Genomic DNA, 230,686 nt, shown 5'->3' on the forward strand with positions numbered 1-230,686 from the left:
GAACTTTGCCGTCGTACCAGTATTGATAAAAAACATAGTCTGGATTATTTGGTACGGAGGATGAAGTATTTCTTCCAACAACAGGCCTCACCACATCATCGCCAAAATCGTTATTCTGATTTCTATCGATTATATAATGCATTCCCAGACTATCTTTCCCTATCACGACATTAATCCCGCAAGCCAGAGGTTCTTTTGCGTAATTCACCGAGTCTTTCAGGTCAATGTCCTCCGTTTCAAGTAGTTTGGCTAGACTTGAGCTCATAGTATCCAATAGATGTGCTGATTGGTAGATTAACTGATTTGGATTTAATTCATAATAATATTCTCGAACATCGTTCCAGTTTTCGGGAATATTTTTAGCGGAGGGATATAATTCTCTTCGTTCACTATCTCGTTTTTCACTGATGCCGAATGAAGTCTTTCCGTGAGGACCATAACCGTCAATTTTTTGTAATTCGATAATAGTCTTCTCTTGAGAAAACAGCAATGTTAAGTTAAAAATGGTATAAATTAAAAGGACTATCTTCTTCATTCTCAAAAGTTCAAGTTGGTGTTAATAGCTTATAACGGTATAATATACAACAATAATAAGAATTATTTCCTTTACTCATTTATTATGAGGCATTTTTGGTTTCAAGCATATTCCTCCGAAATACCTCTCCACATCATAACTGTTTTCCATTCGTCAAAGATATTTGCGCTCCATTTTGGAGTATAGAGGTCATAATGTGCGAACCAAAGCAAGAGATCACGTATAATGACCGGATAGATGACATTTGTATCCAGTACATCCGTAAATCTTACACTATGAATCATAGAGCCCAAGATCTTCGTCAAGATTCATCATATCGATCAAGTGGCTTTTCTGCTCAGCTTTCATCTGCTTTTTGTATTCTACCACATCTTCGAAAACTATTCTGCGGTGCTTTCCTACTTTTGTATATTGAATCTTGCCTTCTTCAAGTAGCTTAACTAAATGAGGGCGGGAACAGCCAAGCATTTCGGCAGCCTTTTGCGTAGTCACCTCCGTAGCGAGCGGCACAATCGAGATCGGCTTTCCCTCGGACATAGCTTTCAGAATACCGCCAAATAGCTTAAGCGCCCGTAAAGGCACCACTATTTTGTCTTTAGTCTCTTCTATTTCAATTTGAGTCTTTTCTGCACTTAGCTGTTCAATAACAGCTGCCAATGAATCGTATGATTGCATTGCAACTTTCTGCTCTGCTTTTGAAGGTTTGTTAATTCTATCTAAGGTTTCCATGTCGATCGTCTTTCTTTTTCATCACAAAAATAAACGAAATATTCGAAATAAACGAAAAAAAATGTTTTATTGATAACATTACTTCAGTAACCTTATCACTCAATAATAGCTCTTATCTCCTCTGCAAAAGCTTTGTCGATATCAAAAATATTGGAATCCTCTTTCCGGCTGTGCTGCAGCTTCTCAATAACATCATCTCCCCTAAGATTTCTCCGCATGTTCCGATCCAGCTCTGGATCAATCTCTATCTTCAGTGCTTCTAGATCGACAGATCGCATCTGCGAAACATGTATATAGACACTTTCATTCAGATGCTTCTTACTAGGGGTATGAGAGCTACAGTTCTCTCTCCCATTCTTCCAACTCTACATGAAAATTCTTCTGAAAATAGGAAAGCTCTTCGATTAGATATTTCTCTACGTGCTGCTGAATTTCATCAAAATTATAGTTATCAAACGCATAAGATTGAACCCAGGTACTCTCAGCATCATCACGTTCGTCAATTGAAAGCATCCTGCTCTCATTTTTGACGAATAGGTCAAATGAATTACCTGAGGTGGACATTGCAAAAAGAAGGTACCGTGCGCGGTAAAATGCTTCCTGACCTTTTCTCGATATGGCATCTACACCGAAGAACGCGAAGGCCGGACATAACAGATAACGTGGTAGCCTCTTTTCAAAAGTTGCTTTAGCTGTATAAGGGATTTTGAGCCGCTGGATCTTACAAACTGCAGTTCGCCCGCATTTGGCTCCCGTCCGAAACTTCTTTTGAACTGCTGCATATACATGGGATATTGCTCTTCGAACACGTCGTCTTTAAGTAAGATCGCAATACCATATCCTAGCCGAATAAGTGCTCGCGCCATGATCGCATAAGGGCCGATATGGAAGCATGCCCATATACGGTGGCCATCCACCTTGGGTAGCTGTTCTTCCAATTGTGGTAGGAAGGTATTGTCGTGTTTGAATGGTTCTTGTCGAAGATAGCGTTGCTGAATGTGTACCAGCCGTAGTATGGATTCGTAGCTGTCTACCAATTTCCAGTGGTACAGCATGGAAGCTAGTTTGACACTCTGGTTCCAAACGATGTGATCATCCTTTCTAATAGGTATTGCCGGTAAAGTATTTGGTGTGCTGTTCATATATAGCTTTAGTTAGTTAAAAGAGTGTCCGGATCACCCTTCGGATAGATTTAGCTCGTTCTAAATGTAGTAAAAATTACATTTGCCCTCGCTGCCGATCAGTAGATCAAGACCTTCTTTTGCATCGAGTATATTCGAAGCAACCTGCGCTACATTTTGGATTTCATGAATAAATTGTTCCATGTTCAATTAATTATTTTGGTTTATAAAAAGCACCTATCGATCCTGGATAGATTGCTGTGTGATCACGTAGCAAATATGTTGCATGTGAATGGAGAATTCCAAAAAAAATGTTGAACAGTAGAAAAACAGCAGTTTCGTCCCCGCGGAAAAAGGCTGAACGGGAGAAAAGTAGCGGTTTGGGCGGAAACGTAAGAATAAAATAACAGGAGAACATAACAAAAACTAAACATAACGATAACGCAGCTTTTTTGCCAAACAGTTCCCTTTGCTATAGTTTTACACAACGACAATTTAACTACAGAATTCTCTGAATAAATAGTAGATACTTTATGTTAGCATATTTGAAACGTAATTTGGGTCTAGCAAGGCTAGCGATATATATAATGACGATCGCTTTACTGTTTTCAACGCCCGTGACCATCGATTTTGTGGTTTTAAAACTTTTAGCTGTTTTGTTACTGCTATTAATTTTTTATTATTTATATAAAAGATTGGGGTTTTACAATGTAAATTATCGAATTCCTGACGTCACCTGCATTTTCTGTTTGGTGAATCAAATTGGTTATATCAGCTGGACGATTATACCGAAAATGCTTTAAGTTTATTAAAGTTATATTGAGAAAACACATACTAAATAGCATCTATTATTTTTTCCTCCATTTGATGATATTTTAATCGCTTGAACATAATAAAGAACAATAGGCCCGCCATAAATGTAAGGCCTATAGAAATCAGGTATAAATGTTCTTCTATAGGGTAAAATATATTGATATCATTGCCTTTTTGAATATAAACGCGCAATACAAAGCCTATTAGATTGCAAGTTGCATGGGAGATAATGCAGACAGAAATATTCTTTGTATTATAGTATAACCAAGACCAAAATAGTGCTAAAATAATAGAAGTGATAATATTAGTGTGGAGAAGACCAAAAAATAAGGCCGAAATAGTAAAAGCCCAAAACGACGGATAATTTTCCTTTAATCCCCTAAAAATAACTCCTCTAAAAAGCAACTCTTCAAATACTGGCGCCACAATTACCATTGTTAGAAAAACATAAAAATCTCCTGGTACCAGAGTCCCAATAAAGCTATTTCGGGCTTCTTCACTCATGATAGAGAATTGACTTAGAAAGGGATTTAGAAAGATAAGCAAGGTTATACATATACTTATCAATACATCTTTTATTTTTACTTTTTTATTTTCTATCGAAACTAAATCTATGATATTTTTCTTTCCTAACCATATTATACTTCCGAGAAGGATAATAGTCGGAAGTCCATATACCAATAGACTATTTAAAGTTTCATTCCGAGACAAACTGACAGCATTTTTACATATCAATTTAAGCAGGAAAAATATGGCCAAGGTGACAAATGCCTGAAAGATATTTTTCCGCAGAACTTCAAGAAATCAAACAACCTGTAATTCGTCGGGCGGATACGAGGCACTGTATCAAGTTGTGCGAAGATATTATGTAGATTTTCGTAAGCAATATTAATACTGCTCGTCTTCTATATGGAAAACAAGCAGTATTAGGTTTTAATGGACAACCAGATTTCTTGTATTTAAGACCCGCCGTAATATCTAAGCCGTCTATATAGAAGACTTAGGATTGTAATATTTCTTTTTCAACCACAAACTTGCTCTTACCAGAAGTATCAATATTGGCACTTCCACAAGTGGGCCGATAACGCCCACAAATGCCTGTGGTGAATGAATACCAAATACAGCAATCGATACGGCTATTGCCAACTCAAAATTATTCCCTGTGGCTGTAAAGGCGATGGATGCGTTTTTGTCATAAGGAACATTCAATGACTTGTTGATAAAAAAACTCACGAAAAACATCAGCACAAAATAAATGATTAACGGTACAGCGATTTTTACCACATCCATTGGCAACTCCAATATCTTATCGCCTTTCAGACTGAACATCAACACGATGGTAAACAATAAAGCATATAAGGTAATCGGCGATATTTTGGATATGAATTTTCTATTGTACCATGCTATACCTTTTGATTTTACAAGCGCATAACGGCTTATAAAACCTGCAAAAAAAGGAATACCCAAATAAATCAATACGCTTTGGGTTACATCTTTCATGGATACGCTTACACTGAAATTGGCTAAGCCTAATTTGTTCGGCAGTACGTTGATGAATAGCCAAACAAAGAAGCTGTACGTCATTATCTGAAAGATACTGTTCAGAGCTACCAATAATGCCGTGTACTCCCTGTTCCCTTTTGCCAAGTCACTCCACACGATGACCATTGCGATACATCTTGCCAAACCAATCAATATAAGCCCCGTCATATAATCCGGCTCGTTCCGTAAGAACAGAACGGCCAAGCCGAACATCAATATTGTACCGATAACCCAATTCAGCAATAAGGATATACCGATTACTTTGGTGTCTTTAAGAGCTCTGGGCAACAATGAATAATCCACCTTAGCCAACGGAGGGTACATCATCAATATAAGCCCTATCGCCAAAGGGATATTGGTCGTGCCTAAGGATAGAGCGTCGGTAAAATTGGAAATGTTCGGAAAGAGATATCCTAAGCCTACACCTGTTGCCATTGCAAGGAATATCCATAAAGTAAGATAACGGTCAAGAAATTTTAGTTTCGGTTGCATCATCTAACTTTTAATCGTTGAAAAAACATAGAACATTTCTGTTGCTATCTGCAAACTCCTTTCGGCGTATACCTGTGCTTGTTCGGGCGTACCGTCCGAAATCTTGGGGTCTTCAAATGTGATAGGTATTCTCTTTTCCGCACCTGCGATGAATGGGCATCCGCCGTCTGCCTGCGAACAGGTCATAACGGCGACAAATGCCAATTCAGGGTTGAAAGGACTATCGTATTTTTTGGAAAAACCAATGATGGGCAACGTATTATCGCTGTATTTAATGGCATATACAGGATTATCGGTTTCTGCAATCTTGGAAACATCAAAACCTTGATCTGTCAATGTTTCCGCTACTTTTGGGAATAGCGCTGTTTCTTCTGTACCGCCCGAATAACAATATACGTTCGGGATATTGAAATACGCACTTGCGACCTGCGCCCATACCTGTGCTAAATGGCTTCTGCGTGAATTATGGGTACAGATAAAATTGATGTTTATGTTCGCTCCGCTATTTTCGTTCTGCTGTACATAATCTATCAGCGGTTGCAGTATGGTTTTGCGTTCCTCGCTTATGGTTCGGACGTCAATAATCCCCCTTATGGTTTCAGCTAAATTCTTATACATTGCGATTGGTCTTTAATGTTTAGCAACATCCCGAATTAGGTGTACAGCACGTGCTGTTCAGTTCCGATAATTTTATTTTTTGTTTCTCCGCAGGAATACCGCAGGCATCACTTGCCAAGCAAGCCGTCTGTTTGTTCCTTAGGATGAAATGCTTGCCGGCAAAATCCAGGTCAAATTTGCCAATCGTTTCACTTTGATATTCCACCTCTATTTCGGCATCTTCAATGCCCAATTTTTCTTCGGACAGCTTGATAATGTTCAATAGCTTGGTCGGCTTTAACCGATGGTTGTAGTCGTTGGCATCCCACAATTGGAAGTTTACCGCTTTTTCTGTACGGACTACACCACCGCAGTCAATAAAATGTTTGGTGATTTGTCCTATTTCCGTGACGTGGAAATGTTCGGGAACAAAAGTTCCGTTCTCTAATTGAAATTCAACATTGTCCAATGTTGGCAGGATTTCTTTGATCGTTGATAGTTTCATAACAATATGATTTGAAATTTTACATTAAACTATATATTGCAATATCACGATGATAAGGGTCAAAAAAATACTATGAACAGCAACTTGCTACTTTTACCTCTTGATTGAAGAACACATTAAATTCCTCTTGAATTTGCTTCCACAGTTTTTCATCAATACAATAGCATACGGATTTGCCCTCGATTGTTCCCTGTATGATACCTATATTCTTTAACTCTTTTAAGTGCTGTGAAATGGTTGCCTGTGCCAAGCCCAATTCATCAACCAAATCATTACAGATACAGGCTTTCTGATTGATGATATATTGGAGAATGGCGACCCGTGCAGGATGTCCTAAAACCTTGAACAAAGAAGCCAATCTGTTCTGTTCGTCCGTGAATATTTCTGATTTTGTCAGTCCCATCGTCCCTAATTTAATATCGCAATATTACGATAATATTTTTGAATATCAAAATGAATTCCATCCTTTACCATTATTCATAATTTATCGGATATTAGCGATTCAAATAGCTTTTCTCCGAGTGTCCTTTCAAGAGCAAAGCTATCCACTACAGGTATCCACAGTTGGCTTATATCGCTCACCATTACTTCGTACTCGCGGTATATCTTTGATCTTTTCGTTGGTCCGCACAATAATCCGCAAAAGAAAAGCTCTTTTATGATTGACGTAGTGGCGTAGACTGCGGCCGCAAATTGCTCTGCTTGAACGAGCTGTTTCGTTTGCGTGATGGCCTCTTTCAGTTGGGAGATACCGAGTTGATGTTTACTAGATGTTTGTATCTTTACCATAGCTTTGGGTTTTAATTGTATGGTGAAGTTAATAATTTAACCCCTTACTTCATAATATCTTATTAAAAAACAGAGCATTACAGAAATCTAACGTATAGCAAACCCCTCACCTAAAATCCCTAGACTTAAACAGTGTTGGCTATGTGTTATAATCTAGATCGTAAATTAAAACAGGCGCTTCCTTTATCAGAAAGCGCCTGTGCTATATATTATTTATGGCTAAAAAACTATTTCAGTTTTTCGACCTGTTCAACGGTGAGTCCCAGTCCTTTAGCTATATCTTCAACCCGAACGCCCATCTTTTTAAAATTTAATGCGGATTCCAGTTTCTCAGCCTCAGCTTTTGCCCGTTCTTCCAAACGTCCTTGTTGTCTCCCCTGTTGCCTTTCCTGTTTTTTTACTATTTCTATAATGCTCATACATTGAGAAAATCTATCTTCTTCTTTTTAGGTCAGAACGGATTTTCTTAACCAAGCCGAGAGAAACCACTGCTAATGATGCAATCTTTGCATCATCGAAGTCGGTCTGTCTAATTAGATTTTCAACAAATTCATAACTTTTTTGCTGTGCACCTTGCTGTCTCTCCTGTTTTTTTACTATCTCTATAACACTCATATCGATTGTACCTCCTGTCAATTGAATGATCTCTTGATCAAATTTACTATTTATTTTCGGATTATTAATATACAAAAAATTTTTGAGAAAAATAAGGAAATTCGTGATGCGATCTTTATCGTAATTATGCCCGATCAATGTTTTCGCCATACTCAGCCTATCATCACCCAATTCCTCGTCTGGCACCTTGCCCTCCAGCAATGCTTTTTGGCATGCTAGGACTATAAAAGCAAAGATATTGTTCATAGCCAACAATTCGTCCTCACTATGATCAAAGATGTGATATGTCCGGTACTGGAAACGGATCGACGTGTCCAATACCTCGAGGCTGTACTCGCAGGGTTTGGGTTGGTTGCGATTACCTGTATAGACGGCAATAGTCGCTACAGATATATCGTATCTGTCCCAAATGCGATAGTTATACTGATAGACGCGTTTTGCAAATTCTGCATCGCGCCCACCCTCGATCTCTGTATTAAGCAGGATATATTTTTCTGTACCGTCTTTTAGAAAGACCTTTGCCAGAAGATCGGCTACTCGTTTACCTTTCTTCCGCTCCCTGTCAGGCACGATCGCAAGCAGCTCTTTGTCCATGAACTGTATGCTTTTGGAAAAGTCAAATATATGGTCGGCGTTAGGATAGAGAAATCTTAGAAAATCAGCAAAATTCTCTTCAAACGCTCCTTTGAGCAATTCCACAGCAAATATGCTACATGTGAACGGAGAATTCCAAAAAAAATGTTGAACAGTAGAAAAACAGCAGTTTCGTCCCCGCGGAAAAAGGCTGAAAGGAAGAAAAGTGGGGGTTTGGGCGGAGGTTTCAAAGTATGAGCAGAACAAATCCACCCTGGGACTTATAGTGCTTCGTTGGCTTGCATCCGTTGTTAGAAAGGCTTTCTTTTTTTCTGTTTTTTCTTTTGGAATGAATTTTAAGAGTTATTCATCTATTTTATTATTTGGTGTAAGCTTATCTTTAGAATCAATACTCTCATAGTACTCTCTCATTGTAGAACTTACAATTATCTCGACAATAAGGTCTATCAAACGATCTTCTTTTTCCTTTTCCAACTTTTCATAAATCTTGTCAATATCTTCAAGATTCTGTTCTGGTGTTTTACCCTTTTTCATAAAATCATTTTTAGACGTTAATTTACAGCAAAACACAGACTTAAAAACGTTGAAAAACAAAACTTAATTGAAATATAACTTTGACAAAATAAACTTTTTATGCCGAACTTATATGAATTAATGTTACATTTACCATAAAAAAACGATTTTGGCAGAAACGTTAGAAAAACATATCAGTCGCTATTTCAAGGAGAGTGAAAGGCTTTCCAAGCAGAAACTTGTGGGATCAATAAAAAAGGATTTTCCATCCTGGTCTGATAACACGATCAATATGTATCTGTCCAAACTAAAAAAAGAGGGAATTATCAATGCCCCTTCCAGAGGGATTTATGAGATGGATAGCAACATCCCTTTTCAACCCAATATTTCAAATAATTTAAAGAGAGTATTTAATAAGGTAAAGCGTGAATTTCCTTATATCAATTTTTGTATTTGGGATACGGTATGGTTGAATGATTTTATGCGTCACCAGCCATTTAAACATTATGTTGTTATAGAAGTAGAAAAAGATGCGTCTGAATCTGTATTTAATTTTCTTACAGAAAGCAATAAAAACGTTTTCTTTAATCCTGATGAGGAAATATTTGACCGTTATATTCATAACCAAGATGAAGTTCTTATTGTGAAGAATATGGTTTCGGAGTCTCCTATAATAGAAAAAGATAAAATTAGTATCCCTGCATTGGAAAAGTTATTGGTGGACATGTTGATTGATACAACACTTTTTTCGGCACAGCAAAATGAAAAGGAATTTATTATGCGGAGTGTAATTCAGAAATACACTTTAAACGAATTAAAGATGCGTAGATATGCCGTCCGAAGAAATAGAGAAGATGAAATTGAAAAACTGATAAATATAAGTTTGGCAAAATAACTTTATTTGTGCCAATAATATAAAATATGATAGATACAAAATCATACACAATTGAATGGATTACCGACTTACGAAATAAGTTGGGAAAGCGCATTGACCCAAAACTGATTGAAAAAGTAATATACGCTTTAACACTTTTGGAGCAATTGCAATTGAATAATCTGAATTTTGTGTTTAAAGGCGGAACGGCTCTACTTTTAGCTACGGAAACACCTAAGCGGTTTTCGATAGATATTGACATCATTACAGAAGAGCCAGAAGATAAAATCAAGGCGATTTTAGAAAAGTTTAGCCAATTGGAAATGTTTATTCGTTGGGAAGATGACAACAACAGAAAACATACTCCTGATGCACCTATCGGACATTTTAAGATATTTTATAAAAGCGTTGTAGATGGTCACGAAGAACCGATATTATTGGATTTGTTATATACACCTAATCCATATCCTGAAACGAAAGAATATCCAATAAATCATAGTTGGTTAGCCACGTCGGGAAAAGATACGATAGTTGTATTACCAACGTTTGAGGCTATTTTGGGAGATAAGCTAACGGCTTTCGCTCCGAAAACTACAGGTATATTATATTCAAAAAATCGTCCTGTCGAAATCATTAAACAGTTGTATGATATTGGTTTTTTGTTTGACCAGATAACTGACCTCAACGTAATAAAAGAAAGTTATTCGAGAGTCGTACAGGAAGAAATCGGCTATCGAAAATTAAATATGGATGCTGACGATGTCCTAAAAGACACTTGGCTGGCTTGTTACACATTGGCAGAAAGGGATACAAAATCTGACGAGTTCAAACACTTGCAATTGGGCATTAAGAATTTCACGAATTTCATTATTGACCGTTTCTCAATCGAAGAAGCCATAACAGCATCAGCTAAAGTTGCGTATCTGACTTCATTGCTGAATAAAGAAAATCAGGGAATTGAACGTTTTAAAAATCCCCTGGAAATCAAAGATTGGTTGATTGAAGATTCAACCTACAATAAATTAAACAAATTAAAAAAGACCAATCCGGAAGCGTTTTTCTATTGGTATAAGGGTATTGGTTTAGTAAAATAAATAGATTTAAGAAATAACATCATTAAAATACAATGAATATTACAACTATAATAAGATCCATAAGAAACATAATGAGAAAGGATGAGGGGGTTGATGGAGACGCTCAACGTATCTCCCAGATGGTATGGATGCTTTTTATGAAGATATTTGCAGATAAAGAAGAAGAATGGAAAGTATCAAGAAAGGAATATAAAAGCCCTATTCCTGAAAAATTAAAATGGCTGACTTACCGCCCCGCGGGGCGGTAAGTCAGCCATTGACACAGTTTGTTTTACACTCCCAAAAAAGTCGATAAAACAACATTAACTTTACCAAAGTAAGGCTTTTGGTAAAGTTAATCGAAAGAGTCCTTTGTTGTTAATCTCTCCAAATCTTCTAAAAAATGTTTCGAGATTTGTTCGGGTTCGGCTCTACGACCGGACTGTCGTCGGAACAGCCTATAGACAAGAATGTTATCGAAAGAGCGACAAATATGTGTGACTTAATATTAAATAACATGGTTATATGATTATTTTAACGTAAAAAATTTAGCAGAAAAATTATCTGCTATTGCCTTCATCTGATCTTGTTGTTGTGCTCCCACAACAGGTACTTCCCAACTGTCGAATGATTGTAGAAGAGTAAGGACATCACTTTTAAGCTCGATTTTAGAAGGGGTTGTTTCTCCAAGATTAATAGGAGATTTAAGGTCAATTTTCACTTTCCGATAATTATCGTTCAGACCGGTTTCAATTTTAACGACCTTAGTTGTACCATCCTCTGCCATACCTTTTAATGAACTGAAGATATAACTCGTGTGCCACATCCATGAAATATTGGTCATACCTGTCATGGCGGAAAGCTCCCCTGCGGTCATACTAAGATTGTCGTTCAGTTCGCTATCCACACCGATGCCAAATTCAATCGCTGTATAGGTATCCAAAGGGAGATTATTTAAATCGATCTGTTCCCGTTTTCTTGCAGGATACGTATAGGCACCGTCTTGAATGGCAATGTCTTTGGTTTCCTCGATCAGGTAGTAAGAATTTGGGATTTCAATCCATTCACCATTCTGCTTTTGCAAGCGGATATTACTTACCCAATATCTGAAACTGTCGAAGGTATATGTTTTACCGTTCACGTCGAAGGGTTTATCAAGTGCAAAGTCCTGGTTGCCCATTACATTGTCAAATTCAACGGAAAGATTTCCGCCCGCTATTTCTACAAGTTCTGTGTCTTTAGAACAAGATGCCATTATCGCCAATAGTGCGATGGATAAAAAACTTTTTTTGATCATTTGTTAATTGTATTTATATAATTTATTTGGATGTACGATATCGGTTTTCTACTTCTTGCCAGTTGATGATTTCCCACCAATTATGGATATAGTCGGCCCGCTTATTCTGATAGTTCAGGTAGTAAGCATGCTCCCAGACATCGAGGGCCAAAATAGGGGTTCCTCTAAATGGAGACACATCCATCAACGGGTTGTCCTGATTGGGTGTTGATCCGATTTTTAACTGATTGCCGTCTTTTACCAGCCATGCCCATCCTGAGCCGAACTGACTCAATGCGGCTTTGTAAAACTCTTCTTTAAACGACTCGAAAGATCCAAAACTGCTGTTGATTGCTTCGGCAAGTTTTCCGGTCGGCAGATTGTTCTGCGACGGTTTACGGAGGATAGACCAAAATAATTCGTGGTTGAATGCGCCTCCCGAATTGTTGCGGAGCTTTGCCGAATATTTTGATATATGCGAAAACAGATCCTTTGCATCGGTAACCGATATATTTTCTTCCAATATCGCTTCATTGGCATTTTTCACATAGGCACCATAGTGACGCTCATAGTGGATCTGCATAGTCAATGCATCAATCACAGGTTCAAGATCATTAAATGAATAGGTAAGCTTTGCGAGCTCGAACTTAAAATTACTGTTTACCGCTGCCCCTACAATATTATCTGCAAATGACCTATTGGCCAGTAATAGACCCGTAGCGAGTGTTAAACTTCCTTTTACAAAGTTTCTTCTATTTGTGGTTTTCATGATAAATAGATTTTTGTTATAAATTCGTTTTTGCGTCTTCCTGTCTTAAGTATTCCAATATGGATTTCGCTTCCTGTTCGTTCAGACCTACACTGACCATCATGCTTTCATACTTGTCTTTTAGGACTAATGCATCCGGATCTTTTTCGAACATTTCTTCGGTATTCAGCATCAGGTTTAAAATCCATTCCGGCGTTCTTTTCTTCGTTATACCTTTTAACGCCGGGCCGAGTTTATCTTCGCCGTATTCGTGGCACATGGTACATCGAACGATAAACAGCTTGTTGCCCTCATCTGCCACAGCTTGGTCAAAAACTGGCTGTGCAAAGGATGTGATAGGCCCGATCCCTTTGTTTCCCTCCTTAAGATAATCATGGATCACCATTTCTTTGGGCTTGTCCTTTGTATTCGACTCTGATTGAGTTTCCGAACTGTTTGTATTCGGATTGTTGTTACAGGCAATAGCCGTAGCGAGAACACCAACGGCTAATAAAACACTTAATCTCTTCATATCTGTTTATTATAGTAGTGAAATCAAAAGGAAAACGATACATGGGTCATAAAACGATTCTCCGCTTTTATACGTCCATCTGCAAGATTTTGGCTGATCGGTGTCTGAAAGTTTCCGCCAATAGATAATCTGCCGACATTGACTTCAACACCTGCAATACCCATCGTGGAGTGTCCACCGGACTGGGCTACATCAAAACGGTTGTAAAGCACGTCTTTGGGTTGCGTTTCATAAAGCACACCCGCATTTGGAGAGATCCTCACCTTGTTCTGAATATTAAACTTATAGTACGCCAAAGCATTGAGGGTAAACTTATTGGCATAACGGTATTCGTGCTTATTTTCGGTATTGATCTTGTATGTCGCATTCACATTGATACCGGCATCCATCAAGCGGATGTCGTAAGCGGCGTTTACCATAAAGTCGACACTCGCTGTGCCCAGCTGAAAATTGTTTGGCGCGCCCATTTCTGCACTGGATTGCTCACTGGTATCATACTGCCCTGTAGGTGTTTTGATCCCGGCGCCAATCCAAAGGGATTGCATCAGGAGTTTGTAAGATGCTGTCGTGCGGGCATCATCCAAAAGTTTGTAATGCCCCATCAAAACAACATCCCCGAGACCGTTCTTCTTGCCGGTTTCCATGTTGCTGTTACCGATAGTACGCTCATTAAAACTATACGGAACGATCGCCATCACGCGCCAGCGTTCCCCAAAGTTCCAAGCCCCCCAAAGTTCCATTGTACGATATGTCTCATTCGTTGAATTAGGCGTACGGATGCCGTTTGAACCCAAGTGGGTCTGCAACCTATTCTGCTGATAACGTAAGCCAATAAAACGCTTATTAAAGTCCGGCAAGATCCCCATATAGTAGCTTCCTACACCGCATCCGCAGACATCACAGGCTGCCGACTTCGGTATATTTGCAAAAAGTGCAACAGCGGACAAAACCAATAGTATAATTTTCTTTTTCATATCTTAATCATTAATTAACGATAAAATCAGAACCAAATGGCTCTGCGAGTAATTTGTTTGACAGAAAGGTCGGGTCTTCCAGTGTTTTTAGGAAAGCCATCAAATCTGCTTTCTCTTCTTGGGTCATGGTGATGCCCAAGCTACTGTCCGCTTGACGGAACAAGGAATCCAATGTCGGTGAATCCACCATATCATGACGGTAATGGTCGAGCATCCTGCTCACAGTCAGATAACGTCCGTCATGTGTATAAGGTGCTGTAAAGGAAAGGTTGCGCAGGGATGGCACCTTGAATTTGTATTCATCATTTACATTTCCGGTCACTATGGCACGTCCTTTATCATCACTACGGTTGGGACGAATTCCGTTGTTGCGATAGCTCAGATCCGTAAAAAGAGGTTCCTTGTGACAGTTTGCACAGTTATTCTTGAAGAACAGGTAACCCCGAGCTTCCGACTCTGTAAATGATGCGCCATCTTCTTTGCGCATCACCTTGTCATATTTGGAATCACTGCTCGTCGCCATAAGCATGAACTGTGATAGTGCTCTAAAAAACAGGACGTCGGTAATTTCCTCTGTTCCAAAAGCTTTCTTGAAGAGAGCGGGATATTCCGGGCGTGCCCTTAATTTAAGCAGGATGTTGGTCACCGTCTCGTCCATCTCCACTTCACTGTGTATCGCATTTGCCGGAGAAAAGTCAAGATCAAATACACCTCCGTCCCAAAAGAATTCACTGTGCCAGGCGAGGTTCATGATCGGCATGGGGTTGCGCGTCCCCAGACGGTCATCGATCCCATGGCTTACGTCATGCCCATGGTGCGTAAATCCTGCGCCCTGTATATGACAGCTCCCGCAGGCAATCGTATTATTTCGGGAAAGCCGTGGTTCATAGAAAAGTTTTTTTCCCAATTCGAAGCCGTCTTTGGTCACTGGATTTCGAGAAAGGTCATAAGCAGGTTTCGGAAAATTGGAAGGTTGTACAAAACCTGCAAATATGTCCTCTTCCTCTATGATATCATTTGCTTTCTTACAGGCCCATATCAGGCCTAGAATTAAAGTAAGTACCCATATCTTCTTCATCTCGTTTTGATATTGTTAGTTAGAGGATAGCTCTGCTTCACTTTTCACATAGTTTTCACTATGGTCGTGTGTAAACAGGGATGCAAAATTCCCGGCAATCTTACCGCTATCTTCTTTGTTGAACATCACATTGGGTTTATTCGCAATGCTCCATTGGTTCGGGCCATTAAATATCTGCATCACATCCACCATCAGATGCACATTGCTTCTTAATCCTTCCCGTACATGAGCCAAATGATCACCGCTTGTCTTCGTAAGGTCGACGCTTATCACCTTAATATTATTCATCGCTTCTGGATCATCAAATGGATATCCAAAACCTCCGATATGATATTTGAACTGTTTGTTCCCCGTCGGATCGCCCTGCTGATCGTCCGACACCACATCACTGTTCCCTTCCAGCTTGAAGAATATATATCCCTGGCTCCATGTCCAGAACATGCCTGCATGTCCTTCTCCGGGATTAAAGGACAGCACCCCCGTTCTGCGTTCCATCGGCATCATGTTTCTTTCCTGATCGACCCCGATCAGGAATTCAACTTTTGTATAGTCTCCTTCGGGAACCTTGACCTTCGTAAAGCGTGTCGATCTATCGGATCCGTCCACTAGAAAATAGCTATCGTCCTGCGGAACGGTGTAGCTACTTCCGTCAGCTTTATATAGCTTGATGTTGCTGATATAGTACATCAGGATACGTATGCTGAACTGTTCGCCCTTTGCGTTTCGGTACAGATAGCTGGGATCGATATAGAACCGGTCTTCTCCGACGATGTGGTCAAATTCAATGGAAAAATCACCCATCTTATTCTCATCGATAATATCTTCGTCCTTTTTACAGGCTGATAGCAGCAGGCAGCACGCTATATAGGCGATCACCATGCTCTTCCAGTCTCGTTTCATCATTTTCTCTCTCATCTCATTTATTTAAAGGGGTCTGAAAACTCCCTGTTGTTTAAAAATTTCTCGTCGGTCAGTGCATGTAGAAATGACTTGATGTCTTTGACCTCTTGGTCTGTCATAGGTATCCCTACCTTGTCATTGTTCTGGTATAATGCAGCATCGGTAACAGGTGTGTCTTTGATGCCGAATCGATAATGATGGAGTACTTCATCTATTGTTTTGAAGCGCCCGTCATGCATATAGGGTGCGCTAACCATTACATTGCGTAGCGTGGGCGTCTTGAAAGCGCCCAAATCCAATGGATTGTAGGTAATACGGTATCTTCCCCAATAAATGCCCTCATGCGATCCATCACCAAAATCATCGTCTATACCGTTATTGTGAAAGCCATTATCTGTAAAAAGTTCCCCTGCATGGCAACTGCTACACTTTTGTCGAACCAGATTTAGTCCACGAAGCTGATTGGCAGATAGCGCATCCGACTGTTCTCCACGCCGATATAGGTCGTATGGGGAGTCAGCCGAGATCAGTATGCGCTGAAATTGCGATAGCGCCATGGCCGTCCGATGCTCGCTTGGCAGCTCTCCAAACGCATTCTGAAATAACTCCACGTAAGTAGCATCCGCACGCAAACGCTCCACCAGCACCGGTAGGTACATGCCCATTTCGTCGGCATGTGTCAGCGGACCAAATGCCTGGGATTCCAGATTGGTCGACCCGCCGTCCCAAAAGAAACCCTGGTCTGTCCATGCGAGATTGATCAATGTGGGCGAGTGTCGCTCCAAAGGCTTACCCGATACACCCGCTGTGGTGAGTGCCACGCCATCAGAAAAACCTTTTCCCTGGTGGTGGCAGCTTGCACATGACACTTGTTTGTTAGCAGACAAAAGAGGGTCGTAGAAAAGTCTTCTGCCCAATTCAACCCCCGCTTTAGTCAGTGGATTGGATGGTAGACCAGTCTTGGGATCAATAGCGGATTCGACCGCTTTGGGGAAGAATGCAGGCTGACGAAAAGCAAAAGGAGTCTCCTCCTCTTCGATCAGGGACGGTTCATAATCCTTAGCGCAGGATAATAGGACGAACAATCCCACCAAAAAGGCGAAGACTCCAATGATATGTTTTTTTCTTACTGTGATATACATTAATTTGCTTCCACGGAAACAGAACTTGCTTCTTTGAATGTCAACGATTTGCTCAAAAACGTATCGCGAAGAGCTATCATCAGGTCTTTTTTGTTTTGACTGATACTGTTATTGACCCACGGTAGATCGGTCGCCGATAGCAACTCTTTTACGTCCACGTTGCAAGTGATTTTTCCAGAGTTTTGGGCATCAATTTTTAGCGGCGCAGTCAGTTCTACGGCTTTTTCGCCACCATCAAACAAAGCATTTGAGCCAGTTTCCCAAGACAGCGCTTTTGAAGTCGGTGTACCACCTGCCCAATGAATAGTTCCAGCGACGGTTAGGAATTTGTAACTGGTGAACCACATCCAACCGTCACTAACTCCCATACCGTTCAACGAACCCAGTTCGCCAGCAGTCAAAGCAATATTGTCATTATATTTTTGATCGACACCGATAGAGAATTTGATAGCCTTATATTCTCCTGAAGGGATATCTTTGATCGTCACTTCCTCACGCTTTGTTGCGGGGTATTTTTCTCCGTTGACCAAATGCTGTACAGCTATTTCATTGGTTTCCTCCACCAAATAATAAGATTCCGGTATCGCATGTTCTTTATTGTCTTTATCGATCAATTTGACATTGCTCACCCAATAACGTAGACGGCTAAATTCGAATTCCATATCATAGGTTCCACTCGAATTAATTAATTGATAGGGATATTTTTTATTTAGTTCAAAATCTGAATCGCCATATTTGGCATCAAATGTCAACGATAAAGATCCTGCTTGGTCTGCGTAGACAATCTTTTCAACTTCTTTAATTTCGGTTTTTTCACAGGATGTGAATACCAGCGCAGCAACGGCTGCAAAAAATAAATTCTGCTTTTTCATTTTTCTTGTTATTGTATATATTGATTTGTTATTTAACTTCTACAGGAAATACCAGTTCCTCCTGTGATACTTTTTCTCCTTTTTTGAACAGATTCACTTTGATTGTCCAAGGGCCTTTCATGGTGAAATTGACTATCCCACTATACCGTCCATTACTTTTGCCTACGGCAGCCTTATTATCAGGTGAACCATGTCCCATATCCGGCATAAAAGGCTCTATTTCTACCGTATAGTTGTCCAGCGGTGGGAAAACCTCATGCTCCATTCTGTGCAGTGTGAAGTCAATGGGCTGACTTCCTGTTTTTACTTCATTGGGTAGCAATAGACTAACGAACACACGGCCATCATCTTTGGTACCAACAGGGATAGTCCTTGCATACTTTGCCTCTGAAACGGGCAGCAGAAAGGATAAACTATCTGTTTTATTGAGGATAGTATTCAATACCCAACCCTTGCCCATATCCTTCATATTGGCCATGATAAAGACTACCTCAGCTTTATAAAGACCATTACCCAGATTAACCAAAGGGTAATATGGTCCTCCGTGCGACATCATACCCATATCCATGACAACATTATAGTCAAGCTGGGCATCAGTAGCAGGGTTCCCGTCTTGATCCGTGACCTGAATGTAGATGGTTTCGTTTTTGCTGGTCAGGCTGTCCTGTACCAGTACACTGATCTTTTTGTCTGTCAGTGTCGTATCTGCTATTTTTGTCAAAGCGGTTATATCAACCAAAGCACCTGCCGTGTCAACAGTGCCTTCTTGCTGTTGGTTATGTGTATTGTTTCCGCACCCGGTCAAACTGTATATCAATGCCATAGCCATTACGCTAAAAAGCATGGATGACTTTCCAAAGTAAAATGGTTTCATTCTCGATTTTATTCAATGCCAAAATCGCTGTATTACCCATCGAGTATAAAGCCTCTTAGGTCAATACAGCACTATTAATTCTTATAGAAAAAATTAGGCGTTGAATCGAGGAGGGCGGAAGTTATTCTTGAAATGTATAAAACTGTAGTAAGCTTTATAATAGGATACGTATTTGTTCACTAACTGGATGGATATGCTTTCGGGCATCACCAGCCATTCCTGCATCACGCAGAGAAAAGTTTCGTGTTTTGCGTTCTGCGGAAGACTTTTATCGGATGATTTCTCTTCCAATGCTTTGAGCTTTTTCATCAGTACGCATTGACCATTGCAATGCATTTCCGGCTTTGCCCTATTTTCACACAATACGTTTGCGATATAGGATCGGTTGCTTTCAAACCACACAAATACCCCCATACTTCCCAAACATTGGTAAGCGAGAGATACAAGTAACAGGAATGAAATTATCCTTTTCAATTTAGTTTATATCTTTAAAATTGTGCTAATAATTTACGGATGTCTTCTATGGCCTTTTTCGATTCATCTTCACGGGTGCCATCGTAAACTCCTCTTACGTGTCCGTTAGTGTCCACCAATGTAAATGCACCGCTATGATCAAAGCCTCCGGGAATGTCGGGGTTTTCCTCCGCATACGAAAAGTAACCCTCTTTTCCTGCAATGTGATAGACAGCCTCCTGTGGGCCATTTAAGAAGTGCCAGTTTGACGGTGCACCAAGTTTAGTGGCGTAATCTTTTAGCACAGCCGGCGTATCGTGTTTCGCATCAATGGTGTGCGATAATATCACTAAACGCTCCTCGTTTTCAAACTCTTTTGCGATGGTCAACATATTTTTAGCAAGTAGCGGACATATAGTCGGACAACGTGTAAAAAAGAAATCTGCCAGGTAGATCTTATCAGCAACATCTTCATTGGAAATCCATACACTGTCCTGATCCACAAAACGGAATTCAGGTATGCTGTGGTAGATCGTGTCATTAACCGTCTTGCCATCTTTCACCATTGAAACGATTTCTTTCTCGCCCATAATAGGAAGATCCTTATCATCGCGTTGTTGACCACAAGAGGCGAGAAATAATATGCCCAATGGCAGGATTTTGAAAATTTGAAAAGACATTGCTCTCTGCTATTTTATTAACTTTGCAAAGTTACCACACTATATGGCTTTCGTGGTTTACATAAGCGTGCTACGTGTTTAGGTTTTCGTGCATATCGGATGTTGTAGGGGAAACTTGAGGTATTCAATCGATATTTAACAGCAATAAAATGTATATTTGGTATTTAAAATAGGATAGTATTTATCTCAATGAAATATGTAAGCTTATTCTTAGTTTTGACTATATGCTCTATGGGCTGTCAACGAAAAAAACTTCCCTATCTCGGCAATCCGGTTACGGAAGGGAGTGAGCTAATTTATCCTAAGATCGATGAATTCAGCATGCTTGATCAGGACAGTATACCCATCTCTGATCAGAGCCTGATTGGTAAGATCCATATTGCTTCATTTATTTTCTTGTCATGTCCAACCATTTGTCCGCAAATGAACGCGCAGATGAAGGAAGTGTACGATGAAACGATGGGAATGGAAGATATTGTTCTCCTTTCTTTCAGTATTGACCCTAAACGCGACACCATTCCGGCATTGAAAGCCTACGCTGACAAGATCGGGGTTAAAAGAGAGAAATGGCATTTTCTATATGGAAGCCCACAAGATGTATTACATCTTGCGGAGAAATCTTATTATGCTATTGCCTATCCGGATAGTACGGCTCCCGGCGGATTTACACACAGCGGTGGATTTCTTTTGGTCGATAAGGATCTACATATCCGGGGTGTATACGACGGAACTTCGCAGGATGAAACAAAGAGATTATTAGCAGATATTGATATTTTACGAAAAGAAAAATAAATTTAATACATTCGCACCATTTTGAAAAGATTCATGTACATATCGTTGCTTGTGGCTGTATTGATACAGTCAACGAGTAGTATGTGGATTTTTGTAGGCTTTCAGCTCAACTGGGACTATATAGAAAGCCAGTTGTGTATCAATAGATTTGATACTATTCCAGTATGTAAAGGGTCGTGTTATTTAGAGGAAAAAATTAAAGAGGACCAGCAGCATAATGATGCACCTGTGAAACTTAAGTTGCTGGAAGTAACAATGATATTAGCATTCTTCACTTTAAACAATACGCAGCCTATTCAAAAGGATATTGGAAACCTATTAACCCAATCGGTTGCTACTGCCCCCTTATCAGATGGCTTTTGCTTTTCTATCTTCAAACCGCCTATTGCCTGATTTAATTGATCTATCGATTATTTAAATTAAGGTAATATTATTATGGTTGTCAAGACAGAAGAAATAAGAGTTTTGACACTGGAAGATTTTGAAAGTCCCGATTTAGGTTTTTTCATCACTTCGCTTCAATCTTATAATCAGCATTACTGTAGTCTTTTCTCGTTGCCAAACCAGAGAAGATTTTACATGATAATCTTTTTAGAAGATCAAGCCGGAAGGTTTGTTGTAGATCAGTCTTCTACACAAATCCATAAAGGAGAAGTATTGAGTGTAAACCCTACCAGTGTCTGTACATTTGAAATAGATAAACAAGCCAAAGGCTGGATGGTGTTGTTTACGGATGCTTTTTTTTCGAAACGATATAACGACAATGTTTTATACGATTTTTCATTTCTAAAAAGCAATAGCGTATGTAAACAGTTGGAGTATACGGAAGATATGCCCCATTGGCGCATGATGATGGATGCAATGTACGATGAATTCAAGCGCTCAGGAGCTGATTCAAGAACGATATTGCGCTCCTACCTGAATATCGTATTGGGTATTATGGAGAGACACAATGGTATAGCTGTTGATGCTCCCTACAATAGAGAGAAAGAGAGTAAAGTACGACTGTTTGAACAATTGTTGGAACAGTACTACAAAAGAGAACGATTCCCTTCATTTTATGCCGAAAAGTTGAACATATCAACGAATTACCTAAACCGTATCTGTAAAGAACGGCGGAGCAGGAGTGTCGGAGAAATAATAAGAGACCGAATACTCATGGAGGCAGAAAGGTTGCTCTATCACACGTTCAAAACGGTATCGGAAATATCATTTGAACTTGGATTCGACAGTTCTTCTTACTTCATTACTTTTTTTAAAAAGAAGCATGGACTTAGCCCAGAAGAGTTTAGAAAGACACAGCGATAAAGGTAATATCTCCATTGAATTAATTTAAGCGGTTCCAGTTAGTTGGGACCGCTTTTTTGTTATATGCGGCAATCCATTTCTCCAAAATGAAAGCAGTTACGAATTGGATTGTCATTTCCTGAGGTATCTCGTAATCCTTTATTCCCTGAGAAGTGAAATGTCGCATACCGCGGATGGACTTGTCGCTGATACACATCACCAGTACCATACTTTGGGGATATTTTAGACAGGTTACCTACGTGAAATATTTTTGTGAAAAATTATACTTCTTTTCGTCGGGCCATACGCTGAGCGATGATGCTGGCGGCAATCAATTGCAAGGCATGATAGAGCATGAGCGGCAACAAGACGATACCGGTGATGGTACTGTGCTGAAAGAGCACTTTTGACATGACGGTGCCGTGTACCAATGACTTTTTTGACCCACAAAATAATACAGTGATACGGTCTTCATCTGAAAAGCCAAAAAAGCGGCTGAGTAGTCCGACACAAAAGAATACGGCGAAAAATAAGGCCATCATCCCTGCAGCTAGTCCGGCAAGTTCAAGAGCAGTAAAACCTTCAAAAAGATTTTCGGAGAATGACTTACAAAACGAGGTGTAAATGATAGTAAGGATGATTGCCTGATCAAAATATTTGAGGTATTTCTTATACTTTTCGGCAATGGCGCCAAACCGGGAGTTAAGACTGATGCCGATGATAACAGGTAACAGGACTTGAAGAACCAATTTTATGACGATATCAGTGACATCAAAAGCCCCCGTTGCAGAAGCGATGAACAGACCAACCCAGAGGGGGGTAACTATTACTCCGATCAAACTGGAAATGCTCGCGTTGAAAATAGCTGCGGGAATATTGCCCTTGGCGATGGAAACCATGACAACGGAGGAGGAAACTGTGGACGGTAAAGCCGCCAGAAAGAATATACCTAACCAAAGCAACTCAAGGTCTGTGCCTGTGAACAAGGGACGAGATGCCAAAACGATGAGTGGAAAAACCAAAAAGGTTGTCAACTGAACAATAATGTGCATTTTCCAGTTGGCAAGCCCGGCTTTTAATTTCTCAACACTCAGTCGCAATCCATAAAAAAGGAAAATAAACGACACGCCTACATTGGCAATCTCCTCCAGCGAAACAGGTTCTTGGACCATGCCAGGCTGTGGCAAAAAATAAGCCAGCAGGATCATGACGCCTATCATTAACAGGAAACCGTCGAAACCTGCTTTATTTAATATTGCTAATAACTTCTTCAATACGCTCTTAATATATTACTCCGTTGTACCAAAATTATTCGTCAATACATGGGAACTAAACCGCGAATTCTTTGCGTATAATTTCTGCTCCCACGCTTAAAGCGCTCAACTTCCCTCTTGCTACGTTTCGGGATAATGGAGCCATACCACAGTTTGTACAAGGATAAAGATTTTCGATATCTACAAACTTAAGCGCTTTACGTAGGGTATCGGCTACTTCTTCGGGTGTTTCGATCGTGTTTGTTGCCACATCAATGGCTCCTACCATTACTTTTTTACACCGAATGAGTTCAATTAAATCAAAAGGTACATTCGAGTTATGGCATTCTAAGGACACGATGTCAATACTCGATTTTTGAATTTGTGGAAAAACTTCTTCGTATTGACGCCACTCTGAACCCAATGTCTTTTTCCAGTCAGTATTAGCTTGTATTCCATAACCGTAGCAAATATGTACCGCAGTTGCACAATGTAAACCTTCAATGGCTCTTTCTAATGCTGCCATCCCCCAGTCGTTCACTTCTTCAAAGAATACATTAAATGCGGGTTCATCAAACTGGATAATATCTACTCCGGCATCCTGCAGTTCCCTTGCTTCTTCATTGAGCGCTTTCGCGAATTCCCATGCCAATTTTTCCCGGCTTTTGTAGTGGGCATCATATAAGGTGTCTACCATGGTCATCGGTCCGGGTAATGCCCATTTTATGGTTTTATCCGTCTGTTTACGTAAAAATTTAGCGTCTTCAACAAAAACTGCTTTTTGACGTGCAACCTCCCCTATAACCATAGGGACACTCGCATCATAACGGTCACGGATTTTTACGGTTTTACGATTTTCAAAATCTACCCCACTTAGATGCTCGACAAAAGTGGTTACGAAATGTTGGCGTGTTTGCTCACCATCGCAAATGATATCTAACCCTGCTAATTGTTGTTCGTGCAAAGCTATACGTAAAGCATCTTGTTTCCCTTCAAGTAACTGATCGCCATCTAATTTCCAGGGTGACCATAGTTTTTCGGGTGGTGCAAGCCAGACAGGTTTGGGCAAACTTCCCACAATTGAGGTGGGCAATAATTTCTTCATATAAAAATAATTTTAACGTGTTATATCCATTAACGAGCGAAATTGGCAGACCATTGTTCCAAGACACTTTTGTAAGGCTTAATGAAATGCTCTTCTGCAAATTTACCCTGTTCAATGGCTAACCGGCTGCGCTCTTGCCGGTCGTATACAATTTTTGTTAAGGAATGGTCTTGATTTTTCAAACTAGGCTTATAGCAAACTCCTGCGACAGAATTGGCATTATAAATTTCAGGCCTGTAAATCTTTTGAAATGTTTCCATAGTACTGATGGTACTGATCAATTCAAGGTTTGTATAATCAGCCAGTAAGTCGCCAAAGAAATAGAATGCCAAAGGTGCAACACTATTAATTGGCATAAAATAACGAACCTGTAAGCCCATTTTTTTGAAGTATTGTTCTGTTAAAGAAGATTCGCTGGGTTGGTATTCAAAACCTAATAACGGGTGATGGTTTCCTGTACGTTGGTATGTTTTATTCTCTGCTACGCTTAAACATATTACAGGTAGTTTGGCAAAGTTCTCCTTATAACTTTCTGAAGCTACAAAATGCTTAAATAGATTACCGTGCAATACACCAAAATTATCGGGAATGCTAAATTTGTCTTTACCCTTATTATGCGCTAAAAGCAATACGCTGAAATCATAATCGCGTACGTACGAAGAAAAGTTGTTCCCTACAATTCCCTCCATGCGTTTTCCTGTTTTATGATCGATAATATGCGTTTTTAAAATCTCGATAGACGGGAATGTTGTACCACTACCATCAATATCTATATCAACAGAAACAATTTCCAATTCAACCGAATAACGATCGCTATTCGGATTATCCCAGTTTGCCAAGCTATTAAACCGATTGTTAATCATATTAATCGTGTTGCGCAAGTTTTCTTGACGACTTGTTCCTCTTGCCAAGTTGGCAAAGTTGGTTGTTGTGCGCGTACTGTCGGACGGTATATAGTCTTCGTTGAAATAAATGCTCTTTAGCGTGAATGCAAAATCGCTCTTCACGATATTCCGGATGTCTTCCATATATTTCTTTTTGTTCTTTCTTGAATTCTCTAATATGATCGATTTCAATCAAATGACCAAAGTCATTTTATCTTACAAATTTCGATATAAAAGACTAAACTATTGTGTTTTATTATCAAATCAGATAATAATTCTATTATTTTATAACAAAAAAGATAAATAATCTTTTTTTCGAGAACCAATAACATGGATAACAGATAATTTCTCTTTGGAAAGAAGAATATGGTTGTTTCCTAGTTGCTTAAATTGTCTGTAAAAAGATAGTAAACACGGCTAAAGAAATAGCCTGATAGTATCTTTACTTCCCTGCTGCGGCTCCAAAAGTATTTTTTACGACAGCCATTACAAAAGTGCTGTGCGTGCTACCTATACTGTTTACAGAACCAAGCTTGTTAAATACAAAATCCTGGTAATGTTTCATGTCGCGCACGGTCACTTTCAAAAGGAAATCATAATCGCCCGATATGTCGACTTGCGTAGCGGTCATATCGGCCATACTGAGACGACTGACGCTTCCATTGGCAAGAAAAGTATTCAAGATACCTGCCGGATAGATGAACACACCGCGGATGTCTGTATTAAATCCGCTCAAAAAAGTTATCACCACGCCCTGTGGAGAGATTTTCCTCACCTCCCGGTTGCCGACATCGGACACGTACAGGTTCCGTGCCGCATCTATCGCCAGTCCCGCCTCATCGCTCAGGCGGAAAGAAGCTACCGTTTCGGTACTGTTCTGCAGTCACGGGGAGCCACTGCCCGTACCGCCCGGTAATGACAGGACGATTTCCGTTTCGGTCACCGAAGTCAGCGGCAGATTCAGTTTTGGACGGTTCGAAAATGCAGTTCGAAATTAATTGATAAAAAACAAGACAGTCGGAATATGCTATATGAGAATTTTTTATTGGAAGCGACCATAATCTATAGGAAATCGACGGAGATCGCATAAAAAACTCGTTCATCTGATTTTAAAATCAGATGAACGAGTTTAAAAAGAATAAGGCGTCTTTTAGAATATTAGTTATACCCTGGATTCTGATATCCTTCCTTACCACTTTCCATGGCGTCTAGTTGCCCCAGCGGAATAGGGCGGAGATAATGAAAAGGCTTAATATCACGTTCAAACGTGATAGGAGTACGGTCTCCGATATTTGGGCCTCCAATCTGATAGGTAGAAGCCAGCTCATTCCATTTTTGCGTCCTTATCAAATCATACCAACGATATCCTTCGCCATAATATTCCCTAGACCGTTCTGCTAAGATATAGTTAATGTCAATTGTCGCTGGAGTGGCTGCAACCATAGCGGCACTATTATCTTGGATTTTCTCTTCGTTGCCGTTGTTGCTCCAACGCCACTTGCCAGCCCTCGCACGGATTACATTAACTAACTCTCTAGCACTATAATTTCCTGATGCACCTTTCACCGCAGCCTCGGCTGCTACAAAATATAGTTCCGAAAATTTAGCGATATTAAATGGCCTCGTGCTCGCCGCATTCGGTTCCCCTAAACCACCATTGCTGTCCGTACGATAGGGACCTAACTTCCAGATACCTGGGTAGACTCGTCTACTAATATTGCTGGGACCGACAACAAAGTCTGATCTGCCCGGTAGCACCCCTGCCCCCATATTACTCTGGTATACATCGTTTTTAAAATCTATCTCCTGACTTGGTTCGTCATCCAAAAACGTAAGAATAGCATCACCAGGATTTACAAGCAAAAAGTTAGCATTGTAAACCGGCCCACTTACATCAGATTTATCCCAATTGCCTCTATACACTGTCGTAAATGTTCCATCATATCGTGAGTCATTCTGTTTATCAGCAAATGTATTTTGAATTACACCTATCGTCGGAGCCATGCGTACCCAAGGTCTCCCTAACGGCTGTGCAGCTTCACGTAGTACCGAATTCATCGGTATCCAGTTGGAATTAGAAGAACTACTTCTTATGTCTGTATAATTCCAAGTCAACATCCAACTTGCAAAGTTTTCGGGTGCCCCACCACCACCATATGTCAAACTGCCTGCGTTGTAAAACTCGCTCGTTTCGGTATGATCTGCGAAGAGTAACAATTCGTTATTGCGGTCGTTGGTAGCGACATGAACATCGTAAAATGTCTCCTGCAAGGCAAATGGCCCCGGCGATTCAATGCCTTCCACAGCGACATTGTAAGCTTGCTGAAAGTACCAATTGGCGTCATGACCATCTGGATCAACCCTTGCAGCTTCGGGATAAGTTGGAATGTCGTTAGGATTTTCTAGCCACCAAGCATAGGTCAGGTAAGCTTTAGCGAGATAAAGTCTAGCCAAAGTCTTTGTAACTCCACCGACTACCCGACCAACTTCAGGCAATTCTTCCACCGCAAGTTTCAAGTCAGGGAATATAGCTCTTGTGTAAACCTCAGGAACAGTATTACGGACAGAAGTTCGAGACGTACTGGTATTAAAGACAAGTTCACCTGATCCAAGATCAAGAGGAACGCCTCCAAATGTCTGCACCAACAAGAAGTAGTCAAAAGCCCTGAAAAAATGTGCTTCTGCGATAATGGCCTCACTGATGCCCTCTACTAAAGGAGCTTTTTCGATAATGCCATTCGCGGTATTGATATTACTAAAGCACACCCCCCATATTGCATCCGCTCGGCTGTTTTCCGAATTCATTTCTGCTCGACCGCTTAGATCCATCACTAAAAAATTTTGATCGGCTTGTTGTCCATAGGTCGCCTCATCGGTCCCCGTTAAGGTTGTATTATAATAATAGGCCTGTCCATAAATCCAACGGAGATGTGCATACTGAGATGTCACTCCGCCCATAATCCCTCGCTCTGATTCAAAAAAATTAGGATCATAAAGACTTCTGGGTTGTTCTTCTAAGATTTTAGTGCAAGAAGTAATAACAGACATTACGGCTAATACGCCTGCACAGAATATTTTATGCTTATTTTTCATCGTCGTAATTTTTAAAATGTAACGTTAATACCCAAAAGATAACTGCGTGTTGCAGGTGTATTCGTACCTATTGTAAGTAAACGGTTCGGGTGTGCAGCCACTGCTGTATTTTCATCTGCGTACGAATTTGTTTCAGGATCCATACCAGTCTCTTTGTTAAATGGAGAGAAAAACACAAACGGATTTTGTACCATTGCATATACCCGGAATTGGCTAATACCAAAACGCTGCGTCCAATCATGCTGTCCTAGATTATAGCCTAATGAAAGTGTTCTAATCTTGAGATAAGACGCATCAAAATAACCTAGAGAGTTTCCATATTTCGGGTTGTCACCACTCATCGCGCCACCTGGTTTCGGATATTTCGCACCGGTATTTTCCGGTGTCCAATAATCAACGTCCACGTTGTTTCTTCGTCCCGAAAGCATATTAAGATACCCTGAAGCAGAGTGTAAGGTACTAATCAATATCCCTCCGTTTTGGAACATCCCTACGACACCTAAATCAATATTTTTATAAGCAACACGAGTATTTAGTCCCCCTTGGAAATTCGTCTGCAAATCTATAATTTGGCGATCATCGGGTCCTATTGCGCGTAATGGGACGCCATTCTCATCATACCCACCATCATACTTCGCTTTAATCATACCTACGTTTCCGCCCGGTTCCAAAATATCTAGATGTTCATCCCCGTCTTGCCACAACCCTTCGTATTGATAATCAAAAATGACGTCGATTGGATGACCTACAAACCACCAATTACCTTCATTCCGCATTTGACCATCTGCCAATTGAACTAACTTATTACGGTTACGATAAATATTTAACCCGGCCTCCCAAGTCCATCCATTCACGTTATCAAGTATCAAACCACTTAGAGAGAACTCAACCCCCTTGTTCTGCGTTCGACCGACATTTGCCGTATAACTCTCTACACCAGAGGAACCCGGCATATTCAGATTTAAAAGCAGATCATGTGTGTATGTCTCATAATATTCTGCGGTCCCTGAAAGGCGGTCATTAAATAAAGAGAAATCTAAACCGAAATTGTAGGTCTTCGAGTATTCCCAACCTAGTTCTGGATTAGGCAGTTGAGAAACAAAGTAACCCACATCATAATGATCGTCGCCAAAATTGTAGGGTCTTGTAGCTAAACGTCCTAAAGTAGCATACGGATTGATTGCCTGATTAGATGTTTGCCCAAAACCTGCACGAAGTTTTAACATATTAACAAAAGAAACATCTTCCATAAAAGATTCTCTTCCTATATTCCAACCAGCCGATATTGCCGGGTATGTATGCCATTTCCGACCTTTAGCTAAGCGTGATGATCCATCTGCACGTACTGTGGCACTGATCATATAACGGTCGTCATAAGAATACATTGCACGTCCCATCCATGAAAGCAGTCCCCACTTTTCATAAACTTGTCCATCCGGATTGACGGTTATCTCACCCAAAGCATGACCCAAATTATAAAATTGAAAAGCATCTGCTGGAATATCCCTTGCTGCCATTTCTGACCTTATGTATTGATTTTCCTCAGCAGAATACAACGCAGTAAGATTCAAATTATGTTTTGAATCAAATGTTTTATCATAAGTTAGGATATTCTCTATAACGTAATGATAAACGTGTGAATTGTTTATAGATCCCGTAGATACTGTACTTGGATTCGCACTATTGATACCAGCACCAGTAAAGGATCCTCCGTTGTTTTGTCTATAATCTAATCCTAAATTGGCACGGTACTTCAAGCCTTCGACGCCCGGAACAGACACTTCGCCAAACATAGAATTGTATGTTGCAAAAGCTCTAGTCTCACTCAGCCAATTATCTTTCAGATCTTCCATAACAGACCTTGTTGAAACCCATGCTTCATCAAGGGGCATCTGTACAGTTCGCTTTAAGCTACCGTCTGCATTATATGGGTTTACGATGGGGGACATGCTCAATATCCCCAGTCCAACATGCTGTCCCGTCGTGCGGTTGTAGTTGCTATTGGTATTGAATCCCAAACGGACATAATCTCCTATACGTTGGTCTACCGAACCACGTAGCGATATACGGTTATACCCTTGTAGCGGTAGCACACCTTGATCTGTATAATATCCCGCTCCGAAGTTGTAGCTTCCGCTTTCTGTTCCTCCAGCCACACCGACATCTTGGCTCACCGTATGGCCTGTTCTATAAAAAAGATCTTGCCAGTCAGTATCCACTTCATCGGATTCGTCGATACCGTTATTCGGGTACATGCCAGACTCCTCCCGCAATGCAACGAACTTGGCGCCGTCCATCATCGGATATTTAGAAAAAAGTGTTTGAAATCCTTGAAAACTATTGTAGGAAACCCTTGCCTTTTGTCCTATAGCACCTGTATTTGATGTAACTAATATTACACCGTTAGCCCCCCTAGAACCGTAAATGGCCGTTGCAGAAGCATCTTTAAGAACATCAATACTTTTAATATCGTTAGGATTTATATCGGTGATGGATCCTGTGAACGGAATCCCATCTAAAACGATCAACGGATCGTTACTGGCCGTCAGCGATCGTGTACCACGGATGCGTATTTGCGTTGCAGCACCCGGACGAGAAGATGACTGCGACATCTGTACACCGGGAAGACGGCCTTGTAAGGCTTGCGTAATATTTGCCGATGGCACCTCGCGCATGTCATCGCCACCGATAGATGATACGGACCCCGTTACCGCCTCTTTGCGTTGTGTACCATAACCCACAACCACCACTTCTTCTAATTTGCCCTCTGCGGCGGTTAAGGACACTTTTAAATTATCAGAGCTACCCACCACTTCCTCTCTCATATTAAATCCAATAAAAGTGAATGCAATTGTTTCACCTGTACCAGCCTCAATAGAGAATTGTCCAGCATCACCCGTTGAAGTGCTTCTGTCTGTCCCTTTTACAATAACCGATACCCCTACCAATGGCTCTCCAACATCTGAACTTACTATTCCTTTAATTGTTCGCTGCTACGCCAAAAGTTCTCCAGTACAGAGGATAAGAAATATTAAAGATAAAAAAACACGAAACAGTCTACCTCTCGCTATCATCAAGATACCAGGCGATAAGAAATCTGGTTTTGTAATCATAATAAATTTAGTTTTTGCTTTTCATTAATTTTTATAACTACAACCGGTTGCATTTTTCGGATAAGACGATCACGCTTACACTAATCTAGGATAAAGACTAGGTTTATAAATCGTACTCCCTCAAATATAATTTATAAAAAATTATATATTACTTGGTTGCTGATACAAGTTTAGCTGTATTTGCAAATGCAACCGTTAACGTACGTAACAAAGTCGTTTCAATATGTTACTAAATAGCCTGGGAGGCTATTTAGTAACATATAATGCGTTTTTTTTGAGTTGAGGACTTGCTGATGTGCCACCTACGTATACATTATATTCACCGCATTTTAGTTTCAACCCATTCAGTTGGTCGTCGTAGAACTCAAACGCATCGGGTCCTATATGCAACGCTATAGTTTCAGTATCCCCTGCTTTTACGAATACGCGCTTAAAAGCGCGAAGAGACTTGAGTGGCGCTGACGGATCATCTTTACGAGAAACATATACCTGGACGACTTCTTCACCATCCAAATCCGAATGATTTGTCAATTGCAAAGACAACTTCAGATCTTCACCTGCTTTAATCGTTTCGGGAATTTCTACTTGACCATATACAAATGTAGAATAACTGATACCGTGTCCGAAGGGATACAAAGGCTCATCCTGCATATAACGATACGTGCGACCTTGCATATCATAATTTTCAAAGCCTTGCCTTCCCGGATCCGAATGCTTCGTTAAAGCATTGTCCAATTGCGCCAACGTCCTGTAAAACGTAACAGGTAACCGTCCAGCTGGATTATAGTCACCAAACAATACATCAGCTACAGCGTGGCCTGCTTGTTCCCCTCCATACCACGCGCACAAGAGGGCATCATAATTTTTCTCATCTTGTTCCAATGCTAACGCACTGCCGGTACACAATACAAACACCACCGGCTTTCCGGTTTCACGTAATGCGGCTAACAAATCCCGTTGAACTTTGGGCAAATCAATCGAAGTCCGGTCTCCACCTCTGAAACCCTCCGCATCCACGTACATCTCCTCCCCCTCTAACTGTGGTGATAGACCGCCTGCGTAGACAATCGCATCGACGCCTTTTAAACGTTCGGTCAAATCCGCAAAGTCTGCTTTCTCCTTTTTGTATACAGATAAACCCATTGTCAAGATGCTGCCTTTTTGCCGATGTTCAAACATAACCGGATAGGATTTACCTTGCTGCACCTTTACCTCGTACTCTGCACCAGCCACCGCAGGTGCTCCTTCCATCTGGCCAATTAGCTTTCCGTCAACGCGCAAGATGTAACCGTCATTTGCATTGGCTTTAAAAACTACTTCTCCGGTATATGGCGCAACGAATACCCCCGAGATACGTGTCGATGTGTTTTCCAAATTTACGTCTTGTGCCAAAGCGGTTCCTCCTCTATTGGAGTACTCAATGCCCAACGTATTAGTGATTGTACGGACTGGCTGACCTTCCAGCGTATTGTTGTTAAAAAATTCAACCTGCAAGCCTTTTTCGCCACCTGCTTTCGTTACAAACGACTCATATAGAGAAGTCCGGACCCACGGATCTACCAAATCACTACCCTTTTCATAAATCAATTCCGCATGCGGAGCCTTTTGCCGTATACCTTCTAGAATCGTAACCGTTTCTGTCGGGCTTCCGTTATAGTTACCCCACAGCATCATACTGTCAGCCGCATTAGCTCCGATAACGGCAATACGTTTGATATTCTTATCCAGCGGAAGTACATTGTTTTCATTTTTTAGCAATGTCATGGATTGACGTGCAACTTCCAAGGCATGTTGCCTGTGTTTTGCAGAAGCGACAATATCGTAGGATAATTTACTCCAAGGTACTAATTCCGTTGGATCGAACATCCCCAATTCAAACCATCCGCGCAATATCCGCCTCAGAGAAACATCAATTTGTGACTCCGTAATTAAGCCGATCTTCACAGATTCCAGCAAATGTTCATAGGATTGCCCGCACTCCAAATCAGTGGATGTCAATACCGCATTAGCGACTGCTGCTGCTGGCGTATCGTGTGATTCATGATGACCTTTTTTATAAAAATCATCTATCGCCCAACAGTCCGAAACGACCATCCCCTCAAATCCCCATTTGTTCCGAAGAATATCCATCATTAGTTTGTCGCTCCCACAACATGGTTTCCCTTCGAAAGCATTGTATGCACACATTACTTCCTGTACATTTCCTTCCTGGACCAAAGCTTTGAAAGCGGGAAGATAGGTTTCCCAGAGGTCGCGATCCGAAACAACTGCGTTATAAGAATGTCTGTTCCATTCCGGACCGCTATGGACGGCATAATGCTTAGCACAGGCATGTGTTTTGAAATACGTATCATCCTCCCCTTGAAGCCCTTTCACGGCAGCAAGGCCCAGAACAGTGGTAAGGTATGGATCTTCTCCATAGGTTTCTTGTCCACGTCCCCAACGAGGGTCACGAAAAATATTGATATTAGGTGTCCAAAAAGACAAACCGTAGTAACGGCCGCGCTCGCCTTGACGCACAGCTTCGTTATATTTTGCTCGAGCTTCATCCGATATAATCTCAAATGTCTTTAAATGACTCTCCTCATCCCAAGTCGCTGCCATACCAATTGCTTGCGGAAACACCGTTGCCTTACCGGAACGCGCCACACCATGTAAAGCTTCGTTCCACCAATCATAGGCAGGTATATCCAAGCGCGGAATTGGCTTTGAACTGTTCATCATTAAACCAACCTTTTCTTCTAATGATAACAAAATGAGTAGGCTATCAATACGCTGGTCGACAGGCAAATCGGGATTTCGAAAAGCATATTCACCATCATATCTCGAATTGTTGGAGCATGCCATCAGTATAGCCGTCAAGCAGGCGAATATTACACAAAGTTTGCTGTCCATATCGTTTACATTTTGTTTTTCGTTGAATTAATTACGCGCTATTGTTATACCTCTGGCGAAATAATTACATTATACGTTTTAACGACCCCATTGTAGTTAAACTCGACGGTTGCCACATCCGACTTAGTAGTCATTTGCTTTATGTTGATTTTAACATCCTTGTTATCCGCCGTAGCAGTTACAACAGGAATATTCGACTCTTTATTTGGAGGCATATATTTCACTTCATAGCGATCATATCCCACGATGCCATTCTCGTTGGTCGATCGAATAGGTGTTTCTGGCAATAAAACTTTGTGACCATCAACGCTAATATCTACTTTTGGAACAATCGGACGCGCAATTTTCTTTTTAGCTGTGCTAAATCCTATCCCTGCTAAATCAAAAAGGTTTTCTGTCTCTGCTCCCTCAGCCACCATAAAAACAGCATGCTTCTCGTTTAAAGCATCTACAAACTTAGAGACATCAATTGCAAATTGTGTTTCCTCCTGTTTCGCATTAGCTGGAATAACAATTTCTCCAATCTTTGTACCTTTCCAAGTCTCATTATCCCATGGCCCGTCTAACCAAACATTTATCTTAAACGCTTTTGCTGACTTTGGCGTCAAAAAAACGTTGAATGCCGTTTTGTTTCCCTTTTTTGTTCCATCAAAGGCTTTGAGGCCTTTTTCACTCTTTTTCAGCCCTCCAAATCCAAAATACTTATAGCCTATTATATGATCATTCTTGACATTGGTGATGGGCATATGGTTATCCCAAATATCCCATGAATCCTGCATCGTACTAACGTCTGATAAATAACAGGCATATCCTGCTGAATAATATCGATAAGGGTCAAGACCGTAAATATGGAAGCCTTCGGATGTTACTTCCGCACCTTTATATTCTCTTCCTTCTGTATCTTTTGCAGACCAAATCTTATCAGACGCATACGGATCATATGCACGAATTCGCACCGTACCACCCTCAGCTACGGGCTTTTCATCCCAGTCAATTGTAATTGCAGCTACTACAGCCTGACGAGCAAAACCAAAATTTCTAGGAGGTCTGTGATAAAATGCGTACCACTGTCCATTAATTTCTTCAATACTTCCGTGCGTATTATGTCCCGTATTGGAAGTTTGAATAGCTGTTCCGTTTTGATTCAGTACGGGACCACGAGAATCAACAAGTACACCGCCACTTTTCCAAGGTCCTAAAGGCGAATCGCCAACGAGATAGCGCAAAGTGGAATTAGAACTTCCAATGCCGTATTCAGGGCCGGAATATCCACTATAAACTGACACATATTTGTTTCCAACTTTACGAATGGAGGAGGCTTCAAAAAAATTAAATGATCCTAAATCTTCGCCTTCTTGTATGTGTGGGTATTTCGTTCCTTCCGGATCACGTAATACACCATATCGGGCGCTAGCCGGAATGAATCTGTCAATAATTTCTGTCCCTGGACGAACAGAATACATCGTATTTTGATCTAACTCTGCTGCTAAAGAATGTTGAAAGCCCCAATAGGCGTAGGCTCTAAATCCAATATCAAAATCTGGATCATTTGGATCAGTAATATAATCTATGTATACTGCAGGATCAAAACCGATTAAACTGCCGGGCAGGGTACGCCTCCCATCTTCCGTCATATTGACTGGGGTAAAAGGGCCATTGGGACGACTACCTTTCGCAACCATCGCCTCTCTATTTGCTCCCCGACTGTGCGGATATAAATAATATTCCTTTGTACCATCTTTTCTTTTTACCTCAACAAGATCTGGCGCATACATGACGTCCCATTGTCCATCAATCTCGTATGTAAAAATTGCCCCCTCATCGCGCCAACTGGAAAGGTCTTCAACCGGCGCTGACCACATTCGGATATCCGGCCCGCAGTAGCTATCCAGCCGGAGATCGTGGGAACCAATAATATATGCACGGTATCTTCCCGGATTATCCGGATCTTCAAACACACGCGGTTCCCCGTCTGGTAAATGCTCCCATAGAGGCAAATAAGGGTTCCCAGGGGCATTATGTACAAAAGGCTTATGGTTTTTACCATTATTTGTGGCAACTTGAGCCGATATGTCCGTCACACTGAAAATGCAGCAGGCCAAACCTACCGCAAAAAAATTTGTCTTAATTTTCTTTAATTTAAAAATATTCATAGAATCTATACATTTATATTTTTTACGGAAGGACATCGCCTACCTTGAAATAATCAAAATCTACATATCCGCCCAAATTTTGGGTAGCATAGTTGAATAGAGCAAAACGATAGCCCATAAAATGATCCAACGTGTACGACATTTTTAAGGTTTTACCTATCGCTTTCCAATTCTTCCCATCCAAACTATAATAGAAATATCCTTCATCTTTTAGATTATGGTAGTCGGTAGCTACCTTTAGATACACCTGACTATCGTTGATCGGGATAAGTTCGTGTTCTTCATAACGTTCGTCATCCTTATCCGCCGCCTGTGCATTACCAACAAAGATGTAATGCTTGCCATCCTTTTTCTTCACACCAACTAGACCATATTTACGTTGTAACAGACCAATTCCAGCAACATCTCCATCCTTCATCTTCGCTATTTCTAAACGAACTTCACCCGTACTTGTTGGTCCGAAGGTTCGTTGCGTGAGCGTGTTCTTGGCTGTAAGAAAACCCTGGGCTAGATGTCCAGTACGTAAGCGAAGATAGCCTTTACGCTCAGTAACAGACCAATGCTGGTGATCGGGATTATGATTCCACTGCCAAGCTAACGGTAAGTCGGCTGCTCCTTTTTCCCGAGAAAAATCATCTGACGAGACAATTGCAGGAACAGTGGGTTGTTTCGCAGGAATATCAAGCGTCATTGGAACGACACCCGCCTCACCAAATACGGGCCAACCGTCCTCCCACTTCATCGGTAAGATATAGGGAATACGGCCAACAGCACCAGAATCGCGGAAGAAATAGCCGAACCATGCTCCATCAGGACTATCCACAAAACCGCCCTGAGCAACGCCTTTATCTTCTAACACTACACGACCTTCATAAGGTCCCATAATCTGATCTGCACGAAACAACAATTGTGTACGCATACCACCTTTAGGCCAAGTTATTAGAAAAAGATAATATTTACCATTTGCCTTAAACATTTGAGCCCCCTCAGCGGGCAATCCTTTTGGCTTTCCTGTAATAGCATCTGCATCTTCAATTATTGTTATTTTTTCACTGCCAACTTCAAAACCTGATAGATCGCTTTTCAACGCCCTGATACCAATGCGTCCACCCGCCGTCACCATGTAAACTTTACCGTCATCATCAAAAAACAAGGAATGATCGTGTACCATAGGCTTAAACCTCTTTACATCCCAGACCGACGAAGAAGGATCTTCCGTTGAATAGATGTAATTTAAACCTGAGCTATTGGAAAAAGTCGAAACATAGTACCTCCCTTGGTGATAACGCAAACTGCTTGCCCAAGAACCACGGCCATACGTATGTTTTCCATTTTTCAATTCAAACTCGTCAATAACACCTAGCGTATCGTAGGCGTAACTCGCCATTTCCCAATCCACCAAATTCTTGGATTTCATGATGGGAAGTCCAGGATTCATGTGCATTGTTGTACTACTCATATAGTATGTATCGCCAACCCGTATTATTGACATATCCGGCACATCAGCCCAGACAACAGGATTGCGCGTTTGCGCAGTAACTAAATCTGACATGCCGTATAGAAAGAAGAGTGTCAGTGCCAGTATATTTTTTAATCTTTTCATTATATGTTATATCTTGCTTTTTTCTTTACCATTCGTCCGTCCGAAACGGACTTGCCAATAATCCTTCTTTATTGATCAGGTTGGCGTCTTCCGGGTTATCGCTCCATGCATAGCGCACCGCCACCGGATTCTTCACATTGGGGCAACTCACGACAACCGTATTACCTTTTATAACTGCGTCCGCCCAAACAAACGTCCGGTCTTCACCGGCTATCGCGAAATGTTTTAACTGGCCACCCCTGCTCTGCAGCCCTCCTGTTAGTTCAGAAAAGTAAATCTCAATTTTGTCATTTTTAATTTTCATTCCTTTGTAAATCGGGCCCGAACTCACCACCTCTTCGCCATATACGACTTTTCGTGCACCAAGAAATAAACGATGTGCCACATCTTTTTTATTCAGCGGATGAATATCGTTCCATTCGCCCACATCGTAGGTCACCGCCAATGCCGTATGTGGTATTTCTTTCGCTACATTCAACTGTGCTCCCCGTATCCTCGCCCAACCACTGTTTAGTGGAGGCTCAGTCGGCTTTGCCAAATAATTTGGCAACTGTACCAACAAGAAAGGCATTTCAGGTGCATCAAACAGAAGTCGCCAATCGTTTATTAGCTCGGTTAGCAATTGTTTGTAATTAGCCGGATCGCCTGCATTTGCTTCGCCCTGATACCAAATTGCACCTCGGACCTTATAATTCTTCAGCGGAAAAATCATTCCGTTGTATAGACTCGAACCCACTGTCTTCATATTCTTAAGCTGTTGTCGATATCTATTCATTTCGTCTAAGTCAACCCCAATCTTATACTGCCAGTCACCTGCTAAATCAATTTCGAAATCATCAAGTTCGATTTTATATTCTTTATCTGGCACAAATCCACCGTTACCCGCATTAGCGGTGAGTTTTATTGTGATATTATTTCTACCCGCCTTCAGTATACCAGCAGGAATCGGATATTTTCGAGGGGGGTACATATAAGCCGTTGTACCGACTAGATGCCCATTAACAAATACGGAATCACTATCTACTAATGTCCCCAAGATAATTTTTGCGTATCGGCCTTGTAAGGAATCAGCCAACTCAAAATCCTTTCGATAAAAGACCGTGCCGCGCATTCGGATTCCATTTTCCTGCCAAAATCCGGGAACTTTTATTGTTTCCCAGCTTTTATCATTCCAATCAAAAGCGTTCCAATCCTTCGTCACATCTGTATTATTAGAATCGTATACTGCTCTCCAAGCGTGCTCATCTATCACCAACTCCGGAAATTGCTTTAAATGCGTCTGGCTTACCCAACTTTCGATCGCAGATCCTCCCAAACTAGCAATTACCATCCCTTGCGGAACATTCGTATGTTCATAGGCTTTTTGTGCATAGAAATAGGCCAATGCTGTCCAGTTCATGATATCAGAGGCAGTTCCAGAATACCATTTTCCTCCAGCAGCAATCTCCTCTTTTTTTTCGACTACACTGTGCTGTGTTGGTACTTTGTAATATCGGATCATGTTGTTGTTTGACACATCGATCTCCGGATATTTTTCCGTTAACCTAGCAATTGGGGTTTCCATGTTGGATTGTCCTGACCCAAGCCACACATCACCAATAAGAATATCACGTATAACAATCTCATTTACCTCCATAATGTAGGGCCCACCTGCCTTTTTTGGAGATATTTCCACCTCCCACTTCCCTTCCTCATCCGGCATCGTATGGTAAAGCTCTCCTAAAAACTTTAAGGTAATAGTTTCACCTTGATCAGCCCAACCCCAAATGGTTATTTCAACATCTCGCTGTAAAACCATTCGATCACCCACTAATGCGGGTAAGCGTATTTTCGCAAAACCGTCACCAATAGCCGAAACGAGGAGTATTAATCCCAGTATAATGCGAAAAAGTTTTCCGTAGGAGCCTTGCGTACTCATTTGATACTATTTTTTATTAACGATGTTGTAAAAGAGAGATGAGGAGATAACTCCCCACCTCTAAAAATAGAAAGGTATGGTAAACTCTTAAATGTAGCGATTAATCAGGTTCTCCAAATATTCCTGCCTGCCACTGATCGCTTTTGGCTCACCGTTTTGCGCGGCAAAATTGCGCAAATCTTCTAAGCGTAATTTTCCGTTTTCAAAGTCGGCACCCGCGCCACTATCAAAGCTGGCGTACCGGTCTGCTCGAAGTTTCGTATACGCTGAGTGCTGCAAAATGTTATCCGCTGTAATTAACGCACGGGCAAAATTGTCCATACCGCCAATATGTGCGTAAAATAAATCTGCGGGATCGGTTGAGTTTCTGCGTATTTTTGCATCGAAATTGACACCTCCGCCTTGGAGCCCGCCGCCTTCAAGAATAATTAACAAAGACTCTGTCAATTCATTTAAATCATTCGGAAATTGGTCTGTATCCCATCCATTTTGGTAATCACCACGATTTGCATCGATAGAACCTAGCAAACCGGCATCTACCGCAACTTGCAATTCATGCTGAAAAGTATGTCCAGCCAGTGTAGCATGGTTTACTTCAATATTCAATTTAAAATCATATAATAGATCATATCGCTGTAAAAAACCGATGACGGTAGCAGAATCGTAATCATACTGGTGCTTGGTAGGTTCACAAGGTTTCGGTTCTATAAAAAAGGTTCCTTTAAATCCGTTATCCCGAGCATAATCCTTCGCCATATGTAGAAAGCGTGCCAAATGTTCCTGTTCGCGTTTCATGTTGGTATTGAGCAGCGACATGTATCCTTCACGTCCTCCCCAGAAAACATAGTTCTCACCATTTAAGGCTATCGTAGCATCAATGGCGGCTTTAACCTGTGCACCACCATGCGCCACCACGTGGAAATCGGGATTGGTTGACGCACCATTCATATAACGCTGATGACTAAACAAATTAGCAGTACCCCATAGAAGTTTAATACCACTTTGTGCTTGCTTTTCTTTTGCGTAAGCAACGATTTCTTCCAAGTGCTTTTCATTCTCTTCCACATTTTTGGTATGATCAACAAGATCGACATCATGAAAGCAATAATACGGCAATTGCATTTTAGTCATGAACTCAAATGCTGCATCCATTTTATCCTTTGCTCGATCCATGATGTTCGATTTCACATCCCATGGGAAGAACAATGTAGGTCCGCCAAACGGATCCGAACCGTTGCCATTAAATGAATGCCAATATGAACAAGCGAACTTAAAATGTTCAGCGATGTTTTTTCCTGCAACAACCCGGTTAGCATCGTACCATCGAAATGCTAACGGATTATCCGACTCTAGTCCTTCATACTTAATTTGACCAATGTTTTTGAAATACTCTTGATTTCCTATTAAAACTTCCATTTTATTCCATCTTATTTGTTAAATTCTATTCTTGTTGCGACTACGAGAACTACCTACCGAATTTCCAACAGTCAAAATACATAATATTGGAGGCTGCCTTCCCTTTAAAAACGAAATAAAGATCATGTACACCCGTAACCTTGTTATCTAGATCAATCTCCACTGCTGACCAACGGTCATCTCCCCCGGTTAGTGGAACTTTTATCGTCCCCAGAAGCTCACCATCGGCCGCACCTGAACGGATTTCCATGGTTACACCACCATTGTGCGTTGTACCTACGCGAGCAAAAAACGAGGATGCGCCATCCGGACCAAAATCGACGTTACGAACGCTGGTAAAAGCACCACTTTTCCTCGCTTTGACAAATACGCCGACTTTATCATTTTCGAATGACTTGACATTTTCTGACCAAGAAATCGTTTCCGCTTGTGTTAACTCAAAAGGATTTATGGAAGCGATTGCTTCCGTAATACCTTTTTCCATTTTCATGGGTGCAATACTACCATCTTCGTTGAAATGCAATTCTTGAACAGCAACAGAACGTGTGAAACCCGTTCCTCCGGGAAGAGCTGCATTGTGGTAGAAGAAATATGTCTTTCCTCTAAAATCAATTACTCCTGGATGATTGGTAAACGCCCCCCCCTCAGCTGGCATTATTATACCGCCATATTTCCATGGGCCTTCTGCTTTTTCACTTGTAGAGTAACCAATGAACTCTGGTAATGCTCCCCCTGGCCAAAATAAGTAATACAGATTATTTCGTTTATACAGCCATGGACCTTCCTCATACTTCGTTGGCCGCTCTGGATTCCCTTCCCTCTTCCCAAAAGATTCCGCTGTCATAGGTACTTCAACAATTTCACCGGAATACGAAATCATGTCTTCATTAAGCGACACATACTTCAGTTTGGGATTTCCCCAATACATATGCGCTTTTCCATCATCATCAATAAATATTGTGGGGTCAATATCGCCCCATTCGCTTTGAACTAATGGTTTACCTAAAGGATCATAGAACGGTCCAAGTGGGCTATCTCCTACGGCCACGCCAATTGCGCCCTTATTATTATAGCGAGAAATAGCAGGAACATACATATAGAACTTCCCGTTTTTCTCCACACACTGGGCAGCCCAAGCATCACCTTTAGCCCATTCAAAATCTCTATATGTCAAAATAACACCGTGATCCGTCCAATTGACCATATCATTAGTTGAATACACCCGCCAGTTATTCATGTTAAACCAGGTTGATTCATCCTCATCGTGCGTCGTGTACACGTAAAGTCTATCGTTATACACCATGGGGGCGGGATCTGCTGTATAGTTTGTCTGTATGATCGGATTTTGAGCAAATACTTGCGTACCCATAATAAACAGCGTGCAGCTCGTTGCATATTTTATAAATGTATTCATATATCAATCAAATATTACATATAACATTATTTTTCGAAACTCCAGAAATCAAAATTGAACAGCTCACGTCCTGCTGTAAGATTTTGACCTTGAAACACAAAATAAACATCGTGCAAGCCCCGAACATTCTCAACGATTTTGCTTTCTATTGTTTTCCAAGAATTCCATCCCCCTGTACGCGGGATATCGATAGATGAAATTTTGAGACCTGCCACACTATCCAAACGTACTTCTAAAACACCACCATCCAAACCCGCTGCTACAGAAGCAGCAAAACCCGTCGGCCCTACTTGGCCGAAGTCTACCGACTGCACTTTTATAAATCCACCCGACCTAATTTTCGACACATAGACGCCTACCTCTGAATCTTCGTCCGTACTACATTTTTCAGACCACGCAATTGTCTCCGCTTCATTCCGTTCATACGGATTAATTGTGCTCAGTGGTTTTACCCCTTTGCTAATCGATATCTTCGGAATCTCGCCATTTTCACCGTATGTAAACTCTTCGACTGCAGATGATCGCCCGTAACTACCACCACCAGGTAGTAAACCTGTGTGATAAAACAGGTATGATTTACCTTTAAAGTCTATTATTCCCCCATGGTTCGTAAAGCTATTGGTCGGCTCATCGGTCATAATTTTAGATTGATAGCGCCATGGACCGGTAGGTGTATCACTGATCGCATAAGATAAACACTCTGTGCCTTGGGTCATTCCTGCGTAAAGGAGATAGTATTTTTTATCTCTTTTATAAATCCATGGACCTTCGACAAACACGTCTTCATACTGCTCGTCTTTTTGCAATACTTCGTGGCTTTTGCCTGGACGACGAAGACCGCCAAATGACTCTACGGTTTGAGGCACTTCAACAATTTCCTCCGAATAGGAGATCATATCCTTGTTCAACTTTACATAGAATAGTTTGGCATTGCCCCAATACAAGTAGGCTTGACCATCATCGTCGACAAACGCTGTAGGATCAATATTCGACCAACTCCCTGTCGTAATAAGTGGTTTGCCAAGCGCATCTTTAAAAGGGCCGGTAGGGCTATCTGCGACGGCTACACCGATCGCCATATTATTATCTATGGTTTGGGCACAGATATACCAGTAGAACTTACCATCGCGTTCCACACATTGCGCTGCCCATGCCCTATCCCTAGCCCAACTAAATGATTCTAGAGATATAGGCGCTCCATGATCTGTCCAATTGACCATATCAGCAGAGGAATACACCCTCCACTTTGTCATATAGTAAAAATCATATCCTGGAATATCATCTCCCGCATACATATATACACGATCATTATACACCATAGGCGCAGGGTCAGGTGTAAAATTTGTCTGCACAATGGGGTTTTGCGCGTGGAGCGCAAAACCAACAAGGGACATGATAAGTGTACCAAATACTTTCATAATTAATTATAAAACTCCCAATGATCTAAGAAAAAAAGATTATCTTTCTGTGCACTACTTTTGAAGCAGAAATAGAGATCATGAATACCTTTTGCTCCTTTCACATCGCATGACATTGTTGCATAGCGATCCATGCCTCCTGTATTGGTAATTTCTACGGTACCTACTAATTGGCCACGAGTGCTGCCAAGGCGAATTTCAATATAGCCTCCTTCAACGATGCTAGCAGCCGAAATAGAAAATTTCTTTGCCCCTTTACCAAAATCAACACCACGTAACAACAGCGACTCGTTATTGTCTATACCATTGAGAACAATTTTGCCATCAGGCATTTTTTCTGTTTTCAACCCATAACCCCAAGCCATGGTTTCAGCTTCCACACGCTGATAAGGATTAAATGATTCGATTTGCTCCAGTACGGTATCTGACCAGTATGGTAGTTCCTGAATGGTCCCGTCCTCATTAAACGTAATTTTAGCAGCAGAGGATGATCTTCGTTCATGATGCTTGAAGGTCTCCATGTGCATGATGTCATAATTTAACCCAAAGGCATATGTACTACCTTTGTAGTCAATGATGCCTGGATGATTTCCTCTGGAACGTTGCGTAGGCTGCATGATATATCCTTTTGTTGTCCAAGGACCTGTCGGACTATCACTCATGGCGTAACCGAGCCCTTCTGGACAGCAAGTAGAAGCGAAAGCGAGATAATAGTGCTCATTTCTTTTATACAACCATGGCCCTTCCTGATAATGCTCCGGCGTTTTCTCTAATTTGACGATATCACCGGAGTATGAAATCATATCCTCATTCAGTTTAACGTAGTACACGTTCGGATTTCCCCAATACATATAGGCTTGACCATCATCATCGATCAACACTGTTGGATCAATGTCTTCCCAATGTTCTTTTTGCCATACAAGTGGCTTATCCAGAGGATCTTTAAACGGACCGTAGGGCGTGTCAGAGACAAGAACTCCTATTCCTTGGCCATGGATCGGGCAATACATGTAGAATTTCCCGTTGCGTTCAACAACTTGTTGTGCCCACGCACCATTATCCCGCGTCACCCAACTAAAACTTTTTAATGACGCCACAGCACCATGGTCTGTCCAATTTACCATATCCGTCGATGAATACAACAACCAATCATACATCTTAAATCCTTGGGCATCATCTTCGTCATGTGTTGTATATAGGAAGACGGTATCATTATGCACCATAGGCGCTGGATCAGCAGTATATTTAGTTTGTATTAGTGGTCTTTGTGCATTAACAGTCGTTGCACCCAGACACAGAAGGCCAGTTATCAGACCAAAATGTTTTGCTTTTATAATCATCATTTTTTTAAAGTATATTCTAGTTTAATTTGAAAAATTTGTACTTTTTTCCTGCCACCGTCTCTATATCGTACTCAAATACTTCTTTCAATTCATTTCCTTTTAAAGAAGCATGTTCGGAAACCAAAACTTTCTGCCCAGGAATTGGATTGAGCAAAGCGTTTTGATTTTCTCCATCTGCTACTGACAACCCTATTCCTTTAAGAGGAACATAAGAGCGTAAGCGTAATTTCCCACCTATTTTTGAGGTGATCTCAACGGTCTGTAGTGTGCCCTGATCCCAAGTCATATTTACTTCAAACCCTCCGCGAGCAACAATTCCAGAAACAAAACCTGTATGCCAAACATCGGGAAGAGCTGGAAGTAGATGCACAGCACCGTCATGGCTTTGCAGAAGCATTTCCGCTACACCGGCCGTGAGTCCAAAGTTACCATCGATCTGAAACGGGGGATGCGCCGTAAACAAATTTGGGTACGTACGTCCATCTTTATTCTGCGCATCAGCAATTGTCAGCATATTATTGATAATCTTGTAAGCATGATTACCATCTAAGAGACGCGCCCACAAGTTTATTTTCCATCCGATGGACCACCCCGTCGCGAGATCTCCCCTGTAGTTTAGGGAATTACGAGCAGCCTCAAACAATTCTGGCGTCGTGTACGGGGATATCTGGTTACCCGGATATAAACCGTACAAATGGGAAACATGTCTATGTTCACTTTTTGGATCGTCAATATCCTCTAACCACTCTTGCAGTTGTGTAAATTTTCCGATCTGCATAGGCGGAATACGTTGAGCAACCGCTTGCAATTTTGCGCTATAAAAATCATCTTCTCCTAATATTTCGTTAGCAAGAGCAGTCCTCATCAACATATCGAAGGCCAATTGATTATCCATCGTCACACCCGCAGAAATAGGTCCATGTTCAGGTGAGATAGAAGGCGACAACACCAGCCACCCTCTATCCTTGTACTGCGGATGTTCAATTAAGGTCGACAGCAAAAAGTCAGCAGCGCCCTTCATAATAGTATATGTTTCTTTCAGAAACTTTTTATCTCCGGTGTAGAGGTAATGCTCCCAAAGATGTTGTGTAAGCCACGTGCCCCCAGTAGGCCACATCCCCGCGGCAGCAAAATCGATCGGACCCGTTACGCGCCAGAGATCCGTGTTGTGATGGGCTACCCAACCATCTGCCCCATAAAGCTTACGTGCTGTTTCTCTACCGCTCTCGGCCAACTCCTTGACCATCTTGAATAATGGTTTATGCGTATCCGACAAGTTCGTCACTTCAGCTGGCCAATAGTTCATTTCTGTATTGATATTGATGGTATATTTGCTATCCCATGCTGGATGGAGCGATCGATTCCAAATGCCCTGGAGATTTGCGGGCTGTCCGTCTGGTTGTGATGAACTGATTAAAAGATATCGACCGAATTGTGCCAATAGCGTTACTAAAGATGGATCTTGCGTTGTTTTAAAGTTTGATATTCTGTCTGTGGTTGTTTGACTACTTGACACTTCATGACTGACCAACCCAAGCTTGAAACGATCAAACTGCTTCTTGTAAAACGCCGTATGTTGCTTTTTAGCCTTGCTATAGGACTTATCTACCGCCGATTGAACCTTCGCAGCAATATGCTCAGCACGCAGATCACCTACCGTTTTATAATCTATAAAATTTGTTCCAATTCCGATATAGACTATGGCGGAAGTTGCGCCGGAAACACGAATAACACGATCATCAATTGCAGTTTTTCCATCCTGCTGCTTGACAGTTGTATGGGTCTGATACACAATCTTCCCTTCAATTCCTTCGTGCGCAGTCCCATAGCCTTCTAAAACTAAGCTGTTACCTCTTTTAAAGACTTGATGTTCTGCTGGGTTTTTGTATGCTACATTGAAATTTAACGCTCCTTTTTTACTGGCTGTAATTTTCATCACAATGACATCATCCGCAAATGAAGAAAATACTTCGCGGGTAAATGTTACGCCATCGACGGTATATCGAGATAAGGCGATAGCTTTTTCGATATCTAATTCTCGGCAATAATCTTCATAACTTTCGTGTCCGTTAAAATCCAACAACACACTACCTGCAGTCTGGAAAGGCATGCCGTGCGTTTTGGTAAAGAAAGTCTCATTCAGCAATTGATCAGCCTCATTTGCTTTTCCTTCGAATACATATCGACGAACTACTGGCAAGGCCTCCATCGCCCTTTCGTTATCATTGCGGTAAGGACCACCTCCATATATTGTTTCTTCATTCAATTGCAACTCTTCCTGCTGTGGTATACCATACACCATCGCTCCTAAACGACCATTTCCGATAGGTAGTGCTTGCTCCCAGACCCCGTCTGTAACAGGCTTATCGTACCATAATTTTAACGGCTTCGAAACCTGTGCATAGGTGGATATGGAAAAACATAAGAGAATTACAATACCAACGCTGTGGAGGAAACTTTTGCCTTTGAATAAATACATATCGCTGTAATTGTGCTAAATATTATTTAAATAAAAGTTGGGAAACCTGGTATAGATCATTTTTCCAAACGTTAAAGTCATGCCCACCTGGTTCGATATAATAGATGTGCGGCACATCATTTTTTTCTAAATACTCGTGCGTTCTTGTTGTAAAATTAATCAATCGATCTTCGTCTCCACACGACAACCATAGCAACTGTAGCTGTTCTCTCGCTTTTTTCGGATCTGGTACAAGTTCCTCAGGTTGCTTTGTATTTGGAGCAGATGAAAACCCACCTACCCAGGAGAAAACATCTAAATTTCCCAAACCAAAATTCAATGCTTGCCCACCACCCATCGATAGACCAAATAAAGCTCGGCTTGTGCGATCCGCATTGACGGCATAATGCTCTTCTACAAAAGGAATAAGATCCCTCAGCAAATCCTGTTCAAAGGTTGCGAACGCAGCAACTTTGTCTTTCTCCATAATATTGCCCGTCGCTCTATCATCTTTCATCGCACGACCATTTGGCAATACAACAATCATGGGTTCTATTTTACCTTGAGCGTACAGATTATCTAAAATAATGTGTGGTACACCATTTTTAAACCACTCCAATTCGTCGCCTCCAATGCCGTGCAATAAGTATAGCACAGGATATCTCTCTGCTGCATCATAACCGGGAGGTGTATAAATCAATGCCTTGCGCTTACTTCCTACGATTTTGGAATCATAAACGACGGTGTCAATCTTCCCCCTGACAACGCCATCCTTCTCTTTGTCGAAACCTATCGGAGCAACGGCTATTTGACCAAAAGCCTCTGTTGATAAAATCCATAGCACCATCAACATCACCGTACCTACAAATTTCATACGCTTTCTATTAATGATTTCACCATGATACGTCTATCCATTACCTTATGCACAGCAATGATAATAGCTTCGGCGTTCAAGCCATATTTTTCCATCAGCTGCTCCGGCTTTCCAGATTCGCCAAAGCTATCATCGACCGCAACATACTCTTGGGGTGTAGGAAGTTCCCTTGCCAACAGCTGAGCCACACTGTCTCCGAGTCCACCTAAGCGATTATGCTCTTCGGCAGTCACAACACATCCCGTTTTGCGAATCGATTTCAATATCGCTTCCTCATCAAGCGGTTTAATCGTATGAATATTAATAATTTCTGCATCAATGCCAAGACGTTCCAATAGCTGTCCAGCTTTTATCGCCTCCCAAACCAGATGTCCTGTCGCGACAATGGTCACATCGGCTCCTTCGTTTAAAATCACCGCCTCACCAATATTAAAACCCTGATCTTCAGGAGTAAACACAGGCACTACCGGTCGCCCGAAACGTAAGTAAACAGGCCCATCATATGCTGCAGCGGCAATCGTAGCCGCCTTCGTCTGATTATAGTCACAAGGATTAATGACTACCATCCCAGGAAGCATTTTCATCAGTCCAATGTCTTCTAAAATCTGGTGAGTTGCGCCGTCTTCTCCTAAAGTCAAACCTGCATGTGATGCCGCTATCTTCACATTTTTATTGGAGTATGCTATTGATTGTCGAATTTGATCATAGACGCGTCCAGTGGAAAAATTAGCAAATGTTCCAGTAAATGGAATTTTCCCTCCGATAGTTAATCCCGCTGCGATGCCCATCATATTTGCTTCCGCGATACCAATCTGAAAAAAACGTTCTGGAAATTCTTTAATAAAATCATTCATTTTCAGAGAGCCTATCAAATCAGCACATAGCGCGACGACACGCTTATCCCGTTTGCCAGCTTCCAGCAAACCTGCTCCAAAACCTGACCGTGTATCCTTTGATTCCGTGTAGGTATATTTTTTCATTACTTCGTTCTAATTTATTAATAATCTCCTAAAGACTCTCTATTTTGCCCAAGGGCAGATGCTAACTGATCGTCGTTTGGTGCCACACCGTGCCACTTATGCGAACCCATCATAAAATCTACACCATGCCCCATCTCCGTATGTAATAAAATGACCGTAGGCCGACCATTACCGGATAATTCTTTCGCCTTATATAGACCATTAACAACAGACTGCATATGATTGCCACGTTCAATGTCTAGCACATTCCATCCAAACGCCTCCCATTTACCACGAAGGTTGCCGAGTGAGAGTATTTCTGCCGTTGGACCGTCAATTTGGGCGCCATTATAATCGACGATTGCGATAAGGTTATCCATCTTATTGTGTGGCGCATACAGTGCTGCTTCCCAGATTTGACCTTCCTGCAGCTCTCCATCCCCCATCAGTACAAAAATGAAGCTATCATCACTATTCAACTTTTTTGCCTGAGCGGCACCGATTGCAACAGATAAACCTTGCCCCAAAGAGCCCGACGAAATACGAATACCAGGAAGTCCTTCGTGTGTTGTTGGATGTCCTTGGACACGTGAATTTATTTTCCGGAAAGTAGCGAGCTCTTCGACAGGAAAGTAACCCGACCGACCTAGCACACTGTAGAATACGGGAGATATATGGCCATTTGATAGAAAAAAAAGATCCTCACCGATTCCATCGACATCAAATCCTTCTTTTCTATCCATAACCTCAAAATAAAGCGATACCAACAACTCCGTACATCCTAAGGATCCCCCTGGGTGTCCAGATTGACAAGCATGTACCATCCGTACAATGTCACGTCGAACCTGTGACGCAATTTCTTCTAAATTATGTATACTATTCTTCGTCATCACCATTTCTAAATATTTTGTTCTGCTACACGTTTATGATCGGCTAAAAATTTTGCTAAACCACTTTCGGTCAGCGGATGCTCTAATAGGCTTGCTATTAAAGATAAGGTCTTGTCATCACATGCGCTCCAATCTTTACAAAGCCCAGAAGATGAATTCGTTGTCACGCCATCAAGCACGCCTAAATATTGCGCCTGTTGAATTTGGTCAGGGTGTGCTGTGTCTATAAAAAATTGCATATTATAATTAGATATTATTTTCTAGTACGTATTTCTATTGGCTACTGGAATAGCGTCCTATGCTCTAAGCCTATAAATTCAGAACAAGATATGCTATCCCCACTTAAATTATTCAGCTAGCGTATGGCTAAACTACGAACTTACTTCGTTGGAAACGAAGTGACAATGTCTTTAATTGATAAAAAACAGAGTTAATGATAAATAAAAGACATAATATGAAATAAACAGAAAGCGATTTGAAACATTTATTTAGAGAAAACAAATACTTCTTATCTTAATTCCAATTTGATAAGGCAAATAGCAACACCACTTAAAATAAACATTAAAACATTGATAATAAACAAATTAACAAAACATGTTACCAATAGAAATCAGAATGAAACACAAAAATTTTAGTGCTTGAAATGTTTTAATGACATTTACCATCCAATAACCAACACATATTTTGTTGCTAACATAGAAAGAACCTAGAGGTAGCTCTTTATTTTAGAGACAAGATTGAATGTAAATGTAGAGAGGAAGTAATACATAACTAATTTCATACAAACCATTTTTAAACAGACGATATGCTTAACACAAACAGTCCATGAGAATTTTCGTATAAATCACGATGTACAAAGGGCAGGAAAACTTGCTAACCGTTGCCTTCTTTTAAACTTTTTTTTTATAATCAATTAAAATAAACTATGATGACAGAATCTACTAATTCTCCTTGGAGATATTGGCGGTGTGTGGAGCGTTTATCCTACCGATCAGTGATCAGCCTTTTTGTCGGGTTACTGAGCTCCATAACGATTGCCTTTGCCCAAAACACGCGTACGATACGCGGTACTGTTGTAGACCAAAATCAAGTTCCCATAGAAAACGTAAACCTTACCATAATGGGATCCCGCAACAGTGTTTTTACCGACACGGACGGAAATTTCATCTTAAATCAAGTGTCCAATAATGCAAAAGTACTGGTTGTTTCTAAAGTTGGGTACAATCGCTCTGAAGTCACCTTAGGAAACCAAACGCAACTACGCATCGTATTAAACGATTACGCTATTGATATCGAAGAAACCGTCGTTGTTGGATACGGGACGCAAAAGAAAGAAAGCGTTGTAGGCTCTATTGTGCAAACAACAGGCGAAGTGCTCCAACGGACGGGCGGTGTCACCAATCTAGGCCAAGCGCTTACCGGGAATCTTCCTGGCTTAGTCACAACATCATCGACCGGTATGCCCGGCGCTGAAGATCCACAAATCCTAATCCGAGCGCAAACCTCGTGGAACAACAGCAGCCCGCTCATTCTCGTAGACGGTATCGAACGTTCCATCAGTTCGGTAGATATCTCGTCAGTGGAGAGTATATCTGTCTTAAAAGATGCTTCTGCGACAGCTGTATTCGGCGTAAAAGGTGCAAATGGTGTCATACTTGTGACAACAAAACAGGGGAAAAAAGGAAAAGCGAATATTCAAATCCGGTCAAATATGACTGCCAAAGCCGCTTCTAAACTTCCTGAAAAATACGACTCATTTGACGCCCTACTACTAAAAAACGAGACCATAACACGTGAAATGTTGCTCAAAGGTGAAGCTTGGAACTCCTACAGACCACTCGCTATACTAAACAAGTATCGCAACCCGGCTACCGATGAAGAAAGAGACCGATATCCAAATGTAGATTGGGAAAAGGAGCTATTTAAAGACCATGCCCTATCCCATAATACAAGCGCAAGTGTATCTGGAGGTTCCGATTTCGTTACGTATTTCGCAAACGTCGATTTTGTGTACGAAGGAGACTTATTTAAGACCTTCCAAAATGGGCGTGGTTATAATTCAGGTTATGGGTATACCCGTACAAATGTTCGTAGCAATCTCAATTTTAATCTGACCGAAACAACGACTTTCTCTACCAAATTATTTGGTTCGAATGGCGTACGAAAGGTGCCTTGGGGTGCTTCAGATAATGATGCAGGATTTTGGGCTTCGGCTTATCGAACTTCTCCAGATGCCATGTGGCCGATCTATTCCGATGGAACTTGGGGTTATTACGCACCAAAAAATGCGGATGTACCCAACTCGGTTTATACCTTGGCCATGTCTGGTATTGAGAAAAAAACGAGAAATCAACTGACAACCGATTTTACCTTGCAACAAGATTTGAAAATGATTCTGTCTGGATTAAATGCCAGGGTCAATTTTTCACTTGATAATACATTTCAAGAAATCGATCGTGGAATCAATGACCTGTACAACGGTGCGCAGCGTAAATGGGTAAATCCTGAAACCGGTGAGATTGATTATGCGGAAAAAATAAATACGGGCACTCAACTAGACTACACAGATGGCGTTCGTTGGTCTACCGAATCGGGAGCCGTAGATATTGGCGCCATGTATAGAAGAACCAATTATTCTTTTCAACTCAACTACGCGAATAAATTCGGAAAGCATGATGTATCCGCAATGGGATTATTTATGCGGGAGAAATTAGCCACAGGAAGTATGTTTGCTCGCTTCCGGGAAGATTGGGTATTTCGGACAACCTATAATTATGATTTACGGTATTTTTTGGAAGTAAACGGTGCATATAACGGCTCTGAACAATTCGGGCCGGATTACCGTTTTGATTTTTTCCCTTCCTTTTCTGCTGGGTGGACCTTATCCAATGAGCGGTTCTTAAAAAATCAGTCTATCGTCAACCTATTAAAAGTGCGCGGTTCTTGGGGAAGAATTGGTGACGACAATGTGGACGGACGTTGGCTATATGCTGATCAATGGGCTTTTGGTGGAAACAGCGTCATGGGCGATATCCCTACCAATACACCTTATTCCTATTACAGAATTACCCAGCTGGGAAATCCTAACATTGCGTGGGAAACAGCAGAAAAACGAAATATTGGGATTGACTTTGGCTTTCTAAGCAATAAAATAACCGGTAGTGTCGATTTTTTCAATGACCATAGAACCGACATCATTATTGCTGGTGGATCGCGCGCGATTCCTTCTTATTTTGGGGTAAGCGCACCACGTGCGAATCTAGGAGAGGTAAAAGGTAAGGGGTACGAAATTGAATTAGGTTTAAACCACACGTTTAGCAATGGACTCACGTTGTGGGCGAACACGAATATGACCCACGCGGTCAATACGGTAATTTTTAGGGATGACCCACCGCTCAGACCTGATTACCAAAGAAATGCATTCCATCCACTAGGACAAAGCCGAAGTTATCAGGATCACGGATTTTTACAGAGCTGGGACGATGTCCTAGGGAGTACCCAACGTAATGTCAACAATAATGATAAATTGCCAGGTGACTACAATATTATTGATTTCAACGGAGACGGAGTAATCAATGATCAAGATGTGATTGCCTACAAGTATTCCTCTTCTCCTCAAAACACCTACAATGCCTCGATTGGTTTAGAGTGGAAAGGCTGGAATCTTTTTTTCCAATTCTACGGAGTGAATAACGTCACGCGCGAAGTTTCCTTCCCTACCTTTCACTCCACATCGAACGTAGCCTTTGTAGAAGGCAGTTATTGGAATCTGGATCGCGGCGGAGATATTCCATACCCTAGGTGGACCACTACACTCGGCCCGGAAGCATCTGGTACCCGTTATCAATATGATGGTTCCTATGTGCGTCTTAAAAATGCAGAGTTAGGATATAGGTTAGCCGGAAATTTCACCAAACGCTTCGGCATCAATAGCTGTAGAATTTACCTCAATGGCAACAACCTGTTCTTATGGACAAAAATGCCGGATGATCGTGAATCTAATTTCGCTGGCAACTCAAGTTTTGGCGCATATCCGACTATGCGACGCGTGAACTTAGGCTTGGACATTACCTTTTAAATGAATTAAAGATGAGAAATCGTTATAACAAAATACTTGTCACTGTTTTTTTAATTTTTACGGTGACCGGTATTGTGTCGTGCAAGAAGTATCTTGACAAGGCACCAAACAGTGATATTGAAACCGCGGAGGTTTTTAAGAATTTTAGAAATTTCCAAGGGTTTACAGAAGAACTATATAATTGCATTCCGTTGGTTTCCGCCTCCGAATACCACAATAATTGGAATTTTGGTGAGGATGAATACTGGGAAATCGGCGAGACACGGCTCATGGCCAATGCGGTCGATCAGGGCGACTACTGGGGTTGGAACACTCGTTACTATAGTTGGTTCAAAACCGGTGGCAATCCACAAACCGATGAAAGGTTCCAAAAGGGTAATCTATGGGGCCTATCTTGGTACGCGATACGGAAGGCGAATGTAGGAATTGCCAATCTAGATTTAATGCAGGATGCCACCGCTGAGGAGAAAAATCTGATAGCCGGCCAGTTGTACTTCTTTCGCGGGTGGTTTCATTTTATGCTGATGCAGTATTGGGGCGGCCTACCGTATATCGACACAGCCCTCCCCAGCGACGAGACCGTAGCCGTACAACGACTTGGGTATAGAGAAACAGCAGACAAAGCAGCTTTTGATTTTCAAAAAGCGGCGGAACTGCTTCCCGTCAATTGGGACGAGACCACAGCGGGACGACAAACCTTAGGGAACAATAATTTTCGGACAAATAAAATTATGGCGCTTGCGTATCTCGGTAAAAATTATCTATGGGCAGCGAGTCCCTTGATGAATAAAGAGTTGACAGGTAGTACTTCTTACGACACGGAATACGCAAAAAAAGCAGCAGATGCGTTTACTCAGGCACTACAAATAATCGAATCAACCAATCGATACGAGCTGGCCACTTTTTCACAATACACCCAACTATTTTATACCCATAACCAAAATGGAAGACTGCCTGGCTTGAAAGAAGCTATTTTTGTAGAAAACTTGACTCAAAGCAACGGTCGCTGGCGGTGGAATCAAGTAAACGACTACCGTCCGACCACCATTAACGCATCAGGGATAAAGGTATATCCAACAGCAAACTACGTCGATTACTATGGCATGGCTAATGGACTTCCCCTACCTGCGGACGTCAGTCAAAGCGATCCCGAATCTGGTTACGACTCGGAATATCCATGGCGAGACCGCGATCCACGCTTTTATCATGATATCATCATCGACGGAGAAAGGTGTGTTTCGCGTGCAGGTAGTGTCGCGAGCAACGAATTTAGGCAATACGCCAGCTTATTCACCGGAGGTTTTTACCGCACCAATGATCCCGCAAAAGCTGTCGTAACCGGCTATATGAATTCCAAATTCACGAACAAACTAATGAACGATCACGACGGTTTTATGGAAAACAACATATTTGTACTTAGTTTCATGCGTTTGGCGGACGTGTACCTCATGTATGCGGAGGCCACTGCGGTAGGATACGGCAGTCCGCAAAGCCGCGTAGGCAGCTATACACTAACAGCGGTTGAAGCCGTAAACAAAATCAGGCAACGTGCAGGTGTAGATCCTGTAAACGAAAAATTTTTAAGTTCAACCAATGCCTTTATGAGCGAAGTGCGCAGGGAACGAGCTGTAGAACTTGCTTTCGAAGGGCATCGATTCGTGGATCTGCGCCGATGGCTATTATTAACTGAACATCCCTACAACGTAAAAAAAGCTGTACATTTTGATCGTGGCATGCCCAATGAGCAAGTTTACGCAGACCCGAGGAATGCAAGAGTATTGAATTTTAGGCAAACGGTGGTAGTCGAAAGGAAGCTCGAACAAAAACATTATTGGTTTCCGTTTCTTCGAAGCGACGTGACAATGTATGAAGGGTTTCAACAAAACCCAGGTTGGTAATTTAACTTAAGAGGAAAAACGATGAAAAAAAATAAAAAAGTTTATACTGTTCTTTTCGCATTGTTGATAGCCAGCTCACTGGGTATACGTGCACAGGAAAAGACCGATAGTCTCGTCCATGTGGCATTTGGATCTAAAGCAAAAACGGACCTTTTGGGCGGTGTAAATAGTGTAGATATCTCCGCATTGCTAGATAAAAATTATGGCACATATAGTTTAGACAACCTGGAGAGCTTCATTGGCGGTTATAACGGGAATATATGGGGACAAGGTGCACTCATCCTAGTTGATGGGATACCAAGGAGTGCCTCTGATGTTCGCTTAGTAGAAATTGCGTCGATAACAGTACTGAAAGGAGCCAGTAATGTTGCTCTTTATGGCAGTACCGGTGCAAAAGGTGTGATATTAATTACGACCAAAAGGGGGGCAATAAAACCTTTGCAGATTGATGTACGTGCGAATACAGGACTGTTTGCGCCTAAACGCTACCCTACTTATCTAAACGCGTCCGAATACATGACCCTCTTTAATGAGGCATCCAGAAATGATGGTGTAGCAGCGAGGTATACAGCAGAAGAGATTTTTAATACGGCATCAGGAGTAAATCCGTATCAATATCCGGACGTCAACTTTTATTCGTCTGACTATATCAAAAATGTATTTTCGAGATCGGATGTAACCACTGAGATATCTGGCGGAAATGAACGTACACGATACTATACCAACCTTGGATTGGCAAAAAGCAATGACATACTGAAATACGGAGATAGCAAGAATAACGACGCGCTGTCGTTCAACGTGCGCGCAAATGTAGACATGAAGCTGACTGACTGGTTGTCGGCTTCGACCGATGCCGTTGCTGTCGTCACAGATAGTTACACTGCGAGAGGTAATTTCTGGGGAACTGCAGCGACCTTACGACCAAACTGGTTTTCTCCTTGGGTGCCGGTCGACCAACTCGATATGGGTAATAGCAATCTGCAAACGTTGGTTGAAAACAGCAAAAACATCATCGATGGTAAATATCTGTTAGGGGGAACATCTAACGATCAAACCAATACCTTCGCGGATATGCTCGTCGCCGGTTACATCAAATCCAAACATCGTCGATTTATGTTCAATGTGAATGCCCATGCAGATTTGTCTGGAATTACGGAAGGCTTATCACTAAACGGCGGTTACAGTCTAGATTATCAAACGTTCTACAACGAGGCATTCAAAGAAGACTATGCCGTCTATCAGCCGACATGGGCTCAAGTAGATGGAAAAAGGCTGATTACTTCTCTCACTAAATTTAACAACGACCTCAATTCCACCAATGAATATATTGGCGAAACAAATTACAACCAGACAATGTCGTTTAGAACACAGTTGGACTACACACGTTCGTTTGGGCTTGAGCACAATGTAGACGCTTCGTTAGTTGGCTGGGGTTATTTTATCCAGATGGCGAGAGATGCGAACCATGAAGGGAGTACGTACCAGCCGTTGCGAAACACAAATCTTGGCGTACGTGCAGCTTACAATTACCGTCAGAAATACTATGCAGACTTTACGGGGGCCTTGGTACATTCCGCCAAATTGGCACCTGGAAATCGGAGTGCCTTTTCTCCTACCTTTACACTGGGTTGGCGGATCAGTGATGAACCGTTTTTCAGCGAGAACATTTCCGTTTTTGATCACCTAAAATTGTCTGCTTCCTACGGATCTTTAAACCAAGATCTCGATATTCCCAATTATTATATGTATCAAGGTTACTTTGTCAATGATGGTGGATGGTACCAGTGGAGAGATGGTGTGGCAGGCGGCGAGACCACCGGATCCCGCCAAGGCGAAAACTTGGATTTATCATTCATTAAAAGAAAGGAATTTAGGATTGGCTTAGATGCGGCGTTGAGCAATAACCTGATTACCTTAGACGCAAACTATTTTCTGCAACAGACGAATGGCCTGTTGACACAAGGAACGGCGACGATCTTTCCATCTTATTTTTCTAATTGGGACTTCTCGTTTCTGCCTTACCTAAACTATAATAACGACCGGCGTGAAGGTGTGGATTTCACCGCCAATCTTCATCAAAAAACCGGTCAGGTAAACTGGTCCTTAGGATTAACAGGTATGTACTTTTCATCTCGCGCAACCAAACGCGACGAAAGGTTTGAAGATGATTATCAGTATCGCGTGGGTAATCCGCTTGATGCCTATTGGGGTTATATCAGCGAAGGTATTTTCATGAACCAGCAGGAAATTGATAACCACGCAGAGCAACGATTCGGAGAAGTAAAACCGGGTGACATAAAATATAGGGACATTAATGGCGATGGCATTATCGATAGTCGCGATCAGGTTAACTTGGGACACAATGGTTGGGCGGTATCGCCATTTACGTATGGTATCAACGTTACCCTGAGATGGAAAAACTTTACGTTATTCGCTTTGGGTAGCGGGCAAGCCGGCGCAATTGGATTCAAGAACAACGACTATTTTTGGGTGAGAGGAGCGAGTAAATATTCGGAAGTCGTTTTAGACCGCACAGAAATTGAAAAAAACAGCTCCGGCGAATACGAAGTCACGAAACTTGGCAGTTATCCACGTTTAACAACCACTTCGAACAACAATAATTTTCAAAATTCAACCTTTTGGATGTATAAAAACAATCGCTTTAACCTGAATAGAGTACAGCTTACTTACGATTTTGACAAAGACTTGCTAAGTAAGACATTTATAAACGGATTAAGCGTCTATGCAAATGGCGACAATCTTTTGGTTGTGTCCAAGGAGCGTAAAATGATGGAAACAAATATTGGTTCTGCGCCGCAATACCGATTTTATAACGTTGGATTTAAAGCATCCTTTTAATTCATATCTTAACAACGTACATTATGAAAATGAGAATATTAATAGCAGGATTATGTATTTGGGCCTTATCAGGTTGTGAAAAATTACTAAGCCCGGATCCCGAAAACTTTAAATCGATTGAACAGATGTATACGGATGCCAGTTATGCGCAAGGGTTTCTTGTCAACGCTTACCGTTCTATCCCTGGTTCTTACGACAACAGCGAATATGCTACAGATGATGCTGTTACTAATCAAAGAAGCAACGGATATCTTCAGATGGCAACCGGAACATGGACGGCAGCTAACAATCCGGTAAATTTATGGCAGAATAACTACGGAGCGATTCAGTATATCAACTTATTTCTGGAAAATGTAGATAAAGTTAAATGGGCGGAAGATGAAGCAGCAGCACAATTGTTTAACAGACGTATGAAAGGCGAAGCGTACGGACTACGCGCGTTGTTCCTATATTATTTATTAAGAAATCACGGGGGTGTCACAGCCGATGGCAAATTGCTAGGCGTACCGATAATTACAGAATTCCAAACAAAGGACTCGGATTTCAACCAAAGTCGCGCCACTTTCGAAGATTGTGTAGCGCAAATCAACGATGATTTGGATAGGGCCGAAGAACACCTTCCTTACGAATATAATAATATCAGTTCTCCGGCGCAAATACCTGAACGATTCAGCAGCATAACGAACAATGTGGAGACTTACAACCGCGTCATGGGCGAATATTCCCGCCTACTATTTAATGGCCTTATTGCCCAGTCTTTTAGAGCTCGTACAGCCTTGCTAGCTGCTAGTCCTGCATTTCTAGGCAGCAGCAATCCTAATTTTTGGGCTGACGCCGCTAATACGTCAGCAGAAATTATCAAGTACAAGGGCGGACCAAATGCACTACCTGCCAATGGATTTACCTATTACACAAATGCAGCCGAAATTGATGCCTTGAGCGGAGGGATAAATCCACCAGAAATCATCTGGCGAGAAAATATATCCAGTATTAATACGACGCAGGAAGCGCAGAACTTTCCTCCGTCATTATTTGGAACCGGATTCATGAACCCTACACAGAATTTAGTGGAAGCATTTCCCATGGCCAATGGATATCCTATAAACGATAATAGCAATAGCGGTTACAATCCGAATAATCCGTTCGCTGGAAGAGATCCGCGTTTAGCTACCTACATCATATACAATGGGAGCACTGCAGGTGTTTCCAACAGCGTTATCTATACAGGCAGCACCGCCGGCAGAGAGAATGGTGACGGGATCAACATTCGGGAAACATCTACAAGAACAGGGTATTATATGAAAAAGCGATTGCGCATGGACGTCAATGTCGATCCAGCTTCCACCACTGGAAAAGCACATTACAACCCTCGGATACGCTATACTGAAATCTATCTTCTCTATGCAGAAGCGGCTAATGAAGCTTGGGGTCCGACCGGAGATGGTGGAAATGGATTCTCTGCTTATGACGTCATCAAGGCAATACGTAGACGAGCAGGTGTGGGAACCAGCAATGGAGATCAATATCTAGAGGAATGTAAGAATGATCCGGTTAAAATGCGGGAACTCATCCGGAATGAGCGCCGTTTGGAATTATGTTTTGAAGGCTTCCGTTTCTGGGACTTGCGTCGCTGGAAACTTGATTTAAATGAAACAGCTAGAGGAATAGATGTCAACGGAAGTTCATACACTCCCGTCCAAGTAGAAAGTAGAACATTCCAAGATTTTATGAACTACGGTCCCATCCCCTATTCCGAGATCTTAAAGTTCAGCAACCTACAACAAAATAAAGGCTGGAATTAATTTGACTGATATTAAGAGAAGTAAGAAAAATGAAAAATTATAAGAATATATTGGGTTTGATAGGTGTACTGCTGTATTCCTTCACCTCTTGCCAGAACAAAGAGATCGTGCATCCTGATTTTGACTACCAAACAGTTTACTTTGCTTCGCAATACCCCATCAGGACAGTGGTACTTGGCGAAGATCCGCTCGTAGATAATACATTAGACAATGAACATAAAGTTAGCATCAAAGCAACTATCGGCGGTGCACGTACCAATTCCAAGCAAGTTGATATTGTTGTTGCCGTAGACGAAAGCCTTCTGGAAAACCTCTATTTTCCTGGCGGAACGACGGAGGTAAAACCTATGCCATCTTCGTACTATACACTCGCGAGTGATAAAATCAGCATTCTACCGGGTGCTATTTTAGGCGGTGTGGAGGTTCAATTGACCGACGATTTTTTCCAAGATCCACTCGCAATTCAAAATCATTATGCAATCCCCTTGCTTATGAAAAACGTCAACGGAGCGGATTCCATCCTTCGCGGTCTGTCCACGTTATCATCCCCCAACCGCCATCTAGCGGTTGATTGGAACGTTAGGCCAAAAGATTACGTATCATATGTTGTTAAGTTTGTGAATCAGTGGCATGGGAATTATCTAAGAAGAGGTGTCGATGCCATGACCGGAGATGTGACTAGGAATGTCTCTCGCCGTACGGAATATATAGAAAAAAATGAAGTGAACTTACTCACCACCAAATCACTCCAAACACTGGAATTCCCCGTTGAGTTCCGCGATGCAGATGCAGGTAACATCTTCCGCTGTACATTATTACTCACGTTTGATCAAGAAGGCAAGTGTACTATTACAACAAATTCTTCTGGCTACACAGCTACAGGGACAGGTTCATTTGTTAAAAGAGGTGACAAAAACAGTTGGGGTAATCAGGATCGTGATGCGCTGTATTTAGATTATCAAGTGAACTATAGTAATATTATTGTAGGATCGGGTGCAAACAGCAAAACCATAAGTGGGCAAATAGTGACGAAGGACACGTTAGTTATGCGTGACCGTGCAGTCATTGCAGAATATTTCACACCGGTTGTTAAGTAAATTTTTAATCGACTATTATGAACACGATAAGTAAAAAATTATATAGGTGGGTTCTCGTGTGCTTTTCGACAGCTACTTTATTCCAGGGTTGTGCCAAGTTTGAGACACGGGAGTTCTATGCAGATAAACCGCAAAGTATCATAGACCAAGAAACATTAGATGCTTATAAGGAACTTAAAAACTATGTTCAAGCTACGGGGCAGCCTGATTTTAAACTGGCTACCGAACTCAGCTACACGGATCTTGTTAGTAACAGTGTGCTGTATAGACTGGCTCAACAGCACTTTGACCAGATTAGTTTAACAAATGGTTTGCGTCACTTGGATGCTGTCCAAGACGACGGGTCGATCAGAATCCCTGATTTTACATCGGCAATGGAAGCGCAGGCATCGACGGGGCTTTCCACACACGTGGGCCACCTGCTATGGCACGAAAACCAGGGTGCAGATTATCTGCAGAGCCTAATTGCAGACATCATTATACCTGGCGAATCTGGAAAAGACATCGTTGTCGATTTCGAAAATGACGAACTTGGTAAATCCTACCCGATGATTGTCGGTGGAGACCTGAGTGCGAATCGAGTTGTAACAGATCCGGATGGCAAAAGTGGGAATGCGTTAAATATTAAAGGTCAGCAAACCTTTCCGCAGTTCCAGATTACTCTGCCCGAAGGACGCAAATTAGGGGATTACCTAAATGTAATGATTGATTTCAAAGGGGAAGGATGCTGTGGTTTATATGGTGCGGGAATGCGTCTTGCGATCAGTGCCAACACTGGCAATGTAACATTCGCTAGTTTTGGCGGTCCTTCATCTTTCGGCGTGCCTGGCGGCCAATGGGGCCGAGGACTGATTGAACTACCAATTTCCTCACTCAACCTCACCCCCGCTCAAAAAGAATGGACAGAATTTGTACTGACGGTGGGATCTGCAACGGGCTCGGGCGACTATCTTATAGATAATATCACGATGAGTTGGGAAATAGTAGGCGAAACGATTATCAAAACGCCAGCTGAGAAAAAAGAAATCATTTCGGGCGAAATGGAAAAATGGATCAAAGCTATCGGAGAAGATGGTAAAGAAACCGTGAAATCATGGAGTGTCGTTTACCAACCCATGGATGAGGATACACCTTCGGAACTGCGAAATGGTACAGGAATTAATCCCGATGATTTACCTACAAATACTTTTTACTGGCAAGATTATCTGGGTAAAGATTACGCCAGCATCGCCATTGGTATGATCAAAGCATATGCAAGCACAAATGATCAAATCTTCTTTACCGAAACGGGCCTATTAGACAATCCGGCTAAGATTCAGGGTCTGGCAGATTTCATTGCTTATACCGATGGTAAAGGAACGACAGTAGATGGTATCGCGACAGAGCTATCCTTGAATGTAGGAGATAACAAAGAAAAAGTGGAATCCACTTTGCAACAGTTAGCTGAGACAAAAAAATTAATCAAAATATCTTTTGATATCGGTACCGGGACAACGACCAATCAGGCAACAACCGCTTTGTATAAACAACAGATGGACATGTATAAATGGTTTATAGAAAGTTACTTTAATATAATACCTTCAAACCAAAGAGCGGGCATTACTTTCCGCAGTCCAGCAGATCAACCCTCAACATCCGCATGGCGCCCGAACCAACCGGTGGGTATCTGGACAAATAGCGGAGGTTACCAACGTAAAGCTGCATATGTGGGAGTGGTTGAGGCTTTGCAGAGTCAATAGAAATATCTTAATTTAGCAATACATTTTAAGGGTTGTGTTTATTCTACACAACCCTTTTCTAAAACACAACTTATGAATTTTAACATAAATATTTTCGTTAGTCTGTTCTTTTTTGTTTTTTTTCAACACATAGGCTACGCGCAGGATAAAAACTTCCACGTATACCTATGTTTTGGTCAATCGAATATGGAAGGACACAGTGAGTTTGAACCTACAGATATCCTATCCAACGCTCGATTCCAAGTTCTGTCAGCGGTGGATTGTCCCGATCTCGGCAGAGAAAAAGGTAAATGGTATCAGGCAACCCCTCCCCTCACACGGTGCAACACCGGACTCACGCCTGCTGATTATTTTGGAAAAACGTTGATCGACAATCTGCCGGATAGCATTCAGGTAGGCATTATTAACGTATCGGTTGGTGGGTGTCACATCCAACTTTTTGATATAGATAGTACGGAGAGTTATGTAGATCGTGCTCCAGGCTGGATGAAAGGCATGCTTGCTCATTATGATAATAACCCTTATAAACGGTTGGTAGAAATGGCAAAAGCCGCACAAAAGACAGGTATTATCAAAGGTATATTGTTACACCAAGGAGAAAGCAATACAGGTGATCGCGACTGGCCTAACAAAGTAAACAAAGTGTATCAAAATCTTTTAAATGACCTCGATCTTCAAGCATCGGAGACACCTTTGTTGGTCGGTGAGTTACTTTCCGCTGAACAGGGGGGGAAATGTGCTAGCATGAATGAAATTATTCAAGCGCTTCCGAAGACCATCCCAACAGCACATATTGTGTCGTCAGCAGGTTGCGAAGGTGTACCAGATGGACTGCATTTTAGCACCGAAGGTTATCGACAACTGGGGAAGAAATATACAGAGGTATTACTTTCCATTCCAAGAAATTAGAGAACACTGTCCGCCATTTCACCTATTAACTTACGAGTATTTACCATATCGTACCTGGTAAATACTCGTTAAACGTCCTTAAAAACATGTTCGAGAGGCTAATTAGAATCCTCCAACCATGTGCGGAAAATTACTAATTATGAAAACTACTCCACCAACCTCACCCGGAACACGCGCCCTGCCCGATGTCCGGGTTTGGGAACAAACTTAACCGTAACAATATCTTTTCCTTGCAGCACATCATTTGGAATAGCATAATTGAGGTCAAAGAATTTACTTTGGTTCCATTTCCCGCCAAGTTTCTCCGTTGCGATCACTTGATCATCAATCAAAACATCAAAATCCCTATTTCCGGATTCATATCCCCAATACGTGACCAGCAGAGAAAGATTTTTCTTCGCAGAAGTCTGTAGTTCGAACGAGAAATAACCACCGTCTGCAGCCTCACGCCAAGATTGACCCTGATGATTTCCTTTACTAGATTTCAGTTCTTTAAACCGATGATCCACCTCCGGTTGTTGCTCACCAAGTTTTACGGCATCAACCGTGCGTTGATCGAGTACTAGTTTTAACCGTTCCTCCTCTTTCTTCTCCGCTTGCAACTTATTAAACTCCTCTCCTGTCATCGCCAACCAATACATCATGTACCGGCTATCGTGGATTTCATAAAACGGCTGCAAAGTAAGCTGACCAAAGCGCTTGTCTACAAATGCAGACGGCACTTGAAAATGCAGCGGCTGATTAGCTATTGCACGTGTTTGGTTCAGACTGCCGATTAATGCTGCACGATCGCCAATAAGCGCTGGTGTATCAAACAAAGAAACTAATGATCCGTGCGCTATATGTCCCCAGCGATGGTCATCGGCCACCAAGCCTGTTACATCGCCGTGATCTACTTTACTTCCCATCAAAATCGGACCGCGAAAGATAGAAATATACTCGGGATTGTGTTTCAACTCCTCTACGCGAAGATCCATCGGCATATCGATTTTTAGTTGGTCTCCTTTTTTCCAGACTCTATCGACCACAATATAAGATCCCGGTTGAAACGACTTCGCATAGTCCTTTCCACCAACAGTAACTTTCATTTTTCCTGCCGGCACCCAACTCGGATAGCGAATCAGCATCTTAATCCGATTTGATTTTACATCTTGTATGGTGATTGTACTGTTGCCTGACGCTGGAAAATCCGTGTATTGAGTCAAACGTATTCCTTTTTCTTTCCAGTTTAATTCCGAAGCAACAAATAAGTTAACATATAGGGCATCTCCATCTTGTGTATAGATCATTTCGCCATATTTCCCATGGTTCTCCATCCCGGTACCCACGCAACACCACATCGCGCTATTGACCTTTGAATAAACCCGATAATGTGCCGGACGTGCGGACGTAAAATAGACGTATCCTCCGTGATCGGGATGCTGGGTAGACAAGATGTGGTTGTAAAGGGCGCGCTCATAGAAGTCCATATACTTCGCGTCGGGTTTCATACGAAACAATCCGCCTGCCAGCTTCAACATATTATTCGTATTGCAAGATTCAGGACCTTCCCTTTCTTCCATATAGTTCAGAAAATCCTGTTCCGAAGGAAAATGTTCACGACGGCTATTGCCCCCTAGTGCCAAGGACCGATTTTGTGATACAGTTTCCCAAAAGAAATCAGCCGCAACCATATAATCCTGTTCATGGGTTAATTCTGCCACACGTTGGTATCCTACCGCCTTAGGCACCTGCGTGTTGGCATGCATATTATCCAAGTTATCGACCCGATGTGATACCGAATCAAAAATCTGCTTGTGGGAAAAACGTTTCGCTGTAATCAGATAACGCGCATCGCCGGTGATTTGATAAGCGTCGGCATAGACTTCATTCATACCACCAAACTCATTGGCCAGCATCGACTCCATTTGTTCATCGCTTAATCCAGCTACCATATCGGTTCCCCAATCACTTAACTTGATAAACATCGCTTTGGCTTCTTCATTATGGCCGTACAACCAAGCGTCACGTAATCCAGCATAGGTTTTATGCAGGTTATACCAAGGCACCCAATATTTCCAGACCTCACCCACATTTCCTTTCTTAACCTCTTTCCACAGGTTTTCGCCATTAGGCACGCCACCCAAGTAACCATCGCCGTTCTTCTCCTGACAACGTTTCAACTCTGCTAACATATAGTCCATACGCTCTTTACATCGCTCGTCCCCGGTTGAGGCGTAATGAATAGCTAACGCGGAAAGGTAATGCCCACCAACGTGGCCGTCTAAATCTATCCAGTTCGAAAAACTCGGTGCTTTAGGTTCCAATCCGGCTTCTTTTAGAAAGGGAGCCAACAGCCGATCTACATCATAGGCTAACAATGTTTCTACATTGAGGTTTTGCGCATGTAAAAAAGGACTCTCTAATAATTTGACATCCCCCAGTCCGAAGGTGTGCTGGTACAATTTTTCTTGGGCCATCGTAGCGGTGCTTAAACCTAAGGTCACCATTAGAACTTTGATTGCTTTATTTCTTATCATTATATTTTAAGGTTTAATTATAAACGGTGCCCCGCGGACCTGGGGCAACCGTTTACGCAACAAAACTAAGCTAAAAACTAATCTATTTTAATATCGTTCGCGGAAGTGGCATACAAACCAATCATCGCTCCGGTAAATCCCCCTGCCACATCGGTAGAGAGAATATCGCCTGATACCGTCCCGCCAACGTTTTCAAAATCCCCCCTACCTATATCGTAAGAGAATCGATAATCGTCTCCGTTGGCATCAACCTTTAACTTTAACTTATGCACTTGGTCGACCTTCGCGTTTGCAACAAGTTTTGAGTGGCCTTTTTCAGTCCGCTCCAAAACTACGTAATAATCATCTCCCGACTTGGTTAAGCCGAACACATAGTTAAATTGTTCACTCTGCAAACAGGTGATTCCTGCCAAATCGCTTTCTCCTTGCGGTACATAGTCCATTTCTACTTCGGCGGAGAATATCTGGTGCTGTTGACGATAAAACAAAGCGGAAATCGGCTGCTGTTTTTTAATGTTGACTTCAAACGGTTTAATGATAATCCCGTCCTTAATCTCCCGTACGAAATTCTCCCGGGGCCCTCGCAAGGCTACCCAACGATCATCCAAACGCCTTTCTTTGAAAGAATCGGCAAATGTAAAATTGCCATTAGGGAATAAACCTGCTGTATTCATTTTATTTTTTGCGCCAGTAGGCATCTTAACGGAGGGTTTCAATGGCTCCATCCCCCCTTCGAATACAGGCCATTCGCCTGACCAATCAACCGGTAAAATAAACGTCTCACGCCCCGTATTGACACGATTCTTTTCATTCGGGCGGATTGCAAGAAATACGCCATACCACTCTCCACTCGGCGTTTCCACCAGATCAGCATGTCCTGCCCATTCGACTGGATTAGCGCGACGCTTATCCAGATGTCTTTGGGATAAAATAGGGTTTTTCGATGAAGGCTTATATGGACCACGCGGACTATCGCACACAAAAATAACTTCACTGTGGTTACCACCAGTTCCGCCTTCTGCACACATCAAATAATATTGATTATTTCTTTTATAAATGTGTGGCGCTTCGATCCAGATTGGCTTTTGCGTAATATCAACGCCGCCGTCAACGATAATTTTGTCCGTACCGGCGATGACTTGATCTTTTTCGATATCGTAATCCCATACTTTGATGACGCGATGCCCTTTATACCGTTCCTTACCCTCATCGGGTGCATCATTATGCACTACATAAGCCTTACCATCATCGTCAAAAAACAGTGCTGGATCAATACCATCGAAATCGAGCTTGATCGGATCAGACCAATTCCCTTGAAGCGGATCTTTCGTTTTCACGACCATATTTCCTATACCGGACGCAATTTGCGTGGTAATCATGTAAAAAGTATCATTATGCGGATTATACATAATATCCGGTGCGTATATTCCGGCACTTATACCGGCAGTTTCGACTTTCAATTGCGATTCTCTGTTCAAAACATGTCCAATCTGCTTCCAATTCACCAAATCTTTGGAATGAAAGATGGGCACTCCCGGAAACATCACAAAAGATGACGCCACCAGATAATAATCATCCCCTTTCCGCGTAATACTTGGATCAGGGTAACAGCCCTGTAGTATCGGACTGTAAAAAAAATCCTCCTCTAAAGGATTATCTTCATAAATCTTATCCTTCCCGGTGTAGGTAAAGTTTTGGAACAATGGTTCATGACTACCTTCTCTAACATCCGTTTCTTCTGTGTCCGTATTTGTTGAGTTGCACGAAACGAATAGAGTGGTCAGCAATAAGCATGACAAGATGCGCGCCCGACCGTTCAATATTCTTCGTTTTGATTGCATAATTTTCCTCCTATTGATGATTTATACCTACTTAAAAAATAACTATACCACCTTTTGGCTGGATAGTCACTTCCACTTCTCCACGTTTATCGATCTTAAGATTTGATTGATACGTAGTACCATCGCTTTTATCAGAAATCATTGATTGCAAACCTCCGCCTAGCATACCCACATGGAGTTTTATCTTCTGAGGTGTATCCTCCGCATTTACGCCCGCCAAATACCACTTTTCACCGTGTCTTCTTGCCAAAACCGCATATTTACCTGGGTAACCGGCAATGAAACGTGTTTCGTCCCATGTTGTTGGAACATTACGCATAAAGTCGATTTCAAAGCTTGGCACATCGGACAAGTTATTTGGTGTCAATGCAAAAGGTTGAACGGGATTTTGAAACAAAACGGCGGTAGCCAACTGGAAGGCATCGGTAGTAAGTCGTTTATTACGATCTTTATTTTCCTTATGCAAATACTTGTTTAATAAGACTCCGCCAAACTCCATGCTACCCACTGTATTCCTTATAAATGGATGTAGTGTAGCGTAAAATGCTTCGTTGTCCCGTGCATGTTGAGAAAAGATCAACATTTCCGACGCGATAACCGCCTCGCTTCCCACGTAGTTGGGGTACATACGCTCCCATCCACGTGGCAATGTGGCGCCATGGAAAATAACCATCAAACCGTGGTCATTAGCGTCAGACAAAATATCTTCATACAACCGCATGGTTTCCTGTTTATCTCCGCCCAGGAAATCAACTTTTAACCCCTTCACACCGATACGTTGCAACCACTTCATCTCGCTTTTACGCACAATAGAAGTGTTCATTTTATTACGAGGGCCCTGCGGTGCATCGTTGAAAGCACCATTCGAGTTATACCATAAAAATATGTCTACATTTTTACTCTTGGCGTATTGCACAAGCTCTTCCAACTTCTCCTTACCTAAATTCTCGTCCCAGAAGGCATCCACTAGAATGTACGGATAGCCTAAATCAGAAGCTAGATCAATGTAAGTTACCTGATCTTTCCAGTTCATACTTTGATCTTGCCACACAATCCAGCTCCAAGTCGACTTGCCAAATTTATATTGTTGCGAGGCTTCATATAACGGTTCCACTACGTCGAAAGGAATGGTAGTTTCTACAATAGGTTGTAGATCATTCCCAACTGTTATCGTCCGCCATGGTGTAACGGCGGGTAAGGATACCGCAGCGCCCGTACTGCCAAAACCATTGTTCTGTGCCATATCTGGATAGGCGACATGAAAAACACCTTCTGTAGATATTTCACTGAGGTGTGATGCACAATACAGACTGCTTACACCGGTTTCGGAGAGAAGAGCCCAACCTGTATTACCAATTCTGAATAGTCCCGGAAATACAAATCCGTATTTACTCTTCGCCTTCGCAAGAGGTGCGTCTGCTATATATCCACTCTCATAACTTGGCGCAGTACGCGCAAATGCTGTCATGGGCGTCATCATATTGGACAAGAAAGCCGTAGTGTTTTCGGGAAAACGATATCCGGTTTCCTCACGCAAAACTACCGCACTTCGCCGCTCTCCCCAGACGGGAAGTTCATAACGAAAAGCCACATCATGATCGCTAACTTGGAACACCACCGATAATTTATTCTTTTGTCCATTCTCCACCGTTAATCGCAGTACGTTCGCTTTATACGTAACTTTGGATGTTTTAATTCTGTCTTGTTCATACGTTTTCTCGACTTTATCCATTTCTGAATCGACAAGGCTTAAACTATCAACAAAATCACCTTCGTTCGTATATAATCCTAATGGCGAATTCTCTAAAACGGTTTCGCCCCGATTTTTGAGACTATAAAATAAACGACCTTCATTAATAGAAAAAGAAACAGATAAATTCCCGTCTGGGCCTTGCACTTTAGTTTCTTGCGCAGACAACGTACCTGCGATTGAAATAGATAGTAAAAAAACTGAAAACCTTTTTAAAAGCATAAAATTTTATTTAGTTAACTTAATTGAAACAATTGATTTAGCGTTAACATGCAACACAACAGCGTTCTTGTCTTCTGTTAACACAACACTCTTATTCGCCATTTTACTGGATTCGGTAGTTTCTATAGCCTCTGCCCTCGTCACCTCCTGTGGGAGATCAAATTGTACAGCGCGCACTTCGTTATTGCTACTATTTTGTACTACCAACGTGATATCATCCTCTCCTTCGTATGCAGTTACAAAAAACAAACCATTGTCTTCCATCTTCTCCACTGCAATACGTTGCCGACCTGTCGTATACTTCGCGTAGTGCGACATAATAAATCCGCGCGATAACATTTCACCCGCTGTTGTTCCGTAGAGGCCATCTCCTAGCACACTGTAATGGCGTTTAAGATACCACCAGATATAGGCATTAAAATTAGCATTCATACATCCGTAAATTTCCTCACCAAGCATTAATGCGTTTTCCCATGACCAGTCATCCGCACTGTTATTGTTATGTAAATGCTCTGTCATCCAAATTTCCTTACCGTGTTGTCTTGCCAGCGGGTAATCTCCGATTCCACCTCCGTATAAATGCGTCCCAACGATGTCCAAGTTTTGAACAGCTATAGGATCATTGAGTACGGGATCCGTGTATATCTTCTTAAAATTTACGGCCTCTGCAGCGATTACTTTAACTTTTATCCCCTGAGCATAATCCTTCATAAAAGCCAATATTTGCTCTGGGTTCCAGACACACGCATCATATTCGGGATCCCAGTCAGGTTCGTTTTGGATGGAGACGGCTTCAATTGTCACGCCATTCGCTGTCATGTAATCGACAAATGCATTCAAATGCTCAACATACTCTTGGTAGTACTCTGGCAAAAGATATCCCCCATTACCTCCGGCTTGCTGCTTGCTACTTTTCATATGTGCGGGTGGCGTCCAAGGCGACGCAAAAATCCGCGCCCCTAAAGATTGCGCCTTTTTCGCTATCGCCAAATCTCGATTCCAGTCGGAGGGATTGGCATAGATCATCATGCGCATCATTTTAAAACCCAAACCATCTTGCCCATAAAGGCGTTCAACCTCTTCTTCGGTCAACTGATTATCGCCAAGCCATATTGCTGGATTAAGCATGCCGCCAAAGCCGGTAATAGTTTGATATTTCACCGCCGTGTTCAATGCCAACACAAGTGGAGGTTTCGGTAATTGACTTATCCTAACAAGCTGTTCGACCCCTGTTGTTCGGTTTTTAAATATAAGCTCCTGCTGCCGCTCCTCGCCGGTATTATTCTCGGCATAATTGAAATGTATACGGGTGGTTCCCGCATGCGAAACACTTCCCCCTTGCTTAAATGTAAAATCGGATAAGAATTCTCCTTCAGGTATCTGCAGTTCCCATTCAGCATAGGCCCAATGCAGAGCAACCTCTGCTCTGCCAGCTGCATGGGCGAGCGCGATTTCTCTGACCGAAATGTCCACCGATGGGGTTTTGGTTGTCTCCTCTTTTTTGCAGCCTGCGCATAGCAAAGGCAGCAATAAGAGTAATAAAATTGATCTGTTCATTTTTGTAGGTTTATAAAATATTTGTTAATAAATCAATTATGATGTTTCATATCCAGTTTTATTTTTTTTAATTCATCGAGTTCGTGAATCGGTCGCTCCAGTTCGTAGGGTATCGGCATCTTTGCGAATATCTGAAAATAGAGTAGACAGGCATCTTTCCACCAAACTGCATCCCTCGTCTGTATTTTTAGCTTGGACTGCACCTCTTCAAATCGCTGTTGATCCACATAAGACTCCAATCGATCCCAGGTTTTCTGAAATTCGCGTACCTCCTTTACACCCCGATCATAACGAAAGCAAAGCTCGTCCCATAAACTACGGCCACTTTTCATGGTATGACTCCAAGACACATGGTGAAAATATAAGAGTAGATTTTCTGGACATGTTGTTAAGTTACCGTATGCAGTCTGTAAAGGTTCCTTATATTGGGACACCGCATTACTTCCACTTTTCGTACGGTTAAATCCTATACCTGTCGTATCCGCATTATGATAATACCAGGGCATCCAGTCCGGCCTTCCGCCTTCCATATCACCCCAAGGTTCGGGGCCGTAATGATGATCAAATGCAAATATATGGTGTAATCCGAGCGGCATCATGTAATCAACGACTGCTTCACGTGAATCCATCATCATCTGGCGAACAGGCTCCCTAAACGCTGTCGCACCGGTGAAGGTTTGACAAATCCATTCCTCGGCAATGTCTTCAGATGTGAGCTGATGATTCCAAGCCAGACGGCCAAAAGCATACCAATTTGCCTGTCCAAAATGATGTCCTGTCCAGCTGTCATCTTCTCCGATATTGGAAACAGCAGATATCGCTGTCTTTTTACTTCCCCCTGCACTGCTGGTGGTTATCCTGGCTACAGTGCTACCCGGCCCCCGACTGAAGGTCTCGGCATCTAAAGTTTCCTTAAACAGGGGCGCCAAGTACACTAAATGATTCGAAAAACCCAAATATTCCTGTGTAATCTGAAATTCAACCATCTGCTGTGTCTTGTCCATTGCACCGAACACGGGCGTAAAAGGTTCCCGTGGTTGAAAATCTATAGGCCCATTTTTTATCTGTATAATGACATTTTCCCGAAATTTTCCATCCAGCGGCACAAACTCTTGGTATGCCTGTTTGGCTCGATCTTCTTGCGTGGGATTATACACAAAAGCCCGCCACATAACAGTCCCACCGTAAGGCTTTAAAGCATCTGCTAGCATATTGGCACCGTCGGCGTGTGTACGCCCGTAATCTTGTGGACCAGGCTGTCCTTCCGAATTTGCCTTAACCAAAAAACCGCCAAAATCGGGAATATGCTTATAAATTTCGTCGACTTTAGCTATCCACCACGCCTTCACTTCTTTACGTAAAGGATCCGAATCGGCCAAACCACCCAGCACTTTAGGTGAGGAGAAATTTGCGGATAGATAAACCCTTATACCATACTTTCGAAAAACGTCTGCTAATGCTTTTACCTTTTCGAGATAGTCCGGTGTTAGAATCTGTGGTGAGGCATTTACATTGTTCAATACCGTAGCATTTATGCCTATAGATGCATTGGCTCGCGCGTATCGTTCATATCGAGGCGATATTTTTTTTGGCAGGTCATCCCATTTCCACAATGAATAGCCTGCATATCCCCGTTCGACGGTGCCATCTAGATTATCCCAATGGTTTAAAATACGGATATCAAAATCTGGGACCTCTTCAATATCAATATTTTGAACGTCTGCTCCCACCTCTTGTAGTCTAAGCAAATGATATGCGGCATATAACAAACCAACAGGTTTTGCTGCGGTCACCAATAGATCAGAACCTCTTCTTTTAATCTGATAACCTTCTTTTAATCTCTTAACCGATCTGTCCAGCCGGAGTTCTACAGGCGATCCTGACCAGTAGCTATCTAGTTCCTTCTTTGCTAATTGCGCGATCTCATTGTTAACTTGCAATCGAATCGTACGCCGCTGTGCCACTTCTGCATCAACGGGCTTATATCGCAACCAAAGTTCGCTTCCATCAGCTGCATAAAGCGCACGAGGAATCAGTAAAGTCAGTAAAAAAAATAGTTTTCTCATTGCAAAAAGGTTATCATTCTACATTATTGTCCTTCAATGGTTTTTATCAATCCATTTTCATCATATTCCAGCTCAACCATTTTCATGCTTCGCAACCAAGTTTTCCCCCCGGAAGGAACGGTATCATGATAAAAAAGGAACCATTTACCTTTGAATTCAACGATACTATGATGCGTTGTCCATCCAATAACTGGAGTTAGTATCACACCTTGATAGGTAAATGGACCATACGGATTATCCCCTATCGCATAACACAACAGGTGCGTATCTCCAGTGGAATAAGAAAAGTAATATTTGCCATTATATTTATGCATCCAAGATGCTTCAAAGAAGCGGCGTTCCGTATCTCCTTGTCTTAAAGAATTACCCTGTTCATCTAGTATAATCAGATCTTGCGGCTCCTCGGCAAATTCCCGCATGTCGTCACCCAACTTGACAACTTTCGGACAAAGTGCTGGCTCATGGAAAAGTGGTAATTCACAGGGAGGTGTCAGTTTGTTATCGCGGTAAAACTGGAGCTGTCCACCCCAAATTCCACCAAAATAGAGGTAATGTATACCATTATCCTCAAAAGCACATGGATCGATACTATAGCTTCCCTTAATCGGATGTGGTTCTGGAACAAAAGGTCCTTCGGGCTTTTCACTGATCGCTACGCCTAAGCGAAAAATATCATTCTTGTCTTTTAGCGGAAAGTACATAAAGTATTTTCCATCTTTATGAGCCACATCAGAATCCCAAAGTTGCCTACCCGCCCATGAAATGTCGTTGACCGTTAGGGCAACACCGTGATCGACCACATTGGCATCAACATCATCCATCGAAAAAACATGATAATCCTGCATGTCGAAGTGGTCGCCATTATCATTTTCGGGAATACCACTTTCCCGATCATGCGATGGATAAATAAAAATCCTATCTTCAAAAACATGAGCAGATGGATCTGCCATATAATCGTTCGGAAATAAATATCTCGACTTGTTCATAATTTTCTAAAATGTATCTGTTTATTTAACTATCTCAAGAATATCGGCAAAGAAAGGTTTGGGTTGATAGTCGCGATCAAACAATAGCGGATAATCGGTTCGTCCATGAATCGGCCAATCATTTTTCCACGAGTCTCCATCGCCTACGCCCCAAAGCGTAACACGACTAATCTTATCCTGATGTTTAGTGTATAGGGTGAAGAAATCCACATAACGTTTACCTAATTTTTCCATCACGTCAGCCGATAAACCTTCGCGGTAAGGGTCTAAAGTTTTACTATAAGCAGATGTATCACTCAATTCTGCCCCCACATGTGCTCTTGCGTGTGGTAAGACGGATATATCCATCTCCGTCACCATAACTTTTGTACCCAAGGCAGCAAAAGCTTCAATCGTATTTTCTACATCCTGAATACTAGCATGATCAAGTCCGTGATGTTCCTGCATCCCCAAACCATCAACTTTGATACCGCTATCGATCACTTTTTGAACCATCTTCACGATTCCGTCGCGTTTTGCAGGTATAGCTGTCGAGTAATCATTGTAGTATAACTCTGCCTCCGGATCTGCTTCCCTGGCAAATTGAAAAGCTAAAGGGATAAAGTCCTCGCCTATAATCTCATAAAACTTACTTTTCCGATATTCTCCATTGTCTAATATTGCCTCATTGACAACATCCCACCCATGAATACGACCTTTATAACGGGAGACTATCGTATGAATATGATTACGCATACGGTCAATGAGTACGTCACGGGAAACATCATTTCCCTTTTTATCGGTAAAAAACCACTTCGGCGCTTGCGAATGCCAAATCAGTGTATGACCTACTAGGTGCATATTGTTTTCTTCGCCGAACTTCACAAAGCGGTCCGCATCATCGAAATAAAATTCGCCTTCACGCGGTTGTAAAAACATACTTTTCATACAATTCTCCGCTACGACGGAATTAAAATGCTTTTTCACAACTGCGATCGCAGCTGGGTTCCGATCCCAAATCTGATCTAAATTAAGTGCGGTACCCATATAGAATTTATCCGCATAAGCATCTTTCAATACCGCAAGCGGTTTGTCTGATTTTTGTTCAACTACCTGTGAATTCGAGGACATGCACGCCATACCAAGGGTCGCTACACCAGCTAAAACTACCGTTTTGATTAAATTCATGTTTTGTCTATATATTTCTATTTATTTTTTATGTCTATTCTCTATTTCTATATTGATTCTCTCGATCACGTCATCATCTAAAGTATATTTGGAGATAATAAACATGGCTACAATGAGCAGTATCGCGGGGATAATAGCAACAAGCCAGAGAATTCCCTGTTCCGCAAATGCAGACTGTGTTACAGCATCGTTTTTATCAAAACCTACATACGCTAATACTAGGCCCGGAACGACTCCACCTAGTGCCATACCTGCTTTATAGAAAATACCTGTCAATGCATTTACGATACCGGAGATACGTTTACCAGTGGCATGCTCCCCATAAGATATAACTTCTGGTACCAGCGCCCACATATACCCTGTAGCCACGATCACTCCGGTAGATTTAACGAACTGAGCGACCAGTACCAACCATATGTTCGTTTTGAGAGTTGGCACAACCGAAATGATGTACAACATGATCATTCCAAAGACAGCGATCGTGAGGAAAACATAAAACATCTGTTTTTTACCAATAGCACGCTTTATAGCAGGAACTAGCGGCATAAAAATAAAAGCTGGAATAGAGCCAAGTGCCATAAAATACGGCAACATCTCCGGCGCTTGGACGTTGTATATCATGTAGTAAGAGCCCGCTGAGTTTCCAATAGCCATCATGGCAAAAGCCGTAATAAAGAAAAATGCAAGCACACGTAATGGTCCGTTGTGTTTAAATTCTACCCACAGATCAGAAACTTTCACCTTCTCGGTATCTTTCTCATCCATCACAACACGCTCTCTCGTCTGCGTGTAACAGAACAATAACAATGCAAGTCCTATGACTGCATAAATAGTCATAGTGATAAACCAAGCCTCGCCAGAAGCACTGGAATTTATTTTTCCGTCTGGCGAAAAATATTGCACGACAATCGGCACACCGTACCCTACAGCTAGTCCTCCAAGGTTAGCCATAAACATACGCACTGCCGTTAATTTTGTAATTTCATCCGTATCGCGTGTCAGCGAGGCATTGAGCGCGCCATAGGGAACATTAATTAGGGTATACAGCATAGACAAGCCTACGTAAGTCACATAAGCATACACCAACGAGCCAGAAAATCCATTCCAGAAGCAGAGAATAGCAAAGCCAGTAAGCGGTATACCGCCAAGCACCAGATACGACCTGTATTTGCCCATTTTAGGGTTACTTTTATCCACAAAGGCTCCCACAATAGGATCCCAAACAACATCGACAACCCTGACCACCAAAAACATGACACCGGCGGCTGCAGCTGAAATACCGAAAACATTGGTATAAAAAATAAGCAAGTACATCGAAACCGTCTGATAGATGAGGTTTTGGGCTAAGTCTCCAGACCCAAACCCAATACGTTGTACTTGTGAAAGCTTATAAAAGCCTTTTGATTCGTCAGACCGACGTTGTTCTGCATTCATATTGCGAAAAGCTACTATTGAAGGTTCATAAAATTCTCTAACTATTATAGTTGTACACTTTGTGGCGGTCCTAAATAAGATGGCTTGAGTCTACCTGCTACCATTTCAAAATCCTGTCGTCGATTTTCAACTGCACGCAAAACAACCTTATCGTTTTTAAGATCGAAATGTAGTGAAAGGGGGGATCCACGATCAACTAATGCCAGATCGCCAGCTTGGGCTTCCTGAAAAATAAATTTCGATTCTCTAAGCTGTGCGTTCGAATTAGAAGCAAAAAATATTACTAAAAATAAAGTAAAAAAAAGTCTCATCATCAAATGATTAAACAATGGTTTATATTATTCAAATTGGCACTTTAAAAGTCACAGAAATATGTTACCAAACCTTTAAAGTATGCGTATGATTATTTTCCAGCAGTAGAGCAGCACCGTAGCATGCATCAGTAGAAAATCACGATAGTAAAGGTAAAATTAAAAGGCAGTACCCTTCCTTGCAGGCGTTACATTCGCCCTCTATTTTGTTCCAGACACATGTACACATGTTTCATTTTCATTTCTCTATGTTTCCTATTTATTAAAACATCGCGCTAGAGGTGAATAAAACACGTTTTCATTTGTTAAATAAACAGTGGATTACGTATCTTTCGAAAAAGTAACCGGAAACCCCATGTTAAAAGTATTTTTATCCATTCTATTTATCTGGACAACGATCACCATGTCGTACGGGCAAGCTACACGTATCTATGATCATCGCGATTATGGTTTCGGGGAACTATCATCCAATCTTATTAATAGTATTGCTCAAGATAGACATGGTTATATTTGGATAGCGACAGAATATGGACTAAACAAATTCGATGGGGTACGTTTTATTCAATATCTTCATGATGTGCAGGATAGCACTTCCATTTCCAGTAATCACGTGACCATTCTACATCGCGATAATCAAGATTATTTATGGATCGGATGCTCAAACGGACTACAGTATTATGATCAACATACAGAGCAATTCGTGCGAATACAATTTCCCGATCAGATTGCGCCGCATATTACCGATATTCTGACACGTGCTGACGGATCATTATTGGTAACAACTTCCGGTTGGGGTATCTATGCTATCGATGTTAACCAACGTGTAGCAAGCTCATTGGAACAAGTGAATCAACTTGTTAAGGGGATGTACGGACGAAAACTTTTGGAAGATAACGAAAAAAACCTCTGGATAGCCATCGATCGTACTGGTGTTACCTGTTTATCTCCAGATCTTACATATAGCAGAAAAATCTCAAAGGCTCAAATTCCTTTTCCAAAAGGAGGAAAATATCATATGGCAAAAACCTCCTCAGGAGAAGTTATCCTCGCGTATGGTTCTCAAGCAGTATTATTTGATCCCGCTAGCAATAGGTATACTCCTTTGCTTTTTGAAACGGATAGAAACAAGACCATAAGTGATATTAGAGTTGTCGATAACAAAGATGTGCTATTCAGTACAGAGGGCGCTGGAATGTGGTACTTAGAGTTAGCTACACAGCAGTACATATTGCGTCAGGCAGAATTGCCTAATCTCGACAAAAGTTACAGCCAAGCTCGAATACAGACATTTCTTCAAGATCGGGAGAAAAACTTATGGTTGGGTTGGTTTCAACGCGGGCTAGTCTTTATACCGGCTACAAGCAAACAGTTTTCCTTCTGGCGCGTGTTAGAATTAGATGAATTGGATAAAGATCAAATCAACGCTATCACAACAGACCACAATAAACACACTTGGTACAGTGTTGACGGAAATGGCGTATTTATGGCCGATAGCAACGGCCACTTGCTTAGACGATACGGTGATTTGCGCAATGTCACGAAGCTTATAGTAGATAAAAACGAGAATATATGGTTTACTTCGTACTTAGACGGATTGGGGAAGATAAACACTAAAGACGGTGACGCACAGTACTTAGGTGTATTGGAGGGAAAAGAGACGAATACGCTAGCTATTGGAAAAAACGGCAAGCTATACGTATCAACGTTTGGAAGTGGTTTCGTAGAATTTGATGTTGAGAAACAAAGCTATAGGCACTTTAGTATGAATAACAATACAGCTTCAGTAGGTCAGCTGGGAAACGACTGGATCCATACAATTTTGTGCGACCAAAAGGGTTTGATATGGTTAGGCCATCATAAGGGAATTAGTTGTTACGATCCCCAAAATAACACCTTTGTGGGTGAGGAGGTCAACAAAGAACTATCCGAACAGATTGTACTTTCCCTCTTGCAGGACAGACATGGCAATATATGGGTGGGGACCTATAATGGCCTGCATAAAATTGAAAAAGATACCCGAAAGATATCGAGTTATACGACCAACAATGGACTTTCTAGTAATGTTATCTCGGGACTTGGCGAAGATAAAGATGGTAATATTTGGTGTAGCACCTTTAATGGAATTAATTATGTTAACCCCGTAAATAACAAAGTCGTAACATATTATACGGGAGATGGACTGGTCGATCGTTCTTACAATCGATCTGTCTATCATCAAAGTAGCGACGGAAAAATTTACTTCGGCGGAAAGCAAGGAATAACTTCGTTTTATCCACAACAGGTACGGTTATCAAAATACCCAAACCCCGTTTATATTACAAATCTATATATCCGAAACCAGACGATAAAACCGGGTTACCTATCAGGAAAAAAGCCAATCTTTACAGAAAGCCTCGCCACAGCTTCCGAATTTTATTTTGCGAACCAAGATGATAGTTTTACGCTGGAGTTATCTACGATGGATTTTAACAGCCCAGAGAATATCCATTATGAGTATCGGTTAAAGGGTTTTAACAAAACCTGGAACACCAACTTACCTGGCGTTAACTTGATTACATACAATAATCTTTCGCCGGGAGATCATGAACTGGAAATTCGAGCCTGTAAATTTGGTGCTTATTCAGAGAGTAAAACCATTACGTTACACGTTATGCCTCCTTGGTACCGAAGTACGCTAGCGTATCTTGTTTATATGGCTTTAGTTATCGGCATCATTATTTTAATCGCAAACTATCTTCGCGAACGTCGACTAGAGAAGCTACATGCTTATAAACTGCAGCTTTTCACGGACATTTCACACGAGATTCGCTCTCCCCTGACCCTAGTGCTTAGTCCAATAGATAAGCTTATCAAAAATACGTCGGATGTATCGTCAAAGGAAACGCTGCAAAATATGCGCAAAAATGCACATCGTATACTTAATCTTGTGAACCAGTTGCTCGATATTCGAAAGCTCGAGAGTGGACAGCTCCAATTAAAATTTGCAGAAACCAATCTAGCAGACTTTGTGAAGCAATGTGCACAATCTTTTGAACAACAGGCACGCGAAAGAAATATAGATTTTCGCGTGAATTCAGATTCCACATACATTCCCGTTTGGGTCGATACGAACAGTATCGATAAGGTGATTAACAACCTGCTTTCAAATGCTTTTAAATACACGCCTGATAACGGAAGTATAGAAATCAACATTACGTCTATTTCCCATAAACAGTTAAGCAAACAGCAGAACTATGCGGAAATAACCGTAACCGACACGGGACCTGGCGTCCCTGAAGGAGAAGATCATCATATTTTCAAGCGGTTTTATCAAGGTAACAATCAGGTTGCGGGTGGACAGCAGGGTTCTGGTATTGGTCTACATCTCACGGAAGTACTTATTAAAAAACATGGCGGAAAAATATCCGTGGAAAACAGGACGGATAAACGAGGGTGTAGCTTTTGTGTACAGATACCAATGGGAGCAACCCATCTACCAAAAGCACAAATAGAAAAAGTACCGATTGAAAAAGATAAAATGGATCCAAGCATCCTAGCGGTACCGTCTACTCAGGTAGAGACAGAATCCGTTACCAATAAAATCATGCATCATAAAACTAATTTCAAAGTATTAGTGGTTGATGATGAAAAAGACATCTTAAGGTATGTTAGCCAGGAACTACAGAATATATATAAGATCATATCGGCCGAAAACGGAAGTGAAGCCTTTCAGCTTGCACTTTCGCAACTTCCAGACCTGATAATCTCTGATGTATCGATGCCGGATATGAACGGGTTTGAACTGGTAAAAAAAATAAAAAGCAATAGTACGACCAATCATATTCCTATCATATTGCTAACTGCGAAAATAACACAGGAAGACCGTATGCAAGGAATAGGCCTGGGTGCGGACGCGTACTTAACCAAGCCCTTCCTTATTGACGAATTGTTAATCACAGCAGAGAACTTGATAAAAAATCGCATGACCGTTAAAGGAAAATACTCGGGCGCACAGGATCAAGAGGGAAAAGTAAAGACGATTTCCTTCAAATCTAGCGATGAGATACTGATGGAACGGATAGTCAAAATCATCAATGATTATCTCGAAAATCCGAGTCTGAATGTACAACTATTAGCGGATGAAGTTGGGTTAAGCAGGGTGCAATTGCATCGTAAAGTGAAAGCCTTAACAGGTATCTCCACAAGTGAGTTTATTCGGAATATCCGTTTAAAACAGGCAGAAAAATTATTATTGGATAAACAAATGAATATTTCCCAGGTTGCGTACGCTTTAGGATTCACTAATCAAACGCATTTCTCTACACTGTTTAAAAAAATGTATGGTCTAAGCCCATCAGAATATATTAACCGACACGCGAACCAGCACAGTTAATATATAGTAAATTTTTAACAATAACGGAGGATGACTTCATGTATCAACCTCCGTTATTTTATTTGAAATTAGTGCTTTTAAAACTTCTCAAACTCAGCATTAGAGTCAGACTGAATATCTTCATCCGTCACAAGTTTTCCATTTATCGATACATTTTCAAAAGACATCCCTTTGGTATAATTCGCCTGAATAGGCACGTCAACGCCTTCGATATTTGAATTGACAATACGAAGATTTTCAGCAGGAGATTCTTCATACGCATTAATTAAAACCCCAAATTTGCCTCCTTTTTTTACGTTTAAATTCTCGACTGTAATGTTGCGTACCGTCGGCATAAAATCACCCGGATTTTCATAAAACATATCCACCAAAACTGCTGCTTCTTTATATGCACCAACTTCTACATTCCGCATGTATATATTTTCGATGACACCTCCACGAAGCGAGCTCGTTTTAATGCGTAATACTCTATCCAATTCGGGACTGTCCATTTTAAGATTCTGTGCAAATATATTCTTTGCTCCTCCGGATATTTCGCTGCCGATCACAATGCCGCCATGGCCATCTTTCATCTCACAATTTTCAATAATATGATTTTCTGCCGGACGCCCGATAGTACGACCGTCTTCATTTCGACCGGATTTAATAGCGATACAGTCATCGCCGGTATCAAAATAACAGTTGGTTATGAGCACATTTTTACTGGATTCGGGATTACAACCGTCATTATTGGGACCATGGGTTACTACGCTAACGTTCCGTACGGTCACGTTCTCGCACAACACGGGATTGATATTCCAAAACGGAGCATTGATAATTTTAACATCCGCAATCAATATATTGGAAGAATTATAGGGTTGAATAAAAGGTGGACGTAAGAAATGTCCATCACCATATACTCTATTCTCTACCGGAATACCATCTTTCACTTCCTGTGTTAATTTTTTAACTGCCGTTAGTTGGTTATCCATACCCTCTGCCCAGCCATATTCTTTTTTGGCTTTCCACGGCCACCAATGTTCGTTATTCGCATTACCATCAAGGATACCCTTCCCTGTTATGGCTATATTTTCCTGACCATATGCATAAATTAAAGGCGAGTAATTCATACATTCCATGCCTTCCCAACGCGTTTTTACTAATGGTTTATAGTCTTCGGTATTCCGGCTGAACAATAATTTAGCGCCATCTTCCAGGTGTAAATTGACATTACTTTTCAGATGGATAGCACCTGTCAAAAATGTCCCTTGCGGAACTATAACGCTTCCGCCACCATCCAGATGACAAGCCTCGATAGCTTGATTGATAGCAGTAGTACTTAGTTTCGTACTATCAGAACTCGCTCCGTAGTCCGTAATGATAAAATCTTTCTTTGCAAAAGTAGGTTCTACAATTAATGTACGAATACTATCTGCCACTTTCCATGCTTGATCATTTGTTTGCTCTTGTTTTTTCTGACTTTCCCCGCAACTGACTAACAAACTAAATGGCAAAATTGCTGCGATCATTAAATTACGTATTTCCTTCATATTTACTGTTTATTTGATTCAAAATTTAGTGGTATTCATCATCCTAAAAACTGTGCTGCCATTGCATTGAATGCTTTTGGATTCTCTGCTTGCACCCAATGTCCTGCATTTGGAACTTTCTCGATTGACGAATATGGAAACATCTCTTTTATCATTGGATAGTCTTCGGGTAAGATATATTTTGATTTTTCTCCCGCAATAAAGAGCGTTTCCCCTTCGTAAACGCCGGGTTCAACGCCGACCGTGATAAAATCGGCATATTTTTCTGCTAACGTTTTCAAATTGAATCGCCAATCCAACGTTCGATCCTCTTTTATATAAACATTTTTAAGCAAAAATTGGATGACACCAACTTCATCTAAATACTGACGCAATTGTTCTTCTACTTCCTTACGGTTGCTCAGTTCACTAATCTTGACGGCGGCCAATGCTTCCAATATCTTTTGGTGGTGTGGCGGGTAAGCTTTTGGTGCGATATCAACGACAATAAGCTTTCTGATATTGGTAGATTTCGAAACAGCGTATTGCATAGCGACTTTACCACCAAGCGAATGCCCGAGTATATCAACTTCTTGAAGCCCCTGATGCTGTATATAAGCTTCCAGGTCTTCTACCATGACCGACAACGACATATCATCGGCGTGAAAACTATGTCCATGGTTGCGTAGATCAATTAAATGTATCGGTGTTTTTTCGCCAAACTCGCGGCCGAAACTTCCCCAATTATCGGACATGCCAAATAAACCATGCATAACCAATAAAGGTGTGCCCGGCTTGTCCTCTCCGTATATTCGTGAATGTAAAATATCCATAAGGGGTAAAGATAAGGTTTTTCATTGTCCTTTTTTTTAGAAAAAAATGGACCAAAAAAATCGCCACTTCGGATATTTGAGAGGAATGGATAGTGCTAAGGATAAATTTCTACAGACCTCAAACATCCGGATGTGGCATTTACTGTTAAGAAGGGGATAATGCAGTCGTTCCTTTATTATCATTACTTTCGAATTACATTATTCCCCGTTGCCACACGTGTTGTTTTTCATAAAACAAACACGTATTTTTGTATAAAGGAGGAAATCATGAGTACAAAACTGACCTTGACATTGGAGAAAGAAGTTATTGAAACTGCAAAAAAATATGCGAAAGAGCGAGGACAAAGCCTCTCTGAAATGGTTGAGAACTATTTCAAGCTGTTAACGGTAGATACAAGAAAAATTAAGCCAAAACAACTTTCTCCTAAGATTCAAAAACTACGCGGAATTATAAAAACTGACGAAAATATCGACTACAAAAAAATGCTGGCGGAAGAATTATCTAAAAAATATGGCCTATAAATTATTTATCGATTCGGACGTCGTCATTGATTTTTTTACGGATAGGGAACCTCATGCAAACCCAGCCAGTGAGCTTTTTGAACTGGGCGAAAGTGGGGCTGTTGTTTTGTTTTTATCAGCTGTTAGCATAAATAACATCTACTATATCGTAAGACGGTTTTTAGGGCATAAAAAAACGTTGGAAGTAATAGAGACACTTGCAGAAATGACGGAAATTATCGGTACTACGAAGAAAGAAATTCTACAGGCCCTAAAAAATGAATTTTCTGACTATGAAGATTCCATTCAATATTCTTCAGCATTAACCGTTAAAGGGTTAGACGTGATCATCACCCGAAACATAAAAGATTATAAAAGTGCAGATATATCGGTGATGACTCCTGTAGATTTCCTAAAAATGTTTAGAAAAAATAGGGATTAACACTATACATGGTTATTTCATGACAGTATACATCAAAAATATGGTATGCAACCGCTGCATAATGGTTGTTCGACAAGAGATAGAGAAACTCGGTCTCCATATACAGGCGATAAAATTAGGAGAAGTGGTGTTGACGGAGGCATCGGGGCAAGTGCAATTAGACAGGATTGCCGACGTACTGGAGCCACTCGGATTTGAGTTAATAGACGACAAGAAGAGCCAACTCATTGCGCAGATAAAAGCCATTGTAATTCAATGGGTGCGTGATCAAAATAGTGAAAGAAACAGCAATCTATCGGATTTCTTAGCCGAGGAACTGCAGCACGATTACAATTACCTATCCAACCTCTTCTCCGAAGTGGAAGGTGTTACTATTGAGAAATACCATATTGCGCAGAAAATTGAGCGTGTTAAGGAATTATTGGTATATGACGAATTATCGCTTAGTGAGATTGCCTATCAGCTAGGTTATTCCAGCGTGGCATACCTAAGCAACCAGTTTAAGAAAGTCACGGGATTGACACCTAGCCATTTTAAGCAAATAAAAGAAGATAAGCGCAAACCTTTAGATGAGATTTAGAGAAGTAAATCTTACAACTCTTTCCCAAAATAGTGTAACAGCTAACCAACTGTTTATGGCGAACTTTGTTATTGTATTAATGAAAGGAACCATATGGCAACGGATAGTAAACAAACAGTAGTCCTCCCTCTCGAAGGAGTAGATAGTGAACATTGCGCTATGATTGTCGATAAAGGTTTGGCGCAAGTGGAAGGTGTTGAAAGTCACCGTGTGGAATTGAACAACGAACAAGCTAAAATCGTAGTAAACGACATATCTGCTGTGGAGAAAGCGATCAAAACCATTAAAGATTTAGGTTATGGCGTGACCACGATGAGGCAATCATTCCCTGTACTCCATATGACCTGCGCCGGATGTGCTGTCAGCTCAGAAAGTACAGTAAAAGCCCTATCAGGCGTGTTAAATGCTTCCGTAAACTTTGCAAATTCTACACTAACGGTAGAGTATCTTCCTAATATGATCGATGCCTCTGCTATACAAAAGGCATTACAAGACATTGGTTATGATCTGTTTCTAGAAGATGAAAGCTCCCAACAGGAAACACTCGAAGCTATCCATGCAAAAAAATACAAAAAACTGAAAAACAAAACGATCTGGGCAATTATATTAACGCTTCCCGTCGTTGTTATCGGGATGTTTTTCATGCATATGCCCTATGGCAACGAAATCATGTGGCTTTTTTCAACTCCAGTTGTCTTATGGCTAGGTAAGGACTTTTTTGTCAACGCTTGGAAGCAAGCAAAACACCGTTCTGCGAATATGGATACCCTCGTTGCTTTGAGCACCGGAATAGCTTATATATTCAGTGTATTCAACATGTTGTTTCCGGAATTTTGGTTAGAAAGGAATCTGGAACCCCACGTGTATTTCGAAGCCGCAGCGGTTATTATAGCTTTCATTCTATTAGGCAAGCTTCTGGAAGAAAAGGCTAAAGGTAATACCTCTTCCGCCATTAAAAAGTTGATGGGATTACAACCGAAAACAGTTGTTCTAATACACCCTGATGGCACAGAAAAACAAGTTGCTATTGACGATGTAAATGTCGACGACGTCATATTGGTTAAGCCGGGCGAAAAGATAGCGGTGGACGGTATGGTTACCTCAGGTAATTCTTATGTAGACGAAAGTATGCTCAGTGGCGAGCCTGTTCCCGTGCAGAAAAAAGAGCATGAAAAAGTATTCGCCGGTACCATAAACCAAAAAGGAAGCTTCCAGTTTAAAGCAACTAAAGTCGGTAAAGAGACGATGCTGGCGCAAATCATTAAAATGGTGCAGGACGCACAAGGGAGTAAAGCTCCGGTGCAAAAACTGGTTGATAAAATCGCCGGTATATTCGTACCCATTGTGATAGGTATCGCGTTAATCACCTTTATCTTATGGCTCGTATTAGACACAAATGAAGGCCTTATACATGGTCTTTTAGCTGCCGTCACGGTCTTGGTCATTGCCTGTCCTTGTGCATTGGGTCTTGCAACGCCAACCGCCATTATGGTAGGTGTTGGAAGAGGGGCTGAAGGTGGTATTTTGATTAAGGACGCGGAGAGTCTAGAATTGGCAAAAAAGGTAGATGCGATTATCTTGGATAAAACCGGTACTATCACAGAAGGCAAACCAGAAGTAACCGAAGTGCAATGGCTGCGCGATAGCGATGCCGACAAAAATGTGCTGTTCAGTTTAGAAAAACAGTCTGAACATCCGTTGGCCGATGCCGTAGTGAAACACCTAGAAAACAGCCCTATACTTCCGCTATCTTCGTTTGAAAGCATTACCGGCAAAGGTGCAAAAGCAGTTTACGAAGGCAAAGACTACTATGCTGGCAACAAAAAGTTATTAGCAGAAAACAATATCCCAATTGCATCCGAACTTCAACAATATGCTGATACTTGGAGCGCGCAATCCAAAACGGTAATCTGGTTTGCTAATAATACAGAGGCTCTTGCCGTGTTGGCAATCTCAGACAAAATAAAAGATACATCGATCGAAGCTATCAGACAGCTGCAAGACATGGGTATCGAATTGTATATGCTTACAGGCGATAACGAGACTACGGCCAAGGCAATTGCAGAACAGACAGGAATTGCCCATTATAAAGCGGAAGTATTACCGCAGGATAAGGCGGATTTCGTTAAGAAGTTACATCAGCAAGGTAAAATAGTCGCTATGGTGGGAGACGGAATCAACGATAGTACCGCTCTAGCGATCGCCGATGTAAGTATAGCTATGGGTAAGGGAAGTGATATTGCCATGGATGTAGCGAAAATGACCATCATTTCCTCCGATTTAAAAAAGATCCCTGAAGCGATCAAGTTATCCAAACAAACCGTGGCTACCATCAAACAAAATCTGTTTTGGGCGTTTATTTACAACTTGATTGGCATCCCAATTGCGGCAGGTATATTATATCCGCTAAATGGGTTCCTACTCAATCCGATGATTGCTGGTGCGGCGATGGCGCTTAGTAGTGTTAGCGTGGTAAGCAACAGTTTGCGGCTGAAATGGAAGCAATAATATCGGATAAATCACACGGAAAAAATAGTATAATTCATTAAATACAAATCATAAGCATGGAAAATAAAACATTCAAATTCAAAACAAACATCAATTGTGGCGGCTGTGTATCGACCGTAACCCCTTTCTTAAACGGAGTGGACGGGATAACCGGATGGGAAGTCGATACGAACAATAAGGATAAAATACTGACCATTGTTACGAACACCGCAACGGAACAAGATGTGATGGATTCCGTACAAAAAGCAGGATTTAAAATAGAACCTGCACAAGATTAATAAAAACGATAAAACAACAGAAAATGAAGAGATTATCTTATATCATCACCACTTGTTTGGTGCTATTATCTACGCTATCCATCGCGCAGATTAAAAATGCGAAAACGGAAACAGCGAAAGTCAACGGCAATTGCGGGATGTGCAAACGTACGATTGAAAAAGCCGGCAATATGAAAAATGAGGCACAGGTTGTTTGGGATGCCGATAACCAAAGAGCTTCCATCACATACGATGCAGAAAAGACAACGATAGATACTGTCCTCAAACGTATTGCGCAGGTGGGTTACGATAACGAAAAATACCTGGCTCCCGATGAGGCTTACGCTAATTTACATGATTGTTGTCAATATGAACGCAAACTGAAGCAATCGAAAACCGATACAAAATCTGATGAACATTCGCAACATAAACCCAATCAAGGTTCATCCCATCAAGGAAAGCATCATTAAAAATAATAACGTTGTAAAAAAATAAATATGTGTAGCCGGTATCTGTCCTTTCTATTCACGTTACTATTATCCATTTCTACTGCTCTTGCCCAGAAAGTAGTCCGTTACGATCTGTATGTTACGGATACAATGGTTAACTACAGCGGAAAAGAAAAACACGCCATCGCCGTCAACGGACAGATTCCGATGCCTACATTAACCTTTATAGAAGGTGACACCGCTGAAATCGTATTGCACAATCTGCTTAAAGAAAGCACCTCTCTGCATTGGCACGGCGTGCAGTTGCCCAATCGGGAAGATGGTGTTCCTTTTCTGACACAAATGCCGATCCCCGCTGGGGAAACGTACACCTATCGTTTTCCCGTAAAGCAAAACGGTACGTATTGGTATCACAGCCATTCTGGTTTTCAAGAACAAATAGGTATGTACGGTTCTCTTATTTTTCTCAAACGAAAAGGAGATACAACATTTCGAAAGGGGGTTGACGACGTCCCAACCATCCCCATCGTATTGAGCGAATGGACAGATCTCCATCCCCACAACGTACAACGTATGCTCGCCAATGGTAACGACTGGTTTGGCATCAAAAAAAATACGGTCCAAAGTTATGCAGAAGCGATCAAGGCAGGACATTTTAAAACAAAAGTGACCAACGAGTGGAAGCGCATGGAAGCGATGGATGTGAGTGATGTATATTACGAAAAGTTTCTGCTAAATGGGTCAAGCGAACAGCAACTTTCTCAGTTTAAAGCGGGCGACCGCGTACGTTTACGCCTGATCAATGGAGGAGCTTCTTCCTATTTTTGGATTACATACGCGGGCGGTAAAATAACGGTCGTTGCCAACGATGGCAACGATGTTGTCCCCGTGGAAGTAGACAGGCTGATTATCGGTGTATCCGAAACCTATGATATTATAGTCGATATTCCCGAAGCGCACACTGCTTATGAGCTGATGGCAACAGCGGAAGACCGTTCTGGTTCAGCTTCTATTTATATCGGTGAAGGGATTCGCCAGCTCGTTTCGCCCTTGCCTAGACTACGCTATTTTGAGGGCATGAAGATGATGAACGAGATGATGAAAATGAATGGGGATATGGACGATATGGGTATGGATATGGGGCTTCAAAAAATGGATATGAATGCTGTCATGTATCCGGAAATTCCTTCGAACGACATGCATCAACATCATGGTGCAACATCCGCAGATGATCATGATCATACACACGAAGAACATCATCAGGGCCAGCAACAATCCGAAACAGAGAACCATCCCAATCATGAAATGCATCAGCAGGCACAGCAACATGTCCATTATCAAGCGCAGGTATCTGATCAAGATCAACACGAGGCACACGGACTATCTTCCCTGAAAATTGTCACTTTAAATTACGCGATGTTGAAATCACCTTACAAAACAACATTGCCCAGCGACGCACCTGTCAAGGAACTTCGCTTCGAACTGACGGGAAACATGAATCGCTACGTTTGGAGTATGGACAACAAGGTACTGTCCGAAACGGATAAAATTCCAGTCGACAAAGGAAAAGTCTTACGTATCGTTCTGTATAATAACTCCATGATGCGCCACCCGATGCATCTGCACGGGTTTGATTTCCGTGTCCTTAACGGCCAGGGTGATTATGCTCCCTTAAAGAATGTGTTAGATATCATGCCGATGGAAACGGATACCATCGAGTTTATGGCAAACACGGAAGGAGACTGGTTTTTCCATTGCCATATTTTATACCACATGATGGCAGGTATGAACCGCGTGTTTGCTGTCGGTGATTACAAGAATGATTTACTTCCTGACAAGGAAAAGGCTTATAAAGTGCTACAAAGAGAAAGCAATATGCTCCATTTTATGGCAGAAAATGATTTTGCGACCAACGGTAATGATGGACAGGTCATGTTGCAAAATACACGCTGGAGTTTAGGCACAGAATGGCGATTGGGTTATCATGATATGCACGGCTATGAAGTAGAAACCCATTTTGGGCGATATATCGGTAAAATGCAATGGCTTATGCCGTTCGTCGGTTTCGACTGGCGCTATCGAAAAATGGGGCACAACGAACAGGAAAAGAATATGTTCGGGCAAGTAAACAAGAAGGACAACCGGAGCGCTTTTAGTGTCGGGGTTATGTATACCTTACCTATGCTCATAAATTTTCAGGCGGAAGTATATCACGATGGTATCGTGCGTTTAGCCTTGATGCGCGAAGATATTCCTGTCTCCAGACGAGTACGAGCAGGTTTTATGGTCAATACCGATAAGGAGTATATGCTGGATTTACGCTATATCTTGACCCGAAACTTTGGTATCCGCACGCATTATGATAGCGATATGGGGTTTGGCGTAGGATTGGCCGTGAATTATTGATGCTCAAAATGAGATTCGATCAGCTTTAGCAGCTCTTCATAATCTTTGGGATCATTAGAAATACCTTCGTCGTTATAATGATCTTTGCTCCTGTATACCTCTCCATCCCATACTATTTTCTCCACATTTGCCTGCAGGCCAATGCGAACAGCATGGCTATCCGACGACCTTATCAAAATATTGTAAACAATTCTATTACCAGAATCTTTGGAAAAGATACCTTTCTTTCCTTCTTTAATGAATTTCACCTGAATAAACCCGACCTCTTTATTTACATTTTGGATAAAATAATCGCTATCTCCCAAAAGCTCTATCAGCTCCTGAAATGCGGTTGATTTATCAATATCTTTCACTGTCAAGAACGGTAGTTTAGTTTGACTAAAGCCGAGTACGCTAATCAAAATCAAGTTTAATGTGATTGCAATTTTTTTGATAACCATAATAGAAAATCTTATTGATTCCCAGTATAAAAAGAATGGAATTACGAAGTTAATTTCAAAACGTTCAAATCAACGTGTTTACCAATTTGATCAAAGTCCCGGTCAGTAGGTATAAGCGGTACAGAAAACCATTATGCTACGCATCTGATCTAAATCACCTTCCCAGGTATTTTCCGCTCTTAATGACAGTATATTTTTACGCTTCAGCGACGCGACATAGTGCTTCAAAGCCTCATGTACGACATCTTTTTTCGTTTTTAGATGACCAATTTGCATAGCCTGTTTAATCAATTGTTCATCTAACTCAATATTCGTACGCATAGTACCTCCGTTTATATATATGTAAAGATATGAAACTTTATACAAATCATAAACGTGAGGGGAAACCCTAGCTATTCATTTACTATTCACCATTCATTTGCTGGATAATATAATAATACCACATGGCCTTTTGATCTACTGTACCACCAATATCACGGGCAACAGAACGCAGCTTGCCATAGAGATCATAATTAAAGCTATAGTTACCGATTTGTCTTATCCGTCCATCCAGATCATAGTCAACGCTTCGGTTTCCAAACTGTCGGACCTTACCATCCAGATTGTATTCTACACGCTCCGCTCCCCAATTTCGGACACGGCCATACAAATCATAATCTATCCGGATATCTCCGATCTGCCTTACCCGATCGTCCAGGTCATAATCGACTTTAGCACTGCCTAAACTTCTTATTCTTCCCCATAGATCATAGTCTATACTTTCGGTACCCACGCTACGCACCCTGTCATATAAATCGTAATCTACACGGTATTCACCAACACGGCTTACTTTGCCGTCTAGGTTATAGGAAATATCCATGCCCCCAACAGCTGATAAACGATCATATATATCATATTTTAAATCGATGTCAGCTATCTCTGCTATGGAAATATAGTGTAAATCGCCCTTACTATCCAGTATAAACATGACGAGATCGTTCTGTAAGGTAACAAGCGGTTCTTTTTTATCTTTAGAAACAGATAACTGTTGTCCAAGACTCCATCCGAAGATGAAGTTACAGACAAATGTAAGTAAGATTATTCGAAGTGAACATGTCATATGATTTCCATTGAAGTCGGTGAACGTGAAAATATCAGCTTATTTCTTGTCTGTAATCTCTTTTGCCAAAAACAGAGCGTATTCCATATCGGGCAGTCCATAACCATAAGGAAGAAGCGGTGAAGCGTATCTATTCGCAGATTTCAGGATCACGTCAAATAGTTCTTTATTGGTTAATGTTGGATAAGCCTGCCATAAACAAGCAACAAGTCCGGTCATAATTGGACTGCTAAAAGACGTTCCATACCGAGATCGTGATATGCTCCCATCAGATTCTACAATATAAAGTGATGATTGACCAAGTGATACAATATCGGGTTTCACCCGACCATCTATTGTTAAACCATGCGACGAGAACGCAGTTATCGTTGAGTCAGCCCTTACTGCACCAACCGCTAAAACGGAAGGGGCATCCGTAGGCGCAGATACCCATCGATTTTGATTTCCGGCTGAAGAAACGATAAACATACCCTTTTCAAAAGCCATATTCGCAGCCCGACTCGAGATTGCCGTTTTTCCATCCATATCTTCAAATAGATAGCTCCCCATAAAACCTTCAAAATTATCATAACTTAACGATATATTGACAACATCAATCCCAATACTGTCAGCATATTCCAAGGCATTGACGAGGTAATCTTCCTCCACAAGGAATTCTGTATCGGAATCGTCCGTGCTAAAAAGCCAATACTCGGCCTCCGGTGCAGTGCCTATATAAACAGAAGGTTTATTAATAGCCATTAATCCCGCTACATTTACGCCATGCTTATCCAGGAGATACGGATTAGGCTGCTCAAAGATAAATGATTTTACTTCCTTGATTTTGCTGTTTGAAAATAGGGGATTAACATCCAGCTTTTCATAACCACCATCAATCACCGCGATAGAAATTTCATTCCCCTTAAAGCCTTGCCGATGAAGCGTTCCTCCATTATTTACTACAAGGTGCCCCCAGGACTCCTTATACGCTTCCTTATCAAAAGAAAATGACTCCGCATTTTGCCAGATAGCGGATCCGGGAGGTACACTAACTATTGGTTCGTTGTTCTGCTTCGCATATTCTGTCCAAACGGGGATTACATCCTGTACAAAAGGTAGTTGGCGATATCGCTCCACTGCAATCGCATTCTCATTATGGACAACTACTGTGTTTAACCATTTACTTTTCGCGACAATAATACCCCCTACTTGCTCAATCTGTCTCAAATAATCTGAAGAAATAGGCATATCCGTTTCTGTAATTTTAATATCTTGTCTATTTCGCCGATTGACGGCTTGCTGGGAAAGAAACTCCAAAGGTCTATCTATACTATGGGTAGAAGCTCCCTTGTTTTTAAGGATTATTCGAAACTTATATGGTTTACTATCTACGACTGTTACCTTACATCTCGCCTCCCCTTCACCGTCACGGAATTTAGCTATTATCTCTGTCTCTCCGATCCATAATCCATATACGACACCTCGTTCGTCCACCGTAGCTATACGCTCATCGAGCGAAGACCAGTCAAACAAACTATTTCCAAGGAACTCTCCATTGAAAGACACTTTCAGCACTTTGCCGGAGATGTAATTTTGCTCCACGATAGCTGTGCCCGGCAGGATTGCAAAGGTATCAGCAATCGGCTCTATTTCCGTTGGGCTTTCTTTTTTGCAAGACAGATTAAGTGTCAGTATAACCACAACCGAAATAAAGGCTGCAAATATTCTTTGAATATTCATAACTAAAGATAGATTGTTAAATAAAAAATTGTTTGTAGACAATGATTGTTCTCTTTCAAAAGTATCAAACAAATAAATCATGTTTATTTTATTAATATTATTAAATCATTAACATAAAGATCACTAAATAAACAATCTCATAGTTTTTACAACGTTATCAAGATCCGAGTATTTCTCTTAAAGCAAATCGATATAATCCAACAAATGTTACTCCTGGTCTTCATCCCGTCCTTTCCATTCGTCCATGTATTACTATTTTACTTATCCGTTCTGCTCCCATCAAGCATGCTCTTTGCCTCATCAATCATTATGCATAAAAAAACCGGTTCCATATCGGAACCGGCTTTGAGAGGTATTTATTTAACTTTTATTGTTCTGAAGCGTATCTACGCTATTGTTGTTTAGAAAGAATATCCTGTCCAGCTGAATACAGACGTATTTGCACCAGTAGATGTATCATTCTTCGTAATCGTAGCACCAACACCTTTTACTTTTGAATCAGCATACGGTAAAGCTGTATTCAATGAGTTAAATGTATATGTGATCGCTGAAGCTGGATTACCAGGTGTAACATTACCATCACCATCTGTCAAATCGATAATATCTGTATATAAGCCACTGGCTCCGATTTCGATTAAAAGATTAGTGATTGTTGCTGTAGCACCTCTTCTGATTTTTACCACATCCTGCATTGTTCCAGCAGCACCTGCTGTTGTTGAATTCTGCACAATAGTCATACCGTTAATCTTAAAGTTCGACTGAGCAACGTCTTGCATTGTCTTGCCGTCCAAGTTACCATCTGCTTCTATACCTCTTGGATCACCTTCATTTGTGGTAAAGGCCGCTTCCCAAATACCATAAGCATTTGTTAAAGTTCCTGTATAACCTTGTGTAAAATCAAACATGTCATCTTCAGAGTTTACAACTAAAAGGTTGGTGACATCAACTGAACCCCCAAAGAATTCAATAGCATCATCCGCACCATCTTTGATATAGATGTTGCTGATTTTTGTTCCGTTACCAACACCATTCAAAGTCAATCCATTATGCTCCGCAGCATCATTGATATTGGCACCAGTATACTCTAAGATTACGTAATCCAATTCACCTGAGTTATCAGCTGCATTATCACCACCGTACAGGATATTCGGGCTAATCTCCGTCTGTCCTGTACTTGCAGAAGCTTCAGTTGGACGTGAAAGCGGTGCATAACCATTGATAATCAAACCACCCCAAGAACCAGATCTTTTTGTTGTAGAAGTAAACCTGATTGGAGCAGATTCTGTTCCTTTAGCAATAATTTTACCACCACGCTCTACCAGGATAAAAGCACTTGTTCCTTCAGTAGTAGCATTAATTGTAGTACCAGCAGGAATTGTCAATGTCGCTCCCTCTTTTACATAGGTAGGACCAGTCAAATTAATTGATGTTCCCACTACGATAGCATCTTCTGCTGTAATGTTACCATTAAGCTCGGTAATTTCTGTCCCGCCAATTGGATTTACATCGTCATCGTCACTACACGAAGTGAATGCAAAAACCGAAACGGCAATAATTGCAAGTAGTTTTGTTTTCATGTTCTCTTTCTTTATTTTATGTTACAATATTAAGCCACTTATTCAACCTTATGGTTAAGCCTATGTTATTAAACTGTTAAAACTTATACGATACACCTATGCTTGCATCAACCCCTCGCCTATAAGACTCCAATACGATATTCTCATTAAAATCAGTCTCACGTTCCAAATTAATCTTCGGGTTGAGCATATTTCGCACACGCAAATTAACTCCCCATTTATTTGCGATAGCGGCATTGGCTACAAAATCGAGAGTAGGCACGCCTTTTTCAATTACGTTTTTAAAGGAAGTGGTTCCAATCATAAAAACGCGATCACTAAAATAGTTTGCCACCAGGGAAGATGTCAGGTTCCAACCACTTCCATGATATAAATAACTGACGTCAGCATTAACCAATAAAGGTGAGGCACCTTGTAAAGCACTTCGCTCTTCAACAAATTGTATAGCAGGAGTTTTCAATTCTTGATCGGAATACAGATACGACACATTTGCTCCGGCAGCAAGCACATTATCTCCATAAGCAGTTGTTGTTCTCAGCAAGTTTTTCTTTATTTCTATTTCAGCTCCGGCTACTTGTGCAGTCGAACCTATATTGACATAATTCATTAGATTATTAATGGTCTCGACACGAGCAATGGGGTTTTTCATACTTTTATAAAAAACACCTACCGAAATCAATTCCCCACTACTAGGGAACAGCTCCCATTTTAAGTCAAAATTTGTATTTTCCACGGGAATCAAATCAGGATTTCCTTCTGATCTGAATGTTGCAAATGTATTTTGGAAAGGTGCTAATTCGATAAATTGTGGCAAGGTGTAGCTCATACTCGCTGCAGCTCTTAGATTACTCTTTTCCGTGAGCGCATACTTCAAGTTTAAACTAGGTAGAATATAATTTTTATCAATAATAGAAGGATCCACAGTGCTACTTCGGAGCTGCAACTTATATTCGATATCCTGATTTATTTTATCGTAACGTACACCTAAAATACCGGTAAACTTTTCTGAAAATTGGTAAGTGGCAACAGCTAAAGCAGAGTGGATATCTTTTTTTGCCTTGTACCAATTCGGTTCAAAAGACGTTCTGCCCCAATTCGTTCCTAGCTCAAAATAGTTACTTTGCAAAGTGTTCGCGTTAAAACTGCTATTGATATCATCAATACCATTAGTAACAGTTAAATCTCCCAATACATTATGATAGAACATTCTTACATCAAAATCTCTAGTGATTAAATTGCCATTGTAACCAAATTCGATCTTCCGATCCAGATCTTGTGGATTATCAAATTTATACGTAGCAATAGCCTTCAATGCCCATCCTTTCTCCAAAATCTCTGAATAGTAACGCTCATTATCCGCTCCATTTGCATTATTGTAGAAACGGTAATTCCCATCGCGAAATAAGAGGTTTGTTGTTCGGCGATCCGGCTCATTTGCCGCAACATAGTTGTATCCCACGCCCAAATCAAGTTTCCAATTATCGGTTAATTCTAATTTCGAAAGCAATTGATTCACTAACAAATGGTTATCCACCACATGCTGTCTTCTCCAAAGTCTTATATCTCCATCTTCTTCTGGTATATTCATCCCATAATTCTGACCATAATCCTGACCTTGATCACCTATGTACATCGAGTTAAAAGCTACATAGTGCTTACCAAATATATATTTCAGATTAGCCATGGCAGTCTTAGAAACATTATATTGGGAACGAACCATCTCCTGATTGGCAATAAGTGCACCGCTGGTGTTTGTCTGACGGACAACACCGTCAAAATAGCGATACTCAGAATTCATATTTCCCATCACAAAAAGATTTAAACTCCCATTGCCTACATTAAATTTCTTCCCACCTGACAATGTAAAACTGGAGTTGATAGGGGTTTTAATCTGTGACGTATTCCAGCTATTTTTAAATTCATATTGCCGCAAATCCGTAACAGGGGTTTTACGTTCGCTCAATGATCCAAACCAATTAGTTCCATCAATCTTCTTAAAATCATCAGCTGAAATAGCTTGAGAGTTTCCGCCCGAAGAAGCACCTATCTCCAAAAAGTCTTCTCCTGAAAATTCTTTGGATACGATATCTATATTCGCACCGCCCACATCGCCCAATAAAGCTGGATTAAATGTTTTGTTGATGGATATATTCTCAATAAATGATGTTCCGAAGAAATCCAATGAAATATTCTTATTCAACGGATCTTCGGATGGAAGAGCTAAACCATTTAGCGTAGTACTGTTATAGCGATCACCCAAACCTCTCACAAATACATTTGCTCCACTTGCGGATTTGGTTACGCCGCTCATTTTGGTCAACGCTCCTTCTGCATCACTTACTCCCTTTCTCGACAACTCCTGCGCGCCGATCTTCTCGACCATCAAATTCGACAAACGTCGTTCTTCCAATAGTACGATTTCGCTCGCACGTTCCCTTCTTCTGGTAATAACGACTTCATCCAACGTAGCGTTCGCATTTACCAAAGCCACGGGGATAAATTCCCATTCGCTCTGCTCCAGGTTGAACGTTGTTGAATCGGTATTATATCCGACGAACGTACTCACAAGAACATATTCCGTTTGTTTCTCGGGTAAAGTAATCGAAAACTCCCCGGCATTATCCGTAGATGTCGCATATTGGGTGTTTGCAATTTTGATACTAACGCCGGAAATAGGTTGATAAGTTTCGATATCCAAAACTTTTCCCTTTACTCCAAATTGTTGTGCTTTAATAGTCGAGACTGAAATAATCAGCGCAAAAATGACCAAAGCAACATAATAACTAAACTTAATCATGGTGTGTTAATATTATGTTGCAATATTATGAGCATAATATTAGCTAACTGTTAACAACCGATTATTAAAACATCACTTGTTTGTTAATAAATTATTAACTCCGATTCGAAACAGATTGTATTTTTTTCGTTAAATCCTTGCATCACTCATTTGTTTATTCGGAGTTGTGTATAATAGTTAGTAATTTGGTCCCTTAAAAACAGAAGACTATGGCAGATACGATATTATCGTCCGTCCGGCTAAGTTACCAATACCCACAGGGTGTTAAATTAGAATTTCCGGACATCCATATAGTAAAAAACCAACATAGCTTGCTCTTAGGAGACTCTGGAACAGGTAAAACCACCCTTTTACACTTATTGAGTGGGCTGTCTAAACCAACTACAGGTGAAGTTCACCTTATAAACCATTCGTTGTATACGATGAGCGGGGCGACACTAGACGGTTTCCGGGCAAAGAACCTTGGTTTTATATTTCAAGAAGCGCATCTTTTGCGAAACCTCACCGTAACAGAAAATATCAAGCTAGCACAACGCTTAGCCAAAAATCCGGTGAACGAACAGACTATTGTCGAGACGTTGGATTATCTGCAATTAAAAGATAAAGCCGATGTATTGCCGAACCAATTGAGTCGTGGGCAGAAACAACGTGTTGCCATTGCTAGAGCCGTCATTAATCGGCCGGGATTATTGTTGGCCGACGAACCTACAGCATCATTAGATGATAAAAACACAGATTTGGTGCTACAATTGCTGTTCAACATCGCTAGCAACTTCGGTTCGACACTGCTCATCGCCACCCACGATAGGCGCATAAAAGATCATTTCACGAACTCTTATCAGCTGTAGCCATGAATAATTTGCAACTCGTCTGGAAAAATATCACGCAAGAACTGGGTTCAACCCTACTCAGCATATTACTCACCGCCTTCGGCGTAGCCATCTTATGTGTCATCTACATTACGGGGGATACCTTTGAGAAACAATTGACAAGCAATACAAAAAATATAGATCTTGTTGTTGGTGCAAAGGGAAGCCCGCTGCAGCTCATTCTGAGTTCACTTTACCATGTAGACAATCCTACCGGCAATATTGCATTGGCGCAAGCTAGGCAACTTAGCGAAAACCCTTTTATCGAAATGGCCGTTCCTATTTCGCTAGGGGATAACTTCAAAGGACATCGGGTTATTGGGACAGAACCATCCTATCTGGAGTTATATGGCTTATCCATACAAAATGGTGAATTATGGGAAACTTCCTTCGAAGCGGTAATAGGCAGTGAGGTAGCACGTAAAAGAGGTCTGGGAATAGGAGATGAATTTTTTACCGCACACGGTCTTTCGGAAGATGGTCATGTACACGATGATCATCCTTTTAAAATAGTAGGTATTCTGGAAAAATCGGGTTCTATTGTGGACAACCTTATCCTGTGTAATTTAGAAAGCGTATGGGATGTGCATGGACTCCACCATGGCGATCACGACCATTCTCATGCTCACGAGCAAGGAGAACAGCATGCCCATGAGCATAGCCATGAAGACGGACACGATCACGGACACAGTCACCAAGATGGGCACCAACATGACCATGACCACGATCATCATACACATGATCACAAAACACACGAGCATGTCGATCATGTGCATCATGAAGACGACGTCCACGACCATGAAGAAGTGGTTTCCGAAAAACCGAACGACATGTTTGTCAAGAGTATCGGAGCGGATATGCTAGAAGACCGTGGTGAGGAAGTGACCGCATTATTGATTAAATATAGCTCACCAGCGGCTTTAGGCGTTATCCCGAGATTGGTCAACGAATCTACGGATATGCAGGCTGCATCGCCAGCTATCGAAAGTACCCGCTTGTTTTCTTTATTGGGCGTAGGGCTGGATTCCTTCGCTATATTAGCCTATATTATCATGATCATAGCCGGCCTAAGCGTATTTATCAGCCTTTATAATGCCTTAAAAGAACGAAAATATGACCTTGCCGTCATGCGCTCCTTGGGTGCATCTAAAACTAAACTTTTCGGTCTGGTGTTAGTCGAAGGGTTGGTGATTACATTAATGGGCGGAATAGTAGGCTTACTGCTTGGACATGCGGCGTTGTATGCCATCGGTCGACATACTACGGAAAGTGCCGATTTTATTGAGGCATTTAACATTCACGGACAAGAGTTTATTTTAGTACTTGCTGCTTGTCTACTTGGCATTTTAGCGGCTGTCATTCCAGCTATTAAAGCCTACAAAACATCCATTTCAACGATTTTAGCAGATAAATAATATGTACCCTTGTCACACCATATAACAACAAATAAAAAATGAAGCAAACAACAATATTAACATTCATTATTACATTATTCACCTTCGGTATAGCGAAAGCTCAAATCGGGCAATTTCCAGAAATGAACGTGCCCGACCATACACCCATGATGAACAGTACTTGGGAGGCCATCGACAAGATGATGTATAAAGTAACCACGGAGAACAATAAAAAAATATACACGCCTCATTATCCACCCGCTCTAAAATCGTTAGAGCATAAAGTAGTGGAACTTCCGGGTTATCTTGTACCCTTAAATAGCGGCCGTAACCACAAAACATTTATGCTTTCTGTACTTCCTGTTATGCAGTGTGCTTTCTGCGGAAGCAATGGTATCCCACCCATGGTCGAAATCTTTATGAAGAGCGAATCGGTAAAATTTACGGAGGAACCTATTAAGATAAAAGGAAAAATGGTATTCAATCCGGAACCTCTAAAAGGGAATGCAGAGATTCAAATAGTAGATGCCGTGTTGATAAAGTAACGTCAACGGTTTAAAACCGAAATCTCCAAACAGCAAGCTACCGCAGCTGTTTCGGTACGGAGACGACTGTTTCCTAATGAAACAGGTTGATATCCTAAAGATAGCGCTTGCGCAATTTCATTCTCGGAAAAATCACCTTCTGGACCAATCAAGATCAAGTATTTCTCCCCCGGGGAGCAAATATTAGCTAGATATTGTCTTTCTCCATCGGCACAGTGCGCAATCGCCTTAGTCTTATATTCTTCTGATTTTATCTGATCGAAAAACTGCTGAAGGGAAACAGCAGGATTGACTTTGGGGAGATAGGCTTTGAGAGATTGTTTCATAGCAGGAATCACCACTTTATGCAAACGTTCGTTTTTCACTTCCTTCCGCTCTGAATGGGACGAGACAATAGGTGTAATTTCCTGTATCCCAACTTCTGTAGCTTTTTCCAAAAACCATTCCATCCTATCCATATTTTTTGTAGGCGCGACGGCCACATGCAAATAATAAGCTGGCTTTTCATAATCCTGCTCTACGTGCAATATAGACAATGTAGTCCGCTTAGGATGTGGATCCAGGATTTTGGCCGTATACCATCCTCCGACGCCATCAACTAAGTATATTTCATCCCCAGCCGTTAAGCGCAACACGCGAATAGCATGCTTACTTTCATCTTCCGTGAGCATAAACTCCGTATAATGCGGCTCAATAGTAGGTGTATAAAATAGATGCATACTTTATTTAATCTTCATCAATATCATCGTATGGCGTCTCCATCAATTCCAATTTCACAAATTCAATGTTTTGTTGCGTTTTCTTGATAATAGTGAATGAATATCCTGCTGCTTCCCGCACCTCACCAACATCAGGGATTTTCTCAAAATAATGGCTTACTAAACCCGCCATGGTATCATAGTCAGAACTTTCGGGTAACTCTAACGGTAAGTATCCGTTAACATCATGTACGCTTGCACCGGCATCCACCATATACTCTGTTTCCGAAATCTTTTCCACAACCGGTGTTTCTTCATCATACTCATCTTGAATCTCGCCAACTAATTCCTCTACGATGTCCTCTAATGTCACCATTCCTGCCGTACCCCCAAATTCATCCAAAACGATAGCAATTTGAATTCGTTTTTGCTGGAATTCAGCCATCAAATCGTTTATTTTCTTCGTCTCCGGGATAAAATAGGGTTTACGTATAATATTTTTTAAGATAACTTCCTTACCCTGTACAATAATGGGTAATAAATCCTTCGTGTGGACAATGCCGACAATCTGATCTATATTGTCATCATAGATTGGGATACGGGAATAGCCTTCCTCGGTAGCTGTAGTAATGAGTTCTTCGGCCGTATCTGTAATCTCTACCGCAACAATCTTGGTACGTGGAACCATGATATTCTTCACAATACGTTCATTAAAATCAAAAACGTTCTTAATGAGTTCATGTTCCGCATTATTCAGCGCACCACTTTCTTTCCCTTTTTCTAACAGATATTGTAACTCTTCGGAAGAGTGATGGGCTTCGTGGGCGTTAACTTCTATGCCAATTAAGCGTAATAAGAAATTAGCAAACCCATTGAGTAACCAAATAATTGGTCTGAAAATATAATAAAAAAACTGAAGTGGTGCCGCAATCCTCATGGTTGTCGCTACGGGACGTTGTATGGCAATGGATTTCGGTGCCAGTTCACCAAAGACGATATGCAAAAAGGTAATAATACTAAAAGCAAGAACATGTCCCAAGTTTTTCGCTATTGTTCCGGTCAGTTCGACATTGAACAGCCCAAAAAATTCATGGACAATACGTGTCATCACCGCCTCTCCCACCCATCCGAGTGCAAGAGAGGCCAGTGTAATACCTAGCTGTGTAGCGGCTAAATAACCATCTAAGTGTTCGGTGATATTCTTGGCAATTTTGGCGACTTTACTTCCCGACTTTGCTTGTAGCTCAATCTGTGAAGCCCGAACTTTGACAATTGCAAATTCCGCAGCTACGAAAAAACCATTAGCCAAAACCAAAAATACCGTCCAAAAAACATCGATAGCCATGCTAAAAATTATTTGTTACCGAATTCTTTTTTATACAATTCGATACTTTCCAATAAGATTTCCTGTGCACGCTCGCGACCGTGGATACCGTCTACACTCACTTTTTTCTTTTCAAGCGCTTTGTAGCTTTCAAAAAACTGAACGATTTCCTTCATGATATGCGGTGCTAAATCTTCCATATGATTCAGATAGCTATACTTAGGGTCGTGCTTCGCTACAGCAATAATTTTATCATCCTGTTCTCCGCCGTCAACCATATTCATCACACCGATTACCTTAGCCTCTACCAATGTCATTGGTAAAATATCTACCGAGCATATCACCAAGATATCCAACGGGTCCTTATCGTCACAATAAGTTTGTGGGATAAAACCATAATTAGCAGGATATATAACAGACGAACTTAAAACACGGTCCAATAAAAGAAGACCTGTTTCTTTATCTAATTCATACTTCCCCTTTGAGCCGTTTGTAATTTCAATGATGGCATTGACCGAATTTGGCACGTCGCTCCCAGGAGCTATCTGATGCCAAGGATGTTGTTTGTTCATTAATTAATTAACGTTACTGTTATTACTGTTTGTTTTATTTGTTTCTTTTTTCCTATTCTTTAGCCACCTTTTAAGCAATGCGATAACAATGGGTAAAAAGGCGATAACTATCAATCCAACAATGATATATTCTACATAATTGATAATGGCGGGAAACTTAACCCCCAGAAAATATCCGGTCAAGGTCAACAAGCTAACCCATAAAAGTGCACCCGCGACGTTATAGAAAATAAATTTTCGAAAATTCAATTTCACGACACCCGCAAATATGGGTGCAAAAGTACGAACGATCGGCACAAAGCGCCCTATAATTAACGCGGTCCCCCCATATTTTTGATAAAATTCTTCCGCCATAATGACGTATTTACGTTTGAAAAGAAGAGAATCTTTTCGTTTGAAGAGTACGGGCCCCGTTCGATAGCCAAACCAATAACCCGTAAAGTTCCCTAAAATTCCGGCTCCGAGAATCCCGAAATACATGGTTACGATATCAACATCAATTTTTCCTAACGCACAAAATAAGCCCGCTAAAAATAACAAGTAATCCCCGGGCAAAAAGAAGCCAAAGAATAGGCCTGTTTCAGCAAAGACAATCAGCACTACGATATAGAATCCGCCATGGCTTAATAAATATTCCGGATCCATCAATTGCTGAAAGGACAGCCACAAATCTTGCATAATTTCTATTTAGTCTATCAGCAAAAGCCGATCTAAAATCTTTCGTTTCTCGTTTAGATACTATTAATCACGAATTCGTCACTTCCGAAATGGCTTCCCTAATATCTTCAGCTATTTTCGTCATTTCATCATTTGACAAGCTCAATTTAGGACGGGCAAAGTTCATGTCGTCCACTTCATTTAAAGGGATTAAATGAATATGAGCATGTGCTACCTCCAAACCGACTACAGCAATTCCTACTTTTCGGCAAGGAAAAACGTTTTTTACACCTTGAGCTACAATCTTCGCAAACACCCACATACCCATGTATTCGTCGTCATTAATATCAAAGATATAATCTGTTTCTTTTTTAGGGATAACCAATACATGGCCTTTAGCTAAAGGACTGATATCCAAAAAAGCTAAATAATCGATACTTTCTGCTACTTTATAAGCAGGGATCTCACCCGACACTATCTTTGAAAAAATTGTTGACATCTTTTATCTTTTTTAAAGAAAAAACAAACAAACTTACATAAATTCACTTTTATGTGCAATATAATGCGTCACATATAAAATGAATTTATGTAATTCTCCTCTGCCATCAAAGACTTTATTCTTAGAGGAAATATAAAAAAACGGTTGCAAGATTTAGCAACCGTTTCAAATTATCTTCTTTAAACGATGTGCGGTTATGGCAGAAACCGCACATAACCGTTCATCTTTTTATCTTGAAATTTCCAAGATTTCAAACTCCATGACACCCGCCGGCGCTTCTACTTGGGCAACCTCTCCTACAGATTTACCAAGAAGCCCCTGTGCAATGGGTGATTTCACAGAAATTTTCCCTGCCTTCAAGTCAGCTTCCGTCTCCGAAACCAGCTGATACGTCATTACGGCATTGTTTTTCTTGTTTTTAATTTTCACATAAGATAACGCCAATACCTTTGACGTGTCTAGATTCGATTCGTCAATTAGGCGAGCACTAGCTAAGACACCTTCTAACTTAGCGATCTTTGCTTCATGTAAACCCTGTGCTTCTTTTGCAGCATCATATTCTGCATTTTCGGATAAATCTCCCTTATCCCTTGCCTCTGCTATCGCTTTCGCGATGTTCGACCGGCCCTCTGTTTTTAGATACTGTAACTCCTGCTTCAGCTTATCTAATCCCTCTTGTGTGTAATAAGTTACTTCTGCCATATTTTTACATTATTTTTTCCAAAAAAAATTAAAAAAAGACAAGACCATACCGCCCTTTGTCAGGACAACATGGTCTTGCTCATTATCTGCTAAGATAGCAAGCAAGTTCTATAAAAACAAATTTCTTTTGTTATTCTTCCTCGTCTGTATCGACAAATTTATACCCCAATCCGCGAACAGTCTGTAAATAATGTGGTTTATCCGGATTCGTTTCGATTTTTTTGCGAAGACGTACCACATGCATATCTAGCGTTCGCGTATTTACGTTTGAACTATAGCCCCAAACAACTTCCATAAGTTCCTCGCGTGTAATTTCCTTTCCGACATTTTGAAGAAAATACAGCAATATTCGATTTTCCAATATCGTCAATTCTATTTTCCGTCCGTCTCTTACCAAAGAATGTATCGTGGGATGGTGCTCTGTTTTACCAAACGTATAAACATCATTGTTTTTCGGCAAAAAGAACCGTACTTTGTTTTCAATCATGGCTACCAACACATCCATATTAAAGGGTTTCGTAATGTAATCGGTTACACCATAGCTATAAGCATCAATCTTGTCCACATCCTGCGACTTAGCCGTCATCATGATAATGATATTCTCAAAACCAGCTTTGCGGACAGATTCACATACATCAATACCTTCTTTTCCCGGAAGCATCCAATCAAGGAGAACCACATCAGGCTTCTCTTGTAGTATTTGCTCTTCAGCTTCCAAGCCATTAGCTGCCTGAAGAACCTTATATCCTTCTGTTTGCAAGCGGTGTGCTACCAAAAAACGCAAATTTTCGTCGTCTTCTATTACAGCAATCGTGATATCTTTACTCATAATATTATTTAGTTCTTTTTGGTCCTAGCGGCAAGAGTAATGTAAACGTAGTACCTTGACCTGGCATACTATCTACTTTAATCTCTCCCCCCATGAAATCTACAATTTCCTTGCAGAACGCTAAACCTAAACCAATGCTTCCTTGTTGATTGAATTGGTTCTTTACTCTATAAAATTTTTTAAAAATACTATTAAATTCCTTTTTATTTATGCCGATCCCTTTATCTTTAAATTTTATAACAAAATTTTTCTTGTTTTGTTGTACATCAATATGTAGGAACTTGCGTTGCGGCTCTGAATATTTATAGGCATTATCAATCAAATTTTGAAACACACTCAACAAAAGCGTTGTATCCACGACCATATTGTTTTGGACATCGATGGCATAGGAAAAGTTTAAATCAGCATATTTTAATCTCACTGCTTCAAAAATTGGTTCGCAAAACTCTTCTACTCCCACCTCTTCTTTATTAGGTTTGATAGATTTATTTTCAATTTGTGCAAATGATAATAACTTATTCATCAAACTGTTTAATTTATCTGCTTCCTGGTCCAAAATCTTCCCATACATACGTTGCTCCTCTGCCGACAACTTCTCGCTGCTCTGAATATTGTTTCCCGCAATCTTGATCACACTGACTGGTGTTTTAAACTCATGGGTTAGATTATTGATAAAATCATATTGTAATTGAAACAGTCTACTGTTAATAGTTACATTCCGATAAATCAGATAGGCAATCAAAATCAATATAAGGTATACCGCTGATATGCCAAGGCTAACCGGAAAAAACCGTCTGTTAATTTCTTTGTTAAAAAACTCCTCGGAACTTGTATACTGCAATTTATAGTCGGACAATGCCCCCGGAAGGGGAAGTTCCGTCTGGAGATAGAAATGCTGATCGCTCACACTACCCGATACAATAGGTAATATCTCTATTTTTTCATATAAATTTAAAGCGACGTTTTTAATCTGAATCTTGCTTGGGTCAATTAAGAACATAAACATATCCTGATCATAGGCTACAACGGTCGTGTCAGGAGCAGACATCATACGTTTGTATACTAGTAGATCAGCAATACGTGGAATATTCATGTAGGTCACCTTTCCAGGATTCAACGTATAAAAAACCCGATAGATATCGTTGTCCGACATACTGGTCGATTCATTTACCCGATCGAGAAAACCAACAAACTTTAACACCATCGTATTAAAGTCATCTATATAAGCTCGTGTCAGTGTATTTTCAGGACGTTGGGCAATAAGTCTATTGTCTTTATCTAAATGAAAGGACGTTATACTTTTTGGATAAACCAGTAAATGATTATATTTAATCCCAGTCTCTATAGAATCAGAGTTGGTAATGGTGATATCGTAAAATAGCACGCGATCAACAAAAGCATATTTTCGAATCACATCACTGACGTAAGATGCCGCTTTTACAGAATCCAAATACCCCTGATAATACGATATCTCTGGAATTTTGTCATTAAAGAACTCATGAAAGGGTTGTACCGAACGATCGAACACCTCTACTTTTCTATTATTGAATTCTGTTTCAATAAAATTTGCTATCATAGATCGTGCAGCGAACATAGCGACACCAAATAACATCGTCACCAATATTACAAAGGCAATCAGCAACCCAAAGTTCTTTCGGTATTTAAGCTGGTTATACGCCATGCTGCTTATAGATACTTGTTCAAGAAGTCCTCTACTTCCTGATAATAGTTTATAATGTTTTCTTCACTTTTAAAGCGCCTTCCCTCCTCTTCTCTATATATATACTTAATCGGCACGTTATTGTTTTTCAATTTTTGCACAAATTGGTTCGCGTCTGTCAACGAACTAAATCTATCTTTTCCACCTTGTGCAAAAAGAACGGGAATCTTTACTTTATCCGCATGAAAAACCGGTGAGATTGCCTTAAACATCTCATATTCACTACTCGGATTACCGATTATTTTATAAAATAGGCGAACATACTGTTGATGATGAGGGGGAATTTCCCTGAAATAGGTAAAAAGGTTTGTATATCCCGACATCGAGATAGCGCACTTATAAAAGGAAGAGTTGTAGGTAGCCGCATGTAGCGCTGAATATCCTCCAAAACCACTCCCCATGATGGCGACTCTATTTTTGTCAACGATTCCTTGATGTATCAACCAGGTAACACCATCGATCATGTCGGCTTGTATTTTCCCTCCCCATTCTTTAAAACCAGCTGTCCAAAAATTCTTCCCGTAACCAGCCGAACCTCTGTAATTTAATTGAAAAACCAGATAACCCCTATTGGCCAGAAACTGTACCTCAGCATCAAAATTACTTGTTTCACGACGATATGGTCCATCATGTACCAACACCACTACCGGTAGCTTTTCCCGTTTTCCAATTAACGGATAAGTAAGATACCCATGCAATGTCAGTCCATCCCGGCTTTGAAAACTAACAGCTTCTTTCGGAGACAAAGTTGCCGTTGATAATTTCGGGTTCATTTCTTCCAGCAACTCCGCTTTATCATTCAAAACATTATAATGATAAATTCCACCGGCATGCACATCGGTATAAATTTTAACAATCCAATGATGCATACTCGTATCGGTATCCAAAATATCCATAGATTGGTTATCAAATTTAGCCGATAACTTATCAAAATATTGTTGAAAGGTCGGATCGAAGAAATGCCTTTTCACCTTGTTAATCGTATATTGACTATAGATAAGCTCCTGCAAATGTTCGGAATACCCAGCCGATTCCAGATCTACTTCCTCGTTTTCAAATATTAATTGCTCTTCTTCTCCGTTAGACACATTATATTCCACCAACGAAAGTCGATCTCTGTTGTGGTTAGACAAAGCATAAATATGGGTATGGGAATCTTTTACAAATCCCAAAGGTCTTATTGATGTTTGGTAATCTGTATTAGCGACCTCTTGAAAAGGCATATTTTCATCAGCTCTATACAAAATGCTTTCCTGTACACTATCATTGGTCATGGCCAACCTCACTTTTCCGTCTGGCGAAGCAAACCATTTAGAAATGTTACCGGGGTTACGTGTTAACAGCTGCGGGGCGGAACCATCTACAAAAATTTTATACAGATCGAATGTCGTCGAATCTCGATCGTTTAAGGTAGCAAGCAAATAATTACGATGGGTTGTGTGTGGCGCTAGCCAGCGAAGTTTGGCTTTCTTCACGGGCAATAACAGCGTGTTTTTTTCGGAATCGACCGAGATACTATATATGCGTAAACTATCTTGCGGTGAATGACTATTGGAATATACAATCAACGAATCGGAAGCCCAGAAAAAATACTGAACATTCATATCCGATTGATAGGTAAGTTGCTTTGATTTATTTTTGTCCTGCAAATCCAAAACAAAAATATTCTTACAGTGGTCGTCTATTCCCAAATAAGCAATCCTATGACCATCCGGTGATATTTTGAAACTACTTTTTTCGGGCTTGACGAAAAAATCTTCAATGGGGATTAATTTGTTCGTACTTTGTTTATTTCCACATGAAACTGAAACAACAAACAAACACACAGCAAATATCCAAAGCAAACATCTAAACATATTCCAATCCTATTGCAATTTCAAATATTGTTATTTTTTTATAATAATAGGCTATGTGCAACCTTATTTTTACACGAAAAGCACTTCTATTTCCTAACCGGTTAATCCTTATTTTTCATCTACTTACGGCAGGCAGGCTCATCACGAGTTACGCATCACGCATTACGCATAATTTGTTATCTTTACGGATGATTTTATATAACATCTCTATTATTATTGAGGATCGTAGTCACGATCAAGTTGTTAATTGGCTGAAGTCCCACTTACGCACAAGCACCTACGAAATAAATTTTTTGAAAATGTTGGATTCTCCACACGAAGGAACCACCTATTGTGTACAACTTTTGGCTGCGGACGATACTGTAATCTTTAAGTTCCAAGAAGATGTAGTAGCCGAAATGCAGACCTATTTGACTGCCCATCACCCCGAGAGAGCTTTCATTTTTGAAAGCAAGATGCAATATCTATCGTTAGAATAACGAATTAAACAAGGCGTTAATCTATCTCTTTATCCAGTCGCTCTTGGTAAGCTGGGTTATAAACGATTTTGGGTGAAAGGTAATGCAATAACACCAAGCGAGAATATCGAAGGTTAAAAGGTGCAAAGATCAATATGGCCGCAAAAAGAACAGAAACATATACCCAAGGCGATTCACTTTTCGTCAACATAGCGGTTGTTAAACCTAACGTAACCACCTCTCCTACGGAAAAAGCATAGCTCACGTACATAGCCGCATAAAAGTATCCCGGTTCTACCTCAAACTTTAATCCGCAATGCGGGCAATGCTCATGCATTTTCTGCTTTTTAAAGCCGTATACGGGACCCTCAAATACCTTTCCAACTCTACACTTCGGGCATTTAGACTGCACCATGGCAGTAAACCTAGAAGTCGCCATATAATTAGATTTGTTCTCCGAACGGTGAAACCTTTTTCGAATTATTCTTACGATATTTTTTATACCATAAAAAACCAATTCCTATGGCAATCAAATAGGGAATAGCCAATAGGAAGAGGATGCCGTCATTCAGACCTTTTCCCTGTGTGTTACCGTTAGCGGCACTATTCTCCGCGTTTAAGGAACACATAGCACATTGGGCTGATACGTCAGTATAGCACAAGATACTCAACATAGCTACAGCGAGTATAACCAAAAAAGGCGTCCATTTTGAAATCATATACAAAAATACCAAAATTTTATGGTTTAGTACAATTTTGAAAGGAATGAAGAAACAATCCATGACATTACACTGTAAACCGTGTTATCACGAATAATCTATAATAGAATTTTTTACATGTATAATCTTATTTTTCAAAAACAACATCTGGTTATTGTTTGATCGATCTAAAAGATGTAAATTAGTATCATACACCACATAAAACGAATATTATGAAAGCCGTAGAATATAGATTACCAAAGGAGTTTGACAAATCATTTATTGTATTCAAAGAGCAAGGTCTATACTTTCCTTGTCCATGGCATTATCATCCGGAATATGAGTTTGTTCTGGTTAACAAAAGTAGCGGCCGTCGTATGGTTGGGGATCATATTGGCACCTTTTTAGAGGGAGACCTCGTGCTCATGGGACCTTCTCTCCCACATGTATGGGTAAACGATCAAAAATACTTTGAGAAAGAAAATACAGAAACTGCTGATGCCGTAGTTGTACACTTTTTGAAAGACTTCTTAGGCGAAAACTTTTTCAATTTACCTGAGAGTGAACCTTTAAAAAAAATACTTAACCTTTCCAACAGAGGATTGGTTATCTTGGGGCACACACGTTATCAGATTACAAAAATTATGAATGCCATGCCTCGCCAAAATGGGTTGAAACGACTTTCCTCACTTTTCGAAATATTTGATATTCTTGCTAATAGTTCGGAATATGAGCTCCTTGCCAGTCCATCCTATATGGAAAACACGAGAGATATGTATTCCGATAGGTTCAGTAAAATAACGGAATATATCCTGCGTAATTTCCATCGGGACATCACACTTAAAGAAGTCGCTGACCAAGCCAATATGGCGACTACAACGTTCTGCAATTTCTTCAAAGAGCACTTTAGGATGACATTTGTAGAATACCTTAACGCTATACGTATTGGTCATGTGTGCAAGCTTTTGGCAGATAGGGATAAAACGATTATATCGGTAGCCTATGAATGTGGTTTCAACAACTTAGCGAATTTCAACCGGCAGTTTAAAAGGCTTAAAGATATGACGCCAAAAGAATATAGAAAGGCGTTGGAAGCAGAGCCGATGATTGCTTAAGCATTCAATCCACCGTCCAGTAGGATATTTTCACCGTTGATATATTCACCAGCTTTCGACATTAATAAGACAATTAATCCTTTAATATCATCTGCATTGGCCATCCTGCCCAATGGCACTTTCTTACAATAATTAGCAACAAACTGTTCAGGTTGATTGTTAAACAACCCGCCTGGGCTGATACAGTTAAATCGTATATTTTTACCGACCAACATCTTGGCCATATAACGCGACAGATTGATCAATCCAGCATTATGAAAAAAGTAATCCGCAGGCAAATCACCCATTCCCGTTGTTCCTTCATAATTGCTCAAGTCAGGTCCTTTCATCCCCATCATGGACGCGATACTTACCACACTTCCTCCGCCTGATTGCATAATCAAATCACTTAATTCTCGCAGCAAAAAAAACATACCCGTCGCATTCGAGCGCATAGACGCTTCAAACTGTTCGATAGGTGCATGGTATCCCTTAACGGGACGAGAAACTGCATTGTTCACAAAACCATCCAATCTGCCGTAACGCACCAAAATATTGTTCTTTAATGCCAACATCGATTCGTAGTCGTCCTGATCGACTGCCATAGCATGAACATCCAAGTCCTGCTCCCTGAACCCCTTCGCCGTAACCTCTGCCCGTTGCAAATCACGGGATGTAGTGATTACCGTAGCCTCCGCTTCCGCAAGACCTTCGACAATACACTTACCGTAGTTGCCCGATCCACCGGTAACAACAATGACCTTATCTTTTAAACTCAATAATTCTTTTACGTTCATCTTTTACAATAAAATTGTTTTTCCTCCTTGCAAAAAGCTCTCCTGTGCCCCAATGACAACCCGCATCAATCGATGTGTCTTTTTAAAATCCAACCGAGGTTTTCCCTCCTGAACCGAACGAATAAACTCGATCATATTATCCCGAAACATGGAATAGGAATTACGGATATCCACTAGCTTCCATCCCTGTTGTCCGAAAAATGTCATTTGAAAAGTTCCGGAAATATGCTGGTAAAGATGTAACATAATGTCTGCTCCGTTTGCTAACCGCACATAGACTATTTCTTTATCTAGTTCGCCAATATGCTTTATACTGATGGGAATCGGATCATCTAAAACACTAAAAACAGCTTCCAGCAAATGTATGCCATATTTCTTCCAATCTTTTTTGCCCACTGCTGTTACGAGTTCGATTTTACCTAATGTTGCCAGTTCTTGTTTTGCTATCCGGCATTCGTTAGCGTATCGCATAGAAGAACAGGACATAATAAAACGACCTTGGGCAACGCCATCTGCAAACCAAGCTAAATCATTTTGTGAATAAGCCAATGGTTTATCAATGAAAACCGGAACACCAGCCTCTACAAAAGTTTTTGCCATCTGTACATGATTTTCCGGATCGTCGCGTCCTAAAATAACCGCATCCACCTCTCCTATCATATCTACTATATTATCGACAACATGTGTAATGCCGGATGAATGCGCTATACTTTCCGCAATCTTCCTTTCCTGACACCACACATGCGTGACTATCGCATCAGAAATACCTAATGTATCTTTATTGGCTTCTAAATAGGAGGCAACCGCCGGATACCCTATCCTACTAATTTCATCCCCGTCAAATTGACCATTGATAATGGATGACCATGAATAAGGATGGGCATTCCCCTCACTCATACCAATTATTCCCAACTTTATCATAACCAACCCTTTCTATCCCATTCTGCGAGATTTAAAAATGAAGGATCGGGATATTGTATATTCTTTGATCGTACAAAAATTTCGGTTGAAAGTTCATCCCCTTTAAGATTATCAATACTGGCATGCAAATATTCCTCTTTATCAATCCCGACTAATACACTAGATACTTGCGGGTGCTTCAAGGCAAACTTGGTAGCATATTCCGGAAAATTACGAAAATGTGTTTCGGCAATAGTCCGATAAGCTTCTAAATGGTTATCTACCTCTTTCAATGCTTCATGCATCTTAAACTTGCGTTCTGTCAGCATACCCCGCATTAACACGGAGCGGACAATAATACCTACACCTTTCTCGCTAGCATTTTGAAAACAATCACCGTGCGATTGATCCATGAGATTGAATGGTAGTTGGATCGCATCCCAAATACCTGATTGTATCGCTTTAGCGGTCTCTTGCACTTTGTAGACCGATACCCCGATATTTTTAACATGACCTTCGCCCTGTATTTCCAAAAACACACGAATCACATCTTCATTTTGGAGGATATCCATATCCGCATAATGTACCATGAACAAATCCACGTAGTCCGTTTTCAAATTCTTCAAACTGACTTCCAACGATTCATGAACAGTAGCCTTCAATTCCCCATAGGAAGGAATATTCCCTTCTTCATTTTTAAGATGCACACATTTAGTCGCTAAAACAACTTGATCACGAATACCTTGAAATGCTGTACCCATCAGCCGCTCACTTTCTCCATAATGTCTTGCTGTGTCAAAGAAATTAACACCTAATTCCACTGCTTTCTGCAAAAGTCGGATAGCCGATGCTTCATCAGGCATCTCGTGCGCTCCCAAACCATAGGGCATTCCTATTTCCACTCCACCAAAAGCAATTTCGGAGACAGCAAGACCAGTTCGTCCTAAAATTCTTCTTTTCATCCTATCTATTCTTCTAAATAAGATTTTCCTTTATCACCCAGGGTTTTACCAAATGTTCTCACCATATCCCTACAGTAGTTCGTCAATCCAACCACATCAGCTCCCGTACTCACAAAATGATACCCCATATCCAAAAGCTCCTGCAAATTTGCGGGCGAACCTACCGTTCCTGCAAATTTTCCATTTTTTCTTGCTACCTCCGCCACACGCTTGCGTGTTTCTATTAAAAACGGATGATCCCATTGTCCAGGTGCACCTATCCCTTGACTGAAATCACCAGGTCCGAAAAAAAGCATATCAAAACCTTCCAGTTGAGCAATTTCTTCCAGTTCATCCAAAGGCTCGGGATCTTCAATCTGCAGCACAACAAAACGTTCGCGGTTAGCTGTTTCCAGATAGGCATTGAAATCCATCGCCGTGTAGGCACCGTCCGCATTTCCGCCGTCGATAGGGCGTTTTCCTTGCGGATGAAACCGTACCGTATGGATTATTTTTTTTGCGTCTTCTACGCCCATAACATGAGGAACCATGATACCCGTAGCATCCAATTCCAAAGGTTTAATATAATCACTGTAAGCCCCTCTAGAGACTCTTACCATCAAGTCTGTATCATGCGCTTTTGTCGCCCAAACATGGGAAGCGATAACCGACCAATCTTGGCCGATATGCTCCAAATCTACCCAGATACAGTCGAATCCACTGATAGCAGCTATTTCCACAGATTGTGTGTCTTTTAGATTAATCTTAAAGCAACTTGCTGTTTCGCCTGTTCGCAATTTTTGTAATACCTTACTTCTTCTCATCATCTTATTTTTTCATTTTCATTACCCTCGTTTTTCGGTTTCAAACGGAACAACAGAAACGCACAAACAATCATGCTTAACGCCGCTACTTGAAAGATAATATTGAGGTTAACCTGTCCATCTCGTAAAGCACCTGCCACATAGATACCTACACCGCCGACGATACAACTACAGAGATTTAAAAATCCATAACCTGTAGCAAGATACCGCTTATCGGCTATTATTCCCAAGATAGGCATCATATTCGCGTCAATGAAAGGCCGTGTCAGTGCGTATATCAGAAAACCACCTACCGTAGCCCATAAGATTGCTGTGTAACTTGCTATAAATATAGCCGGAACGGCAATCAAAAAACCAATAGCCGGCAACCATATCCGGGCTTTATCGTTTGTCTTCGACCACCAATCTGCTATCGCTCCGCCTAAAATCACTCCAATGAGCATCACTGGAAAAAAATACGCTGTAGAATACAATCCCGCTTCTGTCTGTGAGAGATTGAACTGTTCTTTATAATAAGTCGGCAGCCAGCCATTTATCATCCAACTGATAGCACCCGCCAGTCCCCATATCACCACAACCATTACAAACGCACGATTACGAAACAGACTTCGAATAGCCAATTTAAAATCTATTTCTTCTGGTATTTTATCCGCGTCAACATCTACGTTAACGGATACCTTCTTGCGGTCTTTCAATAAGAAGATCAAACTCACCGCATAGATCACGCCGATAACGCCAAAAATATGAAAAGCATAATGCCACGTATGTGTTTCAGCAATCCAACCACCAATAAACCCTAAACTTTGTCCGATCATCACTCCACCTACATGCAATCCAACTGCGGTAGATTTTGTCCTGTCCGAATGCCAATCCATAATTAAAGCCATTGCTGCCGGTATATAAAAAGCTTCACTAATGCCCATCAATGCCCTTGCTGCTAGCAAATATTCAAACGAAGTTGCTAAAGAAGTTAACCACGTCACTAATGACCAAACAAATAAACTACCGATAATGACGATGCTTCGATTAAAACGGTCAGCAATATAACCTGCTATTGGACTAGTAAAACCATATACCCATAAAAAAACGGAGGTCAACAATCCAAACTGTGCGTCTGTCATTGGTATCTCTTCAATAATGCTGCTGCGCATCGTGACAATCATCATGCGATCCAAATAATTGAGACAGCCTATAATACATAGAAGTCCAACAAGTAACCAGGGATAGTATTTTCTATTCGTCATCTTCTCCTCTTTTCAATACCATATATGCCGCCATAGCGTGAAAGTCGCTATTATAATTTCCACTTTTAATGTTACGCATCGTTTCATACATATCCGATACCATCTTCTGGTCGTTGTCATCCGATTTCTGTGCTAACGCCATTGTAACGTGAGGAATCGCCTCGGCATCCCGAAACATAGCAAACAATTCCTTTTTTAGCTCGCTTTGTTCGTTAACCGGTTGATTTTCTGGATAGGCAATCAACAACGTCGCTAACAGATTACTCCGTAAAGCAGTGTTTAGATCCTTCGTCTGCATCCAAGTCTTCAACTGGACATATTCATTTTCTGCTAATGGACCGATATATCGGAGGATAAAGGACGTCACATGCATTTCCAGTTCTGGTAGCTTATTACTTACCAAATCTCGGATAAGCATATTCTTTACGGTTTGCTTTTTTCCCTCTGATCCTAACGCATAGTTCCAAAGCGAATACAACCGGAAGGAACTTTCTAGACCTGCTGGTAGATCCTGAACCACACCGACCTGTAGCTTTGCTAGTGTCTCGATGGCATGAAGCCTATCTTCGCCCTCGGCATTACGATAGGCCGCCATAATCTTATCTATCCAATATTGTTTGTTTTTCTCATCTGTCGCTGATTGAACCAATACTCGCCAAATCCCTATACGATACTTGGGAACATGGCCATACTGTTCCTCTTCTTCTAAAAATTCAACCCGTACTTCATCCAGATAACAATTCTCCCATAATAGAAATTCAGCTACATGAACCTTTACCCATTCCTTTTCAGAATATAAAAGTGATTTTAAGTCTGCTAACGCCATTTCTTTACTTTGTCCTATGCTGCATAATGGAATACCGATCAGTAGGAGTAAACCCATTTGAAATCCCCTCATATCTTTTATATAGTCTGTTTCTCTAAAAATGTATTATGGCCCTACTACTTACCGGACTGATTCGTTGACCGTCTTTAAACGTGGCTGCACGAACTGTTTTTTGTACAGGCACCTCAAATGGACCTTCGAACTGATTTGATTGCGTTGTGGGTTCACTGCCATCCAGTGTATAGTATATTTCCGGTTGATAGCTATCTGTTAACAGGTTGACGGTTGACTTGTTATGGTCCACCTGGTCTGTAACCTCGAAATAAACCTGGTATGCACTGCGGGAATAGTTAATCCCTTTCTGCTCATAGCGTCTATATTGTTCCTCCATGCGTCTTTTAAAGTCTTCCCAATTCTTCCTTTCCGGATTACTCCATGCAATCTCGGCCAATGCTGCACCTCTGGGATAGGTCATATACTCATTTTTGTCTGATGAATGAATGAATTCGCTCCACAGATTTCCCTGCACGCCCAACACATACTTTTGCTCTTCGGTTGTAAGCTCTTCCGGTACAGGTTCATAGCCATATACTTTCCGCAGTGGTACATGCCCCCAGATGGCAAAGGGCTCCAGATAGGGCTCACCTTGAAAATAATCAAAATACATGTGTGAGGTCGGTGTCATCACCACCGGATGCCCCATCTTCGCTGCGGCTATCCCACCTTTCGTACCACGCCATGACATCACCGCTGCATTAGGCGCGAGTCCACCCTCCAGTATTTCGTCCCAACCAATAATCTTTCTTCCCTTGCTATTCAAGAATCTTTCAATTCGGGTTATAAAGTAACTTTGTAGTTCGTGTTCGTCTTTAAGGCCTTCTTCCTTTATGCGCTTTTGACAATGCGGACAGGCCGACCAGCGTTTTTTGGGTGCTTCATCGCCTCCAATATGGATAATTTCACTTGGAAAAAGTTCAATCACTTCTGCGAGTACGTTTTCTAGAAAAACAAACACTTCTTCTTTTCCCGCACAATAGATATCTTCCTGTATCCCCCATTTTTCCGGTATCTGAAAGGGACCGCCCGTGCACGACAGATCCGGATAAGCCGTCAAGGCTGCAAGCGAATGACCGGGAAGTTCAATTTCAGGAACGACAGTTACATAACGATCTTTAGCATAGGCTACCACCTCTCTGATCTCTTCCTGTGTATAAAAACCACCGTGGGGATTATGATCGATATTGTTTCCCGGCTGGAAGTTTGTTCCCGACCGCCAGGCACCCACCTCGGTCAATCGAGGGTATTTCTTTATCGCTATCCGCCATCCATGATCTTCGGTCAAATGCCAGTGGAACACATTTAGCTTGTGCATGGAGAGGTAGTCGATAAATTTCTTGACATATTCCACCGAATAGAAATATCTTCCCACATCCAACATCAGCCCTCGCCAGCCAAAACGGGGCTGGTCGAAAATGCTCACCGCAGGAATGGATACCCAAGAACCGCTCACCTCCGTGGGGAGGAGTTGGTAGATCGTCTGGATACCATAAAATATTCCATTCGCTTTAGAAGCTTGGACGACGATATCTTTATTGGTAACGAAAAGTCTATAACCTTCATCGCCCAACGTATCGGATGCAATTTTTAAAAGGATGGATTTCCCTTTTTCATCAGGCTTGCCTCTTTTGATAGTCAGTCCGGTACGGTCATATACCCCCTGTACGAAAAGATCTGCCAGTTTCCGTAATTCCTCGTTCTTATCATCCACCTTGACAGTGACGTTCCCGTCCAGTTTGAAATCCCCGTCTTGCTCCTCCATGTGCAAGGGCTGCGGAATCAGTGATAGTTGCTGATCGGATTCCTGCGCATCCGCTTTAAAACAGAAAAAAATAAATACGATGAAATAAAAAATCTTTGTCATATCTGCTATTTATCTTACAACGCCTACTGTATCCTTGTGAATTTGTTTATTTCTTCTTAAACACCGGTGCCGGTTTTTCAGTCACACTGGGTGAACTCCCTTCAATCACAGGCCATCCATCCGTCCAGGTTACCTTATCCAGCATCAGTACCCTTCGGGTGGCCCCGCTAGAAACTTTCGCCTTTTCTTTATCTATTGCATGGTATATAAACCAGTCGGTACCTTCATCATCGGCGATCAAGCGCGCATTGTGGCCGGGACCGGCATACATGTCGTTACCTTGCAGAAATAATGTCCCATTTCCACGTTCCCGGATATCCTTTCCGTCTTTGTCTAGATAGGGTCCGGCGAGCGTCGTGGACCGGGCAATCCGGACATGGTAGGTACTGGCTGCTCCGTCACAGCAATGCCCCCTTGACCCAAAGAAATAGTAATATCCGTCCCGTTTATGCAGCACCACCGCTTCGAAATCTCCTGCAGCGATCTTAAACTTTTTACTCAGATCTGGGACCGATTTACCGTCTGCCGACAGCTCTATGCCATACGTCCCTTGATTGGATGCATTACTATAGCTTCCCCAAAACAGATACTTCTTTTCTCCTTCTTCCCAATACAGCGGATCGATGGAATTGGGCACACCGATTTCACTGGTGAAAAACAGTTTACCCTGATCCGCAAATGGCGCAGCCGGACTGGGGGACGTGGCCAGACCTATCGCGGGATTGGCATCTGCCCATGCGGAATAGGAATAATAAAGATGATACATGCCATTGACTTTGGCGAGGTCTCCCGCCCAAAGCGAGCTTTCCGCTGCCCTTTCTTTTTTCCACGCCGGCTTGGATATAAAAGCATCGCCCACGATCGTCCAGTTCACCAGATCCGTTGACTTCAGTACCGGCATCAGCCGGTGGCCTTTGCCGTCACCCCAATCGTCTGACGTACCAATGGCATAAAAAATGCCGGTACTGGGATCCCGGGCAACCGTCGGATCAGCTAATATCGGCTCAAAAACCGGATTCGTATAATTGCCCGAAACCTCTTCTTTTGGTTCCTCTTCCGGCTCGGGCGGCTTTTCCTCCTTGTTATCCGGACTGCTGCCTTTTGCACATCCTATAAGGCAGGCCGTTATGGCAAGCAATATGCCATATTTCAAATGTCTATTTCTCATGGTATTTATTAAAATTTAGTATAAAACTTCTGGAATGCGTTCGTTTACTTACCCTTTTGAGGTCCCACTTCCAAAATACTACCTGCAATGTACCGTGGACCATCGTTTTGATTATAATAATAAACGACCAAAACCCTATTCTTGTCCAACTGTACAGACCAAGGATAACCAATATCCCAACTGCCACCGTCCTCCCGGATTACAAATTCCTCTGCCGTAGCAAAATCGGTACACTCTGCATTTAAAATCCGGGCACGAATGCCAAAAGGTTGATGTCTGTATCCATAAACCACAAAAACGCGATTATCCGGTAATCGCATCGCCTGTAAAGGATGCCCTTTAAATCCCATGCTTTCCCATTTGAAGGTTTTTCCGCCATCAGTAGAACGTGCGATACAAGCTTGATCATCATACCTCGCCGTGCGCATAAATGCCACGATATCCCCTTTTGGCGTTTCATAAACCGAAGTTTCGTTGAACGAGATCTTGTCATCCTTAGCTACCACACCCGAATACGTCCAAGTCAACCCTTTATCATGAGAGATCAATAAGTAGTTGGATGTTTTGCCCGGGCGATCGTGCGCAGCCACTACCCACAACACACGACCATCTTTTGTTTCGTACAACGCTCCGCGATTATAGGCCGACATGGGCTGTCCGAAGGGGTCATAATGTCTCTCATCCGGAACGTTGACTGGATAATGAGGACCTTGCCAGCTCTTCCCTTTATCGGTTGATCGCATGACGTACCCACCTAGAAAAGTAAAACCACCTGAATTAAACAATGGCTTTTCTGGAACTTCTAAACTTTTATCAACAGTTGTCCAGCCATAGCTGGCACAAAGCAGTGTACCGTCTTTCAACTGAATCATACAGGGATCTTGCGACCCACCAAATGCATGGGCGTAGAGTAATTCTGGGGATGTAGACCATTGCTCACCGTCTTTGGATTTTAAGGTCACCAGATAGCTATTATGATCTACATGTGAAATCTTCTCTGTACCGAATATACGACGATTGGGAGCCTGCCTGAATGCGACAAGGAATTCACCATCTTTCTTTTTTATGACAGAAGGAAAAGCATTATAAAACAATGTGTCTTGATAAACAACGATATCCTTCACTTTCTTTATGGTACTAGATTGTGCAAAACCTAATTGCGAAGAAAGCAACATGCCCAGGGCTAATCCGACTATTCTATTTCTTTTCGTCATGTTCAATATTATAATATTCAATAGATATTAATACCCATTAGTTTGTTCAACCAACGGTTCCAAACTTAATACTTGTTCCGAGATCGGGAAATATTCCAAGTGTTTCTGGTTAGCCCTTCCTTCTAAGGTAGGCACTAATTCAAATGCTTTATGGAAACGAACCAAATCCCACCAGCGTTTACCCTCAAACATCAATTCCAATAATCGTTCTTGCAGTATAGCTTGATCGTTCTGTACATTGCTGCCATTTACAAATTTATTGGCTTCATAAGCAGCCCCGTAGGCTCTTTGTCGCACCAAGTTCATTTCCGTGGAAGGATCTTGGCCCAATCCATTTTTCGCTTCCGCTTTCATCAACAATACATCCGCATAACGGTAGATCACAAAATCACTTGTGAAATAACGCACGCCAGAAATTAATGTTCCTCTGCCTTTTATGATTAAGGTCGGATAGAATCCAGGCGCTGGCATATCCAATACCGAAGCTGCTTTTCTTAAATCTCCATCTTTGAATTGATTCTTAGCCAAATCTGTTACCGTCCAAACCATACCACCTGAAGTTTGGCCAATGATCTCATTGGTCGTTGGATCTATCTCATTTGGCAACCGGGAAGAATATAGATTTGCGAAGTAATTATTCCCAATTTCAAATTCCTTATTCCCAATAGCCATTATCACTTCATTGTTATTCTTATTTCCATATTCGAATAGATCAGCATAGTTAGGTAACAAAGAAACATCTGCCTTAGCTACTTCATCACAAGCTGTAAGCGCTGTTTGGAAGTCAGCATTTCCACCACTTAACCGCTTGGCAGTCCATAAGTATACATCAGCCTTCAATGCCTGGACACCTGCTTTAGACCAGTAGTTTCTACTTTTGATAAAACTGTAGCTGGAAAACAGCGCATTCGCTTTTTCCAAATCATCTTTGATAAGCGTGAAAACTTGTTCTTGAGATGATCTGGCCTTTTGGATTACATCCGGTTCTGCACCTTCTACCGGTTCTGTACGGATAGGCACTTCTCCCCAGGTTTTTACCAGCACAAAGTAAAGGAATGCGCGGGAAACATATGCTTGTGCTAAAAGATCATTTTTGTTCGCCTCGTTAGCAAACGAAATATTCGGAACATACTTTAAAATCAAATTTGCATCATTGATAGCCGAATAAACAGCTTGCCAGGAAGGACCAGCAGAAACGCTACTCAACGTATTTAGGTAATAACGATCGTAATCCAGGGTTCCACTCACTTTCCCCCATTCCATCACCTCACTACGAGCCTCTCCCCAGATGAATAAATTTAAACTTGCCAGACTACGTTGCTTGACATATAAACTTGTTAACCCACCTCTTGCATCATCTTCCGTTTTCCAGAAGGATTCATTGGTGATCACACTCGTAGGATCTAATTCTAAAGATGTATTACACGCTGTTTGAAAAGAAAGTAAAGCTGCTAATAAACCTAATTTTATGATTGATTTTTTCATCATCTTGTTTGCTTTAAATGTATTCATTAAAATGCTGCTTTCAGTCCAACGGAGAAATTACGAGGGATAGGATAACGACCTTGATCGGTACCTCCATCCTCTGGATTCAGACCTGTATATGTTGTGAAATAGTACAGATTGCTACCTGTCACATTCACACGCACATTTTTTAGTTTAAAACGTTCTGTCCATGCGGAAGGAATTTGATAAGCTAAGGTCACTTCACGTAGGGTCAGGAAATCCCCTTTCTCGTAGAACTCAGAATTGGTGGAAGATAAGTGATAAGCACTCCCTCTCCAGTAACTGTAATTGGCTGTTCCAGGTATATATTGAGGGCGCTCAGCCATATCTCCGTCTTGCTTCCATCCCTTGTCAATCATTTCCTGAGGAATATTTAAGTTTGGAGCCCACAGCCCACTTAGGAAGATTTTCGCATAGTTATAGATCGTATGCCCTTTCGTGTAATCCATACGCGCATAAAGAGAGAAACCTTTATAGTTTACAGAAGTAGAAAAACCTCCTGTTACCGTTGGATAAGGATTTCCGAGATAGGCTAAATCACGCGTATCCAAAGTATCATTACGATCTAAATCCGCGTAATTCACATCGCCTCCATATTTGGTCTTGTCGGCAAAAGGCATGGTTAAATCCATTGGTGCATTTGCAGCTTCGGCATCGGTACGATAGATACCATCTTGTTGCCAACCATAGAAGTCCCCTATGCGGCCACCCTCTTGCAATCCACCTTTCCAGGCATAATCGTTTGAAGCATTATCCCAGACATACACACCACCTACACGGTTATTCAATACGCCGTTGTCAGGTAATCTCAAGATTTTGGTTTTGGTTGTTGAGATATTGAAACCAACATTCCAGCCTAATTCAGAAGTTCTTGGTAAGATATCTGCATTCAACTCCAATTCAATACCCTTATTTTGAAGGCTTCCCAAATTGGTTGAAATGCTAGAAAATCCGGTTGATGGAGGTAAGGTCAAGTTCGTAATCAGGTCGTCCGTTCTTCTATTGTAATAATCGAATAAGATGTTGAACCGATTATCCATAAAACCTACATCTAGCCCGAAATCTAACGTTTTGGATTGTTCCCATTTCAAGTTAGGGTTAGCCAAAACGGTGTTCTGTACAGCAGATTCGTCCAGATAACGGCTACCCACGGCATAAGATCCCTGCGCGTGGAAATCTGACAATCCTGAAATATTACCATTTACACCATAACTAGCCCTTAATTTTAAAGTCGATAAGTAAGGCTGGGCGTTGACAAAGAAATCTTCCTTATGCATATTCCATCCTACGGAAACTCCAGGGAAAAACCCCCAACGGTAGTTGGCACCTAGGTTAGATGCCCCATCATATCTTGCCGTTAAGGAAAGCAAGTATTTTTGCGCATAATTATAGTTTAAGCGAGAGAAATACCCTACCATAGCAAATATGGTTTCATTTCCATTTACGGAAACAGGTGTAGAAGATGCGTTCAAAGTAGGGATCAAATCCGTTGCTGCTCCTTGTCCGGATGCATTAAAGCCATATATATATCTTTGGAAGTAAGAGAAACCTCCCATAGCGTCGAAAGTATGGTTTCCATAGCTTTTTGTATAATTAGCAATTAGATCCGCTTGGGTCTGCATATTTTTATTGTAGGCAGATGATGCCGGTCGGGTTGTATTGACATTACCAACGCCATTCAAGTAAGCATGGGTAAACACATAATTATCACCCGTTACTTTGTACAGGGAAACCTGGGGTGAAACTGTTAATCCTTCAATTGGCTTCCAATCTGCAGAAAGTGCTAATGTTAAATTCTCCGTAGCCGCTTTATTGTCTCTTTTATTCAAATAATAAACCGGATTACCGGTGTTCCTAGCTTGTCCTGGAGCTAGCGTACCGTCTTCAAAAGTGTACTTGGCGGTTGGCGCTAGATTAGCTGCTCTAAAGAATAACTCCGAATCGCTATAAACAACATTATTGGTCGAATAACTGTACATCATCTTGCCATTCACCGTCAATTTATCGTTAACCTTTAAGTCCGAATTCAGGTTCGCTGAAATACGGTCATAGAAAGTTGTAATGGCGATACCATCGCTCTTCATGTAACCAATGCTCGCATTTACGGTAGCACGATCTGTACCGCCAGATACCGCCAGGTGGTGATCATGGGATAAACTATTTTGGAATAAGACATCCTGCCAATTGGTTTCTTGGAAGATAATCGTTTTACTGGGATCGGTCGGATCCTCCATCGATTGCCATCCCTCATTCAATTTATGCTTATTCGCATCCGTTAAATATTGTGTTGTAAAACCGGTATTATTGGTCAAGTCATTACCTGTACCAAAACCACTTGGTTGTGTTAACAGATTGATGGAACCCGGCACTTTACGCTCCGCTACCTGCGCACCGACTCGAGAGTAATAAATATAATCTCTAGCAGAAGCCACATCATACAATTTACCGACGTTAGAAGATGTCAAATTATACGAATATTCAACTTTAGTACGGTTCGCATCGCCAGATTTGGTGGTGATGATGACAACCCCGTTTGATCCTCTAGCGCCATAAATGGACGTGGAGGCGGCATCTTTCAATACTTGCATGGAAGCAATATCATCAGCATTGATATCGTTCATGTTGGAACGGATAACACCATCGATGATATACAAAGGACTAGCACCGTTCGGATTGTTAATGGATGTACCACCGCGAATAATTACCCGTGGTGCAGCACCCGGTTGCCCTGAGGTGCTTTGAACCCGAACCCCCGATACCGTTCCTTGTAAAGCTGATGCCGGATTGGCAAAAGAAACATTCTCCAACACCTTTTCATCCATTTTGGAAATAGCTGTTGTTAAAGTTTCTCTGGATTGCGTACCATAACCGACCACCAATACTTCCTCAATATTGGTATCATCATTTTCAAGGGAGATAGCTGCAAGTGTAGCACTAGATGCAGGCACTTCGATGGTTTTCTTTCCGATGGCGCTAATGACCAAAATACTTTGGTTCGAGTTTACCGCTAAGCTAAAGGTTCCATCTTCTCCGGTAGATGTTCCGTTTTGGGTTCCTTTCTCTGTAATCGTCACACTTGATACCGGGTTTTTATCCTGATCTACTACCTTCCCCGTAACCGTTGTTTGTGCATACGACAGGAAACTGGAACACACAAAAAATAATAGTAATGCTATCCGATTTAGATACATACTACAACTTATGTTATCCTCTTTATTGGACGATGATTTGCTTAATTTCAATTGTATATTTCTAATCATAATTGTAAGGGAGCTGATTATAAGTATTATTACATTACCAAATTTAGGCCTAAACCGCTCCTCAATTCTACTACTTTTATGTAGATTACCGATACAATATTTCAATTAAAAAAGCTCGATATCTTATTTTTATTGCTTCAGTTTAAATGTCGTGATCGTAGCCAACGAAATGATGGTTTCGTTGTCCTTGTCCATGTTGCTTTTAGCGATGGGCCTTCGTTTGTCCTGTATCCAAGATATGATTCTTGTTTGCAAGCGTGCTTCCACAATATGACCCGTTATCCTGTCTACAAACTGTTCTCTTTTGAACAATATTTTGCCGCCTCGTTCATTTAGATAATGATAATTAGACCCTCCTACACGCTGCGTTTCTTCCTTTGGGAGGAGGTCTTCTATTTTAATATCCCAATCCGAAAGCCAAGCCTCTCCGGACGACACAAGGTAACGATATGACTTTCCCATATGCACAGTGTCTTTTGCATAAAGAATATCAACATCTATGGTTTTCACACTAGGCAGATCGGTCGCACGTAAGGCTGGCACACGCACACTTTCTAGCGATTGCCAGCTGTCACCAGGTTGCAAACCATCAACAGGCAACAATGCGGAAATGATCGGCAAATCTGGCGACAACCATTGCGCATACCAGCCTTCGGCATGGACATCAGAAACTTTACCTTGCTTACTAATCATCATGGAAATAGATTGTTTTTTCCTATCCGAAGTCGGTTGATCAAACCATCTGAAATCCTGCACATCAATATCGGTATGAAAAGCATTTAAAACGGTATCGCTCTCTGCGGTTATTTTCAAATCCGCAGAAGCTTCGAAATAGGGCATGTCGGTGGTCGGTCTGGGCGAAAACATCCGGTATTTTGGATGGGCGATTTTGGATAGCGAATTTGCACCCGGAACGGCTTGTAGCCCCGTCACCGTAACTTCATAATGAAGCGACTTATCTCGTTCATAAACAGCTGGACGGATACCCCTGTCCGGCTTCATATATCGGAACAACTGCTGTAATATCTTTCCGTTGTCCGCCCACGGCCGGGATATGTTACCTGTCCAAGAACCGGCATCGCCGACCAATATTACCTTTCCTTTACCGGGGCGAACCATCACAATCCCCGCGCCGGACACAGACCGATCTGTATACGTACTGTCTGAATAAACATTCAATAAAACTTGTGGATTTTTTGCCTCCGGCAATATCTTAAGTGTACATCCCGCTCCATAATGAAATACCGGAACATCATAGAAATAGGGATGTCCCGATGGTATGACATTGTCCGAATAATGGGTATCGTCATTGTTCCATGCTAAACCAAACTTTCGTAGCAACTTTTTAACCTGGTTGGTTTCAAAAGATTCACTAAAACGATCCTCTACCATCGCATTCAACATCAGCATCAAACTTCCCCCCTCCTCCACGAACTTTTCTAACACAGAAATTTCTTGATCGCTGATCACTTTAGCGCCAGCTATTAATTCCGGGTTATCTGCCGCAAAAATTACCACGCCATCAAAACCTTTCAAAAGCTGCTCACTATATGGAGACCGGCTCATGGAAATCGAATACTCTTTGGAAAGGATAGTATAAGTATGGTCAAGTGTATTGGTATGCACAAAGTCATTCCAGCCATACCGGCCATCCGAATCCAACCAACTCCCTGTAACGATGTGATTACCCACTTTGGTCGAGGGCAAATTATGATGATAATAGTCGAAAAGAAGCTTTACATCCTTGTCATCATTATAATTGATGATTCCGGCCTGCTGTGCAAAAAGCCCCTGTAGGATCAAACTGACTAAAATTATACTTGCAAAAATTTTATACATAACTGTGGAGAGTGCTAAAGGTTTACATCTTTTTTACCGTAATCTCACGGGTTTTAATAGCTTTCCGGATATCGCCGGTAGATGTTTTATATTGAAAATCCGAATAAATCAGCAAAAACTTATCTTTTCCTGTCTGCAATAGCTCAGGATAGCCACAAGTTAGCGTATTTCCATCCACTCCTTCTAGCCAGGGCAACATTTCAAAGGGATCGGACCATTCCTCTCCTTCTTCATCCAACGCGATACGTATCTGTAAACCCGGCCTGCCAGAGGCCAACACTAAGGCTCCATTATCCAATTGTTTTAATTTGGGCAAGACTCCGGCTTTGGTAAAGGCAGTAGGTTTATTCCAACTTTTCCCTTGGTCAGTTGATCGGCTATAATACATCGGGCTACTACCCAAACCGTCGGTTGTCCGTATCACGGACAGATACGAACCATCCTGCAAGATCTCAAAAGCCGGCTCCGTCCATCCCAATGCATGCCTCTGTCCTCCTTTGGGATCTTTAATCGGATCATAGTGATAAGGGATACGCCCAATGAATGACCAACTTCTCCCGCCATCCTGCGATCGGTAAAAAGCGACGTCCGAAGACGGTACCGTTCCGTTTACAAATGTAAAGCCGGGATATACGCCTGCGACGATAGAACCATCTTTCTCTAGCTTCATATCACCCCACCACACGATCGGCAGTAAATCGTTGTCGGAATATCGAACCATATTCGGTTCGTTGATATCATTATGCTCCACTATCCATTCACTACGCTCCTTTGTTCGCCTCTGTATGTATACACCCTGCAGTTCCTTAGGTAGATCTTCCATTTTCCAAAACCTAAATGTACGTCCGTAAGCTTCCTTAACCGTAGCGATAGGCTCGGGTAGATGCAAGTCTTTCCTAGGCATAGCCGGTGGGGTATGAATATTGATATATTCACCATTCTTTAAGGCCAGTCCCCCTCCTATTGGCGGTTTATCCGCCTGCGTCCAGGTTTTGCCGTTGTCTTTTGAAACGGCGTATCCATGTCCTCCTTTTCCATAGCTTTCGGCATCATCATGTGCCATATTCCATCGGGCCACGATCTCCCCTTGATCGGACCAGTATAATCCGGGGAACTGAAAAAAGCCCCATTTATAGGGTTTATCAGCGACAGCGACTACGATAGGTTCGCCAAGATCTATTTTGAAACGGTTCTTTCCATCTTTCTGATAAACATATTCAGTTTTACCATACGCCGGGATCCCCTCCTTTAACGATGCCCCGTCAAAATCTATCCGATGATCCTGTACGTTGACAACGGCTTGTTGCGTACTACACCCCACCAATAAAAAGAACAACCCGTAAATAAATTTCACACTCATGTTTTTCTGTTTTCTGCTATAAACTATCTGTTCTATAAATCCTATCCTCGCTTGCCAATGCGAGTTTCATCTTTGCATATTGGCATAACGGTGTGGGCATTCTACAGCCTTTTCACCGTCACTTTCCTTACTTTAATTGCTTTACGTCTTTCACCTTCAGGCGTCCGGTGCCAGAAATCCGAATACACGACCAAAAAGCTATTGTCATCTACTTTCAGAAATCCGGTGTATCCACAGGTGAAGGTCTCGTTGGGCACCCAGGGCAGCATCTCAAAAGGTTCAGACCAGTCATCGGCATTGTTATTCAGCATGAAACGCAACTGTACACCGGGTCTGCCGGAGGCTAATGCCACGATCTCATTGTCCAGCTCCAGAAGTTTTGGCAATACACCGGCACCGGTAAATACTTTCGGTTTGGTCCAGCTTACTCCCTTATTTGTAGAGGTACTTACATACATGGGGCTTTCACCAAAGCCATCCTGTGTACGCAACACCGACAAAAACGTACCGTTCTTCAGTGCTGCAAATGCAGGCTCGGTCCATCCAAATGCTTTACGTTTATTGCCGTTAGGATCTAACATCAGATCAGGTTGATAAGGTATATTCCCTTGTTTAGTCCATGTTAACCCTAAATCCGTAGATTTATAAAAGGTCACGCCCGATGCGTCAATCCCTCCACCGGGCTTAGTTTCGTAAGTAGGGTATGTCCCTCTGTATATCCCATCAGACAATTCATGCATATCACCCCACCACACCACGGGAAAAAGATTGCCATCCGAATAGCGGGCTAGATTTGGATGTACCAAAGTACCCCGTTCGGCGACCCAAGCCGTTGTTCCACTCTTGATTCGGTGTTGATATGTACCTTGCACCTGCAAAGGCAGTTTATCGTATTCATAAATTCGAAAAAGGCGGTCATAGTTCGATCCGTCCTGGAAAGTGGCCAAGACAGGCGGAAGGTCAAGATCACCTACGGGAATGGCCGCAGGGGTGGAAACCGTAATACGATCTCCGTTACTTAACAATATTCCTCCACCCGTAGGAGCTCTTTCCACGCGTGTCCATGTCTCCCCTTCATCGCTAGATACCGCACTATTACCGCTCACTGCCTGGCCATAACTCTCGGCATTGTCGTGGCTCATGCTCCAGCTGACAGATATCTGCTGACCTGACAATGAGCGTCGTATACCGGGAAAATTGAAAAACCCCCAGGGTAATTCTCGGTCTGCCACAGCGACAATTACCGGCTTACCCAATTCTACCTCTAGCAGTTGGCGCCCGTTACGGATATATTTCACCACCTGCTCGTCGTAAGCAGGTATACCGGCTCTAATAGCCGCAATATTAGGACTTTTATTTTCTATCCATTCTAAGGTATCTTTTTCTGCTAGGGCAGATTCGCCTTTATCTCTAACCCGTAATTTTGTTGTATTTGCAGCTACGCCACCAATGTAAACATGTACATCCACCGTTGATCCGCTCGTTAATGAGGGTACCTTTACCGAAATAACATCCCTGCGAACTTCCAATACCTCCGCAGAAACATCACCAAACTTTACCTGTACATTTCCCGGGTTGTCTCCAAACCCCCTACCTTGCACCTGTACGGTGCTACCCGCTTCTGCCACATTGGGCAAAATAAGTTTGACAAACAGGCCATTTTCGTCAACCTTTACATCCGGATCTTCTGTTTTCTTTGCGCATGATGGCACGCCCAAAAGGACGAACATACATAGCAAGTTCCATAAAATAGTGTTCATATACGTACTTTTTATTTTACAATTTATTCTACGGTCGGCTGAAGTTATACAATATCCCTGTATGATTTCCCTTTATGTCGGGAACAGTCAGATCGGTACCGCTACCCTCCACCTGCCTCAGATCATACGCAGCGATTAGATTGGGGGTTTCCTCCGTAACATAGGTCTCCATATCCTCTTGAATTTCAGCGAAGCTCAAGGCTTTATTCCAGAAACGCAAATGCGCGATCTCACCAGTAAACGTCTGTCCAGGATTACCTGCCACCGATGCTTTATGCCCCCCGACAGCTAAATCAGCGATATTGGTAGTTGACAACACCGTAGCAGGGAGCGTTCTTGAACCTATGGACACACCATCCTTATACACGGACATTGCTTTGTTTGCGACATCATAAACTGCGGTAATATGCGTCCATATATTTACAGAAATAGAGGGAACATTTATGGCATAGGTAGCCCCCTGGTAGACCAAATCCGGATAAATATTTCCTGTGTTGCCTAAAAGTGCTAATCCATAACCTGTATTTCCATATTCTCCATAGTCAGCGACAGCGGTATAACGCTTTGCGAAAATCCGCTGTGTCGCGGCAATAGTGGGAGTTCGCACCCAACATGTAACCGTAATAGCCTCATTTCCGGCTATATCAAAATCAGCATGATGGGGAATACGCATATATTGGCCGCTAATAAATTCCAATCCCTCTACGACATAAGCTTCAGCAAATGGCAGTGTAGCATAGTCGGTATAAAACGTATCTATGGCGTTCTCTACAGGAACATACCCTGTTCGATACTCTAGATTGTCTTTAAACAAATTGAGATACACAATCGAGCGCTCTTCTATAGGCACCTCCCTTGTCCGGATATTGTCATCCGTTCCGTTATATCTGATTTCTATCTTGGCGGCGCCTTCGAATGCCTCCCGCCATAAGATATCCAGCTGATAAGCAGACTCCAAGTAGGATGCGCTCTCCGTCAATCTGTGGTTGAGGCTCGCCCGGTATCTTTCACCGTAAATACGAGCAGAAAGTTCTGCGGGCAAAGATTTGCTTTTTCCGTCAGCGGATTTGGCTACAAATTCGAAGGTCAGGAAATCTTCCGGCAGATCGGGGAGCATGATCTCGAGCTCCTGTCCGACAGTATTCTCCGGGATGGGAAAAACCAACGAGTCTGTTTTCGATCGCCAATAAACGGTTAGTGACCTTGCCTTAGGATCCTTATTCGTAAACAGGATTTTTGCGCGTTGGTTGCCCGGTAAAATAGTGATATCGTTTGTTCGGGACAGATAAATTGTTTCCCCTTGTTGCAGGTATTTATCATGCAGATCATTCATCTTATCACAGGATATAAACCCCATCAACAAGACCAGCCATACATATAGTTGATATTTAATTATACTTTTCATCTCTTAGTTTTTATTGAATTGATCCCCAAAGCGTCATTTCCATGACCTGTGTATACGTGGATCCGCCCCAGGTTTCCAGCACATACCACCGTATATAACGTACCGGGGGAACATCCAGCGGAAACGACCATTCTTCTCCATCCCGCCAACCATAATTTCTATCGTCGTCGTTAAGCTGTCCCAAGGGCAATCCCGACGGCTTGAAGGATTCGAACTCCGCTAATAAGGTCCAGGTTCCAAAATCTGCATTCACATTGGGATGATTGGATCCCCATATCTGAAACTTCTTTGGATGCGCAAAATTATACAACAGTGTCGCTTCCGGCCTGTTGTTGATGTTCATCCGGCTTAATTTGGCCACCTGCCCCATATCGAAGGTATTGTCATGTGTATAGCTGGCATAACCACCAGTACTAGGGTCGATTCTACCATTCCACAGACCTTCTATTCTCCAATCAGCACCTTCATATGCATTATAAGGTATTCCTGGTGGATTCCAGCGACGAAACTTCGATTTGTCCAATTGCTCTTCAAAGAGAGGGTTGGCATTTACGTAAAGTGTATCCGAAAAATTACTCCATCGATCCCGAAAATAGATTCCGAATAAACGTTCAGCGTCATTAAATCCTCTTACATTTGCCCGCCCTTGAGTAGAACCCGAATAAAAACGATCGGTTTCCGTCCACTCTTCCTCACCATACTCATTCGTCGTCGTCAGTACAGTCAGCACCACATCCGCTCCATCCGGGTTTTGCCACTCCACACGTATTCCACCAAAATCATCGGTAACAACCGCACTTTCTATGATATTAAATACCGATGCGTCCAACGGATGAATATCGACTTTTACAGGAGCAGACGGGTTATCGCTCTTGTCATAAGCAATCAGTTCCACCTCCTGTGCCGTCGACCTGCCAAAGCCTCCCAATGTGATACTTGTATTGAAACTCGATGATTTCTGTTCCTTCTCTTTACCATTAACTGTATATATGGCTTTGACGTATGAGAAGTCCTCATCCGTGGGCATCCGATAGCTGATGATACTTCCTCCGGGAATATTTTCTACCGAAACGCCTGATACCGATCCGGGCGGAATATTATCCATGGCATACTGACCGATATAATCTTCTCCACATCCCCAAATCAGGAGCACTAAGATCAGATAAATTATATTTTTCCTTTTCATAACTAAGTGATATTATATAGTTTTCATTTTTTATCGCCCTCTTATGCGTTTACGACAGATTTGCTACCAGCCTGGATTCTGCAACAGATTACTGTTTCGTAATACTTCATCCTGCATAATCGGCCATAGTATATCTCGTATAGTATATTGGCTTCGCGTATGCGTGACGACTTGATAAAGATCTTGTGGCGTTTCGCCCTGTACATTCCAGCCTTGCACAGGTTGATTCATATATTCAATTGCTTTTTTCCAGCGGCGCAAATCCCAAAGACGATGGCCTTCAAAAGACAACTCGATGAGACGCTCCTGCTGTATGATATCCCGCATACCCTCCTTTGTGGTCGGCTTCTGTGGAAATCTGGAAGATAATGTCCATGAATCTACAACTCCACGCAAGCCCGCTCGCTGCCGAACTAGATCGATATAATGGTATACATTAGCATCAGGTGCCGGCAAACTTTCATTCAACGCCTCCGCATACATCAAATACACGTCAGCTAACCGGATCAACGGGAAATCAAACCTTTTTGGAACGTAAGTATCTTTGCCTGTATAGACTGACAAATAATTAGATAATTTTTTAATATAATAAGCTGTGGGCGAATAACGTTGATTTCCGATCATCCCACCGGTCATTGATCCTTTTTTTATGTTCAATGGCCATTGTTCATTCTCGCTGTTACGTCCCACGCCAAACCACCACCCTCCGTCTACACCAAGCGCACCATAAAAACGTGGTTCCCGATGTAAATGTAACCCTACGGTGCGATAGCCTGGCTGTAGGTAATGATGTAGCTCTTCCGGTACAATCGTAAGTGCCATCCGGTCATCATAGGCATAATCTACATCCTCCTCGATAGGTACGCCATTTTCGGAGTAAAACAACTCCGCCATTTTCAGTGTGGGTATAAACCATTGGTACACGACATTCTCGTGGTCACTGTGCAGCCTGGGCATCGTAGCCAGCTCAAGCGCCCTACTGTCAAAATCCGATAAACCCCAAATACGTTCCTCATTAAATTTGTCCGCGACGATCTGCCCTACCTGAATAACTTTCAATGTTTCATCGCTTACATTGAAAGTCGTCTGATGCTGGTACAGCCTAATCCCGGCCTCATGTGCAATATCAATTGCTTCTTTGGCTGCCTCCGCCGCCAATGTCCATTTATTGGGGTCTTCGACGGTATTGAACAAGGCTATCCCACGCCCATCGATCATGCTGGCATAGTCCTGATTACCATTGAACAACGGACTCGCTGCGGTTACCAAAATCCGTGCCTTTATCGCTGCGGCTATCGGTCTGGTCATTCTTCCGGCATCGGCAACCATGTTGTCGACCTGCAAAGACAGGTTTGGAATGGCCTCATCCAGCAACTCCACGATATATCCCACCACTTCATCTATGGGTTCCCGGTACACCATGATTTCCTCTGTGGAAGCAGAAACCGGAAGGTTCTCCCTCGCGATAGGAATAGGGCCATACATTTGCATCAGGTAAAAATGATACCAAGCCTTTAATGTTTTCACTTCGGCAATCCATTGCTCCCGCTCAAAACTGTCCAGATCCCTTGCTTTGTGTACATTCTCTATAAATGTATTGCAATCCCGAATAGCTCGCCATAATGCGGATCCTCCTTCTACATTGTGCCAATAACTGAAGAGCGGTCTCGTGACATTATTGCCGTTGAGGGCCAGTTCACGAAATATTTGCCTCCTACCCGCATCGACAAACTGATGTATCCAAAGATCATCCCCCGCCACAAAACCCGGTTCATTCTGAGTACCCGTTCGCGGGATCTTATTGTAACAGTTTGCTAAAGCCCGCTGGGCACTGACACGATCTTTGAACACATGGTCCATCGTCGCAATATTATCCGGAACGACGTCCAAATAATTGGAACAGGCCGTTAATCCCCCTGCCATGATGATGCATAAAGCTATTTTTATAGATAATCTCATAACCGTATTTATTATAATGAACATTGAATACCTAGGTTATATACCTGCTGCAGCGGGTAACCTAAACCATTTCCCCCCATTTCGACGTCCCATAGCTTAAATTTAGAAAAATTGTACAAGTTACTTCCATTGACGTACATCCTTATTTTTTCTATTCCAATTCTTTTGGTCAAGCTCTCCTTGAACGTATACCCGAGTTCGATTTGCTTGATCCGTAAGAACGCCCCGTTTCGCATGAACCAGGTACTGACCTTCATATTGTTGTCGCTGGGAATCTCATTGAGCCTGGGCCATAATGCCTTTAGATTTCTATTATCCTCTGACCAATGATCATCTGCATAGGCTTGCAAAATCTGATTCTGCAAATTGATCCCCGCGAGATAACCGCTGTTTATTTCTGCTTGAGACCTATAACTTACAAAAGGAGCTGTTGCTTCTGAATCAATCCAAAAGGAAGATTTGGCCGATCCTTGAAAGAAGGAAGAAAAATCTATCCCTTTGTAACCTATCGAAAACCCAATGCCATACGTCATTCTGGGTACGGTAGGATAACCAATGGGCACCATGTCCAGGTTGGTAATCACGCCGTCGCCATCTATGTCCTTGTACTTAATATCCCCACCAAGCACGTTGCCGAATTGTGCAGGTGAATTGTAGGCCTCCTCATCATCGATAAACAAGCGTTCGGCTACAAAACCGAATTGCTGTCCGATGGGCAGCCCTACACGGGAACGCCATGGGAAGGCCCTGTAATCCGGCTCTTCATATTTGATATATTTACTTTTGGCATAGGTGAGGTTACCCATTCCTGAGATAAACCACCCATTAGCGAGGTTTCTGCTGATATCCAGCTGGACATCGATACCCCGACTGTCTGCCTCCCCTACATTGGCTTGCGGAAGTACAGCAACTCCCAGTGTATTTGGCGTGTGCGCACGTGTCATCAAGATATTGTAGCGATGCTCCTGGTACACATCCACGACGAGATTAGCCGTATTAAAGAGTCCTACTTCCGCACTCAGGTTTAATTTCCGCGAGGTTTCCCACGTAATATTTCTGTTTTCCTGACGCTCTTCCAACATACCATTGATTCGGTTGCCAAATTCTGAACCAAAGGTATATCCATTCGCTCCATAATTTGGATTAACCTGTGAGAGGTAGAAGAAGCGATCTTGCACATCTCCAATAGCATCATTACCGACCAAGCCATATGTACCCCGCAATTTCAGGTTGGAGATAACACGCTGAACACCACCTGTCCAAAATGGCTCATTCGACACATACCATGCTGCACCGACCGATGGGAAAAAACCAAACCGATGTTCTTTCGCGAAACGTTCGGAACCGTTGTACCCAAAATTTCCTTCAAAGAAGTATTTGTTTTGGAAAGCATAGGTGAAACGACCGGCTAATCCTAGATTTCGCCTTGCCAAAGAGCTTTGTAGATTGCCGGCATTTGCAGAAATTTTGTTTTGCATATTGTATACCAACATACCACCGACCGAATGATCTTTCCCAATATCGGTACTATAGCTCAGGATACCTTGAAAATAATCTTCCGAAGTAATTTGCTTGGAATCCTCATTATAGGCCAGGTATTCGTGTGCCGTTGTGGGATTAAGATTATTCAAGGTGTACTCGCCTGTCCGTCGGTCATAGTTTGTTACCGTGTAATAAAATGGATTGTATGCACGCGACACCTGATAGTAGTTGTATCGCGTTGTATTGTACATACCACTCGCCTTTAAGCCTTTTAGGATAAAATCAAGGTCTTGCTTAATTTCAAATTGGGCTAAAAACATGGCATTGATATAATCCCGGTATCCCCTCATGAGATTCGCATAAGGATTTAAATAATTCCCTGCGTCATGATTTCCAAACAAGATATGCTCGGTTGTGCTATTTCTTTCGTCAGGCTCATAATATGCAGGAAATAATACCGGATCGGTACGGATAATCTGTTTATAAAAATCTGTGGCTGTACCTAACGGACCGGTATAATCCGTCCAGGTCGAATTAAGACGAACAATAGCTTCCGTCGTATTGGTCAGATTGATGTTGACATTTGATCGGAGACCATACGTTTTCAGATCAATACCGTTGTTAAAGTTGTTGCGGTTATCTACCTTGAGCATACCGTTATCTTTGTTGTAAGTAGCGGCGACATAGTATCTCGCCACTTTACCCCCGCCACTTACATTCAAGTTCAACCTGTTGTTGAATGTCCTGTCTTTTAACAGTGTGGACTGCCAATCGGTAGCCGGATAGATCATCGGATCTAAGCCTTCACGCGTTCTTTCAATTTTTTCCCAAGAATAAGGGGTCAGCAGATTTCCCCTTGTCTGGCTCGCCTCATTCGCCAATTCCATATAGGTAATCGGGTCAGCAAACTCTACATTTCGTGTGGGTTGCGACGCCGAAGTTTCATAACGAAGCGAAATATTGGCTTTCCCCTCACGCCCCTCTTTGGTGGTAATCAAAATCACACCATTGGCTCCTCTGGCACCATACAAAGACGTGGCTGTAGCGTCTTTCATAATAGAAAAACTCGCCAGATCATCTACTTGCAGCCGTGCTAACTCACTGGCTGGCATCTCTACCCCATCCACCAGAATCAGGGGACGATTGGAATACCCAAAACTGGTCACCCCACGGATGAAGAAGTCTGCATTATCCGCTCCCGGCTCTCCACTTTGCTGGAAGGCGATCATGCCCGCCACACGACCAGCCAACGCCGTCGTCAAGTTACTCGATGGCACTTTCAACTCACTGGGCCTTACCGTCGTTATAGCCCCTACAACGCTTTCCTTTTTCTGTTCTCCAAAAGCCACTACCGTAACCTCATCTATAGCATCTGTAATAGGGCTCATGACTACGTTTATTTCCGTCCGTCCCGATATTGGAATTACTTGTGTTGTATAGCCTACATAACTGAAAACAAGTTGCACCTCCTTGTCCAGCATAATCTCATACCGTCCTTGTTCATCAGCCAGTACACCACGCGTGCTACCTTGCACGGTCACTGTAGCTCCCTGTATAGGCTCGTCTTTCTCATTCAAAATCTGTCCTCTTACAAGATGTTCTGTTTGCTGCGCGTGCAGCAATGTAGAAAACCCTAGCAAAACAAGGATGTTTAGCAGTATCCTAAGATATGCTAAAATAAATGTTGCTTTTTTTAATGATAGCATTGGTTAAATATTAGTAGTTCTGTATTCAAGTTTATTATATAGCTCGTTAGTCGATTCAGGTTTGCCTTCTAACGATCCCTTATACTATACAAAGATAGAATCGTGTGTTCCGCAGGACTACTATTATTATTCTCTTATATGATATTATATTTTAATCTCTGCTATAAAATCTCGGTTTCTCTCATGTGGAATAGCAAAACTTAGATCAATATATTAGGTTATACTACTTGACAAGCCAATGAAAGTGTTATTTAATTGGTTACATATTATTTTAGTAGCGATTTTGAAAAAGAAAAAAGTCAATGCAGCTACATTGACTTTGTCCTCATGGCAGAAAAATACAATATGCTTATCGTGTCGAAACACCAAAATTGATATATTTCACTTCCACGTATTCATCCAATCCGTATCGAGATCCTTCCCGGCCTATCCCGGATTCCTTAATTCCACCAAACGGGGCTCCAGCAAAGGAAATCCGTCCCTCATTCACGCCCACCATACCCGCTTCAAGCGCTTCAGCAACACGCCAGCAGCGATGCACATTACTACTATAAAAATAGGATGCTAATCCAAACTCCGTATCGTTCGCCATTTGGATAGCCTCTTCCTCCGTGGTAAATCTAAACAACGACGCCACCGGTCCAAATGTTTCCTCTTTGGCGATTAAAGCGTTTGATGGGACACCTGCAAGTACCGTAGGTTCGTAAAACAATTCTTTGATAACCTTCCCTCCCGTCAGTATACGAGCACCTTTGTCAACAGCATTGGCTACGTGTTCCTGTACTTTATCCAATCCTTTTTTATTGATCAAAGGTCCAATTTGTACGTCGTTGTCCAAGCCGTTGCCTACTTTCAACGCTTTTACGGCTTCTGTCAGCCGTTCTGAAAACGCTAGAAAAACCGAATCTTGTACCAAAAAGCGATTAACGGCCACACAAGTCTGTCCAGCATTACGAAACTTCGCAAACATAGCACCTTCAACAGCAGCCTCGATATCTGCATCTTCAAATACAATGAACGGCGCATTGCCACCAAGTTCCAAAGAAATCTTTTTCACATTTTCTGCGGCTTGCTTCATCAGTTGTTTTCCAACAGACGTTGATCCCGTAAAGGAAAGCTTTCTGATCAACGGATTTGTGCTTAATTCATACCCAATGCCCGAAGAATCTGTTCCCGTCACAACGTTTAATACACCGGCCGGCCATCCTGCCTTTTCCGCGAGAACAGCAAGAGCCAATGCTGTTAAAGGTGTCTGTGACGCCGGACGGTGCACCACTGTGCAGCCTGCTGCAATAGCCGGAGCGATTTTTCTCGTGACCATCGCTAACGGGAAATTCCATGGTGTGATAGCAGCAACAACCCCCACGCCCTGTTTAATGGTCAGTATTCTATTTGACATCTTCGATGCAGGCACGGTATCCCCATAAGCCCGCTTGCTCTCCTCCGCAAACCACTGCACAAAAGAAGCACCATAATCAACTTCCCCCAAGCTATCCGTCAATGCTTTTCCAGACTCCAATGTAATGATCTCCGCCAGCTCCTGCTTATGTTCCATGATCAATCGATACCACTCTTCTAACATAGTAGCACGCTGCCCCACATCACTCACCTTAAAAGAGCACCAAGCTTTATATGCTACGTCTACTGCTTCATGTACGTTGGATACCGTTAGATTCGTTACTTTTTCAATAACGGTACCCGTAGCTGGGTTTACGACATCAAATGTATCTGTGCCTCCTACCCATTGTCCATCGACAAAGGCTTTATTTATCATTAATTCATTTAATCCCATCGTGCAAATTTTTTCTATATCCAATACCTCTACTTTATCTTAAAAAGTAAAGGTACATTTCTTATAAAACTATGGGCTTCGATAATTTGTTTTTATCGTTTATTGAAATAAATCAACGCTATCTCCTCCTCGCCACAACCTCCCATTCGTCCACAACTTTGCCTTCTTCGACTGCTAACAACTTATCATACAACGCAACCGTCGGGCAAATATGGATAGGCAAAGCATACAATACATCGCCTACTTGAAAGCGATGGTTTACACCAGCTTCTAGTACGAGATGTTCTTCGCTGTGGCTTATCGGTTTTAGATGAGGAGCATTTAGAAAAAATACCCGATTGTCCAATGGATTTTCGGATGCTATGGCTTTATAGCCCAAATCGACACAAATTGTATTTTCGGAGGGTAAAGAAACTACACGTGTCATCAATACAGCCCCCGGAAGAAAATGTTGTTCCGGTAAGGTGTCTGCATAGCCCTTATCCCATAACACAAATGTCCCGGGGCTGCATTCCACCTCCGGATATTGCGCGTAAATCGGAAAGGAAGGTGAACCGCCGATAACCACAGATGGCTTCTCGAAGCCTTCGCCCAACAGTCGCTCTATTAACTTAGCAATAGGCTCATAATTCCGATCACAAACCTTTTTCCGTTCCACCATATCCACTTCGCGCACATGGCCGTCATACGCATGGAAGCCTTGCACATGTAATCCATCCATTTCACTACAAAATCGGTATAGTTCGAAAGCGGCATCATCCGGTCGTATACCGGTACGCCCCATACCAATATTCAGATCGATGAACACATCCACCTGTATATTGTTTTTTACCGCAGTAGCTGATAGATTCTCTACGGCATCTACATGATCGACTATAGCGGAGAAACGCGTCTGTGGAAAATGCTGGATCAATGCCACAAACCGCTGTAATTTTGCGCCATGTAGCGGATAAGCCAATAACACGTCCGGCGCACCACACACGCCTAGCATTTCCGCTTCAGCAATCGTCGCGCATTTAAACTTACGAATGCCTACATCCAGTTGCATCCGGGTAATTTCTTTCGTTTTATGGGTTTTGACATGCGCACGCAATCTATCGACACGATCAATCATGCCTTTAAGCACCTCGATATTATGCTGGATACGATCCGGATAAACCAATAGTGTCGGTGTATCCACGTGTTCCGGTGTATGTAAATTATACCAATTCATGTATGTGCTGTTCAATCTGTTCCGACAAAACACCTCTGATTTCTTCCTCTGCGGCGTCTTCCAAGAAACTGGTGCGGCAACGCCAAGTCTCATAGCCCCCTAACATTATTTCATGCTTAGGCGGTACATAACCGACGTAGTCGTTTGCCAAACAGATCGTAAAATATTTTCCGCTAGCCGCCTTGGCTTTCAATGCCAATCCTGTCTCCGCAAAAAATTCACCGCCTAATGCACCTATTATACCACTACCGATACGAAAAGACTGAATATAGAAATGTCTTTGCTCCGGAAATGCGTCCAATAGAACCTGTTCCCGCGCATAAATACGCCGATATCCATCTGCATCCAAGGTAATATGCTCATAGTCCGTATCCCTCACCACACGTTTAGCCTCCTCCAATTCCTGTGCGGAGGGTTTTCTAACACGCACAGGTAATTCCGCATATAACGCATCCAAAGCCGGATATTCCTCCCACTGAAGATTTTTCAAATGCCGTAAGACTTTATCCGCTAAATCTTGTCCGATATATGCACTTTTACGGTGCTGCTCTTTTGGATAACGATCCGCATCCATAAAATCCCAAATATTGATTTCGCCGCTGGTGCCGTTACTCATCATCGCGACGAAGTTGCTGTCATTTACCGACAACACCTCCGAAAGCCGCTCGGCAAAACAACCGAAATAATCCGCACTAATGGTACCACGGTCAGTATCCCCTACATAATGTAAAGAATAATTGGCTAAGAGTCCTATCCATTGATCATCCAAGCCCTTTATGGCTAGATAAGCTAATTGGGGATCCGGTGCGGAGTTCCCTTCCAGAATATATTCTTCGTCCCCAAAAGGATTGGTTTTCACCAAATCATATCCTCCTGTCACAGGATTAAACGCCTTATACCCAGAAGCCATCTTATATCTTCGGCATAACACATGCTCCGGTGCGTCAACAGCGCCAAACGCTATCTTGGCTTCACGAACCACAGCGCGTGTTTCTATAACTAGATCAACCAAAATCTGATGAAGCTTCTTTCTGTAGGTGAGATCAGCATGTCCCATCAACAAATCGACGATAGCACCTGCTGAATGCGTATGTGTACTCGAAATCAACACATGGGATTTGGGTATTCCCGTTGCCTTAAAGATATCGGCTTTCACTTCATCCAAAAAGTCTTGCTGCATGGCACAAATATCCACTATCACAAATACCAGTACCGTATCATTTTTCGTGAGCACCAAAGATTTCGCATACAATGGGTCGTGTATTTTATTGGCATATCTTGTTTGGAATTCTCCGTTGATCAATGTGCCTAACGGTGGTGTAATGTCTTTTTGTAAAGCCGCAGCTTGAAGTGAATTATTAGCCATCTTTATAAATATTTCCTCAAAAAACGCAACCAATTGCCGTGAAATATATTATCTACATCCTGCTCGGTATAGCCTCTATTGGACAAAAGATACGCATATTTTTGTAAATCTGCGATGGAATCCATATCCCATGGCGATTGCTCTGTTCCAAAGATACCATCCAGGTCACTTCCGATACCGATATGCAAGGAATTTCCGGCGATCTGACAAATATGGTCCCAATGGTCAATGAGCATTTCCAATCTAATGTCCAGTTGCCACGGATCCGAAACCGTATCGATAAAGCGTATATCCATCGCCCAACAATCCAACATACCGCCGATAACCGCATCCCGCTCGATCAACTGCTTAATTTGTACATCGTTCAATTGTCTTTGGTTCGGAACGATTTTCCGTACATTATGATGGCTGGCCCAGATTGGCCCAGTATATAGATCCATAGCTTGCGAAAACCCCGCATCCGTTAAATGGGTCACATCCAATATCATGTGTAATTCATCCATGATTTTCATCAATTCCAACCCTTCTGGATGGATTCGTCCGGCTGTCTTTGTACCATCTGCATACCGCCCCGGTCCAAAATGAGATAAGCCCAAAGCCCGAAGCCCATAACCATATGCCTCGTACAAATAGTCTGGTGTAACCAGCGAATCCGCTCCCTCTAAACTCAATAAGTAACCTATAGGTTTGTTTTCATCTGCAATCGCTGCATCATTCCAAAGCTTGACATGAGCATCCAAACCTTTTTTATCGACAATCTGCACCATCTCCCCCTGCTTCTCCATTTCCTTATACCAAGTCAATTGGGCTTGTGTCATCGCCCATGCCTGTGAAGGTGAATTCCACCCTGTCAATGCGCTATTGAACGGATTGACACGAGCCAACTGTGTGGCCACAACAAAACCAACTTTCCCCTTTCTTAACGCGGGTAAGCAAACGGTACCTTTCCCCCGATCTGGCTTATCTTTCATATTCATTTCCTTCAAACGGATATGTTCTAAAGGCATGGCCAAATCACGGTTCCATTCGATGGCATTCATCGCCAGGTCCAGATGTGCATCAACGATCAAACGACTCATGGGAATATTTGGTTATTAATTGCTGTATTTCTTCACTAAACATCGCAAAAATCGCCTGCCATTGTTCCTTTTCTTCCGGAGCATAGGTATAAAACCCTTTACCGCGATCCATCCCCGTCTCGCCCTTATCTCTCTTTTCCTGCAAAATGTTGGGTAAGGTAATCCAATTAGATAGTTCTTTGTTCAAATCTTTCATCACCATGCCATAAGCATAGGTCCCCATTAAATCCATATATCTGAAATTTCCGACGAATGGCAGATAAAACCCCGCATCATTCCGGCAAGCCCTATCCACACTTTCTACCGATGCAAAATCGTTCTCTACCAAATAGATTCCCTCACGCAGCATAGCGGCCATCATTCTAGCGCGAATACTAAACCCATGCCGTAGTATATAAGGGTCTTTCTTCCAATATGTTTTCAGCCAATTATCTACAGCTGATAAGCTCATGAGGCTAGTATATTGATTAGCGATAACTTCTGCAAAAAAAGTTCGATGGACAGGATACGTCCAATTTACCCCCAATAGCCTTGACTTATTACGCATCTGCATTTGTATCTCATCCAAATAAAGCGCCTCCAAGTTTACAGCTATGATGGTATCGTCACCACATCTTTCTTCTACTTGCTTAATAAGTTCTTGTTTCTCTTCTAGCTTATCGCTGGTAACGAGTACGACGAACTGACTGTGTATCGTTTCTGGCCAATCGGTGACAATGGATAGGTTTCTACTGTCTGATGTATACTGCTTGATGGTCTCTTCTGCGATTGGCCGATCATCGGTTAGTAGAAGTGCTGGATGCATCGAAAGCAGCAAATCAGAGACAATACTATATGCAAGTTTATCTTGACCAATGACCATGATCGGGTGTATCATTCCATTCTTTTCGACCATATCATTCAATTTCTTTTAATACTGTCTCACTTACGTTGATCGCATGGTCGATATCCTCTTCTGTATGCACGGCTGATATATACCAGAGTCCACGACCAATCACACGGATACCTCTGTCATGTAAGCCGGCAATAAACTGCTTGAGTTTAATTTTATCGGTCTGGAACGTATCCCGGTAATTCTTTATGGCAGACAATGAAGTAAACGCGGTGTTAAACATCGGACCAGGTCCTTGCACCTGTAAATTCTGTCCTGTTTGTTTTGCAGCTTCTCGTAAACCGGATATCAAACGATTTCCCAAACGGAACATACGGTTATGGGTATCCGAATCCTGTTCCAAAACCGAAATGGTTGCCAAAGCCGCCGCCACCGTTGGATTACTGGTATTCATCGTACCTGCATGAATTACCCTCGCCGATACAATCTCCTCCATCCATTCCTTTTTACCGACAATCGCACTAATCGGGTACCCGCTGGCTATGGCTTTAGCAAAGATGGACAAATCTGGCGTGACATCGTAGTATTGCTGTGCACCTCCGAGTCCTAATCGGAACCCGGTAATAACTTCATCAAAAATCAACGCTATTCCGTAACGGTTACAGATCGTCCGAAGCCCTTGTAGAAAACCTTCATGAGGAACGATACACCCATTATTGCACATAATAGGCTCCGTAATAATCGCCGCCAATTCGTTATGCTTTTCTGCAACGATACGTTCCACTAAAGCCAAGTCATTCCAGGGTAAAACAATAAAGTCATCCTTACTGTTTGGCGATAATCCGGCTGACCACGGAAACACATTGGGATCATCTTCATTGCCTAAGGCCTCAACAGACGCCGTACTGATACCCCAAGCGACATTGTCCAACCATCCATGGTAATGCCCTTCGAAACGCAGAAATTTATGCTTTCCCGTTTTCGCCCGTGCAATTCGAAAAGCTGTTTGAACGGCTTCAGAGCCATCCAAACAAAAACGCATGAGCTCGGCAGAAGGAATCAACTGCTGTAATTTCTCCGCCAATTCAATTTCTTTGATATGCTGTCCGGCAAACAATTGCCCGTCTTTGGAATAGTTTTCTACCGCCTCTAACACTCGCGGATGGGAATGTCCAACAATTAACGGCCCTTGGCTTAAGGTAAAATCCAAATAGGCATTACCGTCTACATCGTATATGCGCGTGCCCTCACCATGTGTATAAAAGATAGCATGAGGATGGTTGTATTTTCTAAATTCGGAGGATACACCTCCTGCTAAGACCTGACTGGCTCTGTCCAATAGATCCTTAGATTTTTGATAGCTTCTTCTCTTCATTATATGCCTTTTCGCTAATATGTTTCTCCGTATATCGTGTCGCTAAATCATAAATTTCCTTATTGAATTGTGCGAATGCTTCTTCCCAGGCTTTAGCTTGTTGTTCATTATAATCATAAAAGCCCTTACCATTGTGTATACCTCTCGCCCGTTCTGCTACCAAAGGTCGCATCATATCCGGCACATCGGTACGATTGCTTAATTTTGGGAGGATCCCCTCAAAAGAATCGATGTAATCGCTAAACCCCATAAAGTCCATTCGTCTGAAAATCCCCATTAAGGTTATCCATGAGCCCACGTCATAGCGAAAAACCTTATCGGCATCTTCCATCGTAACATCACCGTTTTCAACCAACGTCAATGCTTCACGATAAACGGCATACATCAGCCTGTTGGTAATAAACCCTCGTATATCCTTTCTCAAAAGTGTAGGCTCCTTGCCCCAGCTTTTCCCCAATTCCATCACACGCTTGGCTATATCTAAATCTGTCTTTGCGCCACATGTCACTTCTAAAAAGCGGGTCATATAAGCCGGCTCTGCCCAATGCACACCGATAAATCGATGAGGGTTGGACACGAACTGTTGCAAATCGCTAATGGGAATCGCTGAAGTATTGGAGGCTATAACGGTTTCTCGAGATACATGGTTCGTGATCTGATGATAAACCTTGTTTTTGATCCCCATATCTTCAATTACACATTCCTGCACAAAGGTGCACCCCCCTATCTCTCGGTAATCTTCTGTTACTGTTAGGTTACGCACGCAATAGTCCAAACCTTTGGGCAGTAAGTTAGATTTGTCTGCATGCCGCAGCAACGTCACAATATGTTGGATAGCAGGATTTTTTTCTCCCGGTATGGGCGCCAAAGCCACGACACGGTAACCAGAGGCAAGCAGGGAAACCACGATACTACTTCCCATCAACCCAAGTCCTACAACAGCAATTTGCCTGTTTAAGCGATCATTCATTTTCATGGGTATCGGGAAGCTTTACAATACAATCTATCTCCACACAAATTCCTTCTCCTAGCACGGACTGTACTGTTGTTCTCGCAGGTTTCACATCTCCGAAAAAACGTGCGTATATAGTATTGAATCGACCAAAATCGTCGATATTAGACAAATGAACCGTACTTTTGACCACATCATCCATGGTAGCACCTGCAGCTTGAACAATGGATTTTATATTTTCCATGGTACGGGTTGTTTCTTCCTCAATGCTTCCCAAGATAAAAGTAGAAGTTTTGAAGTCCACCGATGCCTGGCCACTGATATAAAGAAATCCGCCTGCAATAATACCATCAGAATATGCTCCGGTAACGAAAGCCGCGTCTCTATCCGGGTGTACAATTTTACGCTTACTCATATACAATGTTTTGATTTAATTTATGTGTATACTGTTATAGCAAAAGTACATGTACGGCATTCGCAGGTCTATTACATTTGTGCTTAATTGTAGTACTATTTTTCAAACGGAGAGAAGAGTACAGTGGTGTAATCTACCCAATCAATAGCAGACAGCGATTAAATAGAATGAATGCTTGTCAAGAAAAAAGAAGTAAAAGATTTTCTCTACTTCAACAAAACGTTGAAACGCTCCCAAAAGCCATCTATAGGTAGTTTTGCAGTGAGTTTTAGTTTTTCATCCTTTATGGGATGGACGAATTCTAGCGAGCGGGAATGCAGACAAATTGTACGGCGGAGGCTTCCCCGCGGGTATCCATATTTGTTGTCACCTACAATAGGGCAACCCATATATGCTAATTGAGCACGAATCTGATGCGTGCGTCCAGTAAGAGGTGTTACTTTCAATAGATAATAACCATCAAGAACACCTAGAACCTCATAATCCAGTTGTGCAAAGCTTCCGCCTTTCACTTCCCGATCATAGGCCTTGGTAATCATTTTTTTGCGGTCTCGTAACAGCCAGTTTTTTAATGTATCCGAATCTTTTGGCGGACGGTTACGCACAATGGCTAAATAGGTCTTCGATACTTTCCGGTCATGAAACAAACGATTCATCCGATCTAGACCTTTGCTTGTCTTTGCAAAAAGAATCATGCCACTAACCGGCCTATCCAACCGATGGATAACGCCTACAAAAGCACCGTTTGGCTTTTGATATTTAGCCGTAAGGTAAACATTGACCATGTCTTCCAACGACCTGTCTCCCGTGTCATCCACTTGTACGATGTCACCCGCACGTTTGTTAATGGCGATATAGTGATTGTCCTCGTAGATAACATCTTTATCGGTTATGCTCATCCGAATGACTATAAAGAATCTTTGGTTGCTTTTTCCTGTTCTTTTTGTTGTTTCCTAAAGTAACCTCTAAACAGAAAGTTGCTTTGCAGTGCCTTCATGTTATCGTCCAGCTTCTCCGTACTCATATTAAGATTCCGCAATATCTGCTTAATTTCCGCTGCGGCTTCAGGGTCATTAGTCAATACACCTATGGCATTATCTTTATCGTTTAAACGTGCAGAAGTCGCGTTCAGATTTTCCATCAGCGTGGATGCCGTTTCTGTTACACCTTGCAGTTGTGTTGCTGACTCCCGTAAACTCGCAAAAACGACGGTATCCGTTGTCAGCTCATGGATTAAGCCTTGATTACTATTTAATTTGTTCATCAAAACAACCAAGTTAGCAGAAGCTTTGTTGACATCCCCCATTACTTTATCTAGCCCTTGTACAGTACTTTTTAGAGAAAGTGCAATGGTAGAGTCGGTCATTAACGCCCCTACCGTACCCTTTCCTTCCACCATTTGCTGAGAAAGAACAGCAAAATTCTTCGTTATCTCTACCAGATTCTCATTATTTGTCTGTAATGTCGCAAACATCGCGTCCGTATCAGTGCCACCTACTGATTTGATAACATCCCCGTCTTGTATCGGCGGAACTTGATCCGATCCACCAACCAGATTGACGATAGCATTTCCAATCAATCCGTCAGAGCCTAACTTTGCGACGACATCCTCCCGAATAAACTGGCTAGATTTCTCTTCAATGTGCATAACGACTTTCACATCGTTGATACTTTGAAACTTTATCTCTTTGACGATCCCCACTTTCACACCCGAAAACCAGACGTTATTTCCCACTTTCAATCCTTTTACGTCATGGAAATAGGTCGTCACCACCAAGTTCTTGCTGAATTTATTTTGTTGCGTACCCAATACCAGAATACCCGCAACCAAAATAATCAAGCCAATCAGGACAAATAATCCAACTGTAAGCGAACGCTTCCTCTCGTTTGTACTCATATATCTTTAATCAATAAAATTATAATCATAAAAGGGTTTCACACGTTCGTCATCCGTATTAAAAATCTCCTCGAACGTTCCCTGTCTTTCAAATTTTCCATCCAATAGCATCACCATTCTATCCCCTACCATTTTTGCACAGGATAAATCATGCGTAATAATAATGGATGACGTTTGATATTGTTCCTGTACTTGATTTATCAACGAATTGATATCCAGACAAGTCAATGGATCAAGGCCGGCAGTAGGCTCATCATACAACATAATATCCGGACGTAATATCAATGTACGGGCAATCCCGATACGCTTACGCTGTCCGCCTGATAGTTCAGAAGGCATCTGATTAATGGCTTGCGACAAACCTACACCTTCTAGCACCTCCTCTACCTCTTTATCAATTTCTGCTCTCGTCAGATTCCGCTTGTTTCTGACCAACGGAAATTCCAGATTCTCCCGTACAGTCATACTATCGTATAAAGCGCTGTTCTGAAAAGAAAAGCCAATGCGTTGGCGTAAATCCCGTAATTCCCGTTCATCTAATTGGTTTACAATCTCTCCCAATACATGAATATCGCCTTTATCTGGTTTTAACAAACCCGATATAAGCTTAATCAGGACCGATTTACCGGTACCCGAACGCCCCAAGACAACCAGGTTTTCTCCGTTATATAGCTTGAGGTCAACATCGCGTAATATATGCAAATCACCGAACGACTTACTAATGTTGTCAACATGGATAACAACATCGTCACGATTGATATTTACTTTCTTTTTTTCCATACCCGTTAACCAATTAAGGAAAGTAACTGAACGATTAACAATTCCTCGATAAACACCAGGAACATAGATGATACTACCGCGGCGTTGGCCGCCTTACCAACACCTTCTGTTCCCTTGGAAGAATAATACCCTACATAGGTACTTGCGAATCCAATGGTAAATCCAAAGACTACCGCCCGTAATACCATGGCGAAAACATCTTTGGCTGCAATAGATTCAAAAACTTGGGTAAAAAAGGCTAAAATACTTAAATCATCTTTGGTAGCAATACTCAAATATCCCCCAAATAAACCAATGCCTGCTACGTAAAAACAGAGTACCGGAATCATGGTCGTGGTAGCAATGATACGGGTAGAGATTAAGAATTTCGTCGGGTTTGTACCGGATACTTCCATCGCGTCAATCTGTTCGGTTACATTCATCGAACTCAATTCTGCTCCAATCTGGGAACCTACCTTGCCCGAAGCGATCAATGCTGTAACTAAAGGGGCTAATGCCCGGACAATAGCGATGGATATTAAGTTCGGGAGCCAGGAAGTGGCACCAAAATCTTCGAGAGAAGGTCGCGATTGCTTGGTAAATACAAAGCCTACTATAAATCCCGTCAAACTAATCAATGGAAACGATTTCCACCCGATCTCGTAACATTGCCGGACAATCTCTTTAAATTCATAAGGGGGGGATACTGCTTCCCGTAGGAAACTCATCATGAAGCGATGGATTCTGGCGAACTCGATAAGTAGTTTTTCTATTTTACGTCCCATTCCGAAAAAATCATCCAACAAATGTACAAACTTTTATTTTTAGTAAGAAGTCATCAACGTGATGTTCGCTTATGATTCGTTATTATTATCTTCCTTATAAGTTGCCGTTGGTATCTCCGGAAGTACGGGAGATGAAATTTCGGCGTAAATTGTCTCTTCTGCAGCCTGCGTCTTGCTGGCAACACGAAAGGTTCCCTTTACCCGGGTGGAGTTAAAGATATATAATGACCAAATCAGCGCAAATATAATAGCACGAAACACCTCAGACATACCTTCGTATACATTCGAGGATTGTTTAAAAATTATTGCAGCCAGAATCGTATCCAATACGACGAATACCAATTGAAACATCAACAGAAAAAATAATGTTTGCGGAAAAATATCTCTTCTTTTCAGCATAAGATAAACACAATATCCAGAAAGGAAGATAATCCCTGTATTGCCCACAAATTCCAAAATAATAAGCATGACGTAAAGGAAAGGCGGCACACCAATATTATATTGTAGAGCAGACCAAACATCCTCTTTGAAAAATAACTGTATCATTCCCTCAAAAAATGTCCGGAACATCGTAGCAGTCAAAGATAGCAGCAAAACAATAAGCCAACCACCGATACGGTCATATTGTACCTCATCATACATCGGAATCAAAGATGTCGCTCCCTGCGGGTTATAGAACTTCATGACGAGGAATGTAAACAACGTCAGTAAACCAACAAAAGTTGCCATTGCCCAAAAGTTGTTTTTCCCCTGTGTAGTGGATCCGACAACAAAACCATCATTATCCAAGTACACCGCCAACGAAAATAATTCATGCTTATCAGCAAAGTCAGCAATGTATTGGTTTACATCAGCGACTTTCACATAAGTATCATGAGCGCCTAGTCGATAGGCTATTTTTAAAGTATCCTGTTGCGTCGTAATGGTTTTTCCAAAATAATAACTATCCCGATTCAAAAAGCTACTTTCTCTTAAAGGAGGGACAGCAACACCATCTGGGTTGATGACATAGATGTCGTGCTCTAAGGAAAGCGGATATTGGAGCGCTATAGGCCCGACCCGCATATCCGTTACATCCGGCAAGTAATTAGTTAGGTTTGTTGAATAAAGCGAAACAGCGCGTCTGTTGGAAATAGCATCTGTCTCCGATAAAGATTTAATATCATACTGTTCTTTCACATAAAATATATTGTTAAGCAAATCATCTTCGAAGGTTAGCGCAGACCGCTTTGTCAATTGTTTATAAAGTCCTTGATAATATTGGACGTAAGATTTCTCTATTTGATTTTTTGCATTCTGTTTAAAATAACCACGTATATTGTCCGCGTCTGCTCCTGTATATATAGTCGAAACATCTAGCTGTGCATTTCCGTCCTTTTGTAGATAAAAGCGCTCTTCCACACGTGTATTTCCAGCTACTATCTGCTCCGTATCTCGCAGCTTCTCTCCCTTTTTTGCCCATAATACTTTCCCATAGAACGGAAAGTAGCGATCACGAATATTTCCCCCTTGATTCGGGATGGTGGGATCGATGTATTGTCCTCTTCCATCAATCGATACGTAGACAACGACGTGATTAAAGGCTGATGGCGATGGAAGATATTCGTTCAAACCATATTCCTCATAAGAATTCACCAATACCAACGTACTCTCGATATCTTTCGATTTAAGCATGGCCCCCATCAATACACATTTATCCTTACAATCGCCATATCGTTGTCTAAAGACATTTTCGGGTGTATTTGCCCGATGCGAGTATTCACCGACTTCGACACCCATATAGCGAATTTCGTTCTGCACAAAATCAGCAACCATTTTCAAATATTCCATGGGATCAGCATCGGCTCCTTTCCAAAGTTTTTCGACAAACTGCTGAAGCTCACTTCCATGCTTCAGTTCGGGAATCGGATTCACCTCGGCTGCCCATTTTGCGACATCCATCCAGCCTTTGAACTCCGAACATTCGATACGTTGCCGGGTGGAATGCCAGAGTGGTGTGTAAAACTCGTAGTCTGCCTTTTCTGTGCCGGCTATATCCCAATAATACGAAGTTGAATTTCCTAAATTCTGTTGATTCGCCTGGGGAGCACCCACAAAACTCTTAAACCTCAGCTTTCTATCTTTCGGAACAATATAATTTACATGAAGTGCACCAATCGGCTCATAACTCTGCAAAAAATAAGTATCGAAGAACTTATCACCAAATACAGGGTTAAAACCTGTTAATGAATAGGACATAACAATCTTATCATCCTTCCTTAAATCTTCCAATAGAAGATAGGCGGAATAAGTTCCATTGTAGATAGAACGTGACAGCTCAGTTTCAGAGGCCATCAGTTTAAATTTACCCAAGTCCAACCTGTCCATTTGCTTACCTTCTCGCACAATATATAGTTCATGCAACGTAAGCGTTTGGTATTGTGGCTCGAAAAATATATTTATTTGTCCAGCATTTTCGGTTCCGGCATTTTCGATAATTGTTTTCACCGTGCGGTAAAAACGTGTTTGATTTGCTAAATTAACTTGATATTCGACGCGTTCATAGTAATACCCATCATTGATATCTTCCAAATTTGGAGGTTCTATTTGCTTCTCCGAAACACGTAACCATCCAGGAGATTTAGCCGTTGTCAATTTCGGTTCTGCTGCATAACTCATGTTTTGGCTCAAAAAACAAAAGAGGAACAAGTACCAAAAAGTATATAATTTCATTAGTTGTTAGTTTTTCCAAAGATAGGAATTAGTAGCGTAATTAAACCTTTCTAATTACTATGCAGTCATAATAATAAAGTAATAAAAGAACGCGAAGGTTTTACTATAAAAGACGTAGATCATGAGAAGCATAAAAACAACCACACTACTTATCGCACTAATGGCGTTTGCTTTTAGTGTCTTCTCCCATAAACAAGTGTCTGCTCAACCCCATGGTTCGGTTTCATTTGATTTATTTTACGATGAATTATCGCCTTATGGGCATTGGGATCGTGACGCTACTTATGGCGACATTTGGTTTCCAAGGGCGGAGGCTAATTTTCGTCCGTACGGTACAAACGGTTATTGGACAATGACCGAATATGGTAACACATGGGTATCCAACTACGATTGGGGATGGGCACCCTTCCATTACGGACGTTGGGTATATACCAACTACCGTGGTTGGGGATGGATCCCAGGTTATGAGTGGGGGCCTGCTTGGGTAGATTGGAGAAGTGGTGGAGGCTATTACGGATGGGCGCCTATGGCTCCGTCAGTAGGCGTTACCGTTTCTGTTGGTCTTCCGATAAATTTATGGGTATTTCTTCCGGTACGCCGTATTTACGACCCCTATATCCATCGTCATTGGTCCCATGGTCAACGTGCTATTTATAACCGCACAACGATTATCAACAATACGTATATTGTAAACAACAACCGTTATTATGGTGGACCGGCTCGTCGCGATATCGAGCGTCAAATTGGTCGTCGCGTTAATGTTCGAAATGTTCGCACGACTGAACGCCCGGGACGCGCACAGGTAGATCGTCGTTCGGTATCCATTTATCGTCCGGATAGGGCTACCAATACGCGTAGTAACCAAAATACGGCACGTTCAACGGAGTCAAACCGCAACAGTAACACCCGTGCTACTACCGGGTCAAATTCCGGAAGAACCGAACGTTATATTGGGGATAACCCGAACCGTAATAGTGGGCGCACGACAGAAAATCGGGCAACACGTAGCAATACAACGTCCAATAATCGTACACAAAATCAAAATGCGACGCGGACACCAAATACGGGCGGCCGCTCGTCGTCGAGTAATCGCGAAGGTACAACGACGCAACGTCAGACACGTTCCAACGAACAACAGTCTAATGTTAACCGCAGTTCAACACAGCGGAATCAGAACGCAACACAGCCGCGGAGTCAGCAATCTAATACGCGCTCCACACAACAACGTAGCGAGGTAAACCGGAGAACAACAGCACAACCGCAACAAAATAATCGAAGCAATACGCAACAACGCGCTACACCCAATCGCACACAGACGCCTTCGCGGGGCAGTCAACCATCCCGCCAGAGCGCGCCTTCGGGCAATGTGTATCAAACGAGTCAACGGAGCAGTGCACCAGCACAGGTTAGCCGTTCCTCTAGCAGCAGTTCTTCGAATAGTGTAAACCGTTCAAACAACTCAAACAGATCCAGTGTACAACGTGGTAGCAGTTCTTCGTCGCGTAGCAGCGGCACAAGTTCGCGCGGCAGTAGCAGTAACAACCGCTCTTCTTCTACACGCGGAAGCGGATAAAAATTTTCTATCTATTTTATATTGAAGCAATGAAAGATAGTCTCCTGTTTGCAAGAGCAAAACAGGGGGCTTCTTTTTATGTAATTAATTAATTCCGTAACTTCACCCTAATTTTACATAGAAAGGCTTATACATGGCGACACTCACCTCCATTCTCGACAACGACTTCTACAAGTTCACCATGCAATTTGCCGCCAGTAAATTGTTTCCGAAAGCACAATCCCGATACCAGTTTATCAACCGGGGAAAGCACATTTTTCCCGATGGTTTCGACAAGTTGCTAAAAGACGCTATAAACGAGATGGCGGGACTAAAACTTACCAAAGCAGAAAAAGATTTTCTACATACTCGATGCCCGTATATAGATCCTACCTATTTGGATTTCTTGCAAGGTTACCGCTATGATCCCGAGGAAGTTCACGTGGCACAAACGGACGGAGAGTTATCTGTTACCATCGCCGGATATTGGTACCGTACGATTCTTTGGGAAGTGCCTATCATGTCGCTAATATGCGAATTATATTATGAAGTAAGCGGCGAATCACGTATTTCAAATGAAGAGGTCTGCCGGGTCGTAGAAGGTAAAATGGAAAAATACGATAAATTGAATATCACCATTGCCGATTTCGGAACACGGCGTCGCCATTCCTACGAAGTACACGATCTGGTTATCCGCACCTTAAAAAACCAACCGTCCAAGACGTTTATCGGAACATCCAATGTACATTTTGCGATGAAATATGAAACAACGCCCATCGGCACCCATGCCCATGAATGGTTTATGTTCCACGCGGCTAAATATGGGTACAAGATGGCAAATCTACTCGGATTGGAGCACTGGTCGGATGTATATCGGGGCGACTTAGGTATCGCCCTTTCGGACACGTACACGACCGAAGTGTTTTTCAAACAATTCGATAAAAAATTATCCAAATTGTTTGATGGTGTGCGGCACGACAGTGGTGACCCCGTTACCTTTGCCGAAATGACTATGGCGCATTATCAAAAGCAAGGAATAGATCCTAAATCGAAAACCATTATTTTCTCCGACGGACTGGATTACGACAAAGTCGAAAATATCGTTCGCTTTTGTGAAGGGAAAATCGGGTATTCGTTTGGTATAGGAACTGATTTCACGAATGATGTCGGTCTAGCGCGCATGAATATCGTGTTAAAGATGGTGGAGGCTAAACCGGAAGACGGCGACTGGACAGCAGTCATTAAACTCTCCGATGAACGGGGTAAACATACTGGAAACGCCGACGAAATAGCGATTGCCAAACAAATATTGAAAATAGAAGATTGATGGAACGCGATGTATATGGAGAGGCCTTGTATGATTTCCACATACTTGGCGACCTGAAAGACACCTTATTGCTGCACAGCAGCTATGGCGATATAGAAGAGATGCCTATCGAGGTTTTCTATAGAGATGCGGAAGATTTTCCCGAATTGGAACATATAGCGTTGGCTCTTTGCGATGGCCATGTATTGGATGTGGGAGCCGGTGTGGGCAGTCATGCGTTGTATTTACAGGATAAAGGTTTTCAAGTGGATGCTCTGGAAATATCAGAATCGGCTTGCAGTATTATGAAGCAACGCGGGGTGCGGCATATTATTCAACATGATTTCTTCACGTTGCAGGAAGGAAATTATGATACCCTTCTTTTCTTGATGAACGGGATCGGTCTTGCCGGTACGATTGTGGGTTTACGGGAATTGCTCCGTCACAGTAAAAAACTGCTATCTGACAAAGGGCAACTGCTTTTTGATTCGTCAGACATCTCCTACCTATACGACGAATACCGTATCCCCAAACCGGAACATTACCTAGGCGAGATCCGCTTCCAGTATGAATATAAGGGCATTCTCGGGAAACCGTTCCACTGGTTATATATCGACCAGCAAGAGCTGATTAAAATTGCCCATGAAGAGGATTGGGTGGTACAGATTCTTTTTGAGGATGATAATGATCAGTATTTGGTAAGGATGGAGCCGCGGAAGCAATAAGACAAATATTCTTAACGCACCATAAACATAATCGTTGGTGTCCAAGGACTGCAACCATGCTTGTTTCGCGAACGAACTCGGAAATAAATATACTGTCCAGGCTCAAATCCACCCCGATAGGCTTTGAAAGAACGAGATGTAGTTTGCTCCTCTTCCCATAAGGGAATATTATTACCGTCAACCTTTGTAGCAAAACAGTAGTCATACAACATATCCCGCCCCACGGGCTGGAAACCAAAAGCTACTTCTCCACTTCTTCTTCCGTCGGTTAAAAAAGGTGATCCTGGCGTATCAGGCGCTTGTCCCTTACGCTTTCCGGTCAATACAGGAAATCCAGAGCTATAGAGTTTCACTAGATCACCATTACTTACTACGTTTACGTAAAACACCAATTCTTGAAGTAGGTCGCTGAGTTTTTTCTTACTTTCCCGTTTTTGTGCTTTCACCAAGCGGCTACCACCTACCGATTCCACTACTTTTTGATGGTAGTCCGCATAAGCTTCTTCTATTTCCGCCATGGTTGGTGTCGGATCAACAAAAATAACCGACTCTTTCATACAACGGATAATCCAAGTCGCGGTCACGACGAGTTTCTCGTCAGGATAACGAAAAAAATTAGCTTTTGCACGGATATACTTCATATATGCATGAGTAGGATTCGTAATAAGATAGCGCTTTTCCCAAAGTTAAGCATTACAAAGAGATTTCACAATGTCGTGAGGGCGTTTGTTTTTAGAACTAAGGCAAACGAATGTAAACCGAACACCAACGGAAATGATATAAAGACGGATGTTTCTAGCGCTAAGGCAAACGGATGTAAGCCGAACACCAACGGAAATGACATAAAGACGGATGCTTCCAGCGCTAAGGCAAACGGATGTAAGCCGAACACCAACGGAAATGATATAAAGACGGATGCTTCCAGCGCTAAGGCAAACGGATGTAAGCCGAACACCAACGGAAATGATATAAAGACGGATGCTTCCAGCACTAAGGCAAACGGATGTAAACCGAACACCAATGGAAATGATGTAAAGACAGATGCTTTTGGACGAAAGACATTCGGCTTTGCAAAAAAGAGCAACAGATACGCGCTCATGCTACGTAACATGCTTTTAAAGAAATACATCAACAACCAAAAGACGGCAAACTTTAACCTAAAGTCAAACGAAGTTGCGCAATAGTCAATCCGATATTTTTCTTTTCCATACGTATTTTTTTTATCCCCGATTGCTTTTGTCATCAATCGGAAGGTGCTTGTTGAAAACTTGGTTGTCAAAACGATGTTTCCACTCCACATTGTGTCTTTATTGAATAAAAACAAGATAAACGTGGTGTATTTGACAAAACATTCGAAACACAACGAAAATTACCATGACGTTTCTGTTAAAAAGATGTTCCGCTATCGCAAAAATCGGTTCCGAATGAACGTAAAACCATTCGCATGTAAGCCAAATTCGTTCTCTTTTATTGCAAAAGAATCCGGATTTATTGCAAAAGCGTTCATGTTTACATCCATGTTACGTAGCAAAAATGATGAAAAAATGCCCCATAAAGCTTCTAACTTTTGGGGCATTATTATAGATAACAGCGCGTTATTTTCAAATTAATCAATCCACGCAAAACCGGTATAGGGAACCAAAACGGCCGGAATACGGATACCCTTCTCCGTTTGGTTGTTTTCCAGAATGGACGCCACAATTCTTGGCAATGCCAACGCCGAACCGTTTAAGGTGTGCGCTAATTGCATTTTGCCATTTTCATTTTTGAAACGAACTTTCAAACGATTGGCTTGATAGGTTTCAAAGTTGGATACCGAAGATACCTCCAACCATCGTTGTTGGGCAGCACTAAACACCTCCATATCATACGTCAGTGCCGACGTAAAGCTCATATCGCCGCCACACAAACGCAATACGCGATAAGGCAGTTCCAATTGCTGCAACAGGCCTTGGATATATGCACTCATCTCTTCCAATACTTCGTAGGATTTCTCCGGATGAACGAGCTGCACGGTTTCTACTTTGTCGAATTGGTGTAATCTATTCAGACCACGCACGTGTGCACCATAAGAACCTGCCTCCCGACGGAAACAGGGGGTATATGCACAATGTTTGATAGGGAACTGCTCCTCTTTTACAATGGTATCGCGGTATAAGTTTGTTACAGGCACCTCGGCTGTAGGGATCAGATAAAAGTCATCACCGCCAACATGGTACATTTGCCCCTCTTTATCTGGTAATTGCCCGGTCGCAAAAGCAGAATCTTCATTCACCAGAATCGGTACCTGCACCTCATTATAGCCAGCTTCAACGGCTTGATCTAGAAAGAAATTAATCAGCGCGCGTTGCAAACGTGCGCCTTTTCCTTTATATACCGGAAATCCCGCGCCCGTCACTTTCACACCCAATTCCAGATCCACAATATCATATTTACTCAACAATTCCCAATGCGACAGTGCCCCCTCGGGTAATGTGGGTACAGTACCATGTTCTAAAACCACCTCATTGTCGTCCGCAGAAACGCCTGTTGGCACAGATGTATGTGGTAGATTGGGTAACTGTACAATCTTGTCTTGCAAGGTTTGTTCAACTTCCGCAAGTTTTTCGGTCAATGTTTTTACTTGTTCTTTATATCCGGACGACTTTGACTTTACCGCTTCAGCTTCCTCTTTCTTTCCCTGGCGCATCAAGTCTCCTATTTGTTTGGCAGCAGCGTTTGCCTCGGCAGCAATAGCGTCCGATTCGTTCTGAATTTTACGCCGTGATTCGTCCAATTGAATGACCTCGTCAACCAACTCCACTTCTTTAAAATTCTTTACCGCTAATCGTTCGATGACTGCATCTCTGTTTTCACGGATATAATTTATTTGTAACATAAATGAATAAGTAATTAGAAGGACAAAGATAATAAGTGTTTTCATAAACTCGTCACTTCGTACAATCCAAACCTCCGTTTTTAATTAAAATACTAACAAAACAATCATAATATTGTAATTATATCATAAAATATTTGTAATTATTGAAAATATTACATACTTTAGAAGCATTATCAATCATATTAACAATTATTTGATATAAGCGTTATTATTAGTTCATACTACAACGCTAAGTTTGTAGTGTAATATAAAATATAATAAGTATGTTAAAAGATTTAGAAATTTTCGAACAAGACCACTACGTAGATCTCCAGGAGTTTGCGTACGATGGTGACGACTTCATCGATTTTGAAGACTAATCCCCCTCACCCCGAGGGGGATATTTGTTTCTAACCACTCTTCAATTATAATTTCATAACTCATAACTAATGCTTACTTTTGATCATGCTGTATCTCGTACCTACGCCTATTGGTAATCTGGAGGATATGACCTTTCGGGCTATACGTATTTTGAAAGAAGTCGATATCATATTGGCGGAGGACACCCGTACAAGTGCTCCCCTACTCAAACATTTTGGCATTGAGAAGAAAGTATTCGCACACCACCAACATAACGAGCATAAAGCCGTCGCCGAAATTATCCGGTTTTTGAAAGACGGGCAAAATATAGCATTAATCTCCGATGCCGGAACACCAGCGATCTCTGATCCGGGTTTTTTATTGGTCAGAGAGGTGATTAAAGAGGGCTTGGAGATGCAATGCCTTCCGGGCGCCACTGCGTTCGTACCCGCATTGGTCAATTCTGGATTGCCTAACGACAGGTTCTGTTTTGAAGGCTTCCTACCCGTAAAAAAGGGGCGCCAAACCCGTTTAAAACAACTCGCCGAGGAGAAGCGGACCATGATTTTTTATGAATCTCCTCACCGCATCCTCAAAACTATAGCCGAGTTTATCGAATATTTTGGCGAAGAGAGAGAGGCTTCTATTTCAAGGGAACTTAGTAAATTGTATGAGGAAACGGTGAGAGGAACGTTGGCAACGCTAAAATTACATTTTGAACAACACCCTATTAAGGGAGAATTTGTATTTTGTGTAGCAGGATGCTAGTGAAGCGTGAAGTTAGTTACGATTAAAAATAAAAACATGAGTGTAGATAAATTTATTCAAGATGGACAGGATGCCAAAGTGGTGGAAAGGATCCATGATAAGATAGTCGATATGCTGACCGCTGGTGAGTACATACAATACATCTCTCTGCAGAAGAAACCTGCGGTGACTTTATTACCAGATAGCATCACGATTAGCAATAAGCGCATTTTCCTTTGCGAGTTTACCAAACTGGGTTTAGCAACCAACTTTGAGATCTATTCGTGGAACGACGTGAAGGATATTGCTTTCAAAGAGGAAATCTTTGGATCAAAGGTCACGGTAATACCCTTCACGGGGGAGAACCTTACGATCGATTATATCCCGAAGGTACAGGCGCGAAAACTGTATCAACTGATCAAAACGGCATTGGAGAATCCTACAGGAAACAAAACCGAAGAGCCTACGCCGGTTATTCCAACGCAAAAACCGATCGAGCAATTCAACCCACCCGTACAACCCGTCGTTGATGAACCTGCTACGCCTTCAATTAGGGAAGAAAACAAGGAGGAGGAAATCATCGAACAATCGGGTATGTCCGTTGTAGAAGATGACGAGCTAACCCAAAAGCTAAAGAAACTCAAAACACTTTACGACCGACAGTTGATCACGCAAGCTGAATACGAAAACAAAAAGTCAGAACTCTTATCGCAACTCTAATTCGTGAACCGAAATTACCTTTTAGCACTTTTAAGCGCCGTCATCTTATGGTTGGCTTGGCCGCCTATACCTTATAGTAGTCCACTACTGTTCATTGGTTTCGTTCCCTTACTTATGGCCATAGAAGAAGTCATAAGAGGAGATTATAGCCAAAAAGGTAAAAAGATTTTCTGGTTAAGCTTCTTCACAGGCTTTGTATGGAATACAGCTTCTATCTATTGGGTATATAATGCCATGAATGCCTATCTTCCATCCTATGTATCACTCCTCATATCGCTCATCCCTTTTGGACTGGCTCCACTACTCATGGCGTTCGTCTTTCGGTTATACTATCAGCTTCGCAAAAAAATAGCTATAGGTTACAGTTTTATCGGACTGGTTTCTTTTTGGTTGGGATACGAGTTTCTCCATCAGTGGTGGGATTTGGCCTTTCCGTGGATGACATTGGGCAACGGCTTTGCCAATTTCCATCAAATTATCCAATGGTATAGCTTTACCGGCGTCTTTGGTGGTACCATATGGATTTGGGTCGTTAACCTCTTGGTGTTTCTGTTTGTGTGGCAAAAACGCGAAAAAATAGCGGTATTCAGCACGAAAAAGCTGTCCGTGGCGATCACCACCGCGTTGGTACTACCGACTACGATTTCCATTATACAATACAATACATACACCGAGCATATAAATCCCTCGGAAGTAGTCGTGGTTCAGCCGAATATTGATCCCTATGGAAAGTTTGGTTTTATTCCTCCTGCGGAGCAGTTGACTACGTTATTAGAATTATCAGAAGGGGTTGCCAAACCGAACACCGAATTTTTCTTGTGGCCGGAAACGGCTATCTCTTCCGACCGGGGCGGTATTGACGAAGAACAGCTTAGGAGCTATCCAGCTTACGAACGTGTTATTAATTTTTTAGATAAATATAAGAATGGCAATGTATTATCGGGGATCGAAAGCTATCAAATTTACAACGAGCCGAAAACCCTAACCGCCAGAGATTTTGGAAACGGTGTGTTTCTGGATCCTTTTAATGCAGCGGTTTTGATAGATCAATCCAGCAAACTTCAGTTTTACCATAAGTCCAAGTTAGTTCCCGGCGTGGAGCAGCTTCCTTTCGGCGAAACATTGAGTTTCATGAAACCGCTTTTTGCACATTTTGGCGGCTCTACAGGAGGGTATGGCAGTCAAGAAGAACCATCCGTGTTCTATTCCCAAAGCGGTATCGGAGCAGCGCCTGTTATTTGCTATGAATCCATTTGGGGCGATTATGTAGCCGAATATATCCGAAAAGGCGCACAATTTATCGCCATCGTGACCAACGATGGCTGGTGGGGCAATACTTCTGGAAAAGACCAGCATCTGCTCTATGCCAAACTACGCGCCATCGAAAACCGACGTTGGGTAGCACGCTCCGCCAACACCGGGATTTCCGGTTTTATTAACCAGCGGGGAGATATCATCCAAAAAACAACTTGGTGGACTCCCGACGCCCTGGCACAGGAAATTAACCTAAACGAAGAATTGACTTTTTACACCAAAAATGGCGATTTAGTCCTGTATTTGGCATTATTCGGCGGCTTACTTTCTCTATATTTTCTTTTTAGGATAAAAAAGAACACGACATAACCCATATTATCTCCGTCGTATCCTCAATATAACCTTACTACTCCGTAATCATGGGATAAGCGCTGTATTAAACTAGCATTTTGTTAGCATTAATTATTAATAGATTTATTTGTAATAAGGAAATACATGTGTATATTTGCTGTCGTTGACAACAATCTACCTGTATGACATCACCTAAACCTACAAAGTGTACTATCATTATTGTAGACCCCAAGAAAGGGAGTAGTCGTTCCATTAGTATCCCTGCGTTGCATTTATACAACATGCGGTATTATATACTCATTATAGCGGTCGTTACCGGTGTATTGATTACTGCCTGTAGCGTATTGTATACGTCCGTTGGGCAGCAGAACGAAGAACGGGAAAAGCTCCTCTCCGAAATTAACATACTGCAGCAGCAGATACCAGCACCGGACGATACCCTGAATGCACGAAATTATGTGGAGCGCATGGAGGCCAAGCTTTCCAAAATCAGCGAATATCTTCAAAAAAGAGGTGTGAAGAGTTTTGTATTAGACGGGGCTGGCGGCCCAGAGTACAAGGACCTTAAGTTGGCTCCAGTAGAATATTATAGCGTGTACGACGAGTATATGGAACAGCTTTTCGAAGGGTTGGTGTATACGCCTACCGGTTTCCCAGCCAAACCTAAACTGACCTCCAATTTCGGATATCGCCGCAACCCTTTCCACGGGAAAACGACAGAATTCCATTCCGGAATCGATTTTAGAGGAAACAAAGGCGATAAAATTCGGAGTACAGCCAACGGCGAAGTCGTTTTTTCCGGAAGGAACAGTGGATATGGCATCTATGTACTCATCCGGCATCAAAACGGCTTCGAGACACTCTACGGGCATTTATCGAAGGCTTTGGTCAAAAAAGGAGATAAGATAGCAGCCAACCAAGTTATTGGCGAAATGGGCTCCACCGGGCGCTCAACAGGCCCCCATCTCCATTACGAAGTACGAAAAAACGGCAGGCCCATTAATCCGGTCGATTTCCTGAATTTAGATTAGGTAGTTGTGACAGTATCCATCATCAATAAAAAAGCAAACAGCAAGGGGAAGAAAACGGATTCCAGGACCACCCCCACGTTAATTGACAGACACTGCTTGATAAAAGGGAATATCTCCCAAACGTCTGCTATCCGGATAGAGGGGGTATTGGAGGGCGACATTCTAGAAGTCGGAAATTTGGTAATCGGCGAATCGGGCACGGTAAATGGAAACGTCCATGCCAAGACGATCACGATTTTCGGACAGATCAACGGAGATGTTGTCGCGACGGAATCCGTTGAAATAAAAAATTCGGGCAAGGTAACCGGAAAAGTAAACACCATAAGCCTTACAATCGAACGAGGAGCCACATATGATGGAAGTATCACCATGGGCAAATAAAAAAAATAATAGCATTTAAAATTATCAACATATGTATTTAATACAATCTTTCTCCAGTCTAGTAGAGAACAACAATACGGTTCTCATCAACACTTCAAAAGATTTGCTCCACGGGCTTAAGATTCTGCACAATGACAAATGGTATATCTGTGGCGACCTAGCCCTAAACGAAGGGCAATCACCCCATAAGCTCATTAATTCATCACCAGATGACACAGACTATCAGTTGTTGGCCAAAGCGGCCCTGATTGTATCCCAGGAAAATCTGGAGCAGCCTATTTCCATTACCACAGGCTTCCCTTACGCAACGTACCATATCCATAAGGAAAAAGCAATCAATTTTTTCAAACGGACACACATATTGGATTTTGACGGTTCCACCTATGGGGCAGGCGGCAAGAAGAAAAATGTCCTTGAAGTGCAGCAGGTTGAAGTAATCCCGGAAATCGTAGGCTGTACCATTGGTATCAGAAGAGGAGAACTGCAGGCAACGGGTAGCTTTTTTGTGCTGAGCTGTGGTTTTGGCACGTTTGAATCTATTCTCAGTACTGACTCGGGCATCATCGAACAAAGTATGGTGAGTACACACGGTATCCGCTATGCGGTTAACATCATGATCAATGAGTTAAAAAGCAAATATTACCTGGAATTTCGGAATGCTCACCAGTTTGACGACGCGTTCCAACGCGGATACGTTTATCTCAACCGGCAGAATATCGATCTACGGGAAATTCGTCGCAATGCCATCCGTACATACTATGAAGACATTGTCTCGCCCGTCTTACGAAATATTATCACAGACAAGAACCTCATGAAAACCAACCACATCTATCTATGTGGAGGCGCGATGTATTACCAGGACTTGGTAGAGTGTTTTCGGGAAGAATTTGAAGGCATTGCACAGTTAGAAGTAGTGGAAAATCCAGAAACCATGGCCAGCAAAGGTTACGCACTAAATTCGCTGCGTATCGCACACGGAAAAAGAAAATCTGCTCTGGGAATCGATATTGGCAATGCCACTACCATCGTTACAAGTTTTGATGAGGAAGAAGTAAAAAATTATTAGATTGATCCGTTTTCTAAAAAAAAGAATCACTGACACGTCAAGTACACAGCCGACGCCACAACCCGCTGGGAGAAATGAGATTATCATCCACGAACAGGATACCATATGCCTGTCGACTATGGTGCTATCCGATAGCAGAAAAGGTAATTTTTTTATCCAGGGAGATGCTATTGTAGAAAAGAACAGCTTTATCACCGGTACTATCGTATCCGCTAACGCGATCATAGGGGGACGCGTGGATGGAGAAATTATATGTACCGGTGAAGTTGTGTTAGCTGCATCTTCGATTGTAGAGGGAAATGTGAAAGCCAGCACCGTGGTCATATCTCCTCAGGCGATTTTCAATGGCGATTTGGTGATTTCCGGACAGACAAGTGGTACCGCGGAATATCGGTTATCTGAAAAAATAAACCTGGCGCAACAATTATTGAACAAGGGATATGTACCCGAAGTAGAGATTTTAAAAGAGCCTGATCCTCCACAAAACGAGATAACGACCTTTTTCAAAAAAACAGAAAAAAAGAATAAACCTAGCCAAAAAGGAGATGAAAATGCGTCGCCTTCGAGTGACACCATAAGTTCTTGGTGGTAGGTTTAAATTTCCTTAATTTTGCCGAATGCAAGTATATTTTGATAATGCCGCTACTACGCCATTAGATCCGGAAGTGATAAAAGTCATGACGGAGATCATGCAAGAACATTTTGGCAACCCCTCTTCTATCCATGCACATGGTCGTCAAGCCAAGACGATCGTGGAAAAGGCGAGAAAAACAGTAGCGGGTTTATTAAAGGCTTCTCCATCCGAAATCTTCTTTACGTCAGGCGGTACTGAAGCAGATAATATGGCTATTGTTAGATCCATCACAGATTTAGGCATTACACACGCTATTACTTCTCCTTTGGAACATCATGCGGTTTTGCATACGTTGGAGGATCTAGCACAACGGGGCGTTATACAGTTGGATTTTGTACAAGTAGACGAACGAGGTCGAGTAGATTTGGATCATCTACAGGCGTTGCTATCCCAAAATCCACGTACCTTTGTATCCCTGATGCATGCCAATAATGAAATCGGCACGTTGACCGACATTCATAAAGTTTCCGAAATATGTCAGACGTTCGATGCCGTTTTTCATTCGGACACGGTACAAACCATGGGACATTATGAGCACGACCTCTCTACGTTGCCTATCGATTTCCTTACGGGTGCGGCCCATAAATTCCATGGTCCAAAAGGAGTAGGCTTTATTTATATCAACGGTAAAAACAAAATCCGCCCCTTGTTATATGGCGGCGCGCAAGAGCGTAATATGCGCGGCGGAACGGAAAATGTTTACGGTATCGTGGGATTAGCGAAAGCCATGGAATTGTGTTATCAAGAGATGGAGACGCATCGGGTTTATATTCAAGGGTTAAAAGATTATATGCGTACGGAACTGCAAAAAAATATTCCGGACATCGCATTTAACGGAAATATTACCGCCGAAGACTCCCTTTACACGGTCTTGAACGTATCACTTCCTTGTACAGAAATTGCAGATATGTTGTTATTTAGCCTAGATATTGCGGGCATTTCCGCATCAGGGGGAAGTGCATGTAGCTCTGGCTCGCAGCTCGGCAGCCATGTGCTGCAAGCATTAGGTGCAGATCCCGACAAACCAGCTGTCCGCTTTTCTTTTAGTAAATACAACAACAAGGAAGAGATTGATTTTGTTGTTAAAAAGCTGAAAGAGCTTTGTGAAGAACATCGCTAAAAATAGGCGTATCAATTTGCATAATGGAGCAAGTACCGCTCGGCTAATTCGCCTCGAATTTCTTTTCCAGATAGATCAAGCTGCCTTAATCGGTCAGGCTCCACTTTATATTTGTAATCTAACCCTTCCAAATTAAGTTCCCCATCTTTTAGTTCCCAGGTTCCGGTTTTAGAAAAAGGTTCGGCACTTTTTCCCACGTATATATATTCGAGGGTATAGGCTTTGTCGTTTGCCAACGTTAAAGCAGTCGCAATAGCATCACAATCCGTGCAGGGGAGATTACCTCTATAAGTTCCTACCAACCGGCCCTCGGTTATCTTGCTAACTTTATGGTTTTCTATATTGGCGTTTGTTCGGGTATTCACACAACTGATGATGAGGAATAACCCCAACAACAATAGTCCACATATATATACAACCAAACGCATGATATCAAATTTTGTTAAGAACTACAAAAAAGGTACCACAAAGCACGTCATCTGCTTTATTTAACGTTTTAGTCCCAATCGTCCTCCTCTATTCCCATCGCGAGATTATACGCACTCAACAATTCGCCGTATGCATGGCGATTTCGTAACCGTTGGGCAACCTCCATCCCTGCTTGGTAGATCTCCAATGCTTCTTCTTTCCTCCCCTGCTCTTCCATAAATTTAGAAAAATGGTAATATGCACCCACGTAATCCGGATGATTTACCCGCAAATCCTGAAAACCGGCAAGCGTATTTTCAGTATCGCCCATTTTTTTATACTCCGTCGTTATCGCGTATTTTAAAAAAGGATCATTCGGGCTCTCTTTTAAAAATTGTTGTAATTCTTCTAGTCTGTTGCTCATGGTAACAACAAAAATAGGAAATTCCAATTTCAATCCACTATCCTATATTACTATGCATGCATAGAAAAATGACAGTTTACTGACCGCTTATACGATTTCCGCTCTTGTTTTTAGCTTTTGAAATTAATAGGTTTGTGTGAAGGCTAAAAAAATATACTCCAATGAAGATACTTGTATGTATAAGCAATGTGCCCGACACGACATCGAAAATCACATTTACGGATAACAATACAGCATTCAATACCACTGGTATTCAATACATTATCAACCCCTATGATGAGATTGCTTTGGCACGGGCTGTTGAACTTGCGGGCAATGGACAAGGTACGATAACGGTTATCCACGTCGGCGACGTTTCTGCAGAACCCACTATTAGAAAGGCTTTAGCAATCGGTGCAGATAATGCCATTCGCATAGATGCCCCACCACGTGACGCTTGGTTTGTGGCTCATCAAATCGCTTCTTATGCCAAAGCTCAAGATTTCGACTTGATCTTAACCGGACGCGAATCCATCGATTATAATGGTAGTCTGGTGCAGGGTTATATCGCCGAACTGTTAGGTATACCATCCATTTCGATTGCCAAAAAGTTAGACATCAATGGTACAAATGCGACGGTAGAGCGTGAAATTGAGGGAGGTAAGGAAGTTATACAGGTTCCGCTGCCTGCTGTCGTCGGAACAGCTGAGGGGGTAGCAGAGCCGAAAATTCCAAATATGCGCGGAATTATGGGCGCACGGTCAAAACCGCTCGACGTTATTGCGGCCATTGATATACCTGCATTATCGCATATTACCCATTTTGACACACCTTCTCCGCGAGGTAATGTAAAACTGGTGGATAAGGACGATGTTGCTCAACTGGTAGAGCTTTTACACAGCGAGGCAAAAGTTATATAAATTTTCATTAAAGCGCTTAGTTATGGCCATTTTAGTATATATTGAAAATATTGCAGGAGCATTTAAAAAATCTGGATACGAGGCGGTTTCCTATGCGAAAACTATCGGAGACGCTACCGGTCAGCCGGTGACTGCCCTCAGTATCGGAAAGGTGGACGCCACATCCTTAGAAAATATAGGTCGCTACGGTGTAAAAAAAGTAATAGCGGTAAATACCGAACAGTTGCACCAATTCGTTAATCAAGCCTATGCAGCTGTTATCGCAGAGGTCGCAAAGAGCATACAGGCAACGACCATCGTACTGTCCAATTCCTTTAGCGGGAAGGGGCTGGCTCCACGTATCGCTGCCAAATTGGATGCTGCACTTGCCGACGGGGCAATTACCCTACCCACCATCACCGGCGAAGCTTGGGAAATTAAAAAGTCTGCTTTCTCCGGCAAAGCTATTGCAACGCAGGAACTCACCGCTCCTATCAAAGTTATTGCATTGACGCCGAACACGGTGGAAGCTGTGGAAGCACCAACAGCGATAGAGGTCGAGCCGTTTGAACCACAAATTGCTGCGACGGATTTAACTTCCGTCATTCAAGATATTGTGCAAGCGACGGACAAAATACCGCTACCCGAAGCGAATATTGTCGTGTCTGCCGGACGGGGGCTAAAAGGCCCGGAAAACTGGGGAATAATAGAAGAACTGGCCGACGTATTAGGCGCCGCTACCGCTTGTTCTAAACCGGTATCTGATGCAGGCTGGCGCCCGCATGAGGAGCACGTGGGGCAAACGGGATTGGCGGTAAGTCCAAATCTCTATATCGCTATCGGTATCTCTGGTGCGATTCAGCACCTTGCCGGTGTAAGCTCGTCCAAAACCATTGTGGTCATTAATAACGATCCCGAAGCGCCATTTTTTAAAGTTGCCGATTATGGCATCGTGGGAGATGCTTTTGATGTTATCCCCAAACTTATCGATGCATTCAAAGCATATAAGAATCACTAAACAGAAACAATTGAAACAAAGTGAAATGGTCGGGTTATCGTATAACCTGGCCATTTTTTTGATTACTTTTTTTGAGGGGAAAAAAGTAATATATATGTTTGTAATAGTTTAGGCATAAAGAATGAAGAAAATCAAATTAGATATCGTGGGGTTGTCGTACAGTCAAACACAATCTGGTGCTTACGCATTAGTTTTGGGAGAGATGGGAGGTAATCGCCGATTGCCCATTATCATTGGTGGTTTTGAGGCGCAGGCAATTGCTGTAGAAATTGAGAAAATGCAGCCCAGCCGTCCGTTGACGCACGATCTATTCAAGACTTTTGCCGACAACTTTCAAATCAATATCCAGGAAGTCCTGATCTACAATTTGATCGATGGCATCTTTTTCGCCAAACTGATATGCTCCAACGGAGACAAAACTTTTGATATTGACTCCCGGACTTCCGACGCTGTGGCCCTAGCGGTACGATTCGGTGCACCGATATACGTATACGATTTTATTATGGATGCTGCCGGCATCGTGATTGAAAGCAATGACTTTGCTTTTTTGGAAAATTTGGAAGGTCTTCCTAAAGAGAATACCATGAGCAGTACCACGCCTCCACCTACGGAAAAAGAACATACGTCTAAATCGCCTTATTTTAATGTGAGCGACGACCAGCTGGAGATAAATCTCAACAAGGCAATCGAAGCGGAGCAATATGAGACAGCTGCTAAAATTCGCGACGAAATAGAAAGAAGAAAAAACAGGTAATACCTTCTCCATGCCTATCAAATTTCGGCTGACCATTGTAAGCTTCTTCCAATTTTTTGTTTGGGGGGCTTGGTTGATTACTATCGCTAACTATTGGTTTGGTACTAAACAATGGGATGGCACACAATTCGGCGCTATTTTTTCGACCATGGGCATTGCGGCAATCTTTATGCCGACACTCATGGGCATCATTGCTGATCGATGGATAAATGCCGAAAAATTATATAGCATATTGCATTTACTATATGCTGCGACTCTTTTTTATCTTCCTCAGGTCGACAATCCGCAGACATTTTTTTACGTCATGCTATTGGCGATGTGCTTCTATATGCCTACGCTTGCACTATCCAATTCCATTTCTTATACGACATTGGTCGCTAATGAATACGATGTTATTAAGGTTTTTCCACCAATACGGGTATGGGGTACGATAGGGTTTATCGTGGCGATGTGGGTAGTAAATCTCACTGGTAATAAAGCAACGGCCTATCAATTTTATATTGCGGGAATAGCTGCCATAGGACTAGGTCTATATGCATTGACATTACCGAAATGTCCTCCTAAAAACCGACAGCAGCAAGAAAAGCAGTCTTGGACGAAAGCACTTGGACTGGATTCCTTTCAGCTGTTTGCCGATTATAAAATGGCTGTTTTTTTTATGTTTTGCATGTTTCTGGGAGGCGCATTACAGCTGACTAATGCTTATGGTGATGTATTTTTGGATGAATTTAAATTTTATCCAAAATATATCGATGCTTTCGCCATTAAGTATTCTACACTTATCATGTCCATTTCACAAATTTCGGAAACGCTTTTTATCCTGGCCATTCCGTTTTTTCTGAAACAGTTCGGCATCAAAAAGGTGATGCTCATCGCGATGTGGGCATGGGTCGCTCGATTTGGATTATTTGCTTTCGGCGATCCGCAAACAGGCCTATGGATGATCATCCTTTCTTGTATTGTATACGGCATGGCGTTCGACTTTTTCAATATATCGGGATCGTTATTTGTGGAAAAATCTACCACGCCATATATCCGTAGCGCAGCCCAAGGCCTCTTCATGATGATGACCAATGGATTTGGTGCCATACTCGGCAGCCTGATCTCGGGATGGGTGATAGATCACTATTTCACGCTACAATTTTCTTCCTTAGAAACGTTGGCTTCCTATCTGCAAACCGAAACCTCCAATAATACCCTCCTCCAATTTATCCAGTCGCGTGGAATATCGGTCATGCCCAATGGCTCGCTTAGCGAAAATCTTTTATTAAAAGATTGGCATCATATCTGGCTAGCTTTCGCTGCTTATACATTTATAATCGCCATTTTATTCAGCTTTTTGTTCAAACATAAACATGTTAGAAATGCCGATTGAGTTGGTAAAAGCAGCCTAAAGCGTCGATTTTCGTTCCATTTTCCCTATATTTGTCTGTTAATATGGAGACAAAAGACATCATTAACATTACTGCACAGCAAACCAGCGCAATTTACAATTGGACATTTAATAGCATTCAAAACGTTGGACTATCTGACCGATATGCGCATATCGTAACTTCTGCGAGCTTATTAATTACTACTTTTTTAGTTCTTTATGTTATCCATTTTATTATTAGTGCCATTTTTAATTCTGTCTTAACGAAAATCATCAAAAAGACGAAAACTACTTGGGACGACTTTTTATTAAAGAATAAGGTATTAAATAAGCTTAGCCAGCTTATTCTTGTGATCATCGCCCAACAAATAATACCTTTCATCTTTGTCGGCTTTCCTAATTTTACCGCCGGACTTAATAAATTTCTGAGCGTTATTGTCATTTTTGCGGTATACGCCTTTGTCAACAGTTTATTAAAGACCGTACGGGATATTTTACGCACCTCCAAAGCCTTTGTGGACAAACCGCTTGACAGCTATTTACAGGTTGTACAAATATTTTTAATATTTATTATTGGTACGCTTATCGTATCTATCGTAACGGGCAACTCGCCTTGGTCATTCCTGGTATCATTGGGAGCCGCATCAGCGATTTTGATGCTGGTATTTAAGGATACCATCCTTGGTTTTGTCGCCAGTATACAAGTGTCGGCCAATGATTCTGTCCGGGTAGGCGATTGGATCGAAATGAGCAAATACGGAGCAGACGGCGATGTGTTGGAAATCAATCTCAACAACGTTAAAATCCAAAATTTTGACAAAACAATCGTGACCATACCAACTTATACACTTCTTAGCGATGCTTTTAAAAACTACAGAGGCATGCAGGATTCGGGTGGTAGGCGAATTAAGCGCTCCATCAATATCAAGATTTCTTCCATTCGATACCTTACAGATGCAGAAATTGTCGAATTAAAGAAAATTGCACTATTGGCTCCTTACATTGCGCAGCGGGAGGAAGAAATTCAGACTTACAATCAGCGTACAGGCGTGGATGAATCGGTATTAGTAAATGGTAGGCGGATGACCAATGTTGGCTTGTTTAGAGCATATATCAATGCATACGCCAAGCATAATCCTGATATTCATAAAGGGCTGACATTAATGGTTCGCCAATTAGCGCCAAATGAACATGGTCTACCACTTGAACTGTATATGTTTACGAATGGTACACAATGGGCATTTTTCGAAAACACGATGTCCGATGTATTTGATCATTTATTCGCTGCGATAAAATACTTTCACCTCGAAGTATTTGAATTACCCGCCTCCGATGATTTACGCCATCTCCTCGCAGAAACGGACTTTAGATCAATTGGAAAAGATAAAGATGAGCAAGATTAACCGCACGAAGGTTGACTTAAATAAAAAAGGGTTATCCTGCGGGACAACCCTTTTGCTTTCGGCGTATTTCACAACAAGCCTCAACATAAACACTAACCATTAATTAAACCATTAATGACGAACAAAAATTACTCATCACAAAGGTGAAGTATTCATATGAAGTAAAGATTAGCGTTGTGTTAAATGAGAAATTATTTCTTTATCGTGCATTGGCGATATTAATTCGTTCCAAAACCGTTTCTATTGTCGTTTTGGCAGCATCCATCATTTTTTGATTTCCCGGATAATCAGCGTCCATCGTCACCGTTTTCCCTTTTTCTTTATACTTGTATTCGAGTATATAACGTGGAACTGCCCGCCCGTCAATGGAGTCTGTTCTAGATGTTGTCAGATCATCATCCACATTCCAGAATCCCATTTCCATCGCTTTTCGATGTAGAAAAAGTAGATCATCACTTGTCAACTTTAATTTCTTTTTGATAATTTCATTTTCCCGATTCAGATATTGATAATCTTGTGTCGCCGAATTATAACTGTTCAACATGGAATCGCGCAAACCGTATTGGATGGAAATATATTCAAAATCTGAATAACGAAAAGGTGCATTCTTGATCATATTGGAATAATAATAAACACAATAGATAAAAAAGGATCCGATAATACACAGTGCCAAAAAAATGGCCTTCGCTCTTTTACTCATGACAAATCAATTTGTCGCAAAAATACACATTAGATGGAACTTAAACACCAAAGGCAGACGCTTATTAGAATGGATTTGTAATTTGAATGTTAGATTTTTGGTGTACCTGCACGTACAAAGTACTTATAATACCAATTATCTTTTATGTCGGAGATAATCACCCCTCTTCTGGTGGATACATGTACAAATTTATTATTATGCAGATATACACCTACATGATCGATGTTTCTTCCGCCAAAAGAGAAAAAGACCAAATCACCTTCCCGCAATTGCCTTTCGTATTTTCGCTTGACCTGATCGCCCATATCCCGGGAAGTACGGGGTAGGTCTTTCCCATACACCTCGCGATACAACATCCCAACGAAGCCAGAACAATCTATGCCCGACGGCTTCGTTCCACCGAGACGATGTGGACTTCCTAGCCACTTATCGATGAAAGAGTAAAGTGATTTATTGTTCAAATCCCGCGGGGAAACACCCAGTATCGCAGCATAATTGTCTATTCCGGAACCAGACAATGATTTATCACGCGCGTCACTTGCATCCGTGGGAATGGATTTACTTGTACTAGATGTACCGTGGTGGGGACGACTCCCGTAGAGTACTTTTCTTTTGGCGCCACAAGATGCCAATAGAAAAATGGCCATAACCCACGATAATAGCGTAATATACCTATATGATCGGTGCTGCATAGCACAAAAATAAACATCACAATGCGTTTAACAAAGTTTGCAGAATGATTTTGTATCTTGCGCGCCAAAATGGACAAGGAACAAGTAAAAGGTATTATTGCTGTTGTATTAGGTGCTGCCAGTTTCGGTATATTATCCACCTTTGTTAAAAAAGCTTATGCGCAAGGTTTCACGCTGGGCGAGGTAACGGGCATCCAAGCTTTTTTTGGCATGCTGTTTTTATGGATACTCATCGGAATAATGTTTATCATAAACAAAGGTTATTTTTCCAAATATCCTTCCACTTCTCCGAAATGGCACATCGTCGTCAGTGGATTATCCACCGGCGCCGTCAGTATTTTGTATTACAAAAGTGTCCAGCTTGTTCCAGCATCCTTAGCTATCATTCTATTGATGCAATATATTTGGATCGGGCAACTGATCGAATTTATTTTCTTCAAAACAAAGCTTACAAGACGACAAAGCATTGGTATCGCCGCCATCTTAGGAAGTACCGTTCTCGCAACCGGTTTAGTAGAACACGACTTTAAATCGATTAGCGTTGTCGGTATTGGCTACGGACTCCTTGCGGCTACCGCCTACGCCATATTTATTATTGTCAGTGGACGTGTCGGCAACGACCATCCCCCTCTTCAAAAAAGTGCCTATATGATTATTGGGGCTTTTCTGTTGGTGTTTGTGTTGTTACAACCGCTTACCCTTTTTACGTCTTCGGTTTTTTCTTCTCTATGGCGTTATGGATTGTTACTCGCCATTTTCGGGACAGTCCTCCCCCCTCTTTTATTCTCGTATGGAATCCCAAAAACGGGGGTATCACTCGGAAATATCCTGAGTTACATTGAATTGCCTGTAGCGGTTTGTATGTCTTACATTGTTTTAAAGGAACACGTATCCTTATTACAGTTTATGGGTGTAGCCGGTATATTGGTCGTGGTGGTATTACTGAATATCCAGAAACGCCGAATGCAACACTAAACTTAGTGTACCAAAAGCTCCGGTAATTCTTCAATCTCTACCTCACATTGATCGGTAATAGTTGTGAATTTGACCGGCACGATTTCATTGACCAATAAAGGATCATACAACGAGCGTACTTTTACATAATTTTTAGAGAAGCCGTGCATATAACCGTCTTTAACATCACTCTCAAACAACACCTCTCCGACTTTCCCTAACTGTTTTTCATAAAATGCTCTCCGCTTTTTCTCGGAAAGGATATGTAACATTTTACTTCTATCACTACGCTGTGCTCCCGGAACAGCTCCTTCCATCTGAGCGGCAATGGTGTTTTCTCGTTCGGAGTAGGTAAAGACGTGCAGGTAGGAAATATCCATTTCGTTCAGGAAATTGTATGTATCTAGGAAGTCTTCCCGCGTTTCGCCCGGAAACCCAACGATAACATCTACACCTATACAACAGTCAGGCATCAACGATTTTATCTTCGCGACGCGTTCCGCATAAAGCTCGCGTTTATAACGTCGACGCATTTTCGCCAATACATTATTACTTCCCGATTGCAAAGGCATGTGGAAATGTGGTACAAACCGCTTAGACTGTGCTACAAACTCAATGATTTCATTCGCTAGTAAGTTCGGTTCAATAGAGGAAATACGTATACGGTCTATACCTTCCACCTCATCTAACGCTTTCACCAAATCTAAAAAACGGTCTTGCCGCTTCCCATCCCGTATACCGTAATCACCAATATTCACGCCCGTCAGTACAATTTCTTTCACGCCCGAGGCCGCAATTTCCTCAGCCTGTCGCACAATATCTTCAATCTTACCCGAACGGCTTGCTCCACGTGCCAACGGAATCGTACAGAAGGTACACGAATAGTCACAACCATCTTGCACTTTTAGGAAGGTACGGGTGCGATCACCGATAGAATAAGCCGAGACAAATTGGTGTGTCTCGTCAATTGGTCCATTATGAACAACCGCTTTTTCCTGTTTCGTTAGGTCGTTGATGTGTTGAATGATATTAAATTTCTCCGCAGCCCCCAACACCATATCGACCCCCGGAATTTCCGCTATCTCTCTCGGTTTTAACTGAGCATAGCATCCTACGATGGTGATATAGGCATTGGGCGAATGCTTTAGGGCTTCTTTCACGACCTTACGACACTTTTTATCGGCATGATCCGTTACCGAACAGGTATTAATGACATATACATCTGCCTTGCTATTAAATGGGGTGGTTTCATAGCCTGCTTCCTTGAAAATCCTGCCGATAGAAGACGTTTCTGAATAATTCAGTTTACATCCCAACGTATAAAAAGCTACTTTTTTGTTCATGACGATTTTACAAAGTTACTTTTTTTTCCCTCAAAAAAAGATTAAAAAGACCTATCTTCGTAGTCATATGAAACAATATTTGGATTTATTGAAGCATGTTTATGAAAACGGGGTTGATAAAACCGATCGTACGGGTACAGGGACGCGCAGTGTCTTCGGTTACCAGATGCGCTTCAACCTAAAAGATGGTTTTCCGTTGGTGACCACCAAAAAATTACATCTTCGTTCTATCATACACGAACTGATCTGGTTTTTAAAAGGCGATACGAATATCCAGTATTTAAAAGAAAATGGGGTAAGCATTTGGGATGAATGGGCGGATGAAAATGGTAATTTAGGACCTGTATACGGTTCACAATGGCGTTCTTGGCCAACACCGGACGGCCGTCATATCGACCAAATAGCGAAAGTTTTGGAGCAGCTTAAAAAATCTCCTGATTCCCGCAGAATTATCGTGTCTGCATGGAATGTTGCTGAAATAGAAAACATGGCACTGCCACCTTGTCACGCTTTTTTCCAATTTTATGTTGCACCTGCTCAACCTGAAAAGGGTATATTGAAGCCACAGCTTTCTTGCCAACTTTACCAGCGGAGCGCAGATATTTTCCTAGGCGTACCTTTCAATATTGCTTCCTACGCTTTGCTGACCATGATGGTTGCCCAAGTATGCGATATGGAAGCAGGTGATTTTATACATACATTGGGAGACGCCCATATATACAGCAATCATTTTGAGCAAACGGAACTGCAATTGAGCAGAGAACCGAAATCACTGCCGACGATGAAAATAAATCCGGATGTGCACGATATTTTCGATTTTAAGTTTGAAGATTTTGAACTGGAGAATTATCAGTTTCATCCCCACATCAAGGCACCGGTAGCGGTGTAATTCGTGTGTTAAGAGAAAACAAATGAACAATCTAAAAATAACACTAATTGTAGCCGCAGCGGAGAACAATGCTATTGGAAAAAACAATCAGATGTTGTGGCATCTACCCGATGATTTTAAATATTTCAAACAGCATACGTTAGATCATTCGGTTGTCATGGGTCGAAAAACATATGAGTCCATAGGCAAACCGTTGCCACAACGCCGTAACATTGTCCTGACAAAAGATTTGAATTGGTCCAAGGAAGACATTGATGTGGCGAACTCACTAGATGAGGTACTAACATATTGTCGGGATGAAAGAGAAATCTTCATCATTGGTGGTGCCAAGATTTATCAACAGGCACTTCCACTTGCGCAAAAAGTGTTATTAACACGGGTACATACCACCTTGAATGGCGACGCCTATTTTCCGGAACTTCCCCCAGCGGAGTGGAAAAAGGTAAGTGAGGACAGGCATGTGCAAGACGAACGCCATGCCTATGATTTTACTTTTGAAGTTTGGGAGCGGACGATATAGCTGCCTCAATTAATTCTGCGTAAAAATCACCCTCTTTCATACCCAATGCGCGAACCTGCTGTGGAATAAAACTCTGTGCTGTCTGGCCGGGAATGGTGTTGATTTCAATAAAGTAAAATTTATCCGTACCAGTTTCTAAAAAGAAATCCACACGCACCATCCCTTTGCAATTCAGACGGACATAAATATCCCGAATAATCCGGGAAGCTCTCTCCTGCTGATCTGCAGTCAGGTCGGCAGGTGTGATTTCTTCCGTTAAGCCGGCCACATACTTCGCTTCGAAATCGAAAAACTCCCGTGTCGTACGAACTTCCGTAGCAGGCAACACAATCAACTCCCCTTCTGCATTTCGAAAGATACCTTGCGAAAATTCTCTTCCGGTGACAAATTCCTCAACAAGGACTTGCGCGCCGGTATTCGCCGCATCAAAAGCTTTATCCAATGCGACCTGCAAGTCTGACGACGCTTTCACTTTAGACATTCCGATGCTGCTTCCACCCGCATTGGGCTTTACAAACAGGGGTAAGGTCAGGTTTTGTTGTACGATATGGGGCGCGTCGCTTCGGTGTGTAGCAAATAACAATACGGAGTTCGCTACGTATAGATCCTGGATATCCCTTACAATAGCTTTCGTATACCCTTTGTTCATTGTTAACGCTGATGTCAACGCATCACAGGAGGTATAAGGCAGTCCAATCATATCAAAATAACCCTGCAATCGGCCATCCTCCCCCGGCGAACCGTGCAAGATGATAAAAGCGACATCAAATGTAACGATGTGTCCATCGATATCCAACGAAAAATTCTCTCTGTTTACCGAAATCTTAATACCAGCTTCCGTTACGTAGAACCAGGTATCCAACGTAATCGTTATCGGATATACCTCATATTTTTCTTTGTCGAGCTGCGCCTGTACAAATGCAGCACTCTTGAAAGAAACCTCTGCCTCTCCGGTATACCCCCCGGTAATTAAAGCTATTTTTGTTTTCATTTTTATTTTTGTTAGAAAGTTAGAGGATAATTGCAAATTAATGTTAAACGAACGCAAATATAACTTGTGTTACGGGGAAAAAAGAATAATTTTGTCTATTATATTGCATGTTCGCGCATGATATAGATGTGCTTTATTATATTAGAAACAACACATGTCGAAATTATTACTGTATCTAAGAACAGATACGTTTAGAAAAAATTTAATTGGAGCGATGATTGCACTTGCACTCTTATTTTTAGGTGTTTATTTCGGACTTCAATGGTATACGAAGCATGGGGTTTCGATTGAAGTACCGCAGGTAAAGGGATTACATATCGATGATGCCATTCAAACATTAGAGAAAGCCGATTTAGAATATTCGATTGATTATGTGTACCAGATGGATGCAAAACCGGGACTTGTCATGGAGCAAGATCCAGACCCAAAATCACAGGTAAAAACGGGAAGGACAATCTATTTAACCATCATCACCGAAACACCACCTGAAGTCGCCTTCCCCGATATCATTGACAAAACGTTTATAGAAGCCTCTGCTATTTTGAGAAACCAATCGCTTAAAATCGCGGACACCGTCTATGTGGCAGATATCGCACGGGATGTTGTATTAGATGTTAAATTTGGGGGGCAACCGCTAAAAGCCGGACGGCCTATCCCGAAAGGTTCTCAGATAACCCTTGTGCTCGGTAATGGGCAAGGAGCGGATGATATCGAAGTCCCCAATCTCATCGGTTTATCATTACCTGAAGCACGATTTGCACTTTCGGGGGTGGGATTAAGTTTAGGCAATATCACGTATTCTGGCGTGATAACAGATTCATTGTCCAGCACCATCGTTTTCCAACAACCGGATACCACTGCAGGGTTTGTCAGTATGGGTAGTGCGGTGAATGTAACGTTAGCGAACTAAAAAACATGGCAGAGAAAAAAAAACGTTTTCGGAAGGTATTCGGCATTATACTCTTGTTGTTATTCTTTGCAGGAGCTGTAGTGGCATGGATAGGTTATCAGGCTTTTATGGGGCCGAGTGTCACCGATAAGCAGGAATATCTGTATATCAAGACAAACGATACTTTTGAAGATGTACTACACACGGTGACCGAACAACAAATTGTAAAGAATCCAACACTTTTTCGCTATATCGCGGATGCAATGGAATATCCAGACAATGTAAAGCCGGGACGTTACAAGCTTACCGAAGGCATGTCTAACAGACGTTTAATCGGAAATCTTAGGGGGGGGTATCAAGAAGCGGTCAAGTTTAGGTTTGAAAACATCCGTCTTAAAGAGAACTTCGCCGCTTTGCTCGGTAAAAACTTTGAAGCGGATTCGACCACTTTTATCGAAATCCTCGGTAATGAAGAGGTCGCCGAGTCGTACGGATTTACCTCGGAAAATTTCTTCACCATGTTTATTCCAAACACCTACGAGATTTATTGGAATACCGCTCCGAACAAAATTATCACACGCTTTCACGACGAATACAACAAGTTTTGGACACCCGATCGCAAAGAAAAAGCAGCGGCTATTGGTTTAAGACCACAGGAAGTGAGTATCCTCGCTTCTATTGTAAAGGGAGAGGCATTGCATACCGATGAGATGCCCGATATTGCAGGGCTCTACCTCAATCGCCTGGAAAAAGGGATGCTATTACAAGCAGATCCTACCGTCATCTTCGCGAACAACGACTTTACCATTAGACGTGTCCTCAACAGGCATCTCACCATCGACAATCCCTACAACACGTATCGATATGGAGGACTGCCTCCCGGACCGATTATGCTTCCCAGCATTGCATCTATCGACGCTGTTCTTAACCATAAAAAGCATGATTACATTTATATGTGTGCCAAAGATGATTTTTCCGGTTACCATAATTTTGCGAGAACACAGGCAGAACATTTAGTCAATGCGCGAAAGTTTCAGCGCGCATTGACGGAACGGAATATTATGCGATAGGAGGAACGAAATGTTTACACACGAAACCACGTTACGTATACGCTATGCAGAGACTGACCAAATGGGGTATGTATATTATGGAAATTACGCATCATTCTATGAAGTAGCCCGTACGGAAATGCTGCGCAGCACTGGGATTTCCTATAAGGAATTAGAGGATATCGGTGTTATGCTACCTGTTACCGATTTGGTCTGTAAATATTATCAACCCGCCCGGTACGATGACTTGATAACGATTAAAACCGCTATTAAAGAAAAACCGGTGGTGCGTATTCAATTTGACTATGAAATATACAACCAAAATGGTGTATTGCTGAATACAGGCTATACACAACTTGTATTTGTCGATATGAAAAAGAATAGACCCTGTCGCGCTCCTCAAATTTTCCAGGAAAAGATGGCGTCTTTTTTTTAATATAATCTATTGTAAATAAAAGTTTTTCGTATCTTTGCAGTCCTTGCAACGCAAGGAAAAGGAGAATTAATAATTAATGGCAAAAAAACAAGAAGCAGAAAAAGAGTTAGCGGCGAAAAACGCAGAGCTACAAGGTGCTGACACTAAAGTAGTGAAAGACACTGAACAAATCGAGTCTGAAGCAGATTCAAAATTAATCGAAGACATCAAATCTACCACTTGGAGTACACCAGAAGGTGACTTTGACTGGGATTTAGATGAAAAAGCGTTCGGTAACTACAGCGACACAGAGCGTGCTAAATTAGAAGAGCAATACGCTGGAACATTCAATCAAATCAACCAAGGTGAAATTATTGAAGGTACTGTGGTTTCGATCAACAACAAAGATGTTGTATTGAACGTAGGTTTCAAATCAGACGGCCTTGTAGCATCATCGGAGTTCCGCGACTTACCTGACTTGAAAGTTGGTGATAAAGTAGATGTGTTTGTAGAATCTCAAGAGGATGCAAACGGTCAGCTTGTATTATCACGCAAACGTGCTAAAACACAAAAATCTTGGGAAGCTATCAACGAGGCATTGGAAAACGATGCCATTATCGATGGTTTCGTTAAATCTCGTACAAAAGGTGGTTTAATTGTAGATATCAAGGGTGTAGAAGCTTTCTTACCTGGTTCACAAATCGACATCAAACCTATCCGTGATTACGACGTATACGTAGGTAAAACTATGGAATTTAAAGTGGTTAAAATCAATCATGAGTTTAAAAACGTTGTTGTATCACACAAAGTATTAATTGAGGACGACTTAGAAAACCAAAAATCTGAAATCGTTGCTAAATTAGAAAAAGGACAAGTATTGGAAGGTACTGTTAAAAACATTACAGATTTCGGTGTATTCATCGATCTAGGTGGTGTTGATGGTTTGCTTCACATTACAGATATTTCTTGGGGTCGTATTGAGCATCCGAAAGAAGTATTGGCTTTAGACCAAACAATCAACGTGGTTGTATTAGATTTTGACGATGAGAAAAAACGTATCGCTTTAGGTCTTAAACAACTATCAGAGCACCCTTGGGAGTCTTTAGATACGGAACTAGCAATAGGTTCTAAAGTAAAAGGAAAAATTGTTACCGTAGCAGACTACGGTGCATTCCTTGAAATTATCCCTGGTGTAGAAGGCTTAATTCACGTATCGGAAATGTCTTGGTCTCAAAACTTACGTTCTCCACAAGAATTCTTGAAAGTAGGAGATGAAATCGAAGCGGAAATCTTAACATTAGACCGTGAAGAGCGTAAAATGAGCTTAGGTATCAAACAATTGACACCTGATCCTTGGAAAAATATCACAGAGCGTTACCCAATCGGATCTAAACAATCTGCAGTTGTTAAAAACATGACCAACTTTGGTGTGTTTGTAGAGCTAGAAGATGGTATCGATGGTTTAATCCATATCTCTGACCTTTCTTGGTCTAAGAAAATCAACCACCCTAACGAATTCACTAAAGTAGGTGAAACATTAGAGGTTGTTGTTTTGGAACTTGATGAAGAAAACCGTAAACTTTCTCTGGGACACAAACAATTGGAAGAAAACCCTTGGGACACATTTGAAACCATCTTTACAGAAGGTTCTGTTCACGAAGGTACTGTAATCAAAGTTGGCGACAAAGGTGATATCGTTGCATTACAATATGGTGTTGAAGGCTTCTGTCCGAACAAACACTCTATCAAAGAAGACGGTAACCCATTGAAAGTAGACGAAGTTGCGGAATTCAAAATTATTGAATTTAACAAAGAGAACAAACGCTTAGTGATATCCCACTCTCGTATCTGGGAAGACCAAAAAGCAGAAGCTCGTATTGAAGAATTCAATAATCGCAAAAAAGAAGCAAAAGCCGCTAATTCAGCTGTGAAAAAAGTAAAAGACTCTGTTGAGAAATCTACATTAGGTGACTTAGATGTTCTTGCACAATTGAAACAGCAAATGGAAGGTGACGAAAAGAAATCTAAATAATTTTAGGTTATCTGTATACTTCAAAGCCCCGATTGGAAATCAATCGGGGCTTTTTTTGATACGGTTTTTCTTCGCTAAAACTTAAATGTTAAGCCGACATTCAGCAAAGCCTTCTGAGCCCAGAAACGATCCGAGGTTATCGGAAAAATCTCCTATTAAAACTGGGCGCAAAAATCAAAAAAAAATCCCGACCATCATAAGTCGGGATTGTCTTGATAACATCATTTCGTTATACGTCTATCTTCGCATATTTTGCATTTCGTTCGATAAATTCTCGCCGTGGCGCAACTTCATCTCCCATTAACATGGAGAAAATACGATCACACTCCGCAGCATTCTCGATAGTCACCTGACGTAGCGTACGTTGTTCGGGATCCATGGTAGTTTGCCATAACTGCTCGGCATTCATCTCTCCTAGACCTTTATAACGCTGTACATGGACGGAATCCTCCTTTCCTGCACCTTTCAAACGTTGAATAGCGGCCAAACGTTGATCCTCGTTCCATGCGTATTCAAACTCCTTCCCTTTCTTGACCTGATAAAGCGGTGGCGTTGCAATATATACATAACCCTTCTCTATCAACTCCTTCATATAACGGAAATAGAAAGTCAAAATCAACGTAGCAATGTGCGAACCATCCACATCGGCATCCGTCATGATAATGATTTTATGATAGCGTAATTTTTCCAGGTTCAATGCTTTGGAGTCTTCTGCCGTTCCTACGCTTACACCCAACGCCGTAAACATATTTTTTATTTCCTCGTTTTCATAAATCTTATGTTCCATGGCTTTCTCCACATTCAGAATCTTACCTCTCAACGGCATAATGGCCTGAAAACGACGGTTACGACCTTGCTTCGCCGTTCCACCCGCAGAATCTCCCTCGACAAAGAAAATCTCGCATGTTGCCGGATCGCTATCCGAACAATCCGCTAATTTCCCCGGAAGTCCAGAACCTCCCATTACTGTTTTTCGCTGTACAAGTTCACGCGCTTTACGTGCTGCTGCGCGCGCTTGAGCGGCAATAATAACTTTCTGTACAATGGTCTTTGCCTCTTTGGGGTTTTCTTCCAGGTAGATGCCCAAGATCTCCCCTACAGCAATATCCACGGCACCCATCACCTCGTTATTACCTAATTTAGTTTTGGTTTGCCCCTCAAACTGCGGTTCGGCAACTTTAACCGATACAACAGCCGTTAATCCTTCACGGAAGTCATCCCCTGTAATATCAACTTTGAGGTTTTTCAACAAGCCGGATTTATCGGCATACGCCTTTAGCGTACGCGTCAATCCACGACGAAAACCAGCCACATGTGTACCGCCCTCAATGGTGTTAATGTTGTTAACATAGGAGTGCACATTTTCCGAATAAGTATCATTATATTGCAAAGCAAGCTCTACGGGCACACCTTGCTTAATTCCTTCGACATAAATAGGTTCGGGAATAAGCGGTTGACGAGTACCATCTAGGAATTTCACAAATTCACGTAGACCACCTTCCGAAAAAAACTCATCCGACTTACGCGAGCCATCTTCATTGATCTCCCGTTCATCTATTAACGATAAGCGTACACCCTTATTCAGAAACGCTAATTCACGCAAACGATTTGCCAACGTATCATAGTTATACGTGGTCGTCATCGTGAATATTTCGGAATCTGGACGGAAAGTGACTATGGTTCCGGTGATATCACTTTCGCCAATTTCCTTCACATTATACAAAGGCTTACCCTTTTCATATTCTTGTTGAAAAACCTTCCCATCCCGGTGCACTACAGCAGATAAATGGGTAGATAGCGCGTTCACACAAGAAACCCCCACCCCATGCAAACCACCAGATACTTTATAGGTATCTTTATCAAATTTACCGCCAGCATGCAACACCGTCATCACCAATTCCAAAGCCGATTTGTTCTCTTTCTTGTTAATACCGGTCGGTATACCGCGTCCGTTATCCTTAACAGAAATTGAATTGTCGCTGTGAATCGTAACGACAATATCCGAACAATACCCTGCTACAGCTTCGTCAATAGAGTTGTCAACCACCTCATAAACTAAATGGTGCAAACCTTTAACACCTGTATCGCCAATGTACATGGAAGGTCTCTTACGTACTGCTTCCAGACCTTCTAACACCTGAATATTATCCGCCGAGTACGTTGATGAATTCTTATTTTCTTCGCTCATGAAATTAATTTAAAATGAGTATCGTTAAACATTCAAAAATACGATTTTTTTCCCTAAAAATCAAGAGATAATATACGTGTGATAGCTCCGTATTCAAATGATGGACAGCCCTGAAATATTCGTAAATACCCCACTTTTTAACGTATAATTTGCTAAGAAATAACAAAGAACTTCTAAAATTTGATTTTTTATCTTAGGTTTGTTTTCTGAAAACTATATTAGAATGAATAAACTATTTAAAACAGTATCAAACGTATCTTTAGGATTGGTGGCCATCCTGGCCGTAGCTTCCTGTAACCAAAATGCAAGCACCGGAACTGCACCTAAAACTGATTCTAGTGCATCCGTTGCGGGTGCCAACGAAGGAGAGAAAATCGTTTATATAAACGCTGATACTTTATCCGAAAAATACGAATATTATAAAGACATTAGAAGTAAACTCGAAGCGAAGGTAAAAAAGGCACAGAGTGATTTACAAAGTAAAGGCCAGGCCTTCCAACGTGAGGTAGCCGAATATCAACAGAAAGCAGCTACTATGAGCGCTTCTGACCGTCAGGCAACAGAAGAAAGACTAGCTCGTAAACAAGATGAACTGGGACGCCTAGACCAAAATGCATCCGCATCTATTGCACAGGATGAATCGACGGAATTCAACAATGTATATAATACTATCTCGGAGTATTTGAAAAAACATGCCGAAGAAAAAGGTTATGAGTTGGTATTAACGTACTCCGTTTCCAATCCTACTGTGTTATATGCAGAAAAGAAAAAAGATATTACTACCGAAGTGGTAGCTGCCTTGAACAAGGAATATCAAGACAAAAAAGCCAAAGAAAAGAAATAAGAAAATTCAAACAAATAAGGCTATTCTCGGAATAGCCTTATTTGTTTTACGATTTCTTGAATATATTTGTTATCTCACCATGGTACGCACCATCTTAGATTCTAGCAACGCTTCCTTTGATTGGATTGATATATCCGAGCCTACACTTGAAGATTTCGAAACACTTAGATCCAAATATCAATTACACGAGGCCTCGATTAAAGATTGTCTGCAGATCGGCCAGCTACCGAAGATTGAAGAATTCGAAAATTACCATTTTCTCATTATTCGCTCTATTCCCGCAAAATTTGACAATTTCTCCGATACCCTAACTGAAATTACGGAACGCATATCAATATTTTTTAGCGACAAGTTTGTGATTACTGTCCATCGCGGAAATATCGAATATCTGGAAAAACTCGCTGATAACTTTCCGTTTAATAAACTCAGTTCCAGCAAACTTTTCATCAACCATCTTACCTCTGAGGCACTGAAGACTTTTGAAAACTTAGTTATCAACAAACTAAATACGCAGCTGGACAGCTATGAAGAGATGGTATTTTTAAACCGAAGGAAAAAGGACTTCCTACGTCAGCTTTATTACATTAAACGTCAAATCGATCTTATCCGCATTATATTAACACTTTACAAGGATATCGTGGATTTCTTTCATCTATCAGCATTTAAGAATATCTATACGCAGGACTTAAAAGATATTTATGCTCGCTCGTCCACCTTATATAGAAACATCTCTGAAAATACAGCACAGCTTCTCTCTGTTTATTTCAATATAGAATCTAATCACACCAATGATATTATGCGTACATTAACCATCATATCGGTTTTTTTCATGCCGCTTACTTTCATCGTAGGTGTGTATGGCATGAACTTCAAAAATATGCCCGAACTAGAATGGTACTACGGTTATCCGGCGGTCATCTTAGCGATGGCAGTTCTTGCCGCACTCATTTATTATTGGTTCAAAAAGCGTAGATGGTTGTAATTAACGTTTTTTGGGCGTAGTAGCAATAAAATCCTTAAGGTAGTAAGGTTCAAAATAAATAATATTCTCAAAAGCACCTTGTTGGAATTTTTGAAAAGCTAGTTTATCAAAAAACGAGGCCGCATTACGAAATCCTACCTGCACCTGAACCATCTCTTGGTCTTCAAAAAGTGTATCCAGTTTATCTGCCCCACTTCCAAAAAGAACATAGCCTGTATGTTCACCTACCTCGGAAAAAGAACTTTCATCGATAATATGAGCTGTTGTCTCTGCTATACATTCCAACTGCGCATTGTATTTGGCCATATATACTTCCATCCGACGAGCATCGATCATCGGCACTAATATACGGGTAAACACGCTCCCATTCTGCCGGGAAACAAAGCCAGAAACCATCGCTTCCAGCGTATTCACGGCGATTAATGGAATATCCAAGGCGTAACATAGCCCTTTAGCGGTTGAAACACCGATTCGGAGACCCGTATAGGAACCAGGGCCTTTGCTTATGGCTACCGCGTGCAGATCACTCCTGGTGATGACCGCCCTTTCCAATACTTCCTCGATGAACAAGGTTAGGCTGCTCGCATGTAAATTAGGTCCGTCGGCTTCTACCGTGGCTATTGTTTTTCCATTTTTTCCGATAGCGACAGAGCATACCGGTGTTGCTGTTTCTATTTGTAAAATGTATGTATTTTCTATCATAGACTTTATGGAACAGGATCGTGTCCATGCCCTCCCCAAGGATGGCACCTCAATATTCGTCGAATCGCCAGATACCCTCCTTTAAAAGGGCCGTATTTCAGGATAGCTTCCTTACCATACTGCGAACAGGTTGGCGTATACCGACAATTGGCTCCTAAAAACGGTGAAATGAAAAGCTGATAAAAACGGATGATAACTACGAAAAACCACTGTAGTGGTTTTTTAATCAGTTTTTCCCATAAGAATTTGAATATGCTCATCTTTCAGCTTGGCTAATACCTTTCCCATACGTTGATAGAGCATTGCATAGGGTTCCTTTTCCTTTCCCACATATTGGAATGCCACCAACAAATGTAGGGAATGTTCTTGAAGAAACTTATATAAATCTGATTTTTGCAGGCGATAAGTCTCTCTTATCCGACGTTTGAGCGCATTCCGATCTACCGCTTTTCGAAAGCGACGTTTAGAAACGGAGATTATAGATTGCGCAGGAATAATATTTTGTTGTATAGGTGGGGTATACAGCCATACAACACGGTAAGGATAAACAACAAAAGAAGAACCATTACGGAAAAGACTTTCAATAAGTCTTTTACTGCATAATCGTTCTTCCTTCGTAAATGTATAGCTCATTGTGACTATTTGCCGAAACACAAGCCCGCAGGAGCCACCGACCTGTATTTATTACCCTTTGTGACGGTATTCGTCCGATACAGAAAGACGTTTTCTTCCTTTAGCTCTACGAGCAGCCAATACTCTTCTGCCGTTAGCGGTACTCATACGCTCACGGAAACCGTGCTTATTTCTTCTTTTTCTTAACGAAGGCTGAAATGTTCTTTTCATGACGCTATTATGCTTGTTTTTATATCTAAATCAATCCCTCCCTATACAAGGGAATGCAAAAGTACTGTTAATTTAGAAAAGAAGCAAATTTTACCAAAACTATTTACTCCTTAGTATATCACGAATCTCGGTCAACAACACCTCTTCTTTAGATGGTGCGGCTGGTGCGGCTGGAGCTGCTTCTTCCTTGCGTTTCAAAGAATTAATTCCCTTGATTACCAAAAAGATACAAAACGCAATAATCAGGAACTGAATAATAACGTTAATAAAATTACCATACGTAATAGCAACTTCCGTAGTGCCAGCAGCCTCATTCGCTTCTGTGATAACATACTTCATGTTGCTGAAATCCACCCCACCTGTAATGTAGCCAATAGGCGGCATGATAATATCATCCACCATGGAAGTAACAATCTTACCAAAAGCACCTCCGATTACCACACCGACTGCGAGGTCGATGACGCTTCCGCGCATGGCAAATTCCTTAAATTCTTTTAGAAATCCCATAATTTTAAATTTAAAAACAATGAATAATCAAAAATGACAATTAAATCTACAATATTCAAGAATTTCGTAATATTTTTAACACGCGCATAAATCATGGATATGAGGTAGACTTTTTTTATATCATTTACTTAATTATATTTGTTCCGTCATAGCAGACAAGTACATCGCATATCGAACTTACAAAAACACCAGCATAAGCAACCCGTAAATGAAGAGAATATTAATAGCGGACGACCATAGCATTGTAAGACTAGGCGCTTCCATGATTATTAAGGAGTGCATTCCTGAAGCAGACATTCAACAGGCACAGACATACGATGAGGTGTATGATTTTTTGCACAAAGAATCTTTTGACTTACTCCTACTGGATATTAATATGCCTGGCGGCAATAATATTAAAGTTATCAAGGAATTATTAGATATCCAGCATCAGGTGAAAATATTAGTTTTCTCATCGTATGAGGAAAGTATCTATGCGCTGCGGTATATCAATGCAGGTGCTTGCGGCTATATTAATAAGACAACCGCAATGTCGGAACTTAAAAATGCCATAGAGAACATTATGACACGTGGAAAATATATGTCCGAAGCTGTGAAGGAGCTTTATATACAGAAACTCACGTCGAGTAAATCCTCTTTTGACAAAGGGAACCCGTTACATAAATTATCCAATCGCGAAATGGACGTCGCGAAACATCTTACCAAAGGTCTCGGTATTTTGGAGGTTGCCAAACTGATGGAATTAAGTTCTTCCACAGTGAGCACTTACAAGAGTCGTGTTTTCGAGAAATTAAATGTGGGTAATATCCCGGAGCTTATTGAACTATTCAACCTGCATAGTGAAGCGTAAAAAAGAGAGGTTGTCTTTTCAACAACCTCTCTTTTTTATCTTAATTCTGCTATGGTGACCTCCGGAATATCTTTTACAGCGGGTTCTTCCAAGTAACTTCTACGCTGAAAAACATATCCTTTTTCACTATCTAACTCCCACAATAGCGGCGATAGGAAACGAATACAATTCGCAAATCCTTGATTAGTTGCAGCAAGATTACCTGTATCCTTAGAGTTCTTCGCTTCATTTTCAATTTCAAAAGGTCCGTCAAATCCTCGCCGATGCAAGACTGCAACGAAATCATTCCAGTCCATGTGATCTGTCCCTCCAAATCCCGGAAGCATAGCTTCATAATGATGACGGTCCCAATCGTGTTGCGGAATCGTAATGCCTGCTTGCTCTGCCAAGGAAACATCTACATGTTGCATAGGATACATTCCGCCCCACTCCACACGAGCCTTCGTTTTTAAATTACGGGTCGTTTTTACGTGAATACGTTTTAACCGGTCAATATCCATTTGCTCCATTACTTCTACCGGATCTACATTCTGCCAAATATCATGTGAGGGATCATATATTTCTCCATGTGCCTTGCTTGGGATTAATGCATACATTAATTTCCGTGCGGCCAATACAGCCGGCAGATTATTATAAGTAGAGGTATAGCGAGCAGAACGCCAACCTTCCATCGGACAGTTTTCGTACACAATGGTAACACCGAGGTCTTCCGCATATTTGACAATCGGTTCGAATACCCGTTTATATTCCTCTAAATTTTTCTGGAATCCATCGATTTCATTTCCAAGATCATGGTTGTACCCTACAAATGTTCCCACTTTCACATCATTTCTATCTCCTCCCAGTAGGTGCGCTATTCGAATAAGACGCAACAGGTGGTTTTGATTTTTGACCCGTTGTTCCGGATCACCTCCGATCATATTTTCAAACGCGCCTAAAGACAAACTCAATTCTGCCACATTAAACTTCTCAACAAGGCGTTTAGCATCCTCCGGCGAAAAGCTTTCGTAATCCAAATGTGTAGCGGTATGATCTTCACGTGTCCCATCTTTTCTAAATACACATAAATCGATCCCCTGTGCCCCCACTTCCTTGGAAGTAGTTATTAATTCGTCCAAAGACAATTTATCATACGCAGAGCTCATCACCCATATGGGATTATTTAGTTTAGCCAACATATACGTCTAGATTTTAATTTTTGTTTGGGTAAATATAAATAAAAAAGACAGCATTTCTGCTGTCTTTTCAAGTGTATTTTGACCTTCATGATTAATCAACATTGTCGTGTAGAAACGAATTGTTCGGTCGAATCTCGGTCTCTCCATCATCAAATGACAAGGTAAACCGTGACACCTGCGATTGCGAAGAATGGGGCACATCTTCTAACGATTTTTGTCTACGCTTATAAGCCGGTTCATTCTCCAATTCTTGTAAACCATTGCTCGATTTCAGTTTCATGCTGAGCTCTTTCAAACGCAGTATGCGTTCTTTCGTTTTCATCAATTGGTCTTCAAAATCAATTTCCTTCTCCGGTGCCGGTTCTGCTTGCGCTACGGGCTCTTCTCTTGCTATATTTATATTCTCCGCTTTTTCCGTTTCTTCCACACCCTGTGCTTCTTTATTATACACATCGAATACCGATGGCAACTTAAACTCAAACACAGAAGGAGAGGTTTTCAACTCAAAACCTGATTCTTCAGCAGCTTCCTCTTGCTCCGGCTCTTCCAAACTCAATGTATGACGGATTACTTCCGGCTCTTCTTTTTTCGCCACCGCAGCATGAATGGGCTTTGGAGAGGTAAACAGGTCTCCTTGCGGCGTAGTAGGTGTCCCAAAAGAAAGAGTCTTCTCCGTTGTATCTTGTGGAGGTTTAATGTAGGGCTGTTGTGTATCAACAGGCTCTTCTTTCTTTATAAATTGATTTTGGACAACAGGCTTTACGAACTGTTTGGCTGTAGGTTCCGGGGTTAAGGGCAAAGCAACTTTTTCCTTTTCTTTTTCTTTGACACGCTCTTCCGCTGTCTGGAAACCTGTGGCAATGATGGTTACCGACAACTCGTCGTCCAAATTCTCATCGATACAATTACCCCAAATAAGGTCAGCAGATAAGCCTGCTTTTTCCTGGATATAATCGGTAACAATAGCAACTTCATCCATCGTCACTTCATTTTTTCCGGAGGTAATATTCAATAGAATATAGCGTGCACCTTCAATTTCATTATCTTTCAATAAAGGTGATGCCAATGCGCCTGTCACAGCTTCAATAGCGCGATTTTCACCGGTAGATATTCCATTCCCCATGATGGCCACACCACTATCATTCATAACGGTACGCACATCTTTAAAATCCACGTTCACGTAGCCCGGGATGGTAATAATTTCGGCTATACCTTTCGCTGCTGTTGTCAAAATATCATCCGCCTTCGCGAAAGCCGCCTGCATGGTAAGGTTACCAAATATCTCCCGCAAACGATCATTCGAGATAACCAGGTAAGAGTCTACATATTTACGTAGCTCTCCCATACCCTCTTCCGCTTGCGCGCGACGTCGTTTACCTTCGAATGTAAAAGGAGTAGTTACAATAGCGACCGTTAAAATACCAAGCTCCTTTGCCGCTTTCGCCAATACTGGGCTTGCCCCGGTACCGGTACCACCACCCATACCTGCCGTAATAAAAAGCATCTTGGTATTGGTACCCAGCATACGCTTGATATCTTCAATACTTTCAATAGCTGAATTTTCACCTACGTCAGGATCCGCACCTGCACCCATTCCCTCTGTTAAGCTTGCACCTAACTGTACCTTGTTCGGAATAGGACTCAACTCCAGTGCCTGCGCATCCGTATTGCAAACGATAAAGTCTACACCGCTAATCCCTTGCTTGTACATGTGGTTTACGGCATTGCCCCCGCCACCACCAACACCAATAACCTTAATTATTGATGATTGTTCCTTTAACATTTCAAATTGTATCGACATAAAATACCCTATTTAACTCTTGCTAAACCACTTAGAAATCCCCGATAGGTTCAACAATTCAAATGTAATAATACCGAATTCCTCACAACAGTTTTCCACATTTGTGAATTTGTGGAAAAAAGACCTAATGTGGAAAACTCACTTACTTTCTCCCAATAAATGTGTCATCATCAATTCCCGTATCGTCCTTAATAAAATCGGATAATAGCTTGGAAAACCAACTTTCCTTTTTATTCTTTTCCTCCGCAATATCTTTCACTTTTCCTCCTTTTTTGGAGACCTCTTCATGTTCTGTAGCTTCCACTTCTTCCATAGCTTGCACACCTTTAATCAACAAGCCAATGGAGGTCGCATACATCGGGCTTTTCAATTCTTCCAATGCTTGCTTGTTCAACATTTCTGTTTTTGCCAAATATTCATTAGGATAACCGATTCTACAGTCAATCCCAGTGATGTACTCCACTAATTGTACCAAATGTTTCAATTGAGCGCCCCCTCCTGTGATGACAATACCAGCAATCAATTTATCTTCATAGCCGGACGATTTGATCTCATAGTACACGTGCTCAATAATCTCCTCCATCCGTGCCTGAATAATATAAGCTAAGTTTTTGACAGAGATTTCTTTGGCCTCACGTCCACGTATACCCGGCACGCAGATCACCTCATTATCTTTATTCTCATCAGCCAAAGCAGATCCATAACGAACTTTTAGCTGTTCCGCCTGATTACGCAATACCGAGCAACCTTGTTTAATATCTTCCGTCACAATATTCCCCCCTAATGGAATAACCGCCGTATGGCGAATAATACCTTCGTGAAAAATAGCAACATCTGTCGTACCACCACCGATATCAACTAAGACGACACCCGCAGTTTTCTCTTCGTCATCCAACACAGCTTCGGATGATGCCAGAGGCTCTAACACCAGGAAAGAGATTTCTAAGTCCGAATTATCCACACAACGCTTGATATTATTAATATCAGTCACACGTCCCGAAATAATGTGAAAATTAGCTTCTACCCGACGTCCGGCCATACCAATTGGCTCTTTAATACCCGGTTCATTATCAATGGTAAATTCCTGTGGTAATACATGGATAATTTCCTCGCCCGGAGGAAGGACCAACTTATACATATCAGAAATTAATTGCTCCACATCAATACGGGTCACTTCATCGTAGTCACGTTTGGTTAGGATACCGCGATGTTGAATGCTTTTGATATGCTGACCGGCAATCCCTACGTTGACCACTTTGATATCCACATTGGATTGGGACTCCGCTATCGATACCGCATCCCGTATGCTACTAACCGTTCTTTGGATGTTCGCGACCACGCCGCGGTTCACACCGGAAGATTCGGCTTTTCCTACCCCCAAAAGCTCAATCTTATTGGCTCCGCTACGACGACCCACCGTAACGCAAATCTTCGTTGTTCCGATATCCAACCCTACGATGATTGGACTATCTTTTTCGTTTTCTGCTAATCTTGGCTTCATATGCTGTGTATTTTGTTGCTGTTTATTCAAATTAATTATTCATTTTTAGTTTCATCTGTAAACTATCTAACATCCATCCATCCCGTCGTTCACAGATAATCTGTCCATCATATTTTACATTTACTTTTTCGTAAGCACCAGTGCCGACTTTTGGTAAAATATTCTTATAGAATATCTCCAACCGATCTAGCTTCTCATCCAATTTCGCGGCATTACCAAGAACCAACGGCTGTGTTCCCACTCGCGGAATAATTTCAATATCCTGCTGATCATCGACATACAGCTGCACGATCTGATTGCTCCACAAAGGATCATCTTTTACTTGCTCCACAATGGTAACTAGATCCTTCACCAATTGGGTTCGGATCGTATCCAATGGCTTTTCATATCCTTCGCGTATATTCCCGTTTGCGACCAAAACATGCGGAACGTATTTTAATGTCACCGGCACTTTTGCTCCCTTTGTGTCGATGTAATATTCTTTCCCGGCTCCGTTCACAATACGCAAAATCACTTCCCGCTGCTGCACAACGATCTGTAAAACGCCATCCATATCGGCATAAATTTCTGCACTAGATACGTAGGGGAGCTCCATCAGTGCCCGTTCGATCCTGTCTGTCGGGATATCTTTCAATGGCTTCCCGACAACATTCCCGAATGTTTTATTTACTAAATCGGAAATATCGTGCTGGTCAATAAAGGTTTCTTTTCCTTCCACTATCACCTTCATAGAGACACAGGCCTGTGCCGTATCCTTCTTCTTGACCAAGCTCATCAACATACCTATTCCCACCAAGACAAGTAGCCCTAAGCACACATAACCAAGCTGTCTCCACGGTATGTAACGAACAACCTTAAGCATTTTCCAATATTTCTTTTAAAGGTTTTACCAATCTGTCTATGTCTCCCGCCCCTACTGTCACGACCAGTTCCGGAGCGTTTTGTTTTACAATCCGCAATACGTCATCCGATGATACAAGCTGTTTACTACCTATCGCCATCTTATTCAGTAGCCAACTGGAGGTTATTCCTTCTATCGGCAATTCTCTTGCCGGATAAATATCCATCAGCAGCAATTCATCTGCCAACTCCAATACCTCTGCAAAGCCATCTCCAAAATCGCGGGTCCGACTATATAAATGTGGCTGAAAAACAACCGTCAACTTCTTTGTCGGATAGAGTTTCTTCACCGACGTCAGAAACGCACGCAATTCTTCCGGATGATGCGCATAATCATCTATGTATACATGCGCCGGCGTTTTAACGATATATTCAAATCGTCTCTTTGCCCCTCTGAACGATACTAATGCCGATTTTATCTTCTCCACTGCTATTCCAAGTTGTAGCGCCACCGTAATGGCCGCCACGGCATTTTCTACATTATGGAAGCCTGGTATACCTAATGGGATAGCCTGCATTTCCGTTTTCTCGGCAACATAATCAAAATAAAACACCCCCTCTTCCACACGGATATGGCGCGCGTACGCATCACAGACTTCGTCTTTGGCGTAACCTATATTTCCACTAAAGGGAAGTCCTTTTTTTACGATCGACAAGCCATCCGGGACGACACGTTGTAAAAACAGTTCGAAAGATTCGATGAGATGTCGCTCGTCACCATAGATATCCAAATGATCAGGATCTGCTGAGGTAATCACCGCAATATTGGGATGCAACGTCAGAAACGAACGGTCGTATTCATCAGCTTCTACCACAACCACATTGTTCGTACCATATAGCACATTGCTACTATAGTTAGAACTGATTCCTCCCAAAAAAGCAGAACAATCATAACCTGAATCCTTTAATATATGCGCAATCATGGTCGAGGTTGTCGTTTTCCCATGGGTTCCCGCCACAGCTATTGTAAACCGACTTGCGCTAATGATACCCAATACCTCCGAACGCTTGTATAATGTAAAGTCTCTTTCTAAAAAATAAGCTTTCAGTTTAAGGTCTTTCGGGATGGCTGGTGTGAAAATCAATAACGTTTCCCCAGACGGTTGTTGGTATATCGTTGGCAATAACGCGACATCATCTTTGTAGATCACTTGAATACCTTCTTGCACCAACGCGTGTGTCAACTCGGTCTCTGTTTTGTCATATCCCTGCACATCGCAACCGAGATGTTTGAAATAGCGCGCCAAACCACTCATACCGATCCCCCCAATTCCGAGAAGGTAAACACGTTTTATATGGTCAAGATTCATCATCTATTTAATAAGTTTCAGTACTTCTTTTGCAATCACTTCATCCGCATCGAGTCGAGCCATCTTCTGTATTTCGGCACTTAATGATGCACATTTAGCCTCATCAGCAAGCAACTCTAATGCCACGTACATCATTGTGTCCCGAGCATCTGCCTCGGAAATCATCACGGCTGCGTTCTTAGCGGCCAAAGCTTGTGCGTTTTTCGTTTGATGGTCTTCCGCCACATTAGGCGACGGCACCAATATAACCGGCTTTCCCACTACACAAAGTTCCGATATCGTGCCAGCACCTGCTCTCGAAATAATCAAATCTGCCGCTGCATAGGCTAGGTCCATACGATCCAAAAATGGTTTCACCTTTACATTACCCGGAATCAATCTGTCCATTTTCAACATACGCTCCATATCCTCGTAATATGTTTTTCCGGTCTGCCAAATAAATTGCACATCGTCTTTTTCGCCTAGCTCATGTATCACATCCAACACGTAACCATTCATCTGCTTTGCGCCCAAGCTACCACCGATAATCAATATGGTCTTTTTTTGTGGTTGCAGACCAAAAATTTGCAAAGCAAATTCGCGCTTCCCTTCTATAGCGACCGAATCGCGACGTATCGGATTACCGGTCAACATGATTTTTTCAGCCGGAAAAAATGTATCCATCCCCTCATACGCCACACATATCTTTTTAGCTTTCTTTCCCAAGCTCTTATTGGTTACACCCGCATAGGAATTTTGTTCCTGAATCAGCGTAGGTATCCCCATATTGTTGGCAGCCATTAACAAAGGTCCTGACGCAAACCCACCAACACCTACTGCGGCATCGGCATTAAACTCCTTTATCGTTTTCCGTGCCTTTATCAAACTATTTATAAGCTTAAAAGGCAAGGTCAAATTTTTCAACAAGGAGTTCCTATCAATACCCTGTATATCTAATCCCACAATTTTGTAACCTGCCTCTGGAACACGTTCCATCTCCATACGCCCATTTGCACCTACAAACAAGATTTCGATATCTGGCGCTATACGACGTAATGCATTTGCTATTGCAATAGCTGGAAAAACGTGTCCACCCGTGCCTCCTCCGCTTATGATTACTCTATGTCCCATGTGTTACTTTCTAACCCTTTATTTCTAAATCGTTCCAACAACCACTTTTGGATTCTTTGGAATTTCGTTTAATTCTTCTTTTCCTTTCAATTCTTCGATACTCCTACTTACACTTAAAATGATTCCTAGTGCCACGCTGGTAAACAAAATGGAGGTCCCTCCCATACTGACCAGTGGTAATGGCACACCAGTAACGGGTCCCAACCCTACAGCAACCGCCATATTGGCTAGTGCCTGTATGGTTAAGCTAAACCCTAGACCCGCTGCTAGAAAGGCACCGAACGCACGTGGGCTTAGCGTCACAATACGTATACAACGGTACATCAATGCGACGTACAAGAAAAGCAGGATCGCTCCACCGATTGTTCCGTATTCCTCCACAATCACGGCGAAAATAAAATCGGAATAGGGATGTGGTAATAGATTTCTACCTACGCTATTCCCTGCACCTTTGCCAAATAACTGACCCGAAGCAATGGACATCTTCGCCAGATTTGCCTGGTAATTTTTATCTTCTTGAAAAGGTACAGTGTTTTGCACCGTTTGTTCTGTCTTAAAGAAACTCTCAAAACGACTGATATAGGTGGCTCGTCGAGGCCCGATAAATATCACTAATAACAAGAGGAAAGCCCCTCCGACACATACGATGCCTATCTGCTTAAAACTTACCCGACCAATCAACAGCAGTAACACACTCGTACCAAATAGCATTAAAGCCGTCGATAAGTTTGCCCATGCAATCAGGACAAAAACCAAGCATACGGTCCCCATAATTGGAATGAATGATTTTTTAAGATCTTTTATTTCATGTGCTTTGCGTGAAAGCATACGTGCCAAAAAGGTAATCAGTGCCAGTTTTGCCAGATCCGATGTTTGAAACGTTTGGTTGATGACAGGAATCGTTACCCAGCGGCTAGCCTCGTTTACTTTGTTACCTCCAATCAACGTAAAAAGCAACAAGGGTATAGCGATGATCATCAGCAACTTAGAAATACCTGCATAATATCGATAATCTAATTTGTGTGATAGATACATCAACACCAAACCCACAGCAATAATGGAAAAATGCTTGAACAGGTACAATTCTGTACCTTTGCCTTCCTTGTAGGCAAGTGTACCTACTGAACTATACACCGCTAACAAAGACCAGCCGGACAGGACAATCACAATAATCCATATCCACTTATCTCCTTTTAATTTACTGAAAATCTGATCCATCATTGTTTCAACATTTTATTTATCCTCTTCCTTTCTGTCATATTGAGACTTGCCCAAGTATCTAAACGATTTAGATCCCTCCTAGCGTCGGGATGACAGCCGGATGTGCTTACAAAGACATTACTGCTTCTTTGAATTTTTCACCACGTTCTTCATAATTTTTAAACCAGTCAAAACTTGCACAGGCCGGTGATAACAGCACCGTATCCCCCTTTTTTGCCAAATAGGAGGCAATCTCTACTGCGTCTTGCATAGACGAGCTATTGATAATCACATCCGTATCATTTTCAAAAGATTCATGAATGCGCACCGTATCTTTACCGATACATACAATGGCTTTAACCTTAGACTTCACTAAATCACGCATCATCTCGTAGTCATTACCTTTATCTACGCCCCCCATAATTAAGATAATATCCGGTGAAAAGCTTTCCAAAGCATACCAAACAGAATTCACATTGGTTGCTTTCGAATCATTGATATAATTCACCCCCCCAATACAAGCAACATGCTCTAGACGATGCTCGATATTCACATACGATTCCATGCTTTCTTTCATGGTTTGGTTACGCAGTTCTTGAACCTTCGCAATCAAGCCCGAAGCCATGTTGTTGTATGCGTTATGCTTCCCTTGTAATGATAACTCTTCCATATTCATCGCAAAAATGTCTTTGTTAGGTACTTTTATTATAATATTCTTTTCTTCGTCTACATATGCACCCTGCCCCACCATTTGTTCTTGTGTAAAGGGCAAATGTTGGGCGTCCGTTTTAAATACAGCTAAACCTTTTACTGTTTCCTCGTCGTCCAAACAGTAGATAAAATAATCGTCTTTTGTTTGATTTCGGATCATACGAAACTTAGATGCCCTGTAGTTTTCCATCTTATTATCATAACGATCTAGATGATCCGGTGTAATGTTCAAAATGACCGCTACATCAGCACGAAAATGATACATATCATCCAACATAAAACTGGATATTTCCAATACATACACCTCGTAATTTTCGCGTGCTACCTGCAGTGCAAAACTTTTTCCAATATTTCCGGCTAATCCTACATTTACACCGCCACGCTGCAACATATAATATGTCAACATCGTTGTTGTCGATTTGCCGTTAGAACCCGTAATGCAATAGAGCTTAGCCGCTGTATACTGCGCCGCAAATTCAATTTCCGAAATCACCGGAATATTGGCGGCCTTTAACGCCTTTACTAAAGGTGCATGTTCAGGAATACCAGGACTTTTGACAACCAAATCTGCTTGCATAATCTTATTTTCACTATGCTGTTGCTCTTCAAATGCAATTCCTTCTTGCTGTAATGCAGCCTTATATTCATCACGTATTGCCCCCTTGTCTGAAACAAATACGTCAAACCCCTTATCCTTTCCTAAAATAGCCGCACCAACACCGCTCTCCCCCGCGCCTAGTATCGCCAGAAAGCCAGATTGTGGATAATATGTATGTGCTATATTAGACATCTTATCTTACTTTTAAGGTGACTATCGTTAAAATTGCAAGAATAATAGATACAATGAAAAACCGCATCACAATCTTCGATTCGTGATAACCTTTCTTTTGATAGTGATGGTGCAAAGGAGACATCAAAAATATCCGTCGCCCTTCTCCATATTTTTTCCGTGTGTATTTGAAATACGATACCTGCATAATCACCGACAGATTTTCTAACAAGAATATACCACATAACATCGGTATCAATAACTCCTTTCGGATAAGTATAGCAAATGCCGCAATAATACCACCAATCGTCAAACTACCAGTGTCGCCCATAAACACCTGCGCCGGATAGGCATTATACCACAAGAAACCTGTACAGGCTCCTACAAATGCACCTGCAAAAATCACGAGTTCTCCGGAGTTGGGGATATACATAATATTAAGGTAATCCGAAAAAATCACGTTACCGGACACATAAGCCAGAATTGCCAGTGTAATACCAATAATAGCTGAGGTTCCCGTTGCCAATCCATCTATCCCATCGGTGATATTTGCGCCGTTAGACACCGCCGTAACAATAAACACAATCACCACCAAAAACACCATAAACGTAGCCAGATTGCTGTTTAATCCAAACATACTTAGCACTTCGGCATAATCGAACTCGTTGTTTTTATAAAATGGAATATTCGTCTTTGTAGACTTCACATTTTCCGCATAATAACGTTGACCTGTTTGGGTATCCATCATAATCTCCACCGCCTTTGTCGAAGTCGGGTTTTGTACTTTTTCCCGAACAACAATATCCGGGTGGAAATACATGGTGATGGCAATCAATGTCCCCAGTCCTACTTGCCCGATAATTTTAAAGCGACCGGCCAGTCCCTCTTTGTTTTTACGGAATACTTTGATGTAATCATCCAGAAAGCCAATCGTACCCATCCAAATAGTCGTGATAATCATGATGATGACATAAATATTATCCAGTTTAGCAAACAAAAGTGTGGGCACCAAGATTCCGCCAATGATAATCAACCCACCCATTGTCGGTGTACCTACTTTTTGCTTCTCCCCCTCTAATCCCAAGTCACGGATCGTCTCCCCCACTTGCTTATTACGTAAAGCACGGATGAGACGGCTTCCGTATACCGTAGTAATCATCAACGACACAATAACCGCCATTGCAGTCCTAAACGAGATGTATTGAAACAATCCCGATCCCGGCAAATGCATATGTTCTTGTAGCCAATTGAATAGATAATATAACATCCGTATTTCTTATTGTTCGTTAAACGTTTCTATTAAAATTTCCTTATCGTCAAAATGGTGACGCACACCATGAACTTCTTGATATTTTTCATGTCCTTTTCCGGCGATCAATACAATATCGCCAGCTTGTGCTAAATGGCATGCAGCCCGAATAGCCTCTTTGCGTTCGGCAATGGTAAAGACGTGTTTGCGATCTTTCGAATCCACCCCCGCTTCCATATCCCGAATAATGGCCATCGGGTCTTCTGTCCTTGGATTATCCGAAGTAATGATAACTTTATCGCTCAAACGTACCGCGACCTCTGCCATTTCGGGGCGCTTAGTCTTATCACGATCGCCACCACAACCTAATACGGTAATAATCTGTTGGCCGCCTTTCCGCAACTCCCGGATAGTGGAAAGAACATTCTCCACCGCATCGGGTGTATGCGCATAATCTACTATGCCTACGGTACCATTTGTCGAACGCACCACATCAAATCTACCTTCTGCTCCAGCAATATCGCTCATAGCCGTTAACACTTTCATCGTTTCTTGCTCCAACAAAATCGCTGCGCCATAAACCGCCAGCAGATTATATGCATTAAATCCGCCAACCAGTTTAACCCAAACTTCATGTCCATCTACCTGTAGCAGCATACCATCTAGATGGCTTTCGACAACCTTCGCCTTGAAGTCCGCCATGGTTTTTAACCCGTATGTCTTTTTATGTGCAAATGTATTTTGTAGCATCACTGTTCCATTACGGTCATCCACGTTGGTCAATGCAAAAGCAAATCTATCTAAGTCATCAAAAAACTTTTTCTTAGCCTTGATGTAATGGTCAAACGTGCCGTGAAAATCTAAGTGATCGTGTGTTATATTAGAGAAGACGCCCCCCGCAAAACGTAGTCCTGCGATACGTTGTTGCACGACAGCATGTGAACTCACCTCCATAAAGCAATAATCACATCCTTCATCCACCATTTCCCGAAGCAACATATTTAATGCTATCGGATCTGGCGTTGTATGCGTGGCCGGGATAACCCGGTCTCCGATTTTATTTTCCACGGTTGACAGCAATCCGACATGATACCCCAAACTCTTAAACAAATTGAAAAGAAGCGTGGCAATCGTCGTCTTACCATTTGTTCCTGTAATACCGACAAGTTTTAGCCCTTTGGAAGGATCACCATAAAAATTAGATGCTAATAAACCCAATACATACGATGTATCTGCCACGACCACATAGGTTATCTCCTCACGCAATTGCACCGGCAACGTATCCAAGACCAGCACCTTGGCGCCGTTTTCAACCGCTTTATCAAGATACAAATGTCCATCGGTATGGACACCCCGAACGGCAACAAAAAGACTATCTGCAGAAACTTTCCGCGAATCGAAGCATACCGACAACACGTCAACTTCAAGAAGCCCCTCAAGCTGCTGTACTGGAATCGCATGTAATAATTCTCTTAGCTTCATATCTTTTAATTCAGCGCCAACGTTATGGGCGTACCTACTTTTAATTTTGTTCCAGCAACAAGCGATTGGCTGACAACTTTACCCCAACCAGAAACCTTCGTTTTGAACCCAGCATTTTCCATGGTGAAGATAGCATCCGATAAGCCCATGCCCAGCACATCCGGCACCACTCCTTCTTTCACCTGGGTCTCTACAAAAGGAGCAGCTTTGGCCGACGAATCCGTGGCCTGCGCTATCGTATTCCAATTCGACGGATTAAATCCCAACGCTTGGTAAACCGCACTTGATGCCTCTTTCGAACCTCTTAATGTCAGCGGCAATTTTGTTCCGGCTGTATTTACTTTTCTGCTTGCCAATGTTCCGTGCAAGGCTAAGTCATTCGCATAAATCATATCCGCCAACTCCTTAAATACCGGCCCGGCAATTGCTCCGCCATAATATCCCTTTCTTGGATTTCGGATCACGACAATCATAGAATATTTTGGATTCTCGGCTGGAAAATAACCTGCAAAGGATGATTGATAACGACGTTGCCCATATCCGCGAGCACCATCGTTCATTTGTGCCGTACCTGTCTTACCTGCCGACGAATATAACGGCGAACTCAAGCGCTTACCTGTCCCCTCTGTCATTACCCCTTCCAACATACCCTGCATTTTGCGGATAGCTTCTTTCGAGGCAATCTGCTTATTAAGCACCTTCGCATCAAAACGTTCTACGGTATTGCCGAGATGCCGAATCTCTTTCACAAACAAAGGCGCTAACAATTTCCCATCGTTGGCAACCGCGTTGTAAAGCGCCAACATCTGCAACGGTGTTAGTCGTAATTCATAACCATACGCCATTTGCACCAAGGATAACTTACTCCACGTTTTGCTATCCGGCATCTTTACCCATGGCGTTGCTTCACCAGGAATTTGTAACCCTAAAGGTTTGCCCAATCCAAAATGATGCAACTTTGATGTATATTTCGCCGGTTTGTCTCCATAATACGTGTTTATCAGTTTTGCCACACCTACGTTTGAAGACTCTTCAAAAGCCTCTTTCACCGTCAAAACCGATTTTTTTGGTGCATGCGAATCCCGTATGGTATGTGCTGGCACTTTATACGTACCGTTTCCTATATCCACCGTGCTTGATGTATCTACAAAACCATCATCCAACAACGCCAAATAACTCGCCAGCTTGAATGTTGACCCTGGGTCTGCCCCCTGCGCAATAGCATAATTGTATTTTTCCCGAAAAACTCCCTCTTTATCCCGTGTAAAATTCGCAATCGCCCTTACCTCTCCTGTTTTCACCTCCATAACAACTACGCAGCCATTGTCCGCATCACTAGCTATTAACTGCTTTTCCAGCGCTCGCTGCGCCATATCCTGCATATTTACATCTAGCGTCGAAATGATATCCGAGCCATCGACCGGCGCAACTTCCACCTCCCGGTTGACAGGCACCCAAACCCCACCCGCAATACGCTGCATTAACTGTGATCCACTCTTTCCATCAATATACTTTCCGTAAGCCCCTTCCAAACCGACCAACACCGTATCACCCTTAATGTTCTTATAACCAATGGTCCGAGCTGCCAAATTTGTAAATGGTAAAATCCGCTTATTTTCACGCACCGTAACCAAACTAGTAGGATAGCGCTTCTTGCCCTCCCTAAACGCATGAAACAACGGAAAAGTCTTTATAATTTTCAAATCTTGATGGGAAACAGCTCGTTTAATCAAGACATAGCGCTGCTTTTTTGCACGGGCATTTTTCAACAACGTTAAATACTGTCGGGATGATTTATCCTTAAAGTGCGCCGACAAACGCGCAGCCAACGAATCGACTTTAGAATTAAAGACATCACTTTCCTCCAGTGGTATTGACATCGCATCAAAACGAAGCTCATATTCGGGAACAGAAGTAGCCAACAAACTACCATCATTGGAATAGATATTGCCGCGAGCTGCCTCAATTCCCCGCTCCTGAATCGTTAAACTATCCACCATCGCACGCCACTCTCCACCATCTACATATTGTAAATGCAAGAGCTTACCAAAGACCGTTAGCGCAAAAAGCACCATAAGGCCAAATGCCACGTACACGCGAATAAGTATAGTTTTTCTAATATTCATACAACTCCGTGCTGCTTGTTTACTTCTTTATTTCTTTCACTACCTCCAGCTTAATAGGAGGCTCCATGCGTTCTTTCAACCCGAGGGTATCGGCCCGCTTCGCAATTTCTGTTTGCGTTGTTAGCTTCATTAATTCGGCAGATAATGATTTGTAGTCCCAGCTCAATTCTTTTACCTCACGTCCCACTTGATCAATAGTCCGTACCGTTCTTTCTGCCAAATGTCGATTGGAGATATACAATAGCCCAAGTAGTGCTACAAATGCCGCAAAAGGCAAATTCCTAGCCACCAGATAGCTGGACAAGTATTTTGTAGAGAAGATAGACCGAAGAAAATGCTGTGTTTCCTCCACTTTTTCTTCAACCGAGTCATTCATTTTTTTCTGAACCTCTTCACTTAATTCTTTGTTTCTGACGGTGTTTTTGCTAGACATATCTCTCCAAAAAATTAAGCTTCCCGTTCAGCTATACGTAGCTTCGCGCTACGCGCCCTATTATTTATCGCCAATTCATCCTCGTTTGCCGTCACCGCTTTACGGCTGATGACATGAAACGGTTTTATTTCATTTCCAAAGAAATCCTTCTCCACCTCTCCTTTAAACTTACCCTTCTGCATAAAATTCTTCACCAACCTATCTTCCAGCGAATGATAAGACATCACTACTAAACGCCCCGCCGGCTTCAACACCGCTACCGTCTGCTCTAAAAAGTCCTGCAACGCCTCTAACTCTCCATTTACTTCAATACGTAAGGCCTGAAAGACCTGTGCGTGATATTTATGTTCTTTCCCCTTTGGTACTTGGCGTTTAATCACTTCTTTCAACCTTCCAACGGTTTCGATCGACTCACCTAATCGCGCTGTCACGATCGTTTTTGCTAATGAACGCGCATTTTGTATTTCACCATACATCCCAAAAATGCGATGCAACTCCGCCTCTCCATATGTATTCAACACTTTTTTCGCATCTAAATCAGACACTTGATCCATCCGCATATCCAAATCCGCATCGTAACGAATGGAAAAACCACGTTCAGGCGAATCAAACTGATGCGAAGAAACACCCAAATCAGCCAGCACACCATCCACCTGCCGAATCCCCAATAATCGAAGGTTGTTTTTCAAAAATCTAAAATTATGATGCACTAATGTAAAACGCGGATCATCCAGCGTATTCTTCACAGCATCCGGATCTTGATCGAATGCGATCAATCTTCCGTTATCACCCAATCTTTTTAAGATCTCCCGTGAGTGACCACCACCCCCGAACGTCACATCAACATAGACACCATCAGGCTTAACAGCCAATGCATCCATACATTCTTGCAACATCACAGGCACATGATAAACAGCCGGGTTACTCGCCATCATACCCTCCTTCCATATCAAATCCACCCATCACTTGCGCTGCCAAATCTGAAAAATCATCTTCCGATATCGCATCCAACTGTTTTTCATACGTCGCCTTCGACCAAACCTCTATTTTTTCCAAATTACAAGCCAACACTAATTCACTTCCCACTTCCGCATATTCTAACAACCCTTTCGGCAATAAAACCCTTCCAGCCGAATCAAGCATTAACTCTGTCGCCCCACTCATAAACTTCCTCACAAAATCTCGATTCTTGGGTTGAAACTGATTAAGCCTCGACAATTGCTTCAAAATCTTATTCCATTCTGCACGGGTATAAATGACCAAATTTTTCTCGAAGCCACGATTCACCACAAGCCCATCCCGCTCCACATCAGGCAGTTGCCTTTTGAGCGCGGCAGGAACTACCATTCTACCTTTGGCGTCCAGCTTGCATTCGTATTCTCCGATTAAATAGTTCACAGTCTATACAGCTAATCAAAATTTTCAATGTAAAAGTATACACTTTCTCCCACTTTCCCCCACAATATAACACAAAAAAGTTTTCCACATAGCGAAAAAGCTACAAAGATAGAGGTGCTGTTCGTTCTTTTTTTAGAAAAAAGAACCTAAAAATCGTCGCTTCAGATATTTGACAGGGTTTGTAGTGCAAAGAAGGTTATTTCTACAAATGCCAAATATCTGGATGCGACATCAAAGTGTTAAGGAGAGGATTATGCAATTGTATGGACGGTTATTATATATGCCTTTACACGATTAACGTACGCCGTATTCAAAAAGTGGAGCAAAGTGGGAGAATGAAAAAAAGAACAAACAAATCTTTATTGTCCGTAAAATCCAATATTTTTGCGAACATGTACAGAAGCCATAATTGCGGTGAAATACGGATCACCGATATAGATAAAGAAGTCATACTAGCGGGTTGGGTGCAAAAATCGCGCGACAAGGGGTTTATGATTTGGGTAGATTTACGTGACCGTTACGGTATTACGCAGTTGATCTTCGATGAGGCACGTACCGATGAAGCCATTATGCAGCAGGCGAGATCATTGGGACGTGAGTTTGTCATACAAATAAAAGGTACCGTTATCGAGCGGGAATCTAAAAACGTTAATATTCCTACCGGAGAGATTGAAGTACTCGTAAATGAATTAACGATACTGAACGAGGCGCAGCTCCCTCCTTTCACGATAGAGGATGAAACCGACGGCGGTGAAGACTTACGTATGAAATATCGTTATCTGGACATCCGCCGTAACCCGGTAAAAAACAGCCTGCTTTTCCGTCATAAGGTGACACAAGAAGTTCGCAACTATCTATCGAACATGGACTTCTGCGAAGTGGAAACACCTTATTTAATTAAATCTACGCCAGAAGGCGCACGTGATTTTGTGGTTCCGTCTCGCATGAATCCCGGACAGTTTTACGCCTTACCGCAATCACCACAAACCTTTAAACAGCTATTAATGGTAGGCGGTTTAGACAAATATTTCCAAATTGTAAAATGTTTCCGTGATGAAGATTTACGGGCAGACCGTCAGCCCGAATTTACGCAGATTGACTGTGAAATGTCTTTCATCGAACAAGAAGATATCCTAAACGTTTTTGAGGGATTGACGCGTCATTTATTGAAAAAGATACACGATATCGATATTGCACAATTCCCCCGCATGACATATGACGAAGCCATGCGAAAATATGGAAATGATAAACCTGACATCCGCTTCGGCATGGTGTTTGGCGAGCTAAATGCCGTCACACAGCATAAAGATTTTGCGGTATTCAACAACGCAGAATTAGTAGTCGGTATAGCTGTACCGGAAGCCGCATCCTACACGAGAAAGCAAATCGATGCGTTAATTGATTGGGTAAAACGTCCACAGGTAGGTGCTTTGGGCATGGTATACTGCAAGTGTGAGCTTGATGGAACATTCAAATCTTCTGTCGATAAGTTTTATGATCAAACCGACCTTGCGCAGTGGGCGGACGCTACGGGTGCTAAAGCGGGAGATCTTATCTTAGTTTTATCCGGACCATCGAACAAAACCCGCACACAGCTGAGTGCCCTACGTATGGAGTTAGCCAACCGTTTAGGACTACGCAAGCCAGACGAGTTTGCACCACTATGGGTGATGGATTTCCCGTTGTTGGAATGGGATGAAGAAACAGGACGCTACCATGCTATGCATCACCCGTTTACGTCGCCGAAAAAAGAAGACATGCATCTATTGGATACCGATCCTGAAAAAGTTCGCGCCAATGCATACGACTTAGTATTAAATGGTAATGAAATCGGTGGTGGCTCCATCCGTATCCATGATAAAGAAACACAATCCTTGATGTTCAAGCATCTTGGCTTCACACCAGAGCAAGCACAAGAGCAGTTCGGTTTTCTCCTGGATGCCTTCCAATACGGTGCGCCTCCACATGGCGGACTTGCCTTCGGCCTCGACCGACTAACAGCTATTCTAGGCGGGCAGGAAACGATCCGAGATTTCATTGCATTCCCCAAAAATAACGCGGGGCGTGATGTCATGATTGATGCGCCGGCGGCTATTGACAACGCACAACTGGACGAGCTGAATCTAGCACTGAATATAAAAGGATAATACAAAATAAAAGCTCCTGCTATCTAAAATAACGGGAGTTTTTTAATTAGTTTTACTTCATGGGAGAGCAGGTTGCAGACAAGTTTTTAAAAGATAGCGCGGTTAAATCCTTTGACCAACGTCATCGTGAGATCATCAATACCAATATAGAGAAGTATCGTCTCGCATTTGAGCGTAGTAGAAGCAAATTTTTCGATTTGGAAAATTCGAAAAAGAAAGCTCACCTCATCAAATGGAAAACCATCGAAAATCTCGAGCGCTACCTTTTAGATTTTGAAAGCAATTTTACAAAAAGAGGTGGGCAGGTTATCTGGGCTAATGATGCGGAAGAAGCTCGCAACGAGATTTTCAAAATTATGGAGCGTCATCAGGCAAAATCGATTGTGAAATCCAAGTCTATGGCAATAGAGGAAATCGAGCTTCACCATTTTTTAAAGAAGCAAAACATCGAAATCTTCGAGTGTGATTTTGATACACCGTCAGATGCGTCAGCAGAACAAATGACTATCGAAGGGGGTGAATTATTACGGCAAAAGTACACGAAGGCGGATATCGGTATCTCGGGAGCAAATTTTATTATCGCTGATACCGGTAGTATCGCTATTACGGAGAATGATGGAAATGCAAGACTTACCACTTCCTTTTCAAAGGTGCATATCGCATTAGTCGGAATAGAAAAAATCATCCCCAGTATTGTTGATCTGGATCTGTTCTGGCCTCTGGTAGCTTCACATGGAACCGGCCAAAATCTTACCGTATATAATACGATTCTAGGTGGATCCCGACAAGAACAGGACACGGATGGCCCAGAAGAAATGTACGTTATCTTGCTCGACAATGGCCGGACCAATATATTAGAAAAAAACGACCAGCGCCAAGCGCTCTACTGCATTTGCGGTGAGGCTTGCTTAAATCTATGTCCGACTTACCAAAATATTGCCGGACAAACATATGACACAACCTATCAAATCCTTATTAATTCACTTGTACCTCCCAGCTTAAATGACGTATCGGAGTTAAAAAACCCGGCTTACGCTTCGCCGCTTTGTGGGAAATGCTTCGAAGCATGCGCGGTTAACATAGACTACCTCCGTTTGGCATTACTAAATCGTCGGGATTCGGTGCAACAAGGTTTAATCCCACAAACAGAAAAACGGGTATGGAAAGTATTTACGTATGCTATACAACGTCGTGGTTTAATAGATTTCTTTAGCGGAAGAACAAAAAACTTCTTCCTGCGTCGTTTCTTGCGGAAAACCTGGAGCAAACACCTGGAATTACCGAAACTTGCGGAAAAGTCATTTTCTAAACAGTGGAAAGAGCGAAAGGATTAATAAGGATCCACATCAATAGCAATACGCACACCTCGGTGTTGTTTCTCCATATCAAATTGTGTGATTGATTGATGAATGAGCTCTTTCACCCGGGAGATACTAACGTTGTTACGTTCTATTTTCAAGGTAATCGTTTGAATAAAATGGTTTCGAACGCGAGAGATTAAAGGTGGTTCTGGCCCTAACACTCTATTGCCCAACTGTTCGCGGAGCAAATTAGCTAAACGAGTAGCCGCATCGCTGGCGTGCTGTCTATCTGTATGGCGAACATCCAATTTAATGATACGATAAAAAGGTGGGTACAGATAATTCTTACGCTCTTTTATTTCCGTCATGAACATACGTTCATAATCATGCTGAATAACTTGTTCCAACACCCGATGTTGGGGTGTATGGGTTTGAATAATCACTTTTCCTTTATTCTCCCGGCGCCCAGCGCGTCCGGCCACCTGTGAAAACAATGAAAAGGCACGTTCATATGCTCGAAAATCGGGAAAGTTAATCATCGCATCAGCATTGATAATACCGATGAGACTCACACGCCCAAAATCGAGTCCTTTTGCCACCATCTGCGTGCCTACCAAAATATCGAATTCGTGTTCATCAAAGGCCGTGATAATTTCTTCAAACCCGTATTTTCCCTTGGTAGAATCTAAGTCTAGACGTCCTATTCGCGCTTGCGGCAGCAACAACTCCAACTCTTCTTCTACGCGTTCCGTTCCAAATCCTTTACTTTCAATATGCGGCATGCCACAGGCAGGACAAACCTGCACCGGTGGTTCCGTATGTCCACAATAATGACAATGCAGATGATTAGTTGATTTATGATATGTCAGACTGACATCACAGTTCACACATTTGACCACCCAGCCACAGGTATTACATTGCACAAAAGGTGTATGTCCTCGTCTATTCTGAAACAAAATAACCTGTTCCTTTCGCTCCAAAGCATCTGTTATCTCCTGTAGTAAAACACCACTAAAGTAAGCGAACATTTGTTCTTTACGCCCTTGCTCCGCCACATTTATAATCTGTATATCAGGCAATTGAGACTCCCCAAAGCGTTCCTTTAATTCTACTAACCCATATTTACCCGCTCTAGCGTTATAATAACTCTCTATCGATGGAGTAGCCGATCCCAGCAAAACTTTTGCACGCTGCAGGTGTGCCAAATAGATAGCCGTATCGCGGGCATGGTAACGCGGAGAAGGCTCGTATTGCTTGTAGGAATTTTCATGCTCTTCATCAACTACGACCAATCCTAAATGTTGAAAAGGTAAAAATACAGCGGAACGGGCACCAACGACCACCCTATATTCACCTTTCATTACCTTATGCCACACCTCTGCCCGCTCATTGTCATTAAATTTTGAATGATAAACCCCCAATTTATCTCCAAAATGCAATTTCAATCGATCTGTAATCTGTGCCGTCAGCGCGATTTCTGGTAAAAGATATAGTGCATTTTTACCCTCCTTAATTGTCTGTTCGATGAGTCGTATATAAAGCTGCGTTTTCCCTGATGCGGTGACACCATGCAGCAGTACCACATCTTTCGTTTCAAAAAAAACTTTTATCTGATCGAATGCTTGCTGTTGTACCGTATTGAATACGAAATCTGCCGTTATCTCTACTTCTTCTCCTCCTAATCGCGAGACGATCTTCTCTTCCACCACAAACACCCCTTTTTCGATTAAGGATGCAATAATTGCGGAACTCACCCCCGAGACTTCCATAATATCTTGTCGGGTAATATCGGTTATGGTTTTTCGAAGCTGCATAAAACCTAAGACCGCATCCTGTTGCTTTGGTGCACGATTTAAGGAATCAAGCAAGCCACGTATACCATCCGCATCATCAAATTCCGGCGAAAACCTCAAATATGCCTTACGCTTTGGCACATACTTGTCTTTGATCTCTTCAGATATTAAAATGTACCCTTGATCAAAAAGCTTCTTTAATAGTGGAAAAACAGTACTCTGTCCTAATAGTTTAACAATATCATTTATGGTCAATTCTCCTGCCACATCCAATGCTTCCATGACCATGTACCCTTTGTCAGACAAAAGGGAACGATCCAAACCTACCTGTTCTGATGCCGTAATTTTTGTTTCACTCGCCATCTTTAATGCCGCCGGCAAAGCCGCTTGCATAACCTCTCCCAAATAGCACATATAGTAGCTGGAAATCCATTCCCAAAGTGCCAACTGATTGGTATCCACCACAGGATCTTCATCGATGACTTGAAGAATATACTTTGCCTCGTAACGTAGCGGTGCTTCGTTCGAAATTTTATGGATAATAGCGGCATAAATCTTATTGCGACCAAACTGTACAATAACACGCTTACCGATGGCTACCGTGGCATTCAGCTCTAACGGAACACGATAAGTATAGGTTTTGGCGATGTAAAGAGGTAAAATAACATCAACAAACAACGTTTCTCGATCATGATAAAATAGAGAAGCTCCTGACATGTTAAGACCGATTCCGGACAGCCGCTATAAACAACCCTATCCATCCGACCATAAAGCAAAGCCCACCAAGCGGTGTCACCGGACCTAACCACCCAAATCCTTCTAACCCAATTAACGACCGAATACTCAATAGATAAAGTGAGCCCGAAAATAATAGCATACCAACGGTAAAAGCAATAAACGAAACCCGTATAGAGGCATTCTTAGCCCGGGAAAAGGTCGACAAAAACAACAATGCAAAGGTATGATAAAAGTGATACTGGTTTGCGGTTTTCCATGTCCCTAAATGGTATTCGCTGATTTTCCCCTCCAGTCCGTGTGCCCCGAATGCCCCTAATATTACAGCGGTCAATCCGAAAAGAGACGCTATCAATATAATTTGTTTGTTCATAAAAGAGATCGTATTCTAGTGATATTTCTTCCGTGGGTATAAATGTAATAAAATATAATACATCATGTATTTTAAATTTTACAAAACCCGTTTCTCCTTACGCCGGAATAGTTTTATACGGAGTTGTTCGTGAAATACAGTGCATTTTACGTAAGTTTGAATCTGTTAGAGGCTGTGTTAGATGAGAAATACGATTATCATTACCATTTTACTATTCGTCGCCATTATTGGCGCTTCCCTATATTATTTTGCAGATTTGGAAGGCGACAAAAAAGAAACACTCCGTCCGCTTACTTTCCTTCCCAAAGAAACCTTCTTAGTTACTACATTTCAAAATGATGCAACAACCGACAACATCTTCAAAGATTTTGAAATCTTCGGTGCTATGGTAGGCAGACAAGAATTTGAACAATGGCAAATATTAAAGACAAAGCTCCTACGACATTCCGTTATACAGCCTTATGTAAATGATGTCGATCTATATGTTTCTTTTCATCCCGAAAAGGAAACGATAACCAGCTTGTTTACAATTCCGCTATCAACACCTATCGACCGAGCGACAATCAACTCATTCCTAGAGAAGGCAGCATCCACATATACCCTAACACAAAAAGACACACTTGAAAATCGTATTTACAGCTTGGATAAAGGCGTCAAGGATTCTGTATTCCATATTGTATATCACGAAGACATTTTCTTTGCATCTTTTTCGGAGAACGTACTCTATCAAGTGATGGACAAGCAAGTTCCTAAATTAGGTAAAGACGAAATCGATTACTTTATAGACAATAACAGCCGAAATTCACCGCTCAGCGTTTATTTTGTTCATGAGCAGATACCGCGTATCGCAGAACATCTTATGCGCAGAAAAACAGGTGACTTCCTCAGGTTGTTCGACCACCTCGGCGGGCAATCTGCATGGAACTTAAGTTTTAAAAATGATGCCCTTATATTGAGTGGCGAAAGTGAAACGGCACATCGAAAAGAGAATTACATAGAACTATTTGGAAATCAACACAAAACCTCACAAACGCTCTATAATTATTTTCCCCAGAATACCGCTTCTTACCTTTCTTTTGCGATCAGCGATCCCGATAGCTTCCGAAAAGATTTGCTGACCTTGTTGGAACAACGTAAAGAACTTCCCGCATTAGTGGCACAGTTTGCAGAAATGAAAAAAAGCAAAGACATCTCTTTTGAAGACGATATATGCCCTATCTTCGGAAGGGAATTTGCAGTAGTAGAGCAAAGTAATCAAGCACAGCTAGCCTTTATTTCCATTGCAGATTCTAGCAAATTCGATACTTTTATTTCGTCTATAGCTACACGTGTATCAGATTCTATTTACCGATTCGATCATTCGAATGTCCCATTTGCACTTTATGGCGATCCACTTAAACCTTTCCAACGTCCATACTTCCTGCGAGTGGAAAATATCCTCGTGTTAGCCAACTATCAGAGCCTGTTGACGGAGTACCAACGCGACTGGCGACGTGTGAATCTCTTAACCAACACACTGGGATTCAAAAATTCGGAGCGAATTCAGGGAAACGAAGCGAATATTACCTGCTTCGTTCGGACAAGCACATCATCATCGATGATCAGCAATCTGCTAAAAACAGCTTATCGCGAAAGTTTTCGTGATAAAAATAATTTCGGTTATCAGGATTTTTATTCCTGGTCTATACAGATTGCAGGTAATAACGGTCGTTTCCAATCCAGTATTTATGGCGTATATAAAAGTAAAAATGCACTGGGTGCAGTAGCGGACTGGGTCTATGAATTTAACAACCGACCGATTACGGCGCCGCAAGTTTTCGAACATTCAGATACCAGCCAATTTATCCTGATTCAGGAGCAGGACCATACCGTCCATGCGATTAATCCCTCGGGCAACAAAATTTGGTCTACCGTATTCCACGGACGTGTAGTAGGCGAAGCACAGCAGTTGGATGATCGGTCTATCGTGTTGGTCACAGATCGCAACAGGCTTTATCGATTTGACCCGGATGGTAATTCGTTAACCGGTTTTTCATTGGGAATGGATAGCGAACCAACCTATACACCTACGATCAGTAGCATCGGCGGTCAACAGTTGATTTTCGTTCCTGCAGGCCGTAAGATGCTGGTCTATACTTTAGCGGGTAAAAAGGTGGAAAGCTGGAATGACAAAAATCTGGAAGGAAAAATATTATTTGATATTAAAGTGCTGGGTGATCAGGTCTTTGTAGGCACAGAAAATGGTCATTTTTATCAATTCGACGCACAAGGAAATCTCCTAAAAGAAGAGATTATTGCAGATAGTCAGTTTAAAAATCCGATAGCGATCATCCGGTTAGAACAAAATCGACATGCGGTATACGCCGTTGACACCGCTCAGATTTCGTTCACAATGGATTTTAAAGAAGAACCGCAAACATACAAACTCGAACAGGGAGGAAACCGTTCGTTTATCTCTTATTTCCCGAATGCAACAGGTATTGCTTATCGTATGGCGATTATCGATCAAAAGCATTTATTGACGAAAAATATACAAGACAGCAGTGTTTTATTCGATTTTACTTTTACCCAAGACCTTATCGATCGTCCACAGTATTTTGCAGCGGGTTCGAATAGCTCCCTATTAGGTATTGCATCCCGCAAAAACTACCTTGTTTATCTCTTTGATGAAAAGGGATCGATACAAGATGGTTTTCCCATTGAGGCACTACCAGACTTTTACTACGGTAAAATTGACTATAATAGCCCCACTTACTTACTCTGTACAAGACGAGATCGAAAATTATATGCGTTTAAGCATTAACTCTTTCTTTCGCGGACGATTTCTTAACATTTTTTAAGAAAGTGATAATCGCAAAAATTTCCACAACCCATAAAATAATAGTAGGTTTGCACACTTATAAGATTTATGCTGACAGGAGAAAATAATTTATACTTACTGGCCCAACCTAAGAATATCGTTATCACAACCCATCACAAACCGGATGGAGACGCACTCGGTTCCTCTTTAGGTTTATACCATTGGCTCAAAATGAAAGGCCATCAAGTAGAGGTCGTTTTATCGTCTGATTTCCCTGATTTCCTCAACTGGATGCCTGGACGTGAAGAGGTTATTATCTTTCCCGATGAGACCACACGAGCAGAACACCTTATCGCGCAAGCCGATATTATTTTTTGTCTGGATTACAGCGCATTGAGCCGCACCAATATTTTAGAGCCTATTCTTCGGATCGCAACCGGTCAAAAATGGATGATAGATCACCACCTCGATCCCGAAGATTTTGCTTCCCTCCGTTATTGGGATGCTACGGCAGCTGCAACCGCGCAATTGGTCTATACTTTTATTACCGACATCTGTGAAGACGCAACGGCCTTAACACCAGAAATGGCGACTTGTCTGTATGCGGGAATCATGACTGATACCGGTTCATTTCGCTTCCGGTCTACTACCGCAGCGGTACACTTAATTATATCAAAACTTATCGAAGCGGGAGCTAGGAACTGGGAGATTCACGAACAGATTTACAATAGTTCTACCGAAAATCGATTAAAATTTTTGGGGTATTGTTTATTAAATTGTCTGGAAGTTATCCCCGAATACAACACAGCGGTATTTGCCGTTACAAAAGAGGATTTAGAGCGGTTCCAAGTGACCACGGGAGATACCGAAGGGCTCGTAAATTACGCCCTGTCTGTAAAAGGCATACGATTAGCAGCGTTATTTATTGACAGAACCGAATTAATTAAATTATCTTTGCGGTCGACTGGAGAAATTCCATGTAATGAAATTTGTAAAAAATACTTTAACGGAGGAGGACATTTAAACGCTTCGGGGGGTAGTTCTACAGAAACACTCAGCCAGACCGTAAACAAGTTCAAATCCATATTACCAGCATATAAAGAAATATTAACAACATAATTTAAGTGACTATATCAGAATGAAGAAATCAATTTTATTCCTTTCGGCTGCCGTGGGCTTACTAGCTACAACGAGTTGCCAAAATTTCAAGAAAGGTGATGGCGGTCTTGAATATAACATTGTAAAAGACGCAGGAGCAGAAAAAGCCCAAGCAGGCGATTTATTGTCGGTAGATATGATTGTAACATCAGATCGTAAAGATTCCTTGTTACAAAGCACCTATGACATCGGTTTACCACAAATCGTAAATATCGCGCCGGACTCTATCCCCGGCCTGTACGCAGGAGACTATAACTCCATGTTCAAAATGTTGGGAGAAGGCGATAGTGCTGTTTTCCGTTTGAACTTAGATACCATGGCTGCAAAAACAGGACAACCAAAACCGGAATTTGCAGATCACTATGCTACATTTAAAGTGAAAGTGAGAAAGCATTTTAGAAAGGGTGATTTAACAGATTCGGCATTGTATGCACAGATAGACGAATATTTCAAAGCAGAAATCGAGACATTGAAACAAGCCGAGGAAGGTAAACTAGCCAACTACATTTCAAAAAACAAATTGGAGCCTAAGAAAACGGATTCTGGCTTACAATATATCGTAAAAGAAGAAGGTTCTGGCAATAAGGCTGTTGTGGGTGACACCGTCGTTGTGAACTACACCGGATCATTAGTGAACGGAAAAATTTTCGATACGAATAACGCTGAAACGGCAAAAAAGGAGAATACGTTCAACCCTATGCGTCAATATGAGCCTATTCGTTTCCGAGTGGGCCATGATCCTGTTATCCAAGGTTGGACAGAAGGTCTACAATTGTTGAACAAAGGTTCAAAAGCAACTTTATTGGTTCCATCTAGCATTGGTTATGGCGAGCGCGGAGGTGGTACTATCCCACCGTATGCACCATTAGTGTTTGATGTGGAATTGGTTGATATCATACCTGGACCAACAGAAGCTCCAGCGGATTCAGCAGCCGTAAATTAATTTTTGAACTTATTAAAGAAAGCTCCAAGGGTTTCAACCCTTGGAGCTTTTTTCTATCCGCTTTTCTATATCTTTTTTTTACTTTCGCCGTTTTCTCGTCTTGATTTTTTTACCTGCAGCGACTCCATTGTGATAGTGTATTTCCACCGGCACAACGCCTGCTCGGATCATCCCTATCTTGGTAGCCGCTCCCTTGGAGAGATCGATCATTCTTGACTGGGACGATGGCCCCCGATCGTTGATCCTCACAACTACCTGTTTGCCGTTATTGAGATTCTTTACCCTCACCTTGGTACCAAAAGGGAGTGTCCTATGCGCTGCCGTCATGGCATTTTGATTGAACCGTTCGCCACTGGCGGTGGTCCTGCCATGAAATTTACCCCCATAGTAAGATGCATTGCCTATCTCCCGTACTTCCCCACCCTTCATGCGCAACTTGGGTGAGCAGCCAATTAAAAGCAAAACAGCCATAAAACCGAAGTAAAAAATAGGTGGAATACGTATGTTTTTTTTATTCATTTCAAATTTCAGAACACTATATTTATTAGGTTCCGGCAACTAATGTAAGCTTTCTAGACAACACAAACAATACCGGGGATATACAACCAAACTCTCCCCAAAAGCTGCCTCCCTTACAAGCTGCACTTTTTTTGCCTTCATGCGGTATTTTTGATATGAAAACCCTAAATTTAGCCGCTATGACACCGTCTATTCATCCATATATACTCACCGATACGCATACGCACATTTATTACCATGCTGGAGCGCCCCAATTGGACGAACAACTACAACGTTGTTTCGATAAAAACATTCAACGTTTATTTTTGCCAAATGTAGATACTGAATCCGTTCCCTTAGTAATGGACACGGTGCGTGCCTATCCAAAAAACTGTTTTCCGATGTTAGGGCTTCATCCCTGCTCCGTAAAGGAGAACTATAAAGAAGAATTGCGCCAACTAGAACGTTTACTCTCCGAGCATACCATATACGCCATCGGAGAAATTGGACTAGACCTCTATTGGGATAAAAGTACGCTAGATTTTCAGCGGGAAGCTTTCCGTGTACAGGTGGGATGGGCAAAAGCCATGGGTCTACCTATCGACATTCATTGTCGAGAAGCTTTTGACGAGTTGTTTATTTTATTAGAAGAGCTAAAAGACGATAAATTATTCGGTGTTTTTCACTGCTTCACCGGAACACTTGAGCAAGCCAAACACGCTATTGGCCTGGGCTTTGCGCTCGGTATCGGCGGTGTCGTTACATTTAAAAAAGCTGGACTGGATGCTGTTGTCAAAGAAATAGACTTGCAACATATTGTGTTGGAAACAGATGCCCCTTACTTAGCGCCTGCTCCCTATCGTGGAAAGGAAAACGAAAGCAGCTATCTTTATTATGTAGCCGAAAAAGTAGCGGATCTACATGAAATGACCGTTTCAGAAGTTGCGGAAATTACGACTGAAAACTCGAAGAGGATATTCCGAATCTAACACACTCATATGCAAAATATATTTATCATCTATACAGGAGGAACCATTGGCATGGTAAAAGATGCCGAAACGGGTACATTTGTTCCTTTCGATTTTGACTTAATTGCGCGAAATTTACCCGATTTGGATAGAGTGGATTATAAATTAACGGTCCATTCATTTACCCCCATTATTGATTCCTCTAATATGAATCCGAGGATTTGGGTGGAAATGGCAGAAATTATCCGAAAGAACCACGATCACTATGATGGTTTCGTTATCTTACATGGCTCCGATACAATGTCGTTCTCTGCATCAATTTTGAGTTTTATGTTGGAGGGGCTTCAAAAACCCGTGATTCTATCGGGTTCTCAGCTTCCTATTGGAGAAATCAGGACAGATGCACGGGAGAATATGATGACAGCCTTAGAAATTGCATCTGCAAAGGAAAATGGTAAATCCATTGTCCAGGAGGTCTGTATTTTGTTTGATAACAAGTTGTTTCGAGGAAACCGCTCTTTTAAATATAATTCGGCAAAGTTTGAAGCGTTCCGTTCACCCAACTATCCGGTTTTAGCAGAGGCCGGTATACATATCAACTACAATCGCGAATCGTTGCTAGATAATACGGACAAGGCGTTCATTATGCACACCGAACTGGACAATCGAGTGGGTGTGCTCAAGTTATTTCCCGGCATTAGCCCAGCCTTTGTTCAATCTATTTTAGATGCTGACGTAAGGAGTATTGTTATGGAAACCTTTGGTTCAGGAAATACAATGACCGACGAGTGGTTTCTCGATATGTTGGAAGATACTGTAAAAAAAGGCAAAAACATTGTCGATATTTCCCAGTGTAAAGTGGGTTCTGTAGAGCTGGGCCGATATGAAACCTCTCAAGGGTTGAAAGCACTTGGGGTTCTTAATGGGTACGATATGACGTTTGAAGCTGCTGTAACGAAGTTAATGTATCTGCAAGGGCAATTATCCGACCAAGAAGCGGTTGCTTACTGGGTGGAAAAGAATATACGTGGTGAACTAACGGTAAATGACTAATCTTCCCACGATGGATCACTTGTAGTATATACACTACATTTATTTCTTTATCCCGATTATTACCGACACACTTCCTTGTTGCGTTGTTACATTTGTAGTTGTAAATTATTTTACTGCTGCTTTGCACTATGGAAATGAACACTTGGGAAATATTAAGTGGAGAACAGATACATACGCGCATTCTGAATAAAGAATGGCGTAATTTACCCTATAATATTATATTTGAATTGTATTTAGATCCGATAGGATTGGGCCATGATGATTATATCACCTTATTTCTAAACTGGCAAATAGAGCATATAGCGTACAATAGCCTATCGTATTATCTCGTGTTAGATAAAAACCTACTTCGACCGGAAACCGACATCGATATATTGATCGATAGTGAGCAGCCAGCCGCCATCAAAATTCATGACCTAGATCAAAGTTACATCTTCTATTTGATTAAGATGCTATTGAAAAGCAGCGAATTATCTGTTTCGAAATTAAGTAGACAATTTGTGCGTAACGTCGCTGAACAGCTGCTATTATCGGTAATGATCAATCGGATTACCAAAGAACCGGAAACGAAACTTAATCCCGTTAATCGTTATAGCCTCCTAGCTTTCGACTTTGTAGATCGAGTCAAAGCATGTTTTCAAAAACATAAATCTGTTCATTATTACGCTAAAAAACTAGGTGTTACCGAAAAAACACTAAGCAAAGCAACGCAAGCTACATTAAAGATTACACCTAAAGAATTAATTCAGAAAACACTTACAGAAAAGGCAATGACCCTATTAGAACATACCGATAAATCGGTGAAAGAAATCAGTTATGAACTCGGTATCAAGGAAACAAATAATTTCAGCACCTTCTTTAAGAAGATGACCAACATAACACCACTTGAATACAGGAACTTAAAGAGACAACTCCCAACCCTCCTAAAAAAAGGGAGCCAAGATTCACAATAAAGTAATCGATGAAGACACCTCCGAGACAGGACATTTGATTGTAGCTTAAATACTACAAAAAAAATACTTTGAGGCTTACAGACCTCGTATTACCTAAAAATATAGGAAATAGGCACAAATTCATATCTCTAGAAGCTAAAGTCCTGTTTATATTTGCGTTATATTAATTAAAATTATGAATAACTTTTTCAGATTTCTGATGTTTCCATTTGCAGGACTAATCTTTTTGGTTAGTAGTTGTGCAAAAATGGATGATTTGTATAAAGGAACAGAAAACCAAGAGTCAACCTTGTTTGAGGAAGATGTTGTCCTTCCCGAAGCCTTTAACTGGGAATCGTCTAAAGCCGTAGATGTACGCATAGCTGTAGATGATAACTATGGCGGCAGGTATTTTTACCGCGTGGAGTTATACGACGGAGACCCTAAGTCGGCGAGCAGTAACCTTTTGGGAGCAGGAGTGGCAAAGTCAGGACAAGATTATGTAGACAAGATTATGGTGCCTACTGCAGCGAAATATATTTATGTCAAAACAACTTCGCCTGTTGGTATTGCTGCTATTTCTATGATAGAGGTTGCCAATAAAAACACGGTTAGTGTAAATAAATCGGCTTCCGCAGGCAGAGCAAACAAAATGTTTGCTACCGTAGCAAGCAGCACGACGGGTGGATCAGGCAGTACGATGATGATGGCTGCTACAAGCACGCCTTCGGTGACGGTTCCGGCAGATGCGATTCCGTTGGATGACAATTCTCCATATGTAACTAATTTTTGGGGCCAGCCAGCTGCAACAACATTTGTTGTGAAGGCTGGAGTAACACTAACTCAGTCATTTTATCTTAATGCAGGACGTTCGGGAATGAAGGTATTTGTAGAGGGAACTTGGGAAGTCGGCACGCTACCGGTAGGTAACGATAACGGAATCTACGTGATGCCCGGAGGTGTGCTAAAAGCAAATACATTGGCGCAAAATGGCCAAGCTTTTTTTGAGAATCACGGAACGATGGAGATCGGAAACGATTTAGCAATAACTAATCCAGTGATGTCTAAAAATACCGGCCGCCTAGTGGTTGGCGGGACATTAGATATACCAAGCGGTGGCTCCTTTTATAACGAGGGATCGATACAAACTAAAAATTTAACACCAAACGCGAACACAACGTTCACCAATAACGGCGATTTAACCATCACAAATACGTTGACCATACCGGCTGGCGGTCAATTTCTGAACAACGGAACAGCCTCGGTAAATGTATTAACTGCAAGCACGAACACCGGACTTATTCGGAACGAGGGTTCATTAACCGTAAAAAGCGGTACGGTAACAAATGCTACGATAGAAGCCGCATGTCATACGACATTCGAAACATTAGCAACAATGGTTGCAAAAATTTATGTAACAGCAGGATCGCTATTAAGCATAACCAATCTGGATGCCGGTGGTACACACTTTAATTTGGCTTCGTCATCTATTTTGGATGTGGCTGCGCTTGCGAAATTCAACAGCAACGCTAGCACTATCCAAAGTTCCGGAAGCGAAGCAGCGGTTGCTCGGTTAAAAAAGGTAGAAAGTGTACAATCTGGACAGACAGGGGGAATAGCGTATTCGGGCAATGTGGAAATCGCAACTTCGGATTATACAACTAACGGGACAAACAATATCGTTTATACCGTTACCTCTCCGGCACGCATCGTCGATTACGATAAATCAACAGTAGTTATACCGGGTACCGAATGTAACGCTGGCGGAAACAACGATGCTGGTGCAGGCACCGATCCTGATGATCAGACTACGCCGGAAGTTTCTTTGGGAACCTATTCCTATGCTTTCGAAGATAACTGGCCTTCCTTTGGTGATTACGACATGAATGACTTTGTGGTCGATATGGATATTACCAAATTTCAAAACACGGAAAATAAAGTAACAAAGGTACAACTGAAGGCTAAGCTTCGCTCCGTAGGTGCAGCGAAGCGCTTGGCTGCTGCTATTCAATTGGACGGCGTAGCTTCTAATAACGTGAAGGGGGTTACTTATTCGAATAGCAGTATCGTTGGCACTAATTTCAACCTGAGCTCCAATGGAACAGAATCCGGCCAAACCTATGCTGTGGTTCCGATCACCAGTGATGCCCATCAGGCATTTGGTCAATCCGATGTTGCATTTATTTCGACAAAAGATGGACAAGTTGCACCAGTTGAGCTTACCATCACGGTAGAATTTAATACGCCATTAGCAAATTTCACGTACGAAAATCTAAACGTGTTTATCATTAATTTCATGCAAAATAAGGGTGGAAGAAACGAAGTGCACCTAGCTGGATATAAAGCAACGGATAAAATAAACAGTAGCCTGGTACAAGCGGAAGTTAATTCAGGACTGTTATCATCCATCGATCAGCCATTTAAATCCAAAAAAGGCTATCCTTGGGCCATATCGGTTCCGGTTTCTTTTGACTATCCCCTTGAGGCGAAAAACATAAAAGACGTTTTCCCCAACTTTAAAAGCTGGGCGACCAGTGGAGGTGAAGAACATCAAGATTGGTATATTAAATAATGCAATATTTGTCTAGACATTGTTAAATAGATATTTTGAAACACGTCACTAGCCATATTACAAGTGACGTGTTTCTTCGTCAACGGCATTTATACCTCCATAAACCAACATCATTACTCCTTCCCGAATGAACGGATGAAGGGACAGCGATTGTACGTCGTTGAATATATTAAACAAACACTGGTGATAAACCTGACGCTTCATCACCTTTAACGACAAACTATATACAGATGAAAAAAAAGAAAATTCTGGTTATAGACGATAAGGAAGCAATCGGCAAGCTCATTGCTCTATGCTTAGGCGCAGAGTATGAATTTCAGTATTTCAGCAATGCGCTGGCAGGTATAAACTGGCTCAATGCGGGAAATACTGTTGATTTAATTCTATCGGACTATACCATGCCGGAAATGAATGGCTATGACTTTTTGGTGATGTTGAAGCAAAACGAGTTTCTTAAAAATATACCTGTTGTTTTTTTGTCAGGCGAAGACAGCAGTTCCACCCGTATTAAAATATTGGAAAGTGGTGCGGAGGATTTCATCCTTAAACCATTCAATCCGTTAGAACTGAAAATAAGAATCAAAAAAGTATTGAAATAATGCTTTCCCCCGATATTTTCCTATATTTTGGTAAAGACCTAAAGATATTTGATCATTTTCGAACACATGTTGAATTGGTTTCCGGTCAGCCATTAAAGAGATTTGATTCTTTTGATGGGCTAGATGCTTTTCTGGAAAGTCGTCGGGATAATCACGCTTTTGTACTGTTTTACCAACAAAATAGTTCCTTTTTGATAAACTTAAAACAGCTCAAGCTGTTGACCGATCAATATCCAGATTTACAAATTTTTGTCGTCACCGAAAATTTTTCCAGAATAGAGAAAGACTCTTATTTAGAATCAGGGGTTACCAACACCATTAATCCCCGCGCACCTAAAGATGCTTTCCATTCTATTCAGAAATATATGTATTTGTTGTTAGAAACAAAACACGAAAATATAACTTTCCATGATTTTCAAGTAGATAGCCTTACACTACGAATTCCCTTGGGCAAGCGTTTATTCGACCTCGTATTGTCATCATTTTTGCTTTTATTGCTTTCTCCTCTATTTCTGGCAATTTATTTGGCTATTAAGCTCGAAAGCGCAGGCCCTGCGGTATACAAATCCAAGCGAGCCGGTGCAGGATATTAT

200 protein-coding genes (1 of these 200 cut by a window edge) are annotated in these 230,686 nt (G+C 41.8%); 63 read left to right on the plus strand and 137 right to left on the minus strand.

Features of this window, described 5'->3' with window-relative positions; all coding sequences use genetic code 11:
- The 16 genes from EWE74_RS08680 to EWE74_RS08745 all read right to left on the minus strand — a co-directional run.
- The coding region (locus EWE74_RS08680; RefSeq protein ID WP_130141179.1) for a hypothetical protein at nucleotides 1-535 on the minus strand (535 nt) is incomplete at its 3' end.
- A gap of 101 nt (nucleotides 536-636) precedes the next feature.
- Nucleotides 637-819: a hypothetical protein gene (locus tag EWE74_RS08685; protein ID WP_206365190.1), complete on the minus strand. Its 183-nt coding sequence runs from the start codon at nucleotides 817-819 to the stop codon at nucleotides 637-639.
- A complete protein-coding gene (locus EWE74_RS08690; protein WP_130141180.1) occupies nucleotides 809-1,264 on the minus strand; it encodes a helix-turn-helix domain-containing protein in 456 nt (151 codons plus the stop codon). Before EWE74_RS08690 ends, EWE74_RS08685 begins: the two co-directional genes overlap by 11 nt.
- A gap of 95 nt (nucleotides 1,265-1,359) precedes the next feature.
- Nucleotides 1,360-1,542, minus strand: coding sequence for a hypothetical protein (locus EWE74_RS08695; protein WP_130141181.1), 183 nt, complete (start codon nucleotides 1,540-1,542; stop codon nucleotides 1,360-1,362).
- Between the two features lie 58 nt (nucleotides 1,543-1,600).
- The gene (locus EWE74_RS21090) at nucleotides 1,601-1,777 is read right to left on the minus strand and encodes a hypothetical protein (protein WP_165384676.1); all 177 of its coding nucleotides are present in this window, start codon (nucleotides 1,775-1,777) and stop codon (nucleotides 1,601-1,603) included.
- A 110-nt stretch (nucleotides 1,778-1,887) separates the two neighbouring features.
- On the minus strand, nucleotides 1,888-2,406 hold the full coding sequence (locus tag EWE74_RS08700; protein WP_130141182.1) for a hypothetical protein: 519 nt from the start codon (nucleotides 2,404-2,406) through the stop codon (nucleotides 1,888-1,890).
- Nucleotides 2,407-2,466: 60 nt separating this feature from the next.
- Nucleotides 2,467-2,589: a hypothetical protein gene (locus tag EWE74_RS21435; protein ID WP_262708741.1), complete on the minus strand. Its 123-nt coding sequence runs from the start codon at nucleotides 2,587-2,589 to the stop codon at nucleotides 2,467-2,469.
- 630 nt (nucleotides 2,590-3,219) lie between these two features.
- Nucleotides 3,220-3,702: a CPBP family intramembrane glutamic endopeptidase gene (locus EWE74_RS08705; RefSeq protein WP_130141183.1), complete on the minus strand. Its 483-nt coding sequence runs from the start codon at nucleotides 3,700-3,702 to the stop codon at nucleotides 3,220-3,222.
- Between the two features lie 483 nt (nucleotides 3,703-4,185).
- On the minus strand, nucleotides 4,186-5,232 hold the full coding sequence (gene arsB / locus EWE74_RS08710; RefSeq protein WP_130142334.1) for an ACR3 family arsenite efflux transporter: 1,047 nt from the start codon (nucleotides 5,230-5,232) through the stop codon (nucleotides 4,186-4,188).
- A gap of 3 nt (nucleotides 5,233-5,235) precedes the next feature.
- Nucleotides 5,236-5,850 carry an arsenate-mycothiol transferase ArsC gene (locus EWE74_RS08715; protein ID WP_130141184.1) on the minus strand — a complete coding sequence of 205 codons (615 nt, stop codon included), beginning with the start codon at nucleotides 5,848-5,850 and terminating at the stop codon, nucleotides 5,236-5,238.
- Nucleotides 5,851-5,869: 19 nt separating this feature from the next.
- On the minus strand, nucleotides 5,870-6,334 hold the full coding sequence (locus EWE74_RS08720) for a DUF6428 family protein (RefSeq protein WP_130141185.1): 465 nt from the start codon (nucleotides 6,332-6,334) through the stop codon (nucleotides 5,870-5,872).
- Between the two features lie 70 nt (nucleotides 6,335-6,404).
- Entirely contained in the window at nucleotides 6,405-6,737 is a 333-nt protein-coding gene (locus tag EWE74_RS08725; protein WP_130141186.1) for an ArsR/SmtB family transcription factor, read from the minus strand.
- A 74-nt stretch (nucleotides 6,738-6,811) separates the two neighbouring features.
- Nucleotides 6,812-7,123, minus strand: a complete 312-nt coding sequence (locus EWE74_RS08730; RefSeq protein ID WP_130141187.1) for a hypothetical protein — start codon at nucleotides 7,121-7,123, stop codon at nucleotides 6,812-6,814.
- A gap of 227 nt (nucleotides 7,124-7,350) precedes the next feature.
- Nucleotides 7,351-7,542 (minus strand): hypothetical protein, encoded by a 192-nt coding sequence (locus tag EWE74_RS08735; RefSeq protein WP_130141188.1) that lies wholly within the window; start codon nucleotides 7,540-7,542, stop codon nucleotides 7,351-7,353.
- Nucleotides 7,543-7,555: 13 nt separating this feature from the next.
- On the minus strand, nucleotides 7,556-8,437 hold the full coding sequence (locus EWE74_RS08740; protein ID WP_130141189.1) for a hypothetical protein: 882 nt from the start codon (nucleotides 8,435-8,437) through the stop codon (nucleotides 7,556-7,558).
- A 237-nt stretch (nucleotides 8,438-8,674) separates the two neighbouring features.
- Nucleotides 8,675-8,866 carry a hypothetical protein gene (locus tag EWE74_RS08745; RefSeq protein ID WP_130141190.1) on the minus strand — a complete coding sequence of 64 codons (192 nt, stop codon included), beginning with the start codon at nucleotides 8,864-8,866 and terminating at the stop codon, nucleotides 8,675-8,677.
- 148 nt (nucleotides 8,867-9,014) lie between these two features.
- Here EWE74_RS08745 and EWE74_RS08750 point away from each other — a divergent pair, with 148 nt between their 5' ends.
- The 3 genes from EWE74_RS08750 to EWE74_RS08760 all read left to right on the plus strand — a co-directional run bounded on the left by EWE74_RS08750 (nucleotide 9,015) and on the right by EWE74_RS08760 (nucleotide 11,061).
- A complete protein-coding gene (locus EWE74_RS08750; protein WP_130141191.1) occupies nucleotides 9,015-9,740 on the plus strand; it encodes a DUF6577 family protein in 726 nt (241 codons plus the stop codon).
- 26 nt (nucleotides 9,741-9,766) lie between these two features.
- Nucleotides 9,767-10,813, plus strand: coding sequence for a nucleotidyl transferase AbiEii/AbiGii toxin family protein (locus EWE74_RS08755; protein ID WP_130141192.1), 1,047 nt, complete (start codon nucleotides 9,767-9,769; stop codon nucleotides 10,811-10,813).
- Nucleotides 10,814-10,884: 71 nt separating this feature from the next.
- Nucleotides 10,885-11,061, plus strand: a complete 177-nt coding sequence (locus EWE74_RS08760; RefSeq protein WP_206365191.1) for a hypothetical protein — start codon at nucleotides 10,885-10,887, stop codon at nucleotides 11,059-11,061.
- 260 nt (nucleotides 11,062-11,321) lie between these two features.
- On the opposite strand, the gene EWE74_RS08765 is transcribed toward EWE74_RS08760, so the two are convergent.
- The 11 genes from EWE74_RS08765 to EWE74_RS08815 all read right to left on the minus strand — a co-directional run bounded on the left by EWE74_RS08765 (nucleotide 11,322) and on the right by EWE74_RS08815 (nucleotide 20,321).
- Nucleotides 11,322-12,089, minus strand: a complete 768-nt coding sequence (locus EWE74_RS08765) for an MbnP family protein (RefSeq protein ID WP_130141194.1) — start codon at nucleotides 12,087-12,089, stop codon at nucleotides 11,322-11,324.
- Between the two features lie 22 nt (nucleotides 12,090-12,111).
- Nucleotides 12,112-12,837 (minus strand): superoxide dismutase, encoded by a 726-nt coding sequence (locus EWE74_RS08770; protein ID WP_130141195.1) that lies wholly within the window; start codon nucleotides 12,835-12,837, stop codon nucleotides 12,112-12,114.
- Between the two features lie 16 nt (nucleotides 12,838-12,853).
- Nucleotides 12,854-13,348 carry a c-type cytochrome gene (locus EWE74_RS08775; RefSeq protein ID WP_130141196.1) on the minus strand — a complete coding sequence of 165 codons (495 nt, stop codon included), beginning with the start codon at nucleotides 13,346-13,348 and terminating at the stop codon, nucleotides 12,854-12,856.
- A gap of 23 nt (nucleotides 13,349-13,371) precedes the next feature.
- On the minus strand, nucleotides 13,372-14,322 hold the full coding sequence (locus tag EWE74_RS08780; RefSeq protein ID WP_130141197.1) for a transporter: 951 nt from the start codon (nucleotides 14,320-14,322) through the stop codon (nucleotides 13,372-13,374).
- A 10-nt stretch (nucleotides 14,323-14,332) separates the two neighbouring features.
- Nucleotides 14,333-15,400 (minus strand): cytochrome-c peroxidase, encoded by a 1,068-nt coding sequence (locus EWE74_RS08785; protein ID WP_130141198.1) that lies wholly within the window; start codon nucleotides 15,398-15,400, stop codon nucleotides 14,333-14,335.
- Between the two features lie 15 nt (nucleotides 15,401-15,415).
- On the minus strand, nucleotides 15,416-16,315 hold the full coding sequence (locus EWE74_RS08790) for an MbnP family protein (protein WP_239018602.1): 900 nt from the start codon (nucleotides 16,313-16,315) through the stop codon (nucleotides 15,416-15,418).
- 5 nt (nucleotides 16,316-16,320) lie between these two features.
- Nucleotides 16,321-17,442, minus strand: a complete 1,122-nt coding sequence (locus tag EWE74_RS08795; RefSeq protein ID WP_130141199.1) for a cytochrome-c peroxidase — start codon at nucleotides 17,440-17,442, stop codon at nucleotides 16,321-16,323.
- The gene (locus tag EWE74_RS08800) at nucleotides 17,442-18,314 is read right to left on the minus strand and encodes an MbnP family protein (protein WP_130141200.1); all 873 of its coding nucleotides are present in this window, start codon (nucleotides 18,312-18,314) and stop codon (nucleotides 17,442-17,444) included. Before EWE74_RS08800 ends, EWE74_RS08795 begins: the two co-directional genes overlap by 1 nt.
- 28 nt (nucleotides 18,315-18,342) lie before the next feature.
- A complete protein-coding gene (locus tag EWE74_RS08805; RefSeq protein WP_130141201.1) occupies nucleotides 18,343-19,188 on the minus strand; it encodes a FixH family protein in 846 nt (281 codons plus the stop codon).
- Nucleotides 19,189-19,281: 93 nt separating this feature from the next.
- Nucleotides 19,282-19,662, minus strand: a complete 381-nt coding sequence (locus tag EWE74_RS08810; protein ID WP_130141202.1) for a hypothetical protein — start codon at nucleotides 19,660-19,662, stop codon at nucleotides 19,282-19,284.
- A gap of 14 nt (nucleotides 19,663-19,676) precedes the next feature.
- Entirely contained in the window at nucleotides 19,677-20,321 is a 645-nt protein-coding gene (locus EWE74_RS08815) for an SCO family protein (RefSeq protein WP_130141203.1), read from the minus strand.
- A gap of 231 nt (nucleotides 20,322-20,552) precedes the next feature.
- Between EWE74_RS08815 and EWE74_RS08820 the strand changes: the two genes are divergently transcribed.
- From EWE74_RS08820 to EWE74_RS08830, 3 genes are read left to right on the plus strand one after another with little or no spacing between them, the layout of a single operon-like run.
- Nucleotides 20,553-21,113, plus strand: coding sequence for an SCO family protein (locus EWE74_RS08820; RefSeq protein WP_130141204.1), 561 nt, complete (start codon nucleotides 20,553-20,555; stop codon nucleotides 21,111-21,113).
- Between the two features lie 33 nt (nucleotides 21,114-21,146).
- A complete protein-coding gene (locus EWE74_RS08825; protein WP_130141205.1) occupies nucleotides 21,147-21,506 on the plus strand; it encodes a hypothetical protein in 360 nt (119 codons plus the stop codon).
- Between the two features lie 42 nt (nucleotides 21,507-21,548).
- Nucleotides 21,549-22,421, plus strand: coding sequence for a helix-turn-helix domain-containing protein (locus tag EWE74_RS08830; protein ID WP_130141206.1), 873 nt, complete (start codon nucleotides 21,549-21,551; stop codon nucleotides 22,419-22,421).
- Nucleotides 22,422-22,681: 260 nt separating this feature from the next.
- On the opposite strand, the gene EWE74_RS08835 is transcribed toward EWE74_RS08830, so the two are convergent.
- The 19 genes from EWE74_RS08835 to EWE74_RS21295 all read right to left on the minus strand — a co-directional run bounded on the left by EWE74_RS08835 (nucleotide 22,682) and on the right by EWE74_RS21295 (nucleotide 51,428).
- Nucleotides 22,682-23,674, minus strand: a complete 993-nt coding sequence (locus EWE74_RS08835; RefSeq protein ID WP_130141207.1) for a bile acid:sodium symporter family protein — start codon at nucleotides 23,672-23,674, stop codon at nucleotides 22,682-22,684.
- 55 nt (nucleotides 23,675-23,729) lie between these two features.
- Nucleotides 23,730-24,758, minus strand: coding sequence for a methionine synthase (locus EWE74_RS08840; RefSeq protein ID WP_130141208.1), 1,029 nt, complete (start codon nucleotides 24,756-24,758; stop codon nucleotides 23,730-23,732).
- Nucleotides 24,759-24,787: 29 nt separating this feature from the next.
- Nucleotides 24,788-25,786 (minus strand): DUF1852 domain-containing protein, encoded by a 999-nt coding sequence (locus EWE74_RS08845; RefSeq protein ID WP_206365192.1) that lies wholly within the window; start codon nucleotides 25,784-25,786, stop codon nucleotides 24,788-24,790.
- Nucleotides 25,787-26,084: 298 nt separating this feature from the next.
- The gene (locus tag EWE74_RS21290; RefSeq protein ID WP_239018603.1) at nucleotides 26,085-26,417 is read right to left on the minus strand and encodes an Lrp/AsnC ligand binding domain-containing protein; all 333 of its coding nucleotides are present in this window, start codon (nucleotides 26,415-26,417) and stop codon (nucleotides 26,085-26,087) included.
- Nucleotides 26,418-26,800: 383 nt separating this feature from the next.
- Nucleotides 26,801-28,735 carry a RagB/SusD family nutrient uptake outer membrane protein gene (locus EWE74_RS08855; protein WP_130141209.1) on the minus strand — a complete coding sequence of 645 codons (1,935 nt, stop codon included), beginning with the start codon at nucleotides 28,733-28,735 and terminating at the stop codon, nucleotides 26,801-26,803.
- A gap of 11 nt (nucleotides 28,736-28,746) precedes the next feature.
- The gene (locus tag EWE74_RS08860) at nucleotides 28,747-31,719 is read right to left on the minus strand and encodes a SusC/RagA family TonB-linked outer membrane protein (protein WP_130141210.1); all 2,973 of its coding nucleotides are present in this window, start codon (nucleotides 31,717-31,719) and stop codon (nucleotides 28,747-28,749) included.
- Between the two features lie 375 nt (nucleotides 31,720-32,094).
- Nucleotides 32,095-34,743 carry a beta-glucosidase gene (locus EWE74_RS08865; RefSeq protein WP_130141211.1) on the minus strand — a complete coding sequence of 883 codons (2,649 nt, stop codon included), beginning with the start codon at nucleotides 34,741-34,743 and terminating at the stop codon, nucleotides 32,095-32,097.
- Nucleotides 34,744-34,787: 44 nt separating this feature from the next.
- On the minus strand, nucleotides 34,788-36,896 hold the full coding sequence (locus EWE74_RS08870; protein ID WP_130141212.1) for a glycoside hydrolase family protein: 2,109 nt from the start codon (nucleotides 36,894-36,896) through the stop codon (nucleotides 34,788-34,790).
- Between the two features lie 22 nt (nucleotides 36,897-36,918).
- A complete protein-coding gene (locus tag EWE74_RS08875; protein WP_130141213.1) occupies nucleotides 36,919-38,499 on the minus strand; it encodes a glycoside hydrolase family 43 protein in 1,581 nt (526 codons plus the stop codon).
- Nucleotides 38,500-38,524: 25 nt separating this feature from the next.
- Complete coding sequence (locus tag EWE74_RS08880) at nucleotides 38,525-40,417, minus strand: sialate O-acetylesterase (protein ID WP_130141214.1); 1,893 nt, start codon at nucleotides 40,415-40,417, stop codon at nucleotides 38,525-38,527.
- An 87-nt stretch (nucleotides 40,418-40,504) separates the two neighbouring features.
- Complete coding sequence (gene xylA / locus EWE74_RS08885; protein WP_130141215.1) at nucleotides 40,505-41,833, minus strand: xylose isomerase; 1,329 nt, start codon at nucleotides 41,831-41,833, stop codon at nucleotides 40,505-40,507.
- Nucleotides 41,834-41,882: 49 nt separating this feature from the next.
- Complete coding sequence (locus tag EWE74_RS08890; protein ID WP_130141216.1) at nucleotides 41,883-43,247, minus strand: glycoside hydrolase family 43 protein; 1,365 nt, start codon at nucleotides 43,245-43,247, stop codon at nucleotides 41,883-41,885.
- A 26-nt stretch (nucleotides 43,248-43,273) separates the two neighbouring features.
- Nucleotides 43,274-44,665, minus strand: a complete 1,392-nt coding sequence (locus tag EWE74_RS08895; protein WP_130141217.1) for a glycoside hydrolase family 43 protein — start codon at nucleotides 44,663-44,665, stop codon at nucleotides 43,274-43,276.
- Nucleotides 44,666-44,667: 2 nt separating this feature from the next.
- Nucleotides 44,668-46,008 carry a glycoside hydrolase family 43 protein gene (locus tag EWE74_RS08900; protein WP_239018605.1) on the minus strand — a complete coding sequence of 447 codons (1,341 nt, stop codon included), beginning with the start codon at nucleotides 46,006-46,008 and terminating at the stop codon, nucleotides 44,668-44,670.
- Between the two features lie 16 nt (nucleotides 46,009-46,024).
- Complete coding sequence (locus EWE74_RS08905) at nucleotides 46,025-48,487, minus strand: glycoside hydrolase family 95 protein (protein ID WP_130141218.1); 2,463 nt, start codon at nucleotides 48,485-48,487, stop codon at nucleotides 46,025-46,027.
- 22 nt (nucleotides 48,488-48,509) lie between these two features.
- A complete protein-coding gene (locus tag EWE74_RS08910; protein ID WP_206365193.1) occupies nucleotides 48,510-49,340 on the minus strand; it encodes an alpha/beta hydrolase in 831 nt (276 codons plus the stop codon).
- A complete protein-coding gene (locus EWE74_RS08915; protein ID WP_130141219.1) occupies nucleotides 49,337-50,320 on the minus strand; it encodes a transketolase family protein in 984 nt (327 codons plus the stop codon). The genes EWE74_RS08910 and EWE74_RS08915 overlap by 4 nt, the downstream gene beginning before the upstream one ends.
- Nucleotides 50,321-50,337: 17 nt before the next feature.
- Nucleotides 50,338-51,195 (minus strand): transketolase, encoded by an 858-nt coding sequence (locus EWE74_RS08920; RefSeq protein ID WP_394343220.1) that lies wholly within the window; start codon nucleotides 51,193-51,195, stop codon nucleotides 50,338-50,340.
- 2 nt (nucleotides 51,196-51,197) lie between these two features.
- Nucleotides 51,198-51,428, minus strand: coding sequence for a beta/alpha barrel domain-containing protein (locus EWE74_RS21295; protein ID WP_239018606.1), 231 nt, complete (start codon nucleotides 51,426-51,428; stop codon nucleotides 51,198-51,200).
- 686 nt (nucleotides 51,429-52,114) lie between these two features.
- Here EWE74_RS21295 and EWE74_RS08930 point away from each other — a divergent pair.
- The 7 genes from EWE74_RS08930 to EWE74_RS08960 all read left to right on the plus strand — a co-directional run bounded on the left by EWE74_RS08930 (nucleotide 52,115) and on the right by EWE74_RS08960 (nucleotide 65,571).
- Nucleotides 52,115-55,267, plus strand: coding sequence for a SusC/RagA family TonB-linked outer membrane protein (locus tag EWE74_RS08930; protein WP_239018607.1), 3,153 nt, complete (start codon nucleotides 52,115-52,117; stop codon nucleotides 55,265-55,267).
- A gap of 11 nt (nucleotides 55,268-55,278) precedes the next feature.
- Nucleotides 55,279-57,165 (plus strand): RagB/SusD family nutrient uptake outer membrane protein, encoded by a 1,887-nt coding sequence (locus EWE74_RS08935; RefSeq protein WP_130141220.1) that lies wholly within the window; start codon nucleotides 55,279-55,281, stop codon nucleotides 57,163-57,165.
- 21 nt (nucleotides 57,166-57,186) lie between these two features.
- Nucleotides 57,187-60,024: a SusC/RagA family TonB-linked outer membrane protein gene (locus EWE74_RS08940; protein WP_130141221.1), complete on the plus strand. Its 2,838-nt coding sequence runs from the start codon at nucleotides 57,187-57,189 to the stop codon at nucleotides 60,022-60,024.
- A 23-nt stretch (nucleotides 60,025-60,047) separates the two neighbouring features.
- Nucleotides 60,048-61,826: a RagB/SusD family nutrient uptake outer membrane protein gene (locus EWE74_RS08945; RefSeq protein ID WP_130141222.1), complete on the plus strand. Its 1,779-nt coding sequence runs from the start codon at nucleotides 60,048-60,050 to the stop codon at nucleotides 61,824-61,826.
- 29 nt (nucleotides 61,827-61,855) lie between these two features.
- Complete coding sequence (locus EWE74_RS08950) at nucleotides 61,856-62,923, plus strand: DUF5627 domain-containing protein (RefSeq protein WP_130141223.1); 1,068 nt, start codon at nucleotides 61,856-61,858, stop codon at nucleotides 62,921-62,923.
- Nucleotides 62,924-62,940: 17 nt separating this feature from the next.
- Nucleotides 62,941-64,662 (plus strand): endo-1,4-beta-xylanase, encoded by a 1,722-nt coding sequence (locus EWE74_RS08955; protein ID WP_130141224.1) that lies wholly within the window; start codon nucleotides 62,941-62,943, stop codon nucleotides 64,660-64,662.
- 72 nt (nucleotides 64,663-64,734) lie between these two features.
- Nucleotides 64,735-65,571 carry a sialate O-acetylesterase gene (locus EWE74_RS08960; RefSeq protein WP_130141225.1) on the plus strand — a complete coding sequence of 279 codons (837 nt, stop codon included), beginning with the start codon at nucleotides 64,735-64,737 and terminating at the stop codon, nucleotides 65,569-65,571.
- Between the two features lie 146 nt (nucleotides 65,572-65,717).
- Here EWE74_RS08960 and EWE74_RS08965 read toward each other — a convergent pair whose 3' ends face one another.
- The 9 genes from EWE74_RS08965 to EWE74_RS09005 all read right to left on the minus strand — a co-directional run bounded on the left by EWE74_RS08965 (nucleotide 65,718) and on the right by EWE74_RS09005 (nucleotide 79,427).
- Nucleotides 65,718-68,090, minus strand: coding sequence for a glycoside hydrolase family 127 protein (locus EWE74_RS08965; RefSeq protein WP_165384677.1), 2,373 nt, complete (start codon nucleotides 68,088-68,090; stop codon nucleotides 65,718-65,720).
- A gap of 77 nt (nucleotides 68,091-68,167) precedes the next feature.
- On the minus strand, nucleotides 68,168-69,931 hold the full coding sequence (locus tag EWE74_RS08970) for a glycoside hydrolase family 43 protein (RefSeq protein WP_130141226.1): 1,764 nt from the start codon (nucleotides 69,929-69,931) through the stop codon (nucleotides 68,168-68,170).
- Nucleotides 69,932-69,962: 31 nt separating this feature from the next.
- Nucleotides 69,963-71,903 (minus strand): glycoside hydrolase family 97 protein, encoded by a 1,941-nt coding sequence (locus EWE74_RS08975; RefSeq protein WP_130141227.1) that lies wholly within the window; start codon nucleotides 71,901-71,903, stop codon nucleotides 69,963-69,965.
- 6 nt (nucleotides 71,904-71,909) lie between these two features.
- Nucleotides 71,910-73,460, minus strand: a complete 1,551-nt coding sequence (locus EWE74_RS08980) for a glycoside hydrolase (RefSeq protein ID WP_130141228.1) — start codon at nucleotides 73,458-73,460, stop codon at nucleotides 71,910-71,912.
- 32 nt (nucleotides 73,461-73,492) lie between these two features.
- Complete coding sequence (locus EWE74_RS08985; protein ID WP_130141229.1) at nucleotides 73,493-75,526, minus strand: alpha-glucuronidase; 2,034 nt, start codon at nucleotides 75,524-75,526, stop codon at nucleotides 73,493-73,495.
- 23 nt (nucleotides 75,527-75,549) lie between these two features.
- Nucleotides 75,550-76,512: a glycoside hydrolase family 43 protein gene (locus tag EWE74_RS08990; RefSeq protein WP_130141230.1), complete on the minus strand. Its 963-nt coding sequence runs from the start codon at nucleotides 76,510-76,512 to the stop codon at nucleotides 75,550-75,552.
- Nucleotides 76,513-76,533: 21 nt separating this feature from the next.
- Nucleotides 76,534-77,679 (minus strand): endo-1,4-beta-xylanase, encoded by a 1,146-nt coding sequence (locus EWE74_RS08995; protein ID WP_130141231.1) that lies wholly within the window; start codon nucleotides 77,677-77,679, stop codon nucleotides 76,534-76,536.
- Between the two features lie 21 nt (nucleotides 77,680-77,700).
- The gene (locus EWE74_RS09000; protein WP_130141232.1) at nucleotides 77,701-79,113 is read right to left on the minus strand and encodes an MFS transporter; all 1,413 of its coding nucleotides are present in this window, start codon (nucleotides 79,111-79,113) and stop codon (nucleotides 77,701-77,703) included.
- Nucleotides 79,114-79,157: 44 nt separating this feature from the next.
- Nucleotides 79,158-79,427, minus strand: coding sequence for a hypothetical protein (locus EWE74_RS09005; RefSeq protein WP_130141233.1), 270 nt, complete (start codon nucleotides 79,425-79,427; stop codon nucleotides 79,158-79,160).
- Between the two features lie 352 nt (nucleotides 79,428-79,779).
- Here EWE74_RS09005 and EWE74_RS09010 point away from each other — a divergent pair, with 352 nt between their 5' ends.
- A complete protein-coding gene (locus EWE74_RS09010; RefSeq protein WP_130141234.1) occupies nucleotides 79,780-83,796 on the plus strand; it encodes a hybrid sensor histidine kinase/response regulator transcription factor in 4,017 nt (1,338 codons plus the stop codon).
- Between the two features lie 77 nt (nucleotides 83,797-83,873).
- Here the strand turns inward: EWE74_RS09010 and EWE74_RS09015 are convergent, their stop codons facing one another.
- Nucleotides 83,874-85,325 carry a glycoside hydrolase family 28 protein gene (locus EWE74_RS09015; protein WP_130141235.1) on the minus strand — a complete coding sequence of 484 codons (1,452 nt, stop codon included), beginning with the start codon at nucleotides 85,323-85,325 and terminating at the stop codon, nucleotides 83,874-83,876.
- 38 nt (nucleotides 85,326-85,363) lie between these two features.
- Nucleotides 85,364-86,137 carry an alpha/beta fold hydrolase gene (locus EWE74_RS09020; RefSeq protein WP_130141236.1) on the minus strand — a complete coding sequence of 258 codons (774 nt, stop codon included), beginning with the start codon at nucleotides 86,135-86,137 and terminating at the stop codon, nucleotides 85,364-85,366.
- A gap of 267 nt (nucleotides 86,138-86,404) precedes the next feature.
- Here EWE74_RS09020 and EWE74_RS09025 point away from each other — a divergent pair, with 267 nt between their 5' ends.
- The 7 genes from EWE74_RS09025 (at nucleotide 86,405) to EWE74_RS09055 (ending at nucleotide 93,280) form a co-directional block, all read left to right on the plus strand.
- On the plus strand, nucleotides 86,405-86,659 hold the full coding sequence (locus EWE74_RS09025) for a DUF6364 family protein (RefSeq protein ID WP_130141237.1): 255 nt from the start codon (nucleotides 86,405-86,407) through the stop codon (nucleotides 86,657-86,659).
- Nucleotides 86,649-87,080, plus strand: a complete 432-nt coding sequence (locus EWE74_RS09030; RefSeq protein ID WP_130141238.1) for a type II toxin-antitoxin system VapC family toxin — start codon at nucleotides 86,649-86,651, stop codon at nucleotides 87,078-87,080. The genes EWE74_RS09025 and EWE74_RS09030 overlap by 11 nt, the downstream gene beginning before the upstream one ends.
- A 19-nt stretch (nucleotides 87,081-87,099) precedes the next feature.
- On the plus strand, nucleotides 87,100-87,660 hold the full coding sequence (locus EWE74_RS09035; RefSeq protein ID WP_130141239.1) for a helix-turn-helix domain-containing protein: 561 nt from the start codon (nucleotides 87,100-87,102) through the stop codon (nucleotides 87,658-87,660).
- A gap of 93 nt (nucleotides 87,661-87,753) precedes the next feature.
- Nucleotides 87,754-90,168, plus strand: a complete 2,415-nt coding sequence (locus tag EWE74_RS09040) for a heavy metal translocating P-type ATPase (protein WP_130141240.1) — start codon at nucleotides 87,754-87,756, stop codon at nucleotides 90,166-90,168.
- 56 nt (nucleotides 90,169-90,224) lie between these two features.
- Nucleotides 90,225-90,446 (plus strand): heavy-metal-associated domain-containing protein, encoded by a 222-nt coding sequence (locus tag EWE74_RS09045; protein ID WP_130141241.1) that lies wholly within the window; start codon nucleotides 90,225-90,227, stop codon nucleotides 90,444-90,446.
- Between the two features lie 23 nt (nucleotides 90,447-90,469).
- Nucleotides 90,470-90,895: a heavy-metal-associated domain-containing protein gene (locus EWE74_RS09050; protein WP_130141242.1), complete on the plus strand. Its 426-nt coding sequence runs from the start codon at nucleotides 90,470-90,472 to the stop codon at nucleotides 90,893-90,895.
- A gap of 27 nt (nucleotides 90,896-90,922) precedes the next feature.
- The gene (locus EWE74_RS09055) at nucleotides 90,923-93,280 is read left to right on the plus strand and encodes a multicopper oxidase domain-containing protein (RefSeq protein WP_130141243.1); all 2,358 of its coding nucleotides are present in this window, start codon (nucleotides 90,923-90,925) and stop codon (nucleotides 93,278-93,280) included.
- Here EWE74_RS09055 and EWE74_RS09060 read toward each other — a convergent pair.
- The 6 genes from EWE74_RS09060 to EWE74_RS09085 form a co-directional block, all read right to left on the minus strand.
- A complete protein-coding gene (locus EWE74_RS09060) occupies nucleotides 93,274-93,720 on the minus strand; it encodes a hypothetical protein (protein WP_130141244.1) in 447 nt (148 codons plus the stop codon). The two genes, EWE74_RS09055 and EWE74_RS09060, sit on opposite strands and share 7 nt — an antisense overlap.
- A 102-nt stretch (nucleotides 93,721-93,822) precedes the next feature.
- Entirely contained in the window at nucleotides 93,823-94,041 is a 219-nt protein-coding gene (locus EWE74_RS09065; protein ID WP_130141245.1) for a type II toxin-antitoxin system VapB family antitoxin, read from the minus strand.
- A gap of 82 nt (nucleotides 94,042-94,123) precedes the next feature.
- Complete coding sequence (locus EWE74_RS09070; protein ID WP_130141246.1) at nucleotides 94,124-94,819, minus strand: hypothetical protein; 696 nt, start codon at nucleotides 94,817-94,819, stop codon at nucleotides 94,124-94,126.
- 39 nt (nucleotides 94,820-94,858) lie between these two features.
- Complete coding sequence (locus EWE74_RS09075; RefSeq protein ID WP_165384678.1) at nucleotides 94,859-96,538, minus strand: S8 family serine peptidase; 1,680 nt, start codon at nucleotides 96,536-96,538, stop codon at nucleotides 94,859-94,861.
- A gap of 401 nt (nucleotides 96,539-96,939) precedes the next feature.
- Nucleotides 96,940-98,115 carry a hypothetical protein gene (locus tag EWE74_RS09080; RefSeq protein WP_130141248.1) on the minus strand — a complete coding sequence of 392 codons (1,176 nt, stop codon included), beginning with the start codon at nucleotides 98,113-98,115 and terminating at the stop codon, nucleotides 96,940-96,942.
- Nucleotides 98,116-98,191: 76 nt separating this feature from the next.
- Nucleotides 98,192-100,912 carry a TonB-dependent receptor gene (locus tag EWE74_RS09085; RefSeq protein ID WP_130141249.1) on the minus strand — a complete coding sequence of 907 codons (2,721 nt, stop codon included), beginning with the start codon at nucleotides 100,910-100,912 and terminating at the stop codon, nucleotides 98,192-98,194.
- Between the two features lie 209 nt (nucleotides 100,913-101,121).
- Between EWE74_RS09085 and EWE74_RS09090 the strand changes: the two genes are divergently transcribed.
- From EWE74_RS09090 to EWE74_RS09100, 3 genes are read left to right on the plus strand one after another with little or no spacing between them, the layout of a single operon-like run.
- Nucleotides 101,122-101,760 carry an ABC transporter ATP-binding protein gene (locus tag EWE74_RS09090; RefSeq protein ID WP_130141250.1) on the plus strand — a complete coding sequence of 213 codons (639 nt, stop codon included), beginning with the start codon at nucleotides 101,122-101,124 and terminating at the stop codon, nucleotides 101,758-101,760.
- Between the two features lie 2 nt (nucleotides 101,761-101,762).
- Nucleotides 101,763-103,196: an ABC transporter permease gene (locus EWE74_RS09095; protein WP_130141251.1), complete on the plus strand. Its 1,434-nt coding sequence runs from the start codon at nucleotides 101,763-101,765 to the stop codon at nucleotides 103,194-103,196.
- 38 nt (nucleotides 103,197-103,234) lie between these two features.
- Nucleotides 103,235-103,720, plus strand: a complete 486-nt coding sequence (locus EWE74_RS09100; protein WP_130141252.1) for a hypothetical protein — start codon at nucleotides 103,235-103,237, stop codon at nucleotides 103,718-103,720.
- A 2-nt stretch (nucleotides 103,721-103,722) separates the two neighbouring features.
- Here EWE74_RS09100 and EWE74_RS09105 read toward each other — a convergent pair whose 3' ends face one another.
- The 9 genes from EWE74_RS09105 to EWE74_RS09145 all read right to left on the minus strand — a co-directional run bounded on the left by EWE74_RS09105 (nucleotide 103,723) and on the right by EWE74_RS09145 (nucleotide 112,325).
- The gene (locus EWE74_RS09105) at nucleotides 103,723-104,439 is read right to left on the minus strand and encodes a 16S rRNA (uracil(1498)-N(3))-methyltransferase (RefSeq protein WP_130141253.1); all 717 of its coding nucleotides are present in this window, start codon (nucleotides 104,437-104,439) and stop codon (nucleotides 103,723-103,725) included.
- A gap of 7 nt (nucleotides 104,440-104,446) precedes the next feature.
- On the minus strand, nucleotides 104,447-105,763 hold the full coding sequence (locus EWE74_RS09110; RefSeq protein WP_130141254.1) for a hemolysin family protein: 1,317 nt from the start codon (nucleotides 105,761-105,763) through the stop codon (nucleotides 104,447-104,449).
- An 8-nt stretch (nucleotides 105,764-105,771) separates the two neighbouring features.
- Nucleotides 105,772-106,314: an inorganic diphosphatase gene (locus EWE74_RS09115; protein ID WP_130141255.1), complete on the minus strand. Its 543-nt coding sequence runs from the start codon at nucleotides 106,312-106,314 to the stop codon at nucleotides 105,772-105,774.
- 3 nt (nucleotides 106,315-106,317) lie between these two features.
- Nucleotides 106,318-106,992: a DedA family protein gene (locus EWE74_RS09120; RefSeq protein ID WP_130141256.1), complete on the minus strand. Its 675-nt coding sequence runs from the start codon at nucleotides 106,990-106,992 to the stop codon at nucleotides 106,318-106,320.
- A gap of 67 nt (nucleotides 106,993-107,059) precedes the next feature.
- Complete coding sequence (locus EWE74_RS09125; RefSeq protein WP_130141257.1) at nucleotides 107,060-107,470, minus strand: HIT family protein; 411 nt, start codon at nucleotides 107,468-107,470, stop codon at nucleotides 107,060-107,062.
- Nucleotides 107,471-107,698: 228 nt separating this feature from the next.
- Nucleotides 107,699-108,172 (minus strand): transcription elongation factor GreA, encoded by a 474-nt coding sequence (gene greA, locus EWE74_RS09130; RefSeq protein WP_130141258.1) that lies wholly within the window; start codon nucleotides 108,170-108,172, stop codon nucleotides 107,699-107,701.
- Nucleotides 108,173-108,302: 130 nt separating this feature from the next.
- Nucleotides 108,303-109,001 (minus strand): response regulator transcription factor, encoded by a 699-nt coding sequence (locus EWE74_RS09135; protein WP_130141259.1) that lies wholly within the window; start codon nucleotides 108,999-109,001, stop codon nucleotides 108,303-108,305.
- A 4-nt stretch (nucleotides 109,002-109,005) separates the two neighbouring features.
- Nucleotides 109,006-110,682: a sensor histidine kinase gene (locus tag EWE74_RS09140; RefSeq protein WP_130141260.1), complete on the minus strand. Its 1,677-nt coding sequence runs from the start codon at nucleotides 110,680-110,682 to the stop codon at nucleotides 109,006-109,008.
- A gap of 5 nt (nucleotides 110,683-110,687) precedes the next feature.
- Complete coding sequence (locus tag EWE74_RS09145; RefSeq protein WP_239018608.1) at nucleotides 110,688-112,325, minus strand: alpha/beta hydrolase family protein; 1,638 nt, start codon at nucleotides 112,323-112,325, stop codon at nucleotides 110,688-110,690.
- 440 nt (nucleotides 112,326-112,765) lie between these two features.
- Here EWE74_RS09145 and EWE74_RS09150 point away from each other — a divergent pair, with 440 nt between their 5' ends.
- Nucleotides 112,766-113,056: a DUF4286 family protein gene (locus EWE74_RS09150; protein WP_165384679.1), complete on the plus strand. Its 291-nt coding sequence runs from the start codon at nucleotides 112,766-112,768 to the stop codon at nucleotides 113,054-113,056.
- 16 nt (nucleotides 113,057-113,072) lie between these two features.
- On the opposite strand, the gene EWE74_RS09155 is transcribed toward EWE74_RS09150, so the two are convergent.
- Nucleotides 113,073-113,474, minus strand: coding sequence for a DUF983 domain-containing protein (locus EWE74_RS09155; RefSeq protein WP_130141263.1), 402 nt, complete (start codon nucleotides 113,472-113,474; stop codon nucleotides 113,073-113,075).
- Nucleotides 113,475-113,478: 4 nt separating this feature from the next.
- Nucleotides 113,479-113,754 carry a hypothetical protein gene (locus tag EWE74_RS09160; protein ID WP_130141264.1) on the minus strand — a complete coding sequence of 92 codons (276 nt, stop codon included), beginning with the start codon at nucleotides 113,752-113,754 and terminating at the stop codon, nucleotides 113,479-113,481.
- Nucleotides 113,755-113,966: 212 nt separating this feature from the next.
- Here EWE74_RS09160 and EWE74_RS09165 point away from each other — a divergent pair, with 212 nt between their 5' ends.
- The gene (locus EWE74_RS09165; RefSeq protein WP_130141265.1) at nucleotides 113,967-114,848 is read left to right on the plus strand and encodes an AraC family transcriptional regulator; all 882 of its coding nucleotides are present in this window, start codon (nucleotides 113,967-113,969) and stop codon (nucleotides 114,846-114,848) included.
- Here EWE74_RS09165 and EWE74_RS09170 read toward each other — a convergent pair.
- The 31 genes from EWE74_RS09170 to EWE74_RS09320 form a co-directional block, all read right to left on the minus strand.
- Nucleotides 114,845-115,624, minus strand: coding sequence for an SDR family oxidoreductase (locus EWE74_RS09170; RefSeq protein ID WP_130141266.1), 780 nt, complete (start codon nucleotides 115,622-115,624; stop codon nucleotides 114,845-114,847). The genes EWE74_RS09165 and EWE74_RS09170 overlap by 4 nt on opposite strands.
- A gap of 3 nt (nucleotides 115,625-115,627) precedes the next feature.
- Nucleotides 115,628-116,545, minus strand: coding sequence for a Gfo/Idh/MocA family oxidoreductase (locus EWE74_RS09175; RefSeq protein WP_130141267.1), 918 nt, complete (start codon nucleotides 116,543-116,545; stop codon nucleotides 115,628-115,630).
- Nucleotides 116,542-117,486 (minus strand): aldo/keto reductase, encoded by a 945-nt coding sequence (locus EWE74_RS09180; protein ID WP_130141268.1) that lies wholly within the window; start codon nucleotides 117,484-117,486, stop codon nucleotides 116,542-116,544. The genes EWE74_RS09175 and EWE74_RS09180 overlap by 4 nt, the downstream gene beginning before the upstream one ends.
- A 5-nt stretch (nucleotides 117,487-117,491) precedes the next feature.
- Complete coding sequence (locus tag EWE74_RS09185) at nucleotides 117,492-118,292, minus strand: HpcH/HpaI aldolase family protein (protein WP_130141269.1); 801 nt, start codon at nucleotides 118,290-118,292, stop codon at nucleotides 117,492-117,494.
- Complete coding sequence (locus EWE74_RS09190; RefSeq protein WP_130141270.1) at nucleotides 118,289-119,533, minus strand: MFS transporter; 1,245 nt, start codon at nucleotides 119,531-119,533, stop codon at nucleotides 118,289-118,291. The genes EWE74_RS09185 and EWE74_RS09190 overlap by 4 nt, the downstream gene beginning before the upstream one ends.
- Nucleotides 119,523-120,431 (minus strand): hypothetical protein, encoded by a 909-nt coding sequence (locus EWE74_RS09195; RefSeq protein WP_130141271.1) that lies wholly within the window; start codon nucleotides 120,429-120,431, stop codon nucleotides 119,523-119,525. Before EWE74_RS09195 ends, EWE74_RS09190 begins: the two co-directional genes overlap by 11 nt.
- 22 nt (nucleotides 120,432-120,453) lie before the next feature.
- Entirely contained in the window at nucleotides 120,454-122,280 is a 1,827-nt protein-coding gene (locus tag EWE74_RS09200) for a beta-N-acetylhexosaminidase (RefSeq protein WP_130141272.1), read from the minus strand.
- A gap of 46 nt (nucleotides 122,281-122,326) precedes the next feature.
- Nucleotides 122,327-123,448 (minus strand): family 43 glycosylhydrolase, encoded by a 1,122-nt coding sequence (locus EWE74_RS09205; RefSeq protein WP_130141273.1) that lies wholly within the window; start codon nucleotides 123,446-123,448, stop codon nucleotides 122,327-122,329.
- Between the two features lie 44 nt (nucleotides 123,449-123,492).
- Nucleotides 123,493-124,662, minus strand: coding sequence for a sialidase family protein (locus EWE74_RS09210; RefSeq protein ID WP_130141274.1), 1,170 nt, complete (start codon nucleotides 124,660-124,662; stop codon nucleotides 123,493-123,495).
- A 27-nt stretch (nucleotides 124,663-124,689) separates the two neighbouring features.
- Nucleotides 124,690-126,150, minus strand: coding sequence for a RagB/SusD family nutrient uptake outer membrane protein (locus tag EWE74_RS09215; protein WP_239018609.1), 1,461 nt, complete (start codon nucleotides 126,148-126,150; stop codon nucleotides 124,690-124,692).
- Nucleotides 126,151-126,173: 23 nt separating this feature from the next.
- A complete protein-coding gene (locus tag EWE74_RS09220) occupies nucleotides 126,174-129,428 on the minus strand; it encodes a SusC/RagA family TonB-linked outer membrane protein (RefSeq protein ID WP_206365194.1) in 3,255 nt (1,084 codons plus the stop codon).
- Between the two features lie 129 nt (nucleotides 129,429-129,557).
- A complete protein-coding gene (locus tag EWE74_RS09225) occupies nucleotides 129,558-131,267 on the minus strand; it encodes a hypothetical protein (protein ID WP_130141275.1) in 1,710 nt (569 codons plus the stop codon).
- Between the two features lie 22 nt (nucleotides 131,268-131,289).
- A complete protein-coding gene (locus EWE74_RS09230; protein WP_130141276.1) occupies nucleotides 131,290-132,627 on the minus strand; it encodes a sialidase family protein in 1,338 nt (445 codons plus the stop codon).
- A gap of 101 nt (nucleotides 132,628-132,728) precedes the next feature.
- Nucleotides 132,729-134,387 carry an IPT/TIG domain-containing protein gene (locus EWE74_RS09235; protein WP_130141277.1) on the minus strand — a complete coding sequence of 553 codons (1,659 nt, stop codon included), beginning with the start codon at nucleotides 134,385-134,387 and terminating at the stop codon, nucleotides 132,729-132,731.
- A gap of 28 nt (nucleotides 134,388-134,415) precedes the next feature.
- Entirely contained in the window at nucleotides 134,416-135,792 is a 1,377-nt protein-coding gene (locus EWE74_RS09240; protein WP_130141278.1) for a DUF4998 domain-containing protein, read from the minus strand.
- A 10-nt stretch (nucleotides 135,793-135,802) separates the two neighbouring features.
- Nucleotides 135,803-136,978 (minus strand): DUF5000 domain-containing lipoprotein, encoded by a 1,176-nt coding sequence (locus tag EWE74_RS09245; RefSeq protein WP_130141279.1) that lies wholly within the window; start codon nucleotides 136,976-136,978, stop codon nucleotides 135,803-135,805.
- A gap of 63 nt (nucleotides 136,979-137,041) precedes the next feature.
- Nucleotides 137,042-138,937: a RagB/SusD family nutrient uptake outer membrane protein gene (locus EWE74_RS09250; protein ID WP_165384680.1), complete on the minus strand. Its 1,896-nt coding sequence runs from the start codon at nucleotides 138,935-138,937 to the stop codon at nucleotides 137,042-137,044.
- Nucleotides 138,938-138,948: 11 nt separating this feature from the next.
- The gene (locus tag EWE74_RS09255) at nucleotides 138,949-142,125 is read right to left on the minus strand and encodes a SusC/RagA family TonB-linked outer membrane protein (protein WP_130141281.1); all 3,177 of its coding nucleotides are present in this window, start codon (nucleotides 142,123-142,125) and stop codon (nucleotides 138,949-138,951) included.
- A gap of 349 nt (nucleotides 142,126-142,474) precedes the next feature.
- Complete coding sequence (locus EWE74_RS09260) at nucleotides 142,475-143,917, minus strand: NAD-dependent succinate-semialdehyde dehydrogenase (RefSeq protein ID WP_130141282.1); 1,443 nt, start codon at nucleotides 143,915-143,917, stop codon at nucleotides 142,475-142,477.
- Between the two features lie 118 nt (nucleotides 143,918-144,035).
- Nucleotides 144,036-145,130 (minus strand): D-TA family PLP-dependent enzyme, encoded by a 1,095-nt coding sequence (locus EWE74_RS09265; protein WP_130141283.1) that lies wholly within the window; start codon nucleotides 145,128-145,130, stop codon nucleotides 144,036-144,038.
- Nucleotides 145,117-146,496 (minus strand): hypothetical protein, encoded by a 1,380-nt coding sequence (locus EWE74_RS09270; protein WP_130141284.1) that lies wholly within the window; start codon nucleotides 146,494-146,496, stop codon nucleotides 145,117-145,119. Before EWE74_RS09270 ends, EWE74_RS09265 begins: the two co-directional genes overlap by 14 nt.
- Before the next feature lie 2 nt (nucleotides 146,497-146,498).
- Nucleotides 146,499-147,575, minus strand: coding sequence for a dipeptidase (locus EWE74_RS09275; RefSeq protein WP_130141285.1), 1,077 nt, complete (start codon nucleotides 147,573-147,575; stop codon nucleotides 146,499-146,501).
- Nucleotides 147,556-148,470: a 3-hydroxyacyl-CoA dehydrogenase family protein gene (locus tag EWE74_RS09280; protein ID WP_130141286.1), complete on the minus strand. Its 915-nt coding sequence runs from the start codon at nucleotides 148,468-148,470 to the stop codon at nucleotides 147,556-147,558. Before EWE74_RS09280 ends, EWE74_RS09275 begins: the two co-directional genes overlap by 20 nt.
- A 1-nt stretch (nucleotide 148,471) precedes the next feature.
- Complete coding sequence (locus EWE74_RS09285; RefSeq protein ID WP_130141287.1) at nucleotides 148,472-149,782, minus strand: aspartate aminotransferase family protein; 1,311 nt, start codon at nucleotides 149,780-149,782, stop codon at nucleotides 148,472-148,474.
- A complete protein-coding gene (locus EWE74_RS09290) occupies nucleotides 149,754-150,758 on the minus strand; it encodes a 3-hydroxyacyl-CoA dehydrogenase family protein (protein WP_206365195.1) in 1,005 nt (334 codons plus the stop codon). The genes EWE74_RS09285 and EWE74_RS09290 overlap by 29 nt, the downstream gene beginning before the upstream one ends.
- Nucleotides 150,745-151,149, minus strand: coding sequence for a RidA family protein (locus EWE74_RS09295; protein WP_130141288.1), 405 nt, complete (start codon nucleotides 151,147-151,149; stop codon nucleotides 150,745-150,747). Before EWE74_RS09295 ends, EWE74_RS09290 begins: the two co-directional genes overlap by 14 nt.
- A gap of 206 nt (nucleotides 151,150-151,355) precedes the next feature.
- On the minus strand, nucleotides 151,356-152,048 hold the full coding sequence (locus EWE74_RS09300; RefSeq protein ID WP_130141289.1) for an RluA family pseudouridine synthase: 693 nt from the start codon (nucleotides 152,046-152,048) through the stop codon (nucleotides 151,356-151,358).
- 8 nt (nucleotides 152,049-152,056) lie between these two features.
- On the minus strand, nucleotides 152,057-153,046 hold the full coding sequence (locus EWE74_RS09305) for an MlaD family protein (protein WP_130141290.1): 990 nt from the start codon (nucleotides 153,044-153,046) through the stop codon (nucleotides 152,057-152,059).
- Between the two features lie 6 nt (nucleotides 153,047-153,052).
- Nucleotides 153,053-153,826, minus strand: coding sequence for an ABC transporter ATP-binding protein (locus EWE74_RS09310; protein WP_130141291.1), 774 nt, complete (start codon nucleotides 153,824-153,826; stop codon nucleotides 153,053-153,055).
- 5 nt (nucleotides 153,827-153,831) lie between these two features.
- Nucleotides 153,832-154,590, minus strand: coding sequence for an MlaE family ABC transporter permease (locus EWE74_RS09315; RefSeq protein ID WP_130142345.1), 759 nt, complete (start codon nucleotides 154,588-154,590; stop codon nucleotides 153,832-153,834).
- 69 nt (nucleotides 154,591-154,659) lie between these two features.
- Entirely contained in the window at nucleotides 154,660-157,302 is a 2,643-nt protein-coding gene (locus EWE74_RS09320; RefSeq protein WP_130141292.1) for a DUF3857 domain-containing protein, read from the minus strand.
- Between the two features lie 121 nt (nucleotides 157,303-157,423).
- Here EWE74_RS09320 and EWE74_RS09325 point away from each other — a divergent pair, with 121 nt between their 5' ends.
- The 3 genes from EWE74_RS09325 (at nucleotide 157,424) to EWE74_RS09335 (ending at nucleotide 160,885) form a co-directional block, all read left to right on the plus strand.
- Nucleotides 157,424-158,875, plus strand: coding sequence for a DUF6600 domain-containing protein (locus EWE74_RS09325; protein WP_239018610.1), 1,452 nt, complete (start codon nucleotides 157,424-157,426; stop codon nucleotides 158,873-158,875).
- 133 nt (nucleotides 158,876-159,008) lie between these two features.
- On the plus strand, nucleotides 159,009-160,181 hold the full coding sequence (pncB, locus tag EWE74_RS09330) for a nicotinate phosphoribosyltransferase (protein WP_130141293.1): 1,173 nt from the start codon (nucleotides 159,009-159,011) through the stop codon (nucleotides 160,179-160,181).
- A complete protein-coding gene (locus EWE74_RS09335) occupies nucleotides 160,181-160,885 on the plus strand; it encodes a class I SAM-dependent methyltransferase (protein WP_130141294.1) in 705 nt (234 codons plus the stop codon). The genes pncB and EWE74_RS09335 overlap by 1 nt, the downstream gene beginning before the upstream one ends.
- 11 nt (nucleotides 160,886-160,896) lie before the next feature.
- Here the strand turns inward: EWE74_RS09335 and EWE74_RS09340 are convergent, their stop codons facing one another.
- The 3 genes from EWE74_RS09340 to serS form a co-directional block, all read right to left on the minus strand.
- Nucleotides 160,897-161,526 carry a hypothetical protein gene (locus tag EWE74_RS09340; protein ID WP_130141295.1) on the minus strand — a complete coding sequence of 210 codons (630 nt, stop codon included), beginning with the start codon at nucleotides 161,524-161,526 and terminating at the stop codon, nucleotides 160,897-160,899.
- Between the two features lie 65 nt (nucleotides 161,527-161,591).
- Entirely contained in the window at nucleotides 161,592-162,128 is a 537-nt protein-coding gene (locus EWE74_RS09345) for a hypothetical protein (RefSeq protein ID WP_130141296.1), read from the minus strand.
- 363 nt (nucleotides 162,129-162,491) lie between these two features.
- The gene (serS, locus tag EWE74_RS09350; RefSeq protein ID WP_130141297.1) at nucleotides 162,492-163,763 is read right to left on the minus strand and encodes a serine--tRNA ligase; all 1,272 of its coding nucleotides are present in this window, start codon (nucleotides 163,761-163,763) and stop codon (nucleotides 162,492-162,494) included.
- 444 nt (nucleotides 163,764-164,207) lie between these two features.
- On the opposite strand from serS, the gene rsmI reads away from it, so the two are divergent.
- The 8 genes from rsmI to EWE74_RS09390 all read left to right on the plus strand — a co-directional run bounded on the left by rsmI (nucleotide 164,208) and on the right by EWE74_RS09390 (nucleotide 171,406).
- Nucleotides 164,208-164,870: a 16S rRNA (cytidine(1402)-2'-O)-methyltransferase gene (gene rsmI / locus EWE74_RS09355; RefSeq protein ID WP_130141298.1), complete on the plus strand. Its 663-nt coding sequence runs from the start codon at nucleotides 164,208-164,210 to the stop codon at nucleotides 164,868-164,870.
- Between the two features lie 36 nt (nucleotides 164,871-164,906).
- On the plus strand, nucleotides 164,907-165,569 hold the full coding sequence (locus EWE74_RS09360; RefSeq protein ID WP_130141299.1) for a PH domain-containing protein: 663 nt from the start codon (nucleotides 164,907-164,909) through the stop codon (nucleotides 165,567-165,569).
- A gap of 3 nt (nucleotides 165,570-165,572) precedes the next feature.
- A complete protein-coding gene (gene lnt / locus EWE74_RS09365) occupies nucleotides 165,573-167,192 on the plus strand; it encodes an apolipoprotein N-acyltransferase (protein WP_130141300.1) in 1,620 nt (539 codons plus the stop codon).
- 164 nt (nucleotides 167,193-167,356) lie between these two features.
- Nucleotides 167,357-168,205 carry a M23 family metallopeptidase gene (locus tag EWE74_RS09370; protein ID WP_130141301.1) on the plus strand — a complete coding sequence of 283 codons (849 nt, stop codon included), beginning with the start codon at nucleotides 167,357-167,359 and terminating at the stop codon, nucleotides 168,203-168,205.
- A gap of 6 nt (nucleotides 168,206-168,211) precedes the next feature.
- Complete coding sequence (locus tag EWE74_RS09375) at nucleotides 168,212-168,586, plus strand: bactofilin family protein (RefSeq protein WP_130141302.1); 375 nt, start codon at nucleotides 168,212-168,214, stop codon at nucleotides 168,584-168,586.
- A 31-nt stretch (nucleotides 168,587-168,617) separates the two neighbouring features.
- Nucleotides 168,618-169,652, plus strand: coding sequence for a ParM/StbA family protein (locus EWE74_RS09380; protein ID WP_130141303.1), 1,035 nt, complete (start codon nucleotides 168,618-168,620; stop codon nucleotides 169,650-169,652).
- A gap of 1 nt (nucleotide 169,653) precedes the next feature.
- Nucleotides 169,654-170,244, plus strand: coding sequence for a bactofilin family protein (locus tag EWE74_RS09385; protein ID WP_130141304.1), 591 nt, complete (start codon nucleotides 169,654-169,656; stop codon nucleotides 170,242-170,244).
- Nucleotides 170,245-170,269: 25 nt separating this feature from the next.
- Complete coding sequence (locus EWE74_RS09390; RefSeq protein WP_130141305.1) at nucleotides 170,270-171,406, plus strand: cysteine desulfurase family protein; 1,137 nt, start codon at nucleotides 170,270-170,272, stop codon at nucleotides 171,404-171,406.
- A gap of 11 nt (nucleotides 171,407-171,417) precedes the next feature.
- On the opposite strand, the gene EWE74_RS09395 is transcribed toward EWE74_RS09390, so the two are convergent.
- Both EWE74_RS09395 and EWE74_RS09400 read right to left on the minus strand, forming a co-directional pair.
- Nucleotides 171,418-171,834 (minus strand): copper resistance protein NlpE, encoded by a 417-nt coding sequence (locus EWE74_RS09395; RefSeq protein WP_130141306.1) that lies wholly within the window; start codon nucleotides 171,832-171,834, stop codon nucleotides 171,418-171,420.
- A gap of 68 nt (nucleotides 171,835-171,902) precedes the next feature.
- Entirely contained in the window at nucleotides 171,903-172,238 is a 336-nt protein-coding gene (locus EWE74_RS09400) for a tetratricopeptide repeat protein (RefSeq protein WP_130141307.1), read from the minus strand.
- A 161-nt stretch (nucleotides 172,239-172,399) separates the two neighbouring features.
- Between EWE74_RS09400 and EWE74_RS09405 the strand changes: the two genes are divergently transcribed.
- The 5 genes from EWE74_RS09405 to EWE74_RS09425 all read left to right on the plus strand — a co-directional run bounded on the left by EWE74_RS09405 (nucleotide 172,400) and on the right by EWE74_RS09425 (nucleotide 177,663).
- Nucleotides 172,400-173,137 carry an electron transfer flavoprotein subunit beta/FixA family protein gene (locus EWE74_RS09405; protein WP_130141308.1) on the plus strand — a complete coding sequence of 246 codons (738 nt, stop codon included), beginning with the start codon at nucleotides 172,400-172,402 and terminating at the stop codon, nucleotides 173,135-173,137.
- Nucleotides 173,138-173,159: 22 nt separating this feature from the next.
- On the plus strand, nucleotides 173,160-174,134 hold the full coding sequence (locus tag EWE74_RS09410) for an electron transfer flavoprotein subunit alpha/FixB family protein (protein WP_130141309.1): 975 nt from the start codon (nucleotides 173,160-173,162) through the stop codon (nucleotides 174,132-174,134).
- Between the two features lie 121 nt (nucleotides 174,135-174,255).
- Nucleotides 174,256-174,888: a bifunctional nuclease family protein gene (locus EWE74_RS09415; RefSeq protein WP_130141310.1), complete on the plus strand. Its 633-nt coding sequence runs from the start codon at nucleotides 174,256-174,258 to the stop codon at nucleotides 174,886-174,888.
- Between the two features lie 10 nt (nucleotides 174,889-174,898).
- A complete protein-coding gene (locus EWE74_RS09420; protein WP_130141311.1) occupies nucleotides 174,899-176,263 on the plus strand; it encodes a nucleoside permease in 1,365 nt (454 codons plus the stop codon).
- Between the two features lie 62 nt (nucleotides 176,264-176,325).
- A complete protein-coding gene (locus EWE74_RS09425) occupies nucleotides 176,326-177,663 on the plus strand; it encodes a mechanosensitive ion channel family protein (RefSeq protein WP_130141312.1) in 1,338 nt (445 codons plus the stop codon).
- Between the two features lie 199 nt (nucleotides 177,664-177,862).
- On the opposite strand, the gene EWE74_RS09430 is transcribed toward EWE74_RS09425, so the two are convergent.
- Both EWE74_RS09430 and EWE74_RS09435 read right to left on the minus strand, forming a co-directional pair.
- The gene (locus tag EWE74_RS09430; RefSeq protein WP_239018611.1) at nucleotides 177,863-178,363 is read right to left on the minus strand and encodes a hypothetical protein; all 501 of its coding nucleotides are present in this window, start codon (nucleotides 178,361-178,363) and stop codon (nucleotides 177,863-177,865) included.
- An 89-nt stretch (nucleotides 178,364-178,452) separates the two neighbouring features.
- On the minus strand, nucleotides 178,453-179,010 hold the full coding sequence (locus EWE74_RS09435) for a C40 family peptidase (protein ID WP_130141313.1): 558 nt from the start codon (nucleotides 179,008-179,010) through the stop codon (nucleotides 178,453-178,455).
- A gap of 114 nt (nucleotides 179,011-179,124) precedes the next feature.
- On the opposite strand from EWE74_RS09435, the gene EWE74_RS09440 reads away from it, so the two are divergent.
- Nucleotides 179,125-180,030, plus strand: a complete 906-nt coding sequence (locus EWE74_RS09440; RefSeq protein WP_130141314.1) for an EamA family transporter — start codon at nucleotides 179,125-179,127, stop codon at nucleotides 180,028-180,030.
- Between the two features lie 2 nt (nucleotides 180,031-180,032).
- On the opposite strand, the gene mtaB is transcribed toward EWE74_RS09440, so the two are convergent.
- A complete protein-coding gene (gene mtaB / locus EWE74_RS09445) occupies nucleotides 180,033-181,352 on the minus strand; it encodes a tRNA (N(6)-L-threonylcarbamoyladenosine(37)-C(2))-methylthiotransferase MtaB (RefSeq protein WP_130141315.1) in 1,320 nt (439 codons plus the stop codon).
- Nucleotides 181,353-181,419: 67 nt separating this feature from the next.
- On the opposite strand from mtaB, the gene EWE74_RS09450 reads away from it, so the two are divergent.
- On the plus strand, nucleotides 181,420-182,241 hold the full coding sequence (locus EWE74_RS09450; protein WP_130141316.1) for a thymidylate synthase: 822 nt from the start codon (nucleotides 181,420-181,422) through the stop codon (nucleotides 182,239-182,241).
- Nucleotides 182,242-182,263: 22 nt separating this feature from the next.
- Nucleotides 182,264-182,761 (plus strand): dihydrofolate reductase, encoded by a 498-nt coding sequence (locus EWE74_RS09455; RefSeq protein ID WP_130141317.1) that lies wholly within the window; start codon nucleotides 182,264-182,266, stop codon nucleotides 182,759-182,761.
- Here EWE74_RS09455 and EWE74_RS09460 read toward each other — a convergent pair.
- A complete protein-coding gene (locus EWE74_RS09460) occupies nucleotides 182,730-183,752 on the minus strand; it encodes a D-alanine--D-alanine ligase family protein (protein WP_130141318.1) in 1,023 nt (340 codons plus the stop codon). The two genes, EWE74_RS09455 and EWE74_RS09460, sit on opposite strands and share 32 nt — an antisense overlap.
- Nucleotides 183,753-183,906: 154 nt before the next feature.
- Between EWE74_RS09460 and EWE74_RS09465 the strand changes: the two genes are divergently transcribed.
- The 4 genes from EWE74_RS09465 to rpsA all read left to right on the plus strand — a co-directional run bounded on the left by EWE74_RS09465 (nucleotide 183,907) and on the right by rpsA (nucleotide 188,137).
- Nucleotides 183,907-184,662 (plus strand): PASTA domain-containing protein, encoded by a 756-nt coding sequence (locus EWE74_RS09465; protein WP_130141319.1) that lies wholly within the window; start codon nucleotides 183,907-183,909, stop codon nucleotides 184,660-184,662.
- Between the two features lie 5 nt (nucleotides 184,663-184,667).
- On the plus strand, nucleotides 184,668-185,711 hold the full coding sequence (gene mltG, locus EWE74_RS09470) for an endolytic transglycosylase MltG (RefSeq protein ID WP_130141320.1): 1,044 nt from the start codon (nucleotides 184,668-184,670) through the stop codon (nucleotides 185,709-185,711).
- A 10-nt stretch (nucleotides 185,712-185,721) separates the two neighbouring features.
- Complete coding sequence (locus EWE74_RS09475; RefSeq protein WP_130141321.1) at nucleotides 185,722-186,126, plus strand: acyl-CoA thioesterase; 405 nt, start codon at nucleotides 185,722-185,724, stop codon at nucleotides 186,124-186,126.
- A gap of 76 nt (nucleotides 186,127-186,202) precedes the next feature.
- Nucleotides 186,203-188,137, plus strand: coding sequence for a 30S ribosomal protein S1 (rpsA, locus tag EWE74_RS09480; protein WP_130141322.1), 1,935 nt, complete (start codon nucleotides 186,203-186,205; stop codon nucleotides 188,135-188,137).
- Between the two features lie 229 nt (nucleotides 188,138-188,366).
- Here the strand turns inward: rpsA and gyrB are convergent, their stop codons facing one another.
- Complete coding sequence (gyrB, locus tag EWE74_RS09485; protein WP_130141323.1) at nucleotides 188,367-190,325, minus strand: DNA topoisomerase (ATP-hydrolyzing) subunit B; 1,959 nt, start codon at nucleotides 190,323-190,325, stop codon at nucleotides 188,367-188,369.
- Between the two features lie 223 nt (nucleotides 190,326-190,548).
- Here gyrB and EWE74_RS09490 point away from each other — a divergent pair, with 223 nt between their 5' ends.
- A complete protein-coding gene (locus EWE74_RS09490; protein WP_130141324.1) occupies nucleotides 190,549-191,169 on the plus strand; it encodes an OmpH family outer membrane protein in 621 nt (206 codons plus the stop codon).
- A gap of 79 nt (nucleotides 191,170-191,248) precedes the next feature.
- Nucleotides 191,249-192,151, plus strand: a complete 903-nt coding sequence (locus EWE74_RS09495) for a CorA family divalent cation transporter (protein ID WP_130141325.1) — start codon at nucleotides 191,249-191,251, stop codon at nucleotides 192,149-192,151.
- On the opposite strand, the gene tsaB is transcribed toward EWE74_RS09495, so the two are convergent.
- From tsaB to mscL, 5 genes are all read right to left on the minus strand, one after another.
- Complete coding sequence (gene tsaB, locus EWE74_RS09500; RefSeq protein ID WP_130141326.1) at nucleotides 192,152-192,853, minus strand: tRNA (adenosine(37)-N6)-threonylcarbamoyltransferase complex dimerization subunit type 1 TsaB; 702 nt, start codon at nucleotides 192,851-192,853, stop codon at nucleotides 192,152-192,154. It lies immediately after the preceding gene.
- 5 nt (nucleotides 192,854-192,858) lie between these two features.
- Nucleotides 192,859-193,113, minus strand: a complete 255-nt coding sequence (yidD, locus tag EWE74_RS09505; protein WP_130141327.1) for a membrane protein insertion efficiency factor YidD — start codon at nucleotides 193,111-193,113, stop codon at nucleotides 192,859-192,861.
- A complete protein-coding gene (locus EWE74_RS09510; RefSeq protein ID WP_130141328.1) occupies nucleotides 193,076-193,486 on the minus strand; it encodes a ribonuclease P protein component in 411 nt (136 codons plus the stop codon). Before EWE74_RS09510 ends, yidD begins: the two co-directional genes overlap by 38 nt.
- 51 nt (nucleotides 193,487-193,537) lie before the next feature.
- Entirely contained in the window at nucleotides 193,538-193,696 is a 159-nt protein-coding gene (rpmH, locus tag EWE74_RS09515) for a 50S ribosomal protein L34 (RefSeq protein ID WP_130141329.1), read from the minus strand.
- A 99-nt stretch (nucleotides 193,697-193,795) separates the two neighbouring features.
- Complete coding sequence (gene mscL, locus EWE74_RS09520; protein ID WP_130141330.1) at nucleotides 193,796-194,203, minus strand: large-conductance mechanosensitive channel protein MscL; 408 nt, start codon at nucleotides 194,201-194,203, stop codon at nucleotides 193,796-193,798.
- A 208-nt stretch (nucleotides 194,204-194,411) separates the two neighbouring features.
- Between mscL and EWE74_RS09525 the strand changes: the two genes are divergently transcribed.
- Complete coding sequence (locus EWE74_RS09525) at nucleotides 194,412-195,053, plus strand: response regulator transcription factor (RefSeq protein WP_130141331.1); 642 nt, start codon at nucleotides 194,412-194,414, stop codon at nucleotides 195,051-195,053.
- A gap of 35 nt (nucleotides 195,054-195,088) precedes the next feature.
- On the opposite strand, the gene EWE74_RS09530 is transcribed toward EWE74_RS09525, so the two are convergent.
- From EWE74_RS09530 to mraZ, 14 genes are all read right to left on the minus strand, one after another.
- The gene (locus EWE74_RS09530) at nucleotides 195,089-196,231 is read right to left on the minus strand and encodes a sugar phosphate isomerase/epimerase family protein (protein WP_130141332.1); all 1,143 of its coding nucleotides are present in this window, start codon (nucleotides 196,229-196,231) and stop codon (nucleotides 195,089-195,091) included.
- Between the two features lie 91 nt (nucleotides 196,232-196,322).
- Nucleotides 196,323-198,032: a cell division protein FtsZ gene (gene ftsZ, locus EWE74_RS09535; RefSeq protein WP_130141333.1), complete on the minus strand. Its 1,710-nt coding sequence runs from the start codon at nucleotides 198,030-198,032 to the stop codon at nucleotides 196,323-196,325.
- A 142-nt stretch (nucleotides 198,033-198,174) separates the two neighbouring features.
- Nucleotides 198,175-199,533 (minus strand): cell division protein FtsA, encoded by a 1,359-nt coding sequence (ftsA, locus tag EWE74_RS09540; protein WP_130141334.1) that lies wholly within the window; start codon nucleotides 199,531-199,533, stop codon nucleotides 198,175-198,177.
- 31 nt (nucleotides 199,534-199,564) lie between these two features.
- Nucleotides 199,565-200,395: a cell division protein FtsQ/DivIB gene (locus tag EWE74_RS09545; protein WP_130141335.1), complete on the minus strand. Its 831-nt coding sequence runs from the start codon at nucleotides 200,393-200,395 to the stop codon at nucleotides 199,565-199,567.
- Nucleotides 200,388-201,743 (minus strand): UDP-N-acetylmuramate--L-alanine ligase, encoded by a 1,356-nt coding sequence (murC, locus tag EWE74_RS09550; RefSeq protein ID WP_130142348.1) that lies wholly within the window; start codon nucleotides 201,741-201,743, stop codon nucleotides 200,388-200,390. Before murC ends, EWE74_RS09545 begins: the two co-directional genes overlap by 8 nt.
- A 3-nt stretch (nucleotides 201,744-201,746) precedes the next feature.
- Nucleotides 201,747-202,853 (minus strand): undecaprenyldiphospho-muramoylpentapeptide beta-N-acetylglucosaminyltransferase, encoded by a 1,107-nt coding sequence (gene murG / locus EWE74_RS09555; protein WP_130141336.1) that lies wholly within the window; start codon nucleotides 202,851-202,853, stop codon nucleotides 201,747-201,749.
- 24 nt (nucleotides 202,854-202,877) lie between these two features.
- Complete coding sequence (locus EWE74_RS09560; protein WP_130142349.1) at nucleotides 202,878-204,071, minus strand: FtsW/RodA/SpoVE family cell cycle protein; 1,194 nt, start codon at nucleotides 204,069-204,071, stop codon at nucleotides 202,878-202,880.
- A gap of 109 nt (nucleotides 204,072-204,180) precedes the next feature.
- Nucleotides 204,181-205,554: a UDP-N-acetylmuramoyl-L-alanine--D-glutamate ligase gene (murD, locus tag EWE74_RS09565; RefSeq protein WP_130141337.1), complete on the minus strand. Its 1,374-nt coding sequence runs from the start codon at nucleotides 205,552-205,554 to the stop codon at nucleotides 204,181-204,183.
- A gap of 1 nt (nucleotide 205,555) precedes the next feature.
- Nucleotides 205,556-206,800: a phospho-N-acetylmuramoyl-pentapeptide-transferase gene (gene mraY, locus EWE74_RS09570; RefSeq protein ID WP_130141338.1), complete on the minus strand. Its 1,245-nt coding sequence runs from the start codon at nucleotides 206,798-206,800 to the stop codon at nucleotides 205,556-205,558.
- Nucleotides 206,801-206,809: 9 nt separating this feature from the next.
- Nucleotides 206,810-208,264, minus strand: coding sequence for a UDP-N-acetylmuramoyl-L-alanyl-D-glutamate--2,6-diaminopimelate ligase (locus tag EWE74_RS09575; RefSeq protein ID WP_130141339.1), 1,455 nt, complete (start codon nucleotides 208,262-208,264; stop codon nucleotides 206,810-206,812).
- A gap of 5 nt (nucleotides 208,265-208,269) precedes the next feature.
- On the minus strand, nucleotides 208,270-210,390 hold the full coding sequence (locus EWE74_RS09580) for a penicillin-binding protein (RefSeq protein ID WP_130141340.1): 2,121 nt from the start codon (nucleotides 210,388-210,390) through the stop codon (nucleotides 208,270-208,272).
- A 19-nt stretch (nucleotides 210,391-210,409) separates the two neighbouring features.
- Nucleotides 210,410-210,823, minus strand: a complete 414-nt coding sequence (locus EWE74_RS09585; RefSeq protein ID WP_130141341.1) for an FtsL-like putative cell division protein — start codon at nucleotides 210,821-210,823, stop codon at nucleotides 210,410-210,412.
- 14 nt (nucleotides 210,824-210,837) lie between these two features.
- Nucleotides 210,838-211,758 (minus strand): 16S rRNA (cytosine(1402)-N(4))-methyltransferase RsmH, encoded by a 921-nt coding sequence (rsmH, locus tag EWE74_RS09590; RefSeq protein ID WP_394343221.1) that lies wholly within the window; start codon nucleotides 211,756-211,758, stop codon nucleotides 210,838-210,840.
- Nucleotides 211,745-212,221 carry a division/cell wall cluster transcriptional repressor MraZ gene (gene mraZ, locus EWE74_RS09595; RefSeq protein WP_130141342.1) on the minus strand — a complete coding sequence of 159 codons (477 nt, stop codon included), beginning with the start codon at nucleotides 212,219-212,221 and terminating at the stop codon, nucleotides 211,745-211,747. The genes rsmH and mraZ overlap by 14 nt, the downstream gene beginning before the upstream one ends.
- Nucleotides 212,222-212,613: 392 nt before the next feature.
- On the opposite strand from mraZ, the gene aspS reads away from it, so the two are divergent.
- Together aspS and EWE74_RS09605 are read left to right on the plus strand one after the other, a co-directional pair.
- Nucleotides 212,614-214,368: an aspartate--tRNA ligase gene (gene aspS, locus EWE74_RS09600; protein ID WP_130142351.1), complete on the plus strand. Its 1,755-nt coding sequence runs from the start codon at nucleotides 212,614-212,616 to the stop codon at nucleotides 214,366-214,368.
- A gap of 59 nt (nucleotides 214,369-214,427) precedes the next feature.
- Nucleotides 214,428-215,702, plus strand: a complete 1,275-nt coding sequence (locus tag EWE74_RS09605; protein ID WP_130141343.1) for an LUD domain-containing protein — start codon at nucleotides 214,428-214,430, stop codon at nucleotides 215,700-215,702.
- Here the strand turns inward: EWE74_RS09605 and priA are convergent.
- Nucleotides 215,699-218,179, minus strand: a complete 2,481-nt coding sequence (gene priA / locus EWE74_RS09610; RefSeq protein WP_130141344.1) for a replication restart helicase PriA — start codon at nucleotides 218,177-218,179, stop codon at nucleotides 215,699-215,701. The genes EWE74_RS09605 and priA overlap by 4 nt on opposite strands.
- Before the next feature lies 1 nt (nucleotide 218,180).
- Nucleotides 218,181-218,570 carry a DUF423 domain-containing protein gene (locus tag EWE74_RS09615; protein ID WP_130141345.1) on the minus strand — a complete coding sequence of 130 codons (390 nt, stop codon included), beginning with the start codon at nucleotides 218,568-218,570 and terminating at the stop codon, nucleotides 218,181-218,183.
- 181 nt (nucleotides 218,571-218,751) lie between these two features.
- Here EWE74_RS09615 and EWE74_RS09620 point away from each other — a divergent pair, with 181 nt between their 5' ends.
- The 3 genes from EWE74_RS09620 to EWE74_RS09630 all read left to right on the plus strand — a co-directional run bounded on the left by EWE74_RS09620 (nucleotide 218,752) and on the right by EWE74_RS09630 (nucleotide 223,471).
- The gene (locus EWE74_RS09620) at nucleotides 218,752-221,373 is read left to right on the plus strand and encodes a PQQ-binding-like beta-propeller repeat protein (protein WP_130141346.1); all 2,622 of its coding nucleotides are present in this window, start codon (nucleotides 218,752-218,754) and stop codon (nucleotides 221,371-221,373) included.
- A gap of 105 nt (nucleotides 221,374-221,478) precedes the next feature.
- Nucleotides 221,479-222,489 carry a DHH family phosphoesterase gene (locus EWE74_RS09625; protein ID WP_130141347.1) on the plus strand — a complete coding sequence of 337 codons (1,011 nt, stop codon included), beginning with the start codon at nucleotides 221,479-221,481 and terminating at the stop codon, nucleotides 222,487-222,489.
- Between the two features lie 19 nt (nucleotides 222,490-222,508).
- The gene (locus EWE74_RS09630; RefSeq protein ID WP_130141348.1) at nucleotides 222,509-223,471 is read left to right on the plus strand and encodes an FKBP-type peptidyl-prolyl cis-trans isomerase; all 963 of its coding nucleotides are present in this window, start codon (nucleotides 222,509-222,511) and stop codon (nucleotides 223,469-223,471) included.
- Between the two features lie 78 nt (nucleotides 223,472-223,549).
- On the opposite strand, the gene EWE74_RS09635 is transcribed toward EWE74_RS09630, so the two are convergent.
- On the minus strand, nucleotides 223,550-223,990 hold the full coding sequence (locus tag EWE74_RS09635; RefSeq protein ID WP_130141349.1) for a septal ring lytic transglycosylase RlpA family protein: 441 nt from the start codon (nucleotides 223,988-223,990) through the stop codon (nucleotides 223,550-223,552).
- Nucleotides 223,991-224,145: 155 nt separating this feature from the next.
- Here EWE74_RS09635 and EWE74_RS09640 point away from each other — a divergent pair, with 155 nt between their 5' ends.
- From EWE74_RS09640 to EWE74_RS09665, 6 genes are all read left to right on the plus strand, one after another.
- Nucleotides 224,146-224,958: a TatD family hydrolase gene (locus EWE74_RS09640; RefSeq protein ID WP_239018612.1), complete on the plus strand. Its 813-nt coding sequence runs from the start codon at nucleotides 224,146-224,148 to the stop codon at nucleotides 224,956-224,958.
- A 9-nt stretch (nucleotides 224,959-224,967) separates the two neighbouring features.
- A complete protein-coding gene (locus EWE74_RS09645; RefSeq protein WP_130141350.1) occupies nucleotides 224,968-225,990 on the plus strand; it encodes an asparaginase in 1,023 nt (340 codons plus the stop codon).
- 128 nt (nucleotides 225,991-226,118) lie between these two features.
- Nucleotides 226,119-226,943: a helix-turn-helix domain-containing protein gene (locus EWE74_RS09650; protein WP_130141351.1), complete on the plus strand. Its 825-nt coding sequence runs from the start codon at nucleotides 226,119-226,121 to the stop codon at nucleotides 226,941-226,943.
- Nucleotides 226,944-227,118: 175 nt separating this feature from the next.
- Complete coding sequence (locus tag EWE74_RS09655) at nucleotides 227,119-229,494, plus strand: LruC domain-containing protein (RefSeq protein ID WP_130141352.1); 2,376 nt, start codon at nucleotides 227,119-227,121, stop codon at nucleotides 229,492-229,494.
- A 230-nt stretch (nucleotides 229,495-229,724) separates the two neighbouring features.
- Nucleotides 229,725-230,093 carry a response regulator gene (locus EWE74_RS09660; RefSeq protein ID WP_130141353.1) on the plus strand — a complete coding sequence of 123 codons (369 nt, stop codon included), beginning with the start codon at nucleotides 229,725-229,727 and terminating at the stop codon, nucleotides 230,091-230,093.
- Nucleotides 230,093-230,686: the beginning of a sugar transferase gene (locus tag EWE74_RS09665; RefSeq protein WP_130141354.1), read on the plus strand. Its footprint extends 615 nt past the window's final position; only the first 594 of its 1,209 coding nucleotides appear in the window; the start codon lies at nucleotides 230,093-230,095; its stop codon lies beyond the right edge, outside the window. The genes EWE74_RS09660 and EWE74_RS09665 overlap by 1 nt, the downstream gene beginning before the upstream one ends.

Origin of the sequence: Sphingobacterium corticibacterium (genome assembly GCF_004208525.1) — a bacterium.
Taxonomy (GTDB): Bacteria; Bacteroidota; Bacteroidia; order Sphingobacteriales; family Sphingobacteriaceae; genus Sphingobacterium; species Sphingobacterium corticibacterium.

What these genes read in the sequence shown, in the direction of transcription:
- EWE74_RS09000 (WP_130141232.1), bottom strand. Translation starts at nt 79,113, where the DNA reads ATGAATGCAGAACAACGTCGGTCTGACGAATCAAAAGGCTTTTATAAG.
- arsB (WP_130142334.1), bottom strand. Translation starts at nt 5,232, where the DNA reads ATGCAACCGAAACTAAAATTTCTTGACCGTTATCTTACTTTATGGATA.
- EWE74_RS09085 (WP_130141249.1), bottom strand. Translation starts at nt 100,912, where the DNA reads ATGATTAAGTTTAGTTATTATGTTGCTTTGGTCATTTTTGCGCTGATT.
- EWE74_RS09415 (WP_130141310.1), top strand. Translation starts at nt 174,256, where the DNA reads ATGAAGAAAATCAAATTAGATATCGTGGGGTTGTCGTACAGTCAAACA.
- EWE74_RS08730 (WP_130141187.1), bottom strand. Translation starts at nt 7,123, where the DNA reads ATGGTAAAGATACAAACATCTAGTAAACATCAACTCGGTATCTCCCAA.
- gyrB (WP_130141323.1), bottom strand. Translation starts at nt 190,325, where the DNA reads ATGAGCGAAGAAAATAAGAATTCATCAACGTACTCGGCGGATAATATT.
- EWE74_RS08760 (WP_206365191.1), top strand. Translation starts at nt 10,885, where the DNA reads ATGAGAAAGGATGAGGGGGTTGATGGAGACGCTCAACGTATCTCCCAG.
- EWE74_RS09575 (WP_130141339.1), bottom strand. Translation starts at nt 208,264, where the DNA reads ATGAAGCTAAGAGAATTATTACATGCGATTCCAGTACAGCAGCTTGAG.
- mraY (WP_130141338.1), bottom strand. Translation starts at nt 206,800, where the DNA reads ATGTTATATTATCTATTCAATTGGCTACAAGAACATATGCATTTGCCG.
- EWE74_RS09220 (WP_206365194.1), bottom strand. Translation starts at nt 129,428, where the DNA reads ATGATTAGAAATATACAATTGAAATTAAGCAAATCATCGTCCAATAAA.
- EWE74_RS09435 (WP_130141313.1), bottom strand. Translation starts at nt 179,010, where the DNA reads ATGGCCATTTTTCTATTGGCATCTTGTGGCGCCAAAAGAAAAGTACTC.
- EWE74_RS08845 (WP_206365192.1), bottom strand. Translation starts at nt 25,786, where the DNA reads ATGGAAGACATCCGGAATATCGTGAAGAGCGATTTTGCATTCACGCTA.
- EWE74_RS09285 (WP_130141287.1), bottom strand. Translation starts at nt 149,782, where the DNA reads ATGAAGAGAAGAAGCTATCAAAAATCTAAGGATCTATTGGACAGAGCC.
- EWE74_RS09260 (WP_130141282.1), bottom strand. Translation starts at nt 143,917, where the DNA reads ATGGGATTAAATGAATTAATGATAAATAAAGCCTTTGTCGATGGACAA.
- EWE74_RS08955 (WP_130141224.1), top strand. Translation starts at nt 62,941, where the DNA reads ATGAACACGATAAGTAAAAAATTATATAGGTGGGTTCTCGTGTGCTTT.
- EWE74_RS09010 (WP_130141234.1), top strand. Translation starts at nt 79,780, where the DNA reads ATGTTAAAAGTATTTTTATCCATTCTATTTATCTGGACAACGATCACC.
- EWE74_RS09155 (WP_130141263.1), bottom strand. Translation starts at nt 113,474, where the DNA reads ATGGCGACTTCTAGGTTTACTGCCATGGTGCAGTCTAAATGCCCGAAG.
- EWE74_RS08715 (WP_130141184.1), bottom strand. Translation starts at nt 5,850, where the DNA reads ATGTATAAGAATTTAGCTGAAACCATAAGGGGGATTATTGACGTCCGA.
- EWE74_RS09045 (WP_130141241.1), top strand. Translation starts at nt 90,225, where the DNA reads ATGGAAAATAAAACATTCAAATTCAAAACAAACATCAATTGTGGCGGC.
- EWE74_RS08980 (WP_130141228.1), bottom strand. Translation starts at nt 73,460, where the DNA reads ATGAACAGATCAATTTTATTACTCTTATTGCTGCCTTTGCTATGCGCA.
- EWE74_RS08745 (WP_130141190.1), bottom strand. Translation starts at nt 8,866, where the DNA reads ATGAAAAAGGGTAAAACACCAGAACAGAATCTTGAAGATATTGACAAG.
- EWE74_RS09525 (WP_130141331.1), top strand. Translation starts at nt 194,412, where the DNA reads ATGAAGAGAATATTAATAGCGGACGACCATAGCATTGTAAGACTAGGC.
- EWE74_RS08770 (WP_130141195.1), bottom strand. Translation starts at nt 12,837, where the DNA reads ATGAAAACCACAAATAGAAGAAACTTTGTAAAAGGAAGTTTAACACTC.
- xylA (WP_130141215.1), bottom strand. Translation starts at nt 41,833, where the DNA reads ATGGAAGTTTTAATAGGAAATCAAGAGTATTTCAAAAACATTGGTCAA.
- EWE74_RS09490 (WP_130141324.1), top strand. Translation starts at nt 190,549, where the DNA reads ATGAATAAACTATTTAAAACAGTATCAAACGTATCTTTAGGATTGGTG.
- EWE74_RS09370 (WP_130141301.1), top strand. Translation starts at nt 167,357, where the DNA reads ATGACATCACCTAAACCTACAAAGTGTACTATCATTATTGTAGACCCC.
- murD (WP_130141337.1), bottom strand. Translation starts at nt 205,554, where the DNA reads ATGTCTAATATAGCACATACATATTATCCACAATCTGGCTTTCTGGCG.
- ftsZ (WP_130141333.1), bottom strand. Translation starts at nt 198,032, where the DNA reads ATGTCGATACAATTTGAAATGTTAAAGGAACAATCATCAATAATTAAG.
- EWE74_RS09460 (WP_130141318.1), bottom strand. Translation starts at nt 183,752, where the DNA reads ATGAAAACAAAAATAGCTTTAATTACCGGGGGGTATACCGGAGAGGCA.
- EWE74_RS09400 (WP_130141307.1), bottom strand. Translation starts at nt 172,238, where the DNA reads ATGAGCAACAGACTAGAAGAATTACAACAATTTTTAAAAGAGAGCCCG.
- EWE74_RS08970 (WP_130141226.1), bottom strand. Translation starts at nt 69,931, where the DNA reads ATGCAATCAAAACGAAGAATATTGAACGGTCGGGCGCGCATCTTGTCA.
- aspS (WP_130142351.1), top strand. Translation starts at nt 212,614, where the DNA reads ATGTACAGAAGCCATAATTGCGGTGAAATACGGATCACCGATATAGAT.
- EWE74_RS09630 (WP_130141348.1), top strand. Translation starts at nt 222,509, where the DNA reads ATGAAGAAATCAATTTTATTCCTTTCGGCTGCCGTGGGCTTACTAGCT.
- EWE74_RS09185 (WP_130141269.1), bottom strand. Translation starts at nt 118,292, where the DNA reads ATGATGAGAAGAAGTAAGGTATTACAAAAATTGCGAACAGGCGAAACA.
- EWE74_RS09625 (WP_130141347.1), top strand. Translation starts at nt 221,479, where the DNA reads ATGCTGACAGGAGAAAATAATTTATACTTACTGGCCCAACCTAAGAAT.
- EWE74_RS09640 (WP_239018612.1), top strand. Translation starts at nt 224,146, where the DNA reads ATGAAAACCCTAAATTTAGCCGCTATGACACCGTCTATTCATCCATAT.
- EWE74_RS09545 (WP_130141335.1), bottom strand. Translation starts at nt 200,395, where the DNA reads ATGCTTAAGGTTGTTCGTTACATACCGTGGAGACAGCTTGGTTATGTG.
- rpmH (WP_130141329.1), bottom strand. Translation starts at nt 193,696, where the DNA reads ATGAAAAGAACATTTCAGCCTTCGTTAAGAAAAAGAAGAAATAAGCAC.
- EWE74_RS09345 (WP_130141296.1), bottom strand. Translation starts at nt 162,128, where the DNA reads ATGACAAAAGCAATCGGGGATAAAAAAAATACGTATGGAAAAGAAAAA.
- EWE74_RS09230 (WP_130141276.1), bottom strand. Translation starts at nt 132,627, where the DNA reads ATGAGTGTGAAATTTATTTACGGGTTGTTCTTTTTATTGGTGGGGTGT.
- EWE74_RS09190 (WP_130141270.1), bottom strand. Translation starts at nt 119,533, where the DNA reads ATGACGAATAGAAAATACTATCCCTGGTTACTTGTTGGACTTCTATGT.
- pncB (WP_130141293.1), top strand. Translation starts at nt 159,009, where the DNA reads ATGGCGACACTCACCTCCATTCTCGACAACGACTTCTACAAGTTCACC.
- EWE74_RS09235 (WP_130141277.1), bottom strand. Translation starts at nt 134,387, where the DNA reads ATGAACACTATTTTATGGAACTTGCTATGTATGTTCGTCCTTTTGGGC.
- EWE74_RS08825 (WP_130141205.1), top strand. Translation starts at nt 21,147, where the DNA reads ATGTACATATCGTTGCTTGTGGCTGTATTGATACAGTCAACGAGTAGT.
- EWE74_RS09135 (WP_130141259.1), bottom strand. Translation starts at nt 109,001, where the DNA reads ATGAGTAAAGATATCACGATTGCTGTAATAGAAGACGACGAAAATTTG.
- EWE74_RS09405 (WP_130141308.1), top strand. Translation starts at nt 172,400, where the DNA reads ATGAAGATACTTGTATGTATAAGCAATGTGCCCGACACGACATCGAAA.
- EWE74_RS21435 (WP_262708741.1), bottom strand. Translation starts at nt 2,589, where the DNA reads ATGGAACAATTTATTCATGAAATCCAAAATGTAGCGCAGGTTGCTTCG.
- EWE74_RS08940 (WP_130141221.1), top strand. Translation starts at nt 57,187, where the DNA reads ATGAAAAAAAATAAAAAAGTTTATACTGTTCTTTTCGCATTGTTGATA.
- EWE74_RS09080 (WP_130141248.1), bottom strand. Translation starts at nt 98,115, where the DNA reads ATGAAAACAAAACTACTTGCAATTATTGCCGTTTCGGTTTTTGCATTC.
- EWE74_RS08920 (WP_394343220.1), bottom strand. Translation starts at nt 51,195, where the DNA reads ATGGTGATGACGAAGAATAGTATACATAATTTAGAAGAAATTGCGTCA.
- tsaB (WP_130141326.1), bottom strand. Translation starts at nt 192,853, where the DNA reads ATGATAGAAAATACATACATTTTACAAATAGAAACAGCAACACCGGTA.
- EWE74_RS09395 (WP_130141306.1), bottom strand. Translation starts at nt 171,834, where the DNA reads ATGCGTTTGGTTGTATATATATGTGGACTATTGTTGTTGGGGTTATTC.
- EWE74_RS09020 (WP_130141236.1), bottom strand. Translation starts at nt 86,137, where the DNA reads ATGGATATTTTACATTCACGAATATACGGAGAGGACAAGCCGGGCACA.
- EWE74_RS09410 (WP_130141309.1), top strand. Translation starts at nt 173,160, where the DNA reads ATGGCCATTTTAGTATATATTGAAAATATTGCAGGAGCATTTAAAAAA.
- EWE74_RS21090 (WP_165384676.1), bottom strand. Translation starts at nt 1,777, where the DNA reads ATGCTTTCAATTGACGAACGTGATGATGCTGAGAGTACCTGGGTTCAA.
- EWE74_RS09380 (WP_130141303.1), top strand. Translation starts at nt 168,618, where the DNA reads ATGTATTTAATACAATCTTTCTCCAGTCTAGTAGAGAACAACAATACG.
- EWE74_RS08960 (WP_130141225.1), top strand. Translation starts at nt 64,735, where the DNA reads ATGAATTTTAACATAAATATTTTCGTTAGTCTGTTCTTTTTTGTTTTT.
- EWE74_RS08855 (WP_130141209.1), bottom strand. Translation starts at nt 28,735, where the DNA reads ATGAAAAATAAGCATAAAATATTCTGTGCAGGCGTATTAGCCGTAATG.
- EWE74_RS09065 (WP_130141245.1), bottom strand. Translation starts at nt 94,041, where the DNA reads ATGCGTACGAATATTGAGTTAGATGAACAATTGATTAAACAGGCTATG.
- EWE74_RS09060 (WP_130141244.1), bottom strand. Translation starts at nt 93,720, where the DNA reads ATGGTTATCAAAAAAATTGCAATCACATTAAACTTGATTTTGATTAGC.
- EWE74_RS08735 (WP_130141188.1), bottom strand. Translation starts at nt 7,542, where the DNA reads ATGAGCATTATAGAAATAGTAAAAAAACAGGAAAGGCAACAGGGGAGA.
- EWE74_RS08780 (WP_130141197.1), bottom strand. Translation starts at nt 14,322, where the DNA reads ATGAAAAAGAAAATTATACTATTGGTTTTGTCCGCTGTTGCACTTTTT.
- EWE74_RS09225 (WP_130141275.1), bottom strand. Translation starts at nt 131,267, where the DNA reads ATGTATAAAATTTTTGCAAGTATAATTTTAGTCAGTTTGATCCTACAG.
- EWE74_RS09210 (WP_130141274.1), bottom strand. Translation starts at nt 124,662, where the DNA reads ATGACGAAAAGAAATAGAATAGTCGGATTAGCCCTGGGCATGTTGCTT.
- EWE74_RS09315 (WP_130142345.1), bottom strand. Translation starts at nt 154,590, where the DNA reads ATGGGACGTAAAATAGAAAAACTACTTATCGAGTTCGCCAGAATCCAT.
- EWE74_RS08895 (WP_130141217.1), bottom strand. Translation starts at nt 44,665, where the DNA reads ATGAAAGTATTTGGTACACTTATCATGTCCCTTGTTGGTTTTGCGCTC.
- priA (WP_130141344.1), bottom strand. Translation starts at nt 218,179, where the DNA reads ATGTCAGGAGCTTCTCTATTTTATCATGATCGAGAAACGTTGTTTGTT.
- EWE74_RS09325 (WP_239018610.1), top strand. Translation starts at nt 157,424, where the DNA reads ATGAGAAGCATAAAAACAACCACACTACTTATCGCACTAATGGCGTTT.
- EWE74_RS09495 (WP_130141325.1), top strand. Translation starts at nt 191,249, where the DNA reads ATGGTACGCACCATCTTAGATTCTAGCAACGCTTCCTTTGATTGGATT.
- EWE74_RS09070 (WP_130141246.1), bottom strand. Translation starts at nt 94,819, where the DNA reads ATGACATGTTCACTTCGAATAATCTTACTTACATTTGTCTGTAACTTC.
- EWE74_RS09300 (WP_130141289.1), bottom strand. Translation starts at nt 152,048, where the DNA reads ATGAGCATAACCGATAAAGATGTTATCTACGAGGACAATCACTATATC.
- EWE74_RS08990 (WP_130141230.1), bottom strand. Translation starts at nt 76,512, where the DNA reads ATGAACAAGTCGAGATATTTATTTCCGAACGATTATATGGCAGATCCA.
- EWE74_RS09455 (WP_130141317.1), top strand. Translation starts at nt 182,264, where the DNA reads ATGAACAATCTAAAAATAACACTAATTGTAGCCGCAGCGGAGAACAAT.
- EWE74_RS21295 (WP_239018606.1), bottom strand. Translation starts at nt 51,428, where the DNA reads ATGCAATTTTTTATAGACACAGCACACCCTGACCAAATTCAACAGGCG.
- EWE74_RS08775 (WP_130141196.1), bottom strand. Translation starts at nt 13,348, where the DNA reads ATGAAGAGATTAAGTGTTTTATTAGCCGTTGGTGTTCTCGCTACGGCT.
- EWE74_RS09390 (WP_130141305.1), top strand. Translation starts at nt 170,270, where the DNA reads ATGCAAGTATATTTTGATAATGCCGCTACTACGCCATTAGATCCGGAA.
- EWE74_RS09615 (WP_130141345.1), bottom strand. Translation starts at nt 218,570, where the DNA reads ATGAACAAACAAATTATATTGATAGCGTCTCTTTTCGGATTGACCGCT.
- EWE74_RS08965 (WP_165384677.1), bottom strand. Translation starts at nt 68,090, where the DNA reads ATGATAAGAAATAAAGCAATCAAAGTTCTAATGGTGACCTTAGGTTTA.
- EWE74_RS09290 (WP_206365195.1), bottom strand. Translation starts at nt 150,758, where the DNA reads ATGAAAATGAATGATCGCTTAAACAGGCAAATTGCTGTTGTAGGACTT.
- EWE74_RS09475 (WP_130141321.1), top strand. Translation starts at nt 185,722, where the DNA reads ATGTTTACACACGAAACCACGTTACGTATACGCTATGCAGAGACTGAC.
- EWE74_RS09360 (WP_130141299.1), top strand. Translation starts at nt 164,907, where the DNA reads ATGAGTGTAGATAAATTTATTCAAGATGGACAGGATGCCAAAGTGGTG.
- EWE74_RS08815 (WP_130141203.1), bottom strand. Translation starts at nt 20,321, where the DNA reads ATGTCTTTTCAAATTTTCAAAATCCTGCCATTGGGCATATTATTTCTC.
- EWE74_RS08985 (WP_130141229.1), bottom strand. Translation starts at nt 75,526, where the DNA reads ATGAGAAAACTATTTTTTTTACTGACTTTACTGATTCCTCGTGCGCTT.
- mtaB (WP_130141315.1), bottom strand. Translation starts at nt 181,352, where the DNA reads ATGAACAAAAAAGTAGCTTTTTATACGTTGGGATGTAAACTGAATTAT.
- EWE74_RS09195 (WP_130141271.1), bottom strand. Translation starts at nt 120,431, where the DNA reads ATGAGGGGATTTCAAATGGGTTTACTCCTACTGATCGGTATTCCATTA.
- EWE74_RS09660 (WP_130141353.1), top strand. Translation starts at nt 229,725, where the DNA reads ATGAAAAAAAAGAAAATTCTGGTTATAGACGATAAGGAAGCAATCGGC.
- EWE74_RS08930 (WP_239018607.1), top strand. Translation starts at nt 52,115, where the DNA reads ATGATGACAGAATCTACTAATTCTCCTTGGAGATATTGGCGGTGTGTG.
- EWE74_RS09335 (WP_130141294.1), top strand. Translation starts at nt 160,181, where the DNA reads ATGGAACGCGATGTATATGGAGAGGCCTTGTATGATTTCCACATACTT.
- EWE74_RS09105 (WP_130141253.1), bottom strand. Translation starts at nt 104,439, where the DNA reads ATGCATCTATTTTATACACCTACTATTGAGCCGCATTATACGGAGTTT.
- mscL (WP_130141330.1), bottom strand. Translation starts at nt 194,203, where the DNA reads ATGGGATTTCTAAAAGAATTTAAGGAATTTGCCATGCGCGGAAGCGTC.
- EWE74_RS09150 (WP_165384679.1), top strand. Translation starts at nt 112,766, where the DNA reads ATGATTTTATATAACATCTCTATTATTATTGAGGATCGTAGTCACGAT.
- EWE74_RS09270 (WP_130141284.1), bottom strand. Translation starts at nt 146,496, where the DNA reads ATGGCTAATAATTCACTTCAAGCTGCGGCTTTACAAAAAGACATTACA.
- EWE74_RS09580 (WP_130141340.1), bottom strand. Translation starts at nt 210,390, where the DNA reads ATGAATATTAGAAAAACTATACTTATTCGCGTGTACGTGGCATTTGGC.
- EWE74_RS08875 (WP_130141213.1), bottom strand. Translation starts at nt 38,499, where the DNA reads ATGAAAAGATTAAAAAATATACTGGCACTGACACTCTTCTTTCTATAC.
- EWE74_RS09215 (WP_239018609.1), bottom strand. Translation starts at nt 126,150, where the DNA reads ATGATGAAAAAATCAATCATAAAATTAGGTTTATTAGCAGCTTTACTT.
- rsmI (WP_130141298.1), top strand. Translation starts at nt 164,208, where the DNA reads ATGCTGTATCTCGTACCTACGCCTATTGGTAATCTGGAGGATATGACC.
- EWE74_RS08995 (WP_130141231.1), bottom strand. Translation starts at nt 77,679, where the DNA reads ATGAATTTAATCAAAACGGTAGTTTTAGCTGGTGTAGCGACCCTTGGT.
- EWE74_RS08765 (WP_130141194.1), bottom strand. Translation starts at nt 12,089, where the DNA reads ATGATCAAAAAAAGTTTTTTATCCATCGCACTATTGGCGATAATGGCA.
- EWE74_RS09030 (WP_130141238.1), top strand. Translation starts at nt 86,649, where the DNA reads ATGGCCTATAAATTATTTATCGATTCGGACGTCGTCATTGATTTTTTT.
- EWE74_RS09635 (WP_130141349.1), bottom strand. Translation starts at nt 223,990, where the DNA reads ATGAATAAAAAAAACATACGTATTCCACCTATTTTTTACTTCGGTTTT.
- EWE74_RS09275 (WP_130141285.1), bottom strand. Translation starts at nt 147,575, where the DNA reads ATGAGTCGTTTGATCGTTGATGCACATCTGGACCTGGCGATGAATGCC.
- EWE74_RS09430 (WP_239018611.1), bottom strand. Translation starts at nt 178,363, where the DNA reads ATGAGTAAAAGAGCGAAGGCCATTTTTTTGGCACTGTGTATTATCGGA.
- EWE74_RS08705 (WP_130141183.1), bottom strand. Translation starts at nt 3,702, where the DNA reads ATGAGTGAAGAAGCCCGAAATAGCTTTATTGGGACTCTGGTACCAGGA.
- EWE74_RS09240 (WP_130141278.1), bottom strand. Translation starts at nt 135,792, where the DNA reads ATGAAAAGTATAATTAAATATCAACTATATGTATGGCTGGTCTTGTTG.
- EWE74_RS09125 (WP_130141257.1), bottom strand. Translation starts at nt 107,470, where the DNA reads ATGTCAACAATTTTTTCAAAGATAGTGTCGGGTGAGATCCCTGCTTAT.
- EWE74_RS08905 (WP_130141218.1), bottom strand. Translation starts at nt 48,487, where the DNA reads ATGTATTTATTCAAAGGCAAAAGTTTCCTCCACAGCGTTGGTATTGTA.
- EWE74_RS08725 (WP_130141186.1), bottom strand. Translation starts at nt 6,737, where the DNA reads ATGGGACTGACAAAATCAGAAATATTCACGGACGAACAGAACAGATTG.
- EWE74_RS09560 (WP_130142349.1), bottom strand. Translation starts at nt 204,071, where the DNA reads ATGGATCAGATTTTCAGTAAATTAAAAGGAGATAAGTGGATATGGATT.
- EWE74_RS09055 (WP_130141243.1), top strand. Translation starts at nt 90,923, where the DNA reads ATGTGTAGCCGGTATCTGTCCTTTCTATTCACGTTACTATTATCCATT.
- EWE74_RS09295 (WP_130141288.1), bottom strand. Translation starts at nt 151,149, where the DNA reads ATGAGTAAGCGTAAAATTGTACACCCGGATAGAGACGCGGCTTTCGTT.
- ftsA (WP_130141334.1), bottom strand. Translation starts at nt 199,533, where the DNA reads ATGAAGCCAAGATTAGCAGAAAACGAAAAAGATAGTCCAATCATCGTA.
- EWE74_RS09050 (WP_130141242.1), top strand. Translation starts at nt 90,470, where the DNA reads ATGAAGAGATTATCTTATATCATCACCACTTGTTTGGTGCTATTATCT.
- EWE74_RS09280 (WP_130141286.1), bottom strand. Translation starts at nt 148,470, where the DNA reads ATGGTCGAAAAGAATGGAATGATACACCCGATCATGGTCATTGGTCAA.
- EWE74_RS09115 (WP_130141255.1), bottom strand. Translation starts at nt 106,314, where the DNA reads ATGAACAAACAACATCCTTGGCATCAGATAGCTCCTGGGAGCGACGTG.
- EWE74_RS08800 (WP_130141200.1), bottom strand. Translation starts at nt 18,314, where the DNA reads ATGAAAAAGCAGAATTTATTTTTTGCAGCCGTTGCTGCGCTGGTATTC.
- EWE74_RS09025 (WP_130141237.1), top strand. Translation starts at nt 86,405, where the DNA reads ATGAGTACAAAACTGACCTTGACATTGGAGAAAGAAGTTATTGAAACT.
- EWE74_RS08820 (WP_130141204.1), top strand. Translation starts at nt 20,553, where the DNA reads ATGGGCTGTCAACGAAAAAAACTTCCCTATCTCGGCAATCCGGTTACG.
- EWE74_RS09305 (WP_130141290.1), bottom strand. Translation starts at nt 153,046, where the DNA reads ATGAGTACAAACGAGAGGAAGCGTTCGCTTACAGTTGGATTATTTGTC.
- EWE74_RS08790 (WP_239018602.1), bottom strand. Translation starts at nt 16,315, where the DNA reads ATGAGAGAGAAAATGATGAAACGAGACTGGAAGAGCATGGTGATCGCC.
- EWE74_RS08950 (WP_130141223.1), top strand. Translation starts at nt 61,856, where the DNA reads ATGAAAAATTATAAGAATATATTGGGTTTGATAGGTGTACTGCTGTAT.
- EWE74_RS09140 (WP_130141260.1), bottom strand. Translation starts at nt 110,682, where the DNA reads ATGGCGTATAACCAGCTTAAATACCGAAAGAACTTTGGGTTGCTGATT.
- EWE74_RS08690 (WP_130141180.1), bottom strand. Translation starts at nt 1,264, where the DNA reads ATGGAAACCTTAGATAGAATTAACAAACCTTCAAAAGCAGAGCAGAAA.
- EWE74_RS09620 (WP_130141346.1), top strand. Translation starts at nt 218,752, where the DNA reads ATGAGAAATACGATTATCATTACCATTTTACTATTCGTCGCCATTATT.
- murG (WP_130141336.1), bottom strand. Translation starts at nt 202,853, where the DNA reads ATGGGACATAGAGTAATCATAAGCGGAGGAGGCACGGGTGGACACGTT.
- EWE74_RS09145 (WP_239018608.1), bottom strand. Translation starts at nt 112,325, where the DNA reads ATGAATGTTCAGTATTTTTTCTGGGCTTCCGATTCGTTGATTGTATAT.
- EWE74_RS09450 (WP_130141316.1), top strand. Translation starts at nt 181,420, where the DNA reads ATGAAACAATATTTGGATTTATTGAAGCATGTTTATGAAAACGGGGTT.
- EWE74_RS08865 (WP_130141211.1), bottom strand. Translation starts at nt 34,743, where the DNA reads ATGGACAGCAAACTTTGTGTAATATTCGCCTGCTTGACGGCTATACTG.
- EWE74_RS08910 (WP_206365193.1), bottom strand. Translation starts at nt 49,340, where the DNA reads ATGAAATTTGTAGGTACGGTGATGTTGATGGTGCTATGGATTTTATCA.
- EWE74_RS09175 (WP_130141267.1), bottom strand. Translation starts at nt 116,545, where the DNA reads ATGATAAAGTTGGGAATAATTGGTATGAGTGAGGGGAATGCCCATCCT.
- mltG (WP_130141320.1), top strand. Translation starts at nt 184,668, where the DNA reads ATGGCAGAGAAAAAAAAACGTTTTCGGAAGGTATTCGGCATTATACTC.
- EWE74_RS09250 (WP_165384680.1), bottom strand. Translation starts at nt 138,937, where the DNA reads ATGAGATTATCTATAAAAATAGCTTTATGCATCATCATGGCAGGGGGA.
- EWE74_RS09650 (WP_130141351.1), top strand. Translation starts at nt 226,119, where the DNA reads ATGGAAATGAACACTTGGGAAATATTAAGTGGAGAACAGATACATACG.
- EWE74_RS08695 (WP_130141181.1), bottom strand. Translation starts at nt 1,542, where the DNA reads ATGCGATCTGTCGATCTAGAAGCACTGAAGATAGAGATTGATCCAGAG.
- murC (WP_130142348.1), bottom strand. Translation starts at nt 201,743, where the DNA reads ATGAATCTTGACCATATAAAACGTGTTTACCTTCTCGGAATTGGGGGG.
- EWE74_RS08890 (WP_130141216.1), bottom strand. Translation starts at nt 43,247, where the DNA reads ATGAATACATTTATAAAATATGCAACGAGCTGCACGCTGTTTATTATG.
- EWE74_RS08785 (WP_130141198.1), bottom strand. Translation starts at nt 15,400, where the DNA reads ATGAAGAAGATATGGGTACTTACTTTAATTCTAGGCCTGATATGGGCC.
- EWE74_RS09090 (WP_130141250.1), top strand. Translation starts at nt 101,122, where the DNA reads ATGGCAGATACGATATTATCGTCCGTCCGGCTAAGTTACCAATACCCA.
- EWE74_RS09035 (WP_130141239.1), top strand. Translation starts at nt 87,100, where the DNA reads ATGACAGTATACATCAAAAATATGGTATGCAACCGCTGCATAATGGTT.
- EWE74_RS08975 (WP_130141227.1), bottom strand. Translation starts at nt 71,903, where the DNA reads ATGCTTTTAAAAAGGTTTTCAGTTTTTTTACTATCTATTTCAATCGCA.
- EWE74_RS09310 (WP_130141291.1), bottom strand. Translation starts at nt 153,826, where the DNA reads ATGGAAAAAAAGAAAGTAAATATCAATCGTGACGATGTTGTTATCCAT.
- EWE74_RS09005 (WP_130141233.1), bottom strand. Translation starts at nt 79,427, where the DNA reads ATGATGAGACTTTTTTTTACTTTATTTTTAGTAATATTTTTTGCTTCT.
- serS (WP_130141297.1), bottom strand. Translation starts at nt 163,763, where the DNA reads ATGTTACAAATAAATTATATCCGTGAAAACAGAGATGCAGTCATCGAA.
- EWE74_RS08870 (WP_130141212.1), bottom strand. Translation starts at nt 36,896, where the DNA reads ATGAATATTTTTAAATTAAAGAAAATTAAGACAAATTTTTTTGCGGTA.
- EWE74_RS09200 (WP_130141272.1), bottom strand. Translation starts at nt 122,280, where the DNA reads ATGACAAAGATTTTTTATTTCATCGTATTTATTTTTTTCTGTTTTAAA.
- EWE74_RS08900 (WP_239018605.1), bottom strand. Translation starts at nt 46,008, where the DNA reads ATGATGATTATAAAAGCAAAACATTTTGGTCTGATAACTGGCCTTCTG.
- rpsA (WP_130141322.1), top strand. Translation starts at nt 186,203, where the DNA reads ATGGCAAAAAAACAAGAAGCAGAAAAAGAGTTAGCGGCGAAAAACGCA.
- EWE74_RS09245 (WP_130141279.1), bottom strand. Translation starts at nt 136,978, where the DNA reads ATGAAAAGGAAAAATATAATTTATCTGATCTTAGTGCTCCTGATTTGG.
- rsmH (WP_394343221.1), bottom strand. Translation starts at nt 211,758, where the DNA reads ATGATGGCGAGTAACCCGGCTGTTTATCATGTGCCTGTGATGTTGCAA.
- EWE74_RS09170 (WP_130141266.1), bottom strand. Translation starts at nt 115,624, where the DNA reads ATGAACGTAAAAGAATTATTGAGTTTAAAAGATAAGGTCATTGTTGTT.
- EWE74_RS08935 (WP_130141220.1), top strand. Translation starts at nt 55,279, where the DNA reads ATGAGAAATCGTTATAACAAAATACTTGTCACTGTTTTTTTAATTTTT.
- EWE74_RS09095 (WP_130141251.1), top strand. Translation starts at nt 101,763, where the DNA reads ATGAATAATTTGCAACTCGTCTGGAAAAATATCACGCAAGAACTGGGT.
- greA (WP_130141258.1), bottom strand. Translation starts at nt 108,172, where the DNA reads ATGGCAGAAGTAACTTATTACACACAAGAGGGATTAGATAAGCTGAAG.
- EWE74_RS08700 (WP_130141182.1), bottom strand. Translation starts at nt 2,406, where the DNA reads ATGAACAGCACACCAAATACTTTACCGGCAATACCTATTAGAAAGGAT.
- EWE74_RS09420 (WP_130141311.1), top strand. Translation starts at nt 174,899, where the DNA reads ATGCCTATCAAATTTCGGCTGACCATTGTAAGCTTCTTCCAATTTTTT.
- EWE74_RS09165 (WP_130141265.1), top strand. Translation starts at nt 113,967, where the DNA reads ATGAAAGCCGTAGAATATAGATTACCAAAGGAGTTTGACAAATCATTT.
- EWE74_RS09655 (WP_130141352.1), top strand. Translation starts at nt 227,119, where the DNA reads ATGAATAACTTTTTCAGATTTCTGATGTTTCCATTTGCAGGACTAATC.
- EWE74_RS09040 (WP_130141240.1), top strand. Translation starts at nt 87,754, where the DNA reads ATGGCAACGGATAGTAAACAAACAGTAGTCCTCCCTCTCGAAGGAGTA.
- EWE74_RS08685 (WP_206365190.1), bottom strand. Translation starts at nt 819, where the DNA reads ATGATTCATAGTGTAAGATTTACGGATGTACTGGATACAAATGTCATC.
- EWE74_RS09340 (WP_130141295.1), bottom strand. Translation starts at nt 161,526, where the DNA reads ATGAAGTATATCCGTGCAAAAGCTAATTTTTTTCGTTATCCTGACGAG.
- yidD (WP_130141327.1), bottom strand. Translation starts at nt 193,113, where the DNA reads ATGAGCATATTCAAATTCTTATGGGAAAAACTGATTAAAAAACCACTA.
- EWE74_RS08805 (WP_130141201.1), bottom strand. Translation starts at nt 19,188, where the DNA reads ATGAAACCATTTTACTTTGGAAAGTCATCCATGCTTTTTAGCGTAATG.
- EWE74_RS09255 (WP_130141281.1), bottom strand. Translation starts at nt 142,125, where the DNA reads ATGCTATCATTAAAAAAAGCAACATTTATTTTAGCATATCTTAGGATA.
- EWE74_RS09120 (WP_130141256.1), bottom strand. Translation starts at nt 106,992, where the DNA reads ATGCAAGATTTGTGGCTGTCCTTTCAGCAATTGATGGATCCGGAATAT.
- EWE74_RS09605 (WP_130141343.1), top strand. Translation starts at nt 214,428, where the DNA reads ATGGGAGAGCAGGTTGCAGACAAGTTTTTAAAAGATAGCGCGGTTAAA.
- EWE74_RS09320 (WP_130141292.1), bottom strand. Translation starts at nt 157,302, where the DNA reads ATGAAATTATATACTTTTTGGTACTTGTTCCTCTTTTGTTTTTTGAGC.
- EWE74_RS09530 (WP_130141332.1), bottom strand. Translation starts at nt 196,231, where the DNA reads ATGTTGGCTAAACTAAATAATCCCATATGGGTGATGAGCTCTGCGTAT.
- EWE74_RS08915 (WP_130141219.1), bottom strand. Translation starts at nt 50,320, where the DNA reads ATGAAAAAATATACCTACACGGAATCAAAGGATACACGGTCAGGTTTT.
- EWE74_RS08880 (WP_130141214.1), bottom strand. Translation starts at nt 40,417, where the DNA reads ATGAGTACGCAAGGCTCCTACGGAAAACTTTTTCGCATTATACTGGGA.
- EWE74_RS08755 (WP_130141192.1), top strand. Translation starts at nt 9,767, where the DNA reads ATGATAGATACAAAATCATACACAATTGAATGGATTACCGACTTACGA.
- EWE74_RS09425 (WP_130141312.1), top strand. Translation starts at nt 176,326, where the DNA reads ATGGAGACAAAAGACATCATTAACATTACTGCACAGCAAACCAGCGCA.
- EWE74_RS08720 (WP_130141185.1), bottom strand. Translation starts at nt 6,334, where the DNA reads ATGAAACTATCAACGATCAAAGAAATCCTGCCAACATTGGACAATGTT.
- EWE74_RS09645 (WP_130141350.1), top strand. Translation starts at nt 224,968, where the DNA reads ATGCAAAATATATTTATCATCTATACAGGAGGAACCATTGGCATGGTA.
- EWE74_RS08945 (WP_130141222.1), top strand. Translation starts at nt 60,048, where the DNA reads ATGAAAATGAGAATATTAATAGCAGGATTATGTATTTGGGCCTTATCA.
- EWE74_RS09265 (WP_130141283.1), bottom strand. Translation starts at nt 145,130, where the DNA reads ATGAATTGGTATAATTTACATACACCGGAACACGTGGATACACCGACA.
- EWE74_RS08840 (WP_130141208.1), bottom strand. Translation starts at nt 24,758, where the DNA reads ATGAAGAAATTATTGCCCACCTCAATTGTGGGAAGTTTGCCCAAACCT.
- EWE74_RS09110 (WP_130141254.1), bottom strand. Translation starts at nt 105,763, where the DNA reads ATGGCTATCGATGTTTTTTGGACGGTATTTTTGGTTTTGGCTAATGGT.
- EWE74_RS08795 (WP_130141199.1), bottom strand. Translation starts at nt 17,442, where the DNA reads ATGTATATCACAGTAAGAAAAAAACATATCATTGGAGTCTTCGCCTTT.
- EWE74_RS09015 (WP_130141235.1), bottom strand. Translation starts at nt 85,325, where the DNA reads ATGAAGGAAATACGTAATTTAATGATCGCAGCAATTTTGCCATTTAGT.
- EWE74_RS08830 (WP_130141206.1), top strand. Translation starts at nt 21,549, where the DNA reads ATGGTTGTCAAGACAGAAGAAATAAGAGTTTTGACACTGGAAGATTTT.
- EWE74_RS09585 (WP_130141341.1), bottom strand. Translation starts at nt 210,823, where the DNA reads ATGTCTAGCAAAAACACCGTCAGAAACAAAGAATTAAGTGAAGAGGTT.
- EWE74_RS09180 (WP_130141268.1), bottom strand. Translation starts at nt 117,486, where the DNA reads ATGAAAAGAAGAATTTTAGGACGAACTGGTCTTGCTGTCTCCGAAATT.
- EWE74_RS09075 (WP_165384678.1), bottom strand. Translation starts at nt 96,538, where the DNA reads ATGAATATTCAAAGAATATTTGCAGCCTTTATTTCGGTTGTGGTTATA.
- EWE74_RS09465 (WP_130141319.1), top strand. Translation starts at nt 183,907, where the DNA reads ATGTCGAAATTATTACTGTATCTAAGAACAGATACGTTTAGAAAAAAT.
- EWE74_RS09205 (WP_130141273.1), bottom strand. Translation starts at nt 123,448, where the DNA reads ATGAGAAATAGACATTTGAAATATGGCATATTGCTTGCCATAACGGCC.
- EWE74_RS09100 (WP_130141252.1), top strand. Translation starts at nt 103,235, where the DNA reads ATGAAGCAAACAACAATATTAACATTCATTATTACATTATTCACCTTC.
- EWE74_RS09440 (WP_130141314.1), top strand. Translation starts at nt 179,125, where the DNA reads ATGGACAAGGAACAAGTAAAAGGTATTATTGCTGTTGTATTAGGTGCT.
- EWE74_RS09510 (WP_130141328.1), bottom strand. Translation starts at nt 193,486, where the DNA reads ATGAGCTATACATTTACGAAGGAAGAACGATTATGCAGTAAAAGACTT.
- EWE74_RS09160 (WP_130141264.1), bottom strand. Translation starts at nt 113,754, where the DNA reads ATGATTTCAAAATGGACGCCTTTTTTGGTTATACTCGCTGTAGCTATG.